215 protein-coding genes, 3 tRNA genes and 2 pseudogenes (2 of these 220 running past the window's edge) are annotated in these 226833 nt (G+C 70.8%); 88 read left to right on the top strand and 132 right to left on the bottom strand.

Annotated elements, in window-relative coordinates:
- The 6 genes from AMK26_RS03525 to AMK26_RS03500 form a co-directional block, all read right to left on the bottom strand.
- Positions 1-199 carry the beginning of a TerD family protein gene (locus tag AMK26_RS03525; protein WP_073752994.1) on the bottom strand. 542 nt of this gene lie to the left of the window's left edge, so the window shows 199 of its 741 coding nt (coding positions 1-199); it begins with the start codon at positions 197-199; its stop codon lies beyond the left edge, outside the window.
- 144 nt (positions 200-343) lie between these two features.
- Complete coding sequence (locus tag AMK26_RS03520; RefSeq protein ID WP_073751767.1) at positions 344-1468, bottom strand: DUF475 domain-containing protein; 1125 nt, start codon at positions 1466-1468, stop codon at positions 344-346.
- Positions 1469-1551: 83 nt separating this feature from the next.
- A complete protein-coding gene (locus AMK26_RS03515) occupies positions 1552-2127 on the bottom strand; it encodes a TerD family protein (RefSeq protein WP_073751765.1) in 576 nt (191 codons plus the stop codon).
- A gap of 643 nt (positions 2128-2770) precedes the next feature.
- The gene (locus AMK26_RS03510) at positions 2771-3346 is read right to left on the bottom strand and encodes a TerD family protein (protein ID WP_064071174.1); all 576 of its coding nucleotides are present in this window, start codon (positions 3344-3346) and stop codon (positions 2771-2773) included.
- A gap of 112 nt (positions 3347-3458) precedes the next feature.
- Positions 3459-3953, bottom strand: a complete 495-nt coding sequence (locus AMK26_RS03505; protein WP_073751763.1) for a peroxiredoxin — start codon at positions 3951-3953, stop codon at positions 3459-3461.
- Between the two features lie 109 nt (positions 3954-4062).
- Positions 4063-4503 (bottom strand): DUF3052 domain-containing protein, encoded by a 441-nt coding sequence (locus AMK26_RS03500; protein ID WP_073751760.1) that lies wholly within the window; start codon positions 4501-4503, stop codon positions 4063-4065.
- 453 nt (positions 4504-4956) lie between these two features.
- Between AMK26_RS03500 and aceE the strand changes: the two genes are divergently transcribed.
- Together aceE and AMK26_RS03490 are read left to right on the top strand one after the other, a co-directional pair.
- On the top strand, positions 4957-7689 hold the full coding sequence (aceE, locus tag AMK26_RS03495; RefSeq protein ID WP_073751758.1) for a pyruvate dehydrogenase (acetyl-transferring), homodimeric type: 2733 nt from the start codon (positions 4957-4959) through the stop codon (positions 7687-7689).
- A gap of 66 nt (positions 7690-7755) precedes the next feature.
- Positions 7756-8526, top strand: a complete 771-nt coding sequence (locus AMK26_RS03490) for a potassium channel family protein (RefSeq protein ID WP_073751756.1) — start codon at positions 7756-7758, stop codon at positions 8524-8526.
- Positions 8527-9211: 685 nt separating this feature from the next.
- Here the strand turns inward: AMK26_RS03490 and AMK26_RS03485 are convergent.
- From AMK26_RS03485 to AMK26_RS03475, 3 genes are all read right to left on the bottom strand, one after another.
- Entirely contained in the window at positions 9212-9520 is a 309-nt protein-coding gene (locus AMK26_RS03485; RefSeq protein ID WP_073751754.1) for a small hydrophobic protein, read from the bottom strand.
- Positions 9521-9539: 19 nt separating this feature from the next.
- The gene (locus AMK26_RS03480; protein ID WP_073752992.1) at positions 9540-9938 is read right to left on the bottom strand and encodes a peptidase inhibitor family I36 protein; all 399 of its coding nucleotides are present in this window, start codon (positions 9936-9938) and stop codon (positions 9540-9542) included.
- Positions 9939-10109: 171 nt separating this feature from the next.
- On the bottom strand, positions 10110-11720 hold the full coding sequence (locus tag AMK26_RS03475) for an MFS transporter (protein WP_073751752.1): 1611 nt from the start codon (positions 11718-11720) through the stop codon (positions 10110-10112).
- Between the two features lie 115 nt (positions 11721-11835).
- Here AMK26_RS03475 and AMK26_RS03470 point away from each other — a divergent pair, with 115 nt between their 5' ends.
- The 7 genes from AMK26_RS03470 (at position 11836) to AMK26_RS03440 (ending at position 20033) form a co-directional block, all read left to right on the top strand.
- Positions 11836-12528, top strand: a complete 693-nt coding sequence (locus tag AMK26_RS03470; RefSeq protein WP_073751750.1) for a TetR/AcrR family transcriptional regulator — start codon at positions 11836-11838, stop codon at positions 12526-12528.
- Between the two features lie 239 nt (positions 12529-12767).
- Positions 12768-13979, top strand: a complete 1212-nt coding sequence (locus AMK26_RS03465) for an alpha/beta hydrolase (RefSeq protein WP_073751748.1) — start codon at positions 12768-12770, stop codon at positions 13977-13979.
- Positions 13980-14064: 85 nt separating this feature from the next.
- On the top strand, positions 14065-14931 hold the full coding sequence (locus tag AMK26_RS03460) for a DUF4429 domain-containing protein (protein ID WP_198943980.1): 867 nt from the start codon (positions 14065-14067) through the stop codon (positions 14929-14931).
- 748 nt (positions 14932-15679) lie between these two features.
- A complete protein-coding gene (locus tag AMK26_RS03455; RefSeq protein ID WP_073751744.1) occupies positions 15680-16969 on the top strand; it encodes a sensor histidine kinase in 1290 nt (429 codons plus the stop codon).
- The gene (locus AMK26_RS03450) at positions 16966-17643 is read left to right on the top strand and encodes a response regulator (RefSeq protein ID WP_073751742.1); all 678 of its coding nucleotides are present in this window, start codon (positions 16966-16968) and stop codon (positions 17641-17643) included. Before AMK26_RS03455 ends, AMK26_RS03450 begins: the two co-directional genes overlap by 4 nt.
- 126 nt (positions 17644-17769) lie before the next feature.
- Complete coding sequence (locus AMK26_RS03445) at positions 17770-18852, top strand: alpha/beta hydrolase (protein WP_073751740.1); 1083 nt, start codon at positions 17770-17772, stop codon at positions 18850-18852.
- The gene (locus tag AMK26_RS03440; protein WP_073751729.1) at positions 18849-20033 is read left to right on the top strand and encodes an acyltransferase family protein; all 1185 of its coding nucleotides are present in this window, start codon (positions 18849-18851) and stop codon (positions 20031-20033) included. The genes AMK26_RS03445 and AMK26_RS03440 overlap by 4 nt, the downstream gene beginning before the upstream one ends.
- 3 nt (positions 20034-20036) lie before the next feature.
- Here the strand turns inward: AMK26_RS03440 and AMK26_RS03435 are convergent, their stop codons facing one another.
- Positions 20037-21056 (bottom strand): aldo/keto reductase, encoded by a 1020-nt coding sequence (locus AMK26_RS03435; RefSeq protein ID WP_073751727.1) that lies wholly within the window; start codon positions 21054-21056, stop codon positions 20037-20039.
- The gene (locus AMK26_RS03430; RefSeq protein WP_073751725.1) at positions 21053-21520 is read right to left on the bottom strand and encodes a MerR family transcriptional regulator; all 468 of its coding nucleotides are present in this window, start codon (positions 21518-21520) and stop codon (positions 21053-21055) included. Before AMK26_RS03430 ends, AMK26_RS03435 begins: the two co-directional genes overlap by 4 nt.
- A 67-nt stretch (positions 21521-21587) precedes the next feature.
- Here AMK26_RS03430 and AMK26_RS03425 point away from each other — a divergent pair, with 67 nt between their 5' ends.
- The gene (locus AMK26_RS03425) at positions 21588-22412 is read left to right on the top strand and encodes a serine hydrolase domain-containing protein (RefSeq protein ID WP_073751723.1); all 825 of its coding nucleotides are present in this window, start codon (positions 21588-21590) and stop codon (positions 22410-22412) included.
- Positions 22413-22574: 162 nt separating this feature from the next.
- Here AMK26_RS03425 and AMK26_RS03420 read toward each other — a convergent pair whose 3' ends face one another.
- A complete protein-coding gene (locus tag AMK26_RS03420; RefSeq protein WP_073752990.1) occupies positions 22575-23177 on the bottom strand; it encodes a pirin family protein in 603 nt (200 codons plus the stop codon).
- Between the two features lie 156 nt (positions 23178-23333).
- On the opposite strand from AMK26_RS03420, the gene AMK26_RS03415 reads away from it, so the two are divergent.
- The 5 genes from AMK26_RS03415 to fabF all read left to right on the top strand — a co-directional run bounded on the left by AMK26_RS03415 (position 23334) and on the right by fabF (position 28229).
- Entirely contained in the window at positions 23334-24536 is a 1203-nt protein-coding gene (locus AMK26_RS03415) for a PucR family transcriptional regulator (protein WP_073751722.1), read from the top strand.
- Between the two features lie 89 nt (positions 24537-24625).
- On the top strand, positions 24626-25549 hold the full coding sequence (locus AMK26_RS03410; protein ID WP_073751720.1) for an ACP S-malonyltransferase: 924 nt from the start codon (positions 24626-24628) through the stop codon (positions 25547-25549).
- Positions 25550-25565: 16 nt separating this feature from the next.
- Positions 25566-26567 (top strand): ketoacyl-ACP synthase III, encoded by a 1002-nt coding sequence (locus AMK26_RS03405; RefSeq protein ID WP_073751718.1) that lies wholly within the window; start codon positions 25566-25568, stop codon positions 26565-26567.
- Between the two features lie 83 nt (positions 26568-26650).
- Complete coding sequence (locus tag AMK26_RS03400) at positions 26651-26899, top strand: acyl carrier protein (protein WP_073751717.1); 249 nt, start codon at positions 26651-26653, stop codon at positions 26897-26899.
- A 67-nt stretch (positions 26900-26966) separates the two neighbouring features.
- Positions 26967-28229 carry a beta-ketoacyl-ACP synthase II gene (gene fabF, locus AMK26_RS03395; protein WP_073751715.1) on the top strand — a complete coding sequence of 421 codons (1263 nt, stop codon included), beginning with the start codon at positions 26967-26969 and terminating at the stop codon, positions 28227-28229.
- Positions 28230-28505: 276 nt separating this feature from the next.
- Here fabF and AMK26_RS03390 read toward each other — a convergent pair whose 3' ends face one another.
- On the bottom strand, positions 28506-29000 hold the full coding sequence (locus AMK26_RS03390; RefSeq protein ID WP_073751713.1) for a DUF3145 domain-containing protein: 495 nt from the start codon (positions 28998-29000) through the stop codon (positions 28506-28508).
- Positions 29001-29249: 249 nt separating this feature from the next.
- Between AMK26_RS03390 and AMK26_RS03385 the strand changes: the two genes are divergently transcribed.
- Both AMK26_RS03385 and AMK26_RS03380 read left to right on the top strand, forming a co-directional pair.
- Entirely contained in the window at positions 29250-30149 is a 900-nt protein-coding gene (locus AMK26_RS03385) for a GDSL-type esterase/lipase family protein (RefSeq protein ID WP_073751711.1), read from the top strand.
- A complete protein-coding gene (locus tag AMK26_RS03380; protein ID WP_073751709.1) occupies positions 30146-31081 on the top strand; it encodes an aldose epimerase family protein in 936 nt (311 codons plus the stop codon). Before AMK26_RS03385 ends, AMK26_RS03380 begins: the two co-directional genes overlap by 4 nt.
- Here AMK26_RS03380 and AMK26_RS03375 read toward each other — a convergent pair.
- Positions 31078-33522, bottom strand: coding sequence for a beta-glucosidase (locus AMK26_RS03375; RefSeq protein WP_073751707.1), 2445 nt, complete (start codon positions 33520-33522; stop codon positions 31078-31080). The two genes, AMK26_RS03380 and AMK26_RS03375, sit on opposite strands and share 4 nt — an antisense overlap.
- A gap of 109 nt (positions 33523-33631) precedes the next feature.
- Here AMK26_RS03375 and AMK26_RS03370 point away from each other — a divergent pair, with 109 nt between their 5' ends.
- Positions 33632-34201: a TetR/AcrR family transcriptional regulator gene (locus AMK26_RS03370; protein WP_073751705.1), complete on the top strand. Its 570-nt coding sequence runs from the start codon at positions 33632-33634 to the stop codon at positions 34199-34201.
- Positions 34202-34232: 31 nt separating this feature from the next.
- Positions 34233-35462, top strand: coding sequence for a pyroglutamyl peptidase (locus AMK26_RS03365; protein WP_073751703.1), 1230 nt, complete (start codon positions 34233-34235; stop codon positions 35460-35462).
- Position 35463: 1 nt separating this feature from the next.
- On the opposite strand, the gene AMK26_RS03360 is transcribed toward AMK26_RS03365, so the two are convergent.
- The 8 genes from AMK26_RS03360 to AMK26_RS03325 all read right to left on the bottom strand — a co-directional run bounded on the left by AMK26_RS03360 (position 35464) and on the right by AMK26_RS03325 (position 43751).
- Positions 35464-36222: a class I SAM-dependent methyltransferase gene (locus AMK26_RS03360; RefSeq protein WP_073752988.1), complete on the bottom strand. Its 759-nt coding sequence runs from the start codon at positions 36220-36222 to the stop codon at positions 35464-35466.
- Positions 36223-36271: 49 nt separating this feature from the next.
- A complete protein-coding gene (locus AMK26_RS03355) occupies positions 36272-37474 on the bottom strand; it encodes an aminotransferase class V-fold PLP-dependent enzyme (RefSeq protein ID WP_073751702.1) in 1203 nt (400 codons plus the stop codon).
- Positions 37467-38786, bottom strand: coding sequence for a pyridoxal-phosphate dependent enzyme (locus tag AMK26_RS03350; RefSeq protein ID WP_073751700.1), 1320 nt, complete (start codon positions 38784-38786; stop codon positions 37467-37469). The genes AMK26_RS03355 and AMK26_RS03350 overlap by 8 nt, the downstream gene beginning before the upstream one ends.
- Complete coding sequence (locus AMK26_RS03345; protein WP_079277427.1) at positions 38783-40336, bottom strand: Y4yA family PLP-dependent enzyme; 1554 nt, start codon at positions 40334-40336, stop codon at positions 38783-38785. Before AMK26_RS03345 ends, AMK26_RS03350 begins: the two co-directional genes overlap by 4 nt.
- A gap of 123 nt (positions 40337-40459) precedes the next feature.
- Positions 40460-41065, bottom strand: coding sequence for a LysE family transporter (locus AMK26_RS03340; RefSeq protein ID WP_073751698.1), 606 nt, complete (start codon positions 41063-41065; stop codon positions 40460-40462).
- A complete protein-coding gene (locus AMK26_RS03335) occupies positions 41058-41867 on the bottom strand; it encodes an EI24 domain-containing protein (RefSeq protein WP_073751685.1) in 810 nt (269 codons plus the stop codon). Before AMK26_RS03335 ends, AMK26_RS03340 begins: the two co-directional genes overlap by 8 nt.
- Before the next feature lie 373 nt (positions 41868-42240).
- The gene (locus AMK26_RS03330; RefSeq protein WP_073751683.1) at positions 42241-42666 is read right to left on the bottom strand and encodes an organic hydroperoxide resistance protein; all 426 of its coding nucleotides are present in this window, start codon (positions 42664-42666) and stop codon (positions 42241-42243) included.
- Between the two features lie 65 nt (positions 42667-42731).
- The gene (locus tag AMK26_RS03325; RefSeq protein WP_073751681.1) at positions 42732-43751 is read right to left on the bottom strand and encodes an NADP-dependent oxidoreductase; all 1020 of its coding nucleotides are present in this window, start codon (positions 43749-43751) and stop codon (positions 42732-42734) included.
- Between the two features lie 105 nt (positions 43752-43856).
- Between AMK26_RS03325 and AMK26_RS03320 the strand changes: the two genes are divergently transcribed.
- Positions 43857-44285: a MarR family winged helix-turn-helix transcriptional regulator gene (locus tag AMK26_RS03320; RefSeq protein WP_073752984.1), complete on the top strand. Its 429-nt coding sequence runs from the start codon at positions 43857-43859 to the stop codon at positions 44283-44285.
- A 35-nt stretch (positions 44286-44320) separates the two neighbouring features.
- Here AMK26_RS03320 and AMK26_RS03315 read toward each other — a convergent pair whose 3' ends face one another.
- Positions 44321-45127 (bottom strand): SCO2400 family protein, encoded by an 807-nt coding sequence (locus tag AMK26_RS03315; protein ID WP_143608457.1) that lies wholly within the window; start codon positions 45125-45127, stop codon positions 44321-44323.
- Positions 45128-45249: 122 nt separating this feature from the next.
- Here AMK26_RS03315 and AMK26_RS03310 point away from each other — a divergent pair, with 122 nt between their 5' ends.
- The 6 genes from AMK26_RS03310 (at position 45250) to AMK26_RS03285 (ending at position 52636) form a co-directional block, all read left to right on the top strand.
- Positions 45250-45840: a hypothetical protein gene (locus tag AMK26_RS03310; RefSeq protein ID WP_073752980.1), complete on the top strand. Its 591-nt coding sequence runs from the start codon at positions 45250-45252 to the stop codon at positions 45838-45840.
- 104 nt (positions 45841-45944) lie between these two features.
- The gene (locus tag AMK26_RS03305) at positions 45945-46988 is read left to right on the top strand and encodes a rod shape-determining protein (RefSeq protein WP_073751679.1); all 1044 of its coding nucleotides are present in this window, start codon (positions 45945-45947) and stop codon (positions 46986-46988) included.
- Between the two features lie 31 nt (positions 46989-47019).
- Positions 47020-48444 carry a sensor histidine kinase gene (locus AMK26_RS03300; RefSeq protein ID WP_073751677.1) on the top strand — a complete coding sequence of 475 codons (1425 nt, stop codon included), beginning with the start codon at positions 47020-47022 and terminating at the stop codon, positions 48442-48444.
- A 180-nt stretch (positions 48445-48624) separates the two neighbouring features.
- Positions 48625-49827: an MFS transporter gene (locus AMK26_RS03295; protein WP_073751675.1), complete on the top strand. Its 1203-nt coding sequence runs from the start codon at positions 48625-48627 to the stop codon at positions 49825-49827.
- Between the two features lie 63 nt (positions 49828-49890).
- A complete protein-coding gene (locus AMK26_RS03290; RefSeq protein ID WP_073751673.1) occupies positions 49891-51321 on the top strand; it encodes an acyl-CoA synthetase in 1431 nt (476 codons plus the stop codon).
- Entirely contained in the window at positions 51314-52636 is a 1323-nt protein-coding gene (locus AMK26_RS03285; protein WP_073751671.1) for a carboxyl transferase domain-containing protein, read from the top strand. The genes AMK26_RS03290 and AMK26_RS03285 overlap by 8 nt, the downstream gene beginning before the upstream one ends.
- A gap of 39 nt (positions 52637-52675) precedes the next feature.
- Here the strand turns inward: AMK26_RS03285 and AMK26_RS03280 are convergent, their stop codons facing one another.
- Positions 52676-53170: a MarR family winged helix-turn-helix transcriptional regulator gene (locus tag AMK26_RS03280; protein ID WP_073751669.1), complete on the bottom strand. Its 495-nt coding sequence runs from the start codon at positions 53168-53170 to the stop codon at positions 52676-52678.
- 94 nt (positions 53171-53264) lie between these two features.
- Here AMK26_RS03280 and AMK26_RS03275 point away from each other — a divergent pair, with 94 nt between their 5' ends.
- Entirely contained in the window at positions 53265-53678 is a 414-nt protein-coding gene (locus AMK26_RS03275; RefSeq protein ID WP_073751667.1) for an organic hydroperoxide resistance protein, read from the top strand.
- Here AMK26_RS03275 and istB read toward each other — a convergent pair.
- The 4 genes from istB to AMK26_RS03255 form a co-directional block, all read right to left on the bottom strand.
- Positions 53668-54864, bottom strand: coding sequence for an IS21-like element helper ATPase IstB (gene istB / locus AMK26_RS03270; RefSeq protein WP_073752978.1), 1197 nt, complete (start codon positions 54862-54864; stop codon positions 53668-53670). The genes AMK26_RS03275 and istB overlap by 11 nt on opposite strands.
- 252 nt (positions 54865-55116) lie before the next feature.
- Positions 55117-55875, bottom strand: coding sequence for an SDR family NAD(P)-dependent oxidoreductase (locus tag AMK26_RS03265; protein WP_073751665.1), 759 nt, complete (start codon positions 55873-55875; stop codon positions 55117-55119).
- Positions 55872-57344, bottom strand: coding sequence for an MFS transporter (locus tag AMK26_RS03260; protein ID WP_073751663.1), 1473 nt, complete (start codon positions 57342-57344; stop codon positions 55872-55874). The genes AMK26_RS03265 and AMK26_RS03260 overlap by 4 nt, the downstream gene beginning before the upstream one ends.
- A gap of 67 nt (positions 57345-57411) precedes the next feature.
- Positions 57412-58494, bottom strand: a complete 1083-nt coding sequence (locus tag AMK26_RS03255; RefSeq protein WP_073751661.1) for a diiron oxygenase — start codon at positions 58492-58494, stop codon at positions 57412-57414.
- A gap of 397 nt (positions 58495-58891) precedes the next feature.
- On the opposite strand from AMK26_RS03255, the pseudogene AMK26_RS38655 reads away from it, so the two are divergent.
- A pseudogene (locus tag AMK26_RS38655) lies at positions 58892-59455 on the top strand (ATP-binding protein); the annotation flags it as partial.
- A 141-nt stretch (positions 59456-59596) separates the two neighbouring features.
- Complete coding sequence (locus tag AMK26_RS03250; protein WP_241837779.1) at positions 59597-61876, top strand: helix-turn-helix transcriptional regulator; 2280 nt, start codon at positions 59597-59599, stop codon at positions 61874-61876.
- A gap of 6 nt (positions 61877-61882) precedes the next feature.
- Here AMK26_RS03250 and AMK26_RS03245 read toward each other — a convergent pair whose 3' ends face one another.
- The 9 genes from AMK26_RS03245 to AMK26_RS03205 all read right to left on the bottom strand — a co-directional run bounded on the left by AMK26_RS03245 (position 61883) and on the right by AMK26_RS03205 (position 80594).
- Positions 61883-62107: a hypothetical protein gene (locus tag AMK26_RS03245; protein ID WP_073751657.1), complete on the bottom strand. Its 225-nt coding sequence runs from the start codon at positions 62105-62107 to the stop codon at positions 61883-61885.
- 29 nt (positions 62108-62136) lie between these two features.
- Entirely contained in the window at positions 62137-63741 is a 1605-nt protein-coding gene (locus tag AMK26_RS03240; protein WP_073751655.1) for an acyl-CoA carboxylase subunit beta, read from the bottom strand.
- Positions 63738-64331: an NADPH-dependent FMN reductase gene (locus AMK26_RS03235; protein ID WP_241837778.1), complete on the bottom strand. Its 594-nt coding sequence runs from the start codon at positions 64329-64331 to the stop codon at positions 63738-63740. The genes AMK26_RS03240 and AMK26_RS03235 overlap by 4 nt, the downstream gene beginning before the upstream one ends.
- Positions 64332-64385: 54 nt before the next feature.
- On the bottom strand, positions 64386-64592 hold the full coding sequence (locus AMK26_RS03230; RefSeq protein ID WP_073751651.1) for an MbtH family protein: 207 nt from the start codon (positions 64590-64592) through the stop codon (positions 64386-64388).
- Positions 64593-64610: 18 nt separating this feature from the next.
- A complete protein-coding gene (locus tag AMK26_RS03225) occupies positions 64611-65846 on the bottom strand; it encodes a metal-dependent hydrolase family protein (protein WP_073751649.1) in 1236 nt (411 codons plus the stop codon).
- Positions 65847-65852: 6 nt separating this feature from the next.
- Positions 65853-70091 (bottom strand): type I polyketide synthase, encoded by a 4239-nt coding sequence (locus tag AMK26_RS03220; protein WP_073751647.1) that lies wholly within the window; start codon positions 70089-70091, stop codon positions 65853-65855.
- Positions 70088-74530, bottom strand: coding sequence for a MupA/Atu3671 family FMN-dependent luciferase-like monooxygenase (locus AMK26_RS03215; protein WP_073751645.1), 4443 nt, complete (start codon positions 74528-74530; stop codon positions 70088-70090). Before AMK26_RS03215 ends, AMK26_RS03220 begins: the two co-directional genes overlap by 4 nt.
- Positions 74527-79650, bottom strand: coding sequence for a non-ribosomal peptide synthetase (locus tag AMK26_RS03210; RefSeq protein WP_073751644.1), 5124 nt, complete (start codon positions 79648-79650; stop codon positions 74527-74529). Before AMK26_RS03210 ends, AMK26_RS03215 begins: the two co-directional genes overlap by 4 nt.
- A 77-nt stretch (positions 79651-79727) precedes the next feature.
- Positions 79728-80594, bottom strand: coding sequence for a DUF5829 family protein (locus AMK26_RS03205; RefSeq protein WP_198943979.1), 867 nt, complete (start codon positions 80592-80594; stop codon positions 79728-79730).
- 358 nt (positions 80595-80952) lie between these two features.
- Between AMK26_RS03205 and AMK26_RS03200 the strand changes: the two genes are divergently transcribed.
- The 5 genes from AMK26_RS03200 to AMK26_RS03180 all read left to right on the top strand — a co-directional run bounded on the left by AMK26_RS03200 (position 80953) and on the right by AMK26_RS03180 (position 85958).
- Entirely contained in the window at positions 80953-81732 is a 780-nt protein-coding gene (locus AMK26_RS03200) for an AfsR/SARP family transcriptional regulator (RefSeq protein ID WP_241837777.1), read from the top strand.
- Positions 81729-82730: a beta-ketoacyl-ACP synthase III gene (locus AMK26_RS03195; protein WP_073751641.1), complete on the top strand. Its 1002-nt coding sequence runs from the start codon at positions 81729-81731 to the stop codon at positions 82728-82730. The genes AMK26_RS03200 and AMK26_RS03195 overlap by 4 nt, the downstream gene beginning before the upstream one ends.
- Positions 82731-82830: 100 nt before the next feature.
- Positions 82831-83079: a phosphopantetheine-binding protein gene (locus AMK26_RS03190; RefSeq protein WP_073751640.1), complete on the top strand. Its 249-nt coding sequence runs from the start codon at positions 82831-82833 to the stop codon at positions 83077-83079.
- On the top strand, positions 83076-84299 hold the full coding sequence (locus tag AMK26_RS03185; protein WP_073751639.1) for a beta-ketoacyl-[acyl-carrier-protein] synthase family protein: 1224 nt from the start codon (positions 83076-83078) through the stop codon (positions 84297-84299). The genes AMK26_RS03190 and AMK26_RS03185 overlap by 4 nt, the downstream gene beginning before the upstream one ends.
- Positions 84300-84401: 102 nt before the next feature.
- Positions 84402-85958: a GMC family oxidoreductase gene (locus tag AMK26_RS03180; protein WP_073751638.1), complete on the top strand. Its 1557-nt coding sequence runs from the start codon at positions 84402-84404 to the stop codon at positions 85956-85958.
- A 15-nt stretch (positions 85959-85973) separates the two neighbouring features.
- Here AMK26_RS03180 and AMK26_RS03175 read toward each other — a convergent pair whose 3' ends face one another.
- Together AMK26_RS03175 and AMK26_RS03170 are read right to left on the bottom strand one after the other, a co-directional pair.
- Positions 85974-86837 (bottom strand): LLM class F420-dependent oxidoreductase, encoded by an 864-nt coding sequence (locus AMK26_RS03175; protein ID WP_073752976.1) that lies wholly within the window; start codon positions 86835-86837, stop codon positions 85974-85976.
- Positions 86838-86918: 81 nt separating this feature from the next.
- A complete protein-coding gene (locus AMK26_RS03170) occupies positions 86919-87845 on the bottom strand; it encodes a proline iminopeptidase-family hydrolase (RefSeq protein ID WP_241837776.1) in 927 nt (308 codons plus the stop codon).
- Positions 87846-88104: 259 nt separating this feature from the next.
- On the opposite strand from AMK26_RS03170, the gene AMK26_RS03165 reads away from it, so the two are divergent.
- The 3 genes from AMK26_RS03165 (at position 88105) to AMK26_RS03155 (ending at position 90751) form a co-directional block, all read left to right on the top strand.
- Positions 88105-89139, top strand: a complete 1035-nt coding sequence (locus tag AMK26_RS03165; protein ID WP_073751637.1) for a methyltransferase — start codon at positions 88105-88107, stop codon at positions 89137-89139.
- A gap of 49 nt (positions 89140-89188) precedes the next feature.
- Positions 89189-90223 (top strand): methyltransferase, encoded by a 1035-nt coding sequence (locus tag AMK26_RS03160; RefSeq protein ID WP_198943978.1) that lies wholly within the window; start codon positions 89189-89191, stop codon positions 90221-90223.
- Between the two features lie 90 nt (positions 90224-90313).
- Positions 90314-90751 (top strand): acyl-CoA thioesterase, encoded by a 438-nt coding sequence (locus AMK26_RS03155; RefSeq protein WP_073751636.1) that lies wholly within the window; start codon positions 90314-90316, stop codon positions 90749-90751.
- Positions 90752-91391: 640 nt separating this feature from the next.
- Here AMK26_RS03155 and AMK26_RS36575 read toward each other — a convergent pair.
- The 34 genes and pseudogenes from AMK26_RS36575 to AMK26_RS02985 form a co-directional block, all read right to left on the bottom strand.
- Complete coding sequence (locus AMK26_RS36575; protein WP_143608453.1) at positions 91392-91961, bottom strand: hypothetical protein; 570 nt, start codon at positions 91959-91961, stop codon at positions 91392-91394.
- Positions 91962-92015: 54 nt separating this feature from the next.
- Positions 92016-93101, bottom strand: a complete 1086-nt coding sequence (locus AMK26_RS03145) for a DUF4192 domain-containing protein (protein WP_073751635.1) — start codon at positions 93099-93101, stop codon at positions 92016-92018.
- Positions 93098-93619, bottom strand: a complete 522-nt coding sequence (locus tag AMK26_RS03140) for a hypothetical protein (RefSeq protein WP_073751634.1) — start codon at positions 93617-93619, stop codon at positions 93098-93100. Before AMK26_RS03140 ends, AMK26_RS03145 begins: the two co-directional genes overlap by 4 nt.
- Positions 93616-94626: an N-6 DNA methylase gene (locus tag AMK26_RS03135; RefSeq protein WP_073751633.1), complete on the bottom strand. Its 1011-nt coding sequence runs from the start codon at positions 94624-94626 to the stop codon at positions 93616-93618. The genes AMK26_RS03140 and AMK26_RS03135 overlap by 4 nt, the downstream gene beginning before the upstream one ends.
- 91 nt (positions 94627-94717) lie before the next feature.
- On the bottom strand, positions 94718-95020 hold the full coding sequence (locus AMK26_RS03130) for a hypothetical protein (RefSeq protein ID WP_073751632.1): 303 nt from the start codon (positions 95018-95020) through the stop codon (positions 94718-94720).
- Between the two features lie 61 nt (positions 95021-95081).
- Positions 95082-95720: a hypothetical protein gene (locus AMK26_RS03125; protein ID WP_073751631.1), complete on the bottom strand. Its 639-nt coding sequence runs from the start codon at positions 95718-95720 to the stop codon at positions 95082-95084.
- 296 nt (positions 95721-96016) lie between these two features.
- Positions 96017-96604: a hypothetical protein gene (locus AMK26_RS03120; protein WP_107420870.1), complete on the bottom strand. Its 588-nt coding sequence runs from the start codon at positions 96602-96604 to the stop codon at positions 96017-96019.
- A 115-nt stretch (positions 96605-96719) separates the two neighbouring features.
- Positions 96720-97217, bottom strand: a complete 498-nt coding sequence (locus AMK26_RS03115) for a hypothetical protein (protein WP_073751629.1) — start codon at positions 97215-97217, stop codon at positions 96720-96722.
- Positions 97218-97278: 61 nt separating this feature from the next.
- Entirely contained in the window at positions 97279-97758 is a 480-nt protein-coding gene (locus tag AMK26_RS03110) for an HU family DNA-binding protein (protein ID WP_079277418.1), read from the bottom strand.
- Positions 97759-97777: 19 nt separating this feature from the next.
- Positions 97778-98587 (bottom strand): hypothetical protein, encoded by an 810-nt coding sequence (locus AMK26_RS03105; protein WP_073751627.1) that lies wholly within the window; start codon positions 98585-98587, stop codon positions 97778-97780.
- Between the two features lie 33 nt (positions 98588-98620).
- Complete coding sequence (locus AMK26_RS03100) at positions 98621-99031, bottom strand: hypothetical protein (protein WP_073751626.1); 411 nt, start codon at positions 99029-99031, stop codon at positions 98621-98623.
- Between the two features lie 19 nt (positions 99032-99050).
- Complete coding sequence (locus AMK26_RS03095; RefSeq protein WP_073751625.1) at positions 99051-99779, bottom strand: hypothetical protein; 729 nt, start codon at positions 99777-99779, stop codon at positions 99051-99053.
- Positions 99780-99806: 27 nt separating this feature from the next.
- Entirely contained in the window at positions 99807-101297 is a 1491-nt protein-coding gene (locus AMK26_RS03090; RefSeq protein WP_073751624.1) for a DNA cytosine methyltransferase, read from the bottom strand.
- Positions 101298-101507: 210 nt separating this feature from the next.
- Positions 101508-102131 (bottom strand): hypothetical protein, encoded by a 624-nt coding sequence (locus tag AMK26_RS03085; RefSeq protein WP_073751623.1) that lies wholly within the window; start codon positions 102129-102131, stop codon positions 101508-101510.
- Positions 102132-102220: 89 nt separating this feature from the next.
- Positions 102221-102544: a hypothetical protein gene (locus AMK26_RS03080; RefSeq protein WP_073751622.1), complete on the bottom strand. Its 324-nt coding sequence runs from the start codon at positions 102542-102544 to the stop codon at positions 102221-102223.
- Positions 102545-102574: 30 nt separating this feature from the next.
- A complete protein-coding gene (locus tag AMK26_RS03075; RefSeq protein ID WP_143608451.1) occupies positions 102575-103516 on the bottom strand; it encodes a helix-turn-helix domain-containing protein in 942 nt (313 codons plus the stop codon).
- Positions 103517-103601: 85 nt separating this feature from the next.
- Positions 103602-104735 (bottom strand): PD-(D/E)XK nuclease family protein, encoded by a 1134-nt coding sequence (locus AMK26_RS03070; protein WP_073752970.1) that lies wholly within the window; start codon positions 104733-104735, stop codon positions 103602-103604.
- A 73-nt stretch (positions 104736-104808) separates the two neighbouring features.
- Positions 104809-105816 (bottom strand): phage recombination protein Bet, encoded by a 1008-nt coding sequence (bet, locus tag AMK26_RS03065; RefSeq protein WP_073751620.1) that lies wholly within the window; start codon positions 105814-105816, stop codon positions 104809-104811.
- A gap of 27 nt (positions 105817-105843) precedes the next feature.
- On the bottom strand, positions 105844-106188 hold the full coding sequence (locus AMK26_RS03060) for a hypothetical protein (RefSeq protein WP_107420846.1): 345 nt from the start codon (positions 106186-106188) through the stop codon (positions 105844-105846).
- 108 nt (positions 106189-106296) lie between these two features.
- Positions 106297-106500 (bottom strand): hypothetical protein, encoded by a 204-nt coding sequence (locus AMK26_RS03055; protein WP_073751619.1) that lies wholly within the window; start codon positions 106498-106500, stop codon positions 106297-106299.
- 90 nt (positions 106501-106590) lie between these two features.
- Positions 106591-107163: a hypothetical protein gene (locus tag AMK26_RS03050; RefSeq protein WP_073751618.1), complete on the bottom strand. Its 573-nt coding sequence runs from the start codon at positions 107161-107163 to the stop codon at positions 106591-106593.
- 155 nt (positions 107164-107318) lie between these two features.
- Positions 107319-107768 (bottom strand): tyrosine-type recombinase/integrase, encoded by a 450-nt coding sequence (locus AMK26_RS03045; RefSeq protein WP_073751617.1) that lies wholly within the window; start codon positions 107766-107768, stop codon positions 107319-107321.
- 82 nt (positions 107769-107850) lie between these two features.
- The gene (locus AMK26_RS03040; protein ID WP_073751616.1) at positions 107851-108096 is read right to left on the bottom strand and encodes a hypothetical protein; all 246 of its coding nucleotides are present in this window, start codon (positions 108094-108096) and stop codon (positions 107851-107853) included.
- 330 nt (positions 108097-108426) lie between these two features.
- Positions 108427-109335, bottom strand: a pseudogene (locus tag AMK26_RS03035) (peptidoglycan-binding protein); the annotation flags it as partial.
- 148 nt (positions 109336-109483) lie between these two features.
- Positions 109484-109921, bottom strand: a complete 438-nt coding sequence (locus AMK26_RS03030; protein ID WP_073751614.1) for a hypothetical protein — start codon at positions 109919-109921, stop codon at positions 109484-109486.
- Complete coding sequence (locus AMK26_RS03025) at positions 109922-111031, bottom strand: hypothetical protein (protein WP_143608449.1); 1110 nt, start codon at positions 111029-111031, stop codon at positions 109922-109924.
- Positions 111028-111954: a hypothetical protein gene (locus tag AMK26_RS03020; RefSeq protein WP_143608447.1), complete on the bottom strand. Its 927-nt coding sequence runs from the start codon at positions 111952-111954 to the stop codon at positions 111028-111030. The genes AMK26_RS03025 and AMK26_RS03020 overlap by 4 nt, the downstream gene beginning before the upstream one ends.
- A 13-nt stretch (positions 111955-111967) precedes the next feature.
- Positions 111968-112924, bottom strand: a complete 957-nt coding sequence (locus tag AMK26_RS03015; protein WP_073751608.1) for a phage tail domain-containing protein — start codon at positions 112922-112924, stop codon at positions 111968-111970.
- Positions 112924-117192 (bottom strand): phage tail tape measure protein, encoded by a 4269-nt coding sequence (locus AMK26_RS03010; RefSeq protein WP_073751606.1) that lies wholly within the window; start codon positions 117190-117192, stop codon positions 112924-112926. Before AMK26_RS03010 ends, AMK26_RS03015 begins: the two co-directional genes overlap by 1 nt.
- A gap of 36 nt (positions 117193-117228) precedes the next feature.
- Positions 117229-117627 (bottom strand): hypothetical protein, encoded by a 399-nt coding sequence (locus AMK26_RS03005; RefSeq protein WP_073751604.1) that lies wholly within the window; start codon positions 117625-117627, stop codon positions 117229-117231.
- On the bottom strand, positions 117570-118124 hold the full coding sequence (locus AMK26_RS03000; protein ID WP_073751603.1) for a hypothetical protein: 555 nt from the start codon (positions 118122-118124) through the stop codon (positions 117570-117572). Before AMK26_RS03000 ends, AMK26_RS03005 begins: the two co-directional genes overlap by 58 nt.
- Positions 118125-118126: 2 nt before the next feature.
- Entirely contained in the window at positions 118127-118762 is a 636-nt protein-coding gene (locus tag AMK26_RS02995; protein WP_073751601.1) for a phage tail tube protein, read from the bottom strand.
- 131 nt (positions 118763-118893) lie between these two features.
- Positions 118894-119214, bottom strand: coding sequence for a hypothetical protein (locus AMK26_RS02990; protein ID WP_143608445.1), 321 nt, complete (start codon positions 119212-119214; stop codon positions 118894-118896).
- 119 nt (positions 119215-119333) lie between these two features.
- The gene (locus AMK26_RS02985; RefSeq protein WP_073751597.1) at positions 119334-119762 is read right to left on the bottom strand and encodes an HK97 gp10 family phage protein; all 429 of its coding nucleotides are present in this window, start codon (positions 119760-119762) and stop codon (positions 119334-119336) included.
- 219 nt (positions 119763-119981) lie between these two features.
- Between AMK26_RS02985 and AMK26_RS02980 the strand changes: the two genes are divergently transcribed.
- Positions 119982-121175: an IS110 family transposase gene (locus tag AMK26_RS02980; protein ID WP_443333147.1), complete on the top strand. Its 1194-nt coding sequence runs from the start codon at positions 119982-119984 to the stop codon at positions 121173-121175.
- A 1-nt stretch (position 121176) separates the two neighbouring features.
- On the opposite strand, the gene AMK26_RS02975 is transcribed toward AMK26_RS02980, so the two are convergent.
- Both AMK26_RS02975 and AMK26_RS02970 read right to left on the bottom strand, forming a co-directional pair.
- Entirely contained in the window at positions 121177-121614 is a 438-nt protein-coding gene (locus AMK26_RS02975; protein WP_143608443.1) for a DUF6093 family protein, read from the bottom strand.
- Complete coding sequence (locus AMK26_RS02970; protein WP_031070123.1) at positions 121604-121981, bottom strand: hypothetical protein; 378 nt, start codon at positions 121979-121981, stop codon at positions 121604-121606. The genes AMK26_RS02975 and AMK26_RS02970 overlap by 11 nt, the downstream gene beginning before the upstream one ends.
- Positions 121982-122210: 229 nt before the next feature.
- Here AMK26_RS02970 and AMK26_RS02965 point away from each other — a divergent pair, with 229 nt between their 5' ends.
- The 6 genes from AMK26_RS02965 (at position 122211) to AMK26_RS02940 (ending at position 127490) form a co-directional block, all read left to right on the top strand.
- Positions 122211-123425, top strand: coding sequence for a helix-turn-helix domain-containing protein (locus tag AMK26_RS02965; RefSeq protein WP_274536109.1), 1215 nt, complete (start codon positions 122211-122213; stop codon positions 123423-123425).
- 158 nt (positions 123426-123583) lie between these two features.
- Positions 123584-123964, top strand: a complete 381-nt coding sequence (locus AMK26_RS02960; protein ID WP_241837774.1) for a hypothetical protein — start codon at positions 123584-123586, stop codon at positions 123962-123964.
- A 152-nt stretch (positions 123965-124116) separates the two neighbouring features.
- On the top strand, positions 124117-124476 hold the full coding sequence (locus AMK26_RS02955; RefSeq protein WP_055550344.1) for a hypothetical protein: 360 nt from the start codon (positions 124117-124119) through the stop codon (positions 124474-124476).
- 5 nt (positions 124477-124481) lie between these two features.
- Positions 124482-125783: a radical SAM protein gene (locus AMK26_RS02950; RefSeq protein WP_073751587.1), complete on the top strand. Its 1302-nt coding sequence runs from the start codon at positions 124482-124484 to the stop codon at positions 125781-125783.
- Complete coding sequence (locus tag AMK26_RS02945) at positions 125780-126685, top strand: radical SAM protein (protein WP_073751585.1); 906 nt, start codon at positions 125780-125782, stop codon at positions 126683-126685. Before AMK26_RS02950 ends, AMK26_RS02945 begins: the two co-directional genes overlap by 4 nt.
- 34 nt (positions 126686-126719) lie before the next feature.
- On the top strand, positions 126720-127490 hold the full coding sequence (locus AMK26_RS02940; protein WP_073751583.1) for a hypothetical protein: 771 nt from the start codon (positions 126720-126722) through the stop codon (positions 127488-127490).
- 58 nt (positions 127491-127548) lie between these two features.
- Here AMK26_RS02940 and aspS read toward each other — a convergent pair whose 3' ends face one another.
- Entirely contained in the window at positions 127549-128859 is a 1311-nt protein-coding gene (gene aspS, locus AMK26_RS02935; RefSeq protein WP_073751581.1) for an aspartate--tRNA(Asn) ligase, read from the bottom strand.
- 352 nt (positions 128860-129211) lie between these two features.
- Here aspS and AMK26_RS02930 point away from each other — a divergent pair, with 352 nt between their 5' ends.
- From AMK26_RS02930 to AMK26_RS02920, 3 genes are read left to right on the top strand one after another with little or no spacing between them, the layout of a single operon-like run.
- Positions 129212-129682, top strand: coding sequence for a GNAT family N-acetyltransferase (locus AMK26_RS02930; RefSeq protein WP_073751579.1), 471 nt, complete (start codon positions 129212-129214; stop codon positions 129680-129682).
- Complete coding sequence (locus AMK26_RS02925) at positions 129679-130629, top strand: hypothetical protein (RefSeq protein ID WP_241837773.1); 951 nt, start codon at positions 129679-129681, stop codon at positions 130627-130629. The genes AMK26_RS02930 and AMK26_RS02925 overlap by 4 nt, the downstream gene beginning before the upstream one ends.
- 42 nt (positions 130630-130671) lie before the next feature.
- The gene (locus tag AMK26_RS02920; RefSeq protein WP_073751577.1) at positions 130672-132198 is read left to right on the top strand and encodes an amino acid permease; all 1527 of its coding nucleotides are present in this window, start codon (positions 130672-130674) and stop codon (positions 132196-132198) included.
- A 240-nt stretch (positions 132199-132438) separates the two neighbouring features.
- Here the strand turns inward: AMK26_RS02920 and AMK26_RS02915 are convergent, their stop codons facing one another.
- Positions 132439-133503 carry a DNA-methyltransferase gene (locus AMK26_RS02915; RefSeq protein WP_073751575.1) on the bottom strand — a complete coding sequence of 355 codons (1065 nt, stop codon included), beginning with the start codon at positions 133501-133503 and terminating at the stop codon, positions 132439-132441.
- Between the two features lie 179 nt (positions 133504-133682).
- Between AMK26_RS02915 and AMK26_RS02910 the strand changes: the two genes are divergently transcribed.
- Genes AMK26_RS02910 through AMK26_RS02890 form a run of 5 tightly spaced genes read left to right on the top strand, consistent with a single transcriptional unit; the run spans position 133683 to position 138984 of the window.
- Positions 133683-134315 (top strand): hypothetical protein, encoded by a 633-nt coding sequence (locus tag AMK26_RS02910; RefSeq protein WP_073751573.1) that lies wholly within the window; start codon positions 133683-133685, stop codon positions 134313-134315.
- Positions 134315-136450, top strand: a complete 2136-nt coding sequence (locus AMK26_RS02905; RefSeq protein ID WP_073751571.1) for a DEAD/DEAH box helicase family protein — start codon at positions 134315-134317, stop codon at positions 136448-136450. The genes AMK26_RS02910 and AMK26_RS02905 overlap by 1 nt, the downstream gene beginning before the upstream one ends.
- Complete coding sequence (locus tag AMK26_RS02900; protein WP_143608441.1) at positions 136443-136655, top strand: hypothetical protein; 213 nt, start codon at positions 136443-136445, stop codon at positions 136653-136655. The genes AMK26_RS02905 and AMK26_RS02900 overlap by 8 nt, the downstream gene beginning before the upstream one ends.
- Positions 136655-138604: an AAA family ATPase gene (locus AMK26_RS02895; RefSeq protein WP_073751567.1), complete on the top strand. Its 1950-nt coding sequence runs from the start codon at positions 136655-136657 to the stop codon at positions 138602-138604. Before AMK26_RS02900 ends, AMK26_RS02895 begins: the two co-directional genes overlap by 1 nt.
- Positions 138604-138984 (top strand): hypothetical protein, encoded by a 381-nt coding sequence (locus AMK26_RS02890; RefSeq protein ID WP_073751565.1) that lies wholly within the window; start codon positions 138604-138606, stop codon positions 138982-138984. The genes AMK26_RS02895 and AMK26_RS02890 overlap by 1 nt, the downstream gene beginning before the upstream one ends.
- Before the next feature lie 121 nt (positions 138985-139105).
- On the opposite strand, the gene AMK26_RS02885 is transcribed toward AMK26_RS02890, so the two are convergent.
- The 5 genes from AMK26_RS02885 to AMK26_RS02865 form a co-directional block, all read right to left on the bottom strand.
- Positions 139106-139435: a hypothetical protein gene (locus AMK26_RS02885; RefSeq protein ID WP_073752967.1), complete on the bottom strand. Its 330-nt coding sequence runs from the start codon at positions 139433-139435 to the stop codon at positions 139106-139108.
- Between the two features lie 79 nt (positions 139436-139514).
- A complete protein-coding gene (locus AMK26_RS02880; RefSeq protein ID WP_073751563.1) occupies positions 139515-139805 on the bottom strand; it encodes a hypothetical protein in 291 nt (96 codons plus the stop codon).
- Positions 139805-140854 carry a major capsid protein gene (locus AMK26_RS02875; protein ID WP_073751562.1) on the bottom strand — a complete coding sequence of 350 codons (1050 nt, stop codon included), beginning with the start codon at positions 140852-140854 and terminating at the stop codon, positions 139805-139807. The genes AMK26_RS02880 and AMK26_RS02875 overlap by 1 nt, the downstream gene beginning before the upstream one ends.
- Before the next feature lie 14 nt (positions 140855-140868).
- A complete protein-coding gene (locus tag AMK26_RS02870; RefSeq protein ID WP_031070169.1) occupies positions 140869-141285 on the bottom strand; it encodes a K structural protein in 417 nt (138 codons plus the stop codon).
- A 106-nt stretch (positions 141286-141391) separates the two neighbouring features.
- A complete protein-coding gene (locus tag AMK26_RS02865) occupies positions 141392-142099 on the bottom strand; it encodes a hypothetical protein (RefSeq protein WP_073751560.1) in 708 nt (235 codons plus the stop codon).
- A 377-nt stretch (positions 142100-142476) separates the two neighbouring features.
- Between AMK26_RS02865 and AMK26_RS36885 the strand changes: the two genes are divergently transcribed.
- On the top strand, positions 142477-142638 hold the full coding sequence (locus AMK26_RS36885) for a hypothetical protein (protein WP_158071100.1): 162 nt from the start codon (positions 142477-142479) through the stop codon (positions 142636-142638).
- Positions 142639-142665: 27 nt separating this feature from the next.
- Here the strand turns inward: AMK26_RS36885 and AMK26_RS02860 are convergent, their stop codons facing one another.
- Positions 142666-144300, bottom strand: coding sequence for a hypothetical protein (locus AMK26_RS02860; protein WP_143608439.1), 1635 nt, complete (start codon positions 144298-144300; stop codon positions 142666-142668).
- 246 nt (positions 144301-144546) lie between these two features.
- Here AMK26_RS02860 and AMK26_RS02855 point away from each other — a divergent pair, with 246 nt between their 5' ends.
- On the top strand, positions 144547-144885 hold the full coding sequence (locus tag AMK26_RS02855) for an ArsR/SmtB family transcription factor (protein ID WP_073751556.1): 339 nt from the start codon (positions 144547-144549) through the stop codon (positions 144883-144885).
- Complete coding sequence (locus AMK26_RS02850) at positions 144882-145583, top strand: cation transporter (protein ID WP_073751554.1); 702 nt, start codon at positions 144882-144884, stop codon at positions 145581-145583. Before AMK26_RS02855 ends, AMK26_RS02850 begins: the two co-directional genes overlap by 4 nt.
- Before the next feature lie 142 nt (positions 145584-145725).
- Here AMK26_RS02850 and AMK26_RS02845 read toward each other — a convergent pair whose 3' ends face one another.
- From AMK26_RS02845 to AMK26_RS36880, 7 genes are all read right to left on the bottom strand, one after another.
- Positions 145726-147219 (bottom strand): terminase large subunit domain-containing protein, encoded by a 1494-nt coding sequence (locus tag AMK26_RS02845; protein ID WP_073751552.1) that lies wholly within the window; start codon positions 147217-147219, stop codon positions 145726-145728.
- Complete coding sequence (locus AMK26_RS36570; protein WP_073751550.1) at positions 147216-147749, bottom strand: hypothetical protein; 534 nt, start codon at positions 147747-147749, stop codon at positions 147216-147218. Before AMK26_RS36570 ends, AMK26_RS02845 begins: the two co-directional genes overlap by 4 nt.
- Before the next feature lie 25 nt (positions 147750-147774).
- Entirely contained in the window at positions 147775-148677 is a 903-nt protein-coding gene (locus AMK26_RS02835) for a ParB N-terminal domain-containing protein (protein WP_073751548.1), read from the bottom strand.
- Positions 148678-148679: 2 nt separating this feature from the next.
- Entirely contained in the window at positions 148680-150014 is a 1335-nt protein-coding gene (locus AMK26_RS02830) for a putative antirestriction adenine methyltransferase (RefSeq protein ID WP_073751546.1), read from the bottom strand.
- Positions 150015-150147: 133 nt separating this feature from the next.
- Positions 150148-150549, bottom strand: coding sequence for a DUF488 family protein (locus AMK26_RS02825; RefSeq protein ID WP_073751545.1), 402 nt, complete (start codon positions 150547-150549; stop codon positions 150148-150150).
- A 275-nt stretch (positions 150550-150824) separates the two neighbouring features.
- Entirely contained in the window at positions 150825-151967 is a 1143-nt protein-coding gene (locus AMK26_RS02820; protein WP_073751543.1) for a ParB/RepB/Spo0J family partition protein, read from the bottom strand.
- A gap of 429 nt (positions 151968-152396) precedes the next feature.
- Positions 152397-152567: a hypothetical protein gene (locus AMK26_RS36880; RefSeq protein ID WP_158071099.1), complete on the bottom strand. Its 171-nt coding sequence runs from the start codon at positions 152565-152567 to the stop codon at positions 152397-152399.
- Between the two features lie 245 nt (positions 152568-152812).
- Between AMK26_RS36880 and AMK26_RS02815 the strand changes: the two genes are divergently transcribed.
- The gene (locus tag AMK26_RS02815; RefSeq protein WP_073751541.1) at positions 152813-153352 is read left to right on the top strand and encodes a hypothetical protein; all 540 of its coding nucleotides are present in this window, start codon (positions 152813-152815) and stop codon (positions 153350-153352) included.
- 125 nt (positions 153353-153477) lie between these two features.
- A complete protein-coding gene (locus tag AMK26_RS02810; protein ID WP_143608437.1) occupies positions 153478-154134 on the top strand; it encodes a hypothetical protein in 657 nt (218 codons plus the stop codon).
- Here AMK26_RS02810 and AMK26_RS02805 read toward each other — a convergent pair.
- Complete coding sequence (locus AMK26_RS02805) at positions 154131-155108, bottom strand: recombinase family protein (RefSeq protein WP_073751537.1); 978 nt, start codon at positions 155106-155108, stop codon at positions 154131-154133. The genes AMK26_RS02810 and AMK26_RS02805 overlap by 4 nt on opposite strands.
- An 88-nt stretch (positions 155109-155196) precedes the next feature.
- Positions 155197-155472, bottom strand: coding sequence for a DNA-binding protein (locus AMK26_RS02800; protein ID WP_073751535.1), 276 nt, complete (start codon positions 155470-155472; stop codon positions 155197-155199).
- Positions 155473-155637: 165 nt separating this feature from the next.
- On the opposite strand from AMK26_RS02800, the gene AMK26_RS02795 reads away from it, so the two are divergent.
- On the top strand, positions 155638-157527 hold the full coding sequence (locus AMK26_RS02795; protein WP_073751533.1) for a tyrosine-type recombinase/integrase: 1890 nt from the start codon (positions 155638-155640) through the stop codon (positions 157525-157527).
- A gap of 151 nt (positions 157528-157678) precedes the next feature.
- Here the strand turns inward: AMK26_RS02795 and AMK26_RS02790 are convergent.
- The 3 genes from AMK26_RS02790 to AMK26_RS02780 form a co-directional block, all read right to left on the bottom strand.
- Positions 157679-157752, bottom strand: a tRNA-Ile gene (locus AMK26_RS02790).
- 200 nt (positions 157753-157952) lie between these two features.
- Positions 157953-158025: transfer RNA gene (locus AMK26_RS02785), tRNA-Asn, on the bottom strand.
- Between the two features lie 5 nt (positions 158026-158030).
- A tRNA-Asn gene (locus AMK26_RS02780) sits at positions 158031-158103 on the bottom strand.
- Between the two features lie 171 nt (positions 158104-158274).
- On the opposite strand from AMK26_RS02780, the gene AMK26_RS02775 reads away from it, so the two are divergent.
- From AMK26_RS02775 to AMK26_RS02760, 4 genes are all read left to right on the top strand, one after another.
- Positions 158275-158577 carry a hypothetical protein gene (locus tag AMK26_RS02775; RefSeq protein ID WP_073751531.1) on the top strand — a complete coding sequence of 101 codons (303 nt, stop codon included), beginning with the start codon at positions 158275-158277 and terminating at the stop codon, positions 158575-158577.
- A gap of 21 nt (positions 158578-158598) precedes the next feature.
- Positions 158599-160041: an FGGY family carbohydrate kinase gene (locus tag AMK26_RS02770; protein WP_073751529.1), complete on the top strand. Its 1443-nt coding sequence runs from the start codon at positions 158599-158601 to the stop codon at positions 160039-160041.
- A 66-nt stretch (positions 160042-160107) separates the two neighbouring features.
- Positions 160108-161841, top strand: coding sequence for an ABC transporter ATP-binding protein (locus AMK26_RS02765; protein WP_073751527.1), 1734 nt, complete (start codon positions 160108-160110; stop codon positions 161839-161841).
- On the top strand, positions 161841-163778 hold the full coding sequence (locus AMK26_RS02760) for an ABC transporter ATP-binding protein (protein WP_073751525.1): 1938 nt from the start codon (positions 161841-161843) through the stop codon (positions 163776-163778). Before AMK26_RS02765 ends, AMK26_RS02760 begins: the two co-directional genes overlap by 1 nt.
- Here the strand turns inward: AMK26_RS02760 and AMK26_RS02755 are convergent, their stop codons facing one another.
- The 6 genes from AMK26_RS02755 to AMK26_RS02730 all read right to left on the bottom strand — a co-directional run bounded on the left by AMK26_RS02755 (position 163779) and on the right by AMK26_RS02730 (position 171505).
- A complete protein-coding gene (locus tag AMK26_RS02755) occupies positions 163779-165011 on the bottom strand; it encodes an RNA polymerase sigma factor (RefSeq protein ID WP_073752966.1) in 1233 nt (410 codons plus the stop codon).
- 169 nt (positions 165012-165180) lie between these two features.
- Entirely contained in the window at positions 165181-167085 is a 1905-nt protein-coding gene (dnaG, locus tag AMK26_RS02750) for a DNA primase (RefSeq protein ID WP_241837772.1), read from the bottom strand.
- A 10-nt stretch (positions 167086-167095) separates the two neighbouring features.
- Entirely contained in the window at positions 167096-168364 is a 1269-nt protein-coding gene (locus AMK26_RS02745) for an NAD(P)/FAD-dependent oxidoreductase (RefSeq protein WP_073751521.1), read from the bottom strand.
- A 108-nt stretch (positions 168365-168472) separates the two neighbouring features.
- The gene (locus tag AMK26_RS02740; protein ID WP_073751519.1) at positions 168473-169774 is read right to left on the bottom strand and encodes a deoxyguanosinetriphosphate triphosphohydrolase; all 1302 of its coding nucleotides are present in this window, start codon (positions 169772-169774) and stop codon (positions 168473-168475) included.
- Between the two features lie 37 nt (positions 169775-169811).
- Complete coding sequence (locus AMK26_RS02735) at positions 169812-170711, bottom strand: sirohydrochlorin chelatase (protein ID WP_073751517.1); 900 nt, start codon at positions 170709-170711, stop codon at positions 169812-169814.
- Positions 170712-170791: 80 nt separating this feature from the next.
- Positions 170792-171505, bottom strand: coding sequence for a hypothetical protein (locus AMK26_RS02730; RefSeq protein ID WP_073751515.1), 714 nt, complete (start codon positions 171503-171505; stop codon positions 170792-170794).
- 96 nt (positions 171506-171601) lie between these two features.
- Here AMK26_RS02730 and AMK26_RS02725 point away from each other — a divergent pair, with 96 nt between their 5' ends.
- The 3 genes from AMK26_RS02725 (at position 171602) to AMK26_RS02715 (ending at position 175266) form a co-directional block, all read left to right on the top strand.
- Positions 171602-172315, top strand: a complete 714-nt coding sequence (locus tag AMK26_RS02725; RefSeq protein ID WP_073751513.1) for an aquaporin — start codon at positions 171602-171604, stop codon at positions 172313-172315.
- Positions 172316-172358: 43 nt separating this feature from the next.
- Positions 172359-173039, top strand: a complete 681-nt coding sequence (locus AMK26_RS02720) for a SanA/YdcF family protein (RefSeq protein WP_079277413.1) — start codon at positions 172359-172361, stop codon at positions 173037-173039.
- A gap of 142 nt (positions 173040-173181) precedes the next feature.
- Positions 173182-175266 (top strand): molybdopterin oxidoreductase family protein, encoded by a 2085-nt coding sequence (locus tag AMK26_RS02715; protein WP_073752964.1) that lies wholly within the window; start codon positions 173182-173184, stop codon positions 175264-175266.
- Here the strand turns inward: AMK26_RS02715 and AMK26_RS02710 are convergent.
- Genes AMK26_RS02710 through AMK26_RS02690 form a run of 5 tightly spaced genes read right to left on the bottom strand, consistent with a single transcriptional unit; the run spans position 175217 to position 180155 of the window.
- Complete coding sequence (locus tag AMK26_RS02710; RefSeq protein WP_073751509.1) at positions 175217-175627, bottom strand: gamma-glutamylcyclotransferase family protein; 411 nt, start codon at positions 175625-175627, stop codon at positions 175217-175219. The two genes, AMK26_RS02715 and AMK26_RS02710, sit on opposite strands and share 50 nt — an antisense overlap.
- Positions 175624-175947, bottom strand: a complete 324-nt coding sequence (gene cutA, locus AMK26_RS02705; protein WP_073751507.1) for a divalent-cation tolerance protein CutA — start codon at positions 175945-175947, stop codon at positions 175624-175626. Before cutA ends, AMK26_RS02710 begins: the two co-directional genes overlap by 4 nt.
- 24 nt (positions 175948-175971) lie before the next feature.
- Positions 175972-177822, bottom strand: coding sequence for an ABC transporter ATP-binding protein (locus AMK26_RS02700; protein ID WP_073751505.1), 1851 nt, complete (start codon positions 177820-177822; stop codon positions 175972-175974).
- Positions 177819-179552, bottom strand: a complete 1734-nt coding sequence (locus tag AMK26_RS02695) for an ABC transporter ATP-binding protein (protein WP_073751503.1) — start codon at positions 179550-179552, stop codon at positions 177819-177821. The genes AMK26_RS02700 and AMK26_RS02695 overlap by 4 nt, the downstream gene beginning before the upstream one ends.
- Positions 179553-179555: 3 nt before the next feature.
- Positions 179556-180155 carry an NADPH-dependent FMN reductase gene (locus AMK26_RS02690; protein WP_073751501.1) on the bottom strand — a complete coding sequence of 200 codons (600 nt, stop codon included), beginning with the start codon at positions 180153-180155 and terminating at the stop codon, positions 179556-179558.
- Positions 180156-180301: 146 nt separating this feature from the next.
- Here AMK26_RS02690 and AMK26_RS02685 point away from each other — a divergent pair, with 146 nt between their 5' ends.
- The 3 genes from AMK26_RS02685 to AMK26_RS02675 all read left to right on the top strand — a co-directional run bounded on the left by AMK26_RS02685 (position 180302) and on the right by AMK26_RS02675 (position 182441).
- Positions 180302-180874 (top strand): Uma2 family endonuclease, encoded by a 573-nt coding sequence (locus tag AMK26_RS02685; protein WP_073751499.1) that lies wholly within the window; start codon positions 180302-180304, stop codon positions 180872-180874.
- Between the two features lie 191 nt (positions 180875-181065).
- Entirely contained in the window at positions 181066-181674 is a 609-nt protein-coding gene (locus AMK26_RS02680; RefSeq protein ID WP_073751497.1) for a hypothetical protein, read from the top strand.
- A gap of 101 nt (positions 181675-181775) precedes the next feature.
- The gene (locus AMK26_RS02675) at positions 181776-182441 is read left to right on the top strand and encodes a class F sortase (protein ID WP_079277412.1); all 666 of its coding nucleotides are present in this window, start codon (positions 181776-181778) and stop codon (positions 182439-182441) included.
- A 139-nt stretch (positions 182442-182580) separates the two neighbouring features.
- Here AMK26_RS02675 and AMK26_RS02670 read toward each other — a convergent pair whose 3' ends face one another.
- Positions 182581-183357: a sulfite exporter TauE/SafE family protein gene (locus tag AMK26_RS02670; protein WP_073751495.1), complete on the bottom strand. Its 777-nt coding sequence runs from the start codon at positions 183355-183357 to the stop codon at positions 182581-182583.
- A gap of 90 nt (positions 183358-183447) precedes the next feature.
- Entirely contained in the window at positions 183448-183879 is a 432-nt protein-coding gene (locus tag AMK26_RS02665) for a hypothetical protein (RefSeq protein ID WP_073751493.1), read from the bottom strand.
- Positions 183880-184071: 192 nt separating this feature from the next.
- Here AMK26_RS02665 and AMK26_RS02660 point away from each other — a divergent pair, with 192 nt between their 5' ends.
- From AMK26_RS02660 to AMK26_RS02640, 5 genes are all read left to right on the top strand, one after another.
- Positions 184072-185265, top strand: coding sequence for an NAD(P)/FAD-dependent oxidoreductase (locus tag AMK26_RS02660; RefSeq protein WP_073751491.1), 1194 nt, complete (start codon positions 184072-184074; stop codon positions 185263-185265).
- Position 185266: 1 nt separating this feature from the next.
- Entirely contained in the window at positions 185267-187813 is a 2547-nt protein-coding gene (gene nirB, locus AMK26_RS02655) for a nitrite reductase large subunit NirB (RefSeq protein WP_073751489.1), read from the top strand.
- Complete coding sequence (gene nirD, locus AMK26_RS02650) at positions 187810-188151, top strand: nitrite reductase small subunit NirD (protein ID WP_073751487.1); 342 nt, start codon at positions 187810-187812, stop codon at positions 188149-188151. Before nirB ends, nirD begins: the two co-directional genes overlap by 4 nt.
- A 33-nt stretch (positions 188152-188184) precedes the next feature.
- The gene (locus AMK26_RS02645; RefSeq protein ID WP_073751474.1) at positions 188185-188769 is read left to right on the top strand and encodes a TetR/AcrR family transcriptional regulator; all 585 of its coding nucleotides are present in this window, start codon (positions 188185-188187) and stop codon (positions 188767-188769) included.
- A 95-nt stretch (positions 188770-188864) separates the two neighbouring features.
- Positions 188865-189623, top strand: a complete 759-nt coding sequence (locus AMK26_RS02640) for an SDR family NAD(P)-dependent oxidoreductase (RefSeq protein WP_073751472.1) — start codon at positions 188865-188867, stop codon at positions 189621-189623.
- Here AMK26_RS02640 and AMK26_RS02635 read toward each other — a convergent pair whose 3' ends face one another.
- On the bottom strand, positions 189624-190034 hold the full coding sequence (locus AMK26_RS02635) for a VOC family protein (protein ID WP_073751470.1): 411 nt from the start codon (positions 190032-190034) through the stop codon (positions 189624-189626).
- Positions 190035-190222: 188 nt separating this feature from the next.
- On the opposite strand from AMK26_RS02635, the gene AMK26_RS02630 reads away from it, so the two are divergent.
- Together AMK26_RS02630 and AMK26_RS02625 are read left to right on the top strand one after the other, a co-directional pair.
- Entirely contained in the window at positions 190223-190801 is a 579-nt protein-coding gene (locus AMK26_RS02630) for a hypothetical protein (RefSeq protein WP_079277411.1), read from the top strand.
- Between the two features lie 129 nt (positions 190802-190930).
- Positions 190931-192091 carry a PhoX family protein gene (locus tag AMK26_RS02625; protein WP_073751468.1) on the top strand — a complete coding sequence of 387 codons (1161 nt, stop codon included), beginning with the start codon at positions 190931-190933 and terminating at the stop codon, positions 192089-192091.
- On the opposite strand, the gene AMK26_RS02620 is transcribed toward AMK26_RS02625, so the two are convergent.
- From AMK26_RS02620 to dusB, 3 genes are all read right to left on the bottom strand, one after another.
- Positions 192061-193113, bottom strand: a complete 1053-nt coding sequence (locus tag AMK26_RS02620; protein ID WP_198943974.1) for an ArsR/SmtB family transcription factor — start codon at positions 193111-193113, stop codon at positions 192061-192063. The two genes, AMK26_RS02625 and AMK26_RS02620, sit on opposite strands and share 31 nt — an antisense overlap.
- A gap of 551 nt (positions 193114-193664) precedes the next feature.
- A complete protein-coding gene (ppdK, locus tag AMK26_RS02615; RefSeq protein WP_073751466.1) occupies positions 193665-196376 on the bottom strand; it encodes a pyruvate, phosphate dikinase in 2712 nt (903 codons plus the stop codon).
- A 552-nt stretch (positions 196377-196928) separates the two neighbouring features.
- Complete coding sequence (dusB, locus tag AMK26_RS02610; RefSeq protein WP_073751464.1) at positions 196929-198065, bottom strand: tRNA dihydrouridine synthase DusB; 1137 nt, start codon at positions 198063-198065, stop codon at positions 196929-196931.
- A gap of 57 nt (positions 198066-198122) precedes the next feature.
- Here dusB and AMK26_RS02605 point away from each other — a divergent pair, with 57 nt between their 5' ends.
- Positions 198123-199538, top strand: coding sequence for an MFS transporter (locus tag AMK26_RS02605; protein WP_073751461.1), 1416 nt, complete (start codon positions 198123-198125; stop codon positions 199536-199538).
- On the opposite strand, the gene AMK26_RS02600 is transcribed toward AMK26_RS02605, so the two are convergent.
- Positions 199514-200365, bottom strand: a complete 852-nt coding sequence (locus tag AMK26_RS02600) for an MmyB family transcriptional regulator (RefSeq protein WP_073751459.1) — start codon at positions 200363-200365, stop codon at positions 199514-199516. The genes AMK26_RS02605 and AMK26_RS02600 overlap by 25 nt on opposite strands.
- 53 nt (positions 200366-200418) lie before the next feature.
- Between AMK26_RS02600 and AMK26_RS02595 the strand changes: the two genes are divergently transcribed.
- A complete protein-coding gene (locus tag AMK26_RS02595; RefSeq protein ID WP_079277410.1) occupies positions 200419-201906 on the top strand; it encodes an MFS transporter in 1488 nt (495 codons plus the stop codon).
- 81 nt (positions 201907-201987) lie between these two features.
- On the opposite strand, the gene AMK26_RS02590 is transcribed toward AMK26_RS02595, so the two are convergent.
- Both AMK26_RS02590 and AMK26_RS02585 read right to left on the bottom strand, forming a co-directional pair.
- On the bottom strand, positions 201988-202242 hold the full coding sequence (locus AMK26_RS02590; protein ID WP_073751455.1) for a DUF6243 family protein: 255 nt from the start codon (positions 202240-202242) through the stop codon (positions 201988-201990).
- A 231-nt stretch (positions 202243-202473) separates the two neighbouring features.
- Entirely contained in the window at positions 202474-203856 is a 1383-nt protein-coding gene (locus AMK26_RS02585) for a glycine--tRNA ligase (protein WP_073751453.1), read from the bottom strand.
- A 144-nt stretch (positions 203857-204000) separates the two neighbouring features.
- On the opposite strand from AMK26_RS02585, the gene AMK26_RS02580 reads away from it, so the two are divergent.
- From AMK26_RS02580 to AMK26_RS02565, 4 genes are all read left to right on the top strand, one after another.
- Positions 204001-204975 (top strand): metal ABC transporter substrate-binding protein, encoded by a 975-nt coding sequence (locus tag AMK26_RS02580; RefSeq protein ID WP_073751451.1) that lies wholly within the window; start codon positions 204001-204003, stop codon positions 204973-204975.
- 28 nt (positions 204976-205003) lie between these two features.
- On the top strand, positions 205004-205795 hold the full coding sequence (locus AMK26_RS02575; RefSeq protein WP_073751449.1) for a metal ABC transporter ATP-binding protein: 792 nt from the start codon (positions 205004-205006) through the stop codon (positions 205793-205795).
- Between the two features lies 1 nt (position 205796).
- Entirely contained in the window at positions 205797-206705 is a 909-nt protein-coding gene (locus AMK26_RS02570) for a metal ABC transporter permease (RefSeq protein ID WP_073751447.1), read from the top strand.
- 75 nt (positions 206706-206780) lie between these two features.
- Positions 206781-207188, top strand: a complete 408-nt coding sequence (locus tag AMK26_RS02565; protein WP_198943973.1) for a Fur family transcriptional regulator — start codon at positions 206781-206783, stop codon at positions 207186-207188.
- A 59-nt stretch (positions 207189-207247) separates the two neighbouring features.
- On the opposite strand, the gene AMK26_RS02560 is transcribed toward AMK26_RS02565, so the two are convergent.
- The 3 genes from AMK26_RS02560 to recO are packed head-to-tail and all read right to left on the bottom strand — an operon-like array spanning position 207248 to position 209497.
- Complete coding sequence (locus AMK26_RS02560; protein WP_143608434.1) at positions 207248-207793, bottom strand: YcxB family protein; 546 nt, start codon at positions 207791-207793, stop codon at positions 207248-207250.
- A gap of 48 nt (positions 207794-207841) precedes the next feature.
- Positions 207842-208717, bottom strand: coding sequence for an isoprenyl transferase (locus AMK26_RS02555; RefSeq protein WP_073751441.1), 876 nt, complete (start codon positions 208715-208717; stop codon positions 207842-207844).
- Positions 208718-208750: 33 nt separating this feature from the next.
- Positions 208751-209497, bottom strand: coding sequence for a DNA repair protein RecO (gene recO / locus AMK26_RS02550; protein WP_073751439.1), 747 nt, complete (start codon positions 209495-209497; stop codon positions 208751-208753).
- Between the two features lie 327 nt (positions 209498-209824).
- On the opposite strand from recO, the gene AMK26_RS02545 reads away from it, so the two are divergent.
- Together AMK26_RS02545 and AMK26_RS02540 are read left to right on the top strand one after the other, a co-directional pair.
- Positions 209825-210172, top strand: a complete 348-nt coding sequence (locus AMK26_RS02545) for a hypothetical protein (protein ID WP_073752958.1) — start codon at positions 209825-209827, stop codon at positions 210170-210172.
- Positions 210169-210429, top strand: a complete 261-nt coding sequence (locus tag AMK26_RS02540) for a hypothetical protein (protein ID WP_073751437.1) — start codon at positions 210169-210171, stop codon at positions 210427-210429. Before AMK26_RS02545 ends, AMK26_RS02540 begins: the two co-directional genes overlap by 4 nt.
- Positions 210430-210431: 2 nt before the next feature.
- Here the strand turns inward: AMK26_RS02540 and AMK26_RS02535 are convergent, their stop codons facing one another.
- Together AMK26_RS02535 and AMK26_RS37570 are read right to left on the bottom strand one after the other, a co-directional pair.
- Positions 210432-210647 (bottom strand): hypothetical protein, encoded by a 216-nt coding sequence (locus AMK26_RS02535; protein WP_073751435.1) that lies wholly within the window; start codon positions 210645-210647, stop codon positions 210432-210434.
- Positions 210644-210850 carry a hypothetical protein gene (locus AMK26_RS37570; RefSeq protein ID WP_073752956.1) on the bottom strand — a complete coding sequence of 69 codons (207 nt, stop codon included), beginning with the start codon at positions 210848-210850 and terminating at the stop codon, positions 210644-210646. Before AMK26_RS37570 ends, AMK26_RS02535 begins: the two co-directional genes overlap by 4 nt.
- Positions 210851-210994: 144 nt before the next feature.
- Between AMK26_RS37570 and AMK26_RS02525 the strand changes: the two genes are divergently transcribed.
- Together AMK26_RS02525 and AMK26_RS02520 are read left to right on the top strand one after the other, a co-directional pair.
- Positions 210995-211834 (top strand): helix-turn-helix domain-containing protein, encoded by an 840-nt coding sequence (locus tag AMK26_RS02525; protein WP_073751433.1) that lies wholly within the window; start codon positions 210995-210997, stop codon positions 211832-211834.
- Positions 211816-212088 carry a DUF397 domain-containing protein gene (locus tag AMK26_RS02520; RefSeq protein ID WP_073751431.1) on the top strand — a complete coding sequence of 91 codons (273 nt, stop codon included), beginning with the start codon at positions 211816-211818 and terminating at the stop codon, positions 212086-212088. The genes AMK26_RS02525 and AMK26_RS02520 overlap by 19 nt, the downstream gene beginning before the upstream one ends.
- A gap of 1604 nt (positions 212089-213692) precedes the next feature.
- Here AMK26_RS02520 and AMK26_RS02515 read toward each other — a convergent pair.
- Positions 213693-214451, bottom strand: a complete 759-nt coding sequence (locus AMK26_RS02515) for a hypothetical protein (RefSeq protein WP_073751429.1) — start codon at positions 214449-214451, stop codon at positions 213693-213695.
- Between the two features lie 161 nt (positions 214452-214612).
- Between AMK26_RS02515 and AMK26_RS02510 the strand changes: the two genes are divergently transcribed.
- Positions 214613-215977, top strand: coding sequence for an FAD-dependent oxidoreductase (locus AMK26_RS02510; RefSeq protein ID WP_073751427.1), 1365 nt, complete (start codon positions 214613-214615; stop codon positions 215975-215977).
- A gap of 60 nt (positions 215978-216037) precedes the next feature.
- Here AMK26_RS02510 and AMK26_RS02505 read toward each other — a convergent pair whose 3' ends face one another.
- The 4 genes from AMK26_RS02505 to leuA all read right to left on the bottom strand — a co-directional run bounded on the left by AMK26_RS02505 (position 216038) and on the right by leuA (position 220884).
- Positions 216038-216877: a nitroreductase/quinone reductase family protein gene (locus tag AMK26_RS02505; RefSeq protein WP_073751403.1), complete on the bottom strand. Its 840-nt coding sequence runs from the start codon at positions 216875-216877 to the stop codon at positions 216038-216040.
- 248 nt (positions 216878-217125) lie between these two features.
- Positions 217126-218115: an ornithine cyclodeaminase family protein gene (locus tag AMK26_RS02500; protein WP_073751401.1), complete on the bottom strand. Its 990-nt coding sequence runs from the start codon at positions 218113-218115 to the stop codon at positions 217126-217128.
- 145 nt (positions 218116-218260) lie between these two features.
- Positions 218261-218956 carry a TerB family tellurite resistance protein gene (locus AMK26_RS02495; protein ID WP_073751399.1) on the bottom strand — a complete coding sequence of 232 codons (696 nt, stop codon included), beginning with the start codon at positions 218954-218956 and terminating at the stop codon, positions 218261-218263.
- 170 nt (positions 218957-219126) lie between these two features.
- Complete coding sequence (leuA, locus tag AMK26_RS02490; protein WP_073751397.1) at positions 219127-220884, bottom strand: 2-isopropylmalate synthase; 1758 nt, start codon at positions 220882-220884, stop codon at positions 219127-219129.
- A 295-nt stretch (positions 220885-221179) separates the two neighbouring features.
- Here leuA and AMK26_RS02485 point away from each other — a divergent pair, with 295 nt between their 5' ends.
- Together AMK26_RS02485 and AMK26_RS02480 are read left to right on the top strand one after the other, a co-directional pair.
- Entirely contained in the window at positions 221180-222244 is a 1065-nt protein-coding gene (locus tag AMK26_RS02485) for a M4 family metallopeptidase (RefSeq protein WP_073751395.1), read from the top strand.
- 9 nt (positions 222245-222253) lie between these two features.
- Positions 222254-222520, top strand: a complete 267-nt coding sequence (locus AMK26_RS02480; protein WP_073751393.1) for a protealysin inhibitor emfourin — start codon at positions 222254-222256, stop codon at positions 222518-222520.
- A 19-nt stretch (positions 222521-222539) separates the two neighbouring features.
- Here AMK26_RS02480 and era read toward each other — a convergent pair whose 3' ends face one another.
- From era to ybeY, 7 genes are all read right to left on the bottom strand, one after another.
- Positions 222540-223490 (bottom strand): GTPase Era, encoded by a 951-nt coding sequence (gene era, locus AMK26_RS02475; RefSeq protein ID WP_107420844.1) that lies wholly within the window; start codon positions 223488-223490, stop codon positions 222540-222542.
- Entirely contained in the window at positions 223468-223917 is a 450-nt protein-coding gene (locus tag AMK26_RS36565; RefSeq protein ID WP_073751389.1) for a hypothetical protein, read from the bottom strand. The genes era and AMK26_RS36565 overlap by 23 nt, the downstream gene beginning before the upstream one ends.
- A complete protein-coding gene (locus AMK26_RS02465; protein ID WP_073751387.1) occupies positions 223917-224273 on the bottom strand; it encodes a cytidine deaminase in 357 nt (118 codons plus the stop codon). Before AMK26_RS02465 ends, AMK26_RS36565 begins: the two co-directional genes overlap by 1 nt.
- A 27-nt stretch (positions 224274-224300) precedes the next feature.
- Complete coding sequence (locus tag AMK26_RS02460) at positions 224301-225014, bottom strand: hypothetical protein (protein WP_073751385.1); 714 nt, start codon at positions 225012-225014, stop codon at positions 224301-224303.
- Between the two features lie 145 nt (positions 225015-225159).
- A complete protein-coding gene (locus AMK26_RS02455) occupies positions 225160-225513 on the bottom strand; it encodes an MmcQ/YjbR family DNA-binding protein (RefSeq protein WP_073751383.1) in 354 nt (117 codons plus the stop codon).
- Positions 225510-226781 (bottom strand): hemolysin family protein, encoded by a 1272-nt coding sequence (locus AMK26_RS02450; protein ID WP_073751381.1) that lies wholly within the window; start codon positions 226779-226781, stop codon positions 225510-225512. The genes AMK26_RS02455 and AMK26_RS02450 overlap by 4 nt, the downstream gene beginning before the upstream one ends.
- Positions 226778-226833: the 3' portion of an rRNA maturation RNase YbeY gene (gene ybeY, locus AMK26_RS02445; protein ID WP_073751379.1), read on the bottom strand. The gene runs 442 nt beyond the window's last position; 56 of the gene's 498 nt are visible here — the last part of the coding sequence; the start codon falls outside the window, past its right edge — the gene reads right to left on this strand; the stop codon is at positions 226778-226780. Before ybeY ends, AMK26_RS02450 begins: the two co-directional genes overlap by 4 nt.

The raw sequence follows: 226833 nt of genomic DNA, 5'->3' as shown, positions 1-226833 counted from the left end.
CGCTGTGCTTGGAGCGGCCCTCGATGTCGGAGGTGCGCATCCGCCAGGAGAGGTTGACGCGCAGGTTGCCGGTCGCCGCGCCCTGTTTGGTGAGCGAGACGGACGGGCGGCGCTTGGTCAGGTCGATGGCGTTCGTCGAGGCGCTGCCCGAGTCGAACTGCGCGGCGTTGTTCCGCCACAGGTTGTCCCAGAAGGCCATGCCCCACCCCCAGTCGTCCGGTTTTTCATGGATCCGCGTGTACGCGTGGATACGCGGCGGGGCGGCCGGGAGCACCCGGCCGCCCCGCATCGGAAGCGTTCCTCGATACCGGGGCCGTCACACTCCGACGGGCCCCGGCGAATGTCACACAGCGACGTGCGTCTTGTCCTCCTGGCCCGCCGCCTGCAGTGCCTTGTTGCGGCGCACGGAGGACAGGAAGGACGCGGCGATCAGGAACACACCGATGGTGCCGGTGATGAGCTCGCTGATCTCGTGCTGGATCGTGATGAGCAGGATGACCGCGAGCGCGCCGATCGCGTAGTGCGCGCCGTGCTCCAGGTAGACGTAGTCGTCCAGGGTGCCCTGGCGGACCAGGTAGACGGTGAGCGACCGGACGTACATGGCGCCGATGCCGAGGCCCAGTGCCATCCAGAAGATGTGGTTGGTGATGGCGAAGGCACCGATGACGCCGTCGAAGGAGAAGGACGCGTCGAGGACCTCGAGGTACAGGAAGAGGAAGAAGGCCGCCTTGCCGGCGAGGCCGACCGCGGAGACGGGCTTGCCCTCCTTCTTGGCCTTCTCCTCCTCCTCGTGCTCGCGCTCCTCTTCTTCCTCCAGCTTGTCCTCGAAGTAGCCGGAGAGGCCGCCGACGACGAGGTACGTGATCAGGCCCGCCACACCCGACAGCAGCACGGTGGCCGCCTTGTCGGCGTGGCCGGTACTGGTGTGTGCCTGGGTGGCGAAGGTGATGGCGGTGAGGAGCAGGACGATCAGGGCGACGCAGACCGACAGCATGTCGACCTTGCCGAGCTTGGCCGCCGGGCGCTCCAGCCACCTGAGCCACTTGTGCTCGCGCTCCTCGAACATGAAGTCAAGGAAGATCATGAGCAGGAACATGCCACCGAACGCGGCGATGGCCGCGTGCGCGTCGGTGACGAGGTCCTCGTACCGCCCGGGGTTGTCCATGGCGAGCTGGACGGCCTCGATGGGGCCGACCTTGGCACTGATGGCGACGATCACGACGGGGAACACCAGCCGCATGCCGAAGACCGCGATCAGAATGCCGATCGTCAGGAAGATCTTCTGCCAGAAGGCGTTCATCTTCTTGAGGATTCCGGCGTTGACGACCGCGTTGTCGAACGACAGCGAGATTTCGAGGATCGACAGGATCAGTACGATCCCGAAGGCCTCCCAGCCCCACTGCCAGGCGGCGAAAGCAAGGCCGAGCGCCGTGACGGCGAACGACCAGCCGAAGGTTTTCAGAACCACTGGCTACCCAATCGTGTTAAGTACGGTTACGGGTCTCCCCCGCGCCGTGCACGCCGGGCTTCGAACGAACCCGGAGACGTGCTTCAAGAAACATTGACGCCGAAGTCTAGAGCGATGCCCCTCAGCCCCGATGCGTACCCCTGTCCTACCGCGCGGAACTTCCACTCTCCGCCGTACCGGTAGAGCTCGCCGAAGATCATCGCGGTCTCGGTGGAGGCGTCCTCGCTGAGGTCGTACCGCGCGAGTTCCTGGCCGTCGGCCTGGTTGACGACGCGGATGAAGGCGTTGCTGACCTGGCCGAAGGTCTGGCCCCGGTTGTCGGCCTCGTGGATCGAGACCGGGAAGATGATCTTGTCGCAGTGGGCCGGTACGCGGGGGAGGTCGACGATCAGCGACTCGTCGTCGCCGTCGCCCTCGCCCGTGAGGTTGTCACCGGTGTGCTCGACGGAGCCGTCGGGGCTGGTGAGGTTGTTGTAGAAGACGAACCATTCGTCGCCGAGCACCCTGCCGTTCTCGCAGAGCAGTGCGCTGGCGTCGAGGTCGAACGGTGCGCCGGTGGTGGAGCGCGCGTCCCAGCCGAGTCCGACGAGCACCTGGGTGAGGTTGGGTGCGGCCTTGGAGAGGGAGACGTTGCCTCCCTTGGCGAGCGTGACGCCCATGATGTGGATCCTCCCCTGAGATCTGCTGCTGCGTTGTCCCGGGGACGTTCCCCGGACCCCCGGAGCCCCGGCCCGGGCATGGGCACGGGCCGACCGGTGTCGCCCGCCTCGGACACGGCGCGGTGGCCGCGTCACGATGCGGGTGGTAAGGCACGTCCGGCGCCGCACGAAGATGTGCGGCGCCGGACGAAACTGCACGGCGATCGAACCTGCCCCGGCACGCGCGGCCCACGGACGGCGCCTACGGGCCGGTCGCCCCTCCGGACCGTCCACGCCCGCGCCGCCCTGCCGAGTGCTCGACGCGCACCGCCCCGCGAGGGCCGGCACCGCGCCGCGGACCATGCCCCGCCGGGTGCCGCGCGGCCGCCCCGCCGGACGCCGCGCGCCGCCGCGCCGCCGCCCGCCACGTACCGGACGAGCCGCGCACGGCCACCCGCCGGGTCCCGCGCCACCACCCGCGGGGTGCCGCAGACGACACCCCGCCGGATGCCGGACGGCCGCACCGCCAGGTGCCGCACCGCCAGGGGTGCCGCACCGCCGGGTGCCGCGCCGCCGGGGTGCCGCGCCGCCGGCCGCCACGTACCGGACCGGGCGCACACGGCCACCCGCCGGGCTGCGGCCGGGCCGGGCCGGGTGCGGCGGGTCAGACGTTGACGCCGAAGTCCTGCGCGATGCCGCGCAGGCCCGAGGCGTAGCCCTGGCCCACCGCGCGGAACTTCCACTCCGCGCCGTTGCGGTACAGCTCGCCGAAGACCATGGCGGTCTCCGTCGAGGCGTCCTCGCTCAGGTCGTAGCGGGCGATCTCGGCGCCGCCGGCCTGGTTCACGACGCGGATGAACGCGTTGCGGACCTGGCCGAAGGACTGCTGCCGGGTCTCGGCGTCGTAGATCGACACCGGGAAAACGATCTTGGCGACGTCGGCCGGGACGTTGGCCAGGTCGACCTTGACCTGCTCGTCGTCGCCCTCGCCCTCACCGGTGAGGTTGTCGCCGGTGTGCTCGACCGAGCCGTCCGCGCTCTTCAGGTTGTTGAAGAACACGAAGTCCTGGTCGTTGCGGACCTTGCCCTCGGCGTTGACCAGAATGGCGCTGGCGTCGAGGTCGAAGTCCGTTCCGGTGGTGGTACGGACGTCCCAGCCCAGACCGACGGTGACTGCCGTCAGGCCCGGGGCCTCCTTGGTCAGCGAGACGTTGCCGCCCTTGCTGAGGCTGACTCCCACGAGTCCCTCCATTGGTTTCCAGGGGCAGCGCCCCCGTCGTGCGTTGGCATCGGATCAACGACTGGATCCTAGTGACCGGTTCCCGTCGTGAGCAGGCACTTGCGCCGAAGAATCAGAGGGTGTCGAGCGCCGCGACGTACTCGTTGAGGTCACGGGCGTCCGGGAGGCCATTGACGACCGTCCAGCGGACGACGCCCTCCTTGTCGATGATGAAGGTGCCGCGCACCGCGCAGCCCTTCTCCTCGTCGAAGACGCCGTAGGCGCGCGAGACCTCGCCGTGCGGCCAGAAGTCCGACAGCAGCGGGTACTCCAGGCCTTCCTGCTCGGCGAAGACGCGCAGCGTGTGGATCGAGTCGTTGGAGACGGCGAGCAGCTGGGTGTCGTCGTTGACGAACGTCGGCAGCTCGTCGCGAAGCGCGCACAGCTCGCCCGTGCACACGCCGGTGAAGGCGAAGGGGTAGAAGAGGAGCACGACGTTCTTCTCGCCGCGGAAGTCCGCGAGCGAGACGGTGCGTCCGTGGTTGTCCTTCAGCTCGAAGTCCGGGGCCTTGGTGCCGACCTGGAGCGGCTCCGTCGTCCCGGTGGCCTCGATCGCCTCGATCGCCATGTCAGAAAGCATCCCTTCGGTGGTCGGGTGGGTCCCAGTCGGGTCCCACCCTACGCACAGGGCCCCCGCCGACCGGTGTCGGCGGGGGCCCTGGGGGCTGTGGAGGGGCTCAGCGCTTGGCGGACTTGGCCGCCTTCGGGGTGACCAGGCGGTGGCCGCTCCAGTCCTTGCCGATGCTGATGCTCCGGGTCTGCGAGAGGCCCGCGGTCTGGGCGGCCTCGTTGATGTCGCTGGGCTCGATGTAGCCGTCCCGGCCGGTCTTGGGCGTCAGGAGCCAGATCTCCCCGCCCTCCTCGATCAGGCCGATGGCATCGACCAGCGCATCCGTGAGGTCTCCGTCCTCGTCGCGGAACCACAGCAGTACGGCGTCGGCGACGTCGTCGTAGTCCTCGTCTACGAGATCCTGGCCGATGACGGCCTCGATTGCCTCACGGAGCTCCTGCTCGACGTCGTCGTCGTAGCCGATCTCCTGGACCACCTGTCCGGGCTCGAACCCCAGCTTCGCCGCCGGGTTGGTCCGCTCCTCCGCGTGGTCCGCGGTCGCGCTCACGGCTTGCCTCCTGATCGTTTTTTGGAAAGTGCTTCGGCCGCGCGCGTACGCGTGGCATTGGGCGTAGTCCACACGTGCTGGGCGGATCGCGCAAGTACCCGGCGATCGAGACCGCCGAAACGGTGACTTTTGGGGCCGTCTCGCCGCAACTCCAGGCACCTTCCCGCCCACGCCCGTGCTACACACCACGGCTCTTGACCCACTTTATTCGCTTCTACTCCTTCCGTGCGCCCGTGGTGGGCGAACGACCGAACGAAACACATGGCCGGGTTGGGCGTAAGGTTGCGATTTGGGCCGGACCCGGGCCGGATACGGCGACCCGTGGGGGTTACCCCTCGGTAAAGATGACGTTTACGCCCACGGGGTACACGATGGTGGCGGCGCGACCGCACTGCCGACACCGCACTGCCGACACTCCATTCCCCGTAGGCTCCACCGAACAGAAGGAACAGCGTGGCTTCCGGATCCGATCGCAACCCGATCATCATTGGCGGCCTTCCCAGCCAGGTCCCGGATTTTGATCCCGAAGAGACCCAGGAATGGCTCGACTCCCTCGACGCCGCCGTGGACGAGCGCGGCCGCGAGCGGGCCCGCTACCTGATGCTCCGCCTGATCGAGCGGGCCCGCGAGAAGCGCGTGGCCGTGCCCGAGATGCGCAGCACGGACTACGTCAACACCATCGCCACCAAGGACGAGCCGTTCTTCCCCGGCAACGAGGAGATCGAACGCAAGGTCCTCAACGCCACGCGCTGGAACGCCGCCGTGATGGTGTCGCGCGCGCAGCGCCCCGGTATCGGTGTGGGCGGGCACATCGCGACGTTCGCCTCCTCGGCCTCCCTCTACGACGTGGGCTTCAACCACTTCTTCCGCGGCAAGGACGAGGGCGACGGCGGCGACCAGATCTTCTTCCAGGGCCACGCGTCGCCCGGTGTCTACGCGCGCGCGTTCCTCCTGGACCGGCTGACCGAGGAGCAGCTCGACGGCTTCCGGCAGGAGAAGTCGAAGTTCCCCAACGGCCTGTCGTCCTACCCGCACCCGCGGCTGATGCCGGACTTCTGGGAGTTCCCGACCGTCTCCATGGGCCTCGGCCCGATCGGCGCGATCTACCAGGCGCGCATGAACCGCTACATGGAGGCACGCGGCATCGCCGACACCTCCAAGTCGCATGTGTGGGCGTTCCTCGGCGACGGCGAGATGGACGAGCCGGAGTCGCTGGGCCAGCTGTCGATCGCGGCGCGTGAGGGCCTGGACAACCTGACGTTCGTCGTCAACTGCAACCTGCAGCGGCTCGACGGCCCGGTGCGGGGCAACGGCAAGATCATCCAGGAGCTGGAGTCCCAGTTCCGCGGCGCCGGCTGGAACGTGATCAAGCTGGTGTGGGACCGCTCCTGGGACCCGCTGCTGGCGCAGGACCGTGACGGCATCCTGGTCAACAAGCTGAACACCACGCCCGACGGCCAGTTCCAGACGTACGCGACGGAGACCGGCGCGTACATCCGCGAGCACTTCTTCGGCGACGACCACCGGCTGCGGGCCATGGTCGAGCACATGACCGACGACCAGATCCTGCACCTGGGCCGTGGTGGTCACGACCACAAGAAGATCTTCGCGGCGTACGCGGCGGCGCGCGCCCACAAGGGCCAGCCGACGGTGATCCTCGCGCAGACGGTCAAGGGCTGGACGCTCGGCCCGAACTTCGAGGGCCGCAACGCCACGCACCAGATGAAGAAGCTGACGGTCGACGACCTGAAGCGCTTCCGCGACCGCCTGCACCTGCCGATCTCCGACCGGGAGCTGGAGTCCGGCCTGCCGCCGTACTACCACCCTGGCCGGGACTCGGAGGAGATCCAGTACATGCACGACCGCCGCAAGGCGCTGGGCGGGTACGTCCCGACCCGCGTCGTGCGCGCGAAGCCCCTGGCGCTGCCGGACGACAAGACGTACGCGGCGGTGAAGAAGGGGTCGGGCCAGCAGTCGATCGCCACGACGATGGCGTTCGTACGGCTGCTGAAGGACCTGATGCGGGACAAGGAGATCGGCAAGCGGTTCGTGCTGATCGCGCCGGACGAGTACCGCACCTTCGGTATGGACTCGTTCTTCCCGAGCGCCAAGATCTACAACCCGCTGGGCCAGCAGTACGAGGCCGTGGACCGTGAGCTGCTCCTCGCGTACAAGGAGTCGCCGACCGGGCAGATGCTGCACGACGGCATCTCGGAGGCGGGCTGCACGGCGTCGCTGGTCGCGGCGGGTTCGGCGTACGCGACGCACGGCGAGCCGCTGATCCCGGTGTACGTCTTCTACTCGATGTTCGGTTTCCAGCGGACCGGCGACCAGTTCTGGCAGATGGCCGACCAGCTGTCGCGCGGTTTCGTGCTGGGCGCGACCGCGGGGCGTACGACGCTCACCGGTGAGGGTCTGCAGCACGCGGACGGCCACTCGCAGCTGCTCGCCTCGACGAACCCGGCGTGCGTCGCGTACGACCCGGCCTTCGGCTTCGAGATCGCGCACATCGTCAAGGACGGTCTGCGCCGGATGTACGGCGAGAACGCCGAGGACGTCTTCTACTACCTCACCGTCTACAACGAGCCGATCCAGCACCCGGCCGAGCCGGCGGACGTCGACGTGGACGGCATCCTCAAGGGCATCCACCTCTTCCGGCGCGGCGAGGCGGGGGCGATCCCGGCGCAGATCATGGCGTCCGGTGTGGCCGTGCCGTGGGCGGTGGAGGCGCAGCGGATCCTCGCCGAGGAGTGGAACGTGCGCGCCGACGTGTGGTCGGCGACGTCCTGGAACGAGCTGCGCCGCGAGGCCGTGGAGGTCGACCGGCACAACCTGCTCCACCCGGAGGAGGAGCAGCAGATTCCGTATGTGACGCGGAAGCTGTCCGGCGCGGAGGGTCCGTTCGTGGCCGTCTCCGACTGGATGCGGTCGGTTCCGGACCAGATCGCGCGCTGGGTGCCGGGGACGTACACATCGCTGGGCGCGGACGGCTTCGGCTTCGCGGACACGCGCGGTGCGGCGCGGCGGTACTTCCACATCGACGCGCAGTCGGTCGTGCTGGCGGTGCTGACCGAGCTGGCCCGGGAGGGCAAGGTGGACCGTTCGGTGCTGAAGCAGGCCGTGGACCGCTACCAGTTGCTGGACGTCTCGGCGGCGGACCCGGGCGCGGCGGGCGGCGACGCGTAGCCGGTCGGGCGGGGGGACTTTCGTCCCCCCGCACCCCCCTGCCCGTCCGGGCCTAACATTCCGGACATGAACGAACGCTGGGAGGCGCGCACCCAGGCGCCGCTGCTGGGGCTCGCCGTCGCGTTCGGCGTGGCCTACGCGATACCGATAGTGGCGCCCGATGCCGCCCCGTGGGTCCACCGCGCCTGTCTGGCGGTGGAGTGGGTGGTGTGGGGCGCCTTCGCCATGGACTACGTCGTACGTCTGGTGCTGGCGCCGCAACGGTGGGTCTTCGTGCGCCGCCACCCGCTGGACCTGCTGGTGGTTCTGCTTCCGCTGATCCAGCCGCTGCGGCTGCTGCGGCTGCTCTCCACGCTGCTGCTGGTGGGGCGGCGGGCCCGGATGGCACCGCAGATAACGCTCACCACGTATGTGGCCGGGTCCGTGGCGGGCCTGATGATGTTCGGCTCACTGGCCGTGCTGCACGTGGAGCGGGGCGCGCCGGACGGGAACATCAAGACGCTGGGCGACGCGGTGTGGTGGTCGTTCACGACGATGACGACCGTCGGGTACGGCGACCACGCGCCGACGACCGGGCTCGGGCGGGCGCTGGCCGTCGGCCTGATGCTGTCCGGCATCGCCCTGCTGGGTGTCGTCACCGCGAACATCGCGGCGTGGTTCATCTCCCGCTTCGAGCGGGACGACGCGGAGGAGCGCCGCCAGACGGCTCTGCTGGAGGCCCTCACGCAGGAGGTCAAGGACCTCCGGACGGAGGTCGCCCGCCTGTCCGCCAACGCCACGGCGGCGTCCACCCCGCCTCCCGTGCCGGTGCAGACCCCCACGGAGGGCGCCACGTAGGCGGCCGGTCGCCGCCCGATGACGTACACGCCCCGAGGCGCGGGGCCGCCTCGGCGTTACGCCCCCGGGCGCGGGGCAACGGGGCCACGGTTACGCCCCAGGCGGGGGTCAGGGGAGACAGTTACGCCCCAGGCGGGGGTCGGCTCGGGCGTCACGCCGCGCGGGCGCGCAGCCAGAGGCAGTCACGCCCCCGAGCGCGGGTGCCTTCACCGTGGGCACGCCCCGCACGGGTGCGCCTTCACCGCGGGCACACCCCGCACAGGTACGCCTTCACCGCAGGACCGGCCCGGGCAGGGCACGCCCGAGGCGCGGGGCCGACCCGGGCACGGGTGCGCCTTCACCGCGGGCACGCCCCGCACGGGTACGCCTTCACCGCAGGGCCGACCCGGGCAGGTCACGCCCGAGGGGGCCAGCCCGGGCGTCGCCCCTGGCACGAGCGCGGTTGCTCGTGCGTACGCCGTCGGCGCGGGCACGCGGGGTGCTCGCGGAACGCCCCAGGCGTCGGCAGGCCTCGGGCGCGGCCGCCTTCACCGCGGGGGACGCACCAGGCACGAGTGCGCCCCGGGCGCGGCGCGGGGGGCTCGTAAGGGGCACGTCGGCGGGCGCCTCGTCGTGCTCGGCGCGGTGCGCCGTACGGCACGCGAGCCAAGGCCGGGGCGTGGTGCGGGCGTGTGCGTGGGTACGTCTAGAGCGTGCCGTTGCCCGGGGTGCCGGCACCGGCCAGCGAGACGAGGGCCAGGACGGTGTCGATCGCCCCGAGAACGAACGCGACCAGCGCCGGGACGTGGTTGCTCGCCCAGCGCCGGCCCATGCCGAGCCAGCCGCAGACGATCGCCACCGGGCCGAGGATGATGCCCAGTACGAAGAAACCGGCGACCGCGCAGACCAGCCCGACGATCCCGAGCGTCGCGCGATCCGGCCCGGTCCGCGACCACATCCGGCCGCGTGAGCGGGGGCTCCTGCGCGAACGCGAGGTGTACCCGAAACTGTTCATGGCCCCCGGGTGCCCTCGTTCAGGTCTCCCACACCTTGAAGGCCCGTACCTGGTAAGGCGATTGGGGTACCCACGTACCACCGCCGGGATAGGTCTCGAACTCGCCGGTCTCGGCGCACTCGGCGGACTGGTAGGTGGTGACGGGCCGTCCGGTGCGGTTGGCGAGGGCGGCGGCGGTGGTCCCGGGCGGCAGCGGGACGCAGGCCTCGATGTCGATGCCGGTCAGCTCATGGGTGTGCCGGGCACCCCTGAAGCCCTCCTTGGCCCATAGGCACAACTGCCCCGTCTCACAGGGCCCGAGCCGGGGCGGCGGCGCCGCGGCCACGGGGACGGCGCCCCCGAGCGCCGTGGCGGTGAGTGCGCCGGCGAGGAGAGTGGTGGCAGCGGTAGCGGCGGTGCGGACAGTCGTGAAGCGCATGGAAACCCCCGTGTGTGCGGCGACGACGATCACGTACATCCATTGTGACGCTGCGTGACCATCTGGGGAAGGATTCCTCGGCCGATCCACCCGGTCGAGTGACACGGTGCACCACCGAGGTACACCGTGGGCCCCGCAGCCGGCGGCTGCGGGGCCCAGGGGCACCAGCGGTCAGATGTGCGCGCCGCCCGCGCCCGCCTCCGCGTTCTCACCACGCTTGGTGAGCATGGCCACCAGCGCCGCGATCACCGCCACGACGCCCGCGACCGTGAAGGCAAGGCCCATGCCGGACATGAACGTGTCGTGGATGACGCCGGAGATCCTGTCGAGGAGGTCCGGCGTCATACCGGGCACCTTGGCCAGTTCGGCGGGCACGATGCCGAACTCCGCCGCCTGCTCCAGCTTCGGGTCGGCCGGCACCGGGATCCCGGCGTCCTTCCAGTTGGCCGCGAACTCGGAGCTCACCTTTGAGGACATGACCGCGCCCAGCACCGCCGTACCGAGCGCGCCGCCGACCTGCATCGCGGCCTGCTGGAGGCCACCGGCCACACCGGAGAGCTCCAGCGGGGCGTTGCCCACGATGACCTCCGTGGCGCCCACCATGACGGGGGCGAGGCCGAGGCCCAGCAGGGCGAACCAGAGGGACATCGCCAGCGTGCCGGTGCCTTCGGTGAGGCTGATCATCCCGAACATGGCGATCGCCGTGCAGACCATGCCGCCCACCAGGGGGACGCGCGGGCCGTACTTGGTGATGAGCGCGCCCGCCAGTGGCGAGGAGACGATCATCATGGCCGTCAGCGGCAGCAGGTGCAGGCCACTGTCGACCGGGCTGAGGCCCTTGACGCCCTGCAGGTAGAAGGTGACGAAGAACAGGCCGCCCATGAAGGCGAAGGCCATCAGCACCATCAGGACGGTGCCGGCCGACAGCGGTACCGAGCGGAACATGCCGAGCGGGATCAGCGGCTCCTCGACCTTCGTCTCCCAGACGGCGAACACGGCGAACAGCACGAGGGCGCCGCCCAGGAAGCCCCACGTGTTGAGGCTGCCCCAGCCCCAGCTCTCGCCGGCCTTGATGATGCCCCAGATCAGGGACGCCATCGCGGCCGACAGCAGCACGATGCCGAGGACGTCGAACGAGCGCGGCGCGTTCTCCGCGCGGTGGTCCTTCAGGATCACCAGGCCCATGACGAGCGCGAGGACACCGACCGGCACGTTGATGAAGAACACCGACTGCCAGCTGACGTGCTCCACGAGTACGCCGCCGAGGATGGGCCCGCCCGCCGTGGACGCGCCGATGACCATGCCCCAGATGCCGATCGCCATGTTCAGCTTCTCGGCCGGGAAGGTGGCACGCAGCAGGCCCAGCGCGGCCGGCATGAGCAGCGCGCCGAACAGGCCCTGGAGCACCCGGAAGACGATCACCAGGGCGATCGAGTCGGACATGCCGATCGCGGCGGACGCGGCGGCGAAGCCCGCGATGCCGATGAGGAACGTCTGGCGGTGGCCGAAGCGGTCACCGAGCTTGCCGGCCGTGATCAGCGCGACCGCCAGGGCGAGCAGATAACCGTTGGTGATCCACTGGACGTCGGCGAGCGTCGCGCCGAGGTCCTTCTGGATCGCGGGGTTGGCGATCGCGACGATCGTGCCGTCCAGCGCGACCATCATCACGCCGACCGCCACGGCGAACAGTGTCAGCCAGGGGTGACCGCGCAGCCCCTTGGCCGGGGCAGGCACGGGATCCTGGCCTTGCGGCAGCTTTTCGATGGTGGTCTGACTAGTCATACCGCGAGGCTAATGTCAGTCACTGACAATTGACAAAGCATTTCATACGCCGGTTACTGTCGCGTCGCTCACAGGTAGCCTGAGCAGCCAGAAATGGCAGAAAGAGGACCATGAAGTGACGGCCGAGCAGCCGACCAGCACAGGGACGCCTGCCCCCGCCGGGCTGCGCGAGCGCAAGAAGCAGCGCACCCGCGACGCCCTGCTGCGCGCCGCACTGGAGCTGTTCACCAGCCAGGGATACGAACGGACCACGGTCGACGAGATCGTCGACGCCGTCGACGTCTCACAGCGCACGTTCTTCCGCTACTTCGCGAGCAAGGAAGAGGTCGCCTTCGCCGTCCAGCAGATGGTCGAGCGGCATTTCGTCACCGCCCTGCGCGAACGCCCCGCCCACGAGGCCCCGTTGGAGGCCATGCGCAACGCCGTCCTGTCCGCCTGGAACACCATCGGCGAGGCGATCATGGAGGTCGTCCCGGTGGAGGTGTACCTCCGCACCTTCCAGATGATCGAGTCGACACCCGCGCTCCTGGCCGTGCACCTGCGCCGCTCCATCGAGATGGAGGAGAACATCGCCCGGCTGATCGCCGACCGTGAGGGCCTCGACGTGGACGCCGACCCGCGCCCGCGCGTCGCCGTCGCCGCGTTCAGCGGTGTCATGCGGATCACCGGCCAGTTGTGGGGCCGGGGGCAGGACCCGTCCCTGGAGGCGATGCGCACCCTGACCGAGACCTACCTGGACCACCTGGGGCCGGCCCTGGCCGCCGACTGGCGCGGCGACGCCGGCGTCGGCGTCGGCGCCACGTCCTGAGACCCGCCGTGCCCGCCGTACGCGCCGCGCCCGCCGTGCCATCCGTACGCGCTGCGCCCGCCGTACGCGCCGTGCCCGCCGTACGCTCCGTGCCCGCCGTACGCGCACGCCCCCCGCGCGCACGCTGTACGTCCCGCCCGCACGCTGAGTGATCACGCTTCCCCGAACGGCCACCCTCACGCGTGATGTACCTCACCCTCTTGGCGGCGCCCCTCACGTGTCTCCTAGGGTGTCCCGCAGTGACTTCCTTCGACTCCTCCCCCACGCTCCAGGCGTGGCGCGCGCTGCTCGCCCTCGCCGTGGTCTTCGTCCTCCTCATGACCACCGGCTGGACGGCGATCCGCCACCACCGTGGGCCGGGAGAGCCGCGCGAGGCCGCGCTCGCCGCCTGGCGGGAAGGCCGGACGGGTACGGCGGACTTGCCCGATCCCGCGTCGCCGCCTGCCGTACTCGCAGCCTTCTTCCGCTCCCTGACGGAAGGTCAGCGCCACCGGCTCGCCGCCGAGTACCCGCTCGTCGTCGGCAACCTCGACGGCGCCCCCGTCACCCTCCGCTACCGCGCCAACCGGATCGCGCTGCGCGCCGCGCTCGACGCCGAGCGCAAGCGCGTGGCGGACGAGCGGCTGTCGCCCGACGGCCACCAGGAGGCCCTCCGCCGCTCGCACCGGTTCGCCTCCCTGTTGCGGGAGGACCGGCAGATCCTCGCCTTCGACCCGTCCGGCAAGGGCCGCGTCGCCGAGGTCTTCGGCGACCTCGACCGGGCGCGGCACGTCTCCGTCGTCGTCCCGGGCGTCGACACCAACCTGCTGACGTTCGAGAAGACCGCCCGCAAGTACACGGCCCCCGCCGGAATGGCCGAATCCCTGTACGCCGCCGAACGCGCCGCCGCGCCCACCACCCGTACCGCCGTCATCGCCTGGGCCGACTACACCGCGCCCGTCGGCGTCGGCATGGACGCGGCCATCGGGCGGCTCGCCGAGAGCGGGGCGGCCCGGCTCGTGTCCCTCGCCGGCGCGCTGCCCGGCGACTCGCGGGTGGCGCTGTTCTGCCACAGCTACGGCTCCGTGGTGTGCGGGGTCGCCGCCCGCCGGCTGCCCGCCCGGGTCGCCGACGTCGCGGTGGCCGGAAGCCCCGGGATGCGCGCCGAGACCGCCGCCGGGCTCGGCACCCGCGCCCGTGTGTGGGCCATGCGCGACGCCGACGACTGGATCGCCGACGTGCCGTACCTGGACGTCGGCGGGCTGGGCCACGGCGCCGATCCGGTGACCCCGGAGTTCGGGGCGCGGGTACTGTCGGCGGCGGGTGCGGTCGGGCACGCCGGGTACTTCGAACCCGGCACGGAGAGCCTCCGCAACTTCGCCGACATAGGCGTCGGCTCGTACCGCACCGTGCGCTGCGCGGGCGACCCGGAGGCCTGCCGCGGCGGAATCTCCGGTACGCGGACGCTCTGACGCGCGTAGAGGTGCGTGGGGTGCCGCCGAAGCCCGCAACTCTTCGGGGGCGACGCGCGGGCGCACGCCGCATACGATGAGGCGCATGGGTGATGTGCTGGCCGGAATTCATGCCACCTGGGAGTTCGAACCAGACGCCGTGCTCATCCGCTTCGAACGGGGGATCCGCGCACCGAAGCTCTACCAGGCGCTGCGCGAGCGACGTATCCCGCACGAAGCGTTGGCGTCGGTGACCCTCTCCCCGGGCAGACGCGGCACGGTGGTGCTGCACGCGGTGCCGAGACCGGGCGCCGATCCGCTGATGGAGGCGGCCGCGGGTCAGCTCAAGGACGCCTGCGACCCCTACCGGCTGGTCCTGCCGGCCGAGCGGGAGACGCTCGCCGAGTACTACGCGGACGAACTGCGGGCGCAACTGGCCCCCGGGGCGGCCGAACGGGCCGACCGCTTCCTGGTCACCGCCCCGGAAGCGCCACTGCAGTTCAAGGCGTACGACGGCAAGGCGTCCTTCGACGGGAGCCAGGTGGCGTTCCGCTGGTTCTGGACCGGTGCGTCCTCCGCCAAGTGGAAGGCCGGTGACCAGACCTTCTCCGTACGGGAGCTGAGCGGCGTCGAGTGGCGCTCACCCGACGTCTTCGACGGCCACCTGCGGCTGCTGCGGCGCGGCCACGCGGGCGACGCCCAGCCGGCGCAGGCCGACCAGGACCCGGCGGCGGTCGTCTTCGGGCTCGGCTACGGGCCGGTGCACGAGTCGCTGCCGTTCGCGGCCGCGGTCCTCGCGGCGGTACGGGACACGGGCGCGGCCCCCGTACCGGTCCCCGCCGCGGTGACGGCCGGCCGCGACCCGGCGGTCATCGCGGAGCGGATACGGCACCTGGGCGAGCTGTACCAGGCGGGTCTGGTGACGGACGAGGAGTTCGCCGCGAAGAAGGCCCAGCTGCTGGCGGAGCTGTAACCCCGCGCCGGCCGCCCGGCGGCCCCGCGCCCCGCGCCCCCGCCCCGCGCCGCCCGACCGGGCGCCGGACGGTGGGGACAGCGGGGGACGCGGACGCCCGCCGCCCCAGGGCTCGCCCGCGGCGGCAGCGAACCGTCCCGGCCCCGCCGGGTGCGGGCGCCGGAGGCCGCACCCGCCTCGGCTCACGGACCGGGCGGTTACCCGCGTCCGGCGAGGGACGAAGGCGGTTGCCGCGTCCGGGCCGGGGACAAAGGCGGTTGCCCGCACCGCCCAGGAACGGAGGCCGTTGCCCACGTCCCGCCAGGGACACAGGCCGTTGCCCGCACCGCCCAGAAACGGAGGCCGTTGCCCACGTCCCGCCAGGGACACAGGCCGTTGCCCGCACCGGTCACAGAGCACGGCCGCCGCCCGCGTCCGCTACGGGCCGGGGCCGGTTGTCCGCCGGGCTCCGTGCTCGTGCGCGGCGCGCTGGGCCGCGCGAGTCGGCCGGTTCGCCGGGCGGGCGCCGGGCGGGCCAGGCGCGCTTCTCCCGCGGCCCGCCAGTACCGGCGGGTGGCCCCACGAGACTGGGGGCGGCGCCGGGGCCGGGCCGCGTGGACGTCGGGGTGACGTCAGGGTGACGTCAGGGTGACGTCAGGCAGGGCGTCCCGCCCGACCCGGCAGGGGGTGTCGTACCGGGGTATGACGTCAGCGCCGGGACCTGGGTATGACGTCGGGGTGGGCGCGCGGTGCCTAGGCTGGCGGGGTCATGAGTAGCCCTTCCCCGTCCACCGCCCGACGTGTGCGCGACGCGCTGCGCGTGCTCGGGCTCGCCCTCGCCACGCCCGCCGGGCCCGGCGCGCCGCTGCTCGCGCAGGCGTCGTCGCGGTGGCTCCGCCTGCTTCCGTACGCCGTCGCCTTCGCGTTCGTCGCGTCGCTGCTGCCGGTCACCGTGACCGTGCTCGTCAACGACTACGAGGTGAACGGCGCGGTCGCCGGGGCCCTGGCGACCGCCCAGACCGCGCCGCTGCTGCTGGCCGTGGCCCGGCCGCTCCAGGCCTGGTGGATCGTCATGGCCGCCGATGTGCTGGGCGCGCTGGTGCTGCTCGGCGCGGACGGCGTGGCCGGCCGGCCCTGGCCGTGGACGCCGATGATCGTGGTGGGCTACCTGGCGCTGATGGTGGCCGTGGGGCTGCGCGAGCCGCGCCGGACACTGCTGGCCGTGTGGCTGGTGACGGGCGCGGCGGGGTTCGTCTTCGAGCTGTTCCCGGCCGACACCCGCAGCGACGGCGTACACCTGCTGCTGTTCATCCTGAGCGGGGCCGTCCTGCTGCTCACCGGGACCCTGCGGGAACGCGGGGACGCCCAGCGGCGGCTGGTCGAGCAGGAGACGATCAGCGAGGCCGAGCGCGCCCGGCGCACGCTGCTGGAGGAACGGGCGCGGATCGCCCGCGAGTTGCACGACGTCGTGGCCCACCACATGTCGGTGATCACGGTGCAGGCGGATTCGGCGCCGTACCGGATCGAGGGGCTGCCGGAGGCGGCGCGCGAGGAGTTCTCGACGATCGCCGCGTCCGCCCGCGAGTCCCTCACCGAGATGCGGCGGCTGCTGGCGGTGCTGCGCAGTGAGGGTACGGAGGGCGAACGGGCGCCCCAGCCCGGCCTGGCGCGGGTCCAGCAGCTGGTGGAGGCGACGGTACGGGCGGGGGTGCCGGCCGAGCTGTCGATGCCGGCCGACCTGGGCGCGGTGCCGCAGGCGGTGGACCTGTCCGCGTACCGGATCGTGCAGGAGGCCCTCGCGAACGTGGTGCGGCACGCGCCCGGTGCGGCGACGCGCGTGTCGGTGTCGTCGGACGGCGGCCGGCTGACGGTGCTCGTCGTCAACGGCCCGCCCGCCGAAGCGCGTTCGCCCCTGGAGAGCAGCGGCACCGGGCACGGGCTCGTCGGTATGCGGGAGCGCGTACGGTTGACCGGCGGCACCCTCGACACCGGGCCGCTGCCGGACGGGGGCTTCCGGGTCGCGGCCCGGCTCCCATTCGCTACGGAGGAACCCGCGTGACCATCCGCGTGATCATCGTCGACGACCAGGCCATGGTGCGCGCGGGGTTCGCCGCCCTGCTGTCGGCGCAGCCCGACATCGACGTGGTGGGGGAGGCACCGGACGGGCGGGAAGGCGTGTCGGTGGCCCGTTCCGCCCATCCCGACGTCGTGCTGATGGACGTGCGGATGCCGGAGATGGACGGGCTGGCGGCGGCGCGCGAGATCCTGTCGCCGCCACCGGGCGTCGTCCACCGGCCGAAGGTGCTGATGCTCACCACCTTCGACGTGGACGACTACGTGTACGAGGCGCTGCGCGCCGGCGCGTCCGGCTTCCTGCTCAAGGACGCCCCGCCGGCCGACCTGATCGCCGCGGTACGGGTGGTGGCGGCCGGCGAGGCGCTGCTGGCCCCGTCCGTGACGCGCCGCCTGATCGCCGACTTCGCCGCCTCCCGCCCGGCCCCGCGCCGGGACCGCTCGCTGCGCCTGAACGGCCTGACGCCCCGTGAGACGGAGGTCCTGGAGCTGATCGCCCGGGGCCTGTCGAACCAGGAGATCGCCGGTCACCTGATCCTGGCCGAGCAGACGGTGAAGACCCACATCGGCCGGGTCCTGTCGAAACTGGACCTCCGCGACCGGGCGCAGGCGGTCGTCTTCGCGTACGAGTCGGGGCTGGTGACCCCGGGCGATGCCTGAGGGCTGACCCACCCCCTACTCCGGTATCACCCCGCGGTTGGCTCCGCGGGGTGACGCCCCCTCATAGGCCGTCCTCCTACCTTCCTCTCGCCGCAGCACAGGGCGAGGGAAGCAGAGGGGGGCGTCATGCGCCGCTGGAACAACCGCAGGAACAGCCGGTGGAACAACCGCTGGAACAATCGCTGGAAGAGGACCCTGACCACCGTCGCACTCGCGGCGGCCGTCGTCACCGGGACCGCCGGATGGGCCGCCGGGAACGGGCAGCGTCCCGTGACCGGGCCGCCGCCGGGGAGCGAGGCGTGGCGGGCCGACACCTCGCTGGGGCGGGCCCTGCCCGATCCGGCGCACGCCACGCCGCGTGAAGTCGCCGCGTTCTTCCGCACGCTGACGGGCGCCCAGCAGCGAGGCCTCGCGCACCGCCACCCCACCGTCGTCGGCAACCTCGACGGCGCCCCGGTCGCCCTCCGCTACGAGGCCAACGCGACCGCCCTGCGCCGCGACGCCCGGTTCGCGCACCTCGCCGGGCACGGGCGGCGGATCCTCGCGTTCGACCCGCGCGGCCGGGGCCAGGTCGCCGAGGTGTACGGGGACCTGGAGCGCAGCCGTCACGTCGCCGTCGTCGTCCCCGGGTCGGACATCGACGCCGGGACGTACGACCGCCCCACCGACCCGTACGGCACCCCCGCCGGGATGGCGCGGCAGCTGCGGGCGGCGGCGAAGGACACCGCCGTCATCGCCTGGGCCGGCTACACCACGCCGGTCGGCGTGGGCCTCGACGCCGCCACCGGCGACCTCGCCGAGGCCGGTGCCGCGCGGCTGACCCGGCTCACCGACGGGCTCGCGGCCGTTGACGCCCCCGCGCCCGCCGTCTTCTGCCACAGCTACGGCTCCGTCGTCTGCGGCCTGGCCGCACCGCGCCTCAAGGCCGGGGACCTCGTCGTCCTCGGCTCCCCCGGCATGCGCGCCGGCACCGTCGCCGAGCTGGACACCACCGCCCGTGTGTGGGCCGCCAAGGACCCGTCCGACTGGATCTCCAAGGTGCCGAACGTCCAGCTCCTCGGCCTCGGCCACGGCACCGACCCGGCCGATCCCGCCTTCGGCGCCCGCCGGGTGCCCGCCGCCGACGCCCACGGCCACACCGGCTACTTCGCGCCCGGCACCCAGTCCCTCCGTACCTTCGCCGCCATCGCCCGGGGAGAGGCCCGATGAAGCTCGCCGAACGGATCGAGGCCCGCACGCCCGCCCACCGCGACCGCGCCGTCGACGGACTGCGCGCCCTCGCGCTGCTCGCCGTCCCCACCGGCCACTGGCTCCTCGGCGGCTTCACCCGCGACGCCGACGGGGCGATCCACAACGCCAGCCCGCTGAGCACCTTCGGGTTCTTCGCCCCGGTCAGCTGGGTGCTCCAGATGCTGGGGATCTTCTTCCTGGTCGGCGGGTACGCGTCCGTCCTGTCGTACCACAGGCGCCAAGGCTCCACGCGCGCGTGGCTCAGGGGGCGGATCGCCCGGCTCGGCCGTCCCGTTCTCGGGGTCACCGCCGTCTGGGCCGTCCTGATCCCGGTGCTGTACGCCCTCGGTGTCCCGGACGACACGTTGCGCACCGGATCGACACTGGTCGTCCAGCCGCTGTGGTTCGTCGGCGTCTACACGGTCGTCACGGCCCTGACCCCGTACTGCGTACGCGCCGCCCGCCGGCTCGGCGCCTGGGCGGCAGCGCCGCTCCTCGCCTCGGTCGCCGTCGTCGACGTCCTGCGCTACGGCCCGTACGCCGAGGCCGTGCCGTCCTGGCTGAGCGTGCTGAACATCCTGCCCGGCTGGCTCTTCGCGTACCAACTGGGCGTCTCCTGGGGCGAGAAGAGGACCCGCACCACGCACGCGTGGGCGCTGCTCCTCGGCGGCGCGGCCCTGTTCGCGACGCTCCTGCTCGCATTCCACTACCCCGCGTCGATGGTCGGCGTCCCCGGCGAGGCCCGTACCAACTCCCACCCGCCCTCGCTGCTCGTCCTCGCGCTCGCCGCCGCGCAGAGCGGCGCCGCGATCCTGCTGCGCGACCGGCTGGGCCGGCTGCTGCGGCGGCCCGCCCTGTGGGCGCCGGTCGTCGTCGTCAACCTGTCGGCGATGACGATCCTGTGCTGGCACCAGACGGCGATGCTGGCCGCGGCCGTTCCCGCGTCGTTCGCCGGTACGGTGCCGGGGCTGACGACCGCGCCCGACACGCTCGGCTGGATCCTGGCGCGGCTGGCGTGGCTGCCGCTGTTCGCGGGGCTGCTGCTGCTGATCGGGCGGTACGCGCGCGGGTTCGAGGCCCCGTGGACGCACGCGGGCGCCGCCCGCCGCTCGGCAGCGGGGCTGCTGGCGGCGGGCTTCGCGGTGTACGCGCTGGGCTAGGCCCTACACCTCGCGGGAGGCGGAGGCGAACGACATGTCCGGGTACCGGTCGCCGGCCACCTGCGCGGCGATCGGCTCCAGCTTCGCCAGCTCCTGCTCGCTGAGCGTGATCCGGGTGGCCTCGGTGTTCTCCAGCAGCCGGGTGCGCTTGCGGGTGCCCGGGATGGGCACGACGGTCAGGCCGTGCACGGCCGCCCGCTGCTGGACCCACGCGAGCGCGATCTGCGCGGGCGTCGCCCCGTGCGCCTCCGCGACCTCGCGGACGGGCTTCAGCAGGTCGACGTTCCGCTGGGCGTTCTCGCCGGAGAAGCGCGGATGGGCCTTGCGGAAGTCGTTGCCCGACAGGTCCTTGGCCGCGTCGGCGAACGCCCCGGTGAGGAACCCGCGCCCGAGCGGCGAGTACGGCACGAACGCCACGCCCAGCTCGGCCGCCGCGCCCACGGCGCTGCGCTCCACGTCCCGGGAGAACAGCGACCACTCCGACTGCAGGGCGGCGATCGGGTGCACGGCGTGCGCCTCGCGCAGCTCGGGGCCGGTCACCTCGCTGAGGCCGAGGTGCTTGACCTTGCCCTCCTTCACCAGTTCGGCCATCACACCGACGGTTTCGGCGAGCGGCACGGCGGGGTCGCGGCGGTGCATGTAGTACAGGTCGATGACGTCGACGCCGAGGCGGCGCAGGCTGCCCTCGACGCACGACCTGAGGTACGCGGGGTCGTTGCTGACGCCCCGGTACATGGGGTCGTCGGTGCGTACGATGCCGAACTTCGTGGCCAGGGTGATCTCGTCGCGGTGCTCGGCGACGAACGGCGCGAGGAACTCCTCGTTGGCGCCCCGCCCGTAGATGTCGGCGGTGTCGATCAGCGAGACGCCCACCTCCAGCGCGGCGTCCAGGGTGTCGCGGGCGGCAGCCTCGTCGGTGTCGCCGTAGAACTCGCTGATGCCCATGGCGCCGAAGCCCTGGACGCCCACCAGGGGGCCTTCCGTGCCGAGGCGTACCGTCGCGATCTTCTCGATGCCGCTCATGTGGTCCTCTCCGGGGCCCGCCGGGCACCCGCGTAATGGTCGATCTTGTAGTCGAGCACGGCGAGCGTGTCCTGGAGCTCGGCGATCCGGGACCGCACGTCCCGCCGCGTGGCCTCCAGCAGCTCCTGCCGCTCCTCGCAGGTGTGCTCGCCCCGCCGCACCAGCTCGGCGTAGCGCACCATGTCCGCCACCGGCATGCCGGTCAGCCGCAGTTTGCCGACGAAGGTGAGCCAGTCCAGGTCCTTGTTGGTGAAGCGCCGCTGACCGGTGTGGGAGCGGTCGACGTGCGGCATCAGCCCGATCCGCTCGTACCAGCGCAGGGTGTGCGCGGTGAGCCCGGTCCAGGCCGACACCTCGCCGATCGTGTAGCGGTCCTGCCCGTCGGGTCGCGGGTGCGGGTGCGGCGCGGACGGGCAGACGCCCGGGCGCTCGGTCCGTACGGGAGTGCTCTCGATCACCGTCATGGCCTCCACGCTAGGACCTTGGAGTGCACTCCAAGCAAGGCCCTGCCGGGGAGATACGCTCGTACGCATGCGAAGCGTGGCGTTGATCGAGAACTGGCCGGTGGAGACCGCGGCGGCGGCCGTGGTGCGGGCGGACGGCACCGTCGTGGGGGCGCACGGCCCGACCGGCCGGCCCTTCCCGCTGGCGTCGGTGACCAAACCGCTCGCCGCGTACGCCGTGCTCGTGGCGTACGAGGAGGGCGCGGTCGAGCTCGACGAGCCGGCCGGGCCGGAGGGCGCCACCGTACGGCACCTGCTCGCGCACACGTCCGGGCTGGCGTTCGACGAGCACCGGGTCATGGCGGCCCCGGGCACGCGGCGGATCTACTCCAACACCGGGTTCGAGGTGCTGGCCGACCATGTCGCGAAGGCCACCGACATCCCGTTCGCGGAGTACCTGCGCCAGGCGGTGCTGGAGCCGCTGGGCATGACGGCCACCACGCTGGAGGGCTCGCCCGCCAAGGACGCCGTCTCGACGGTCGACGACCTGGTGCGGTTCGCCGCCGAGGTGCAGGCGCCGCGGCTGCTGGACCCGCGCACCGTGCTGGACGCCATGACGGTCGTCCACCCGGGGCTGACGGGCATCCTGCCCGGGTACGGTCACCAGCGGCCCAACGACTGGGGCCTCGGCTTCGAGATCCGGGACGGCAAGTCGCCGCACTGGACGGGGGCTTCGTCGTCCCCGCGTACGTTCGGGCACTTCGGCCAGTCGGGCACGTTCCTGTGGATCGACCCCGACGCGGGCGCGGCGTGCGTGGCCCTGACCGACCGGGCCTTCGGCCCGTGGGCGATCGAGGCGTGGCCGCCCTTCACGGACGCGGTGCTGGCGGAGCTGGCCGGCACGGCGCGCTAGCGGCGCCCGCCGGACCGGGGCGCGCGGCACCGGCACGCGCCGGGGCGCGCCGGCGACGGCGAGCCGGCCGAGGGCGGTGAGGGCGGCGCCGGCTTCCTCGGCGTATCGACGATGGTGTCGCTCAACGGTTCTCCCCCACGGTGTCGGCGCCCCGCGCCGCCATCAGCCGCTCATCTCCCACAGCAGCACCTCGGCCGCCTCCCGTGCGACCAGTTCCAGCCCCTCCGCGCCGGTGATCCGGGCCGCGTCCCCCGGGCCCAGCTCGTCGTCGCCGAGCCGCACCGCGCCGCGCACGACGTGGACGTACACGAAGGCGGCGTCCGGGACGGCGACGCGTTCGCCGGGGGCCGCCGGGCGGCGTACGTGGAGCATGGCGCCGGCGGCGGGCAGGGCGTACGGCGTGGCGTCCGCGATGCCCCGCACGACGTCGTACGACGGGTCGCCGCCCGGTTCCTTCGGCGCCAGCCACATCTGGACGAAGACCAGCGGGTCCTCGCCGTCGTTGCGCTCCTCGTGCCGGACACCGGCCGCCGCGCTGAGGTGTTGTACGTCACCGGGCCCGATGCGCGAGGTGTGGCCGGCCGAGTCGCGGTGGGTGAGCTCGCCCTCGACGACCCAGGTGACGATCTCGGTGTGGCTGTGGGGGTGCTCGTCGAACCCCGAGCCGGGTGCGAGCCGCTCCTCGTTGCAGGCCAGGACGGCGCCGAAGCGGAGGTTGCCGGGGTCGTAGAAGCGCCCGAAGGAGAAGGCGTGCAGGGTCTCGATGCCGGCCGCGGCCTCACCGCCGCGGTAACGCTCGGCGGCCCGCTGGACGGTCCACGCCCACGGGCCCGATACGGGACGCGCGGCGGCCGCCGCTCCGTCCGGATGCCAGGAACTCACGGGACCACCGTAGCCCCGGCGCCGCACTCCCCCGTCCTGATGAGGCAGTCTTGTCCCGTGCCTGAACCCGCAGCGAACGACGCCCACCCCCATGCCGCCACCCTGAAGCGCCTGGAGCAGTCCTCCGGACGCCTCGCGGCGAGCGCCATTGCCCGCATGGACGAGACGCTGCCCTGGTACCGGGCGATGCCTCCGGAGAACCGGTCGTGGATCGGCCTGGTCGCCCAGGCCGGTATCGCCGCGTTCACCGAGTGGTTCCGGCATCCGGAGACCCCGCAAGCGATCTCGACCGATGTGTTCGGTACGGCTCCGCGCGAGCTGACCCGGGCGATCACGCTGCGCCAGACCGTGGAGATGGTGCGCACCACCATCGAGGTCATGGAGTCGGCGATCGAGGAGGTCGCCGCCCCGGGTGACGAGTCGGTGCTGCGCGAGGCGCTGCTGGTGTACGCCCGGGAGATCGCGTTCGCGACGGCCCAGGTGTACGCGCAGGCCGCCGAGGCGCGCGGCGCGTGGGACGCCCGGCTGGAGTCCCTGGTGGTCAACGCGGTGCTGTCCGGGGAGGCCGACGAGGGCGCCGTCTCGCGGGCGGCCGCCCTCGGCTGGAATTCGCCGGAGCACGTGTGCGTGATCCTGGGCACGGCGCCGGACGGTGACAGCGAGCTGACCGTCGAGGCGATCCGGCGCGCGGCCCGGCACGCCAAGCTCCAGGTGCTCACCGGGGTGCTCGGCGACCGGCTGGTCGTCATCGCGGGCGGCAGCGACAACCCGCTCCAGGTGGCCAAGTCGCTGATCGGCCCGTACGCCGCCGGGCCGGTGGTCGCCGGGCCGATCGTGCCGGACCTGCTGGCGGCGACCCGGTCCGCGCAGGCCGCGGCGGCGGGCCTCAAGGCGTGCTCGGCCTGGCAGGACGCGCCTCGGCCGGTGCTGGCGGACGATCTCCTGCCGGAGCGCGCGATGGCCGGTGACCCGTCGGCCCGCGAGCAGCTGGTGGAGGAGATCTACAGACCGCTGGAGGAGGCGGGCTCGGCGCTGCTGGAGACGCTGAGCGTCTACCTTGAGCAGGCGAGCAGCCTGGAGGGCGCGGCCCGGATGCTCTTTGTGCATCCCAATACCGTGCGCTACCGGCTTCGACGTGTGACCGACGTCACCGGATGGTCGCCGTCCGATGTGCGTTCCGCGTTCACGCTGCGGGTCGCGCTGATCCTGGGGCGTCTGGCCGACGGAGATCCCCAGTCCTAGACTTTTGTCGGACACCAACAATTCCCCTGACGGTTCTTCGTCCCTGTCCCCACGGGCGGTGGGAGCCGTCCACAAGAGAGAGTGTGAGGGTGCTCGTACTCGTCGCTCCCGGCCAAGGCGCTCAGACGCCCGGCTTCCTGACTCCCTGGCTCGACCTCCCCGGTGCCGCCGACCGCGTCGCCGCGTGGTCCGACGCCATCGGGCTCGACCTCGTCCACTACGGCACCGAGGCCGACGAAGACGCGATCCGTGACACGGCGGTGGCCCAGCCGCTGCTGGTCGCGGCCGGTCTGCTGTCCGCCGCCGCGCTCGGCGACATCGTCCCGGACGCCGTCGCCGGCCACAGCGTCGGCGAGATCACGGCGGCCGCGTTCGCCGGCGTCCTCGACGACACGGCCGCGCTCGGCTTCGTACGGACCCGGGGTCTGGCGATGGCCGAGGCCGCCGCCGTCACCGAGACCGGCATGTCGGCGCTGCTCGGCGGTGAGCCGGAGGTCACCGTCCCGCACCTGGAGAAGCTGGGCCTGACCCCGGCGAACGTCAACGGCGCCGGCCAGATCGTCGCCGCCGGCACCATGGAGCAGCTCGCGGCGCTGGAGGCGGACAAGCCCGAGGGCGTACGCCGCGTGGTGCCGCTCAAGGTCGCCGGCGCGTTCCACACGCACCACATGGCGCCCGCGGTCGCCACGCTCCAGAAGGCCGCCGACGGCCTCACGGTCGCCGACCCCACGGTGACGTACGTCTCGAACAAGGACGGGCAGCCCGTCGCCACGGGCGCCGATGTCGTCGCCCGCCTGGTGGGCCAGGTCGCCAACCCCGTCCGCTGGGACCTGTGCATGGAAACGTTCCAGCGGCTCGGCGTGACGGGCCTGGTCGAGGTGTGCCCCGGCGGCACGCTCACCGGTATCGCCAAGCGCGCCCTGAAGGGCGTCAAGACGGTCGCCCTGAAGACGCCGGACGACCTCGAGGCGGCCCGTGCGCTCATCGCCGAGCACGCGACGCCCGCCGTCTGACAAGGAGCCGTAGAGCATGGCGAAGATCAAGCCCAGTCAGGGCGCCCCGTACGCACGCATCATGGGTGTGGGCGGCTACCGGCCCACCCGTGTGGTGCCGAACGAGGTGATCCTGGAGACGATCGACTCGTCCGACGAGTGGATCCGCTCGCGCTCCGGCATCGCCACCCGCCACTGGGCCTCCCCCGAGGAGACCGTGACCGCGATGTCGGTCGAGGCGGCCGGCAAGGCCATCGCGGACGCCGGAGTCACGCCCGAGCAGATCGGTGGCGTGATCGTCTCCACCGTGTCGCACTTCAAGCAGACCCCGGCCGTCGCCACCGAGATCGCGGACAAGATCGGCGCCAACAAGCCGGCCGCGTTCGACATCTCGGCGGGCTGCGCCGGCTTCGGCTACGGCCTGACCCTCGCCAAGGGCATGGTGGTGGAAGGTTCCGCCGAGTACGTGCTCGTCATCGGCGTCGAGCGGCTCAGCGACCTGACCGACCTGGAGGACCGGGCGACGGCCTTCCTGTTCGGTGACGGCGCGGGCGCGGTCGTCGTCGGCCCCGCCAAGGAGCCGGCGATCGGCCCCACCGTGTGGGGCTCCGAGGGCGACAAGTCCGAGACCATCAAGCAGACCGTCGCCTGGACCGACTACCGGGACGGCACGGTCGAGAAGTTCCCCGCCATCACGCAGGAGGGCCAGGCGGTGTTCCGCTGGGCCGTCTTCGAGATGGCGAAGGTCGCCCAGCAGGCCCTGGACGCGGCCGGCATCTCGGCGGCCGACCTGGACGTCTTCATTCCGCATCAGGCCAACATGCGGATCATCGACTCGATGGTGAAGACTCTCAAGCTGCCGGAGCACGTCACGGTCGCCCGTGACGTGGAGACGACCGGCAACACCTCGGCCGCCTCGATTCCGCTCGCGATGGAGCGGCTCCTGGCGACCGGTCAGGCGAAGAGCGGTGACACCGCGCTCGTCATCGGCTTCGGGGCGGGTCTCGTGTACGCCGCTACGGTCGTTACCCTCCCCTAGGCACCGTTCGGGTCCCTCCGGACGATCAGCCTCAAAAAACCCTCTGAGAAACACCTCTGAGATACACACCGAAGGAGCGCCACATGGCCGCCACTCAGGAAGAGATCGTCGCCGGTCTCGCCGACATCGTGAACGAGATCGCCGGCATCCCGGTCGAGGACGTCCAGCTGGGCAAGTCCTTCACCGACGACCTGGACGTCGACTCGCTCTCCATGGTCGAGGTCGTCGTCGCCGCCGAAGAGCGCTTCGACGTCAAGATCCCGGACGAGGACGTCAAGAACCTCAAGACGGTCGGCGACGCTGCCGACTACATCCTGAAGCACCAGGCCTGATCGGATCGCCACCCGGCGGTGGCGCCGCATTCCCCGCATACCTCATACACGTGGAGAAAGAATTCCTGTGAACTCGACCAATCGCACCGTGGTCGTCACCGGTATCGGCGCAACCACACCGCTGGGTGGCGACTCCGCCTCGACCTGGGAAGGTCTGCTGGCGGGACGCTCAGGCGTCAAGCCCCTGGACGACGCCCGCTACGCCGACATGCCCGTCCGTATCGCGGCCCGCGTGGCCGTCGACCCGGCCGAGGTCCTGCCGCGCCCGCTGGCGCGCAAGCTGGACCGCTCGGCGCAGTTCGCCGTGATCGCGGCACGTGAGGCGTGGGCGGACGCCGGCTTCACCGCTGCGGCGGGCGAGGACGCGTCCGTCGAGCCCGAGCGGCTCGGCGCGGTCATCGCCTCCGGCATCGGCGGCGTGACGACCCTGCTGGACCAGTACGACGTGCTGAAGGAGAAGGGCGTACGCCGCGTCTCCCCGCACACCGTGCCGATGCTGATGCCCAACAGCCCCTCCGCCAACGTCGGCCTGGAGGTGAACGCCCGCGCGGGCGTCCACACCCCGGTGTCGGCGTGCGCGTCGGGCGCCGAGGCGATCGGCTACGCCATCGAGATGATCCGCACCGGCCGCGCCGACGTGGTCGTCGCGGGCGGCACCGAGGCGGCGATCCACCCGCTGCCGGTCGCCGCGTTCGCCAACATGATGGCGATGTCCAAGAACAACGACGAGCCGGAGAAGGCCTCGCGCCCCTACGACAAGGGCCGGGACGGCTTCGTCCTCGGCGAGGGCGCCGGTGTCATCATCCTGGAGTCGGCCGAGCACGCCGCCGCGCGCGGCGCGAAGGTCTACTGCGAAGCGCTCGGCCAGGGCCTGTCGGCCGACAGCCACCACATCGCCCAGCCGGAGCCGACGGGTCGCGGTATCGCCGCCGCCCTGCAGAACCTGCTGGACACCACCGACCTGAAGCCGGCCGAGGTCGTGCACCTCAACGCCCACGCCACGTCCACCCCGCAGGGTGACGTTGCGGAGGTCAAGGCGCTGCGCAAGGTGCTCGGCGAGGAACTGGACCACGTGGCGGTCTCGGCGACCAAGTCGATGACGGGTCACCTGCTGGGCGGCGCGGGCGGTATCGAGACCGTCGCCACGGTGCTGGCCCTCCACCACCGCACGGCCCCGCCGACGATCAACGTCGACGACCTGGACGAGGAGGTCGACGCGGACATCGTGCGCGGCGAGCCGCGTGCGCTGCCCGAGGGCACGATCGCCGCGATCAACAACTCGTTCGGGTTCGGTGGGCACAACGTGGTGCTGGCGTTCCGCACGGTGTGACGTCGCGCTGTGACGCTGGGCCCACCCCTTGGAGGGGTGGGCCCAGTCCCATGTTCGGGCAGCATCGGGGCGCGGTGGCCACAAGGCCGGTGGGTGGGGGCGGGGCCCCTCCGGGCTCGGCTCTCCCCCAGAGGGGGACCCCCACAGGGCCGGCGGCCTCCCCAAACGGAATCGGGAACCGCGACCGAGCCTCCCCCAAGCTCTCGGCCCCGCCCGCGCCGTGGGGCGGTGCGGCGCGGTGCCGGGACCGCCGGACGGAGTCCGGCGCGTGAAGAGTCAGACGACCTGGTGGAGCCAGCGGACCGGGGCGCCTTCGCCGGCGTAGCGGAAGGGTTCGAGTTCGTCGTCCCAGGGCTTGCCCAGCAGCTTGGCGATCTCGGCCTCCAGCTGCGTCTCGCCCCGGGCGGCGCGGGCGAGGGCGGCGCGCAGGCGGTCCTCGGGGATCAGGATGTCGCCGTGGATGCCGGTGACCGCGTGGAAGATGCCCAGCTCGGGCGTGGCGCTGTAGCGCTCGCCCTCGGCGGTGGAGCAGGGCTCGGCGGTGACCTCGAAGCGGAGCATCTGCCAGCCGCGCAGCGCGGAGGCCAGCTTGGAGGCGGTGCCCGGTTCGCCCTGCCAGGAGAACTCCGCTCTCCAGGTGCCCGGGGACGCCGGCTGCCTGATCCAGTCGAGCTGGACCCGCGCACCGAGCACGCCCGCCACCGCCCATTCGACGTGCGGACACAGCGCGCGCGGTGCGGAGTGTACGTACAGGACTCCACGTGTCGTCACCGGGACCTCCAGTGTGGGACGAGGTTCGCCTTTCCCAGCGGCCTCAGTAAACAGCATCGGGAGTGAAACTCCGCAAAAGGGACAGCATGTGACGTGATGTAATTTACCGGAGCCGGTTGGCGAAGGCGCCTGACGGTTCGACGGGGAAAAGCTACCGTGCGCCGGGGCGCTTGGGATGACGTACGGTCTGCCCGGGGGACGTTGACACCAAGCTTTCACTCGCCAGGACGCCGACGAAAGGGCTACCGGATGCCCGACAGCCCACGGGGCCGTATACGAACTCTCGCCGTGTGGACGGCGGCTGCCGCCCTGCTCTCGGGCGCGGCGCTCACCGGGTGCGAGGCGGAACCGGAGCGCGGGCCGGGCGCGGCGCCGCGCGCCTCCGCGAGCCCCGCGCCCAGGCCCTCCCCCGCGTGGGACCGCAGCCCCGCCTCGGTCGCGGCGGTCGGCGATTCGATCACGCGCGGGTTCGACGCGTGCGGGCTGCTGGCCGACTGCCCCGAGGCGTCCTGGGCGACCGGCACCGACGTACGGGTGAACAGCCTCGCGCGACGCCTGCTGGGCCCGTCGGCGCTGCCCGCCCGCAGCTGGAACCTGGCCCGGTCCGGGGCGCGGGTGGCGGAACTGCCGGGCCAGATGGCGAAGGCCGCCGCGAAGAAGCCGGGCCTGGTGACCGTGATGGTCGGCGCGAACGACGCCTGCCGGGACAGCGCCGAGCTGATGACGCCGGTGTCCGACTTCCGTGGCGCGTTCGAGGAGGCGTTGCGGGAGCTGCGCGAGGTGTCGCCGAAAAGCCAGGTGTACGTGGCGAGCGTGCCCGACCTGAAACGGCTGTGGTCGACCGGGCGGGGCAGCCCGCTCGGCAGGGAGGTGTGGAAGCTGGGCGTCTGCGCGTCGATGCTCGGCGACGCCGACGACCTGGGCGTGGCGGCCGGGGAGCGGCGCGAGGAGGTGTACGAGCGGGTGGTGGCGTACAACGAGGTGCTCCGTGACGTGTGTGCGGAGGACCGGCTGTGCCGGTACGACGGCGGGGCGGTGTTCGACCACCGGTTCACGGGCGCGCAGCTCAGCCGCTGGGACTGGTTCCATCCGAGCAGGAACGGCCAGGAGCGGCTGGCGGAGATCGCGTACCGCATCATCACTGCATGAGAACTCGATGTGAACCGGGCGGCCGGCTGGCCGACGGTACGACGGTCCACCGCTGGGTCATGGAACGGGGCGGCACGCGGGTGGGGGTGCTGACGTACGGCGGCATCGTGCAGTCGGTGGAGGTGCCCGACCGGGACGGTGCCGTCGCGAACGTGGTGCTGGGGTACGGCTCCCCGGCCGGGTACGAGGCCGATCCGGGGCCGTACTTCGGGGCGCTGGTGGGGCGGTACGCCAACCGGATAGCCGGCGGGTCGTTCACGCTGGACGGGCGGACGCACCGGCTGGCGCGCAACGGCGGCCCGAACTGCCTGCACGGCGGCGAGCGCGGGTTCGACAAGCGGGTGTGGGACGCGGAGGCGGTCGACGGCGGGGTGCGGCTGTCGCGGGTCAGCCCGGACGGCGAGGAGGGCTTCCCCGGGCGGCTGGAGGTCTCCGCCACGTACACCCTGGACGCGGAGGGGGCGCTGCGGATCGCGTACGAGGCGGTGACGGACGCGCCGACGGTGGTGGCGCTGACGAACCACACGTACTGGAACCTGGGCGGTGCGCACGAGATGCGGCTCGCCGCCGGGCACTTCACGCCGCTGGACGACGCCGCGATCCCGACCGGTGAGATCGCGACGGTGGACGGCACCCGGCTGGATTTCCGGACGTCACGCCCGGTGGGCACGGGGCTGGACCACAACTTCGTCCTGGACCGTGGCGTCGACGGCCCGGCGGCCGAGCTGTACTCGCCGGTGACCGGCCGGCTGCTGACGGTCCGTACGACGGAGCCGGGCCTCCAGGTGTACGCGCCGGACCACCTCGACGGTGTCGCCCTGGAGACGCAGGCCTTCCCCGACTCCCCGAACCGGCCGGAGTTCCCGAGTACGGTCCTGCGGCCGGGCGAGGTGTACGCGTCACAAACCGTGTACGCGTTCGGGATCCGCTAGTCCGTTCCTTCGACCGTCAGCGTGGCGCGCAGGCGGGTGTCGGTGAGCGAGCGGCTGGCGCGGATCTCGTACGTGCCCGGGATCGCCGTCCACGCGCCGGTCGCCTCGTCCCAGATCTCGAACGCCCTCTTAGGGAGCGGGATCTCGGCCTCGGCACTCTCGCCGGGGCCGGCCTCGACGCTCGCGAATCCCGCGAGCCAGCGGGCCGGGCGCTCCACCCGGTCGTCCACGGGTGCGACGTACAGCTGGACGGTCTCGCGGCCGGGGCGGGAGCCGGTGTTGCGGACGCGGACGGTGGCGCCCTCCGGGGTCAGCTCCAGGGCCTCGTACTCCCAGGTGGTGTAGCCGAGGCCGTGCCCGAAGGGGTACGCGGGGGTGGTGCCGGCCCGGTCCCAGGCGCGGTAGCCGGTGAAGAGGCCCTCGGTGTAGTGGAGTTCGCCGTCCGTGGGGGTGACCTCGGTGACGGGCGCGTCGGCGAGGGTGGCCGGCCAGGTGGTGGGCAGGCGGCCGCCGGGCTCCTCGGCACCGAGGAGGACGTCGGCGAGCGCGGCGCCGCCCTCCTGGCCGGGGAACCAGCTCAGCAGCACGGCCGCGACGTCGTCGCGCCACGGCATCTCGACCGGGGAGCCGGCGTTGACGACCACGACGGTGTTCGGGTTGGCGGCGGCGACGGCCCGTACGAGGTCGTCCTGGCGGCCGGGCAGCTTCAGGTCGGCGCGGTCGAAGCCCTCGGACTCGACGCGCTCGGTGGTGGCGACCACCACGACGGCGGTGTCGGCGGCGCGGGCGGCCTCGGCGGCCTCGGCGATCAGCTCGTCGGGGTCGCGGCGCGGCCCGAGGTGGACGAAGGAGAACATCACGCCCGGCAGCGGCGCGGCGTGCTCCTGGTCGAGCGGGTGGAGGAGGGACACCTCGACGGGGACGCCCTCGGTGAGGGCGACCTTGCCGCGCTCCAGCGGGGCGCCGAAGAACGCCTCGAACGGGTCGGCCTCGTCGCCCATCTCCTGGACGCCGTCGTAGAGGGTCCGGCCCGCGACGGTGAGGGTGAAGGCGCCCAGGCCGCGCGTGCCGAAGGCGTGCTCGCCGCTCTCGCGGGGCGTGAAGGTGCCGGTGATCTCGATGCTGTGCAGCTTCTCGTAGGTGACGCCCTCGGGCAGGTCGTCGCCGATCCACTGGACCTGGCCGTTGGGCAGCGAGCCCGCGCCGATGACGGTGCCGCCGGCGTCGCGGCAGACGGCGCGCAGCTCGAAGCCCTGGCGGGCGGGGGCGAGCTCGTCGCTGGGCTCGGCGCCGATGGCGTAGGTCAGCGTGCCGGAGGGGAGGGCGGCGGTGAGGCCGTCGAGCGGGGAGACGGTGTGGTCGGGGAAGACCTGGGCGGAGCCGCCGCCGAGGACGCGGGCGTCGCGGGCGGCGGCGCCGAGGAGGGCGACGGTCCCGCCCGGCGCCAGCGGGAGGGCACCTTCGTTCCGTACGAGGACGAAGGAGCGGCGGGCGACCTCGCGGGCGAGGGCGTCGCCGTCCAGAGGCGCCGGGTAGGCGGTGACGACGGGCCCGGCACCCTCCAGGGCGCCGACGCGGGCGGCGAGGCGCAGAACGTTGCGTACGGCCGCGTCGACGGCCGTCTCGTCGACCTCGCCCGCGCGGACGGCGGCGGCGAGGGCCTCGCCGTACACGGTGCGGGGGCCGGGCATGGCGACGTCCAGGCCGCCTTCGATGGCGCGCTTGGTGTCGCGGGCGGCCATCCAGTCGGAGACGTTGAAGCCGTCGAAGCCCCACTCGCCGCGCAGCACCTCGTTCACCAGGTGGTGGTGCTCGGTCATGGTGGCGCCGTTGACCTGGTTGTAGGCGGTCATGATGCCCCAGGGGCGGGCGTTGGTGACGATCGCCTCGAAGGGGGCGAGATAGAGCTCCCGGAGCGGCCGAGCGTCGATCTTGTTGTTCACGGTGAAGCGGTCGGTCTCGGCGTCGTTGGCGACGAAGTGCTTGACGGTGGTGCCGACGCCGCCGTCCTGGACGCCCAGGACGTAGCCGGTGCCGATGGCGCCGGTGAGGTAGGGGTCCTCGCTGTACGCCTCGAAGTGGCGCCCGCCGAGGGGTGAGCGGTGGAGGTTGACGGTGGGGGCGAGGAGGACGTGGACGCCCTTGCGGCGGGCCTCCTGGGCGAGGAGCCGGCCGGCGCGGCGGGCGAGGGCGGGGTCCCAGGTGGCGGCGAGCGCGGTGGGGGACGGCAGGGCGACGGAGGGGTCGTCGGCGGTCCAGCGCACCCCGCGTACGCCGATCGGGCCGTCGGACATGACCAGCGACGTCAGGCCGATCTCGGGGAGGGCGGGCAGCGTCCACATGTCCTGGCCGGCCAGGAGGCGGGTCTTGGCGTCGAGGTCGAGCTTGCCGAGTGCCGCCTCGACGGCCGGCTCGTACCGGCTACCGGTCGCGTCTGTCACTGTCGTACCTCCGTGTCGGCGTGCGTGCGGTACGCCCCATGGTGCGCCCACTACCTGTAGTGCGGTAGGTTTCGTTATCTTTCCGTTATCAGAGGAGCGGAGTACGAGAATGGCAGCGGCCAGGGCCAGGAGTGAGGAACGGCGTGCGGAGATCGTGCGCGCGGCCCTCGAAGTGATCGCCGAACGCGGCTACCGGGGCGCGTCGCTCGGCGCGGTCGCCGAGCGGGTCGGCCTGACCCAGCAGGGGCTCCTGCACTACTTCCCCACCAAGGAGGCGCTGCTCGTCGCGGTCCTGGAGGAGCGCGACCAGTGGGACACGGGCGGGAGCGGCGGGCGCGAGGGCTGGCGGCCCGACCTGCTGGTCTCCCTCGTGGAGTACAACGCGATGCGGCCGGGCATCGTGCAGACCTTCTCGGCGCTGCTCGGCGAGAGCGTGACGGAGGATCACCCGGCGCGCGAGTTCTTCACCCGCCGCTACGCCCAGGTGCGGGCCGAGATGGCGGCCGTCCTGCGGGCGGAGTACGGCGACCGGCTGCCCGGCGGGCTGACGCCGGAACAGGCGGCGCCGCTGATGACGGCCGTGATGGACGGGCTCCAGTACCAGTGGCTGCTGGAGCCGGACGCGGTGGACATGCCGGCCGCTTTCCGGGACTTTCTGCGGCTGTTGGGGGCGCGGTAGCGTTCCGGCACCCCTACGGAAGGCTGTCCCCGTGTCACGAATACGGTCGCGTACGACGCTTGTCCTGGTACTCGCCGCGCTGACGGTTCCCACGGCTCCCGCCCGGGCGGCGGCGCCGAGCGTGGAGCCCACCGTCGAGGAGGCCCGCCTCGACCGGGCCGTACCACGGGAGATCCTCACCCGCAGCGGATTCGACACGGTGGCACCCGAGTTCGCCGACGCGCTGAACGGGGCCGGGTCGTACGCGGCGGCCGAGCGGACCGTCGTACGGCACGCCTCGCGGCTGTGGCAGCGGGCGGTGGACCGCGCGCAGGGACGGGGACCGGCGCGGGGTGACCTGAGCCGGGACGACGACCGGCCCTTGTACTGGGCGCGGTTGGCCATGACGCGGGAACTGCGCGCCTGGGAGCCGGGATTCCCCCTGACGCCGGAAGCGCGGGCGCGGCTGCTGGACCGGCTGGAGACCTCCTCGCGCGGCCAGGACACCATCCGCCACCCCGTGGGCAAGGGCGTCAAGCGGGTGCTGATGACCGGGTTCGACCCGTTCACGCTGGACCGGGACATCCGGATCAGCAACCCGTCGGGCGCGGCGGCGCTGGCGCTGGACGGGACGCTGATCCGTACGGCGGACGGGCAGCTCGCCCGGGTGGAGACGGCGGTGTTCCCGGTGCGGTGGGCGGACTTCGCGGACGGCGAGGTGGAGCGGACCCTCGCGCCGCACCTGCCGCGCGTGGACGCCTTCACGACGGTGAGCCAGGGCCGGGTCGGCCGCTTCGACATCGAGCGCTACAACGGGGCCTGGCGCGGCGGGTTCGGCGACAACGAGAACGTGTCCGAGCGGGGCCCCGTGCCGGTCGCCGACCCGGCCTCGCAACCGCAGTGGACGGCGACGACCCTGCCGTACGCGAAGATCGTCGCGGCCGGCACGGGCCCGTTCCCGGTGTACGACAACACGTCGGTGACCGAGATCCCGGCGGGCGGCACGGCCCCGGTGGTCCGCCCCGACGGCCCGACGCCGGGCTCGGCGGCCCGCGCGGGCGGCGGCGGGGACTACCTGTCCAACGAGATCGCGTACCGCGCCACACTCCTGCGCGACCGGCTGGGCCTGCCGGACCTGCCGGGCGGGCATGTGCACACGCCGGTGCTGCGGTTCGGCGCGGGGAACACGGACGCGGTGACGGACCCGGAGTTCCTGCGCAGCCGGGCGGACATCACCGCCCAGGTCAGGGCCGTCATCGCGGTGGCGGCGTCCGGCGCGTAGGTCAGCGGACGGCGGCCAGGATGTGGCTGTGGCCGTACTGCCAGACCACGCCCACCTGCGCGAACCCGGCCTCGCGCAGCAGGTCCAGGTGGCTGGAGACGGTCAGGTCGTTGCCCTCGCAGCGCGGGTGCCGGTGGCCCCCGCGCCGGCCGAGGAAGCGGGCCAGCTCCGGGTCGGAGGCCGCGCCCGACCACCAGGACTCCCAGTCGTCGTGGGTGAACGTCAGGTGCCGCTCGGCGTGGCGGCGGCCGATGTCGACGGCCAGCTCGGACACCTTCGGGGAGTCCGGGCTGATGTGGTCGCCGTTGACGAGGACGCCGCCCGGACGCAGCCGCCCGGCCAGGTCGCGGTAGACCTCGCACAGGGTGCGGCGGTCCAGGTAGTGCAGGGCCGTCGTGGACACGGCCGCGTCCACCGGGCGGTCCAGGGCGAGGGCGTCGAGCCAGCCCGGCTCGCCGATCATCGCCTCGACGTAACGGAGGGCGGAGCCGTAGTACGTGCTGCCCAGCTCCAGCAGGAGCGGGTCGCCGTCGACGGCCAGCACCTCGGCGCCCGGGAGGCGGCCGGCCAGCCGTGCCGCCAGGGAGCCCGGCCCGCTGCCCAGGTCGAGGACGAGCGGCGGCCCGGCCTGGCCGCGCGTCACATGCTCGACCACGTCCGCGATGACGGTGAGGCTCTCCTCGCGGTCGACCGCGTACCGCTGTTGCTGGTCCTCCCAGCGCTCCACCCATCGCGCGGCCGTCACCGCGTTCACACCCATCGCCACCCGTGTCCCTCCGCACCACGTGACCCGCTTCTGCTATTGAAAATCATTGCAGGCTGGCGAGCGTGGTGAGGAGCCTTTCGATCTCTTCGGGTGTGTTGTGCACATGGAGACTGACGCGTACGGAACCGTCCTTCTCCCCTCTCCCGGCCTGGCAGTGTCCGTCGGAGCGCACCATGAACCCGTGGCTGAAGAGGATGAAACCCAGGTCGTGGGCGTCGATCGCCCGGTGCCTGAAGGTGACCAGGCTCCGGCGCCGCTGTACGTCGGAGCCGGCCGCCAGGCTGGTGCGGCAGCCCAGGACCTCGTAGGTGTCCGCCATGCGGCTGAGCCCGTCGGTCAGGAGGGAGGTGAGCGCCACGGTCCAGCGCTCCATCCGGTCGGTCCCGGCGGCGTCCAGCCAGTCCAGGGCCGCCACGAGCGAGGCGATGCCGACCGTGTTCGGGGTGCCCTGCCACCCGCCGGGCCGGAAGTCGGGACCGCGCCGCCCCCGCGCCCACACCGCGCCCGTACCCGGCAGGGCGAGCGCCTTGTGGCCGGAGAACACCACGAAGTCCACGTCCAGGCCGGCCACCGACACCGGCAGGTGCCCGACGCTCTGCGCGGCGTCCAGGCAGATCGGTACGTCCGGCCCGACGACCCGGCGGATCCGGTGCACGTTCATGTCGCCGCCGTACACGTGGTGGACGTGCGTGGCGGCCACGAAACGGGTGCGCGGGCCGACGACGGCGGCGAGCGCGGCCGGGTCGTAGTCGCCGGAGGACGCCTGGTAGGGCAGCTCCCGGACCCGGACGCCGATCCCCTGGCGGGCCAGCAGCTCCTGGGCCTCCAGCCACGGCGACAGGTTCGCCTGGTGGTCGTGGAACGGGACGACGATCTCGTCCCCGTCGGCCAGCAGCTGTGGCAGCCAGTCCCGCGCGACCGTGCGCAGCCCCTCCGTCGTCCCGCTGGTGAAGTGCACGGCCGACCGGTCCGGATCCGGATCGTCCAGGAACCGCTTGACCCGGTCGCGGGCGTCCTCCACCAGCGCGGTGGTGGCGTTGGCCCACGGGTAGGAGCCCCGGCCCGCGTTGGCGTTGGAGGTGGTCAGATAGTGCTGTACGGCGTCCAGGACGGCCTGCGGCTTCTGCGCGGTGGCCGCGCTGTCCAGGTACGCCAGGTCCGGGTGGCCGACGACGATGGGGAACTGGGCGCGCAGCGCCCGCTGCCAGGGCCCCAGCTCCTCGATGGCGTCCGCCACCTCAGTCACGCACCAGCGGCGCGCCCGCGTCCCGCCAGGCGACGATGCCCCCGGCCAGGCTGCGGACGTCGGGGTGGCCCATGCGCGTCAGCAGGGCGGCGTACCGGGCCGACTTCTCACCCACCGGGCACGCCAGCAGCACCGGCTGCCGCTTGCCGAAGGGCAGGCCGCCCCGCAGGAGTTCGTCGAACAGCTCGTCGACGATGTTGACCGAGCCGTCGATGTGCAGCGCCGCGTACGCGAACGGGCCGCGCAGGTCGATGACCAGCGGACGCTCCTCGGCGATCCACTTCTGGGCCTCGGCGACGTCGATGACGGTGGCCGTGCGGGCCTCGGTGTCGGTGAGCGTGGCCACCGAGTTCTTCACCGGCGGCCGCCCCAGCAGCTCGGGGCGGCGCTCGCGTACGTACCCGAGATAGCTCTCCACCCGGTCGCAGACGATGAAGACGGCCGTCCGGCGCTCCGTCAGCTCAGCGTCGAGCGGCCGGAGGTGGCGTACCGCGCCGTAGTACGCGGCTCCGCCGGTCGGGCCGGCGAGCAGGCCGCAGCGGCGCAGCAGGGTCACCATCCCGTCGATGGCCTCGTCGGCGCTCACCGCCTCGATGGTGTCGTACGTCGCCGGGTCGAACAGGCCGACCTCCTGCACCTCGTCGGCGGTGCGGATGCCGGGGATGAAGTCGCTCTTCCCGCCGACGAGTCCGACCACGTTCACCGACGGGTCGTGGGCGCGCAGCGCCCTGGCGACGCCGGTGGACGATCCGGCGGTGCCCACGCAGGCGATGAACCAGTCCGGGGCGCGGCCGTCGAGGTCGGCGATGATCTCCGGGCCGGTGCCGGAGGCGTGGGCCTCGGTGTTGCGGGCGTTGAAGTACTGGTCGGTGTGGAAGTGGGCGCTGCCGGGCCGGTTCAGCCGCTGGTGGAAGAGGGTCAGCGGGTCGTCGGTGTCGGTGGGGTCGAGGCACTCGGACCGCCCCGGCAGCTCCTCGATCTCGGCGCCCAGCAGCAGGAGCAGGTCCTTGATCTCGGGGATGCGCATCCGGTTGGTGACGCTCTTGAACGGCAGCCCGTGCAGGCCCGCGATGAGGGCGAGGGCCTTGGCGGTGTTGCCGCTGGACAGTTCGACGACCGTCTCGCCGCGCTCCCTGGCGGCGGCGAGGCCCCCGCGGGCCATGTTCCACGCGGCCCGGTCCTTCAGGGAGCCGAAGGGGTTGAGCATCTCCAGCTTGGCGTAGAGGTCGATGCTGCGCAGACCGTGGACGCCGGGGTCGATGCGCACCAGCGGGGTGTTGCCGATGGCGTCGGTGATGCTGTCGTACCTCATGTGCGCTGTCCCCCCGGTCGTGTGATCGGCCAGTACTGCTCGTCGAGGCACCAGTGCCAGGACTCCCCCTCCTCGTGTACGGCGATTTTGCGGGCGACGGGCTGCCGCTGGGCGTGGGTGGCGCCGAAGTCCATGCAGTAGCCGGCGGTGTTGGGGAAGGCGAGGAGGTCGCCGGGGCGCGGCAGCCGGGGGAGGTGGACGGTGCGGCGGGTGATCAGGTCCGACTCCAGGCAGAGGTTGCCCATGAGGTGGACGGCCGCCCCGTCGCCACCGGCCGGAGTGCCGTCACGGGGCAGGAGGACGGGGTCCATGAGGACGCCGTGGTCCTCCAGGCCGACGTCGCCGGCGTTCATCGCCAGGCGCACCAGCTGGTCTCCCGTGTCCGTGTGCCGTACGTCGAGCACTCTGCCGAGGGTGAGGCCGCACTGGTCCACGAGCGCCCGGCCGGGCTCGACGTACAGGTCGTGGAGGCTCTCCAGGAGCAGGGTGCCCAGGGGGCGGCCGCCCAGGGCCGGGGCGGGGCGCGAGAGCAGCGCGTCGAGGTAGTCCGCGCCGGCGAGCGGGCGGTGGGCCGGGTAGAGGCCCAGGGAGCCCTTGAGGGTGCCGCTCTCCATACGGAGCCCGTAGCCGTGCCCGCCCCAGGTCATGGGCGGGCGCCGGCCCATGACCGCGTGGGTGAGCTCGGTGGTGTAGCGGGCCCACTGCTCGGCGTGGGCGAGGTAGCTGATGCCGAAGCCGCCCCCCACGTCGACGGCGCGCGGGGAGAATCCGCGCGCCCGCATCTCCTCCATGGCGCACAGGCACCCTTCGAGCGCCGCCGCCTTCTCGTCCAGGCTGGTGGTGTCGAGGTGGTAGCCGACGCCGATCGGCTCCACCGCGTCCCGGTGCCGGTCGACGGTGTCCAGCAGGTCCTTCAGGGACCGCGCCGGGGTGCCGAAGCGGCTGCGGCGGGACAGCAGGGTGGTGCCGGACGTCTCGAACTCGGACAGCCGCAGCACGGTACGCAGCCGCGGCAGGTCGTACGCGCGGACGAGAGCGGCGGCCTGCTCCACCTCCCCCGGCCCGTCGGCGTTGACGACCGCCCCGGTGCGGGCGGCCAGCCACAGGAACTCCGGGTCCTTGGGCCCGGTCGTCATGATCCGGTCGCCGGTCCAGCCGGACGCGAGGGCATGCTGCAGCTCGCCGAGCGACGCGGCGTCCAGGGCGGCGTCCGTGGTGACGAGCCGCCGGACCAGCGCGCTGGAACGGTTCGCCTTGTGCGCGAAGAAGATCCGGCCGGTGAGCCGGTGGCGGTGGAAGACGGAGCGGAAGCGTTCCACGTTCCGCGCGATCTGGTCCGGCAGCACGATGTTGAGGGGTGAGCCCAGCGCGTCCACGAGGGCGTGGAGGAACGGGCCCCCCGACGTAAGGAGGGCGGCCGGCCGCCGCTCCAGGCGCGGTTCCAGGTACAACGGCTCTCCGGCCGTACCCGCCGCGTTGATCCCAGCCGTGTTCCCGGCCGTGTTCGTCCCAGCCGTGTTCCCGGCCGTGTTCGTCCCAGCCGTGCTCATCCCAGCTGTTCCTCCCGCGAGGAATGCCGACCGGCGCCGTCGTTGTCCCGCTCTTTATGCCCAACTTTCCCCGGCGGGATGGCCTTGCGGAAGGAGACGGCCGGATTCAGCCGTCGGGGACCGTCACGTCACGCCCAGGGTGATCCCCAGACCCACCAGCGTCGCGCCGATGGCGCGATTGAGGGCCTTCTGGGCGCGCAGCATCGACGTGCGCAGCCGTGAGTGGGAGAAGAAGAGCGCCACCAGGCCGAACCAGAGAAGGTGGGCGAGCGACATGAACGCGCCGTAGGCGCCCTGCTGCCAGCGGGCCGTGTCGGGGCCGACGACCTGGGTGAAGGTGGAGACCACGAACAGCGTGGTCTTGGGGTTCAGTACGTTCGTCAGGAAGCCGGTGCGCAGCGCGCCCCATCGGGACAGGGTCTGCTTGCTCTCCAGGTCGACCGTCACGTCCGCCCGGGAGAAGAACGTCCGCAGGCCGACGTAGACGAGATAGGCCGCGCCGACCAGCTTGATCGCCGTGAACAGCGCGGTGTTCGCGGCGATCAGCAGGCCCACGCCCAGCATCGTGTACGTGACGTGGACGAGGACGCCCGCCGCGACTCCCGCGGCGGCGAAGAGGCCGGTCGTACGGCCGTAGAGGTAGCTGTTGCGTACGACCATGGCGAAGTCGGCGCCCGGGCTGATGACCGCGAGGACCGTGATGACGGCCACGGCGAACAGCTCAGGCATACGGGGTGCTCCCGGCCTTGGGGTCCGCGTCCACGTCCACGTCCACGTTCCCGGGCGGCGGCGCCTGCGGTCCCTCCAGGTCGCGGACCATCAGCGTCGCGCCCGCGACGGCGCCCGGCATCAGGAAGACGGCGACGAACGGCACCAGGAAGGCGAGGGTCAGCGGGACGCCGAAGCCCAGCGTGAGCATCCGGCGGCCGCGCAGCATCGCGAGGCGCTCCTTGAGCTCGACGCGGCGCCGCTGGAGCGCCACCGCCGTGAGCTCCTCCGCCAGGAAGAAGCCGGAGACGCAGAAGCCGAGCACGGGGACGACGGTCTGGCCGACGACGGGGACGAAGCCGAGCGCGAAGAGGACGATCCCGTACAGCGCGACGCGCAGGAGGACGCGCAGGCTGTCGCGGGCGGAGATCCACAGTTCGCGCCAGAGCGGCAGCCCGGACCGGGGGACGTCGCCGCCCTCGGTGCGGTCGACCTCTTCGGAGAGCGACTCGTAGAAGGGCTGTCCGACCAGGAGGGTGACGGCGGTGAAGGTGACCACGGCCAGGAACAGGCCGAAGGCGAAGAGCAGCGCGGTCAGGAAGCCGCGGAAGACGCCCTGCCAGGGCGAGGACCAGTCGTCCGCGAAGGGCGTCGCCCACGCGGTCAGGTCGTCCGCGCCGTACGCCAGACCGATCAGCGCGCCCGCGTACAGCACCAGGGTCACCAGGCCGGGCAGCAGTCCGAACCCGAACCACCGGCCGTGCCGGCCGACCCAGCGCTGACCCTTCATCAGATAACCGAAGCCCACCCCGAGATCACGCATGGGGGTCACCCTATCGGGGCACCACGGGGAATTTCACCGGCCGGCGGGCCGCTTGCCCGTCCGACACGACCACCGTGCGAGGGAGTGCAGATGTCGGACCAGCAGGCCGTTCAGGAAGCCGTCGCCGAGGGTTTTGTGGTGGTACGGGAGGAATGCACCGCCGTGGTGGCCGCGGAAAGACCCGACTATTCGGGTCAGCTGACCGCGTACATACAGGGGACGCCTTCCCAGGCGGCGCGGCGCCGGAGAACGTCCGGCCGGCGCGGGGTGCACACGGCGGGGCGGGCGCCGGAGCGGCGAGACGGCCGGAGGGCCGCACCCTGGGCGGGTGCGGCCCTCCGGCTCACGTACGTACGCGTACGCGGGCGCGTGATCAGGCGACGTCGAGGTCGACCGTGATGTTGCCACGGGTGGCCTTGGAGTACGGGCAGACCTGGTGGGCCTTCTCGATGAGCTCCTTGGCGGTGGCGGCGCTCACGTTCGGGATCTTCGCCGAGATCTTGACGATGATCCCGAAGCCCTCGGCGTTCTTGCCGATACCGACCTCGGCGGTGACCGTCGAGCCGGAGATGTCGGCGCCCTCCTGGCGGGCGACGACACCGAGCGCGCCTTGGAAGCAGGCGCTGTAACCGGCGGCGAACAGCTGCTCGGGGTTGGTGCCCTCGCCGGACCCGCCCATCTCCTTGGGCGGGTTCACGACGACGTCGAGCTTGCCGTCGTTGGTGGCGACGCGGCCGTCACGCCCGTTCTCGGCGGTGGCGACGGCGGTGTACAGGACGTCGGACTGCTGGATCGACATGTAGAGGTTTCCTCCTGTGATGCGCCGCGACTCGCGCCCACGATCGCGGCGGGCTGGAGGTGAGCCTATCGGGTGAGCGAGACGATCATCTTGCCGGTGTTCTCGCCGCGCAGCATGCCCAGGAACGCCTCGACGCCGTTCTCCATGCCCTCGACGACGGTCTCCTTGTACTTGAGCTCGCCGGAGGCCAGCCAGCCGGCGACCTCCTTGACGAACTGCGGCTGGAGCGCCGCGTGGTCGCCCACCAGCATGCCCTGCAGGCGCAGCCGCTTGCCGATGACCAGGGCGAGGTTGCGCGGGGCGGGGGTCGGCTCGGTGCTGTTGTACTGGGCGATCATGCCGCAGATGGTGGCGCGGCCGTGCACGTTGAAGGAGGCGATCGCGGCCTCCAGGTGCTCGCCGCCGACGTTGTCGAAGTAGACGTCGATGCCGTCCGGGGCGGCTTCCTTGAGCTGGGCGGAGACGGGGCCGTTCTTGTAGTTGAAGGCGGCGTCGAAGCCGTACTCCTCGGTCAGGAGCGCGACCTTCTCGTCCGAGCCGGCCGAGCCGATGACCCGGGAGGCGCCCTTGAGCTTCGCCATCTGGCCGACCTGGCTGCCGACCGCGCCGGCCGCGCCGGAGACGAAGACGACGTCGCCCTCCTTGAAGGACGCGACGTCGAAGAGCCCGGCGTAGGCGGTGAGGCCGGTCATGCCGAGGACGCCGAGGTAGGCGGAGAGGGGCGCGAGGGAGGCGTCGACCTTGGTGGCGTGCTCGGCGTTGACGTCGGCGTACTCGCGCCAGCCGAGGCCGTGCAGGACGTGGTCGCCGACCGCGAAGCCCTCGGCGTTCGAGGCGATGACCTCACCGACGGCGCCGCCGTCCATGGGGTGGTCGAGCTTGAAGGGGGGTACGTAGGACTTCACGTCGTTCATCCGGCCGCGCATGTACGGGTCGACCGAGAAGTGCAGGTTGCGGACGAGGATCCGGCCTTCGGCCGGCTCGGCGACGGGCGCCTCACGGAGGGCGAAGTCCTCGGGCTTCGGCCAGCCGTGCGGGCGGGCGACGAGGTGCCATTCGCGGCCGGACGCGGGAAGAGCGGACATGCGGCGTGCCTCCTGGGATTGCTTCACGCAGATTTACTTCACTACCTGAAACAACCATGCGCCTGAATATTTCAGGTTGTCAAGTAAATGGGTATCCTGGTGCGCATGCCCAGCACACGCACAGACCCGCTCACCCTCGAAGTGGTCGAGCTGATCGCCACGGTGGTGGCCCGCTACCACGAGGAGTACGAGCAGGCCGCGGCGCAGCACTCACTGACCGGCGCGCAGGCACGCGTCCTGGGGCTCCTCGCCCTGGGGCCGGTACCCATGCGCCGCATCGCCCAGTCGCTGCGGTGCGAGCCGTCGAACGTGACGGGCATCGTGGACCGCCTGGAGGCGCGCGGCCTGGTGGAACGCCGCCCGGACCCGGCGGACCGCCGGGTGAAGATCGCCGCGGCGACGGACGAGGGCCGCGCGACGGCCCGCCGCCTGCGGGACGCCCTGGACTTCGCCCGCGAGCCGCTGGCCGCCCTCTCGGAGGAGGAGCGGACGGCCCTGCGCGACCTGCTGCGCCGCATGCTGGGAGGGACCTGAGGGAGCCCGCGTGACGGAGCCCGGCGGACAGGGGTTTACACGCACCACCAGAGGAACCAGTCGCAGGACTCGGTCGGGGACGGCTCCGGGGAGGGCTGCGAGGGGGGCGGATCATCGGGGGCCGGCTCGTCGGGCGCCGGCTCGTCAGGGTTGCCAGGATTGCCCGGGTTGTCCGGAGGCGGGTCCGCCGGGGCGGAATCGTCCGGGGCCGGGGCGTCCGGCGCGCCCGGCTCCTCCGGGTCGCCCGACGGCTGCGGGGCCGAGGGACCGGTGCCCGGCTCCCCCGAGCGCGCGGAGGCGGACGTGCCGGGCGCGCCCGACGGGGCTCCGGACTCCGCCTCGCCGGCGCCCGGGCCGTCCTCGGGGTCGCCCGACGCGGAGGTCTCCGCCACCGGTTCGTCCACCGGGCTCGGGGCGTCCGGCCGGCCGGACCCCTCCGGCTGCTCGGGCGGCGGCTCCAGGAGGACCGCGTCCTGCTCCTGTACGGCGGTGGCGGCACCGTCCTCGCCGGGGTGCTCGATCGCCAGCTCGGCCAGGCTCAGCAGACCGGCCGCCAGGATCAGCGCCACCACCCCGATCAGCACCTTGCGCCCCCGCCGCTTGCGGGCCCTGCGCCCCGCCGGGCGCGACCGCCGCGAGACGGGCGGCTGGGCGCGGCGCGCCTGCCCCCGCGCACGGCGAGGCCCCGCGGGCGGATACTCCTCGTCCCGGTCCAGCTCGTAGACGTGGTCCGCCGCGGACACGTGCGCGTCGTCGTGCCGGAGCTCCTCGGCGGGCGTACCGCACCCGGCACAGGCCAGGGCGCCGTTGAGGTGCCGCTGACACTGGTGGCAATAATCCATGGCGCCCGCAGAGTATGCGGCGCCCGCTCACCACAGGTACCCACCCCTGTGAGGATCCTGTGTGGAAACGGCCAACGCCCGGCGCGCCCGCTCGATTCATGCGGAACGGGCAGGATGTCGGCATGAGAGCCTCCGGCACCCCCTCCGCCCCATTTGGCCCCCTGGACTTCCAGCTGGTCCTGCTGCGACGGATGGCCGACCACCAGCCGGGCCTCGTCGAGGACGCCCGCCGCGAGCTGGGCGTGTCGATCGCCGACATGCGGGAGGCCAACCGCCGCTGGCAGGCCATGACCCGCGCCCCCAGGTCCCGCGGCACGCTCGCCCGCTACCGCTCCGTGCTCGGCGAGCCCGCGTCCCGGGCCCGCCGCACCATCGGCGACCTGGAGTGCGACGCCCTGCTGTGGCCGGTGCCGCTCTGGCCCGACCTCCGCTTCGAGGTGCTGGTGGCGCCCGGCGGCGGCCCGGTGTGGAACGAGTGGCTCATCCGGGCCCCCGGCGCGCCCGGCCCCCAGCTGCGTACGGTCGCCGACCTGCGCCCCTGGAGCTGCACCGTCGACGAGGTGGCCCGCGCCTTCCCGCCGGCCCGCCCGCTGGAGGGCAGCGCGCCCACCCGGTGGCGGCTGGCGTTCACACCGCCCGGCGGGGCGTCGCCGGTCGTGGCCGAGTTCACCTGGGGGCTGCTCCAGCGGCTCGTACCGCCCCTCGGTACGTAGCTCCTTCGGCCGCTGTCTGTCACCCCGTCAGCTCCCCCGGCGCGCGCCGCACGCCCCGCGATCGCACGATGCGAGGACGTACCGCTCCTGGGAGGATCCGCACCGTGACCGTCAGTCTCGAGCAGTTGCGCCGCTGCCACGTCGCCGTCGACCTGGGGGCCGCCAGGACCCGGGTCTTCGTCAAGGGTGTCGGACTCGTCGTCGACGAGCCGAGCGTCGCCGCCGTCAATACGCGTACCGGCGCGCTGATCGCCGTCGGCGAGTTCGCGGAGAAGATGACCGGCCGCACCCCCGACTACATCCGCGTCGTTCGCCCCGTCTCCGGCGGCAGCGTCGTCGACATCGACATGGCCCAGCGGATGCTGCGCCACCTCCTCGGCGAGAAGCTCCGCCGCCAGCTGCGCCGCAAGCCGATGCTGCGCGCCGCCGCCTGCACCCCGCACGACAGCGACCCGCTCGCCCAGCGCGCCACCATCGAGACGCTCGTCGGGCTCGGCGCCCGCCGCGTCGAGCTGGTCGACACGCTGATCGCGGCGGCCGTCGGCTGCGGGCTGCCCGTCGAGCAGCCCACCGCCACCATGATCCTGGTGTGCGGGGCGGCCACCACCCAGGTCGCCGTGCTGTCGCTCGGCGCGATCGTCACCGCCGAGCGCATCCCCGTCGGCGGCAACGCCATCGACCACGCCGTCATCCAGTACCTGCGCCACCAGCACGAGCTGATGCTGCCCAGCCAGTCCGTACGCCCCCTCCAGCTCGCCCTGCACGGCAACGGCCTCACCCCGCACGGCCCGGCGTCCACCGAGATCCACGGGCGGGACGTCGCCACGGGCCTCGCCCGCTCCGTGCTCGTCGACACCGCCGCCGTACGCCAGGCGCTGCACACCCCGCTGACGGCCGTGCTCGACGGCATCGGCAAAGTGCTGCGCGACTGCCCGCCCGACCTGGTCGCCGACCTCGTCGACCGCGGCATCATGATGGTCGGCGGCAGCGCGCTGCTGCCCGGCCTGGACCAGATGCTGCGCAACGCCACCGGGATGCCCGTGCACATCGCGGAACGGCCCGACATCTGCGCCGTCCTGGGGCTCGGGGCCATGCTGGAGGGCCGCATCCAGCCCCTCTCACTGAACCCGCTCGCCGAAGCCGAGTGACGCGGCGAGGGGCTCGGCGAGGGGCGCACGCGTGACCACGGGCGGGCTCCCGGCGCTGCTCGAAGCGGTACTGGACGTCGGTACCGACCTCGAACTGCGCACCACCCTCCAGCACCTCGTGGAGTCCGCCGCCGAACTGACCGACGCGCGGATCGGCACCCTCACCGTCGTCGACCCCGACCGCGGCGGGCCGGCCGACGTGTACGCGGTGGGCCCGGCCGGGGCGGACCGGCCGCCCGACGGGCCCGGCGGGTCCGGCGACCTCGCCGTACCGGTCCGCGTCCACACCGAGGTGTTCGGCCACCTCCACCTGGCCGGGAAGCGCGGCGGGCCGTTCACCGAGGAGGACCTCGCGACGCTGCGGGTCCTCGCCTCGCAGGCAGGCATCGCGATCGGCAACGCCCGGCTGTACGAGACGGCCCGGCAGCGCGAGCGGTGGATCGAGGGCGCGGCGGCCGTGACCACGGCGCTGCTGACCGGCGAGGCGGCGGCCGACGCGCTGACGACCGTGGCCGAACGGGCCCGGCTGCTCGCCGGCGCGTCGGCGGGCGTGGTCCTCCAGCCCACCGGCGAGGGCGGCATGGAGATCGTCGCCGCGTCGACGCCCCACGACCCCGGCGACCTCATCGGCACCACGATCGCGCCCGGCTCGCCGGTCCTGGTCCAGCTGCTGGGCGGCGAACCGGTGTTCATCGAGGACTCGGCCACCGATCCCCGGATGACGACCCACGTACGCACCCGGTTCGGCCCGTCGATGATGCTGCCGTTGCAAAGCGGCGGGAAGCTGATCGGGACCCTCGCGCTGCCGCGCCGGCACGGCGGCCGCCCGTACACGTCGGTGGAGCGGCTGCTGGCGTCCCAGTTCGCATCCCAGGCCGCGCTGGCGCTGGTCCTCGCGGACGCGCAGGCCGACCGGGAGCGGCTCGCGGTGTACGAGGACCGCGACCGGATCGCGCGTGACCTGCACGACCTGGTCGTGCAGCGGCTGTTCGCCACGGAGATGATGCTGGAGTCCACCCGGCGGCGGGCGTCCGGCGCGGCCGCGGACCTGCTGGGCCGGGCGGTGGACGAGCTGGACTCCACGATCCAGGAGGTCCGCACCGCCATCTTCGCGCTCCAGCAGCCCCCGGCCGATGCGCCCCGCTCCTTCCGCGGCCGGGTGCTGCGCGAAACCGGCGGCGCGGCGGTGCCGCTGGGCTTCCAGCCGTCCGTCCACTTCACCGGCGCGGTGGACACCCTCGTCACCGGCCCGGTGGCGGACGAGCTCCTCACCGCCCTGCGCGGCGCCCTGGCGGCGGCCCACCGCCGCGAGGGGCTGACGGCGGTGGACATCGAGGTCGACGCCACGACCACCCTCCCGGACGGCCGCCCCGGTGTCCGTCTGACGGTCACGGACGACGGCACGCGGGAGGACGGCACCCGGGGTACGACGGTCACGTGGCAGGCGCCGCGCTGAGGCCGCGGGCGCGCCCGGCCCCGCGGCGCGGTGCGGGCCGCGCGGACACGGTGCGGGCCGCGCGGACGCGGTGCGGGCCGGTGGCGGGCCCACTGCGACAACGCGCCGCCCTGGCGCGGCGTACGCCGTACGGCCCAGCAGCGCGCGGCAGCCGGACCGTGCCCCGCCTTGACTGGTCTCGTGGACACCGCCGTGAAGACCGACGACACCGCCGCCCCGGCAGCGGTCCCCACCGCCGCGTACCGCAACCTCGTCGTGGCGACGGTCGGGTTCACGCTCACCTTCTGGGCGTGGAACCTGGTCTCGCCGCTCGGCGGCGACTACCGCGAACGGCTCGGCCTCAGTTCCTTCCAGCAGTCGCTGCTCGTCGCCGTGCCCGTGCTCGTTGGCTCCCTCGGCCGGATCCCCGTCGGCGCGCTGACCGACCGGTACGGCGCCAAGCTCATGTTCCCGGCCGTCTCGGCGCTCACCATCGTCCCCGTACTGCTCCTCATCCCGGCCAGGGACTCCTACGGCGCGATGCTCGCCGTCGGCTTCCTCCTCGGGCTGGGCGGCACGACGTTCGCGATCGGTGTCCCGCTGGTCAATTCGTGGTTCCCGCCCGCCAAGCGGGGCTTCGCGATCGGGGTGTTCGGCATGGGCATGGGCGGCGTGGCCCTGTCGGGCTACTTCACGCCCCGGATCGCCGAGCACGGCGCCACGCTGCCCTTCCTCGTCGTCGCCGTCGCGCTCGCCGTGTACGCCGTGCTGGCCGCGCTGCTCATCACGGACCGCCCCGGCCGGCCGGTGCCGTCCGCCTCGCTGGGGCGGCGGCTCGGGCAGGCGGGGCGGCTGCGCGTGACGTGGGAGCTGTCGGTGCTGTACGCGATCGGGTTCGGCGGCATCGTCGCGTTCGGCGTGTACCTCCCCACGTACCTGAAGAGCTGGTACGAGCTGTCGCCCACCGACGCCGGGACGAAGGCGGCGGGCTTCGCGCTGGTCACCGTCGCCTTCCGGCCCGTCGGCGGCTGGCTGTCCGACCGCGTCCACCCCGCGCTGGTGACGGCGGGCGCGCTCGGCGTGGTCGCGCTGCTCGCGATCGTGCAGGCCTTCGACCCGCCCCTGTACCCGGGCGGCACCGTCGCGCTCCTCGTCATGGCGGCGGGCCTCGGCACCGCGAGCGGCAGCGTCTTCGCGCTGGTCGCGCAGGTCACGCCACCGGCGCAGGTGGGCAGCGCCACCGGCATCGTCGGTGCCATGGGCGGCCTGGGCGGGTTCGTACCACCGCTCGTCATGGGCGCGATCTACAGCGCGAAGGACTCGTACTCCATCGGCTTCATGCTCCTGTCCGACCTGGCACTCGCGGGCTGCGTCTACGCGTACGGGCGGATGCGTACGTCCTAGAACCGCGCGCCGTCCGGGGGACAATGGTGTGGCCCATGTGCTGCGATGCGAGGAGGACGACGAGTGAGTTCGCTCTTTCCGGCCCTGGAAGCCGGATCCGGACGGTCCGCGCTCCACTTCGGGGACCGCTCGCTGACGTACGGCGAACTGCGCGCCGCCGCAGCCTCGTTGGCCGCCCGCCTGGCCGGGGCCGAGCGCGTCGCCGTGTGGGCCACGCCCACGCTGGAGACCGCCGTCGCGGTGGTGGCCGCGCTGCTCGCCGGCGTACCGGCCGTACCGCTCAACCCGAAGACGGGCGAGCGCGAGCTGACCCACATCGTCACCGACAGCCGTCCCGCGCTGGTCCTGGCGGCGCCCGGCGAGGAACTTGCCGGCCCGCTCGGGGAGTTGCGGCGGGTCGATGTCCTCACCGACGGGGACGCGCCGCCCCCGCCGGAGCCGCAGGACCCGGAGGCGCCCGCGCTCGTCGTCTACACGTCCGGTACCACCGGCCCGCCCAAGGGCGCCGTCCTCCCCCGCCGGGCCATCGCCGCGACGCTCGACGCCCTGGCGGACGCCTGGATGTGGACGTCCGACGACGTCCTCGTGCACGCCCTGCCGCTCTTCCACGTCCACGGGCTGGTCCTGGGCGTCCTGGGCCCGCTGCGGCGCGGCGGATCGGTGCGCCACCTGGGCAGGTTCACCACCGGCGGCGTGGCGCGGGAGCTGGCGGGCGGCGGGACGATGCTGTTCGGCGTCCCGACGATGTACCACCGCATCGCCGAAGCCCTGGAGGACGACCCGCAGTTGGCGAAGTCGCTGGCGGGCGCGCGGCTGCTGGTCTCCGGCTCGGCGGCGCTGCCCGTCCACGACCACGAGCGGATCGCCGCGCTGACCGGACGGCGCGTCATCGAGCGGTACGGCATGACGGAGACGCTCATGAACACCTCCGTCCGTGTGGACGCCGACCCGCGCCCCGGCTCCGTCGGCGTGCCCCTGCCCGGCGTCGACCTCCGCCTGGTGGAGGAGGACGGTACCGAGATCCACGAGGTGGAGACGATCGGCGAGATCCAGGTGCGCGGGCCGAACCTGTTCACCGGCTACCTGAACCGGCCCGACGCCACGGCCGCCGCGTTCGACGGGACCTGGTTCCGCACCGGGGACATGGCGGTCCGGGACGCGGACGGGTCGGTACGGATCGTGGGACGCAAGGCGACCGACCTGATCAAGAGCGGCGGGTACAAGATCGGCGCCGGTGAGATCGAGAACGCGCTCCTCGACCACCCGGGGGTGCGGGAGGCGGCCGTGACCGGCGAACCGGACCCCGACCTGGGTGAACGGATCGTCGCCTGGATCGTCCCCACCGACCCGGACAACCCACCCCCGGCGGACGAACTCGCGGACCACGTGGCCGCGCAGCTCGCCCCGCACAAGCGTCCCCGGACGGTCCGCCACCTCGATGTCCTGCCCCGCAACGACATGGGCAAGATCATGAAGCGGTCGCTCCATGGCTGACCGCGGCTCCGCACGCGAGGTCATCGCCCTCCTCACCGACACGTTTGCGCAACACACGCCGCCCACCCGCTCGTGCGCACCCGACGGGCCGCTGTCCTGGGAGGGTTACGGCGCTTCACGCGCGCGTGCCGCCGCCCGCACGGGCGAGGACGAGTCCATCGTGTACGGCACGGCGACCATCGGCGGACACCGTTGCACCGTGCTCGCCTTCGAGTTCGGCTTCCTCGGCGGCTCGCTGGGCGAGCGCGCCGGTGACCGCCTGGAGGACGCGTACCGCCTCGCCCGCGAGGAACGTATCCCCCTGCTCTCCCTCGTGGCGACGGGCGGCAGCCGCATGCAGGAGGGCATGGTCGCGCTCACCCAGCTCCAGCGGGTGGCCCGCGCGACGGTGCTCCTACGGGAGGCGGGCGTGCCGCACATCGCCGTGCTGCGCGACCCGGCGACCGGCGGCGGCTGGGCGACGGTCGGGGCGGGCGCCGATGTGATCCTGGCGCTGCCCGGGGCGCAGATCGGGTTCGCCGGGTCACGGGTGCGCCCGCCGGACGCCGACCCGGCCGCGTACACGGCCGAGGGCCAGCTGGCGGCGGGGCACGTCGACGCCGTCGTACCCCCGGAGGAGCTGCGGGGGACGGTCATCCGCTGGCTGACGGCGCTGACGAGCCCCGCGGAGCAGGCCCCGCCGCCCCCCGCCCTCTCCGAAACGCCGCTGCCCGCCACCGGGTGGGAGGCGGTGCGCCAGGCCCGCGACCCGGCCCGCCCCCGCGCGGAGGCGTACCTGGACGCGTACTTCACGGCCCGGCTGCCGCTCGCCGGGGACCGCTGCGGCGGTACGGATCCGGGGCTGCGGTGCGGCTTCGGGCTCCGCGCCGACGGGCGGGCGGTGGCGTACGTCGCGCAGTGCGGCACGGCGACCCGCCCGGCCGGTTACCGCACGGCCGCCCGGGTGATCCGGCTCGCCGACCGGCTCGGCGTCCCGGTGCTGACGCTCGTCGACACACCGGGCGCCGCGAACGACGCGGAGGCGGAACGGGCGGGCGCGGGCGCCGCGATCGCGGAGGCGTTCACGGCCGTCGCGGGTGCCCGTGTCGCCATCACGACGCTCTTGATCGGCGAGGGCGGCTCGGGCGGGGCGCTGGCGCTGGCCGCCCCGGGCAACACCTGGGCCACGCCGGACAGCTACTTCTCGGTGATCGCCCCGGAGCCGGCGGCGGCGATACTCAAGCGCCCGCCCGAAGACGCCCCGCACACAGCCGAACAGCTCCGCCTACGCCCGCAAGACCTGCTGGAACTGGGAGTGATCCGAGGCATCGTCTGACCGGGACCCCCCACCGGCAGGCGCCGCCGCCCGGCACGGTCACCGTTCCGTGACGCAGTCCTCGGACAGGGCGCCCGCCTCGGCGGCGTCGAGGGCGGCGGCCAGTTCGTTGAGGCGGGCGCGCAGCTCGCGGACCTCCTCCAGCGGCATCCCGGTCGCGGCGGCGATCCGGCGCGGCACGCCCACGGCCCGCTCCCTCAGCTCGGCCCCGGCGGGGGTGGGCCGGACGGTGACGGACCGCTCGTCCTCGGCGCTGCGCCGCCGCTCGACGTACCCGGCCGCCTCCAGCCGTTTGAGCAGCGGTGACAGGGTGCCGGAGTCCAGCCGCAGGTGCTCACCGATCTGCTTGACGGGCAGTTCGCCGTGCTCCCAGAGGACCAGCATCACCAGGTACTGGGGGTAGGTGAGGCCGAGGTCCTTGAGCACGGTGCGGTAGACGCTGTTGAAGGCGCGTGTGGCGGCGTGCAGCGAGAAGCAGATCTGGTGGTCGAGGCGGAGGAAGTCCTCGTCCCGCACGGTCCCGAGCGTGTCCATGGCTCCAGGGTACGTGAGCACGATTAAGTTGCGCACAATTGAATAGCTCGCAATACTTGCCATCGGCCATCCCCCTCCGAGAGGAACAGCACCCATGGACGCCCTGTACACCGCCGTCGCCACCGCCAACGGCCGCGAAGGCCGCGCCGTCAGCTCCGACGGACACATCGACCTGCCGCTCGCCCACCCCACGCCCCTCGGCGGCAACGGCCGGGGCACCAACCCCGAGCAGCTCTTCGCCGCCGGGTACGCGGCGTGCTTCGCGAGCGCGATGGGCGCGATAGGCCGCCAGGAGAAGATCGACGTCAAGGACGCCTCCGTCACCGCCGAGGTCAGCATCGGCAAGGACACCGACGGGGGCTTCGGCCTCGCGGTCGTGATGCGCGTGGAGCTGCCGGACCACCTCCAGGGCGAGCCGGGCCGCGACCTGCTGGAGAAGACCCACGCGTACTGCCCCTACTCCAAGGCCACGCGCGGCAACATCCCCGTCCGGCTCGTCATCGAGTGACGGTCAGGTCCAGACGCCGCGTGCGGTAGCTGTCGCCGTCGAGGGTGACGACCTCCGCGTGGTGGGCCAGCCGGTCCACCGTCGCGGAGGCCGTCGCGGCGTCGCCGAACACCTCGCTCCAGCGCCCCAGCGGCCGGTTGCTGGTGACGATCAGCGAGGCCCGCTCGTAGCGGTGCGAGACGAGCTGGAAGAAGAGGTGGGCCACCTCGGGCTCGAAGGGCACGTAGCCGACCTCGTCCACGATGAGCACCGGATACGCGTCCAGCCGGGCCAGCTCCTTGCGCAGCCGCCCCGCCGCCTTGGCGTCCGCGAGCCGGGCGCCCCACTCGGTGGCGGTGGCGAACAGCACCTGGTGGCCGGCCTGGCAGGCCCGTACGCCCAGGCCGACGGCCAGGTGCGTCTTGCCGGTGCCCGGCCCGCCCAGCAACAGCACGTTCGCCTTGCGCGCGACGAAGTCGACCTTCCCCAGCCGGGCGATCACCTGCGGCTCCGGGGCCCGCAGATGCGCCTCGTCGAACATCTCCAGCACCTTGCGGGCCGGGAACCCCGCCGCCTCGATCCGCTCCTCCGCCCCCGTCTCCGGGTCCTCCGGCCCCTTCCGCTCCCCCTCGGCCGCCCCGTCCCGCTGCGCCGGAATGACCACCGCCTGCCGCTCATCCTTCGCCTCGTGCGCCTTCGTCTCGTGCACCCTCTCGTGCGCGGCCATGGGCCCGGACATGTACGCCAGGATCGCCGCGGAGGCGATGAACGCCATGTGGATGACCGTCCCCCAGAGCAGGTCGTGCCGGGGCGTGTGGTGCACGTCGACGAACATCTGGAGCAGGTGCACCGAGGAGATCCCCACGATCGCGGTGGCCAGCTTCACCTTCAGCACGTTGGAGTTGACGTGCGACAGCCACTCGGGCTGGTCCCGGTGCCCCTGCAGGCCGATCCGGGAGACGAAGGTCTCGTACCCCCCGACGATCACCATGATCAGCAGATTGGCGATCATCACCACGTCGACGAGCTTGAGGACGGCGAGCATGACGTGCGTCTCGTCCGCGTGCCCGATGATGACGTGGTGGATGAGGTGCCACAACTCATTGAAGAACTTGTAGACGTACACCCCCTGCGCGGCCACGAGGCCGAAATACAGCGGGGCTTGGAGCCAACGGGTGGCGAACAGAGCGCACCCGAGGGTTGTCATGTTCGACGGTGACGAGGCGGAGCGCGGCACGGGACCTCCAACGGCGGGGATTCGTCATTCTTGTGTGCCGCCGCCGACAATCTGAATTGGATCCACCCGTTGGGGTTAATAGAATTCCAGTATGGAAGCCCCAGAATGACCGACAGTCGTCGAGCACCGCCGACGGCCCGCGAGGCCCGCCCGCCGGGGCGCGAGCCGGCCCCGCTTCCGGCCGGGCCCGGCGGCCCGGCCACCCCTCGGCGGCGGCCTCCCTCACCAGGGCGCCGCGCCCTCCTCCGTGATGAAGGCGCGGTCGGGCAACTCATCGGGGGCCAGGGTGGCGAAGCGGACGATCGTCCGGGCGCCTTCCTGAACCGTCTTCGGGCCCGTGAAGTTGTTCATGTCGGTCGCCACGTATCCGGGAGAGACCGCGCAGACCGTGACACCCCATTCCCTCAGCTGATCGGCGAGGAGTACCGAGGTCATATTCAGGGCCGCCTTGGACGCGCAGTACGGAATGAGGTCGGCCGGTAGTGCCGGGCCCCTTCCCGTGGTCCGCGCGAAGGTGGCAAGCGCGCTGGTGACGTTCACCACCCGGCCGCCGGCGGTGCGCAGGGCCGGCAGCAACGCCTGCGTGAGCGCGAACGCTCCGACGACGTTCGTCTCGAGCGTGCTCCTCAGCGTCTCGACGGACATCTCGTGGAGAGACCGGCGTTCACCCCGGACCACTCCACTGACTCCCGCGTTGTTGACGAGGACGTCGAGGCGGCCGAAGGATTCGCCGACGAGTTCGGCGACCGACCGGACCGACTTCTCCTCGGTCACGTCCAGCCGTGCGAACCGGATGTCACCTCCCTCGGCCGCGAGTTCGGCCGCCGCGGCTCTGCCGCGTTCTTCGTCCCGGGCGGTGAGCAGGACGCTCATACCCCGTGCCGCGAGCTGCCGGCTCACCTCTTTCCCGAGCCCCTTGTTCGCGCCGGTCACCAGTGCCGTGGGCCGCGGGGTACGGTCGGCTCCCCCGGGGCCCGTCATCCGCGGTGCCCTTCCTCAGTTGCCGGCGACGGCGTCTGGGCGGTGGCCACAGGGGCGGGCTGTGCCTGCGGCGGCACAGCGACGCGCAGCCACAGCACGCTGATGACCAGGGCGAGGCCGGCCACCACGGTGCAGAAGGCGAAGACGTCCGCGTACGGGTCGAGGCCCCGGTCGCCCACGTCCCCCATGCTCTGCTGCATGATCACCGCCAGTGCGGCGATGCCGAGCGCGCCGCCGAACTGCCGCGCGGTGGTGTTCATACCGCTCGCCGCGGCGAACCGGGTGGGCGGAGCGCTGAGCGCCGCCGACGCCGAGGTGCCCATGGTGGCCGCGCCCATCGCGAGGCCGGCCAGGCATCCGGCCGGCAGCCAGAAAGCGAGGAAGGAGGAGGTTTCCGTGAGCCCGAGGATCATCCAGAGGCCGCACGCCACGAAGGCGGTCAGCCCGGCCAGCGTGGCGCCCCGGGGGCCGCCCAGCCTGGGAGCCAGCCGGCTCATGGCCAGCGCGGCGACGGAAGCGGCGACCGCCCCCGGGGTCATGGCGAAGCCCGCCTTGAGCTCGGAGTACTGCCAGGGACCCGTCAGGTAGAGCACGCTGACGAGCAGCCAGGGGTACTGCGCCATGCCGTACAGGAGCGACACGACATTCGTGACGGCGAAGGAACGATTGCCCAGCAGGGACGCCTCAAGAGCCGGCGCGGGGTGCTTCCTGGAGCGCAGTACCGCGACGACTCCTCCGGCGGCTCCGCCCACCAGACAGGCCAGCGTCCGGGCGTCCCACCACCCCCAGGTGCCGCCCTCGGTGACTCCCAGGGTCGCGGCGCCGACCGCCAGGGCGACGAGAAGCGTGCCCAGTGGGTCCGGCATCTGCTTCTTGCCCGGGTCCGCGGGACGGGGCAGCAGCCGTACCGCCGCGAAGATCAGCAGGATGCCGAACGGCAGGTTGACGTAGAACACCGAGCGCCAGCCGAACAGGTCGACCAGTACCCCGCCGACGCTGGGACCGACCGCCGCGGCGAACGCCGAGGCCGCGCTCCACAGACCGATGGACTTCACCCGTTGGTCCGCCGGCCCGTCGAGGAGCAGGATCGCCAGCGACGCCGGGATCATGGCGGCGGCGCCGATGCCCTGGAGCCCGCGGGTGATGATCAGCACGGGCAGGTTGGGCGCGATGCCGCACAACAGCGAGGCCGCGGTGAAAAGCCCGATGCCGAGGAGGAACAGACGTCTGCGCCCCAGTACGTCCGACAGCCGTCCGGCCGGCACCAGGAGCGCCGCGAACATCACCGCGTAGGCGCTGATGACCCATGAGAGGTCGGGCAACGAGGCGGTGGGGAAGTCTTCGGACAGATCCGGCACCGCCAGGTTGGTGACGGTGGAGTCGAGCATCGCGAGGAAGGTACCCCCGGACGCCGTCAGCGTCACCGCGAGATACCCCCGCCGCCCAGGGGCGGGTACAGACGTCGTCACTACTCAGCACTCCTGCGGAAACTGGATGTGTACAAGCTGCTGACGGCACACGGACGCAAGGCGACGGTCACGCGTCGGGGCCGCCCAGCGTGATCACTTTCTCGACCTGCTCGATCCTGGCCCTGTCGAGGTCGGTGGCGATCTTCTCGTCCTGCTCGATGAGGGCGTCGAGGTCGTGGTGCTCGTACCCGATGATCCCCATCTCGGCGAACGCGTGCTGCATCTTCTTTCCGAAGAGGCCGATGTCCTTGAGCGTCGGAACGATGCGGGAGAAGAGGTGACTGCGGAAGGAGCGGAAGTGCTCCGACTCGCGCATGAACTTGATGCATTCGTCCGCGTCGATGTCGAGATTGCGCCAGACTTCTTCACCGACGAACCGCTCCTGCATCTGGTAGCAGGCCTCGATGCAGAATTCCTCGCGCTCGTCCCGTTCCGCCTGGGTGAGTTCCGGGTAGTACTCGCGCAGGGCCAGCCGGCCAAAAGCCACATGCCGGGCCTCGTCCTGCATCACATAGGTATTGAGTGCCTGGGCCAGCGGCTCCGTGGCATTGTCCCGGATCAGCCCGAACGCTGCCAGTGCCAGTCCTTCGATGAGCACCTGCATACCGAGATAGGTCATGTCCCAGCGCGAGTCGGAAATGACGTCGTTGAGGATGGACTTGAGGCTGGGATTGATCGGATATGCGAGCTCGAGCTTTTCCCTGAGATAGCGCGAGTAGACCTCGACATGCCGGGCCTCGTCCATCACCTGGGTTGCCGCGTAGAACTTCGAGTCCAGATCGGGCACGGTGTGAACGATCTTCGAGGAGCAGATCAGCGCGCCCTGCTCACCGTGCAGGAATTGCGAGAACTGCCACGAGGCAAGGTGATGGCGGACAACTCCCTTTTCCTTCTGGCCGAGCTTTCCCCATACCCGGGACCCATAGATGGCAATGGTCTGTTCCGGCACGCCCATCGGGTTGTCGAGGTCGACGTCGATCGACCAGTCGAGCCGCTCGGCGGCATCCCACTGTTTCTGCTTGCCCTTCTCGTACAGGCCGAGCAGCCGGTCGCGCCCCTCGTCGTATTCCCAGTCGAACACCGTCGTTGCCCCACTGGGCACCTGCCACCGCGTCTGTTCGACCGGGAGTGCGTAGATTCGTGTGCTCACAGGCGTTCCTCCAAACAGCGACCCCCCATGCACCTCGGACACAGCAGCGCACAGGCCAAGAGGAAGTACGCGCCAAGTCTGGGCCACCCGTGGCTCGCGAGGCATTGGGGATAACCCTGGGCGGGAGGCGGCCGGGGGGCCGCGGGGTGCCCCTGGCGAACAAGCCGTCCGCCGTCCGTCCCAGCGCCGGCCACTGCGAATCAGCCACGCTTCATGGCACGTTACAGGTCAACTCCTCACCCTGCGGACGCACATATGCAATAACCATCGATAATCTGCGCGCCGGACATCCCTGCTGCTAGTGTGCAAGGCGCACTGTGCGACACCCGGGGGAGCAGTCCGCACCGACGCGGACATCCGCACCGGACATGAGTACCGATGCGACGACGGGGGGGCGATGAAACGTACCAGCCGTAATCTGCGCCAGCATGCCGTTTCACCCAATCCAGACATGTGGGGTACAGCGGGGACTGTGCCCCTTCACGCGCAATCAGAAGCTCTCGCCGGACGGCGAGATGTCATGCAAATCCTGAGTGACGCACTACGCCAGGTAGCAGGGCGCCAGCCAGTTGCCCGGCTTGTCAAAATAACGGGCGACCCAGGCATTGGCAAGAGTGCGGTGTTGGGGAAGTTCGCCTCCATCGCGCGTTCCGGGAACTCCCGCGTCTTCACCGGCAGGGTGGATCACCAAGAGGGTGCCGCACCATTCGGCCTTTTCGCCGACGCATTCGATGACCAGCACGACCTCGTGCGCTCGGCCGTGGAGGCTCTTCCTCCGTCGCAGCGCGAGGAGTTGAGAATCGCTCTTCGGCTGATCAGGGACTGCGACGGAGAACGTGCGGCAGACGCCGTGAAGGCCATGGCGCGGTCCGGCTTCCGCTCCGTACGCGGATTCCTCGAACAACTCTGCGCACCCCGGCTGATTCTCATTCTTGACGACTACCACGCCGCCGACCCGGCCTCCGTCGAACTGCTCGGCAGTCTGCTGCGCAGGCCGCCGCGGGCACCCATGCTGTTCGTGATCGCCTATCGGAATCGACAGGCGACGCCCGCGCTGCAGGCGGCCCTCCGCGGCCGGTCCGAACAAGTAGTCGTCGAACACGTGCATCTGGAACCGCTTCTCGAGGAGGAGGCAAGCCAGATGCTGGCCGGCGAGGCCACCGCCATCAACCGTCAACACCTGTACCGGGAGAGCGGCGGCAACCCCGGGTATCTGAAGGCGCTCATCTCCGAACAGCCCGTCTTCACCGCGCGCGACGACCTGGGCCGACTCAACCAGACCCCGCGTTTCGGCAATTACGCCCGGTACACCGAGGAACTCCTGCCGCTCCGGCCGGAGATGAGGGAGGTGATCGATGCCGCTGCCGTCGTCGGCCACGAATTCGAGGCGGGGCTGCTCACACAGATGCTGGGCCGGACCGAGACCGAGGTCCTGGGCACCATCGGCGAGCTGATCCGGCGCGACCTGGTCCACCCGGTCGTACCCGGGCAGTACTTCGCCTTCCGGCACCCGGTGGTCCACCGGGCGGTGTACAACGGCAGCGAGCTGAGCTGGCGCGTGGACATGCACCTGCGCGCCGACGAGGCCCTCTGCCTCCGTGGCGCCTCCGCCGTGGAGCGCGCCCCGCACGTGGAGCAGTGGATCAAGCACGGCGATCTCGCCGCGGTCGAGGTCCTCGCCGAAGCGGCCGGGGTCATGGCCTCCACCGACCCCGGCACGGCATCGGCCTGGCTCACCACCGCGCTGCGCGCCCTGCCGCAGCAGCCCCGGTTCGAGGCCCGGCGAGCCGGCATGATGACCCAGCTCGCGAAGGCGCGCGGGGCGACGGGGCAGCTGCGGGAGTGCCGCGATCTGATGCACGAGGCGCTGAGCATTCTGCCCAGAGACCCGGCGCCCGCCCACGCCGAAGCCGTCGCCTTCGCGGCGATGGTGCAGCGCCTGCTCGGCGGCCTCGAGGAGACGGACGCCATGCTGCGCATGGAGCTGGACGTGCTGGGCGGCGAGGACGCCCTGGTCCGCGCGTCGCTCCAGTTCGAGATAGCCGCCGGCCAGCTGCACAGCGGTGACCCCGTGGGCTGCTACCAGTGGGCACAGGAGGCGCTGGCAGTGGTGGAGCGGCACGGGGACCGGCCCCTGCAGGCCTCCTGCCTGGGTCTGATGGCCATGGCGAACTCCGCCAACGGCTGCACGGAGCTCGCCCACGACCTGCTCGGCAAGGCCACCACGATCCTGGACGGCATGCTGGACAGCGAACTCGCCCGCAGTCTCGACGCGGTGATCTGGATCGGCTGGAGCGAGGTGCTGCTCGAACGCTGGGACGAAGCGCTCCGGCACTTCGACAAGGGCGTGGGCTTCGCCACGCGCAGTGGGTACCGGCTGTTCATGCCGCACTTGCTGGCCGGGCAGGCGTTCGTACTGCGCGACCGGGGCAGACTCACCGACGCGGCGATCGCCGTCGAGCACGCGGTCTATCTCGCCGAGCGTACGGACAGTCCGGAAGAGCTGGTCAACGCCTATGCGGTGCAGGGCTATGTGGACATCGCGCTCGGCAATCTCGACGGCGCCCGGCAGAGCGCCTTCGCCGCCACCTTGCAGCCCCGGCACTCGGCGAGCAGCTGGAAGGAGGCGCTCGCCCTGCGGGTCCTGAGTGAGGCGACACTGCTCGACGGCGACCACGAGGGATGCCTGGCGCTGGTGAGCGACGCGGGCGGAGCCGACCTTCCGACCGCGGACGCCGGTTCCCGGGTCGCCTGGTACGAGTTACTCGTACGGGCGGAACTCGCCGCGGACCGGCCGGGACGGGCCGCGGAGTGGGCGCAGCGCGCCAAGCGGGCCGCGGACCTCCTGGAACAACCCGGCCGCATCGCGCTGGCGACGCTGGCCGAGGCGCAGGTGCTGCTCCGTCAGGATCCGGAAAGGGCGCTGGCTCCCGCGCAACGGGCGGCAGCAGGTCTGGAGGAGGCGGGCCGGTCGATCGACGCACTGCGCGCCCGGGTGATCGTGGGCCTCGCCCTGTGGCAGGACGGCCGGTTCGACGAGTCGGCACACGAGTTGAAGGCCGCCCAACTGGCCTGCGAGCAGCTGGGGGCCTCCGCCCTGGCACGCCAGGCCCGCGTCGAACGGCGCCGGCTGGCCGCCCGTGCTCCGCGCGCGAAGAGTCCCGACGCCGAGAGCAGTGTGATGGTCCTGACCGGCCGGGAGCAGCAGATCGCCGCGCTGGTGAGCGACGGCCTGACCAACCGGCTGATCGCCAAGAGGCTGCATATCGCGGAGAAGACCGTGGAGATGCATCTGTCCAACGTCTTCGCCAAGCTGGGCGTCTCGAACAGGGCGGCCGTCGCCGCGATGGTGACCCGTGGGGGCCCGGACTCCCCGCCCTGATGGTCCTCAGAAGACCGAAGCGACGGGGGCCAGGGAGGCGGGCCTGCCGGCCGGGCCCTCCCCGAGGTGCCCGGCCGGCAGGCCGCACCGCAGGCAGATCGGGTCGTCGACGGCCGCGTCCGGGCTGTTCGTGCTCTCGGGCACACCCATGCCCGGGCCCAACGGGATCCCGGCCGAGATCCCGATGAGGGTCCGCAGCTGGGCGTTGAGTTCCTCCCGTTCGTCTGCCATGAGATCAGCGACCCCTGTCCTGTCGAGTGTCAGAGCGGAATATTGCTGTGTTTCTTCGGCAGCGGAGCGACCCGCTTGCTCCGCAGTGCGCGCAGCGCCTTGATCACGGCGATCCGGGTCTCGGACGGCGCGATGATGTCGTCGACGCAGCCGCGTTCGGCCGCGGCATAGGGGCTGGTCAGCGTCGCCTCGTACTGCTCGGTGAGTGATCGTTCCAGTGCGGCGGGGTCCTCGGACGCGGCGAGATCGCGGTGGAAGAGCAGGTCGACGCCGCCGCGGGCACCCATCACGCCGATCTCCGCGGTCGGCCAGGCGAAGCAGATGTCCGCGCCCAGCTCCTTCGAACCCATCACCGCGTACCCGCCGCCGAATGCCCTGCGGGTGATGACGGTGATCTTGGGCACGGTGGATTCGATGTACGCGAACCCGAGTTTGGCACCGCGGCGGATGATCCCCCCGTATTCCTGGACGGTTCCCGGCAGGAAGCCCGGGACGTCGACCAGGGTGAGGATCGGCACTCCGAAGGCATCGCAGAACCGGACGAACCGGGCGGCTTTCTCCGCGGCGTCGATGTCCAGCGAGCCGGCCAGGTGCAGGGGCTGGTTGGCCACCACGCCGATGGTGTGCCCCTCCATCCTGGCGAACCCGCACAGGATGTTCTGTGCGAACTCGGGGTGCACCTCCAGCAGGTCCCCGTCGTCCACGAGGCGTTCGATGACCCGTTGCATGTCGTAGGGCTGTTCGGAGGCGTCCGGGATCACGGAGTCCAGTTCGAGATCGCCGGGCGTGCCGGCCGCGTCCACGTGTGTCGGATAACTCGGCGGCTCTGTGAGGTTGTTGCTCGGGAGATACGACAGCAGGTCCTTGACGTACGCGAGGGCCTCCTCCTCGTCCGCCGCCATGTAGTGCGCGTTGCCCGTGCGCCGCGCGTGGACGCCCGCCCCGCCGAGCTCTTCCAGCCCCACCGTCTCACCGGTCACCGAGCGGATCACGTCAGGGCCGGTCACGAACATGTGCGACGTACGGTCGACCATGACGATGAAATCGGTCGCGGCCGGGGTGTACACCGCGCCCCCGGCGCACACCCCCATGATGACCGAGATCTGCGGGATCATTCCCGACGCGGTGACCACCCTCCTGGCGACCTTGCCGTACGCGGAGAGAGCCAGCACACCCTCCTGGAGCCGTGCGCCGCTCGAGTCGTTCATACCGATCACCGGGCAGCCGATCTGCATGGCGATGTCGAGGAGTTTGCCCACCTTCTCCCCGAACACCTCGCCGACGCTGCCGTTGAAGGAGGTCGCGTCCTGGGCGTACACACACACCTGGCGGCCGTCCACCGTCCCCAGGCCGGTGATCACTCCGTCGCCGACCGGGCGCCGGCTGTCGATGCCGAAGTTGGTCGAGCGGTGCCGGGCCAGCGGGTCGGTCTCCATGAAGGAGTCCTCGTCCAGGAGCAGTTCGATGCGCTCGCGGGCGGTGTGCTTTCCCAGGACGTGCTGTCGCCTCGCTGCCCGGGGGGATCCGGGACGGCGTGCCAGCCGTTGTCTCTCCCTGTACTCCTCGATGCGCTCCGCCGTGGTGTGCGGTACGGCTCGTGCCGACTGGGGCGTGGACTCGTGCTGCGTGGTCATCCGGTCACCCCCGCCATGGCGCCACTGGATCGGCCGAACGCCTGGGCGAACGTGGTCACTTGACGGCCGACCGTCAGCAGCTGCGTCTCGAATCGGTCGCCGGTCCCCGGGCCGGCCCGGTCCAGTGGATGCTCGGTGGTGTTCAGGGCGACACCCAGCGGGGTCGGCCAGCCGCGCAGCGCGTGCACGATGGACCGCAGCGCGCACAGGGTCGTGCCGGCGGACTGCCACCCGGCGGCGGTGACCACACAGCCGACCGCCCGTCCGTCCAGATAGGGGCGCGGGTCGTCACGGAGGTCCTCCAGGTAGTCGAGCGCGTTCTTGACCAGACCCGATACGCCGCCGTGATAGCTGGGGCTGGCCAGCAGCACCCCGTCGGCGCGGGCAAGCGCGTCCAGCAGTTCGCTCGTGGTCTCATCGCGCTCCTTGTGCTGCGGCTGGAAGAGCGGCAGTACGCCGAGAGTCCCGGCATCGAAGAGACGGGTCCGGGCACCGGCCTCCGTCGCGCCCCGCAGCGCCAGGGCCAGCGCCTTGTCCGTCGTCGATCCAGGCCGTCCCGTGCCGCCGATGCCGACGACCAAGGGCTTCATGTCGCCCGACCACATGGCCAAGTGAATCCTCTCCCCTCCTGGCCGGCCGGCTGTTCAGCCGGCGCGCATGCTGCGTGGGCGCAGATCCGTCCACACGCTCTCGATGTGGGCGAGGCAGTCGTCCTTGCTGCCGGAGAAGCCCTCCGCGTGCCAGCCGTCCGGCATCTCCAGTGCCACGTCCCAGATCGAGTACTGTTCCTCCTCGTTGAGCACGACCGCATAGGTGGTGGGTGCTGCCGGAGTGCTGTCGTGGTCGGCCATGAGCTGCCTCTCCCCCGCTTATTTGCGGGTGTCCTTGACGATGGTGCCGCCCTTCATCACCAGGACGACTCGGTCGGGGTTGTCGAAGAGTTCGGGCTCGGCGAGCGGATCGAAGTCCACCGCCACGAGGTCGGCGTACTTGCCTGCCTCGATGGAGCCGATCTTGTCCGCGACACGCATGATGGAGGCGTTCACCGAGGTGGCCGACATGATCGCCTCCCGGGCTCCGATGATCTTGGCCTTGAGGGCGATCTCCAGGCCCCGCCGGTTCTGGTTCGGCCCGATGAGATCGGAGCCGGAGCCGATGGGGACGCCGGCCTCCCGGGCGGCGAGCAGCCCGTCGGTCATGCCCTGCATCGTGTCGCCGACGCGTTCGCGAATCTGCGGCGGCAGCCCGTGCTGTTCGAAGTTCTCCGTGAGGACCTTGGCGATGGACAGGGTCGGTACGAGGCTGACACGGCCGGCCGCCATCATCGCGGCGGTCTCCTCGTCGATACCGGTCCCGTGCTCGACGCATTCCACCCCCGCCTTGACCGCGTTGTGGATACCGGCGACGTTGTGCGCGTGGACCGTGACGTAGGTGTGCCGGGCCCGTGCCTCGGTCACCGCGGTGGCGATCTCCTCGATGGTGAACTGGGTGTCGTCCAGGGAGTCGGCGATGGACACCACGCCGCCCGTGACGGCCATTTTGAGGAAGGTCGCGCCCTGCCTGAAGCACTCACGAGCGGCCTTGCGCACCTCGTCACAGCCGTCGGAGATACGGCCGACGGCCGTCAGCCCGCGCACCCGGAAGTGAAAGGTCTCGTCCGGCGGCAGGAACGGCGATCCCAGGTGCCCGTGTCCGCCGCACTGCACGAGGGGTGACGCGGACGCCCAGATCCTCGGCCCCGGAACCAGTCCGCGCCCCACGGTCCGCAGCACTCCGTGGTCGATCCCGCCGCAGTCGCGTACGGCGGTGAACCCGGCGTCGAGGGTCTGGCGCAGCGTGCGGAAGATGTCCGCGGCCCGTTCGGCGACGGAGAGTTCCATGTTGAGGATCGCCCGGGTCTCACTGGAGTGCCCGAGGTGGACGTGCGCGTCGATGAGACCGGGCAGCAGCGTCAGGCCGCTCAGGTCGACGATGTCGGCATCCCGCGCCGGTCCCCGTACGTCCGTCTCTTTGATCCGTTCGCCGTCGACCAGCACCGAACCCGCGGGTCGCGGGTCGCCGCCCAGTCCGTCGATGACCGTGGCTCCGGTAAGGAGTTGTGGCATGTCTGGTTACTTCTCCGTCCTGGTGGTGGTCGCGCCGCTCCCGGGCGCGGGCAGCAGTCGTCGGCGTACGAAGAATCCGAGCATCCGCTGGAAGAAGGCAGCGTCCAGGTCCGGTGCCGGGGCCTGCTCCGGCGGCATGCTCCGCAGCACGTTGGCGCAGTCGATGGCGGGCATCCGCCGGTCGGGCACATCTCCGAGCATGGCCATCAGCGGTGCCAGGGCGTTGTCCTCGCCCTCGCGGTCCACCTGCTCGACGAGCGCCGCACGCCACTCCTCGAACGGCACGCTGCGCACGGGATACCCGAACTCCCGGATCCGCTCGAAGATGTGGTTCCACTCGAGCGGCCGTGGGTCGATGGTGTGGAACGTCCTGTTCCGGGCGGCCGGCCGCTGGGACAGCCCGACGACCTGCTTCGCCAGGTGGTCGACCGTACCGACGGACAGCCGGTAGTCCCGCAGCGGTGCGAGGCCCAGCTGGACGCAGCCCTGGATGACCTTGGTGATGTAGTCCTCGCTGTTGGCGGCGCCGTTACGGCTGTCGCACAGCACCCCGCCCGCACGGTAGACGGACACCGGGATCCCGCGCTCCCGCGCGATCCGGACCAGCCCTTCCGCCACCCACTTGCTCTGGCTGTACGAGGTGTCGTGACCGACCGGCTCGGGCAGCGGATCGTCCTCCAGGAGGGTGTCCCTGTCCCCGGTCATCGCCCCCGCCAGGACCGCCAGTGTGGAGATGTGGTGCACGGGCTTGAGGCGCGAGCGGGCTGCCAGCCGCAGAACCTCCTGGGTGCCCAGCACATTGGCCGGCTTCAGCGCACGGTACGGGCGTACGAAGTTGACCCACGCGCCGCAGTGGTAGATGGCGTCGGTCTCGGCGGCCAGCTCGTCGAAGGTGTCCGGCGTCAGGCCGAGCAGCGGCCTGGCCAGGTCGCCGGTCACCACGCGCAGCCGGGAACCGTGGGGCGCCGGCAGGCCGTACGAGTCCAGCGCGGCGCGGACCCGGTCGAGTCCCTCCGCCGTGTCCGCGGCCCGTACCAGGCACACGACGGTGGCGTCCGTACGCTCCAGCAGTTCGGCGCAGAGGAAGGCGCCGACGAAGCCGGTGGCGCCGGTGAGCAGCACGGTTCCCGGCGGCCCGTCGTGCGCGGCGGGCAGCCCGTCCGCCCGGATGTCCTCGTCCAGCCGCACCTCGCCCGCCAGGTCCGGGCCGGGCGGCGCGGCAGGCACGTCCGTGCCTCCCAGCGCCCGTTCCACCATGGTGGCCAGTGCCGCCACGGTCGGCGCGCGCAGCACGTCCCGGGCGGCGAGGCCGGTGACTCCCATGCGCCGTAGCCGGCGGGTGGCCTGGGTCACCATCAGCGAGTGGGCGCCGAGATCGAAGAAGTCGTCGTCGACTCCGATCCGGTCGATGCCCAGCAGGCTGCACCAGATGTCGGCCACCTGGCGTTCCGTCTCGGTACGTGGCGCCACCAGGGCGTCGGCCTGGTCCTCGTCCGCTTCCGGCGCCGCTTCCACGGCGTACGGCCGCGGCCCGGTAACGGGCCGGGTCTGCTGCGCCTCGACCCAGTACCGCTTGCCCTGGAACGGATAGGCGGGCAGCGGCACGCGGCGCGGGGCGGCCTCACCGTGGAAGGCGTTCCAGTCCACGGCGACCCCCTGCTGCCACAGCCGGCCGACCGCCGTGACCAGGTGGGCCAGGTCGGGGGCCGGGTCGCGCGGCAGCCCCATCGTGGGGACCGCGACCGGCGCCGGGGCCATCCGCTGGGCTGCGACCAGCGACGTCAGCGCCTTGCCCGGCCCGACTTCGAGCAGGGTCCGGCCGGGCCGGTCGAGGACGCTGCGCACCCCGTCCGCGAACCGCACCGGACGGCGCAGGTGGTGAGCCCAGTACTCGGGGGACGTGGCCTCGACCGGGGTGATCCAGGTACCGGTGACGCCGGAGACGAAGGGGATCTCCGGCTTGGACAGCGTCAGCCGGCCCACCTCGCGGGTGAACTCCTCCAGATACGGGTCGACCATCCACGAGTGACTGGCCACCGGGACGCTCACCTTGCGGCAGTCGATGCCACTGCCGCGCAGGTCCTTCAGCAGCGCCGCGATGTCCTCGTCCGGGCCGGCCACCACCGTCAGATCGGGTGCGTTGACCGCCGAGACCGACACCCGGTCGGGCAGCAGGCGCAGCAGCTCCTCCTCGGGCAGCTGGACGACGAGCATCCGGCCCGGCTCCATCTTCGCGAACAGCTCGCCGCGGGCGAGGGTGATGTCGAGAGCACCCGGAAGGGAGAACACCCCGGCGAGGCAGGCGGCGACGTACTCGCCGAGGCTGTGCCCGATCATCGCCGCCGGGCGTATGCCCCACGCCATCAGCTGACGCGCCAGCGCGTACTCGATCGTGAACAGCGCGGAGACCACCCCGGCCCCCTGGCCGCGTCCCATCGTGGCGGCGCCGCCGGTGAGTTCCCTGCCGCTCAGCGGCGTGAAGGCGGCGGGGAAGAGCAGCCTGCGCAGGTCGAAGCCGAGCCTGGGCATCAGCAGTTCCGCGCACTGGTCCACCTCGGCGCGGAACACCTTCTCCGAGCGGTAGATGTCCAGGCCCATGTCCGGATGCTGCATGCCACCGCCGGGGAAGGCGAAGACGGCCTCGTGTTTCCCGTCGGGCGCGGTCCTGGTGTGGAGCCGGTCCGGATCCTCGCCGCGCAGCGCGCGTACGGCGTCCGCCGCGTCCGTGCAGACCGCGAACCTGCGCAGCCGGAAGCCGCGACGGCCGTCCTGGAGCGTGTACGCCACATCGGCCAGGGCCGGAGGCGGATCCGCGCGGTCCAGACGGGTCGCCAGCCGCTCGGTGGCGAGGTCCACGGCGGTCCGGTCACGTCCGGAGACGGGCAGCAGCTGCCACTCCCGCGGCTGCGCCGAAGAGGGCCCGGCGGCCGGGGCCTGCTCGATGACGACGTGCGCGTTGGTGCCGCCCACTCCGAAGGAGCTCACCCCTGCCCGCCGCGGCCCGCTCGCCGGCTGCCAGTCCCGCACGCCGTCCGGCACGTAGAACGGTGTGTCCTCCAACCGCAGACCCGGATTGGGCAGCGTGAAGTTCGCGGTGGGAGGGATCTGCCCGTGATGGACGGCCAGTGCGGCCCGCATCAGTCCGGCCGCACCGGCTGCCGCGTCCAGATGGCCGATGTTGGCCTTCACCGAGCCCAGCGCGCACCGTCCCACGGCGCCGCCCGGCTGCTGGAACGCCTGGGTCAGCGCAGCGACCTCGATTGGGTCGCCCACCTGTGTGGCGGTGCCGTGCGCTTCCAGGTAGCCGATGGTGGACGGATCGACACCGGCCATCGCGAGCGCCGAGGCGATCACCCGGGCCTGGCCGTCGACGCTCGGGGCGGCGAAACCCGCCTTCATCGAGCCGTCGTTGTTGACCGCCGAACCCCGGATCACGGCGTAGATGTGGTCCCGGTCGGCCAGCGCCTCCGAGAGCCTGCGCAGCACGAGCACCACGGCACCGTTGCCGGGCACCGTGCCGCCCGCCTTCGCGTCGAAGGGGCGGCAGCGTCCGTCGGCGCTGAACAGCCCGCTGTCGGCGACCGGATAGCCGGCCTTCAGCGGCACATTGACGGTCACTCCCCCGGCCAGCGCCACATCGCAGTCGTAGCTGAGCAGTGACTGGCAGGCCAGGTGGGTGGCGACCAGAGAAGTCGAGCAGGCCGTCTGCACCGTGTACGCCGGGCCGGTCAGGTCGAGCAGATAGGCGACGCGGGTGGCGAGGAAGTCCTTGTCGTTGAACATCCGTGCCACGGGGGCCATCGGCGAGTGCAAGAAGCGGGCATTGGTGTTGAGGTTCTGGGCCATGTACTTGTTCATGAACGAACCGCCGAAGACGCCGACCGCCCCGTCGAAGCGTGCCGGGTCGTGGCCGAAGTCCTCCATGGCCTCCCAGGCGGTCTCGCAGAACACCCGCTGCTGGGGGTCCATCGTCTCGGCCTCGCCCGCGTTGAAACCGAAGAACGAGGCGTCGAAGCGGTCCGCGTCCGGAAGATGGCCGGAGGCGGGGACATAGTCGGGATCGGCGAGGGTCTCCTCGTCGACGCCCGCGGCCGCCAGTTCCTCCCGCTCGAACCAGGTGATCGACTCCACTCCGTCGCGCATGTTGCGCCAGAACTCCTCGACGGTCCTCGCGCCCGGCACCCGGCACGCCAGGCCGACGATGGCCACCGGCTCGACGCCGTCGAGCTCTTCGTCGCCGGTCACGCCCCGCTCCGTTCCGCTCGTCGCCTCGCCTGCCGGGCGAACGCGTCGGCCCGCCGGCCGGCCGTCTTGCGTACCCGGTCCAGCCCGTCGCCGGCCCCCTCCGCGCCCGGCGTGCCCGCCGTGTCGAACGCGGCGACCAGCGCCCGCGCCGTGGGATAGCGGAAGATGTCCACGAGGGACAGCCGGTCGCCGAGCACGGGCCGCAGCCGCGCCCTCGCCCGCACGGCGAGCAGCGAGTTCCCGCCCGCCTCGAAGAAGTTGTCGTCCATGCCGATCCGCTCGGCGCGCAGCACCTCGGCCAGTGCCTCGGCCACGTGACGCTCCTTGTCGTTGTCCGGCGGCCGGTAGACGGCGGCCGGCCGGTCCTCCGGGCCGGGCAGCCGGCCGCGGTCCACCTTCCCGTTGGCCGTCATCGGCAGGGCGTCGAGGAAGACGACGTCCGCGGGAACCATGTAGTCCGGCAGCGACGTGGAGGCGAACGCCCGCAGCGCGGGCGCGGTCAGGGCGTTCGCACGGTGCGGGACGGGGACGCAATAGGCGACGAGGCGGCTGTGCCCGCCTTCCCCGCGCACGGCGACGACCGCGTTCCGTACGTCGGGATGCGCGCCCAGGGTGTTCTCGATCTCGCCGAGTTCGATGCGGTGGCCGAGGACCTTGACCTGGTGGTCCAGCCGGCCGAGGAACTCCAGCTCACCGTCGGCACGCCGGCGCACCAGGTCCCCGGTGCGGTAGAGCCGCTGCCCCGGCTCCGCGGCGAAGGGGTCCGGGATGAAGCGTTCCGCGCTGAGCCCGGGACGGCCGAGGTAGCCGCGTGCGACACCCGGGCCGCCGAGGAGCAGTTCCCCCGGAGCGCCGGCGGGTGTCGGCCGCAGATAGGCGTCGACGACGTACGCCCGTACGTTGGCCAACGGCCGCCCGATGGTCACCGGCCCGGGGCCGCCGACCGGCGCCGTCGTCGCCCAGATCGTCGCCTCGGTGGGGCCGTACATGTTGTGGACCTTGCCGGGCAGCAGGGTCGCCAGCCGCTCGGCAAGCGGGGCGGGCAGCGCCTCGCCACCGACCAGCAACCGGTCCAGCCCTTGGAGCGCGGCCGCCGCGTCGTCGTCCTCGACCAGCAGCCCCGCCACCGAGGGCGTGCACTGCAGATGGGTGACCCCGTGCCGGACGAGCTGCGCCGCGATCGGCTCGTCGGCCTGCGCGGTGCGGCGCCGGGACTCGCTCAGCTCGCGTGTCGTCGCGAGATGTTCCAGGGAGGCGAGCACCCTCTCGTGCTCGACACCGAAGTCGATGAGGCAGGCCACCTCGTCCACCTCGATCGATTTGAGCCGGTCGATCACATCGGCGCAGTGCTCCGGCGTACCCAGCAGCCCCGACGTCTCGAAGAACCGGTCGAAGGCCTGCGCGACGAGGTGGTCGAGCTCCTCCTCGGGCAGCGTACGCAGGTCGATCTCCCGCCCCATGGCCTGTCCGAGGCCGGTCAGCAGGTCGAAGGAGGACTTGATGTACGCGCACAGGGGCTCGCGTACGGTCTCCCGCACCTCGTCGGTGTCCGTGCCCACGAAGGTGTGGAGCATGACCGTCACCTGGCCGTTTCCCGGGTGCCCGGCCTCGCGCCACGCCTGCCGGTAGAGCTGGATCTTCTGCGCGAGCTGTTCGACGCTGTGGCCGAGCAGGTGTGTCAGCAGCCCCGCACCGCTCTCACCCGCGAGCTGGAACGTCTCGGGGCTGCGGGCGCTGGTGATCCACACCGGCAGTTCGTCCTGAACGGGGGGCGGGAAGATACGTACGTCGGTCTCGGTGCCGGCCCCGTTGCGGCGGCGTACGGTCTCCCCGCGCCACAGCCGGCGCAGTTCGTCGAGGCCGCTCATCATGGCCTTCTTGCGGTCGGCGTAGGCGTCGGGTGCGAGCACGAAGTCGTCCGGCTGCCAGCCCGACGCGACCGAGATGCCGGCCCGGCCGTGGGAGATGTTGTCCACGACGGACCACTCCTCGGCCACCCGCAGCGGATCGTGCAGCGGCAGGACGACGCTGCCGGCCCGTACCGCCACGCGCTCGGTGATCGCCGCGATCGCGGACGCGGTGACCGACGGGTTCGGGTACAGCCCGCCGAACTCGTGGAAGTGCCGCTCCGGGGTCCATACGGCCGAGAAGCCGTTGCGGTCGGCGAACGTGGCGCCCTCGATCAGCAGCCGGTACGCGTCGCCCTGTTCACCTCCCCGGTCGCCGCCGAAGTAGAACAGGCTGAGGTCGAGCGGCCGCGCCTGCGTCGAGGAGGTCACGGCCGGGCCGCCGGTCCCGACGCCGTGCCGGGTCGGCTCGTCGCCACGGACGACCACCCGGTAGCCGCGTGCCAGCGTCCACAGCAGCTCCAGAACCGAGATGTCGAAGGACATACTGGTGACGGCGAGCCAGGTGTCCGGGGTGTCCGCGCCGAGCACCTTGTCCATGCCGCCGAAGAACGTCTGGACATTGCGGTGCGAGATCATCACGCCCTTGGGCCTGCCGGTCGAACCCGAGGTGTAGATCACGTACGCCAGGTGCTGCGGCGAGACCGCGGAGGCCGGTCCGACCGCCCCGGCGGGCGTTCCCTCCGGCTCGGGTGTGTCGAGCAGCAGTGGCGACGCGGGCAGCCCCGCGATGCGGCGTGCCAGGGCCGCTCGCGTCACGATCACCGGGGAGCGCGAGTCCTCGACCATGAACGCGATCCGGTCGGCCGGGTAGCCGGGGTCGAGCGGCAGATACGCGCCGCCCGCCTTGAGGACGGCCAGCAGTGCGACGACCAGGTCGGGCGAGCGGTCCAGGTAGACGCCGACCGGTACGTCCGGGGCGACCCCGCGGGCCCGCAGCCGGGCGGCCAGCGCCTCGGCGCGCCGGTCCAGTTCGCGGTACGTCATCGCGTCCCGCGGCTGCTGCTCCGCGCCCAGCAGCGCCGGGGCGTCCGGCGTACGAGCGGCCTGCCGCGCGATGAGCTCGTGGACCAGTACGTCAGGTACGGGCTCGGCGGGCGGGTTCCAGTCCTCCAGGACACGGCGGATCTCGTCCGGTGACAGGACGGGCAGTTGACGCAGTGGGGTGTCCGGGGCGGCCACGGCGGCGGCGAGGACGGCGCTGTACTGATCGCCGATCGAGCGGGCCGTGGCTTCTTCGAAGAGGCTGGTACTGAACTCCAGGCGGCCCGACAGCCGGTCCCCGGTCCGGGTGAGGCTGAGGGTCAGGTCGAACTTCGAGGTCTCTGTGTCGCCCGGCACCAGCTGGACGTGGCAGCCCGGCAGGACCAGGCCGTCGGCGTCGCCCTCGTGGTAGCTGAACATGAGCTGGAAGAGCGGGTTGTGGGCCGGGTCGCGGCTGGGCTGCAGTTCCTCGACCAGCTTCTCGAAGGGCAGGTCCTGGTGTGCGACCGCGGACCTGCTCTCGTCCCGGGCGCGGGCCACCAGCTGCCGGAACGTCGGCTCGCCGGAGACGTCGACGCGCTGCACCACGGTGTTGGTGAAGAAGCCGATGAGCGACTGCAGTTCGGCCCTGGTCCGGCCCGCCACGGGTGATCCGACGATCACCTCGTCGCCACCTGCCCGGGAGTGCACCACGGCGGTGAACGCGGCCAGCAGCACCGCGAACGGCGTGGCGCCTTCGGCGCGGGCCAGCCGGCCCACCCGCTCGGTGACATCGGCGCCGATGGCGAAGTCCAGGTGGCTGCCGAGGCGGTTCTGGGTGGGAGGCCTCGGGCGGTCCCCGGGCAGCGTGGCCAGAGCGGGGGCCCCGGCCAGCCGCTCCCGCCAGTAACCGAGCATCTCCTCCAGGCGGCTGCCCCGGAGCCTGGCCTCCTGCTCCTCGGCGAAGGCCGCGTACTGGACCTCCACCGGCGCCAGTTGCGGCTCCCGCCCTTCGGTGAAGGCGCCGTACAGGGCCGACAGTTCACTGCCGAGAACACCGAGCGACCACCCGTCGCAGGCGATGTGGTGCAGGCTCAGGCAGAACCGGTGCTCGTCGGGCGCGAGCCTCAGCAGCAGAGGCCGTACCGGCAGGTCCGCCGCCAGGTCGAACGGCCGGGCCGCCTCCCGCCGGCACTCCTGCTCCGCCGCGGCCGCCGGGTCGGGCAGGGCGGACAGATCGTGGACCGGGATGGTCATCGGCTCGGCCGGGCGGACGAACTGGCGCGGAGTGCCGTCCACCGACCGGTAGACCGTGCGCAGCACGTGATGCCGGCGGACCACTTCGCCGAGGGCGCGCTCCATGGCTGTCACGTCCAGCGGGCCGCTGATCCGGTAGATCAGCGGGACCACGTAGACGGGGTTGTCCGGGTCGAGCTGGTCGAGGAACCACAGGCGCTGCTGAGGGTAGGAGAGCGGGTGGTGACGCTCGGAGATACGCCGCTTGAGCCGCTCCGCGAGCTGGGCCCGCCGGTCGTCGGCGGTGCCACCGAGGGGAGTGCCGTCCGTCATCGTTCGACCTCGTTCTCAGCCATGTCACGCAAGAGGGCGTTCACCTCGTCGTCGGAGAGTTCGTCGATCCGGTGGAGCAGGTCCTCGTCGGAATCGGCCTCGCGGGTGGTTTCGCGGGCAGGGGCCGGCGGCCGTCCGGCGTCGGCGGAGGCGAGCGCGGCGTCCACGTCGGCCGCGAGGCGCTCGACGGTCGGCGCGATGAGGAAGTCACTCAGCGGCAGGTCCACGGCGAATCGTTCGTTGACCTTGCTGATCAGGCGCATCGCCAGCAGGGAGTTGCCGCCGAGAACGAAGAAGTCGTCCGTCACACCGACGTCGGGGATGCCGAGCATGTCGGCGAGCAGCTCGGCCAGTGTCCGCTCCGTCACGGTCCTCGGTGACACATGGCCTTCGAGCGGCAGCCTGCTGTCGGCGACCGCCGGCAGTGCCGCGCGGTCCACCTTGCCGCTGGTCGTCAGGGGCATCGCCGCCACTTCGGCGTACACGGCGGGCAGCAGGTACGCGGGCAGGGTGCGGGAGAGGAAGTCCCGCAGTTCGTCGGGGGGAGGCGCGGACCGGCCCGGCGCGGACGCCACGTAGGCGACCAGCCGCCGGCCGGACGGGGCGTCGTCGACGACGACCGCGGCCTGCCCCACTCCGGGGTGGGCGGTGAGGGCCGTCTCGACCTCACCCGGCTCGATCCGGTATCCGCGGATCTTGACCTGGTTGTCGGCCCGGCCGAGGAACTCCAGCGTTCCGTCCCGCCGGTAGCGCGCCACATCGCCCGTGCGGTACATCCGCGCCCCGCCTCCGGTGTACGGATCGGGCAGGAACCGCTCGGCGGTGAGCCCGGGGCGGTTCGCGTATCCGCGGGCCACACCCGGGCCGCCGATGTACAGCTCACCCGGCACACCGACCGGGACCGGCCGCAGGCGCGGGTCGAGCACGTGTGCCGTCGTGTTGGCGATCGGGCGGCCGATGGGCACCGAGGCCGTACCGTCCGGCAGTGACTCGATCAGGTGGCACACCGCGAACGTCGTGGTCTCGGTGGGTCCGTATCCGTTGATCAGCCGCGTCGGCCTCTGGTCGGCGGGGCTGTCCAGCAGCTGCCGTATGCGGCTCACATTGAGCACATCGCCGCCGACGAGCAGGTTGGTCAGCCCGGCGAAGGTGCCCGGGTTCTGGGTCATGACCTCGGTGAACAGCGCCGAGGTGAGGAACATGCCGGTCACACCGTGCTCGCTCAGTGCGGCCGCCAGCCCGCCGGGGGTGAGCAGCTGTCCGGCCTCGATGACGCACACCGCGCCACCGTGCAGCAGCGCGCCCCACAGCTCGAAGGTGAGCGCGTCGAAGGAGGCGTCGGCGACCTGGGCCAGCCGTTCCCGCGGACCGAAGGAGACGTAGTCGGTCCCGCAGACCAGCCGCAGCACCGAGCGGTGTTCGACCATCACGCCCTTGGGCCTGCCGGTGGAGCCGGAGGTGAACAGGATGTACGCGAGGCTGTCGGGTGTGGCGTGCGCGGCCGGCGCGTGTGCCGGGGCCTGGGCGAGTTCCCCGGCCACCTCGTCCAGGATCAGCGTCCGGGCCGCCCCCGGGGCCAGCCGCCCCTGCAGGCCGGCGCGCGTCACCACCAGCGGCGCGGCGGCGTCGTCGAGCATCGCGGTGAGCCGCTCCGCGGGGTATCCGGGGTCGAGGGGTACGTACCCGCCGCCGGCCTTGAGGACGGCCAGCAGCGTGATCACCATCTCGTCACCGCGTTCGAGCAGGACGCCGACGGGGACGTCTTTGCCGACGCCGCGCGCCCGCAGCAGGTGGGCCAGGCGGTTGGCCCGCTCCTCCACCTGCGCATAGGTCCGGGACCGTCCGCCGGCGACGAGCGCCGTCGCGTCCGGCCGGGCGGCCGCCTGCTCGGCGAACAGCTCCGGGACGGTCCGGTCGTACGGGAACGCCGTCGCCGCTCCCCGTGATCCGCCGAGCACGTCGGCGAGTTCGTCGGCGGCGAGCAGCGGCAGCCGGTCGAAGGGGAGGCCGGGGGCGCGGAGTGCCTCCTCCAGGAGGGTCGTGTAGTGCTGGACCATCCGGCGCATGGTCTCCGCGTCGAAGAGGTCTGTGGCGTACTCCCAGATCAGAGTGATGGCCGAGTCGTCGTCGCCGACTCCGTGACCGGCGTGTTGCTCGGCACGTGGGAGCACGACGACGTTGATGTCGGTCTTGGCGGAGTCGTTGTGCAGTTCCCGTACGGAGCCGCGGATGCCCATGAAGTCCAGGTCCGGGATCTGCGAGTCGTGGAAGCTGAACATGACCTGGAACACCGGATTGCGTGAGGGGTCGCGGGGCAGCGCCAGGGCGTCGACGAGCCGGTCCAGCGGCACGTCCTGCCATTCGTGTGCCCGTCCGACGGTGTCGTGGACGCGCCCGACGAGGTCGTCGAAGTCCGGCTCCCCGGACAGATCGATGCGCAGCGGGACGGTGTTGACGACCATGCCCATCATCTGCTCGATCTCCGTCAGCCGCCGGTTGGCGACCCCGCTGCCGACCACCACGTCACGCTGACCGCAGTAGCGCGACATCACCGCGGAGAATCCGGCGAGCATCGTGGAGTAGAGGGTGGTACCCCGGGAGCGGCTGTAGGCGCGCAGTCCGCGGCAGAGCTCGCCGGGCAGGTCGATACGGACCGAGGAGCCCCGGAAGCTCTGTCCGACCGGGCGTGGCCGGTCCGTGGGGAGCTCCAGGGTGGGCGGTATGCCGTCGAGTTCCCTGGTCCAGTGCGCGATGTACGCGTCCAGGACCTCGCCTCGCAGCCACTCCCGCTGCCACAGCGCGAAGTCGGAGTAGCCGATGGCCGGTTCGGGCAGCGGCGACGCCTCGCCCCGCGCCAGGCTCGGGTAGAGCTCCTGCAGTTCCCGCAGGAAGAGGGCGTACGACCAGCCGTCGTGCACCAGGTGGTGTTCGACGTGGACGAGCGTGTGATCGTCCTCGCCGTGCCGGATCAGCACCCAGCGCACCAGCGGCGGCGTGGTGAGATCGAAGGCGGCCTGCACGGTCCGCCTGATGATGGCGTCGGCGCGCTCCGCCGCCTCGTCGGTGCCGAGCCCGGTCAGGTCGTGCAGCGGCAGCTCGACTTCCATCGGCGGTTGCGGGAACTGCGTGGGCCGGCCGTCGACCTCCCTGAACGCGGTACGGAACACGTCGTGGCGGCGCACGATCTCGTTGAGGGTGGCGCGCAGCACGTCGGCGTCGAGCGGGCCGCGCAGGCGGATCACGGCCTGCGCGTTGTACGCGAGGTTGCCCGGTGAGAGCTTCTCCAGGAACCAGATGCGTTCCTGGGGGAAGGACAGCGGAACCGGTACGTGGGCGTCGTCGCGCCTCCGGGCCCGGATCGGCGGCACGGTCGGGCCGCCCGAGGGGGCGGCCGAGTCGATCAGGAGGGCCATCGCCGCCACGGTGCGCGCTTCGTACACGCGGCGCAGCGGAAGCTCCCGGCCGAGTTCCGAGCGCACCCGGGCGGCCAGCCGCCCGGCCAGCAGGGAGTGGCCACCGAGGGCGAAGAAGTCGTCGTCCACGCCGACCGAGTCGAGGGACAGCAGGTCGGCCAGTACGGCGGCGAGTGCCCGTTCGGTGGCGCTCCGGGGCGCCGTACGGCCGGAGGTGTCCGGTGTTCTGTCGGGCGCGGGCAGATTCTCCCGGTCGATCTTGCCGCTGGGTGTCAGCGGCATCTGCTCCAGGGGCACGATGACGGCCGGCATCATGTGGGCCGGGAGGCGCTCCGCGAGATGGGTCCGCAGCCGCGCGGTGTCCAGGCCGGTGCCCGTCGCGTAGGCGACGAGCTGTGGGCCTGCCCCGTCGTCGCGCGGGATCACCACGGCGTCGGTCACCTGTGCGTGCTCGGCCAGTTGCCGGGCGATCTCGTCCGGCTCGATGCGGAAGCCCCGGATCTTGACCTGGTGGTCCAGGCGCCCGAGGAACTCCAGGTTGCCGTCGGCCCTCTCCACCACGCGGTCACCCGTGCGGTACAGCCGGGCCGCCCCGGGCCCGGCCGTACCGGTATCGGGAATGAACCGCTGAGCGGTCAGGGCCGGCCGGCCGAGGTAACCGCGCGCCACGCCCGCCCCTCCGATGAGCAGCTCGCCGGGTGTGCCCGGGGGCACCGGCCGCATCGACTCGTCGACGACCAGAGTGCGGGCGCCACGGATGGCCGTGCCGATGGAAGGCTTGCCGCCGCCGGGCGTCAGCTCGGCGACCGTGGCCCAGACGGTGGCCTCGGTGGGCCCGTACGCGTTGAACATGCGGCGTCCGGGCAGCCACTGCTCGACGAGGTGCTCCGGCAGCGCTTCACCGGCGCACACCAGGACCGCCAGGTCGGGCAGCGCGGCCTCGGGCAGCGTGGCCAGTACGGAGGGCGGCAGGGTGACGTGGGTGATGCGGTGGTCGCGCAGGAAATCCGCGAGGCCGGGGCCGGGTGCGATGTCCTCGCGCGGCGCCAGCACCAGGGTGGCACCCGCGGACAGTGCCATCGTCATCTCGAACACCGACGCGTCGAAGCTGGTCGGCGCGAACTGCAGCACCCGTCCGTCCGGCCCTACGCCGAAGGTCTCGCTCTGCGCGCGGGCCAGGTTGGCCAGCCCCCGGTGGGTGAGCGCGACGCCCTTGGGACGGCCGGTGGAGCCGGAGGTGTAGATGACGTAGGCCAGGTGACCGGGTGCCGGCGACGGCCGCGGTTCCCCGGCCAGGGGCTTCGCCGGCGCGGCGCCGTCCACGTCGGGGCTGATGGTCTCCAGACCCTCGTACACCGGGTCGCGGGCGGTCTGCGGATCGGCGACCAGCAGGGTGAGGCCGGAGTCGGCGATCATGTAGCGGAGCCGGTCGGCCGGGTAGGCGGGGTCGAGAGGGAGCCAGGCCGCACCGGCGCGCAGGATGCCCAGCACCGCGGACGGCAGGTGGAGGGACGGGCTTGCGGCGATCCCGACCACGCTGTCCGGGCCCACGCCTCTGCGGACCAGCTCCGCGGCCAGCCGGGCCGATCCGTCGTCCAGTTCACGGTACGACAGCCGCTGGTCCTGGAACTCGACGGCGATCGCTTCCGGCGTTGCGGCGACGTTTCTGTCGAATATCTCACCGAACAGTGGAGTCGTCTCAGGCATGTGTTCTGGGCTCCCCGATTGCGCTCGGCCTGCTGTGACTGGCTTGACCTTTCCGGACTTATTCCGCACACGACCGCTCAGTGCGAGGGAGTGAAACTCCAGCGCGCGGTCTCCGGTGATTCGATGACCATTCGCGAGGTCTCACCGAATGTGAATTCCCTGGGCACCGAGGGCTCGTAGGCATCGGGATCCAGGCCGATCTCTATTTCCGTGACGCGTTCCAGCCGGTCGCCCGTCTCCAGCCGTAGGGTGAGGCCGTGGCCGCGCAGTACCCGTACCCCGGGCCCGGTTTCGGTCTCGGCGAGACCGAAGACGGCGAGCGCGTCGGCGAGGCGCCGGCCGCGCTCGGCGGTGACCGAGACCGTCACGCCGGTGACGTCCCTCATGAGCCGCCTCGCCCCGTCCGGAGCACCGAGCGCCGCGTCCAGATAGCTCTTGCGGAGCAGCGCCCCGTCCGGTGCGGGCTGTGCGCCGAGGGAGTGGAAGTACTCGGGCGTCACCTCGTTGAGGAAGAGCAGCAACGGACTGCCCTCGCCGAGGTCGACGCTGATCAGGTGGTACCACGGCTGCTGTTCCTCGGTGCCTTCCACCGTACGAAACACCAGGTCATGGTGGTACTTGACCTCGCCGGAGGCATCCAGCGCGGCGCGGGCGCGCTCGGCGGACCCGGGCTCCTCGAACGAGAACACCAGACCGCCCGTGAGCGGTGAGGCGCTGGGCAGATCGCTGCCGAACAGTTCGATCAGCGTGTTCTCGCCGGCCACTCCCAGAGTGGAGTACTGCCCGGCGACCGAGCTTTCCGCTTCCTTGCGCTTGATCCTGCCGAATCGTTCCGCCAGGAACCCGCTCGCCGACACATCGCGATGCGCGGCCCCGTCGAGCAGCACCATGACGTGGTCGAGGCGGGGTACCGGCGCTCCGTTCGCTGCAGATCCACTCGTCACACGTCTGCTCCGATCGCGTCCGAATTGGCGGTCCGACGAATACGTATGACGCACCGCGTGCCACGCGGTTGCCCTCGGCGGACACCGGAGCCAGGAGTCTTGCATCCGCCACCCCTGCAAGGCACCGGGGGAATCCCTGGGCACCCTGGGGAACCCCTGGGTCGCCCCCTGTACCCGACAGAAATCCCTTGACACTCCAGCTGCCGCACGACAAGCATGACGTCTTGCCAATTTGACGACTTTGATCAACGCGAGATCGCGGTAGCCGGAAACCGGACACCATGGCGATGCCGCCGACAGGACGCCCGACGAGTCGAATTGACTTAGGAGTGTCGTGCACATCGAAATTCTTGGCACCGTGTCCGTCACAGTGGGCGGTCACCAACGCGCGATCCGCGCGAACAAGGTACGCGCCATGTTCGCCACCCTGGCCCTGGAACCCGGGCGGGCGATCTCCCATCTGGAACTCGCCGACGAGCTGTGGTCCGGCCGGTCGCTCGGCAATGTGCACAACGCGCTTCAGGCACACGCGGCGCGCCTGCGGAAGATCCTGGCCGACCCTTCCCAGGGACGGGCCGCCGCGACCGTACTGCGCGCCGTACACAACGGCTACGTACTGGACATCCCGCCCGAGGCCGTGGACGGCAACCGGTTCCTCGATCTCGCGGCGCGGGGGTCGGCCACCTTGCGCCACGACCCCTGCCGGGCGATCGAACTCCTCCAGTCCGGACTGCGGTTGTGGCGTGGACCGGCCCTCCTCGACGCCGGAGACGGGTTGCGGTGCCGGGCGGCGGCCGCGCTGTTCGACGAGCGGCGGCTGACCATGTGGGAAGACCTCATCAGTGCCAGGCTCGCCGTCGGCGACGTCCGCCAGGCGGCCGCCGAACTACGCCAGCTCGTCGCCCAGCAGCCCCTGAACGAGCACTTCTGCGCGCAGCTGATGATCGCCCTGTACCGGTCGGGGCGGCAGGGTGAAGCACTGACCCTGTATCACGGCACCCGTCAGCGGCTGGACGAGGAGCTCGGCGTACAGCCGGGCCTGCCACTGCAGCAGTGCTACGCCGGGATCCTGGCCCAGGACCCCGCGCTCACGCCGGCCGGCACGGGCCGGCCCTCAGCCGTCGGCCGGATCGCATGAGCGGCCGGGCGGCGGTCCTCGCCGGCATCGGCGGCTGCCTGCCGCCGCGCGCGGTGTCCAACGAGGAGATCGCCGCGGTCTCCGGTGGCTCCGACGAGTGGATACGGTCCCGGACGGGCATCCGGCAGCGGTACTTCGCCGCTCCCGGGACCGCCACCTCGGACCTCGCGGCCGGAGCGGGCGAGCAGGCACTCAAGTCCTCCGGCGACCCCTCGGTGGACACCGTGGTCGTGGCGACCTCCACACCCGACCGGCCGTGTCCGGGGACCGCGCCCACGGTGGCGACGCGGCTCTCGCTGTCCGGTGTGGCGGCGTTCGACGTCTCCGCCGTGTGCACCGGCTTTGTCTACGCCCTCGCCACCGCCGCCGGGCTGATCGCGTCCGGCTCGTCCACCCGCGCCCTGGTCATCGGGGCGGACACGTTCTCCAGCATTCTCGACCCGAAGGACCGGACGACATCGGCCATCTTCGGTGACGGCGCGGGGGCGGTGGTGCTGCGCGCGGGGGAGGACGGGGAGCCGGGCGCCATCGGCCCGTTCGACCTCGGCAGCGACGGGGAGGGCCGGGATCTCATCACGGTGCGGTCCGGCGGGTCGGAACAACGCCTGGCCGGTCTGCCCCCCGAGGCCGCGGACCACTACTTCGCGATGGCCGGCAAGGAGGTCTTCCGGCACGCGGTACAGCGCATGGCGATGTCGTCCACCACCGCGCTGGACCGGGCCGGCTGGCACCGTACCGACGTGGACTGGCTGGTCGCCCACCAGGCCAACGCCAGGATCCTCACCCGGCTCGCCGACGAACTCGACATCCCGCACGAGCGCGCCGTCAGCAATATCGCCGAGGTCGGCAACACCGCGGCCGCGTCCATCCCGCTGGCCCTTCACCACGCGCATGCCACCGGAATGCTGCGGCCGGGTGACCGGATCCTCCTCACCGCCTTCGGCGGCGGCCTCACCTGGGGCTCGTCCGTACTGACGTGGCCCGGGAGCCTGGCCTGACACCCGCGGCGCGGCAGCACCGCCGCCGCCCCGTCCCTTCCGCACACACCATGACACGACAGCCCCACACGACAGCAGCACAGGACGAGAGGAACCCCTGATGGCAGCCATGTACGACACGCTCGCCGACATCCTGGTCAACCGTTTCCAGGTGGATCGCTCCGAGATAACACCGGACGTGACCTTCGAGGACCTGGAGATGGACTCACTCTTCCTCGTGGAACTGCTGTTGGTGGTCGAAAAGGAACTCGGCGTGAAGATCAGTGACGACGCCGCGTCGCCGCGCGACACCATCGGCCGGGCGGCCGAGGTGATCGAGGAGCAGGCGGCCGCGGCGACGACGTCATGACCGCTGCTCCCGTCGCCGTCACGGGGGTCGGCCTGGTCACCGCCGCGGGCATCGGCGCCGAGGCGAGCTGGCAGGGCGTCTGCGAGGGCCTGTCGAGGGCCACGTCCGATCCCTCCCTCGAAGGCCTGCCGGTCGACATCTCCTGCACGGTCCCGGAGTTCAGCGCGGCTCGACTCGTCGGCCGCCGCAGCACCCTCGTACACGACAGATTCGTCCAACTGGCCATCGTCGCCGCGCGAGAGGCCGTCGCCGACTCGGGGCTCGACCCGAGGACATGGGACGGCGCGCGCGTCGGCGTCGTCATGGGGTGCGGGCTCGGCGGTGTCTCGACCTGGGAGCGGCAGCACCGGACCATGCTGTCCGAAGGGCCCGGCTCCGTCTCGGCCCTGCTGATCCCCCTGTTGGTGCCGAACATGGTCGCGGGTCACCTCGCGATGGAGTTCGGCGCCCGCGGTCCCAACTTCGTCACCGCGACCGCCTGCGCCTCCGGCGCGACCGCGATCGGAGCCGCGACGCGGTTGCTGCACGACGACAGTTGCGACGTGGTGATCACGGGCGGCAGCGAAGCCGGGGTGAGTCCGCTGATCGTCACAGGGTTCGCACAGATGGGGGCGCTGTCCCGGCGGCGGGACGAACCGGCCGCCGCTTCCCGTCCGTTCGACGTGGACCGGGACGGCTTCGTCATCGGCGAGGGCAGTGGCGTGCTGATCCTGGAACGCGAGGCGGACGCACGGGCTCGCGGGGCTCGCGTACGGGCGAGGATCGCGGGGTACGGCGCCTCCGCCGACGCTCACCACATGACAGCGCCGGACCCGCGGGGCACCGGTGCCCGGCAGGCCCTGGAGGCGGCACTGGTCTCGGCGGGTGTGACGCCGGGCGAGGTCGATCACGTCAACGCGCACGGCACCTCGACGCCGCTGAACGACGCGGCCGAGTCCAAGGTCCTGCACGAACTCCTCGGCGACCGTGCGACGGTCACCTCCGCCAAGGGCGCGGTCGGTCACGCCCTCGGGGCAGCGGGCGCGATCGAGGCGGCGCTGACCGTGCTGACCGTGCAGAACGCGACCGTGCCGCCGACGGCGAACCTGGAGAACCTGGACCCGGAGATCGAACTGGACGTCGTGGCCAAGGGCCCCCGCGCCCAGCGGATCGAGGTGGCGGTGAGCAACTCGTTCGGCTTCGGTGGCCAGAACGCGGTGCTGGTCCTCACCTCCGCGTGAGCACCCCCGGCCCGCGCCCGTCCCTGGCGCGAACCGGACCACAACCCGGACTCGTACTCAACTGGTACCCGTACCCGACGAACCGTCAATGGAGGCCGGCACGTGGCCGAACAGCTCAGCAAGGGTCCCTTCGACGTCATCGTCGTGGGTGCCGGGTCCGCCGGCTGCGTCGTCACGCGCCGGCTGGTGGACCGGGGCGCGAAGGTCCTGCTTCTGGAAGCCGGCGGCGAAGCCACCAACCCTGCCATCGACGACCCGCTGCGGTTCGGTGAACTGTGGTTCGGCGAGCAGGACTGGGCGTACCGCACCACGCCGCAGGAGCACGCGGCCGGCCGCAGGCTGCACTGGCCCCGCGGCCGGGTGCTCGGCGGGTCGAGCGCGCTCAACGCGATGATCTACGCCCGGGGCGCGGCCCTCGACTACGACCACTGGGCCTACCTCGGCAATGACGGCTGGTCCTGGCGGGACGTCCTGCCGGCCTTCCGGGCCATCGAGGACTACGACACCGGGGCGGACGAAACGCACGGTGCGGGCGGGCCGCTGCCGGTGCTCACCAAGTACCACGCGGACCCCATCCACGAAGCGCTGATCCAGGCGGCCGGGGAGACGGGCATCCCCCATCAGACCGATTACAACACAGGCCGTCCCGAGGGAATTTCGAAGATCCAGTTCACCATCGCCGACGGCCGCCGGTGCAGCGCGGCCGCGGCCTTTCTCGATCCGGTCGCCCAGTCGCCCGGGCTTACCGTGGTCACCGGGGCCCGCGCGCGGCGGGTACTCCTGGAAGGCACGCGGTGCGTCGGCGTGGAGTGGCTGCGGGAAGGGATCGTCGAGCGGGCCACCGCCCGTGCGGAAGTGGTGATCAGCGCGGGGGCGATCGAGTCGCCCCGGCTGCTGATGCTGTCCGGCATCGGCGCCGCGGCCGAGCTGCGCTCGGTGGGCATCGACGCGGTGGTCCATCTCCCGGGCGTAGGACACAACCTGCACGACCACGTCCTGGCACCGGTCATCTTCAGCACGGAACGTCCCCTCGGCCGGCCGTCGCCGGGTCTCGGTCCCGCCCAGACGCATCTGTTCTGGCGCAGTCGGCCGGGTCTGCCGGTGCCGGACCTCCAGCCGCTGCACTTCCCGGCCCCCATGTACCAGCCGGGGATGACGGGGCCTCCCAGCGGTTTCACCCTGCAGGCCGGGATCGTCCGGCCGGCCTCCCGCGGATCGATCCGGCTCACCGGCGCGCGGCCGGAGGACGAGTTGCTCATCGACCCCGGCACGTTGCGTACGGCGGCGGATCTGGACAGTCTGGCGGCCGCCGCGGCGTTGTGCCGGGACATCGGACGCTCCTCGGTCCTGCGTGAGGAGTGGGGGGCCCGCGAGCTGTATCCGGGCCCGGAGGCGGGCGAAGGGGCCATGGACCCGGCCCTGCGCGACTATCTGCGGCGTACGGTGACGACCTATCACCACCAGACGGGCACCTGCAGGATGGGGGTGGACGCCGATGCCGTCGTCGACCCGCGGCTGCGGGTGTACGGCATCGAAGGCCTGCGGGTCGCGGACGCCTCCGTGTTCCCGGCGATCACGACGGGCAACACCCACGCGCCCGCGCTGATGGTCGGGGAGCAGGTCTCCTCATTCATCGCAGCCGACCACGGGGCGGCCTAGGGCCGGTCTGTCGGATCAGGCCGGAGCCGCCCCGAGCAGGCGGGGCGCGTGCCGCTCCACGAACTCCTCGAATCCTTGCGGGGTCAGGTCCATGGGCGGGACGACGACGAGCCGGTCCACGCCCAGTTCCGCGTACGTCCTGACTGTCGCGGCGTCCAGCGGCCGGGCCGGGGCCACGGAAACCTTGAGCGGCCGGTCCTGCCGCCCGGCACGGTCGGAGAGCTCCCTGAGCGCGCGCACCTGTGCGGCGGTGGACCGTACGCCGACGAGATAGCCGAACCACTCGTCCGCGTGGGCGACCGCGCGCCGATGGGCCGCGGCGCTGTGTCCGCCGACCACCAGCGGCACCCGGCGCTGGAGGGGCCGCGGACGGGCATCGACGGATGCGAAGCGGGCATACGAGCCGTGGAAGGCGGGTTCGTCCTCGTACCAGAGGGCCTGGATGGCCTGGAGGTACTCGTCCGCCCGTGCGCCGCGGCCGGCCATCGGGACGCCCACGGCGCTCATCTCGGGCTGCAGATAGCCGACGCCGGCGCCGAAGAGCAGCCGGCCCCCGCTGATCACGTCGAGGCTGGCCAGCTGCTTGGCCAGGATCACGGGGTTACGCTGCGGCAGGATGACGCAACCGGTGCCGAGCCGGATCCGTTCCGTGTGGGACGCCAGGTGCGTCAGAGCCACCACCGGGTCGAGCAGGGGGGTGTCGGGATCCAGGGGCGAGTCCTGGGTACGAGGCCGCGGCAGGACGACATGGTCGGCCGCCCACAGCGAGTCATAGCCGAGCTCTTCGGCCCGCCGGGCGATACGGGCCGAGAACGCCGGGTCCGCCGCGGCGTTCATATTCATCCCGAACAGGCCCACCGTCGGCGTAGTCGATGCCATGGCGGTCATGCTAACCACGCCCGGCGCACTGCCGTACCGGATCCGTATCGCATCCGTCCCACCGCCGTCCTACCCGCCGTCTCACGCCGTCCCACTGCTCTGGCGTGCGAGGAACGTTTCGACCACCTCGCGAAAACGGACGGGTTCCTCGAGGTGCGGCATGTGGCTCGACTCCTCGAACAGATGCCACTCGGCCCCGGGCACGCCATGCCGGATCTCTTCGACCGCGCGGGGCGTCACCTCGTCGTGCCGTCCCGATACGAGCAGCAGGGGGACTTCCACCCGGTCGAGCCGGTCGCGGATGTCCCAGTCGCGGAGCGTTCCGGTCATGCTGAATTCGCTCGGCCCCATCATGGTCTCGTACACCGCGGGATTCGCTTCCATGTACGCGAGGGTCCGGAGGAGCCCGGGCGGTACGGGCCGGGCCCGGCAGACATGACGCCCGTAGAAGACCCGTACCGCGGCCTGGTACTCCGGTGAACCGGTGGTTCCCGCCGCCTCGTGGCGCTCTATCGGTTCCCTGATGTCCTGGGGCAGTTCGCTCAGCAGCCGACCGACCTCCTCGCGGTACGTCCGCGACGACGCGAACGCGTCGGCGACGACGAGCGAGCGAAGCCCGGCCGGTCGCCGGACCGCCAGCTCGAGGGCCAGCATCCCGCCCCAGGAGTGCCCCAGCAGGTGGTAGCCACCGGCCATGCCCAGGTGGTCGAGGAGCGCCTGGATCTCTTCCACGAAGAGCTCGGGCGTCCAGAATCCGGCACGGGCGCCCCCGTGGTGTTCCGAGCGCCCGTTTCCGATCTGGTCGTACAGCACGCAGGTCCGGCTCGCGCCGATCGACTCGGCGACCGGGGCGAGGTAGTCATGGGTGAGGCCCGGACCACCGTGACAGATCACCAGCGGAGTCCGGTCGGGCCTCCGGCCGGGCGGTCCCACTACGCGGTACCACGTCCTCCGCCCCTGCCAGTCCACCGTGCCCTCGGTCACGGTCGCGCCGTCCAGTACCGTCAAGGCCGCCTCCACGCGTCGGGTGCTCAGGGCCCCCGCGCCACCGGCGCACGGGCACACGTGGCGCATCGTCGCCGTACCGGCTGACAGCTCACTGACCTGCCGCTGACGGCACCGCCGCGCGGCGGCGCGCGCCCGGCCCGGTCAGCGATCGGTCAGCCACCGGTCAGCCCGCGGGGCCAGGCTGGACCGCGACCGGTGACCGGGAGCCCTCGCGCCCGGTTCACGAGACCACAGTGCGATGCCGTATGGAGGCAGACCCTTGAGCGATGCGACGCAACCGACCCAGGCCACGGAGATCGCAGCAGCAGTGAGGCAGGTCCTCGGCGACTCGCTCGGCTACCTCTACCCCGCGGCACTGCGCGTGGCCCTGCGTACCGACATCGCAGGCCACCTCACCGACGGACCCAAGACCGCCGCCCAACTCGCCGAACTCACCGGCGTACACGCCCCCTCCCTCCACCGCATACTGCGCTTCCTCGCCACCCGCGGCATCTTCCGCGAGGACACGGCCTCAGCCTTCCACCTCACCCCCGCCGCCCACGTCCTGCGCACCGACGTCCCCTACTCCGTACGCTCCACCGCCCTGCTGCTCACGGACGAGATGTACTGGCAGTCGACCGGACGGCTCGAAGACACCGTCCGCGACGGCAGCACCGCCTTCAACGACATCTTCGGCGCCCCCCTCTTCGACTACCTCGCCCAGAACGAGGAGAGCGCCCGGACCTTCCACACCGGCATCGCCGACCTCTCGACCATCGAGCAGGGCGGTATCGCCGGGAGTTACGACTTCCCGGAGACCGGGAAGATCATCGATGTCGGTGGCGGCCCCGGCGGCTTCCTGCGCACCGTCCTCGCCGAGAACCCGGGACTGCACGGTGTGCTGTACGAGCAGGACGCGGTACTCCAGCAGCACCAGCTCGACGACGAGGCGATCGCGGGCCGCTGGGAGACCGCCGAGGGGGACTTCTTCGACGTCGCGCCCACCGGCGGCGACATCTACGTCCTCAAGCGCGTCCTGCACGACTGGAGCGACGACGACAGTCTCCGGATCCTCCAGGCCGTCCGTAAGGCCATGTCCGACCAGGCCCGTCTCCTGGTCATCGACGCCGTGGTGCCGCCCGGCAACGACCCGCACCCGGCGAAACTGTACGACGTGGCGATGATGACGATCTTCGACGGCAAAGAGCGCACCGAGGCGGAGTTCAAGGACCTCCTCGCCGCGGCCGACCTCCGGCTGGTCCGCGTCATCCCGACTCCTGGCACGGTCTCCATCCTCGAAGCCGTCATTGCCTGAGCGGCCGAGAAGCCCCTTGCTCGTGCACACGTCACAGGAAGAGCCCACCTTGAGCGATGCGACGCAACCGACCCAGGCCACGGAGATCGCAGCAGCAGTGAGGCAGGTCCTCGGCGACTCGCTCGGCTACCTCTACCCCGCGGCACTGCGCGTGGCCCTGCGTACCGACATCGCAGGCCACCTCACCGACGGACCCAAGACCGCCGCCCAACTCGCCGAACTCACCGGCGTACACGCCCCCTCCCTCCACCGCATACTGCGCTTCCTCGCCACCCGCGGCATCTTCCGCGAGGACACGGTCTCAGCCTTCCACCTCACCCCCGCCGCCCACGTCCTGCGCACCGACGTCCCCTACTCCGTACGCCCCGCCGCCCTGCTGTTCACGGACGAGATGTACTGGCAGCCGGCGGGACGGCTCGAAGACACCGTCCGCGACGGCAGCACCGCCTTCAACGACATCTTCGGCGCCCCCCTCTTCGACTACATCCAGGGCGAAGGGGAGCGTGAACAGCTCTTCACCGATGCGATGGACACCATGTCCATGACGGAGCAGAGCGGCATCGTCTCGAGCTACGACTTCCCGGAGACGGGCACGGTCATCGATCTCGCCGGCGGCCTGGGCGGCTTCCTGCGCACCCTGCTCGCCGCGAACCCCGGTCTGCGCGGTGTCCTCCTCGAGCGCGAATCCGTGCTCCGGCGGCACAAGCTGGACGACCCGGCGATCGAGGGGCGCTGGGAGACCGCCGTGGGTGACTTCTTCCAGGCCGTACCGCCCGGCGCGGACTTCTACGTCCTCAAACGCATCATCCACGACAAGAGCGACGCCGACAGCGTGCGCATTCTGCGGACCGTACGCAGCGCCATGTCCGAGCAGTCGCGCCTGCTGATCGTCGACGTGGTGCGCCCGGACGCGGACATCTCGCCGTCCGCCACGATTTCCGACGTACTGATGCTGACCGTGTTCGACGGACGGGAACGCAGCGAAGAGGAACTCGAGGAGCTGCTCTCCGCGGCGGATCTCAAGTCGCTGCGCGTCATCCCCACGCCGGGTGCGCTCTCCATCGTCGAGGTGGCCGCGGTCTGACCACGGAACTGGCCGATTCTCCTGCCCGGGAGGGAGCCCCACTGTTACCGTCCAGTATCCCGCTCGTTCCAGCCCACCTTGGAGGCAGGCATGACCCAGCCCGAGACGACCGTGGAGCGCGGCATCGTCGAACCCGGCTACACCCACTTCGACGAGCTCGACTCGATGGGCTTCGTGCACAACTCCCGCTACATGGTCCTGGTGGAACGGGCGTTGACCACTTTCTGGGCGCGCCAGGGTTTCGCGTTCACCGACGGGAAGTACACGCAGCCCGACGTGTTCCTGGCCGTGGCGGAGTTCTCGATCAGTTACCGGGCGCCCATCCGCGGCACGGGTGAAATCGGTGTCCACCTCTGGATAGACAAACTCTCCGACTCCAGCGCGGTCTACGGTTTCCGGGTGCTGTCCGCGGACGGTGGCGTGGTGCATGCCGAGGGGCGGCGGGTGCACATCCGGCTCGACCCCAAGACGCTCCGCCCCACGGCGTGGAGCGACACGTTCAGAGATGTCGCGAAGACCCTGCTCTGACCAGCGGTGAAGGTGCCTCCTACGGCCCCGGGCCTGTCGGCCCGGGGCCGTAGGCACGTCCGCGACCGACCACCGGGACGGCGACCAGCACGGCCGCGGGCCCCAGCAGGCAGGATGTGCGCCGCCCGTGACCAGGAGGCCGGCAGCGGCGTCCTCGGCCGCCGGCTCCCGGTCGTCCAGCGTGAACGCCGCTCGACCGCAGGCGGCCGAGCGGCGTTCGCACTGGTCGAAACGTTTCTGCGGGGCCACCGCGTGGTGGGGCGGGTGGGACTCGAACCCACGGCCGACGGATTATGAGTCCTTTTCGGATCTTCCGATCCGTCCCGACTCTTACCGCGTCTTTCCTATAACCGCAGGTCAGCAGCACTTTGCCGTTCTGGCTCGGTGCCGGCCTTCCTGATCCTTCCGGGTCCTTCCGTCCCCTGCGTGTCCCCTGGCGGTCCCCCGAGAGCCCTCCCGAGGGAGTTACTTGGGGCGCCTGCCTGGATCGACGCAGGTTGAGCGGTGGGGGAAGTCGAGGTCTGGAACTCGCACGCAGCGGAGTGCTTTACCGGCGCAGCGGGTTCCCACCTCCTGTGCCCGGAGGTGGAGCATCGCAGCTTTCCGCAGGTCAGCCGCCTGATCACAGGCTAGCTCGTGGTTACTCTCTTCGGAACCGATCTGCCTGGTTCGGACCCTGCCTACCCCGGTTGCCGTGCAGCACCGCGTTTTCTTCGGCCAGGCGCTTTTGGGCGTGTCGAAGCCGTGCCCGGTGCTTCCTCAGGGCGCGGCGTGTGTTGGTTAGCGCCTTGGCCTGTCGCGCCTCCAGTTCCTCAAGGCGTGCGATCTGACGTTCGGAGTGCGCGATCTCCTCGGTTCGAAGTGTTATCGCTGATCGGCGCGGCGCAGGAGGACGGTTCGGGCCGCGCTTCTTGCTCAACTGGGCTCGGGCAAAGGCGAGGAACTCCGAGCGTGGGACGTACTTCACGCGCCGGTCACCGATGCCAGTGAGGAGAGCGATCTTGGGGAAGTTGGCATGGCGCTTCGCCCAGTTGCTGACTGCTGAGCGGCTGACGCCGACGAGAGCAGCTCCACCAGCGAGGTTGATCAGCTCGTCCTCGCGGCCCCTGTACTCGGGGCGAAGCCATGTGACGGCCTTGGGGTCGCTCACACTGCCTCGGTCCCGTCTGCCACGAACAGCCTCTTGGCGCGGTTCGTCGGTGTGGGTCATGGTCTGGTTCCTGGTGGGGCGGCCCCGGCGCGGGGGCCGGGGCCGCGGTGGTGATCAGCGGTCTCGGAGGGCGGCTTCGTCGTCGGCCTCTTGTTCGCGGCCAGCGGTGCGGCAAATGCCGAGGAAGCCGTCTGCGGGAATGCCCTGGTTGATCGCCGCGTGAAGGTGCTGGGCGAGCCTGTAGGTGCTGTCGATCTCCAGGGCCTCGCGCAGAGCGTGGCGTGCGGTGACGGTGTCGCCCTGCCGCCAGGTCACCCAGGCGAAGAGGGTGAGCAGGGAGGGGGCCAGCTCGGTGTACGGGGGGACGCAGCGGCGGGCGAGGGTGGCCCACATCTGCCGTTCGTACGGCAGGTCCTCTTCCGGTCCGTGGGAGAGGGCGCGGTCGCGGGCGCGCCGGTCCTGGAGGCCGAGGATGATGCGCGCGGCAGGTTCGTCGGTGATGGGGGTGCCGTTGCGCAGATCCTTCAGGGCTGCGCCGATGATGTTGAGGGTGCCTTGGCGGGCAACGAGTCGGCCCCAGGCGGTGCGGTCGCCCTGGAGGAAGTCTGCGCTGGCCTCATGGAGGGCGCGCTGGTAGCGGGCCGCGTTGGTGCGGGTGGGTCGGTACTCGCTGGCGATCTCGCTGCTGGGGCGGCCGGGTATGCGGCCGAGAGCGCGGAGTCGGGCGGTGACGCTCTCGGGGTGGTCGCCGGCGGGCAGTGGTTCGCCTTCGCAGCAGCCGGGCCAGTCGCAGGTGTAGTCCCACCACTTGTCGCCAACGATGCCGAGGACGAGCTTGACGGGGGCGTCTCCGAGTTCGGTGAAGGCGTCGACGGTCCAGTCGGCCATGTGGCCGAGGAGGTGAGCGGTCTCCTCGGGGCTGTGGCCGGGCTGGGGGTTGCGGTAGAGGCAGACCACGACGTCCAGCAGGTCGTGGCCGCGCTCTCGGGTGGAAGCGATGAATTCGGGGGCGGCGGCCTCTGCGACGGCGTGCCAGTGGGTGGGGTCGGTGGGCAGGGGCACGGTCATGGTGGGTCCGGCGGTGCCGCTGTTGACGATGCCGTGGAGGACGAGGGAGTTCTCCGGGGTGTGGCCGAGGAGGAACGGCATCAGCTCGATGAAATCGCTGGGGCTGGCGATGCGCAGGGGTGACGGGTTCATGTTGCGGGTCCTTCCGTTGTGGCGTTGGGCTGTGGTGCGTCGGTGGGCGTGCTGGTGGTGATGTGTTTGGGCTTGCGGGTGAGTGCCGGGATGAGGCGGTCGCGGACGAGGTCGCCGAGGTCGGCAGCCATGGCCTTGCTGGTGCGGGTGGTCAGGACGGCGTGCCAGGTGCGGCCGGGCTGGATGCGGGCGTCGTTGGCGGCTTGCGCTTCGGCCTGCTCGATGTCGGTGCCGTCGGGGATCGGCGGCAGGTCGGGGCCTGCGGTGATCCAGGTCTGGATGGCGAGGCCGCGGGGCTGGACACGGAGGCCGATGCGGTGGCCGTCGGGGTGGTGGTAGGCGGCGGTGCGGTCGGGGGTGTCGGTGTCCTCCTTGGTCCACGGGGGGTCGAGGGTGGGGGCGAGCTGGTCGAGGGGCGGCAGGTCGATCTCGTCGCGGGGTCCGGCGAAGGCCGGGCGTCGGCGGCGGCGCGGTGCCGGGGTGGTCCCGGGTCGGTCGAAGGGGTCGGGTTCGGTCACGCGGCGTTCTCTTTGCTGGGCATGAGTTCGTCGAGGAGGGCGATGGCGCGGCGGTGGGCGACGATCGTGGAGGCGGTCTCCATGTACCGGTCGCGCTGCTCGAAGGCTTCTTTGGCTTCAGCGCGGGTCTTGGCGTAGTCGTCGTCCGGGGCGAGGGAGTCGGCGCAGCCGATAAGGCAGCGCGGGCCGAGGTCCCAGATGATCGCGTTGACGGCGGCGCACCCGGCGGACAGCGAGTCGATGTCGTTGCCGTACCAGTGGAAGTCGTGCGGGTTGAGGCCGAGGTCGCGCAGGCGTTGGGCAACGGAGCGGAACATCGTGCCGGAGCCGACGGCGGGTTCGCGGAAGGACATGCCTGGCTTGGCGAAGTCCTTGTCCACGGTCATGTTGGCGAGCAGGTCGGTGACGCACGCCGGCGTGTGGTACTCGCCGCGCCATTTCTTGTCGCTCTTGTGGCGGAGGCCGGTGAGCAGGGGGCTGAGGACGTCGGCTTCGGAGCGTTGCCAGGGGTCGTCATGACCGGTGAGGTCCATCAGGCCGGTGTTGAGGGCGGCGCGGGTGACGGCGTGGACGGCGCGGAGCTGCTGCTTGTCGGGGTCGGGGTTCCAGGCCCAGTCGTGCAGGCGTATCGCACGGTTGATCAGGTCGGGGCGCTTGATCCAGTGGCCGAGATAGATCTCCTTGAGGAGCTGCGGGAGTTCTTCGGGTTTGAGGTTGAGCACCCAGTCCGCCAGGCCGGGGACGTTGCGGAGCAGCGAGAGCCCGGCGACGGTGCCGAGGGGGACGTCGATGCTGCTGCCGCCGAAGGACTGGTACCAGGCGTCGAGGACGTTTTCCGCGATCTTGCGGGCGTGCTCGTGCGGGTCGCGCGGGGCAGCGTAGCGGCGGGCGGTGATCTTGCCGGTGGGGCGGGCCTTGGACTTGGGCGGGGCCTTCTTCGCCCATGACGGCGCGGGCCGCTCGGCGGTGGCCGGGGCTGCCGCGCGGGGCAAGAAGTCGTCGGACATGGCTGCGGATTCCTTTCTGCAGGCGCGCATGGGGCCGCCCCGGTGCGCGGTGCGCGGCCGGGGCGGCGTGTGGGTGGGGTGGGGAGCGGGATCAGCTGGTCTGCTGGAGGTCCCGGAGGGTGGCGAAGATGCCGCGGATCTCGACGTCGTAGGCAGCGGCGGGGTACCCGGCCTGGCGCAGGCCGTTGATGAGGAACATCAGGGCCGCCTCGTCGGTGTCCATGTCGCTGATGAGCTGGTCGAAGCTGGTGTCGCGCAGCTCGTCGGGGCGGTGCTCGTAGCCGATGCGCAGGGTCTTCTCGATCTCGGCGAGGGTCGCGGCGGTCTGCTTGTCGGTGAGGCCGAGCAGGGCGGCCCAGGCCGCCAGGGTGGCGTCGTCAACGGGGAGCTTCACGGGCTGATGCCTTTCTGGTGGGCCGTGCCCGGCCGCGCGGGGCGGCCGGGCACGGGCGGGGTCAGGAGGTGGGGGCGGTGGGGAAGGGGTTGTCCCGGTGGTCGGGGTGGCAGGCGGCGTACAGGCCGCCGGGGAGGCGTTCGGTGATGACGCCCCATCCGGCCCAGCGCATGACGGCGAGGTAGCCGAGGTCTCCGCCCGCGAAGCCGGTGCGGCCCTTGGCGTCGGGGTCGGGCTTGATGAACACCCAGCCGGGCAGGTCTCCGGTGTCGTCCGGCATGACCTGGAAGCCGGGGCGCAGTTCGTGGACGCCGTCGGTGTGGATGGGCGGCATTCCGGCGGCGGTCAGGATGCGTACGGCGGCCTGGACGTGCGGGTGGCCGTGGCATTCGGGCAGGGTGCCGACGCCGGTGTGAAGGGGGCGCTCGTACGGGAGGCGGCCGACGGCGGCCTTGTAGATGGTCATGAGGAGTTGGGCGTCCTCGCGGCGGCCGGCGTGGCGCATCGCAAGGTTCGCGACGATGGCGATGGAGTGCCGGTCCTGGGTGAACAGGCGGCGGAACTGGTCGAGGGTCATGCCGGTCGTCACTTGCACGCGGGCGAAGGTGTGCGAGGCGAAGCGGACGGCGTATGCGACGTGCTCGGGGTCGAGCCCTATCTGGTGGGCGAGTTCGCGGACTCCGGGCGAGTAGTCGGTCATTGGGTCTCCAAGAGGCGCTTGCGCGTATGGGTGCGCCCCCGGCGGTCGGCCGGGGGCGCGGGGTGCTGCTGGGGTTCGGGGATGGTTAGCGGCGTCCGCCGCATCCGGCGTGGCCGCAGCCGCCGCAGAAGCCGCCGCTGTTGCACTCGCAGCCGCATCCGTGGTTCTGGGTTTCCATTCCAATTCCCCTTTCCATCGGACGTTTCCCGAATTCCTTACTTATATCTTAATGGCAAATACCCCAGAAGCAAGGTATGGCTGACTGAATGCGCATTTAATTTCCGCAATTCAATTTCCTAATTCGCGGCTGCCGGAATGAGATCGGGCCAGCGGACGGCCTCCAGCGCACGGCGGTGCGAGTCGGGTACCGGCACGGTCGGGTAGCCGAGCCAGTCGAGTCCCATCGCGGCGAGGATCGTGGCGTCCGCCTGGTCGTAGCGGCCCGGCCCTTCGCACGGGACGCCGTACCGCTCGACGGCCACCGAGCGCACCATGCCCTTCGCGATCCGGGCCCGGTCCTTGCGCGGGAAGTCCTGGGCCGGGTTGGCCCGGCCGGTCGCGTAGATGGTGCGCCCGTGCGGGGTCACCACGGCGTAGGGGATGCGGTGACGCCACAGGTACTGCGTGACCAGCCACCACAGCCCGGCCAGCTCGTGGTGCCCGGCCTGCCCGCCCTGGGCGTACGCGGCGCCCTCGACGACCACCAGGTCCGCGCCGTCCTTCACGCTCAGCGCGACGGCCGCGACCAGCCAGTCCAGCCGCTCGTGGCTGCGACGCCGTCCGGGCCGGTAGGCGCGTGCCCAGTCCGTGCCCGCGATGCCGGTCGAGGTCAGCGACAGGTCGAGGCCGACGACACGCGGCTGCCACTCCCCTTTCTTCTGCACGCTCGGCAACGTCACCGGGGCGCTTTGGAGTTCGGCGGTCACGCGGCACCTCCGGCCCGCCGGATCACCTCGGCCATCGGCATGGCGGGGACGCTGACCAGTGCCATCGAGCCGCTCACCGCTGCCCCTCGCCTGTCGCGGCACGATGCGTGGTGATCAGGCGCTCCGCTTCGGCCATGGCCGGCCCCTTGTGGCGGTCGACCCACTCGCCGTCATAGCTGCCGACCGGCCCCCACAGGTACCAGCCGGTGTCGTGGTAGCCGTCCTTCGGGTTCCTGCGGCGGTGGCCCAGCTCCCACCAGCCGTCGCGCCAGCGCAACAGGCGCTTCGCGGCCGGGTCGGGCACCCAGCCGGCCCGCTCGGCCAGGGTCTGGAGACGTGCCACGTCGGTGCGCAGCATCGCCGCTTCGGCGGCGGCGTCCAGGTCGCGCGGGGCGGGGCGCTCGCCGCCCGTCTGGTGCGCGGGCGAGGCGGGGCGCAGGCCGAGCTGTCGTACGGCGTCGTCCCTCTGACGCGCGACGCGCCGCAGCAGACCGGCCGAGCCGACTATGCCCCGCTCCTCCAGCCACTTCGCGGTGGCGTCGATCTCGACGCCCACGGAACGGTCGTTCATCTCGAACTCCTTCGGCGGAGCCGTCCCGGCGCGTGCCGGGACGGCTCCCTGGTGCAGCGGGTTACGGGTGGGCGACCTTGGGGGTCTTGGGGTCCTTCTGGATGCAGTTGCCGGACTCGGGCATGGCCCGGCGGCCCGCGACGAGGTCCTGGAACCGGGCACCGGGGCGGAACTTCACGACCCGGCGCTCGGCGATCTCCACCGGCTCACCGGTCTGCGGGTTGCGGGCGGTGCGGGCCTGGCGCACCTGGGGGGTAAGGCTGCCGAAGCCGGTGACGGAGACGACTTCACCGGCGGCGACGGCGCGGACTATCGCGTCGAGCGCGGCCTCCACGGCGTCGGCAGCCTGCGCGCGGTTGCCGGTCGTCTTCGCCACGGCCTGGATGAGCTGGGCCTTGTTCACAGAGGGATTCCTTTCGATTCGGCTGGGCCGCAGGAGTCGAGGGCGGGCGCGCCACGCAGCGGGCCACGGGTTCAGTCCGTAGCCGGGGTCCGCGAGCTGGCCACACACCGGAGCACGGGAGCGCACAACATGATTCATGAATGTCACCTATCTCGGCTCAGTCGGGCAGGCGGACGAGGAACTTGCCGACCGCGAGCACGTGGGAGATGGGCAGGGCGACGGCCGCGTAGTCGGCCGAGATCAACCACGGCTCCTCGCCGGAGCGGGGCCGGGTGGGCACGACCCACTCCGTACCCGTCCGGTCCGCGTAACGCGCCCCGACCTCGAGGAACTGCCCGGCGAAGAGGAACAGGCGGGTGCGCAGCGACGAGGACCATCCCTCGCCCGGCACCGGGCCGTCCCAGCCGTGCGGGGTCTGGAGGCCGAGGAAGTCGGGCCCGGCGGTCACCAGGGTGCCCACCGGTCCCAGGGAGCGGAACTCGATCGCCTCGCCGTTGCTGCCGGCGTTCAGCCACCGGGACAGGTCGTCGGCGCTGAGCTGTACGGGGCGCCCCTGCGCCAGCGGGTGCTCGCGCGCGTCGATCACCAGCCGCAGCAGGGCGCGCCACGGGAGGCGTCCGACGTGGGGTGCGGCGGGGACGGTGAGCTGCGCGACGCCCTCGGTGAAGCGGAGCAGCTGGTGGCCGCGGCTGGTGACGTGCTCGACGGTGACGGTGTCGGACGACTCCAGCCAGCCGCGCAGCGCGGTGGCGTCGTCGTAGCCGACGGGGGCCGTCCACACCTCACCCGCGACGGGAGTGCGGGCGACGGCGAGCGTCCGGTCGCTGCACGCGACGACGTGGAGGTGGCCGGGGGTGCAGTCGAGGATCAGGGCGTCGAGGTCGTTGGCGTCCTCGTCCGCCTGGAAGCGGTGCGGGGCGGCCTGGTCGAGGATGGCCGCCAGGTCGCGGGCTTTGACGGTGAACATGGTGGGTCTCCGCAGGAGTTGTAGGGGTGGAGATCAGGAGCCGGAGGCGCGCTTGCGGGCCCGGCGGGCCTGCTGGGCGAGCCGTCCGGCCTCCAGGCACAGGGAGCAGGCGCGCTCCCCGCGCCGGTTGTGGGCACGGGCACCGGCTTCGGTGCCGTGGGTGATCGGGCGTCGGCCGCGCTCGCGTAGTTCGGCGGGCTGAGCGCCCTCGCAGGTCGCGAGGACCTGCCCGTTGTGCCAGAGCCGCCCGCCGCACACGCCGTCGAACAGGCTCGCGCTCGGCATGACCAGGTCGATGCACTGCGACCGGAACGGGCAGCCCTGGCAGGCCGCGAGGAGGGAGAGGACCAGCGGCTCCGTCGGGGCTTCGGCCACCGTCTCCTCGGACGTGAAGCGGGCGTCCCCGGCGCAGGGGGCCTGGGCGACCCACCCGTTGCCGCTCATCTGCTCCTCCTCCCGTGCGCTAGGCGGTCGGCGGCAGCGGCATCAAGCGGACCTGATCGCTGGTGCTGAGGCCGAACGGGTGGGCGTAGTCACCGGGCAGCGGCATCAGGTGCCGGTCGGCCAGGGCAGGGAGGGCGAGCATCTGGGCGATGAGCCCGGCGAGGGCGGTGTCGCGGGCGGGCGGCCAACCCGGACGGGGGATCCGCACCGGAGTGCCGTCGTCGGCGACGCCTTCGAAGATCTCGATGACCCGCCCGGCCGCGCGTCCGTCCACGACGATCGCGGTCGCCTCCGGGTGGTGCTCGCGGACCAGCTCGGCAACGCGGGCGGCCCGGTCGGCCGGGGGCAACTCCAGCAGCCAGGAGTTGCCGTCGGAGGCAGAGTTGCGGTGGACGGACGCCCACGCCGGAGAGGAGTAGGGAGCGAGCGCAGCCTGCACGTCGGACTCGATCTGGTCCGCGATGTCGTCGAGCGGGTGCTCGTCCTCCCCGTCGCGGTTGTCCCACAGCTCGGGGCAGGTTCCCAGGGGGCTGGGCTGCGCGCCCAGCACGCCGTGCAGGTCGAGGGTGCGGGAGCTGTAGAAGGCGAAGGTCACGTAGACCGCCTCGGGGCAGGCGGCGCGGATCTTTGCGGTGATGTGGTCGAGCACCGCGAGGCAGTACGCCTTCTCGATGCGCAGGCGCTCGGCCTCCAGTTCCTCGCGCTGCGAGCAGAGAATGGTCAACTGGTCGTGCGCTGCCGGTGTCATGGCAGTGATGTCCTTTCTTCTTGGGAGTTAGGCGAGAACGGGCTTGAGGCGTTCGCCGATCCAGCGCGCGACGTTGACCGACACGGCGTTGCCGGCCTGCTGGGTCTGGGCGGCCTTGGTGCCGACGACCTCGTACGTCTCGGGGAACCGCTGGGCTGACAGCTGCTCGCGGGGCTGCAACATGCGGAAGTAGCAGTCCTCGATGGCGGGCGCGGTCCGCACGATGGCCGCCGAGTCGCGGGTCGACAGGGTGTGCAGGGGCTCGCCCGCGGTCTTCGGCGCGGCCTTGCGGTACGGGATGACCAGCGTGTTGCGGGCCCGGGTGCCGACGTTGCCGTCGGGTACGACCAGGCCGTGGTGGCGGGCCGTGGCGATGGTGCTCAGCGGGGCGTCGATCGGCGCGGCGTCGCAGTTGTTGCGGAACTCCACGATGAACGGGTCCACCGTGACGAGGGCTTCGCTCTCCCGGGTGGTGCGGGTGCGCATCGGCTCCTCGATGGGCGAGGCCGTGTCGTTCCACGAGCCGCCGACCGGCACCAGCAGGGCTTCACCGAGCTTGGCCGTGCGGGTGGGCAGCGGCCGAGTGTGCGGGGCGAAGGCCCGGTCGGTGCCGTCCTTGCCGTGCGTGAGGGTGACGACGGACGGCTCGTAGGGGAACTTCGTCAGTCCGGCCGCGATGCGGCGCATGGTGTTCGGCACCAGCGGGCGGGCGCGGTCTCCGATGCGCTGGCCGATGTCGTCCCACATGATCACGTCGGAGGCGGGCCGGACGTACGGCTCCACCAGCGCGTGGCCACAGCGGCTGTTCGGGCAGCGGTAGTCGTACTGCTGCTGGTACTTGCCAACCTTCACCCGCGGGTCGCGCCAGCTCTGGCGTGCCTTGACGTCCCGCCCGCACTCGAAGCAGTACGCCCGTGGACGGGGGGCGAGGTCGGGGCGGCGGATCCCGGTGAGGGTGAAGACCAGGTACACGCGGTCGCGCCACTGCGGGGCGTACGGATTGGTCTCCGACCCGATGTGCGCGGAGGACACGGAGACGATCTGGACGCGGTAGCCGAGCTTCTTCATGGCGCGGATCCACTCGGGGAACAGCAGCCAGTCGGTGATGAACTCGACGACGTTCTCCACGACGACGCACGGGAACCGCTTCGCCTCGGCGGCGCGCAGCACGCACCAGGCGGTCACCCGGGTCATCTCGAAGGCTTCCGGGGGCAGTTCGCGCCACTGCTCCTCTTCCTCGAACAGCGCGTCCTGCACCGGATCGGGCCGCTTCTTCCCGCCGGCCGGGCTGACCTCGGTGCAGATGACCGAGGCCCACAGCACGAGGGCCTTCGGGAGCCAGCGCATGGGGTAGTTCTGGATGTCGGCGCAGCGAGCCGCCGCATTCGGGTGGTTGAGCCCGAACGTGTCGACGGCGGTCTGCCAGTGGTTGATGCCGAGGATGGGTTCGAAACCGGCTTCCAACAGGCCGGTGGCATCTCCGCCCGCTCCGCAGAGCAGGTGGATGGATCGGGGCACGGTCTTAGGTCTCCAAGAGGCGGGGCCGCCCGGCCCGGATGGCGGGCCGGGCGGCCGTGGTCAGAACTCGTCGGAGGCGCGTAACGCGCGGTGGTGGCGGCTGTCCTCGATGCCGAGGGCGGTGAACCCCAGCAGGCCGAGGGCGCACACGATCAGCAGCCAGATCACCGGTCCGCGCCCCCGGTGGGGCGCGGTGCGGGGCGCGGCCGGTCAGTCATCGCTGCGGGTGACGCGGACGGTCGTGATGTGTCCGGCGCACTCGAACAGCGCCAGCGGGTAGCCGTCCGTCTGGGGCCGCTGCCAGACGCGGCGGTAGCCCTCGTGGTCGGTGAGTCGCTGGGACCACTCCGAGAAGCGGGCGATGGCGGTGGCCGCGCCCTCGATCCCGGCGATCTGGTTGTGGCTCGCGCCGTACGGCGCGGTGTGCGTGGCCGAGACGATCAGCTGGGGTGCGCGGCGGGGAACGTCGAGGCCGTCGATGCGGGCCAGCAGCGGGATGAGGCTGTTCCGGTGGTGGCGCTGGGGGCCGTTGGGGGTGGAGTCGTACAGGACGGTGTGCCTGTCCGCGTTCTCCACGTCCTGGCGGACGGCCGTCCAGCCGTTCACCTCGTCGGGATCGGCGGGCAGGCTGTGCTCGGAGGCGATGATCAGCTCCGTGCCGTCCCGCAGTTCGGCGCGGACGAAGAACTCTCCTCCTCCGGCGGTCTCGATGTCGGTGACCCAGCCCGCGTAGCGCAGCGGGGTGATGACGTGGCTGTAGCGGTGGAACAGCCGCTGCCACAGCGGGTCGGTGGTGCGGTTGTGGTCGGGCAGCGCCGCGATGGTGGTGGTCATGTGCTGGTCTCCAAGAGGGTGTGCACGGCGGGCGCACAGAAAGCACGCCCGCCGTTGAAAAATGTCACCTATCTCAGGTGAAGCGGATGTCAGACGGTGGGCAGTTCACTGCGAGCGAGGATCTGCACCGACCACATCCGGCGACCGCGGGTGACGACGCAGCCGATCGCGCGCCCCTCATGGGGCAGGACGAAGCCACTGCCGCCCTCCTCCCGGCTCAGGTCGCTGACGAGCTCACGCACGCCGTGTTCGGCGCACTCGGCCGAGCAGTACAGGTGGCCACCGAGGCGCGGTGCGGCCGGTGAGCCGTGGATGACTTCGGCGACCACGACGTAGACGTCGGGGGCCGGGGTGAGTGTGTCGGTCAAGGTGGTCTCCAAGAGGTCGGCGAGTTCGGCGGGTTCCGAACTCATGCTTATATCTTAATGGCGTACACCGGGGCGTCAATGTTTCCGCTCTTGGGAACGCCCCTGTCTCCGGCGGGAGTTGGCGCCCATCTCGCGTCCCATTCGAGCCAGGTCCCGCACTCGCTGGCGGGCCATCTCCAGGGCTTGTTGGTCCGTTGCCGCGACGCGCTGCTCCTGCTCGGCGAAGAACTGCCGTAGCCAGTCCTGTTGCTGGCGGTGCTCGCGGTCGGCCGCTTCTCGCCGCGCCTGCTCCCTCCCGGCACGCGGGTTGGTCCCGCACCCCCGGCAGTTGCTCACCGGCTCGGCGTGCTTCGGGCAGCCCGCCCGCTGCGGTTCTCCGCGCTCCGCCTCCGGCTCCCCTGCGGCGTCAGCCGTGGGGGTAGGGGGGTTAGGAAGAGAAGAGGAAGAAGGAGGAAGAGAAGGGGTTTCCCCAGGGGAACCCGCTCGGTTTCCCTGCGGCAACCCACTGGGTTCCCCTGGGGCAACCCTGCCCGGAGCGTCATCAGGGTTCCCCTGGGGCAACCCTGGCTCCGAAGCGGCCTCGGCGGCGGCCCGTGCCTCTTCCCGCGCGGCGACGTCCTGCTGTGTCCGGGCCGCCGACGACGGCTTGCGGCGCGCGGTCTTGCGGGCGAGGCGGGGGTTGGTCGGGGCACGCTGCGCCGCCCGGCGCCGCTCGATCAGCTCCTCCGTCGACGGGATGGGCGGCACGCCGTGCGGGAACACCCGGTACTCGGCGCGGCGGCCGACCCGTCCGACCGTGACCCGCTCGACCAGGCCAAGGCCGACGAGCTGCGTCACCACCGTGATGACCTGCTTCTCCCCTACGCCGGCCCAGGCCATCATCCGCTCCAGGCCCGGCCGGGCCAGCCTGGTCTGGTCATCGGCCGAGTCCGCGATCTTCATGAGGACCAGCTTCTGCGTGGTGTTGATCACCTCCTTCGGCAGGTAGGCCGCCACCACCATCAGTTGGATGCTCACCGGCACCTCTCCGTGTTCCGTCCCGTCCCCGCCGCGCCGGGGCGGGGACGGAGCACCCGGGCTCCGCCCCCGCCGACTGGCGCGATCAGGGCTTCTTGCGCGCGGTGACGTTGATGCTCACCGCGGTCCGCCGGTCGTGGTCGAGGCGCGTGGGCACGGGGATGCCCACCTCCTTCAGCGTCGCCTTCATCGACGCCGCGTCCGGCACCATCGGCACCTCCAGCCCTGCGCGGCGGTACAGCGCGACCATCGCCTCGACGTCATCGACCTTGGTCGGGTTGCCGCCGCTCCACTTCAGGACGTTGTCGCCGTAGACGCCGGGTTCAGAGCCTTCGAGCTGGGCGCGCAGGAACTTCTGCCGGTCCTTGAGCGGCTTGATCTGCTCGGAAACCTCGGCGTACTCGGCCAGCACCTTCGCGCGTTCCTCGTCGTCGTGGATGAGCTGGCTCTGCGGCGAGCGCCCGGCGACGAGCGGCCCCCAGCACGCGGTGCGGAACGGGCAGTGGTCGCAGATCGCGGAGATGCCCGGCCCCTGGAAGGTGCGCGGCAGTTCCTCCGGTGAGGCGGCGGCCCGCACCTGCTGGACCCACCAGCGGGCACGGCGGGCGCGGTCGGCCTCGTAGGCGATCTCCTGAACGTGGTCGTCGCCCGAGTCGCGGTTGATGAACCGGAAGCGGATGCGGGCGACCGGTACCGGCCCGAGGTGGGCGAGCTGCCGCTGGCCCCGGACGCTGGCGAAACCTTCCGTGCCGAGCAGGTCGGCGTACAGGTACACCTGCCGCAGCTCGGCCTCGCTCGCGCCGTACCGCAGGACACTGTCCCACTGGTACGTGCTCTTGGTCTTCACGTCCTCGACGGTCGTCTCCTCGGCCGGGAGCGTGGGGCGCAGCCGCTTGGGGAGCCGTGCGGCAGTGGCGCTGTCGAGCTGGACGGCGTCGATGTGGCCCCGAAGGGTGGCGTCCTCGACGCGGCGCTCGACGAGCCAGCCGTACTCCTCGCGGGCGGCCTCGAGTATCCCGGCGTGCAGCCAGGTCCCGAGGATCGCCTTGCGCTTCTCACCGACATCGGTCGGGGTGCGGCCGTGCAGGAGGTATCCGGCCCGGCGTGCGCACACGGTGTCGCTGGCACCGAGCTTGGTCTGTTGGGAGCGGGGGCGGCGTGCGTCCGCCGCGTGAGCGGCGGGCCACAGGCTGACGGGCCGCTCCGGCGCGATGGCCATGGTGGTCACGGTGTTCTCCAAGAGGATGGGGTGCCGCCCGCCGACAGCGGGCGGCACCCGGTGTCGTCAGGGGTCAGGAGGCGCGGCGGGGCGCGGAGGTCGACTTACGCGGGGTGCGCTTCGCCCGAGCCGGGGCCTCGTCGGACTCTGCGGCGGTGTCCGGCTTGGCCTCTGCGGCGGCCTTCTTCGCGCGTGCCCGCTTCCTCGGCGCGGGCTTGTCCGTGCTCTCGTCCTGGTCCCCGGCCTGGGAGTCCTCGGCGGACTCCTCCTTCGTGTCGCCGCCCTTGTCGTTGCCGCCCTTGTCGTCGCCCGCTTCGAGCCCGGCAGCCTCGCGCAGGCGTCGGGTCGCCTCCTCCGCCTCGCGGACGACGGCTTCGGCGTCGGCCCGCGCCATCTCCTCGTCCACGTACACGCCGGACAGGTCCTGCGGTGCGGCCATGCGCAGCGCGCCGGCCTCGGCGCACTTGCGGAGCATGTGGGCGGGCATCTGCTGCCACATCTTCGCCACGACGTACGCGCCCTGCTTGCGGTCGTAGTACGTCGGGGCGAACTCGTCCCAGCGGGCGATCATGGGGAACCGGCTGGTGCCGCGCAGGACGGTGACCTTGACCGCGGCCGGGTACGCCTTGGACAGCCAGACCTCGTGGGCGTTGCCCTCGGAGTCGTAGTAGACGGTGTCCTCGTACGAGATGGACTCCCCGGCCTTGGTAGCCGCGCGGTGGGCCACCGTGCGGAAGCCGTCGATGCCGGTCTGGATGGTCCAGGTCTTCTCCGGCTCGTCGGGGTTGTCGGCGGCCTTCCAGTTGGTGCGGCCGATCATGTAGATCTGCCGCGCGAACGGGTCGAGGCCGGACCGCACGCAGAAGTGGAAGAACAAGGCCAGTTGGGCACGCGGCGCCTGGGCGAGTCCGGGGCTGATCAGCGACAGGGCGGCCACCTGACGTGCGTCGAACTCGACTTGGTCGGCGCGCAGGACGACGGCGCTCTGGGAGACGCTGCGTTCGGGCAGCTTCTCGGGGACGGTCGGCACCGGTGCGGCCGACGCCGTGTCACCGTCCTGCTGTTCGGTGGGTTGGTTCATGGGTCGTGTCTCTCCAAGAGGGTTGGTTCACTCGGTCCGCAGGCTGCGGACCTCGAAGGCGCCCGCCCATTCGGGGTGGCGCTCGATCAGGAGCCGGACGTACCGGCTGCGGAAGTTGTTGTTGAGGCGGAACTCGTCGCCCTCGGTCGCCGTGACGTAGCGCCAGCGCAGGACCTCGAAGAGCATCCCGATGCCGACTCGGCTTGCGCCGCGCTTGAGGTAGTCGGCAGTCAGGGCCTCCAGCGCGCGCAGCACCCAGGGGTTGAGCTGGTGGAACGTCTCGAACTGGGCCTGGATCGACGCCGGCTGGCCGTCCGGCTGCCTCACGGTGTGGATGACCAGGCCCGGTATCTCGTCCTGGACGGCTGCCATACCCACCCCCTGATGACTTCTTTCAAGAATGTCACCTATCTTGCGGGTCGGCGGGCGGATGATCAACCCCACCGGTTACAGGCGCGACTTCACACGCTCAGCCCGAGGTCAGACCGAGGCCCGATCGGCCGCTTCCTCCATGCGCGCCTCACGGGCCTCGTTGGCCGCCGATGCGGCCCGCAGGGCGGCGATGGCGACGTTGGAGTCGGGGTGCTTGAGGACGTAGAGCGAGAGGGCCCCTTCGAGGACCAGGGCCTCTCGGGCATCCATGGCCACGATCTCGCCGCCGTCCGGTGTGGCACTGAACTGCACTGCTGCCTCCTTGGTGAACTGCGGACCCCCGTAACGGGGATCGCTTATATCTTATTCGCAATTCGGGGCTAAGTACAGTGTTTGCGCAGGTCAGAGGGCCTTTCGGGCGTGGCGGCCTCGAGTCAGCACGCGACTGCCGGGCCCGTTGTACGTGCCGTCGCGCAGGGCGGCGACGACTGCTTCGTCCACGTCCCAGGGCAGGCTGCGCGCGCTCTCGCGGAGCTTGGGGACGGCGTCGAGGACGGTGTCCAGCATCCAGAGCATCGACCCGGACAGCAGCCAGTCGTGCTCCGGGAACCGCCCTGTCGCGATGGTCGTCGCCAAGTTGCCCTGGGCGGGCAGGTGGAACAGCTCGATGATCTCCTGCTGGCCGACGATCGGCGGCAGCTCATCCCCCAGGCCCGGCTCCCAGCCCTCGCCCTGCTCCGCGATGATCCGTGCCTTCACGTCCAAGTCGACCTGGCGAAACCGCGCCGTGGTCGCTCCCCACTCGGCCGCGAAGCCGAGCGGCCAGTACCGCACCCCGCTGACGATGATGGCGGTCTCCGGATCGAGAACGCTGCCGCGGCTCGGGGACAGCCACTGCGCGACCTGCTTCGGATCGACGCGGTACAGCGCGGCGAACTCCTGGTGCCCGACCAGATACGGCTTGCCCCGACTCATCCCCGTCCTCCGGTGTCTGCCCTGGATGCAGAGGGCAGCGTAGCCGTACGCGTACGCCGGCGGGCGCGGCGGTCACTGCTATGGTGGCGGCGGTCTTTCTCCAAGAGGCCAAACGGCCCCCGCTTCGGCGGGGGCCGTGTGCGTTGCCGCGCGCTCTACGCGGTCTTGCCCTCGGGCTGGTCGGCGGTGGAGCTGAGCCGGGTCGAGCCCTGCTCCTTCCTCTGGCGCGTGAACCGCAGAGCGTGGATGGTGCGCCCGCCGGTCACCTCACGGAAGGCGGTTGCCACCTCGGCCTTGGTCAGCCGCCGCCCTCCCAGCGTGAACAGCGGTCCGTCCGTGCGGGCCCCGATCAGCTCGCGCAGGGCGTTGGCCGCCGACACGGTGATCCCGGCCTCGTAGACGCCGCCTTCCTTCGCGTGCCGGATGACGACCAGGCGGTCATCCAGCTCCGCGTCCGGCACGTCGAACGCCAGGACCTCATCCAGCCGGACCTCCGACTCCCAGAGCAGTTGCCACACCGCGCGGACGGCGGCCGGGACCGCCGGGTTCGCGAGCGCGGAGTCCACCTCCAGGTCGGTGACGAGCAGGTGTGTCGTATCCATCATGACCCCCAGGCCGCAGGAACAAGTGCGCCCTCACGCTATGCGCGCTGTCGGACAACACCGCTTGACGGCAGGGGTGTTCGTCTCAGCCACGGGCCAGGCTGAAGGCGGTGAGCACCACCGCGGTGATGCTGGCCAGTACGGCGAGGGTCGGCAGCGGCCATCTGGTCTTCTCCAGCGCGCTCACCCTTTCCTCCAGGTCCTCCAGGGCCTTGTCCGTTTGGTCGCTGCGCTGGACGAGCAGCGCCAACTGTCCGTCGATGCGGGCGAATCCGACCTCCAGCGCCTGGCGCAGCTCCGCCAGGGCGAGCGCGACCTGTCCTTCGGGCACGGTCCTTCCTCCTGTTCTCTCGCTGCCCCGTGATCAGTGCTGGGGTGTGGCCGGGTCGCGCTTCATCGGCAGCCACGAGGCCGTTCCGGGCCTGCCCAGGACGGTGCCGAGGGTGGACTTCAACGCGCTGAGCGCGGCCGGTATGGCGGAGACCGCGGCGGCCTGCCACGCCGACAGGGACACCATGTCCGTCGTGCTGGAGGCTGCCATCAGGCCCAGCAGCGCCTGGAGGTAGGTGGCAACGGTGCGCTCGGCGACATCGGCAAGGGCCTGCGGCATCGGGTTGTGCTCCTGGTTCGGGGTGGTGGGGGTCGGGTCGGCGTCACCGGCCTGGCGCGGGACGCGCAGGTCCGCCCACGTCTGCGGGCCGGGAATGCCGTCGGCATCGGCGCCGTGGTGGCCGCGCTTGATCTGGTAGGCCGCATACGAGCGGCGGTGCGCGTCGTTCCACACCGGACCGGGCGGCGTGTCGTAGGAGTCGCAGCCCTCAGCGATCAGCCGCTTCGCCATCGCGGCGATCACCGGGGAGGAGCGGCCCTCGCGGAAGAACTGCTTGCCCGGGTACGCCGCGTACTTCGGTGTCGGCTTCGGGTCCGGCTTGGGCTTCGGCTTCGGCTTCGGCTTCGGGTCGGGCTTCGGCTTACCGGCGTCCTTGAGGTGCCGGGCGACCCGGGCGCGGAAGTCGTCCATGTCGATGCCGCCCGGGTCCGGCTTCCCCGGCTGCCACTCCTTGTGGCCGATGACGGAGTGCTCGTTCCAGCCGTGCGCACGGCAGATGGCCGCCGCCGCCCGCGCCATCGCGTCGAGCTGGGCCGCCGGCCACGGCTGACTCCCGGTGTTGATGCACTCGAAGCCGTAGAAGTGGCGGTTGCCGTCGGTATCCGCTTCGTTGTCGCGCGGGAGGTCCGTCTTCTCCGCGATGACCGCGAGCAGGACGTCGGTGTCCCCCATGCCGGCGTGGTTGGTCCGGCCGTAGCCGACCAGGTGGATCGTCCCGGACCGGTCGATGACGCCATGGCACAGGGGGCCTGGGGGATCCTGGTAGCCGACGCGGCACAGCTCCACCATGTCCTTCTCGGAGCTGTACGGCCCGGTGTGGTGGATCATGACCCCGTTCGCGGGGCCCCAGTTGCCGTGGGTGTTCCGGTTGTGGGTGCGCCATTTGCCGTGCTCGACCACGCCGAGCCCGGCGCCCTTCAGCACGGACAGGAACCTGTCCGCGCTCAGCGGTGTAGCCACGCGCTTCGTCCTTCTCCCCTGCGCCGGATGGCAGTCGGCCGTGGCCGCCGCGGCGGTCCGGTCCCTCGGGAGTGCGAAGCGGGTGGAGGGTCACCCAGGCGCCATGCTACCGGCGGCACACCGGCCGGTGGCCGGGGTGCGCAGCCGGTCAGGTGTCGGCGCGGTCGGCCCGGAACGATGTGCTGTCGAGGCTGATCCAAGACGCGCGGACGCTGCCGCCGCCCTGGACGCGCAGCCGCACCAGGCCCTTCGGGTCGATGTCGAGCTGGAGGCTGCGACGTGCCGCGTCGGAGGCGACATCGACCGTGCGCGGTGCTTCCGGCCAGTAACCCTCGGGCAGCAGCGCGACCAGTTGGTCGTCGGAGGCCCGGCCGCTCGCCAGTCCGATACGGCCGCAGAATTCGGTCGTGTCCCAGGGGTTGGCGCGGAACTGCGGCGGTTGCTCCTCGTCGGGGACGGTGGTGTCGCCGGTCAGCGGCAGGTCGCGCCACTCCGGGTACGGCGCGCGGCGGGCACGCTCCAGGGTGACGACCCGCTTCTCCAGCTTGGCCAGTCGGCGTCCGAGGTCGGCGATCGTGTCCGGCACCTACTGCTCCTCTTCCTCGCCCGTCTCGTCCTCGGGCTTGTTGGTGCGCTCCAGCTTCAACGTCACGCGCTCGGCCGTCTCGCCCTCGCCAGGCCGCACCGTCCAGCCGACGATCCGGCACCAGCCGTCGTACTCGGTGTGCGGCTCGAACAGGCGGATCCGCACGTCGTCCCCGATGCGCAGAGCCTCGATCGGGGCCGCCGGGTGGTCGGTGATCTCCAGCTCAGTCAACGAGGGCAGGACCTGGCGGGCCAGCCGTTCACGGCGCGCCCGCTGCTTCAGCTTCGCCTCGTCCTTCTCGCTCGTCTCCAGCCGGTGTTCCAGGCGCAGGCGGCCGTTGCGCACGCCGTCCACGACGACCTTGCGCTTCTTGCCCTCGCCCGCGCCGAGCCCGATGACCCACTGGGCGTAGGAGTCGGCGTCCTTGATGACGTGCGGGGTGCCGACCACGTTGGCGCCGGTGGTGAACGTCAGGTCCTCGCGGCGTCGGCCAAGGCGCGGCGCACCGAGGATGATGCGGCGCTCGGCGCGGCGCCCGCGCCATGCCACGGTCTCCGACCACTCCAGGCCGTCATCGATCTCGGCCATCTCATCCACGATCTCGCCGAGGTTGCGCGGGTCGGTCTTGGAGGTGGTGTACGGGTCTTTCGCGGTACCGGTCTTCGCCTTCGACTTCGTGTCGTCCACGACCACACCGAGGTCGCCGTCCGGCTGCGCCTGGGCGTAGGCCCACACATCGCGGATCACCTCGCACGGGTCCGCTTCGATGTACGGGCCGCGTCCGCCGAGGTTGCCGTGCAGGTCAAAGCGGCGGTGGAGGTAGCTCGTGAACCCGGAGGCTTCGACGGGCAGTGTGTTGCCCTCCGGTTCGGCGCGCCACAGCAGCCCGCCCCAGTCGAGGCGGGCGTTGCGCTCGACGAGGAGCACGGTGTCGCCGGCGTCGAGCGCGTCACCAAGGGAGCGTCGGAACGCGGTCGGCAGGGTGGCCTTCAACGAGCCAGGCCCGGATATCTCCGGGCCGTACTCGACCTCGCTCAGCGGCAGGTTCCAGTGCAGAACATCGCCGGTCGCGGCCCGCACGACGATGTAGCGGTAGTCGGCCATCGTCACGCAGGCCCTTCCGTGAACGCGACGTCGAGCGTGACCGTCGTGCCCTTGGCCACGGTCAGGTCGCCGTCGCCGTACTTGTCGTTCTGGTTGATCTCGACGGCCAGGTGCTGGCGGGTGCCCCGGTAGGTGGGCGGCACGGCGAGCGTGTCGGCCAGGGTCACGGAGGAGCGGCGGGTGGTGGTGCCGTCGTCGTCCACAACGGTCGGCTTCGCGGCGCGCTCCCCCAGCCGCGTGCGCAGCTCGGCGTAGACCGGTCCCGCTTCGGCGCGCAGGCCGGACAGGGTAACGACGATGGCGGCCTCCGTCGCCCATGCGGGGATGTCGAGATCCCAGGCGGCTTCCTTGGGCCAGGCCGCCCACTGGCCGTGCTTGCCGGGCACCTTCTCCGTGGTGGTCGGGTGCACGGTGCGCAGGGTGCGCTCGGTGCGCGGGTTGGCCAGCCGCCGCAGATCCGTGATCATCTCGTCGGTGATGGTCGCGGTGTTCCGGGGGATGGTGAGGCGGGCGAGCGGGATCGCGGTCATCTCCCGCAGCGCGGTGGTGTCCTGCGCGCCGATGTTCTGGATGAGGTGGAAGTAGCCGATCTCCTGGCGGCGCGGGTCGCGGTCGCCTTCGAACTCCGGGTCCTCGATGCGCAGCACGAGCAGGTCGGTGCGGGCGACGGGCCCGGTCGGCGGCACGTCGACCACGGTGTCGCCGATGTTGGACTGGGTGTAGGCCCCTTGCCACGGCCGGACACCGTGGATCAGAGCAGAGCCATCGCCGACGCGGACACCGAGGCCTGGAGTCTCCAGGGGGCGGACCTTCAGGTCCTCACCGCCGGCGACACCCTGCCGGCCTCGGGCCAGGTCACGGATCATCAGGCGCATCGCGCGGGCGGAGTGGTCGGCCCCGCGCACCATCATCGGGGGTTGCAGCGTCACGAGTGCTCTCCGTTCACAGGGTGGTGTACGCCGATCGCCACGCCACCTCGAGGCGCGCGGTGCCGGACGGGTCGTTCGCGCTCCATGCGATCTCGGACCGTCCGGGCGGCAGGGTGAACAGGTCGAGACGGGATGCGGGGCTGAGGTCGTTGGCGACGTTGACGGTGCCGTCGCGCAGGGCCCAGCAGGTGCCGGGCCGGGTCTCCATCTCCACCCACTCGCCGTCGCGCAGCGACAGGTCGAGTTCGAGGACGCGGCGGGTGACGGTGTTCCAGATGCGTGGGTCGGTCACCGGGCCGTGCACGCGCAGGCTCGGGTAGGTCGGCACGTCGCCGTGGTTGGTGACCCAGCCGGGGCGGTCGTCGGCCGGGTGGTGGTCCGGGTCGGCCGGGCGGCGGCAGGCGGCGGGTCGGCCCATTGCCTCATCGACGGTGCGGTCCCCGCTGCGGGGGCGGGCGGCCTGGTCCAGGCCGAGCGTCAGCTTCGACAGCTCGTCGTCGTACCAGCGAGGGTTGTCCAGGCCGACAAATTCGATGTCGAGGGGTATCCACCCGTGCACCGCGTTGGCTGTGCTGGTCGCCTCCATACGCCGAAGTCGCCCGTACATGCGGCGCGTTGCATGCCCGGGCCACCTGCCTCGCAGGACGTGACGGCCGTCGGGATTGGTACGGGCGTCGGGGGTGTCCAGGGCGCGCTCCAGCCGGGCGAGGATCTCGGCGGCCTTCACCGGGTCTCCGGGCGTCTTGATGCCCGCCTCGAAGCGCAGGGGGCGCGGGCCGTAGAAGTCCCGGCCCGGTGAGGTGCCGTCGCTGTTGGAGTTGTCGGCGTCCTGCGGGCGGGTGCCGGGTGATCCGAGCCCTTCGACGTTCCCTATCGGGACGTAGCTGCCGGTGCCGAGGACGACACCGCCGATCTCGTACTGCCACGGGGCCAGTTCGGGGCGGCTGTGCTTGTTCGGTGCTGTGGTCATCACACTCTCCCGCCCCGCTGCGCGTTGCGCAGGGTGCGCATCATCTCGTTGCCGATCTGCTCGGGGGTGGCGGATCTGTCGGTGACGGTGACCGGCATCGAGCCGATCAGCGGCTGCTGCTCGCGCACGACGACGACCTGGACCCGCCCGCCGGCACGGGCGTCCACCACACGGGTGCGGGCGCGGTCGCTGCCAGTACGGATGTCGAAGGAGCGCACGACGCCCGCCATGGCCGCGACACTGCGGGCCTGCTTGAAGCTGCTGGCGAGCATCGGGTTGTAGTCGCGGCTGCTCCGGCCTCGTACGCCGCCGTTGGCGTACCACTCGACCTGGCCACCGAACCGGTCGACCACGGTCTCCACGATCGCCTTGCTGCGGTCGCGCTTCGAGGCGGCCATGGGCACGTACGCCTCCCCGCCGGTCTCGGGCTCACCCCAGATGCGCCAGCTCCCGGCCGGGGCGATCTGCGCGACGTGCCGCTCGCGGCGCCGGGGACCGGTGATCCCACCGTCGGCGAAGTAGTCGACGACACCGCCGTCGGCCTGCTTCTTGGCCAGCCGCTCCTGGGTCTTTGCCTGCTGCTCGATGGCGTCGGCGATAGAGGTGTTCTGCTCAGCGAGCTGGTCGAAGATCGTTACGTGGCGCGTGGTGACGGTCACCTCTTTGCCACGCAGCGCGTTGATACGGCCCTGGATCGTGTCGGCCGCCTTCTTCGGGCCCCCGGTGGGGACCGTGACCTTCACGTCCTTGGAGCCGGGGATCTTTTCGATGCGGAAGCCGAGCGACTCCAGTTGCTTGCGGGCCTCTGCGGTCGGCGCGCTGACCCGGACGCTCTTCGCGCCGGGTGTCGCCCGGATCTTCGCCTGCACTGCCTCCAGGCTCTTGATCGCCGCGGCGGTCGGCGCGGACACCTTCACGTTCTTCGAGTTCGGGGTCTGCCCGAGCTTGTCGATCAGCACGTCCAGGTTCTTGCGAGCGCCCGCCGTCGGTGCCGTGATCTTGATCTGCCGCGTACCCGGGACCGTCTTGACGGTAAAGCCGAGGCTCCGAAGCTTCTTCTGCGCGCCCTCGCTCAGCGAGTCCACCTTGATCGTCTTCTGCTTCGGCAGCCGGTGGAACTCGGCCTGCACCGCGATCAGGTTCGCCAGGGTGCTGTCCATGCCCTTGGTCTGGAGGAGCAGTGTCACCTTCGACGGCAGCAGGCCAAGGCTGTCGGCGACGCCTTCGGCCTGTTCCTTCGTCAGCCCGTAGCCGCGGGCGGCTCGGATCGCCTCCGCGCGGGCGCGGCTCATCTCCCCACGGGCCTTCGCGAGCGCCGCCGGCAGTGACTGGCCGTTGCGAATGGCCAGGTCGTACGTGGCCACCGAGGCATCGGCCGCCGCATCGGACAGAGCGGTGAGCTGGGTGTAGAGCTGCTGCCCGTTCCTCGTGGTGGTGTTGAGGGTCTTGTCCTGGTTGACCAGCTGCTTGCCGCCGTAGCCCTGGCCACGGTTGACGTTCTTGCTGCCCTCTTGAAGGTCAAGGACGGCGGAGTTGACCTTCGCCTTCGCGGCCTGGAGGGAGATCTGGCCGCCGGACAGCAGGTCGAGGGCGCTCTTGAGGGAGCGGGTGCGGGTGTCGGCGTCGGCCGTCTCGTCCGCCAGCCCGCCGACGGCGGCCTTGAGCCGGTCGTAGGCGGAGGTGCCGTCCCCAGCTCCCCGAGCCGCCTTCGCCAGCTCCTTGGCGTTCTTGACCGACTCGGCCATTTCGCCCTTGACGCTGCCGAGGGCGTCGGCGGCGTCCTTGTACTGCTGGCCGACGTCCGAGTAGACCTGCTTGGTCGCCTTGCCGCCCGCCACGTCCTTCCACACCTTGTGCTTGTCGGCGGTCGCCTGCATCTGCTTTTGCAGCGCCTCTAGCGAGGTGCCCTGCCCGAGGTAGGCGTCGGTCAGGGAGGCGAGCGGCACACCGGCGTCCTCCATGACCTTCGTCAGCTGCCCCTGGCTCGTCTTGGTGTCCAACAGGATCTGGGCGGCCTGCTGTCGCACGTTGCTGTCGATTTGCCCGCCGGACTCACGCAAAGCCGAGGTCAGTGAGGAGATGCGTTGCTGGTGCTCTGCCGCAGCCTGCGCGGCCTTCTGCTGACGGGCGGCGAGCAGGCCCAGGCCGACGGAGACACCGGCCATGGCGATCCCGAACGGCCCGCCGAGCGCGTTGCTGACGCCGCTCACAGCGGAGCGCAGTCCCGAACCGGCCGCACGGCCGATGCCGTTCAGCGTCCCCATGAAGGTCACTCCGGCGCCGTTCGCGCTCCGGAACGCCGCCGTCATGTTCCCGAGGAAGCCGACGCGCGCCTGCACAGCGGCCCAGGCCGCGCCATACCGGGACAGCGTGACACCGGATGCGGCGGCCAGGGTCTGCTGCACCCGCATCTGCTGGTTGAAGGACTGGATGCCCGACCTGACGGGGCCGGTCATGGTGTTCGCCATGTTGGTCAGGGCGGGCTGCGCGCGGCGGAACAGGAGCATCGCCAGCGCGGCCGACTGGATCGGTGCGGGCAGTGCGCCGAACGCGCTGACCAGACCGCCGACGAGGTGGCCGATGGGGACGAGGACCAGGGACAGCCCGGAGACCGCGTCCATGGCCACGTTGCCGACGGTGGTGATGATGTCGAGCGTGCCGGCCGCCGCGCCGCCCTCCTCACCGAGCCCGGCGACGGCCTTGAGGAGCGGTTCCGCGCCGTCGGCGGCGTTGTCCAGGACGTCGCCCAGGGTGCTTGCGGCATTGATCAGCAGGTTCAGGCCGGTGGCCAGCGAGTGCTCACCGATCTCCGTGAGCGGCCCGATCAGCGCCTTGGCCTCATCGATGAGCCCGCTGAGCCCGTTCTTCGTCGCCTCCTTCAGGTCGGGGCCGTACAGGGTGGCGATGTCGCGGCCGTAGTCGAGGGCCGTGGTCAGGTACGGGGTGGCCCCGGACATCCCGCGGGTGAGCAGACGAGTCACCCACTCCAGGCCGGGCGCCATCCCCTCGTACAGGGCGATCCCAGTCTGTTTGGCCTGGGTGCGCAGTTGCGTCATCGCACCGGCGAGACCCTCGCCGCGCGAGGCGGTGATGGACGCTGCTGAGCCGGTCTGGCGTACCGCCATCGACAGGGCGTCGAAGGACTCGGTGCCCTGGTGGGCGAGCGCCACCGCGCCGGACAGGGCGGGCTTGCCGAAGGCGCGGGTCACTCCGGCCGCGAAGTCCTTCTGGCTCATGGAGTGTTCGGCCTTCGACAGACCGTCGATCACCGTGCGCAGGCCCTTGAAGCGCCCCTGCGCGTCCCAGGCTTCGATGCCGAGGTCCCGTAGGGCGTTCTTCATGATCGGCGTCGGCGCCGCCAGGTTGGCGAAGATCCCGCGCAGGCTCGTGCCCGCCGTCTGGCCGAGGATGCCGCTCTTGCCGAGCATGCCGACCGCGGCGGCGGTGTCCTGGAGGCTGACGCCGAGCGCGTTCGCGACCGGGCCCGCGTACCGCATCGAGTAGTAGATGTCGGTGATGGAGCCGGAGGCGTTGTTCGCCGTGGCCGCGAGGGTGTCCGACGCCCGGGATGCCTGATCAGCACCGAGGCCGAACTGATCCATGATGTCGCCCAAGTACTTGGCCGACGTGGCGGCGTTGACGTCGGCCGCCGCCGCGAGCTGGAGCGAGGCGCGTACGGCGTCGATCGACTGATCCGCACGGAAACCGGCCTTGCTCAGCTCGACCATGCCCTCGGCGGCGTCCGCCGACGTGGAGGTGGGCAGCGTCAGGTCGTTGCCGAGTTCCTGAGCGACGACGGCGGCGCGCTTCATCTGCGCCGCGGTCGCGCCGGTCACCGCCCGGAACAGGTTCATCTGCCGCTGGTAGCGGTTGCCCTCCTCGATCATCTCGCCGGTGCCGAGGACGAGGGCGCCGCCAGCGAGCATGTTCGTGGCGGACAGGCCCCGGCGACCGGCCCCGGCGGTCGCCCGCTGGAGCCGGGACATCGACCGGGCGCCGTCGTCCCCGGCCGCGCGCAACGCCGCACGGGCCGCCCCGGCGCGGGCGGTGATCCGGTTCAGCTCCCCGACGGCCGCGCGGGAGGAACGATTCAGCGCAGCGAACTGCGCAGCGAGCCGCGCCCCGTTGGCGTCCAGTCGGGCCAGGGACCGGTTCACGGCCTCGGTACGGTCCCCCAGGGTCCGCATCTGGGCGGAGGCAGCACGGGTTCCCGCGATCAGGTCGCGGACCTCGGCGCGCATCGCGACCGTGAGGGTGAACCCGGCCACCGCGGCGGCCTCCTTACTTACGTGGTGCGGGGTGGATCAGGGGCGCGGCTCGTACTGCTCGCGCGGCAGGAGCTGGATCTTCACGCCGTAGCCGGACCGGTCCTGGGGGACGTGATCGCGTTCCTGCTCGATCAGCTCGCAGCCGGGGCAGCGCAGGGTGTCGGTGACGTAGGCGTGGGGGTCGCCGCCGCGTTCGCGGTCCCACTCCTCCAGCCGGGTGTGGCACTCCGGGCACACCGACCGCTGCCAGTCCGCCCAAGCCAGCGCCTTGGCGCGGTCGAGGTCGGTCCAGCGGCCGTCTCCGCCGAGGAATTGCGAGTGCGGGATGCCGTACCGCTCGCACAGCTCCAGTTCGGCGCGCAGGCCGGCGTCACGGCTCAGCCTTTTCCCAGCTCGACCCGGCTCTCCTGCTGGATCTGCCAGGCGGCGTCCCACAGCGCGTTGGCGTCCGGCGCCGACCAGCCGTTCAGCAGCTCCTCGGCCTCCTCGCGGCTCATGCCGTCCACGGAGGCCGCCGCCACCAGCGCGGCGGGGAAGGTGTCGGGGTTGAAGATCGCCCCCTCCTCCGCCTGCTGTTCGGTGGGCGAATGCTCGGCGATCAGCTCCTCCAGCACCGGGCGCGGCAGCGCACGGAAGGTCAGGAACTCCGAGGCGGCGTCGAGCGCCGCCAGGGCCTGGTCCCGCGCGGCGTCGGCGTCGGTGACCTGGCGTGCGGCGAGCTCGTCACCCGGGTTGGCTTCGGCGACGAACCGGGCACGGCGGGCGGCCTGCTCAGCCTCGTCGTACCGCTGACGCAGCTCGGCGTCATCGCAGATGCGCAGCCGGTTCTGCGGGCGGGTCCGGCGGCGGAGCCGTTCCATCTTGGCCGACCACGCCCCCTCCGCCGCCGTGGCGGAGGGGGACGGGCGCTTGGCCTGTGCGGGGCGCGACACGATCAGCCCTCGTCGGCGTCGTGCTCGCGGACCGTCGCCTCGGTCTTGGTCTTCGTGGTGCTGACCACGGTCACGTCGACGTGGTCACCCTCGGGGTGGCCGTGCCCGTGGTCGTCGTCGCAGTCCTCGTCCGGCAGCGGACGGGGGTGGGCCTGCGGCACCGGGCGGTCGAGCGACGGCTCGTCGGTGATCGTGAAGTCCACCTTGAACTTCGCGGCCTCGTTGCCGGTGCTGTACGTCGCGGCGCGGGTGGCGACCTGAACGGGGAAGACGTCCACCGAGCGGGAGCCGGGCAGGTCGCCCTTGCGGAGCAGGATGACGTAGCCCTTCGCGCCCTTGGGGAGCTGCTGCTCGATGGCGTCGGAGAACCGGTCCTCGTAGAAGGTCAGGCTGGAGTTCTCGGCCTTGTCGTTGCCCGGGATCGAGGAGTTGAAGGTCGAGCCCATGTCGGGGGTCTCGATGGGGTCGTTCTCCAGCGCCCAGCCCTCGATGTCCGAGACGGCGTCGGTCAGGGCGAAGGCGTTAGTGATCTCTCGGCGGCTGGGGTACTTCGGGTCGTTGAGGTCCTTGGACCAAAGGATCTTGGAGATGCCGCGCCGCAGAAATCGGGTCTGGGCCTTCTTCGTGCTCGTGGACACAGGTCCGCTCCCACTTCTGGGGCAGCGTCCCGTGCCGAGGCCCTGCCCCTTGAGGTTCAAAGGGGGTTCGCCTGGCCTGGGGCCTAGCGTCCGCGCGGGCCTCCGCGGTGAGGATCAGAAGAATCGATTCTTCATGCCGGGGTCACGGTGATCGTGACCCGCTGCACGTAGGACACGATAGCGCCTGCCGCCGACACCGAGGGCTCTCCTCCGGCGTCGTAGGTCAACTCCCGGTCAATGACACGCGCTTCGGGAACATGCAGGTCGTGGGTCCAGCTTCCGTCGGTCCGGCCGACCACGCCGGCGCGCACGCGGTCGGCCAGCCACTCGACCTGATCGGCTCGTTCCCCGACCGAGGTGACCTGGTAGGACCAGGCGGCATCAGCGTGCCAGTCCCACAGGGGCGGGCCCGCGAACTCGGCGGGCAGCGAGTCGAGGATGGTGTACGGCACGGGCGCGGGCTCCCACCCGGACTTGCCCTGAACCCGCGGGAGTTCACCGACACCACACGGGCGGCCCGTGGTGTGCTCCAGGAGGGCGGCGAGCGCGCGGGTCACCGGAAGACGAGCGGTCACGGCAGCACCCCGTCGGCCAGGGCCTGGATGAACGCGGGTTCGGTCTGCCGGAACGCGGGCTCGACGTGCGGGAACGGCGGCTGCCGGTAGTGCCGCCCGAGGCTGTCCACGCCGACGAAGCCGTACTCCAGTCGTCGCGCCTGCGGGGCGTCGGAGAACACCTCGGCGGTGACCTCGCCGCCGCCGGTGCGCATCCGCACGTCCCAGGAGGCGCGGTACTGCCCGGTGATCACGTTCGGGCCGGGCCTACCGCTAGCGTTCCGCTGGATGCGGACCCGCAGCAGCATGGCGTGGTGCCGTGTGATCGTCCGCGTACGGGCACGGGTCGCCGGGCCCATTCGGGCCAGCACGGCGGCCAGCGCGATCGGATCACGGAACGCGGTCGCGTCCGGGTGAGCGTTGGGGTGCGGGTTCGCCGGGGCCATCAGTCGATCCTTAAGAATGTTGGCGGTCCGGGAGGACCGGGTGTGGCTGATCAGTCGATGCCGCTGATGGCTCCAGGTGAATGGCCACCCGGTCCTCCGGGACGCTCTGACTGCTGATTGAGAGCTGCGGGCATCGCAGATTAAGGACGCGTCGGCGGAGTGTTCCTCGGGCCATGAAATTGCTGGCACGGAGGATCGGAGCGAGCCGCGGTGACCAACCTGGGCGAGCGGATATGGGTCGGCATCGACGCCGGCAAAGGGCATCACTGGGCGGTGGCGGTCAACGCCGACGGCGAGACCGTCTTCTCCCAGAAGGTCCTCAACAACGAGGACGAGATCCTCCAACTCATCGCAACGGCCTGCGAGGCCGGCGGCGAGGTGAGGTGGGCGGTGGACATCTCCGGCCGTGCCTCCGCTCTGCTGCTGGCCCTGCTGATCGCCCACAGCCAACAGGTGGTGTACGTCCCCGGCCGCACGGTCAACCGCATGTCCGGTGCCTACCGCGGCGAAGGGAAGACCGACGCGAAAGACGCCCTGGTCATCGCCGACACGGCCCGGATGCGTCGGGACTTCGCACCACTGGCGACTCCTCCGGAGTTGGTCTCCGAACTGCAGCTGCTCACCGCGCACCGCGCCGACCTGATCGCCGACCGGGTGCGGTTGCTCAACCGGCTGCGAGACCTCCTGCTCGGCATCTGCCCGGCACTGGAGCGCGCCTTCGACTACTCGGGCAGCAAGGGATCGCTGGTCTTGCTCACCGGATACCAAACCCCAGCTGCCCTGCAGCGAATCGGCATCAAGCGACTGACCACCTGGCTGGAACGGCGAATGGTGCACAGTGCCGCCGATGTCGCGGCCAGGGCAGTGGAAGCCGCCCAGACCCAGCAGACCGCGCTTCCCGGCGAGAAACGGGCCGCGAAGCTGGTCTGCGACCTTGCCCACCAGCTCCTCGCCCTGGACCAGCGGATCAAGGACATCGACCGCGAAATCCGCGAGACCTTCCGTACGGACGACCGCGCCGAGATCATCGAGTCCCTGCCGGGCATGGGCCCCATTCTGGGCGCCGAGTTCGTCGCCATCGTCGGCGACCTGTCCACGTACAAAGACGCCGGTCGCCTGGCCTCCCACGCTGGCCTCGCACCGGTGCCACGTGATTCCGGTCGCCGCACGGGCAACCACCACCGGCCCAAGCGATACAACCGGCGCCTGCGGCACATTTTCTACCTGTCCGCGCAGACCGCGATGATGCGGCCGGGTCCGTCGCGTGACTACTACCTCAAAAAGCGTGCCGAAGGGTTGCGTCACACCCAGGCGCTCTTGTCTCTCGCCCGACGACGGGTCGACGTTCTGTGGGCAATGCTGCGCGACAAGAGGCTGTTCACCTCCGCCTCGCCGGTTACGCAGGCGACTTGACTCAGTCATTGAGAATCACCTGCACCCTGACGATGCGCACCACGCTGTAGGTGCCGACCGCTTCGTCGGAGACGCGGAATCGTCGGCCGACCAACTGCGGGTCGCGGGGACCGCCGGGGCGCACGGAACCGGCCACGCGGATCACGTCGTCGCGCCGCAGCACCGGCGCTTCGACCGGCAGCACGGCCTGGTAGTCGGTGGTCGGCGGCTCCACGGCGACCGACCCTCCGATGGGCTGGGTGATGGCCGGGCGGCTGATCGGCATCACCGCGCCGAGCCCGCCCCAGACCAACTCCTCGTCCGGCGCGGGCGGCACGAGCCGGCCCGTGGACTCGTCCAGCACGTCATCCGTACAGCCTGCGCTGTCCCGCCACGCTTCCAGCTTGTCGTCCAGGATGCGGCCGACGACTCGGCGCGCACCCTCCACGTCAAAGGCCACGAGCCCACTCCACAAGCTGGGTCAGCATCGCCTTTGTCAGCGAGTACGGCTCGGAGCCGAGGTCAGGGCGGGCCAGCGCGGCGCGCTCCAGAGCCTCCGGGTCGATCGCGTCCAGGAAGATGGCTGCCACTGGCCCCGGGTCGGGCGGGTCGGCAATCGCGACACGGGCCATCCCCGACCACTGACTATCGCCGCGGTCCGCGACGTGCAGCAGGACCTCCGGCCGTTCCCCGGCGAAGTGGCTGACCGAGTACGCCTTGACGGCGCTCGGGTCGATTCGCGAGCCGTCGATCTCGATGTCGGCCCGACCGCCCCGCGCGCTGATCTCCACGCGCCGGGCGGTGGCCGTGTCGTTCGTCTGATCCATTCAGCCGACGCTAGGAGCAGTGTCGGACACCTCGAGGCGGCGGTAACGGAGCCCCGGCGGGCGCCGTCCCGTGCCTGGCCAGCCGTACGGGCGTCCTGGCGTGGATCTACGGGTTTGCTCCGTCGGTCCGTTAACACTTGGCGACGGGCCTTCTGGGCACCATTCGCAATACGTACTCTGGCCACAATGCTCCGATCAGCGAGGGGAAGCCGACGTGAATGAGAGCGTTATGCTGGGGGACCGGCTCCGGGTGGCACGCAAGACGCGGGGACTGTCCGCCGCGCAGCTTGCCCAGCGGGTCGCGGTATCCCCCAGCCTGATACAGAAGCTGGAGTCCGGTGCGCGGAAGGCGACTCCGAGCCTGATTCTCGCCCTGTCCAGGGCCCTGCACTTCGGCCCCGAAGTGCTGACCGGTCAGCCGTACTACGGGGACCCCGAGGCGGAGGACGGCGTGCACGCCGTCATTCCGGAGCTGAGGCGCATCCTGCTGTGCTTCGACACCCCAGATGAGCTGGAGACGCGTCCACGCGCTCTGCCGGTCCTGGCCTCCGAGGTGGACCAGATCGCAGCTCTCCGGCGTGATGCCCGGTACGTGCCGATGGGGCCGCTGCTCCCGCCGGTGATCACAGAACTGACCCACGTCGCTCTCAGCGCGCGTGGAGATGAACAGCAGAAGGCGTTCTGGCATCTGGCCCGCGCCTACCGCGCCGTCAACAGCCTGGCCCACAAGATGGGGCACCACGACCTCGGCAATACGGCGCTGGAGCGGGTGAGGTGGGCAGCGGATCGCAGTGGTGACCCCCTCATGCAGTTCACGGCCGGGTTCCTGGTGGCGGGGTCGATGCTGCGGCAGGGAGCTACTGAGTCGGCTCGTCGCAAGCTCAAGGGTCTGCGGCACGAGTTGGAGCGGGCCCAGCCGGAGCATTCGTACACCGACGACGCGCTTGCGGTCGACGGGGCGCTGCTGCTGAAGCTGGCGGTCGTTGAATCGCGGGACAACAACCCCGATGCGGCGGAAGAGTTCCTGCGCGAAGCAGAGCAAGTCGCGCTGATGGCCGGCAACCGGGACAGCCTGGCCTACGAGATGAGCTTCGGCCCCACAAACATCAAGATCCACTCGGTGCATACGTTGATCGACACCGGCGACAGCGAGCAGGCCCTCGCCCGGCTCGCTGAATGGGGACAGGGCGGAGCGGCATGGGCGCCGCCTGCCTCCACGGTGGGTGAGCGATCCAGCCACCATCACATCGACGTCGCCTCCGCGCGCCTGGCGGAAGGTGACCGCGGTGGAGCGTTCGCGGAGCTGAAGCGAGCCCGGAAGATCGCGCCGAATCACACGCGATTCCACCCATCCGTACGCGAAACGCTCGGCTCGCTGCTGCGCATGGACACGCACCCGTCAGCCGAGTTGTCCGCGTTCGGCACCTGGGCCGGAGTCGCCTAGCACAACTCCCCTTACTCTCGCGGGACTTGGCCTGAATTGGGTGCGGACAGTTTGTCCGCGCACACCCGCCTCCAGAGTGGAATGGTCCTCTCACACTCAGTTGTGAGGGGGCCTTTCCTATGTCGGACGCGATCCCGACCACTCGACTGCCAAGGTGGATGCCTCTCGGCAGCGAGCCGGAGTTGTGTCCCGCCGGCACGTGGTGGGACGCCATCCGTGCGCCCGAGCACGTGGGCCGCAGGGCTGTAGAGCTCATCGAGGAGCAGGGGCTACCTGTCGGGTCCGTCGTCCTCGACGACGGCGGCCGTGAGCCGCGCATGTACTTCCTGACGCCGGTCGGCACCGCTGAACGGTGGGAGGAACAGGGCACTGTCGCGTTGGGACCGTCCTGCCACGTTCTCGTCCCCTCGGCGAAGCGGACGTCCGGCCCCGGACTCCACTGGCACCGGCTGCCCACCGGCCCCCGTGCCGTGATCTCACCTGACGGGCTTCACCGCGCCCTGATCAAGGCGCGCCGGGAACGCGAAGGCCCCCATTAGGACTCGCTCTGCGGCCTGAACTCCTCCCCCGTGGGAGCTGCCGCAGAGCGGCTAGACGCCGCCCCACCCACTCCCCGTGGGGCGGCCCCCGCCGGACCCCGGCGGATGCAAGTGATTGTTCCAGCACGTCCGACACACAGAGAGGATCAACTGTGCCTCAGCCCAGGCGAGAGAAGAAGGACCACCTGATCTACGCGGACGTCGTGGACTCCAAGTCCAAGGCGGGCGTCTGGATGGGCGAGCGGGCCTCCTTCCAGGAGAAGCAGGGCCGCATCATCGACGCGCTCAAGGAGCAGACCGACTGGGTCGAGCTGAAGGACGCGATCATGGTCATCGGCACCGACCCGGCCGGCATCACGGTCATCGCCCCCAACCCGACCCTGCCCGGCGTGATCGTCCTCGCCGACGGTGGCTCGCCGGCCACCTCCGCGAAGCTCCAGGCCACCGCCGAGGACAAGGTCCGCGAGGTCATGGCCGAGCTCGGCATCGCCGAAGAGGAAACGGCGGCCTGACCAACATGGCCGTCCCCCGGATGCTGTGGGGGAAGTACTTCCAGTACGAGCGGGACGGGGAAGCAGTTCTCCTCGACCCGGTCGGGCTGGACAGTGTGTTCATCGACTCCGGCGAGGTCCACGACCTCGCCGGGGTCCCCCCGACCGCGACTCATGAAGCCCTCGCAGGGCTCGGCTTCACCTCCGACGGCCCCCTGGCCGACCGGCGAGAAGCACTCCGTAACCGTCTTCGACTCCTTGGGCTCGACGCCACACCTGACCGCATCAGTGGTCTGCGCGTAGTGCTCACCGACCGCTGCAACATGGCCTGCACTTACTGCTTCGTCGATACGAACACCGGCAAGCCGGACATGACGAAGGAGGAGCTGTCGGAGGGCCTGGAGTTCCTGTTCGAGCAGAACGCCGGCCAGGAAGAGGTGTCCATCCAGTGGTTCGGCGGCGAGCCGACGATCCGCTTCGACCTCATGCAGTACGGTGACCGGCTCGCAGATACCCTCGCCGACCGCTACGACGTTGCAAGGGTCCGGCGCACGGTCGTCACCAACGGGGCCCGTCTCACCGACGAAGCCCTCGCCCACTTCGTCTCGTACGAGTACGGGGTCGGCATCTCCATCGACGGCCCCCCGGGTATCAACTCCGCCCACCGCCTTCTGCTCGGCGGACAGCCCGCAGACGACCGTATTCGCCGCAACGTCACCCGATTCGTCGAGGCGGAGGGGCTGCACGTGGGCTGCAACCTCACCCCGACGGCAGCGAACATAGGGCGCCTCGCCGAGACCGTCCGGTGGATCATCGACGACCTCGGGCTGAAGTTCATCTACGTCAACACCCCCATCCCGACCGCGGGCCGCTGGCAGGTCAACGGCGCCGATCTGGCCCGCGAGCTGTACGAGGCACGCCTGGCCGCCCTGGGGCGCGGCGGAATGCTGTTCTCTGTCCTCGACCGCGCCTTCCAGGCCCTCGACACCCGCCGGCCGATGCTGTTCGACCACATGCAGGGGGACCGCAGTCTGAACGCCGCCCTGTTGCCCGGCAACCGGGTCAGCCTGTGCGACATCAACTTCACCGAGCCGTCGTTCCTGCACACCCTGGACGAGTTGCGTGCCGATCCAGGCCGAATGGCTGGTGTGGCGAAGAACGTCGCGCCGATCCCCGAGTGCGGGAACTGCCCGGCGCTCGCCATCTGCGGCGGCCCTTCCCGCAACGAGCAGGCCCTCGTCGGAGGCACCAGCCCTGATCCCGAGATGTGCGCGTTCTACACGAGCACCGTGGAGATAGCCGTGTGGGACAACACGGGGGTGCAATGAGCGTCCAAGTCCGTACGGCGCTGGTCTCCACGGCCGGGCACTGCAAGGTGGCCTGCGGCTTCTGCTTTCGCGCCGACCGTGCTCACGGCTTCCTCGACACCGCGACGTTCACACGCACACTGTCGCGGCTGCGGGAGGCCGGCGTGGAGGGCGTTTGTCTGACGGGTGGCGAGCCCACCCACCATCCGCAGCTCAGGCAGCTTGCCCGGCTGTCGCACCAGTTCGGCATGTCGGTGTCGATGGTGACCTCGGCTCGCTCCGTGGCCGAGGTCATCGCCCTCTCCCAGGTCACCCACCTGCTGAGCAACGTGACCGTGTCCGCCGACTCGCAAGGCGCGATGCTGCTGGGACGCACCACCCGCACAGCGGCCTCGGGCATCGCCACGCTACGCGCCATCAGCACCGAGACGAAGATCCTCCACGTCACCTGCTGGGGCCTGAGCGACGATGAGTGCCAGGAGCTGGCCGACCTCGTGTCCGAGGCAGGCGTGGAGGTCCAGTTCAGCCCCGTCGTCCTCGACGAACGCGCCTTGCGCCGGGACGGCAAGTCGGTCCAGGACTATCTCGTACAGCAGCATCTGGACGCCGACGTGCTGAGCCGCTACTTCAACCTGTCCGATCGGTACCGGGCCTACCTCGGTGAGCTCCGGGACCTACAGCTGCCACCCACGGGGGGCGAGCGGTGGTCGTGCCGCTCGGCGACCGCGTACGTGTCCGCGGACGGTCACATACGGCGCTGTCCCTACGGCCAGGCATCAGTCAGCGTCCATGCGCCTCGGGCCAGCATCAGACAGTTCCTGACCGATCCGGCGCAGGACCGCGTGACCCCGGACTGCGCTGCCATCTGCCGATCCTCCGCCGCATCCGACGACCGCGCGGCGTCGTGCGCCGCGCCGGCGTGAGCGGCGCTACGTACACGACTTCATGGACCGCCCTATGACGATCACGACACCGGACGACTTCACACATCGGTGGCGGCAACCACCGAACTTCTCCCTGGAGGTCCCCTTCGACTACACGTTCCTGCCCGCCATCGACGTCCTCGACCACATCCGCCAGGACACGGAAGTGCGCTTCACGATCCTCGGAGACGACGACTGGCAGGTGCGCATGGACCGCACCGCCGCCTTCCGCACCGCCCCGCTCGAAGAGATCGTCACGTGGCCGTTCCGGCTGGTGCACTTCAACCTCAGCCGCTTCTACGACGACCTTCTGCACGGCTTCCAGGACGAGGTGATGATCCCCTGGCGCGCCCATCTGTCCGCCCGGGGTTTCACCTGGCAGCGCCTGGCTCCGATCCTCTTCCTGTCCACCGAAGGCGCGTCCTCGACGTACCACAACGACAACTCGCACGGTCTGGTCTGGCAGGTGCATGGCACCAAGACGTTCCACAGCTACCTCGCACCCGACAAGCACCTCTCGGCCGAGGCCGCGGTGATCGGCGAGACGACGGGTGAGGAGCCGCCCGAGCATGACGCGGCCGACCGCCAGTCCGTCGTCGTGCGGCCCGGCGACCAGTTGTGGAGCCATGCCCTGACCCCCCACTGGGTCACCACCGAGTCGTCGCTCGCCATGAGCGTCACCCTCTCCCACGGCGGCCTGTGCCACCAGGGTCGCTTCTCCGAACGGGAGTTGGCGCTACGGGCCTACTGGGACAAGAACCCTGCCGAGGCGTGGACGCATGACCTGCGCAGCGTCCGCTACTGAGACCGCGTCCCACGACACGAGGCATCGGCCCGTGTCGTGGGACGCGCCCATCAGCCGGTTACGGCGTGAGACGGTTCGGTCCGCGGAAGAGGAAGGTGGCCTCGCGGATCGACTCCAGCCCGAGGAGCACCATCAGCACCCGGCCGAGGCCCATGCCCAGGCCACCGTGCGGCGGGCAGCCGTACCGGAACGCGTTCAGGTAGTCCTGCAGCGGCTCTGGGCTCATGCCCTTCTCGGCGGCCTGCTTCAGCAGCACGTCATACCGGTGCTCGCGCTGTGCGCCGGTGGTGACCTCCAGCCCCTTCCACAGCAGGTCGAAGCTCAGAGTCACACTCGGGTCGTCGGCCGGCCGCATGTGGTAGAAGGGCCGGATGCTCACCGGGTAGTGCGTGATGAACACGAACTCGTGCCCGGTGGCCTCCTGGATGTGGGCGCTGATGCTGCGCTCGCCCTCCGGGTCCAGGTCCTCCTTGATCCCTTCCGGGTCCCAGCCTCCCTTGCGCAGGATCTCGTGCGCCTCGGCCATGGTGATGCGGGGGAAGGGCGTCGTCGGGACGGTGATCTCCACACCGAAGTGCTCTCGGATGGCCTCACCGTGGGAGTCGGCGACCTTCGCGATCGCGTGGGCGAGCATCTGCTCCTCGAACGCCATCACGTCCTCGACGCCGTCGATCCAGGCGAGCTCGACGTCGACGCCGGTGAACTCGGTGGCGTGCCTGGAGGTGAACGATGGCTCGGCACGGAAGACGGGGCCGATCTCGAAGACCTTCTCGATGCCGGCCGAGATTGCCATCTGCTTGTAGAACTGCGGCGACTGCGCCAGGTAGGCGCTGCGGCCAAAGTAGCCGAGCTTGAAGACCTCCGCTCCGGATTCCGACGCCGTACCCATGAGCTTGGGGGTGTGCATCTCCGTGGCGCCCTGCGCGTAGGCGTACTCGCGCATCCCCTGTTCCAGGGTGGTCTGCACGGCGAACATCAGCTGTGTGGCGGTCCGACGGCGCACGTCCAGGAAGCGCCAGTCCAGCCGATGCTCAATGCCGGTGTGCTCGTCGATCGGCAGCGGCGTAGCGGCCAGGTTCAGGACCTCGACCGACTCAGGGACGAGCTCCAGGCCGCCGAGCTTGACCTGCTCAGCGTCGACGACGCGGCCGGTGATCTTGACTGCGGACTCGGGGGTGAGAGCTTCGAGCTGGGCCTCAAGCGGCCCGTCGTCACGCTTGTGGGTCACCTGCACCATGCCGGTGCTGTCCCGCACGATGACGAACTGCATCTTGCGCTGCAGGCGCAGGGTGTTTACCCACCCGCAGACAGTGACGGTACGGCCGACGTGTTCTCGCAGGTCAGAGACGTGTACGCGGCTTTGGATCATTGCGGTCCTCCGAAGGACGTCGTCATGATCCCTTGGGAGTGCGGGCGAGAAGGGCAACTCGCGGTGCCACCGCACTTTCGCCGCCACAGCGTGGCGGCCTCATTCGGGCCCGTTGACGGGGGCCAATCGGCGGGGCATTGGACCACCGAACGGGGTCGTTCCTCCCCGCGCTCAGGAGGGTCTTCGCCTCGGGGCGCGAGGCCGCCTTTCCAGCTTCCGGCGGCTCTCTCGGCTCGCGTGATCCCGGGCTACTCGTCTCCATCAACGCGTTGCCCAGCAGGATACGGATCTCACGGGCACCGCCGCAATCAAGAACACACTTCTGAACGGGAGGAACGGCTGTGAGCGTCCCGTGCGACGGGCGGTGGCCGCCGACGCCGGGGAATTGGCCCGCCTGCGCCAGCTATCGCTGACCTGCCCGGCGGTGCCTTGGAGCAGGCCCCGGGATGTACCGGACGGGCCGTGGGTCAAGGAGTGCCAGCAGGTGTTCGCTGCCATGCTCGATGGCCCGGACACGGCCGCCGCGTTCGTGGTGGATGCGGCTCCCGGCCGCGTGGCGTCCTGTGCGGTGGGGTTTCTCCTACCTCGACTTCCTGGCCCAGGGAGCAGCAAGCCGTTCAACGGTGACATCAGCACCGTCGCCACCGATCCAGAGTTCCGCAGGCGGGGCTATGCCCGGGCAGTGGTGACGGCCCTCATGGGCTGGATGGCCGTGCGCGGCTGCAAGCGCATCAGCCTCACGGCCAGCCCAGAGGGAGATCCGCTCTATACGTCGCTCGGGTTCGTGTATGACGAACCTCGGATGACCTGGCGGGTCCAGTGATTGCCCGGCACCGGAGCGACCAGAGCGTCCCGCTCGATCAGCACCCGGCGCGCGACGACGTCGCGCTGCGGCCGGCGGTGGAGGACGCCGCGATGGGCCGTTGGGAGGGGGCACGGGATCTGCTGGCGGCGACCGGCACGGACTGGGATCGCCGGATCTTCCGCCTTCAGGTACTCGCCGAGGCCGGAGCCCGCCTGCGGTTCGCCGACACCTGGGCAAGGGCCGAACCGCGCTCGCCGCACGCACTCGCCCTCCTGGCCAACGTTCAGGCCCTCCGAGCCATGATCGCCGGGCCAGGCAGCAGCGGTCGGGGCCTGATGGAGGAAGCCTGGGCCACCTGTCGCGCGACCCTGGAAACGTGGCCCGAGGACGTGGCGCCGCTGGTCGTGATGCTCGCGCTGCTCCGCACCCACGCCCCGAACCGCAAGACCCTGAACGCGGTGTGGGACGAGATCATCAAGCGCGACCGATGGAATCGCGAGGCGCACCACGAGGTCGTGACCTTCCTGCTCCCCCGCTACCACGGAGAGCAGGGCGAGGCGATGTGGTGGGCCGAGGAGCAGGCGGCCATCGCCCCTCAAGGGCTGCCGATCGCGGTTCTGCCACTCGTGGTGATCGCCGAGGCCCACCGGACCCGCCAGGAGCAGGACCGCGACGCTTACGGGCTCACCATCCATCCATGGGTCGACTGCCCGCAGATCGACCACGTGCTGGAGGGCTGGTGGCGCTACCGCGCCCCGCGACCGCACGCCTGCTTCGCGGATGACGCCAACTACCTAGCGCACGCCCTGTCGTTCGCGAACCGTCACAGCGAGGCCCTGGAAGTCTTCGACGCCATCGGCCCTTACGCCACGCAGGTCCCCTGGTCGTACTGCGGACAGGCCCGCGATCTGTTCCTACGGCACCGCGCCTGGGCCTACAGCCCACCGCGGCGCCGACGCCGCTGAACCCTCGAACTACCCCTTAAACGAACGAAGGACGGAAATCCTGTGCCCCTCGATGTCTCTCGCGTCTCTGACGAGGAACGCCTGAAGCAACTCGGCTACCAGCAGACGCTCTCCCGCTCCATGTCGGGCCGCGCCAACTTCGGCGTCAGCTTCACGATCATCTCCATCCTGTCCGGCTGCATGACCCTCTACGGCTACGGAATGAACACCGGCGGGCCAGCGGTGATCATGTGGGGCTGGCTGTTCGTCGGCTTCATGACGCTCTTCGTCGGGCTGTCCATGGCGGAGGTCTGCTCCTCCTACCCCACCAGCGCGGGCCTGTACTTCTGGGCGCACCGCATGGCGCCCGCGAGAACGGCCGCGGCATGGGCGTGGTTCACCGGGTGGTTCAACACCCTGGGCCAGATAGCCGTGACCGCAGGCATCGACTTCGGCGCCGCCACCTTCCTCAACGCCCTACTGGACCTGCAGTTCGGCTACGCCGCCACGCCCGGCCACACCATCACGCTCTTCGGGATCATCCTCGTCCTGCACGGCGTACTGAACACCTTCGGCGTGCGCATCGTCGCCTTCCTCAACGAGGTGTCCATCTGGTGGCACATCCTCGGCGTCGTCGTCATCTGCGGCGCCCTGGTGCTCATCCCTGACCACCATCAGTCGACTAGCTTCGTCTTCGGCGAGTTCGTCAACAACACCGGCTTCTCGTCGAGCGTCTACGTGGTGCTCATCGGACTGCTCATGGCCCAGTACACGTTCACCGGCTACGACGCCTCCGCCCACATGACCGAGGAGACCATCGACGCCTCCACCGCCGGCCCCAAGGGCATCGTCCGCTCGATCCTCGTCTCCCTCGCCGCCGGCTTCGTGTTGCTGTTCGGCTTCACCTACGCCATCCACTCCTACTCGGGCGCGCTCGAGTCGACCACCGGGGTGCCACCGGCGCAGATCCTGATGGACGCCCTCGGCGCGGCGGCCGGCAAGTGGCTGCTGCTGGTCATCATCGTCGCCCAACTCTTCTGCGGCATGGCCTCAGTGACCGCCAACTCCCGGATGATCTACGCCTTCTCCCGCGACGGCGCGCTCCCCTTCTCCAAGACGTGGCACAAGCTCAACCCGGCCACTCGCACCCCCACGAACGCCGTCTGGCTCGCCACCGGTGGGGCCTTCGCTCTCGGCCTGCCCTACCTGTGGAACAGCACCGCCTACGCGGCTGTCACCTCCATCGCGACCATCGGTCTCTACATCGCCTACGTGATCCCCACCTTCCTCCGACTGCGCCAGGGCGACAGGTTCGAGCGCGGCCCCTGGCACCTCGGCTCCTGGTCCACCGTCGTCGGCACGATCGCCATCGCATGGGTCTTGGTGATCACCGTGCTCTTCATGCTGCCCCAGACGTCACCGATCACCGCGCGCACCTTCAACTACGCGCCCGTCGCGGTCGGCGTCGTCGTGGCCTTCTGCGGTGCCTGGTGGCTGGCCTCGGCCCGTAAGTGGTTCCTCAACCCGGCGCACCCTCGCAACTCCGGCCCCCAGCAGGGAGGCCCCAGGCAGGATCTCGCTCACCGATAGGACACGGCAGCACTTGGTGGACCGACCACGAAAGATTGGCTTTGGCTCGGCTCCACCACTCCGGTCGCCACATACAGCAGTACGCGTGCTGGCTCTCGGGAGAGCCAGCACGCGTACTGGAGCAGCCAGACGACGTTAGTCGGGGAGCTACTGGGCCTTCACCGAGTCCGTCATCAACTTACCCGGCAGCAACATCTGCGAGGCACCATCGCCGCGTCTCAGCTCGACGCCGCCGGTCCCTCATCCAGCGTCGATGCTCAGCTGGGTTGACGCGTCTACGGGCTTCAACTTGATGTCCGCCTCGGTCTGCTCGCTCAGATGGCCCGAGCTGCCTCTCAGTTCCAGCGTGGCACCAGCCTCGATCTGCTGCACTGCGAGCCGAATATTCTCCGGCTTCTGCCCTTCCATAAATCGCACAGCAGAGAGGGCAGCGTATGCGGGATCCAGTTCGAACGACAGCCAATCCCTGCCAAGATTTTCCGCAACTCTTCCAGTCGTGTTGGACCCGCCGAAGAAGTCCACAACAAGATCCCCCGGCTCAGTCAACATCTCGATGAAGAAAGCCGGCAGCTTGAGAGGAAAACGAGCCGGGTGACCCTTTACGTCCATCGCCTTCAACGTACGGAGGTACGCGTCATTGGACTGACTGTTGGGAATGTCGAGCAGATTAGAAGGGAGCGCGCCACCGTTATCGACGCCGAACGCCTCGCCAATGTCGTGCTCCGATGGCCTTTTCTTGGGCCTGTAATAGGCTGCCGGGTTTTTCAATAGCTGCTGCATGGACTTGGAGTAGGGTACGCGAACCCGACCGACGTCCGCCTTTGGCTGCTCGGTTTTGGAAAGCCACCAAACTGTATTGACTGCATCCTTGGCACGCCATTTGCGCTTGTTCACCCATTCAATGGGCGAAGGTAGCTTCGAGCGGTTGTACCAATAGAATTCCTCGGCCAGGAAGTAGCCGAGATCATCAACGAATGCGAGCAGGGCACGGAACTGATGCAGAGACCTCACCGGGACGCCTTGTTGGTAAGCGCCACCGATGTCGATCACGAGGCTACCCGTGGGCTTGAGTGCATCCTTCGCGAGCTTCGCAAACTCCACGAGCCACTCGACGTATTCGTCTTGATCCTCATTCCCGTACGCCTTCTTGCGCAGGAGCGGGAAGGGAGGGCTTGTCATGAATAGGTCGACGCTGTTCGCCGGCAGCTCGCCGAGGAGCTCCAAGCTGTCCCCTGTGAGCTGAGCGCCGCGCGGCGTGGTGTAGCAAACGCGACCCGACCGCAGGCAATCAAGGACGTCCTGCATGTAGAGCCCCTCCGCAACTGATCAACGCCTGCCACTATAGCGGCCCAGGGGGGCTGCTGGCTGCATCTGTGCCGCCCCGGACCAGGCAGAATCGCTCGGGCCAGGGGGAATGTCAGTGGCGTCTGAGACTGTGTACGTGGTCAACGACGGACAAGTAGGGTTGCGGACGAGGGGGAGGCGTGGGATCGACAACACCCGGCTGGCTCACGCTGCCGGAGGACGAGTTCCAGGAGCGGTACCGACCCGCCCGGAACGCCACCAGCGGTTACCTGCATCGCGTGCTCATCCGCGCTCTGGGTCCGGGTGTCGCCGCGCTGCCCTCCGACGACGCGCTGACGCGCAAGCCACTGATACTCGATCTAGCCTCGCCGCTGCCTCCCCGCCTTCGCTTCTACGTCTACCAGGCGACCCAACATCCCTCCGAGCGCCAGCAGGGGACGTTCAAGATCCAGCTGTCCGTCGGGGTCACGCGCGACGGACAGCCGGCGTCCCCCAAGGAGAAGCGGCGCTGGTTCGACCGCGCCGACAACATTCGGCCGATCGCGATGGGGTACCACCCCGACTGGAACCTGTTCATCCTGTGGGACGCCGATCTGCACGACATGAACGGAGGATTTACCTTCTCCAAGAACGTGCAGACTCCGCCTGAAATTGTCTGGGCCGCCTTGGCGAAGGATATCTCGCACGGCTCTCGTAGGCTCCGCGGGGGATTGACCGAGACGATCGTTGCCGCCCGCCCACATCGCCTGGTGGAGGCGCTGAACCTGCGAATCGACCTGAGCAACGAAGTAATGTGCGAGGGGTTGTTCTGATGCTCAGGGACCTCGGCAACCTGCGAACTGAGTACACCACCGACACTGACGACATTCCCCGCGACTTCTATGACCCATGCCTGCGTGAAGCGTCCTCCTATGACCGCATCACCGGGTTCTTCAGCTCAACCGCCTTCCACCTTATTCAGTCCGGCCTTGAGACTTTCTTCCTTCAAAACTCAGGCTCCATGCGAATGCTTTGCTCACCCAGGTTGAGCAGGGCTGACGCCGATAGTCTCGTGTACGGCTACGAAGTGCGCGATGATGCTGAGCTCGTCACCAAATTGCGAGGTGAACTCGCTCAACTTCTTCGCTCGTCTCATGCCGATACGGCACGCCTGCTGGCGGCACTGGTCGCTGCGGGCCGCCTGGACGTGAAATTGGCCCGCGTCACGCCCAAGGCGTCCATTCACAACAAGCGCATGTTTCACGACAAAGTCGGACTCTTCTCTGACACCGATGGTGATGTCGTCGGCTTCCGCGGGTCGGCCAACGAGAGCTACCTCGGACTCTCGCCTGACGGCAACATCGAGTCGATTGACGTGTGGCCGTCTTGGGAGGGCGGCCGTGACGCTGAGCGGGCCCGCCATGCCGTCGCTCGCTTCGAGAGACTCTGGGAAGGGGTCGTCCCCGGTGTCACCGTCATCGGCCTTCCCAGCGAGATCAGAGAGGAACTGGAGCACGTCGCGGAGGACGCGGACCTCGTCGCTCTTCTACGCGATGCCGCTGCTGGCCGCATCGGTCGACCGCCCAAGGACGAGTTCACTCTCGGAGGCATCCAGCTACGCGAGCATCAGCGCAGCGCGGTACGTGCCTGGGAAGCGAACGACCACGCCGGCCTGCTGGCCCACGCTACGGGCTCCGGCAAGACAATCACAGGTCTCTACTCCGCTGGCCTTGCCCTGGAGCAAGGTCTGACGCCGCTGATCCTCGTGCCCTCCCGCCTGCTATTGGACCAGTGGGCAAAGCAGGTCCACGAGTTGCTGGGCGCCCGCTCAGTGCTGGCCGGCGGTGGCCACGATCGCTGGAGCCGCAGTGGCGCGCTCCGCGCCGCCGTGGAGTCAAGTCGCCCTGGACGCAAGCACGTCTTGATCGCGGTCCTCAACACTGCGTCCAGCCCCGCGTTTCGGGCACAACTGCGGCCTGTGGCCAACAAAGTGTTCACCATTGCTGACGAGGCACACCGGCTGGGCAGTCCTCGGTTCCGCACGATCCTTGAGTGGCTGGATACCCCCTGGCGTCTCGGACTCAGCGCCACGCCCGAACGAGCCAACGACCCAGAAGGCACAGATGCGGTCGATAGCTACTTCGGGGGCGTCATCCACGAGTACACCTTGAAGGACGCACTCGACGACGGCGTACTGGCCCCGTACGTCTACCACCCGTCGTGGGTGGACCTGACCGATGACGAAAAGGAACGCTGGGACCGACTGACGAGCGAGATCCGGCAGCGATACGCCATGGCACAGGCGCCCGGCGCCGCGCCCCACGCTCAAGACCAACTGCGCCGCAAGCTCATCGAGCGCGCCCGCATTGCCAAGGGCGCAGCCTTCAAAGTGTCCAGAGCTGCTGAACTTGTGGCAGAGCATTATCGTCCCGAAAAGGATCAGAAGTGGCTCATCTACTGCGATAACCAAGACCAAATGTCCCTGGTGCGACAAGCACTGTCGGCTAGAGGAATTCCGTCATTGGAATACCACAGTCAGATGCGCAGCGATGCGGAAGCCACGCTGAGGCTATTCGATATCAGCGGCGGGATCATGGTCGCGATCAAGTGCCTGGATGAGGGTGTAGATATCCCCTCGGCCTCACACGCGCTCATCCTGGCCAGTTCGCGAAATCCTCGCGAGTTCATTCAGCGACGAGGGCGGATCCTTCGACGTTCACCCAACAAGACCGTTGCCACACTAATTGACGTACTGGTTCTGCCGGAAGCTACGCAGAGGGACGACCCATCGTGGCCTCTCGTTGTGGGCGAGCTATCACGAGCCATCCAATTCGCCGGTTGGAGCATCACGCAGAGCTCCGTTTCGATTCTGGAAGACAAGTGGGTATCGATGGGGTTGTCTCTCAGTCAGCTTGATGAGATCCGGCCTAAGGGTATCGAAGATGATGAGGGGGGAGCAGATGCCTGACCGAAATGAAGAGACGGCAGACTTGCTGGCGACCGTTGAAGAGGTCCGGAAGGAACGCTATCCAGATCTGGATCCGGAGCTAGTCAGCGAGATCCTTGGGGTGCAGCACGAATTCGCTGAAGACCACGCCGAAGCTCGAAAGCGTACGGAGCAGATCGTGAACCGCTGGGTTACCCAGCGAGCGGCTGCGGAGGGGGCAAGCTGATGTTGACTCTTGATCGACTGACGGTCGAAGACTTCGGCCCCTACCGGGGCCGCCAAGAGATGACCTTCTCCAGCGATCGCGGCGTCTACATCGTCTACGGGCCGAATGGGCGTGGTAAGACGACCCTGCACAACGCCTTCCGATACGCTCTGTACGGTGAAATTCATGGTCGTCGCGGCGCCGAAGACGCCTCGGAGCTGGTAAACACAGAGGCCCGCAAAGAAGCCGGCGGCGTGGGAGCCTTCGAAACGGTGCTCGACTTCCATGACAATGGAGTTCCCTACCGTCTGATCCGCCGCTACGACGAGGGCACCCACCCAACCGAAACCGTGATCTTGCAGCGCGACGGTGAAGTGCTGTCTCCGGATGATTCCAGGAGGATCATCCAGATGATCGCCCCGGAATCGGTAAGCCAGTTCTTTCTGTTCGACGGCGAGCTCCTTCGTCAGTACGAGGATCTCCTGGATCCTGGAAGCGAAAAGGGCGCGGAGCTTGAGCGGAGCATCGAACGGGTTCTCGGCATTCCGATTGTCGGAAACGCCAAGGCGGACGCTGTGGCGATCTCCCGAGCAGCGTCCAAGCAGCTGAGCGAGCAGTACGCCGCCAACCACGAGACCAACCGTATGGGGCTGGCCCTTAAGGAAGCGCAGGACATTCGCGATCGTCACCAAAAGGACTACAGCGATGTCGAGTCTCAGATCGAAGCTGCCCAGAACCGAATCTCCGAGCTCGACGTCTTGATGCGCGAGCAGCAGAAGGCTCAGCACATCCTGGGAAAGATCGACCAGTTGCAGGTCCAGATCGCCGGCGTGGAAGGTCGCGAAACAGCGGCGATCGACGCGCTAGACGAACTCTCCACAGACCTGTGGAAAGCCGTTCTGGCTCGCTCCGCCACTGCTCGTCTCGCTGAGGTCGACGTCGCTGTCGCAACGGCGGAGTCCGAGCTCAGCGAAGCCGCAGCAGCCATGCGAGATCTGACGCATCTGCACACAGCTCCCGACTGCCCTGTATGCCACCGCGAGATTCCGTCGGCCTTGCGGGACCAACTGACCGAGAAGATCCAACGAATCGCATCTGCCGGGCACCAGGAGGACGTCCAGACCCGGTTGGACCGGCTCCGTGCCAAGCGCCGCACTCTCCAGAGTCTCGCCCAGCAAGACGTTCGACTCATCGTGGAGCGTGACGCCAACCTTCGCCAAGTGCGGCTGGAGAAGGAAGAACTCTACGGCGACATCGCCGAACTGAGGCAGCAGATCGACGAGATCGGGCAGAGCGAAGAGCAAGTGCGCGCACTGTCCACGGAGCGCGACGAGCGCCACGCCAAGCTGGAGCGCGACAAGGACCGCTTGGCCGCTATTGACGTCCAAATCCGCAAGAAAGAGGCGGACATCGAGGACTTCAAGCGTCGGCTCCGGAAGCAGGTGACCCCCGACCGCACCATCGAGTTGAAGGACGAGGTGGCGCAACGACTCCGCGACCTGTTCAGCGACTCGATCGACGCGTACAGGACGAAGCTTCGCCGCCGCGTCGAAGCGCACGCCTCGGAGATCTTCCGCGTCCTGGCGTCCGAGCCCGACTACGTGGGGCTGCGCATCACCGACAGCTACGGGCTTGAGATCCTCGACAAGGACGGGGAAGTTGTCCGACGTTCCGCAGGTTATGAGCATCTCGTGGCCTTGTCTCTCATTGCCGCGCTTCAAGACAGCGCCGCAGTCCGAGGCCCGGTGGTCATGGACTACCCGTTCGGTCGACTGGACGCCGACAACACGGCGCATGTGGTGGCGGCTCTGCCACGAATGGCGCGCCAGGTGATCCTGCTCTCGTTCGACGGGGAGTTTGATCGAGCCGCCGCACTTCAGGCGTTGGGGGGCAATCTGGTGGCCGAGTATCAGCTGGAGCGGCGAAGTTCCAAGCACACTGTGATCGAACGCCGGAGGGCGGCTGTCTGATGGCTGATCTCAAGAACATCGCGCTCACCATCGAGGCGACGCAGGCGGCAGCGGATCTCATCCACTGGCTGGGGATCTCGGAAAAGACGCAATTGGCGGACCGAGTACGTCTCGGTTTCGCCTACGCGATCGAAAACCAGGTCGACCTCACCCGCGCTCCTGGCACCCGCGGCGGGAGCAACTACGACACCGGTGGTCTGGACCCGGACGGTCTGATGGCCGAGACGGTCAAGATCTACTATCCGGAACCTGAGGTCATCGCGGAGCCTTATCGGGCGGTGGAGATCTTGATGAACAAGGGACTACTCCTGCTCAGCGAGCATTGGTCGGCCGGAGACGTTGGCAGCATGGGGGACCTCGTGGACAGGCCCGCAGGCTGATCCGAGTTCGTACTCGGCGGGCAACTCCGACCACGGCGCCTACGAGATCAAGGGGTGTGGGCACGTCCAGCCTGGCTGGACGTGCCCACACAGGACTGCGGCTCGCGCCGGCGGTCAGCCCCTACCTGTACCGGCGTGTGGGCAGCAGCCACGTGACGCCAAGCATCTCGTCGGCCTCGTCCTGGTCATCCGAGCCCTCCGGCGAGGCGATCTGGCGCACTTGCTCGATCTGCCGCTCCATCCCGCGTAGGTTCTCCTGAAGGTCCATGGTCACCACGCCGTCGACGGTGACCTTCAACGGGTCGGCCAACAGCTTGGCGCGCCGCTCGCCCAGGACCTCGAGCGCGACGGCGCGCACCGACCGCAGCCGGAAGAAACGGCGTTCCAGGTCGGCCGGGTCAGAGTCCGGGCCGAGCTGCGCGAGGAGCCACGACCGCTGGAACTCGTCCACCAGGTTCACATCCCTCGATACGAGGCACGGCCCGGAGCCAGACGGGGGAAGCCGGCTCCGGGCCGCGCGCGTGAGCGTATTACGCAGAGGACGAGCGTGTCCGCCGCGACGCCGACTTCTTCGTGCCGCCCCCGCCGGCCTCGCCCTGTCCCGAGTCAGGCTCGGCGCTGCCCGCAGTCGGGTCCGGCTCGCCGACAGCGACCGGCTCCGGATCGGCGTCGTCCTGCGTCAGGGCGTCCCAGGCGTCCGGGTTGGTGATCAGCTCGGCCACCTCCAGGGCCGGGCTTTCGCCCGGCAGCAGGATCAGCTCCTCCCGCGTGGTCGGGTCCTGTACGTAGACCGCGGCCTTCAGCCGCCCGCGGCCCGCCATCACAGGACCTTCGCCACGATGTGCGCGTCCGGGGTGTGCATGACGGGCATGCCGACCGCGGCGCCCTTGGTCCAGATCTGCACGGGGTCATCCTGGACGCCTCGGGTGATGATCAGGCCGGGGGCGTCCTCCCGGATGATCTCCGGGTTCGAGCCGCGCGACAGCACCAGGGCCTCCGCGGTCACCCCGTACATGGTCTGCGCCCACTTCTCCCGCTCCGGCGGCACCAGGATCCACAGGTCCTCGGGCAGCACCTTGCGGGGCTTGCCGTCCACCCGCACCTGGGCCTTGTAGAACTGGATCGGCGGCAGGCTGTAGTTGCCGCGCACCACGTTGATCTGCTGCGGGGTCAGCGTCGCCGTCGGCGTGGTCGACGGGCTCACGGACCCGTAGTAGGCCGCCCTGTAGGCGTTGTTCGCCGCCAGGTAGCTGAACGCCTTCCGGCTGGTGATCACCAACTCCGGCTCCGGCGCGCCGATGTCGTCCAGGTGCTGGATCCACCGCAGCTCGTCCGCGATCGGGTCGGAGGCCGGGTCCGACCACGGGATACGGGAAACCGGCATGTTCTCGGCGGGGACGTTCCAGTCCACCTCCAGCGTCAGGCCGTTCTCCTGCTCCAGCGTGAACCGGCCATCCACGAGCACGTCGCCGGCGGCCAGCTCCAGCCGGGACCGGATGGCCTCGACGTGCCGTTCCACGTCGTCGTACAGCAACTCGATCAGCCGGTCCTGATCCGAGCCGTGCGACGCCTCCAGCAGGATCTGCTCCTGCTCGGAGACGACGAGCTTCTGGCCCAGCGCGGGCAGCGCACCCTCGCGGGACGTCTGCCACGCTTCACGGGTCGCGAACGGAACCGAGGCGTTGAACGCCCGGTACTTGGCGACATTGACGTACCGGCCGGAGTCCTTCGTACGCCACTTCACCTCCCGCATCTCCACGGTCGGGAAGATCGTCTGAGTGAGGAGGAAGTCCTTCGGAGATGGGATCGCCCTGGCGAACGCCGTCAGGTCCATGACCGAGACGTCCTTGAGCAGGTCCTGAATCGTCACAGCTCAGCCCCCGCTCACACGAAGCGGATCTGCGCGGCACGCGGGTGCCACACGAGCTGGGACACGTCGATGCCGCCCGGCACCTTCGACGCCTTCACCGCGCCGTGCCACAGCAGCGCGGCCGGAACACGGGTCTGTCCCGGCGCGAACGGGGCCTCGGCGATCACGAAGCCGCGCAGGATCTGGCGACCGCAGTGCGCCTCCGGGTCGTACGGGCCGTACAGGCCGGACTCCGCGACCCTGCCGACCGGCACACCGGACAGGACCCGGCCGTACGGGTCGCAGCCGTCGCCGCACACGTAGTGCGTGCCCTCGCAGAACAGGTTCAGGTCGAGGGTGATCGTGTCGACGGAGTCGGTGCCGTGCAGCGACGCCAGCCACTCGCGGTTGGCGGTCGTGTACTCGGACGTCGATACGGGCTGGATGGTCATGTGCGTGTCTCCATGGACGCTGCGGTCAGATTCCGCACACCGCCCACGGAGGCGATGCCGTCCACGAAGTTCAGGGGGCGTGGTCCCCCAAGGTCTGAGGCCCGGACTATCGGGCTGCGGAGTCGCTGAACTCCGGGATCAGGCCACGGCGCTTGGCCATCTCCAGCCCGGCCGAACCGGGCTTGGACACCGGGGCCGTACGGGTCGGGCCACGCCCTGCCGGTGCTCCCGCGGGGGCGGCCGGCACCGGGGTGCGGACCTCACCGAACAGCTCCGGACGCCTGGCTCGCAGGGCCTCGGCCGCCGACTGGATCTGCGCCTCGTCCGCGTCCTCGTCGTCCACGGCCAGCAGACGCTCCGCGTCCACCAGATCGTCGCCCTCCGCGCCGAGCGCCACCAGCGCGGCCCGGCGAAGCGCCGCCCGCTCCCGCTCGGCGGCCAGCTCCTCCCGGCGGGCGGCCTGCAACTCCCGCTCGGCAGCAGCCTGTTCCCGGCGCTCCACCTCCGACAGCGCGGCCTGCTCGGCCTCCCGCTGCGCGGTCACGAACTCGGTGAGCGCCTTCGGGGAGTCGAACCCGAGCGTGGACAACAGCCGCTTGATCGCGGCCCGTTCGCCCTGCGCCTTCTCGCGGGTGAGCATCTTGCCCAACCGGTCCTGGGTGACCGTGACCTGCTGCTCCTGACCGCCGCCGTCCGTGGCGTCATCGAGCTGGTCGTTCGTCTCGTCCTCCGACGAGGCACCGAGAATCGGGTAGATCGGCCGCCCGTCACGGCGGTGGCCGACAGGACGGCGAGGCGGCAGGGGCCGGACCATACATCTCCTCCAGAGCGCGCCCCCGCGCTGCCGATCAGTGTAGCCAAGACGGGCATGCCGCTGCCTGACGCGCCGGAAAGACGGCATACGGGCAATAGCAAATACCACATCGAGGCATGGCATCGCTACGCCAAAGCCTGGCCACTTTGTCGCCACTTCCTCGCGATGTCCGGCGACACAAACCGGAAGAAGCATTTCTTTTCAACCTGCCTCATCAGGGACGTGATGGCCGAAGTGGCGGCAAAGTGGCCAGGGTTTGGCGTAGCAGTGCCACGCGATCCCCGGCAACGTTGAGATCACTCAACCACCGGGGCGACCGCTCGCGGTCAGGGCCTCGCCCGGACCCCCTCACCCTCGACCGCAGCAGGAGAAGGAACTTGGACTGGGACACGCTCACCCGATGGGCACTCGCCGCGTTCGGCTTCCTCGGCCTTTGCCTCATGCTGCTGACCGGGTTTCTCCGCCAGCTCCCGGAACTCATCCGCGCTCTGCAGGACGCCCGAGCAGCCATGCAAGGCCGGAACAACAACGACGACTGAAAGAGCTCAGACCACCGTCGACAACGATCAACGCCCAGAACCAGTCCGCTCCAACTCACCACTGCGGCCGACCTGATCGACCTCTCCCCGTGACTCCTGGCCTTGCTCCGCCTCGGGCGAGCCGCGCCCCACGGCGGTCTCCGCCATCCGCACCGCGGCCTCCTGCTCCGCCTTCGCCCGGATCCGCTCCACCTCCTGCGAGGCGTCCTTGATCGGGTACCCGGCCTCCAGCAGCATCGCCACCGCCGTCTCCAGCGACAGCACCCCCGCCCCGTACGCCTTGACGACCTCCTCCAGCACCGCGCCCCGGTCCGTCGGCGTGTGCGGTGCCCACGCCAGCCGCGCCGGCAGCGTCTCCCCGGCCGTCCAGCCCTCCGCCCGCCCGGCCTGGTATAGCCGCTGCACCATCTTGAACAGCAGCCGGTACTTGTGCTCCCTCGCCAACCGCATCATCCCGATCAACGCATCCAGCGGCCCCAGCGCCAGCTTCAGCGCGTACCCCGAGGGCACCTCCGTGGCCTCCAGCGTCCCGAGCCCGGCCGCCGTCACCCGGCTGTTCGCCGCGATCCGCTCCAGCAGGTGATCCACCCGCGCCCGCAGTTCGGCCAGCTGAGGCGACGTGTCCAGGGCGTCCATCCGCCCCGTCTCACCGAGCTGCCATACGGCACCGGCCTTCACCTGAAGCTCCTGCGGCTTGCCCGTCGCCCGGTCCACCGGAAGCCGCGCACCCGCGAGCCCGATGATGGGCGTGCCCGTTGTCGCCGAGGCCGCCGAGCTGTCAGAGTCCGTAGCCGCGAGCTCGTCGAGCGCCTGCAGAACCCGGGCCAAAATCGAGCGCCCCCAGTGCTCCCCGCCGTCGGGGATCGTGTTCGCGATGTGCACCACCGGCACGAAGTCGATCATCAGATCCAGCCGGTTCAGCTCCGTACCGTCCGGCCGCACCCGGAAGCTCGCCTTGTCCATCGGCAGCCGGTCCAGCGTCTCGCCGTTCTTCAGGTCCTCCAGCAGCCACTCCGCGTCCGTGAGGTAGCACGTCACGTTGGACGTCCGCCCCGGCTCCCACGGGTACTGCCGCCCACCAGCCGCAGCCGTCTCGTCTCCGTCCTCGCCGCCCTCAGAGATCGGCCCCAGCTCGTACGTCACCCGGCGTACCCGGGCCTTCAGCCCGGCGTCGTCGTCCGCCGGCAGCTCCCACGCCAGATGCACCCGGCTGGGGAAGTCCTCGTCTTCGTCGTCCCACTGGGGGAAGAAGAACCCCGGATCGTAGACTCGCAGCGTCGGCCGCTGCTTCTCCGGGTTCCATGCCAGAACCATCACGCTGTCCCCGAGCAGCACCGCCGCACGCTCGGCCTGCTGGACCCGGAACGTCAGCAGCTCCTTGTCCGCCCACTTCCGCAGCCGGTCCTGGACCGCGGCGGCCTCCGCCGCTCCGGGCGTCGGCGTCTCATCATCGGCGTGCTCCGCACCCTCGACCGTGACCTTCTGGTCCGAGCCGAGGAGGTAGCCGAGCGCAGTGTCCACGAGGTTCGCTGCGTCGCCCAGCTCCCGCCGCTCCATCGCGCTCGCGTCGCCACCGGCCGCCGCAAGCTGCCCTGCCTGGTTGTTGTCGTACGACGCCAACACTTTGTACGCGGCCAGCCGCCGCAGCTCATGCGGTGGCACCCATGTCTTAGTCAGCTCTGGGAACGCGCGGCTGCCTGGACGGCCAGCCTCCGCCATCACTGGCTTGTAGTTCAGCCACGACCACGCATCGATCACGAGTTGGCGCAGGCCCACATCCACTCCTGGAAAGTCGGCCCCGCGCCGTTGCATCAGCCTAGGTCCCGCAGCCGACTGGCCCATCCGCCGCTCGACAGTGAGAACGATCCACGTTTACCTGAATTCAGGAAAGCATGTACTCTCGTTGCCATGCTGAGCATCGCATCCGACATCGAAGTGTTGGCGCGGTTCGGCCGTGCGCTCGCCGACCCGATCCGCTGCCGCATCCTGCTCGCCCTGCACGACGCCCCGGCCTATCCCGCCGACCTGGCCGACGCACTCGCCGTCTCGCGCACCCGGCTGTCGAACCACCTGGCATGCCTGCGCGACTGCGGCCTGGTCGTCACGGTGCCCGACGGCCGCCGCACCCGCTACGAGCTGGCCGATGCACGGCTCGGTCACGCGCTGGACGACCTCCGTACCGCCGTGGTGGCTGTTGAGACCGACCGCACCTGCACCGATGATGGCGAGAAGGGCTGCTGCGGATGACCGTGATATCCCTCGGTCCCTCCCCGGCCCACCGCGACGTGCTCACCAAGCGCATACGGCTGCTGGTTGCCGCCACCATCACCTACAACGTCATCGAGGCGATCGTCGCCATCACCGCTGGCACCCTCGCCTCCTCCACAGCCCTGATCGGCTTCGGTCTGGACTCGGTCATCGAGGTCTCATCCGCCGCTGCGGTCGCCTGGCAGTTCTCCGCCTCCGACTACGCCGTCCGCGAGGCTCGCGAGAAGACCACTCTGCGGATCATCGCCGTCTCGTTCCTCGCACTCGCCGCCTACGTCGCCGTCGACGCCGTCCACGCCCTGACCGGCACCGGCGAAGCCGAACGCTCCATCCCCGGCATCGTGATCGCCGCACTGTCCTTGGCCATCATGCCGTTCCTGTCCGCAGCCCAGCGGAAAGCTGGACGCGAACTCGGCTCCGCCAGTGCGGTCGCCGACTCCAAGCAGACTCTGCTCTGCACCTATCTCTCCGCCGTGCTCCTGATCGGCCTGGTCCTCAACGCCACCCTCGGCTGGTCCTGGGCCGACCCCATCGCCGCTCTCGTCATCGCCGCCATCGCGATCAAGGAAGGGCGCGACGCCTGGCAAGGCAAGGGCTGCTGCGCGACCCCATCTGCCGCAACGGCACCGTCCACGGACGGAGGGGACGGCTGCGGCTGCCGTCCCGGCTGCGACTGACCACCCACGAAGTCCAGCAGTTTCCCGACGCGGACAGTGACTTGCGCCCATCGGGGAGATCGGACGTGCTTCTCTGAGGCACCCGACAACATGCGCAACGCTGGAGCACGCGATCACTACGGGCAGAGGTAGCTAACCCGAGTCAGCGCCGTCCGCTCAACCGCCGGTCGTCCCCGCCACGCGGTGGCGGCATCGTGGGATCGAGGAACAGATCCCACAGCGCCCACACCGCTGAGTCCAGCAGGTCAGGCGAGTCCTCCGTCTCGCCCTGACCGACGAACGTGGTCATCTGCTCCTCCAGCTCGGCGAACCGCCGAGCCGGGCCGACATGCGACACCCGAGCCTGCTCGTACAGCTGCGCTGCCGGGGCCGCCCGCGCCCGCTTCCCTCTCGTGGCGTGCACGATGCGCCAGTTCACCGTCGGATCCACCTGCTCCAGGAGCGCGGGCAGGTAGTCGCCGCCGTTGTTCGCCTCGATGACCACGCAGTCCGCCCGGTGCTCGTGGTACAGCGCGGCAGCCCGCTTCATTGCCTGCGTCGGCGTGTACCGGTCCTGCTCGCAGTGCAGCAGATACCCGCGGGGACGGTCGTCCCCGAACATCGTCTCCACCGGGAACCCGCGCCCTGCCACCGTGAACGCGGTCATGTCCGCGTTCTCGTGGCTCTTGGTCGCCGGGTCCACGGACACCACCACGCGCTGGAGGTCCGGCAGATGCTCTGGCCGGGGCCGGAAACCCTCGACCTCCAGCATCCAGCCCTTCCACAGCGCGCCCTCCACGTCCTCGAGTAGCTCACCGGACAGCTCCTGCCGCCCCAGCCGGGTGCCGGCGTACTCCTCCTCCAGCTCCTCACGGGCCGCCGCCGACAGGTTCGCGTCGTTCTCCCGCATGTGCCCGCGGGTCAACACCACCCGAGGCGGCGCCCCGCCTTCCCCGTGTGCCTTCTCCTGCTCCCGGCCGCGCTCGACGAGCCGCTTGACGTGAGGGAGCGGCTTGGGCGTCGTGGAGATGACGACCTGCGGGGTGTCCGCCTCACGCAGGCAGAACCACAGCATGTCGTAGACCTCTTGCGCGGTGTGCCGCGACCAAGCCGCGTACTCGTCGCACCACGCCTTGTCGAACGCCCAGCCACGCAGGTTGTCCGGCGTCTCCGCACCGAACCCCCGGATCAGCGTGCCGTTCGTCAACCGGAGCGTCGTCTCACCCAGCGACGAGTTGTACTTCGCCACCTCCTCCGGCGGGAACACCGACAGCAGCCCCGACTTCGGTGACTCGAAGCAGATGTCCCGCACGAGCGTCGCGTTCTTCGCCACCACCGCGATCTGGAGCCCCGGTGTCTGCGCCCACTCCCTCACCGTCTCCGCCGCCGTCCGCGACTTGCCCCAGCCACGGCCGGTGAGCAGCATCCACACCGTCCACAGCCACAGCGGCTGACGCTGCGCCGCACGGGCATGGTGATGCAGCCACCCCGCGTGGGGCAGCCCGTCACAGTTGGGGACCTCGCACGCCCACCGCCGCGCCGACAGCTCATCAGCCCGGACCAGTGCCGCGACTTCAGCCTTCAACTGCTCGTCGCTCATCACCGATGGGTCCGCGAACCCCTCGACCATGCGGCGCTTGGCCCGGCCCCGGCTCACTGCGCGCCCTCCGACAACCGGCGCTCCAGCTCCCGGCGCAACTGATCCATCCGGGCCCGGCGCTCCTCGTCCGACAAGGAGGCCACGTCCAAGCCCTGGTCCCGGTCCTCGACCGCCCCAGCCGCTGGCGCCTCACCCACGGCCCGCCGCTCGATCTCCGCCGCGACCTGGATGTAGCGCAGCAGCTCCGACGGCGACAGCTCCCGCGGGTCGAGCGTCTGAAGTCGCGCGACCGCCTTGCTCTGCACGGCCTGCGCCAACTTCGCGTGCCTGCGGGCGATGTCCCGCCGCGCCTGCGCCTGCTCCGCGAGGAACAGCCGGTCCTGCTCCCGGTCGTAGGCCGTAGCCCGCATCACCCATGCGAACTGCCGCGACCACCGGCCCACCAGCGCGCGGGATTTATCCAACTCCCGTGCCACCTTCGTGACACTCCGCGCTGGGCCGAGATCGCGGTACACGGCGAACGCCTCGAACGCCTGGACCGACTCCCCGCTCTGCCGCTCCCAGGACTCCACGGTGCCCTCGGCCACCGCTCACCTCCTGGCCGACGGCCGACTAGTTGCTCTGTGCGGCCAGGACTTCCAGCGCCCGCCACGGCTCGTCGGCCGGCACAGTGCCGTCCTGCACCATCCGGTCGATGGCCGCCCGCACGACGGCGGCCATCTCCACCGGCACGTCCCGAACGCCGAACACCGTCTCCAGCGGCGCCGTCCCCGCCCTCGTCGCCTCCCCGGTAGCCGAGTCGAACCAGCCCTCGGCCAGCTCGCCCAGGTGCCGCTCGAACACAGCGAGGATCACACCGAGCGCCGTCGCCGAGTTGCCGATCTTGTAGGCGGCTCGGGAGGTCTCCAGCGCATCGAGCACCGGCTCGTACTGCTCCAGCCCGGCCACCCACCGCTGGTCAGCCGCCGCCGTGGAGCGGGCCGCGTCGAACGCGGCCTCGGCTCGTTCCAGCTCGTCGGGCAGGAACATGAACTGCACGCTGGCGAAGTCGAGGTTCGCCTCGCCCAGGGAGGCGACGTCCACCTTCTCCAGCAGATCCAGGGCCTTGTCGTCCAGGCCCGTGTACTGCCGCCACTCCACCGACTCCAGCTCGTCGTACAGCTCCTTGAGGATCGCCGGATCGTCCTGGCCCGCGATGGCGTTATGCGAGAGCTGGAGAGCGATCTGCCGCTGGCGGGGCAGCGGCTCGTCTATCTGCATCCACCAGATCTGCGACAGGCCGGCCTCGATCGCGGCGAGCGTGCGGTGGTTGCCGGACAGGACGACCAGCCGTCCCGTGTCGCGGTCGTTCCACACCAGCGGTGTCGAGGTCAGGCAGCCGTCGCGCTCGATGTTCGCCACGAGTTGCCGGAACTGCTCGTGCGGCAGGAACCGCGCGTTGACGTCGAGCAGCGTGAGCGTGCGCGGGTCGCCCTGCACCATCTGCGGCGGGGCGAGGCGTGTGGTCTCCTCCATGGTCAGACTCCCGTCTTCGTCGTCGGGGCGCCCCACCGCTTCGCCCACATCTCAAGGGCCTCGGCCAGCGTGTGCTGGCCCATCGCCCCCTGGTACTGGAGCTGGAACTTCCAGCCGTCCTCGTTCGATGGGCTGCGCTTGTGCAGCCGCAGCAGTCCGCGGTACTTCATCGACACGGGGTTGTTGCTGAACGCCGTCGTCGCCACCCGCCGGATCCGCCGCGAGAATGCCCGCTGGCACAACAACTGCGCCTCGGCGCTGGTGGCCGCGAGCACGATCAGCTTCGACAACCGCGGGTAGTCGGTCGGCGCGACCGCGAAGTCCGAGAGCACGTACGCCTCGTCCGGCGTGAACGTGCTCGGAGCCATCGCGAACACGCCCAGGAGCCGTCCGCCGCCGTCCTTCACCGCGACGGCCAGGTTCGCCGCGCCCGGCGCGATCTTCGGGTTGAGGTACCGGGAGCGCAGCGCGTTGAACTGGCCGGGCTTCAGCAGCGACAGCCTCAGCGGACCGACGAGTTGGTCACCCTCGCGCAGGCGGGGGACCTTCACCGGCTCGATCGGCTGGCGTGGAGCGACGATCCGCGTCCGGGCCTGACTGGCGTACACGTAGAAGGGAGCGGCGCGCGGGGTCGCCTTGATCACGCCGCGCAGGTACGGGTGCAGCTCGGGCACGTCGTGGTTGGAGGCCGTCAGCCAGTACGGCCGGTCCGTGATCGCGCCGAGCACGCTGACCACGTCGTCGTCGGACAGCGGCTCGTACTCGGGCGCGTCCCAGGTGAAGTGCGCTTCCAGCGGCTCGTACAGCTTCTCGTAGCCGCCGCCGTAGAAGGGAGGGAAGGAGCACACCGGGGCGTCACGAGGAACCTTCTGGAGCCAGGAACGCACGTCTTCCACCTCGTAGGAGGCGAGTTCGATGTCCGAGCCGGACAGCCGCTCGACCGTCTCCGCGTGCTTGACCTTCCACTGCTCCCGGTAGGAGCGGACGACCCGTTCGTGCCACAGCCCCTCGCGGCCGACGCTGGCGAGGAACCGCGTGCCGAGCATGAGCGTGGCGACGGTGCCGACGCCGTCGTCCAAGGAGTCCGCGAGCCAGCCGAGTTCGTCTCGGCTCTCCTCGCGGAGCTGGATGCCGACCGGTTGCCGGGTGAGCCACCGGCCGACGGCGCTGGTGTAGATGGACACGTCGGAGGAGTGGAGGGCGAAGCCCATGCCGGCCACGCTGCGCTCGATGGTGAAGTTGCCGCAGCACGGGACGTACACCGGGCCACTCGGCCAGCCGCTGGCGGTCTCGCGCACGATGGAGCGCATGGGGCCCGGGATGGTGCCCTGGAACATCTTCGCCTCCCGACGAACGACAGCGCCCGGCCTCGGTGGGATGCCGGGGCCGGGCGCTGCGCTGGAACCTTACACAAGGAGCAGGCAGCCCCTTGGAATAATGTCACCTATCTGTGGAGCGCGGTTCCGACGCTCAGATCAAGGTGCCCTGCTGATCCATCGGGGACAGCTCCCGCACCTCGTCCCCCGTGACGTCCTTCCACCAGGCGGCGAACACGCGGCGGTGGCACCACAGGCCCGGCTTGGCCAGGTCCTCGAAGCAGAGCAGCACCAGGCGGTGATCGCCCTCGGCCTGCGTGATCTGCCGCAGCCGCGCGGCGATCCGCTCGGGTCCGAGCTGGTCGAGGTCGGCTCGGTAGGCCGTCGTGAACTCGGGCTCAGGCTGGGAGAGGTAGTCCCGACGCGGCGCGAGCTCCCGCACCGAGTGGGTGAGGGAGTAGGGGAGTTTGAAGCGGGGAGCGCCCAGGGTGATGCGGACCGGCACCCCTTGCGGGCACTGGAACGCCTGGAACCGGTTGGTGAACAGAGTGAGCACGTAGCCATTCCTTTCATGGTGCTCAGATGCCGGGTGCGTCGGCGTCGCCGCCGGCGGCCCCCGGTGACCGATGATGCCGCCCGCTCGGACCTTCGGTGGCCTGAGCGGCACCGGGCGCGTAGGGAGAGCCCCCTGCGCGCCCGGCTCGGGCCGAAACGGGTTGGAATTCGGAGAGGAATTCAAGCGGAAAGAGGCGCGGCCGGAATTCCGGCCGCGCCCACTCACCCAAACCCACAGGAGAAGAAGGGGCGCGACCGCCGCCGCACCCCTCCGGTCTACTTCGCTGCCGCTTCCGCCTTCTTGGCAGGCGTCCGGCGCGCCGGGGCCTTCGCGCCCGCGGCCGTGCGCGCCGCGGGCTTCGGGCCGGGCTTGGCCGCCGCCTTCTTCGCCGTGGACTGCGGCTCGTCCGCCGCCTTCGCCTCCGGCTTCTCGGCCTTCGCCTCGGGCTTGGCCGCCGCCTCGACCTTCTTCGCAGCCGCCGCCTCCTGCTGGACCTCAACGGCCGCCTTGTTGAACTCCTCGGCCATGGCCCGCTGGATACCCTGCGCCTTGCTCAGCAGGTTCCGCACCATCTGCACCTTGGCGTACAGGCGGCCGACGACCCGCAGGTGACGGGCGAGGTCGTCGCCGAGGATGACGGCCAGGTCCTCCGGCTTCTTCTCCGCGAGCTCCTCCAGCAGCGGGATCAGGACCTCCTCCGCCTTGCCGAGTCCGTCCTTCGCCTTGGCCTTGGCCTTCTTCTGCTTTTCCTGCTCCTCGGCCGTCGGCGCCTTCTCGTTGGTGAGGGAGGTCTGCTGCTCCATCATCTTGAGGCCGTTGGCGAAGTGCTGCGCCTCGGCCTCGCTGTCGAAGTCGCCGCGCACATACCGCATGGCCGCCACCATCTGGTTCGCCGGGTTGAGCTGGGCGATGTGCCAGGCGAGGTTGTTCTTGATCTGCCCCTGGTCGACCATCTCGGCCACCTCGGGGCGCAGGGTGAGCAGGCCCAGCCGCCAGGTGATGTGCGTCTCCGTCTTGCCGAACTGCTTGGCGATCTTCGCCGGGGTCCATCCGGCGGCCTTGAGGTCGGCGTACGCACCGGCCTCCTCCATGATGGTCATGTCCGCCCGGTTGACGTTCTCAGCGATGCTGAGGACGTACGCCTCCTCCTCGGTGGCACCCTCGACGACCTTCGCCGGGATGACCTCCAGGCCGGCCGCCTGGCAGGACCGCCAGCGCCGCTCGCCCGCGATCAGCATGTAGGGGACCTTAGCGCCCTCGACCGGCCGGACGACGACCGGCTGGAGGAGGCCGTTCTCCTTAATGCTGTTGGTCAGCTCATCCTGCGCCTCCTCCGAGAAGAACTTCCTCGGCTGCTCCGGGTTGGGAGCGATCTCGCTGACCTTGATGTTGATGAACTCGACCTTGTTCTCAGCCATTTCCCCGCGCCTTTCGTGAATTCCGTTAGGGATTTTTCCCTTTGTTCTTACACTTATATCTTAATGGCGAATACCGCCAAAGCAAGTTCCGAACTCTTTTAATTCAAAGGAATTCAGAAAGGAGAATTCGCCGCATTTCTGATTCCTCTGTCTGGCTGCGGACATGAGAGAGCCCGCCGCGACCAAGCGGTCACGGCGGGCTGGCTCCCGTCACGCACCCCGACGGCCGCACCGGACGGCCGACTCCTCGCCGGGTGGGGCGCGGGGGGGTCGGCCACCCGGCGAGGAGTAGGGAAGGACGCCGCTCACGCGACGCTGCCGTGCGGGCTCCTGCGGCTGCTGTACCCGCCCGGCACGTCAGAACGTACAGCAGACGACTAAAAATGTCACCTATCTCTGGGGAGTCGGGGCGCGGCGTCGCCCGACGGTTCAACAGGCGCCGTCTTCCTCGCCTTCGTCTGGTTCCCTGCCGCGTATCCCGGCCTGCCACTCCAGCACCTTGCGGGCTTCCGCGCGGGCAGCGGCCCCGGCTTCGCCTCGGAGCCCGCATGGTGGCTGCTTGACCAACTCAGCGATCCGCCGCTCGTCGATTTCGGACATGCGATTCCTCCCGTGAACGGCAAGCGCGCCGCCTTCGCCCGCCCAGATGCGACTTCCTCGACACGCCCGCCCCTGATGCAGGCTGAGAGCACGCTGATGTCCGCCGTTCACCCGACGGCTCCCCCGAGGAAAACTGTCCAGAACCTTATACAACCCCTCGACCTGGGGGTACTCTAGGCGTAGAGGCGTAAGTTACCGGCCAGTCACCTGCGGCGAGCATACGACACGGGCCAGAGAAGACGGACATGGCAGACACCCGCGACCAGCCCCAACCGCTCAGTTTGAGCGCCAAGTTGCTCGCCCTGCTGCGTCTGCGCCGAGACTCGGAGGGTTTCCCTCCCAGCGTCCGAGACATTGCACAAGCGACCACTCCAGCCGGCCAGCGCAAACCTCTCCTGTCGCACGGCACGGTCAACAGCCTGATGAACGGCACCCACAGCAGCCCCAAGGCCGCCACACTCGCCGCGCTCGCTCAAGCTCTTGACGCCCCGGTAGCGTTCCTGCTGTCCGGGCCGGAGTGGGACGACCTCACCGCGCTCACCGTGTACCAGGAGCGCCCCGAGGCGCGCGAGGCCTTGCGTTTAATGCTGGGTCTAGAGGTGCAGGACATTCTTGAAATCACCATGAAGCTCAAGGAGATTCGCGGTCGACGGGGGCTGTCCGAAGACGTCCCCGCGATCCCCCCGCCTCCCCCCGGCGTCGACCAGCCCCGCGAGGGGCGGCCACGCCGGCTGAGCCTGCACGAAGCCGCTGAGAGGGCAGCGGAAGATCTGGAAGGACGCTGAACCCCTTGGACGGCCTCATCTACGGCGCCTGTGCCCTTGTCACAGCCACCAGCGCGGCCATACGCCTGCACTACACCCGCAAGCGCCGCCAGCAAACGGCATACCCTGTAGCCCGCCGAGCCCGGATGTCGGCTTTCGCGGCCTGCTTCATCGGCTCTCTCCTGGCGATCCCCACAGTCGCCGAAGCCATCGACCGACTCACCACGCTCAACGAGGTCTCCACCCTCGCCTCAGACCTCGCCGCGCTGCTCTTCTGGACCAGTCTGCAAGTCATGGTGGCGGACTGGCGACACATCGGAACCCACCACCTGGGCATCGCGATCCGCATCATCGCGGTGTCCTGCATCGCCCTGCTACTTGTCTGGCAGTACCACCTCGCCGACACCGCACGAGTGGACCTGTCCACCGCCTACGCCCGCAACGACGACGTGGCGGTCTACTTGCTGGCCTACCTCAGCTACTCGGCGGTCGCCGCCCTGGAGATCGGCGCCTTCTCCACCAGCATGGCCTTCGTGACATGGCGAGATCACCCCGCCGCCTCCACTGGCCTGTCGATCGCCGCCGTCGGAGGCATCTGCGGCCTCGCCTACGCCTGCAGCCGCGGTGGTTACCTCATCGCCTACCGCACCGGCCACGCATGGCCACTGGCCGTGGAGAACACCATCAGCCCCGCACTTGCGGGGCTCTCCATCATCTGCGTGGCCACCGGGCTTGCGATGGCCACGATCTGCTACAACCTCCCCCTGAGAAACCCGCACCCGGGGGCGAGCAGCAGGGTCTAAGCAGACTTCTCGTCCGAGGTGGCGTCGCCCCACTGACGCCACTTCAGCGCCACCCGGTCGGCGTCCACGGTACGAGATCCCCTGGACGCCGCCGGGTACACCGCCACCTGCTCCAGCATGAGGACCAGGACACCCTTCTTCGCCTTCAACGGCGCATGCTTCCACCACCGCACCAGGTCCGGAACATCACCAACAGGCACGTGCTTGACCTGCTCCAGAAGGCGCGCCTTCGTCTCGCTCTCGCGGATCACCTGCTTGAGCTCCTGGTCGGCCGACCTGAACGCCTTGAGCGACATGTCCGGCGAGCGCCCGTAGTCCACTCCCAGCTTCTTCTGCCGACGGCGTGCAGCGGCTGCCGCCTTACGCAGGACGGCAGCCTGGGCCAGCAGTTCATCGCGAGCCTCACCGATCAGTGCGCTGACCTCCGGCTTGGCCAACTCCGCCAGCACATGCTCAGCCACGTACGTCTCCAGCAGGTCAGCATTGATGCGGACCTTGCCGCACCCGCCAGGATGCTGCGCCGAGCTCGGCGCGCACCGGTGACCGCGACTCCCCGTGTTCGAGGGCGACGCGCCCAGTGCGGTACCACACAGTCCACAGACACCCAGCGAACCCGAGATCAGGTACTCCCGCTGCTCGGCCCGCTGGTTTTCCGGGTCGTTGGAGGGGCGCATAGCGCGGATGGCCAGGAAGTCCTCGACGGGGATGATCCGCGGGCCACCGGAGTCCACCAGCTCGCCGTTCTCATCCTCCATCAGGCCGGCGATGGCCGGGTGGTCGAGGATCTTCGCGAGAACATCCGGCTTGAAGAGGTTGCCGCGCGTCGTGCGATACCCCTCGGCGTTGATCGCGTCGCAGATGGCGGCGACGCTCTGCCTGAGCAGCCGCCGAGAGGCGGCAGCACGAATCCCCGCCGCCTCACTCTCACGCACCCGCCGGTACGCCATGTCCTCGAAGCCGTACAGCCTTGGCATCTCCTCGCCCCTCCTACCGACCCCCTTGACCCTTATAACTTTACCGAAGATAGGTCACATTATTGGAAACCAAACGAACACCTCAAGATCACACATCACTGCCATCCTTCGCGTTCTCGCCCCCGCCTCCCCGCCGCCGCTCGACGCCGAGGATCTTCCACAGCTCCGCCGTCGGCACCCGGACCGTCCCTCCAAGGGGAAGCGTCCTGACGGGGAACGTGCCCGTCCTGATCAACTCGTACGCCTTGTCGCGGCCAATGCCCAGTGCACGTCCAGCTGTTGTCACATTGACCGTGGCTGGTAGAGCAAGCAGCTCCTCCAGCCCCATGGCTCCGGTCGGTCCGCCCGGTTCCTGAGCAGTCATGTCGTTGGTCGCCTGTCTCCCCCGCGCCAACTTGTCAGCAACTTTACAACGCTGTCCGACAGCCCCAGCAAGATCGAAAGAGATCACGCCAGACACGTACGGATACGTACGCACACCGACGACTGGCTGTGATCCAAGCAACGGTCAACAGGGAGCAGGGGTCGGATGTTCGAGCCGAGCTACTACCGGCGGTGCCAGTGCAAGGGGCCGCTCAAGGACAAGGAGGGCAACCCGGTCCTCGACGCCGAGGGCAAGCCGAAGATCGGGGACATCGGGCTGACGTGCCCGAAGCTCGGCAAGGGACACGGCACCTGGTACTTCTACTTCGAGGCCGAGCGCGGCGAGGGCAACAAGCGTGCCCGAATACGCCGCGGGGGCTTCGCCAAGCTCGATGACGCCAAGAAGAAGGCCAAGGAGCTGTACGACGCGGCCACGGCCGGCACCGACGTGCTCTCCGACGAGACGTGCGGCGACTTCTTCCTCCGGTGGATCAAGGCGAAGAAGTCCCTCGCCCGCACCACCCGCCACGGCTACGAGGAGCACATCAATAACTACCTCCTCCCTCACCTCGGGCACATCAAACGCCGCGACCTCAAGGTCCGGCACCTCGACAAGATGTACGACGCGATCGAGAAGGAGAACGCCGAGCGGATCCTGCACCGTCTACGCGTCGATCAGCTCCAGAAGGAACGCGATGCCGCGCACCGGGCCTGGGTGAAGACGGCGGGCTACGCAAAGAAGGAGGAGCGGCGAGCCGCCCGCCGCGCCTTCCTCGACGCGAACGCCGCGCTCCGCGAGGGCAGGAAAGGGCTGCGGAAGGTCACCTCCGCCGCCACCATGCACCGCATCAACGACACCCTCAGCTCGGCGCTGTCCTGGGGGATCAAGCGCGAGCAGGCGTTCGCCAAGAACTGGGCACAGCTCGTGGAGCTGCCGCCGGTCACCCGGCCGAAGCCGCTCGTCTGGACACCCGAGCGCATCGAGCACTGGAAGCGCACCGGCGAGAAGCCCGGCCCGGTCATGGTCTGGACACCGGAGCTGACCGGTCAGTTCCTCGACTTCGTCAAGGACGACTGGCTCTACGAGCTGTGGCACGGCTTCATCTTCCTCGGCCCCCGCCGCGGCGAGATGGCCGCACTGCCCTGGACAGAGGTCAGCACCGACGCCCTCTGGCTGCGGATCTCCCAGCAGATCGTGGAGGTGGCCTACAAGCTGTACGGCGAGGCGCCGAAGGCCGACAGCGTCCGCACCCTCTCCCTAAGCCTCGAGTCCGGCGACAACCTCGTCAGCTTCCGCGCGAAGCAGGAGCAGAAGCGCCAGGAGTGGGGAGACGCCTACGTCGAGACCGGCCGCGTGTGGACGCACGAGAACGGCGAGGCGCTGCACCCGGACTGGATCTCCCGCCGCTTCACCCGCCTTGTCGAGCTGTCCGGCCTGCCCCCGGTCCGCCTGCACGACCTGCGTCACCTCGCGGCCACCCTGTCCCTGCTCGCCGGTACCGACATCAAGGTGGTCCAGGAGAAGCTGGGGCACTCCTCGCGCCAGATCACCTCCGACACCTACACCAGCGTGCTGCCCGAGATGATGCGGGCCGAGGCCGAGTCGGTCATGGCCGTCGTCCCCCGCGACGTCCCCTTCGAGGTGCGCACCCCGCTGACGATCCCCGAGACGGCCTGGCAGAACGACATCGCCGTCTTCTTCGCCCACGGCGCACGGCAGTCAGGTGACGCCTGGGCCGTTGGAGCGCAGACCGAACCGGACTCCGATCTCCTCGGCATGATCACCCTCGCTGGCCGGGGCCAGGACGACGCCGCCAACGCGGCCGTGAAGTGGGTGCGGGATCACTGCACCGCGAACGATCTGGAGCTGGTCCGGGTCGAGAACTTCAACGACCGGTACCCGGAGGAGCAGCGAGCCGAGTTCTCGCTCACACGCTTCACGATCGCCCGCTCCGAGTCTCCGGGCGTGGACGGCTGGGCGCTGCCGACGGGCCTGCCGCCCGCAGCGTCCCGGACCGCCCGCCGGGCTTCGAACGGGCATCGGAAGGCGGCGTGAGGGCCCCTGTGTCCCCTGAGCCGGCCCCGTGTCCCCTGTGTGTCCCCTGGATCTTGGTCTGAACGAATGAACGGGGGTCGCCACCCTGGAGTGGTGACCCCCGTTCTCGCGTTTCCGCAGGTAGAAACGGTTCTCTGGGAGAACCTTGGGGTGGGGCGGGTGGGACTCGAACCCACGGCCGACGGATTATGAGTCCGCTGCTCTAACCGGCTGAGCTACCGCCCCTTACGGCGCGTCGCGCACATTTGTGCGCGCCGTCTGCCGCAGCATAGCCGCTCATACGATCTCCTGCTCCGGATGGTCGGCAACGCACGACCATGAGGACTGCTCCGCGCCCGTGATGGTTCCCTCCGGGACGGAATCGGGGCAAAAAGATCGGGGCAAGAAGACGGGAGAGGGCCCCTGAGGACCCTCTCCCGTCACCGCTCCCCCGGCTGGACTCGAACCAGCAACCCTCCGGTTAACAGCCGAATGCTCTGCCAATTGAGCTACAGGGGATCGCGCTCCCCCGACTGGACTCGAACCAGTAACCTGCCGGTTAACAGCCGGCTGCTCTGCCAATTGAGCTACAGGGGATTGCTGCGTTGCACCGAACGTACCTACCTGGGGCGTCCCGGGCGGCGCTCGCTCGCTGCGACACATACATTAGCGCAAGCAGGGGGGTGCTCCGCCAATCGGTTCCCCTGGGTGATCTCCGGCCCTGACGGGTAGGCGGCCAGCACCGACGCCTACGGAAGGGTGGCAGCCATGCGGTACAAGCTCACGTTCGTCGTTGGACTGGCCCTCGGTTACGTCCTCGGCACCCGTGCCGGGCGCGAGCGCTACGAACAGCTGCGCAAGTCCGCGCGCGAGTTCTCCCACAACCCGGCCGTGCGCAACGCGGCCGAGACGGCCGCGCAGACCGGGCGGGAGGTGGCCGGGAAGGCGCTGCACACCGTGAGCGACAAGGTCGGGGACCGGATGCCCGAGTCGGTCGCCGAGCGGGTGCGCTCGCTGAGGGAGCGCAGTCAGGGAGGCGGCGAGGACGAGTGGGGGACCAGTAACACCTAGGGTGCGGCAGAATCTATCCCCATGGGGATAGTCGCCGGGTTGGACAGTTCGTCGGGTTTCACGCGCATCGTCGTCTGTGACACGGAAACGGGTGCGGTGCTGCGACAGGGATACGCCACGCATCCCATCGAGCCGAAGGCGACCGAGGTCGACCCGCAGGCGTGGCTCCTCTCCCTCGGCGAGGCCGCCTCCGGCGGGCTGCTCGAGGGCGTCCAGGCCATCGGCGTCTCCGCGCAGCAGCACGGGCTGGTGCCGCTGGACCGGCAGGGCGCCCTGGTGCGGCCCGCGCTGGTCGGCAACGACAAGCGGGCCCAGGTGGCCGCCGCCGACCTGGTCGAGGCGTTCGGGGGGCGTCAGGCGTGGGCGGAGGCCGTGGGCTGCGTACCTCAGGCGGCGCAGCCGGTGGCGAAGCTGCGGTGGCTGGCGCGTACGGAGCCGGAGGCGGCGGCGCGGGTGGCGATGGTGCTCCAGCCGCACGACTGGCTGGTGTGGCAGCTGCTGGGCCGGCCGGTGCGCAGGACCACGGACCGGGGCGCCGCGTCGGGGACGGGCTACTGGTCGGCGGGTACGGGTGCGTACCGGCCGGATCTGGTGGAGCTGGCGCTGGGGCACCAGGCCGCACTGCCGGAGGTGCTGGGGCCCGCCGAGGCCGCCGGGATGACGCCGGAGGGGCTGCTGATCTCGGCCGGGACCGGCGAGACCATGGCGGCCGCGCTCGGGCTGGGGCTCGGGACCGGGGACGCCGTCGTGTCGCTGGGGGCGTCGGGGTCGGTCATGGCGGTGCACCACGAGGCGTTGGCCGATCCGCGCGGAATGATCACGGCGTTCGCGGACGCGGCGGGGATGCACCTGCCGGTCGTCCACACGTCGAACGCGGTACGGGCACTGCGCGGGACCGCCGAGATGCTGGGCCTGGACGGGGGCCTGGAGGAGCTGTCGGCGCTGGCGCTGAAGTCGACGCCGGGCGCCTCCGGGCTCGTCCTGCTGCCGTATCTGGAGGGTGAGCGCACCCCGCAGCTGCCGCACACGGCCGGGACGCTGAGCGGGCTGCGGCGTGAGTCGATGAAGCCGGAGCACCTGGCGCGGGCGGCGTTCGAGGGCATGCTGTGCTCGCTGGCGGACGCGATGGACGTGCTGCGCGGGCGGGGCGTGGAGGTGCGGCGGGTGTTCCTGCTGGGGGCGGCGGCGGAGCTGCCCGCGGTCCAGGCGCTCGCGCCGGCGATCTTCGGCGCGCAGGTCGTCGTACCCCAGCCGGCCGATTACGCGGCGCTGGGTGCGGCACGGCAGGCGGCGTGGGCGCTGGGGGTCTCGCAGGGCGTGCTGTCGCCGCAGACTCCGCCGGCCTGGCAGGGCGCCGCGGCCCAGGTATTCGAGCCGGGCGAGGAGATCGCGGTGGGGCAGGCGGTCCGTCAGCAGTACGGCGCGACGCGCGAGCAGTTGCACCCCGGAGCCTTCTCTTCGTAGGGGTCGTGCGGCAAAGGACCGGGAAACCGAGTCGTAAGGGCGGGCTCGTGCGGCGATAGTTGAAGCGTGCTCAGACAACTTCTCCGGATCCATCTGGGGCCGTACAAACGGCCCATAGCCCTGCTGGTGGCGCTTCAGCTGTTGCAGACGTGCGCCACCCTCTATTTGCCCACGCTCAACGCGGACATCATTGACAACGGTGTCGTGCGTGGTGACACCGGTTACATCCTCACGTTCGGCGCGCTGATGGTCGCCGTCTCGGTGGTGCAGGTCGTCTGCAACATCGGCGCCGTCTACTACGGGGCGCGCACCGCGGCGGCGCTCGGGCGGGACGTACGGGCGGCGGTCTTCGACCGGGTGCAGTCGTTCTCGGCGCGGGAGGTCGGGCACTTCGGGGCGCCGTCGCTGATCACCCGGACGACCAATGACGTCCAGCAGGTGCAAATGCTGGTGCTGATGGCGTTCACGCTGATGGTGTCGGCGCCGATCATGTGCGTGGGCGGCGTCATCATGGCGCTCGGGCAGGACGTGCCGCTGTCGGGCGTGCTGCTGGCGGTGGTTCCGGTGCTGGGCATCGCCGTCTCGCTGATCGTGAAGAGGATGCGGCCGCTGTTCCGCACGATGCAGGAGCGGCTGGACACGGTGAACCGGGTGCTGCGCGAGCAGATCACCGGCAACCGGGTGATCCGCGCCTTCGTGAAGGACGCCTACGAGCGGGAGCGGTTCGAGCGCGCCAACGCCGACCTGACCGACGTGTCGATGTCGACCGGCCGGCTGATGGCGCTGATGTTCCCCACCGTGATGACCGTCGTGAACGTCTCCAGCGTCGCCGTGGTCTGGTTCGGCGCGCACCGCATCGACAGCGGCGGCATGGAGATCGGCGCGCTGACGGCGTTCCTGGCCTATCTGATGCAGATCGTGATGGCCGTGATGATGGCCACGTTCATGTTCATGACGGTGCCGCGCGCCGAGGTGTGCGCCGAGCGCATCGAGGAGGTGCTGCGTACGGAGTCGAGCGTGATCCCGCCGGCGGCTCCGGTGCGGGAGCTGCGGCGGCGCGGGCATCTGGAGGTACGGGGGGCGGACTTCCGCTATCCGGGCGCCGAGGAGCCGGTGCTGCGCGGGGTGGACCTGCTCGCCCGGCCGGGCGAGACGACGGCGATCATCGGATCCACGGGCAGCGGCAAGTCGACGCTGCTGGGTCTGGTGCCGCGGCTGTTCGACGTCACGGGCGGTGAGGTGCTGGTCGACGGCGTGGACGTGCGCGAGCTGGACCCGGCGCTGATCGCGCGGACGGTCGGCCTGGTGCCGCAGAAGCCGTACCTGTTCTCGGGGACGGTCGCGACGAACCTGCGGTACGGGAAGCCCGACGCGAGCGACGAGGAGCTGTGGCACGCGCTGGAGGTGGCCCAGGCCGCCGACTTCGTACGGGAGCTGGAGCACGGCCTGGACGCGCCCGTCGCGCAGGGCGGGACGAACGTGTCGGGCGGGCAGCGGCAGCGCCTGGCGATCGCGCGGACGCTGGTGCAGCGGCCGGAGATCTACCTGTTCGACGACTCGTTCTCGGCGCTGGACTACACGACGGACGCGCTGCTGCGGGCCGCGCTGTCGCGCGAGACCGCCGGGGCGACCGTGGTGATCGTCGCCCAGCGGGTGTCGACGATCCGTGACGCCGACCGGATCGTGGTCCTCGACGAGGGCCGGGTCGTGGGGACGGGACGCCACCACGAGCTGATGGCGGGCAATGAGACGTACCGGGAGATCGTGCTCTCCCAGCTGACCGAGGCGGAGGCTGCCTGATGGCGGGGCCGGCGGGACGGATGATGGCGGCGGCCGGAGCGGGCCCCGACCAGCGGTCGATGGACTTCAAGGGCTCGGGCAGGCGGCTGCTTCGGCAGCTGAAGCCGGAGAAGGCCACGCTGTGGGCGATGCTGGCGGCCGGGGTGCTGAGCGTGGCGCTGTCGGTGGTCGGCCCGATGATCCTCGGCCGGGCCACCGACCTGATCTTCGCGGGGGTCGTCGGGCGCGAGATGCGGGAGGGGCTGACCAAGGAGCAGGCCCTGGCGGCGCTGCGAGCCGCGGGGGACGGCGGGCTCGCGGACATGCTGTCCGGGGTGGACTTCCGCCCCGGGCAGGGCATCGACTTCGGTGCCGTCGGCGGCGTACTGCTGATCGTTCTGGTGGTGTACATGGCCGCCGGGCTGCTGATGCTGGTGTCGACGCGCATGTCGATCCGGGTGATCAACCGGACCGTGTACCGGCTGCGGGAGGACGTGCAGGCCAAGCTGGAGCGGCTGCCGCTGTCGTACTTCGACCGGGCCAAGCGCGGTGAGGTGCTGAGCCGGGCGACGAACGACATCGACAACATCTCGCAGACCATGCAGCAGACGATGGGCCAGCTGATCAACTCGGCGCTGACCATCGTCGGCGTGCTGGTGATGATGTTCTGGATCTCCCCGCTGCTGGCGCTGGTCGCCCTGGTGACCGTGCCGCTGTCGGTGGTCGTGGCGACGCGGGTCGGCAAGCGGTCGCAGCCGCAGTTCGTTCAGCAGTGGAAGTCGACGGGCCGGCTCAACGCCCACGTCGAGGAGATGTACACCGGGCACGCGCTGGTGAAGGTCTTCGGACGGCAGGGCGAAGCGGCGGCCGACTTCCGGGAGCAGAACGAGGCGCTGTACGAGGCCGGGTTCCGGGCGCAGTTCAACAGCGGGGTGATGCAGCCACTGATGCTGTTCATCTCGAACCTGAACTATGTGCTGGTGGCGGTGGTGGGCGGGCTGCGGGTCGCGTCCGGCTCGCTGTCGATCGGCGACGTCCAGGCGTTCATCCAGTACTCGCGGCAGTTCTCCATGCCGCTGACGCAGGTCGCGTCGATGGCGAACCTGGTGCAGTCCGGGGTCGCGTCCGCCGAGCGGATCTTCGAGCTGCTGGACGCGGAGGAGCAGGAGCCGGACACCGCCCCGGTCCCGGGCCGGGTCTTCGAGCCCGCGGGCCGGGTGACGCTGGAGAAGGTGTCGTTCCGCTACGACCCGGACCGGCCGCTCATCGAGGACCTGTCCCTGTCGGTGGAGCCCGGCCAGACGGTCGCGATCGTCGGCCCGACCGGCGCCGGCAAGACCACCCTCGTCAACCTGCTGATGCGGTTCTACGAGGTGACCGGCGGCCGCATCCTGCTGGACGGGGTCGACGTGACGGAGCTGACGCGGGACGAGCTGCGGTCCAGGATCGGCATGGTGCTCCAGGACACCTGGCTGTTCGGCGGCACGATCGCGGAGAACATCGCGTACGGCGCCTCGCGTGACGTCTCGGCGGAGGAGGTCGAGGAGGCGGCGCGGGCCGCGCACGCGGACCGGTTCATCCGTACGCTGCCGGACGGGTACGACACCGTCATCGACGACGAGGGCTCGGGCGTCAGCGCCGGCGAGAAGCAGCTCATCACGATCGCCCGGGCGTTCCTGTCGGACCCGGTGATCCTCGTCCTGGACGAGGCGACGAGCTCCGTCGACACCCGTACCGAGGTGCTCATCCAGAAGGCGATGGCCCGCCTGGCCCACGGGCGGACGAGCTTCGTCATCGCGCACCGGCTGTCGACCATCCGGGACGCGGACGTGATCCTGGTGATGGAGAACGGGGCGATCGTCGAGCAGGGCTCCCACGAGGAGCTGCTGGCGGCGGAGGGTGCCTATGCCCGCCTGTACGCGTCGCAGTTCGCACAGGCGGTGGCGGAAGTCGACTGATCAGTCCAGGTAGCCGCGCAGCTGGTCCGCGAAGGCGTGGTCCCGCAGCTTGTTGAGGGTCTTGGACTCGATCTGGCGGATGCGTTCGCGCGTCACGCCGAAGATCCGTCCGATCTCCTCCAGGGTGCGGGGCCGGCCGTCGACCAGGCCGTACCGGAGCTGGACGACCTTGCGCTCGCGCTCCCCCAGCGTGGACAGGACGGCCTCCAGGTGCTCGCGCAGCAGGAGGAACGCCGCGGACTCGACGGGGGACGCGGCGTCGCCGTCCTCTATCAGGTCGCCGAGCGCGACGTCGTCCTCCTCGCCGACCGGCGCGTGCAGCGACACGGGCTCCTGCGCGAGGCGCAGCACCTCACCCACCCGCTCGGGCGCGAGGTCCAGGTGGGCGGCGACCTCGTCGTGGGTGGGTTCGTAGCCCCGCTCCTGCAGCATCCGGCGCTGGACCCGCACCACCCGGTTGATCAGCTCGACGACGTGCACCGGGACGCGGATGGTCCGCGCCTGGTCGGCGAGGGCGCGGGACATGGCCTGGCGGATCCACCAGGTGGCGTACGTCGAGAACTTGTAGCCCCGCGCGTAGTCGAACTTCTCGACCGCCCTGATCAGGCCCAGGTTGCCCTCCTGGACGAGGTCGAGCATGGTCAGGCCGCGGCCGACGTAACGCTTGGCGACGGAGACGACCAGGCGCAGGTTCGCCTCGATGAGGCGGCGCTTGGCCATCCGGCCCATGACGACCAGCCGGTCGAGATCCAGGGCCAGTTGGGAGTCCAGGTCGGGGGCGCCGGCGAGCTTCTCCTCGGCGAACAGCCCGGCTTCCACCCGGCGGGCCAGTTCGACCTCCTCGGCGGCGGTGAGCAGGGGTATCCGGCCGATTTCCCGCAGGTACTGGCGGAACAGGTCGGAGGAGGGCCCGCTGCCGGCCGCCGCGGCCGCGCGGCTGGGGGGCGCCGGCTCGGGATCGTCCAGATCCGGCACGGCGTCGGGCACGGCTTCGGGATGGTGCGGCGCAATGCCCTGTACGGGGACGGCGGTGGCCGTGTCCGGGTCGATGTCGGTCAGGGTCCGGGTCTGCACGAGGGCGACCTCCAGGGTGATCGCTGCCGGGTCGGGGGCGTGCGGCAGCGGGACGGCGGCGGCCGTGCCGCTGTTTTCCGTCCCGTACTCGATGAGCGGATCCGCGGGGGTGAGAGGCCCACCGTCGGTGGACCGACCGCGCTGCGAGGACTCAGGCACCGCCACCCAGTGTGGGGTACGACACATCACCGCCAGTAGGGGCGTGCGGCCACTTTTTGCGACCGTCCGGTGACGGCACGCGGTGGCGGCCCGCCCGGGGGCCCGGGCCGGCCCCGGCGGTGCGCTCCCGCGCCGGGGGAACCCCGAAAGGACGCGAACCGCCGGGTGGCTAGAGCGCCGCCGCGCCGTGGTTGCGGAGCGACTGGGCGTACTGCTGGAGGACCCACAGCTCGTTCTGGACGGCGGCGAGGTGGGCCGGGTCGCCGTGGGAGCCGAGGCGGGTGAGGGTGCCCTGGACGTCGCGGATGCGGCGGTCGACCGCGCGGAGGCGGACCTGGACGAGCTGGTCGCCCGCGTACGTCTCGTCGACGGTGCGTCCGTGGATGACCTCCACGGCCAGCTCCGTGACGAGGGCGCGGACCGTGTCGTTGGGCGCGGCGTCCCGGACCCGCGCCAGGTACTCGCCCGCGTTGTCGATGCCCTGTTCGGCGCCGCCCGCGTCCGCGATGGTCTGGCGGACCGCGGCGTACGGCGGGGCGGTGAACTCGTCGGCGCCGTACGCGTCGAAGGCGGGCGAGACGAGGGCCGGGTACTGGAGGGCGAGCTTGAGCAGCTCACGCTCGGTGCGGTGGGCCGGGCTGCGCAGGTTCAGCGCGGGGCCGGAGGGCGCGACGGGGGCCTGCGTCGTGGGCGCGGCGGCAGCCGTGCGGGGCGCGGGCGCCGGGCCCCGGCCGCCGCGGTCCCTGGCCCAGCGGGCGAACTGGGCGACGCGCTTGACGACGAACTGGGTGTCGAGGATGCCGACCATGCCGGCGAGCTGCACGGCGACCTCGTGCTGGGAGGCGATGTTCTTGATGCGGGCGACGATGGGCGCGGCCTCGTCGAGGGCGGCGGCGCGGCCGGCCGGGGTCTCCAGGTCGTACCGGCCCACGATCTGGCGCAGCGCGAACTCGAACAGCGGGGTGCGGGGCTCGACGAGGTCGGCGACCGCGTCGTCGCCCTTGGCGAGGCGCAGGTCGCACGGGTCCATGCCGTCCGGGGCGATGGCGATGTACGTCTCGGCCGCGAACTTCTGGTCGTCCTCGAAGGCCCGCAGCGCGGCCTTCTGGCCGGCGGCGTCGCCGTCGAAGGTGAAGATGACGCGGGCCGAGCCGTTGTCCATCAGCAGCCGGCGGAGGATCTTGATGTGGTCGCTGCCGAAGGCGGTGCCACAGGTGGCGATGGCGGTGGTGACGCCGGCGAGGTGGCAGGCCATGACGTCGGTGTAGCCCTCGACGACGACGGCCCGGCTGGACTTGGCGATGTCCTTCTTGGCCAGGTCGATGCCGTACAGCACCTGGGACTTCTTGTAGATGGGGGTTTCGGGGGTGTTGAGGTACTTGGGTCCGTTGTCGTCGTCGCGGAGTCTGCGCGCGCCGAAGCCGACGACGTCCCCGCCGACGTCCCGGATGGGCCACATCAGGCGGCCGCGGAAGCGGTCGATGGGGCTGCGGCGGGATTCCTGGGAGAGCCCGGAGACGAGCAGTTCCTTGTCGGTGAAGCCCTTGCCGCGCAGGTGGCGGGTGAGGTGGTCCCAGCCGGCCGGGCTGTAGCCGACGCCGAAGTGCTGGGCGGCGGCCTGGTCGAAGCCGCGCTCCGCGAGGAACTTCCGCCCGATCTCGGCTTCGGCGCTGTCCAGTTGCTCGACGTAGAACTGGGCGGCGGCCTTGTGGGCCTCGATGAGCCGGATCCGCTCGCCCCGCTGGTGGCCGGGGTTGTACCCGCCCTCCTCGTACCGCAGGGTGATGCCCGCCTTGGCGGCGAGGCGCTCGACCGTCTCCGAGAAGGACAGGTGGTCGATCTTCATCACGAAGGCGATGGTGTCCCCGCCCTCCTGGCAGCCGAAGCAGTGGAAGAGACCCTTGCTGGGGCTGACCTGGAAGGAGGGGGACTTCTCGTCGTGGAAGGGGCACAGACCCTTGAGGTTGCCGCCGCCGGCGCTGCGCAGCTGGAGGTACTCGGACACGACGGCGTCGATCGGGACCGCGTCCCGTACCGCCTTCACGTCGTCGTCGTTGATCCTGCCGCCTGCCACGTGCTGAATCTTACGGCCGGGGAAGGACATCCCCGAGCGGTGTGGAGGGATCGGCGAGGGCCTCGGGGTCCACGGGCGTACGGGAACGGACGAGGTCCTGGATGTCTCCTGTGACTTCCCACACATTCACGTTCATCCCGGCCAGCACGCGGCGGTCCTTCAGCCAGAACGCGATGAACTCCCGCCTGCCCACGTCGCCGCGCAGCACGACCTGGTCGTACGAGCCGGGCGGCGCCCAGCCGCTGTACTCCATGCCCAGGTCGTACTGGTCGGAGTAGAAGTACGGGACGCGGTCGTAGGAGACGTCCTGGCCGAGCATGGCGCGGGCGGCGGCGGGGCCGCCGTTCAGGGCGTTGGCCCAGTGTTCGACGCGCAGCCGGGTGTGGAGGAGGGGATGCTCGGCGGCGGCCACGTCACCGGCGGCGTAGATGTCCGGGTCGGAGGTGCGCAGCGAGGCGTCGACGGCGATGCCGCCGCCGTGGGCGCGGTCGACCAGGGCGAGGCCCGCGTTCTCGGCGAGGGCGGTGCACGGGGCGGCGCCGACGGCGACGAGGAGGGCGTGGGCGGGGTGCTCCTCGCCGTCCTCGGTGCGGGCGGCGAGCACCATGCCGTCCTGGCCGACGATCTCGGTGAGGCGGACGCCGAAGCGGAAGCGGACTCCGTGCCCGGCGTGCAGGTCGGCGAAGAGCTGGCCGAGTTCAGGGCCGATGACGTGGTGGAGGGGGGTGGGGTCCGGTTCGACGACGGTGACCTCGGCGCCGTATCCGCGCGCGGCGGCGGCGACCTCCAGGCCGATCCAGCCGGCGCCGGCGATGACCAGGTGGCCGTTGTCGCGGCCGAGCGCGGCGAGGGTCCCCTGGAGCAGATCGGCGTGGGCGAGGCGGCGCAGGTGGTGGACGCCGGCGAGGTCGGTGCCGGGGATGTCGAGGCGGCGCGGCTCGGAGCCGGTGGCCAGCAGCAGCTTGTCGTAACCGATGGTGGTGCCGTCGCCGAGGCGTACCGTCCTGGCGGCACGGTCGACGGTGGTGACGGGCTGGCCGAGGTGGAGCTCGATGTCCTGCTCCGCGTACCAGGCGGACTCGTGGACGAACGCCTTCTCGCGAGGCTCCTTCCCCGCGAGGTAGCCCTTGGACAGGGGCGGGCGCTCGTAGGGTGGGTCGACCTCGTCACCGATGAGGATCACGCGGCCGGTGAACCCTTCGGAGCGGAGTGTTTCCGCCGCCTTGGCCCCGGCCAGTCCCCCGCCGACGATGACGAAGGTCTGATCTGCGTCGACCACTTCTTGCCTCCTGAAGGTTCCGGGATTGTCACGCTACGCCGCCATCCCCCAGCAGCGTCCCGTACGGAGCGTGATGTTGGAAGAGGACGTAGGACACGGAGCAGGGGCTCAGCGGCGGCTGGTGAGGCGGGAGTGCAGGGTGCGGGCGGAGGCGTCGGTGAGCGAGGCGATCTGGTCGACGATCACCCGCTTGCGGGCCCGGTCGTCGGGCGCCGTGTCGAACAGCGCGCGGAACTGCGGGTCCAGGCCCTCGGGCGCGCGGGCGGTGAGCGCCTCGGCCAGCTCGGCGAGCACGATGCGCTGGTCGGCGCGCAGCGCCTCCTGCTCGGCGCGCTGCATCACGTACCGGTCGGCGACGGCCTTGAGGACCGCGCACTCGGTGCGGGTCTCGCGCGGTACGACCAGTTCGGCGGCGTACCGGGTGAGGCGGCCGGTGCCGTACGCCCGGCGGGTGGCGGCCTCGGCGGCGAGGCAGAAGCGGCCGATGAGCTGGCTGGTGGCGTCCTTGAGGCGGGCCTGGGCGATGGCCGTGCCGTCGTAGCCGTGCGGCCACCACTCCTGTTCCATGAGCCGGTCCAGGGCGTCGGCCAGCTCCTGGGGGTCGGTGCCTGCGGGCACGTACCGCCCGATGGCGACGCGCCAGATGTCGGCGCGCTCCGGTTCGGCGAGGAGGAGGTTGGGGTCGACGTGGCCGGCGTGGAGGCCGTCCTCGAAGTCGTGCACGGAGTAGGCGACGTCGTCGGACCAGTCCATGACCTGGGCCTCGAAGCACCGGCCGTGCTCGGGGGCGCCCTGCCGTACCCAGTCGAAGACGGGCAGGTCGTCCTCGTACACCCCGAATTTGGGCGAGTCGGGGTCGGTGGGGTGGCCGCCGCGCGGCCAGGGGTATTTGGTGGCGGCGTCGAGTGCGGCGCGGGTGAGGTTGAGCCCGACGCTGACGAGCTCGCCGGACGCCTCGTCGTGGACGAACCGCTTGGGTTCGATGCGGGTGAGCAGGCGCAGCGACTGGGCGTTGCCCTCGAAGCCGCCGCAGTCCTTGGCGAAGTCGTTCAGGGCCTGTTCGCCGTTGTGCCCGAAGGGCGGGTGGCCCATGTCGTGCGAGAGGCAGGCGGCCTCGACGAGGTCGGGGTCGCAGCCGAGGGCGGCGCCCAGCTCCCTGCCGACCTGGGCGCACTCCAGGGAGTGGGTGAGCCGGGTGCGTGGACTGGGGTCCCAGGCGTGACTGCGGGAGCCGGGGGTGACGACCTGGGTCTTGCCGGCCAGCCGCCGCAGCGCGCCCGAGTGCAGCACGCGTGCGCGGTCCCGCTGGAACGCGGTGCGGCCCGGGCGCTTGTCGGGCTCGGGGGCCCAGCGCTCGGTGGCCGCCTCGTCGTACGTACCGTCCATGCCGTTGCCGTCCATGCCGTTCATGCACTGAAGGTAACCGCAGGGACTGACAGTGAACCGGTCAGGCGGGGACCAGTTGGGAGGAGCCGGCCGGGACGGGGGTGGTGGTGAGGGCCTGGTCGTAGCGGTGGAGCACGAGTCGGGCGAGGGCGGCGTGGGCGCCGAGGGGCGCGGCGGCGAGCCAGGGGGCGGCGGCCGCGCTGCGGGTGGCGAACAGGCCGGGGGCGGTGAAGTAGGAGGCGACGGCTATGCGGTGGCGGCCTCGGGCGGTGAGCGCGCGGACGGCTTCGGGGACGGTGGGCGAGGCGGCGGAGGCGTACGCGGGGACGACGGGCACGCCGCCGAGGCGTTCGCTGAGCAGCCCGGCGGTACGGCGGGTGTCGGCGGCCGAGTCGGGGTCGCGGGATCCGGCGGCGGCGAGGACGACGCCGGTGGAGCGGCTGGTGCCGTGCGCGGTGCGCCAGCCGGCTTCGGTGAGCCGGGCGTGGAGCGCTTCGACGAGCAGGGGGTGGGGGCCGAGCGGGGCGGCGACGCGCACGCGCAGGTGGGGTGCGGTGGCGGCGGCGCCGGGCAGGTCGTGCTTGACGTGGTAGCCGCGGCTGAGGAGGAGGGGTACGAGGACGGCGTCGCCGCCGTCCAGGCCGGCGAGGGTGTGGTCGAGCAGCGGGGCGTTCAGTTCGATGTGGCCGAGCCGGACGGGCAGGCTTGGCCGGAGTTCGCGGACCCGGTCGAGCAGGGCGTTCACGGTGGTGAGCGCGCGGGGGTCGCGGCTGCCGTGGGCGACGGCGACGAGGGTGGGCAGGTGGGGTGTGCTCATGGGCCTGCGCGTTCCGTTCGCTGCGTTGAGGTGGAGACGGGTCAGCTGGGTGCCCAGCTGGGAGGTGATGCGGGTGAGCAGCTGGGCGGTGCCGGCGGTGACGTCGAGGGTTCGGGGCTCGCGGGGATCGGCCGGCTGCGTCATGAACCGATGGTGGCGGGTGGGTGTTGCCGGGTCGTTGCGCGGGGGTGACGGGTGTTTTCCACCGGCTCACCGGAGGTGGCTCAGGCGCGGGAGACCCAGATACGGAGGGTGCCGGTGGCCGTGAAGCCGTGGCGGAGGGCGGCGGCCAGGTCGTCGCCGTGCTCGTAGCCGACGACCGGGGTGCCGGGGTGGCGGCGGGCGAGGGCGGCGAGGCAGCCGGGCCAGGGGTCGGTGCCGAAGAGGTTGGACACACCGTTCATGCCGGTGCTGTGGCTGACGACCGCCCCGGCGACGATGCGGCCGTCCGGCGCGCGGCCCGCGAGCACGGTGGTCGCCGGGTCGGCCAGGAGTGCGGGGCGGAAGAGGCCGAGGGGGTCGTCACCGCCGCTCCAGGCGGTTTCCCAGGCGGTGAGTCCGGCGGCGGTCCGCACGGGCGCCCAGGGTGCGGCGCCCTCGGGCTGCGGGGCGGGCGCGCCGGCGGGGCGGTGGATCCACTGGGCGTCGAAGAGCGGCTCGAAGCCGTGCCCGGTGAGGTCGAGGGTGGCGAAGCTGTCCTTGACGGAGCAGCCCGGCGCGCTCCGGTCGATGCGGTCGAGTACCTCGTGCGCGGCGGCGCCCGGTACGAGGGTGACCGCGTCCGGGTAGTACGGCGGCGTCCGGCGCGGGTGCGTCCAGGCGCGGTCGCCGAACGTACCGGCGCCCAGGCCGTGGGCGCGGCACAGGGCGGCGCACCACTCGGCGTTGTTGCGGGCGGCTGCCCGGGCCCAGGGGCCGGATGTGGTCACACGGGGCATCGTGCCAGGGCGTGGGGCAGAGAACGATCTCTTTTACCCGCTACATTCTTTTCGAAACGTGGAAGATGTTTTCCGCTGGAAGGAAGTGGGGGTTTCATGGGTGGTACGCAGAGGGCGCTGCCACGCCGCGCTGTCGCGGAACTCGTCGGCACCGGGGCGCTCGTGGCGGTCATCATCGGCTCGGGCATCCAGGCCACCGGCCTCAGCCACGACGTCGGGGTACAGCTACTGGCCAACTCACTGGCCTCGGCGATCGGGCTCGGGCTCGTCATCGCCCTGTTCGCCCCGGTCTCCGGAGCCCACCTCAACCCGGTCGTCACCCTCTCCGTCTGGTGGACCGGGCGGCGCTCCCGCGACGGCCTGACCGGCCGGGAAGTCGCCCTCTACATCACCGCCCAGCTGGCCGGGGCGGTCTCGGGCGCCCTGCTCGCGGAAGCCATGTTCGGGCGGGCCCCCGGCAGCTGGTCCACGCAGGTGCGGTCCGACGGGCACCTGCTGCTCGGCGAGACCGTCGCCACGGCCGGCCTGGTGCTCCTCATCCAGGGCCTGGACCGCATCGGGCGCGCCCAGCTCGCGCCGGTCGCGGTCGCCGCGTACATCGCCGCCGCGATCTGGTTCACCTCCTCCAGCTCGTTCGCGAACCCGGCCGCGACGGTCGGCCGGTCCCTCACCGACTCGTTCACCGGTATCGCGCCCGCCTCGATGCCGGGCTTCATCGCCGCCCAGCTCCTCGGCGGTCTCCTGGGCGCGGGGCTCGCCGCCCTCCTGTACGGGGGCCGGCCGCCGTCGAGATCACACGTGCCGCAGTGAACCGGGCGGGCCGCTGCCGCGTCGGAAGAGACGGAGGTGGGGGATGTCCACGAGAGGCATACGGCGGCTGAAGTGGCCGGCGGACCGGCGGGGGAAGCGGCGGCTGGTGCAGGGCGCCATGCTCGGGTGCGTCCTGGCGCTCACGCCCGCGACCTGGATGCACGCCGTCGCCGACAGCCGGCTGCGTACGACGGCGGACGTGCCCGCGCGGGACGTCGCCGTCGTCTTCGGGGCCGGCCTGTGGAAGGGCCGCCCGACCCCGTACCTGGCGCACCGGCTCGACACCGCCGCCGCGCTGTACCGGGACGGCAAGGTCAGGGTCGTCCTGGTCACCGGGGACAACAGCCGCGCCGAGTACGACGAGCCCGACGCCATGCGCGTGTACCTGAGGGAGCGGGGCGTACCGGACGGGCGGATCGTCAGCGACTACGCGGGCTTCGACACCTGGGACTCGTGCGTCCGCGCGAAGAGGATCTTCGGCGTCGACCAGGCGGTGCTGGTGACCCAGGGCTTCCACATCCGCCGCGCGGTCGCGCTCTGCCAGGCGGCGGGCATCGACGCGTACGGCGTCGGGGTCGACGAGCCGCGCGACTCGGTCTGGTACTACGGCGGGGCCCGGGAGCTGGTGGCGGCCGGGAAGGCGGCGCTGGACGCGGCCCTGAAACCGGACCCGACGTTCCTGGGCCGGGAGGAAAAGGGCGTGGCGGAGGCACTGCGGCGGTGACCGGGCCGCCCCCTGCGCCTGGGCCGCCCAAGCGGGGGGCATGGGCCCTCACCGTTACGGCCTGTCTGGGCGGAGCCCGCCGTACCGGGTATGTAATGCGCCGTGTCGGTGGCCGTAACACGCGCGTCGCATGCTCGGGGGCATGCTCACCGCCACCACCCCCACGCACTGCCCGTACTGCGCCCTGCAGTGCGGGATGAACCTCCGGCCCGCCGGCGACGGCGTCGAGGTGGTGGAGCGCGCGGACTTCCCCGTCAACCGGGGCGCCCTGTGCGGTAAGGGACGTACCGCACCCGCAGTGCTCTCCTCCCGGGTCAGGCTGGACGGGCCCCTGGTCCGACGCCCCGCCACAGGCAGGCTCGAACCCGCCTCCTGGGAGGAGGCCCTGCGTGCCGTCGCCGACGGGTTGCGCGGCACCAGGGAGAAGCACGGGGTCGACGCCGTCGGGGTGTTCGGCGGCGGCGGGCTCACCAATGAGAAGGCGTACACGCTGGGGAAGTTCGCCCGGCTGGTGCTGGGCACGTCGCAGATCGACTACAACGGCCGGTTCTGCATGTCGTCCGCCGCCGCCGCCCACCAGCGCGCCTTCGGGCTCGACCGGGGGCTGCCGTTCCCGCTGGAGGACATCCCCCGCACCGGCTGCGTGATCCTCGTCGGGTCGAACCTGGCCGAGACGATGCCCCCCGCGCTGCGGTACCTCACCGAGCTGAAGGAGAACGGCGGCAGGCTCATCGTCGTCGACCCCCGCCGCACCCGCACCGCCGAGCAGGCCGACCTGCACCTCTCACCCCGCCCCGGCACCGACCTGGCGCTCGCGCTCGGGCTGCTGCACCTGGTCGTGGCGGAGGGGCGGACGGACGAGGAGTTCATCGCCGGCCGTACGGCCGGCTGGGCCGACGCCCGCGCCGCCGCCATGTCCCACTGGCCCGCGCTCGTCGAGCGCATCACAGGCGTACCCGTGCCGCAGCTGCGGGAGGCGGTACGGATGTTCTGCGAGCCCGAGAACGCGATGGTGCTGACCGCGCGCGGGCCCGAGCAGCAGTCCAAGGGCACCGACACCGTAGGCGCCTGGATCAACCTGTGCCTGGCCACCGGCCGCGCCGGCCGGCCCCTGTCCGGGTACGGCTGCCTGACCGGGCAGGGCAACGGGCAGGGCGGGCGCGAGCACGGGCAGAAGGCCGACCAGCTGCCCGGCTACCGCAAGCTCGACGACCCCGCCGCCCGCGCGCACGTCGCCGGCGTCTGGGGCGTCGACCCCGACACCCTCCCGGGGCCGGGGCGCAGCGCATACGAACTCCTCGACGCGCTCGGCACCGACATCAAGGCCCTGCTGCTGATGGGCTCCAACCCGGTCGTGTCCGCGCCGCGCGCCGCACACATCCAGGAGCGGATCGAGTCCCTGGACTTCCTGGCCGTCGCGGACGTCGTCCTGTCCGAGACCGCCGCGCTCGCCGACGTCGTCCTGCCCGTCACCCAGTGGGCGGAGGAGACCGGCACCCTCACCAACCTCGAAGGCCGCGTCCTGCTGCGCCGCCGGGCCATCACGCCGCCCGCGCACGTACGGAGCGACCTGGAGGTGATGCACGCGCTGGCCGGGCTGCTCGGGTGGGAGAAGGGCTTCCCCACCGACCCGGAGGAGGTCTTCGACGAGCTGCGCCGCGCCTCGGCCGGTGGCCCCGCCGACTACGCGGGCATCACCTACCGCCGCATCGCGGAGGAGGACGGCGTCTTCTGGCCGTGCCCCGAGCCCGACCACCCCGGTACGCCCCGGCTGTTCCTGGAGCGGTTCGCCACACCCGACGGACGGGCGCGGTTCGTGCCGGTCACGCACCGGGCGGCGGGCGAGGAGACGGACGAGGAGTACCCGGTGGTGCTGACGACCGGGCGGGTGGTGTCGCAGTACCAGTCGGGCGCCCAGACCCGGCGCGTCGCCGAGCTGAACGCCGCCGCGCCCGGGCCGTTCGTGGAGCTGCACCCGCGCCTGGCCGACCGGCTGGGCGTCGCCGAGGGCGAGCCGGTCGCGGTGGTGTCGCGCCGGGGGCGGGCCGTGGCGCCCGCGCGGATCACCACGGGCATCCGGCCGGACACGGTGTTCATGCCGTTCCACTGGGCCGGGGAGGGGCGGGCGAACACGCTCACCAACCCGGCGCTCGACCCGACTTCCCGGATGCCCGAGTTCAAGGTGTGCGCGGTACGTCTGGAAGCCGTACGTCCCGGCGCCGGCTGAGCCAGTCCCCGCCCGCTATCGGCTCCCCCAGCCGGACGGCGGGCGTGGCGACGTACACCCACGCCCGGACCATCGCCCCGTCCCGTACCCGCACCACCTCGCACACCTGCCGCTCGTACCCGTGCTCCAGGCGGTCCAGTACGGAGACGAGGGCCTCGTACCCGCCCGGCGCGGCGCTGATCAGCTCGCCCGCCACCTCCCCCGCGCCTCGCACGAGATACGGGTAGCCGGGCCCCTCGTACAGCAGGGCGCCCGCCAGCCGGGCCGGTTCCTCCGCCGCCGTACGGCCGCGCAGGAACAGGTCGTGGTTGTACTCGCCGGGGCGCAGCGTCCCGTACACGAAGAACGGCAGTTCCCTCATCGCGCCGACGTCTCCTGCTGGAGCCACGCCAGGTACGCCGCGCTGCCCCGGACCACCGGGGTGGCGATGATCTCGGGCGTGTCGTAGTCGTGCGTCGCGGTGATGTGCGCCTCCAGCGCGCCGTAGCAGGCCTCCGTCGTCTTGAAGAACACCTGCCACTCCTGGCTGGTCTCGATGGCGTTCTGCCAGTGGTAGACGGAGGTGACGGGGCCGGAGACCTGCGCGCAGGCGGCGAGCCGCGCCTCCACCGCGCCACGGGCCAGCTCCTGGGCCTTGTCGGCGCTGTCGGTCGTGGTCAGTACGGTCAGGGCCAGCGTCACGTCTCTCTCCTCCGCCTGTCGTCGTCACGCCACGGCGGCGAACTGCGCCGCGTACAGCCGAGCGTACGCACCCCCGGCCGCCAGCAGCTCGTCGTGCGTGCCCTGCTCGACGATGCGGCCCGCCTCCATCACCAGGATGACGTCGGCGTCCCGGATGGTGGAGAGCCGGTGCGCGATCACGAACGACGTCCGCCCCTGGCGCAGCGACGACATGGCGCGCTGGATCAGCACTTCGGTGCGGGTGTCGACGGAGCTGGTCGCCTCGTCGAGGACGAGGATCGAGGGCTCGGTGAGGAAGGCCCGGGCGATGGTGAGGAGTTGCTTCTCGCCCGCGCTGAGGCCCTCCCCGCCGTCCTCGATCACCGTGTCGTAGCCGTCGGGGAGCGTACGGACGAACCGGTCGGCGTGGGTGGCCATGGCCGCCTCGACGATCCGCTCGCGCGGCACCTCGCCGGGCACCCCGTACGCGATGTTGTCGGCGATCGTGCCGCCGAACAGCCAGGTGTCCTGGAGGACCATGCCGATGCCGGAGCGCAGTTCGTCGCGCGACATGGTGGAGATGTCGGCGCCGTCGAGGAGGATGCGGCCGCCGGTCGTTTCGTAGAACCGCATCAGCAGGTTGACGAGCGTGGTCTTCCCGGCGCCGGTCGGGCCGACGATCGCGACGGTCCGGCCGGGTTCGACCGTGAGCGACAGGTCCTCGATGAGGGGCGTTCCCGGCTCGTAGCGGAAGGCGACGTTCTCGAAGGAGACCCGGCCCTCCCGCTTCCGTGCACGTGTCGAAGGGGCCGGTCCCTGTTCCTCCTCCTCCGCGTCCAGCAGGTCGAAGACCCGCTCGGCGGAGGCGACGCCCGACTGGAGGAGGTTGGCCATGGCGGCGACCTGGGTGATGGGGCCGTTGAACTCGTACGAGTACTGGACGAAGGCCTGGACGTCTCCGACGGACAGCGTCCCGGACGCCACCCGCAGCCCGCCGACCACCGCGATCAGTACGTAGTTGAGGTTGCCGACGAAGGTCATCGCGGGCTGGATGAACCCGGAGATGAACTGGGCGCGGAAGCTCGACACGTACAGCTGCTCGCCCAGCTCGTCGAAGGCGTCGACGGCCTGCTGCTTGCGGCCGAAGACGAGGACTTCGGCGTGGCCGGTGTACATCTCCTCCACGTGGGCGTTGAGCCTGCCGGTGACGGACCACTGCCGGACGAACTGCGGCTGGGCGCGCTTGCCGATGAGGGTGGCGACGACGACGGAGACGGGGACGGTCGCGAGGGCGATCAGCGCCAGCAGGGGCGAGATCCAGAACATCATGGCCAGCACGCCCACGATGGTGAGCAGGGCCCGCACCATCTGGCCGAAGGCCTGCTGCATGGTCTGGGTGATGTTGTCGATGTCGTTGGTGGCACGGCTGAGGATCTCGCCGCGCGGCTGCTTGTCGAAGTACGCGAGCGGCAGCCGCGCCAGTTTCGCCTGGGCCCGCTCGCGCAGCCGGTGGCCGGTGCGCTGGACGACGGTCATCGCGAGCCGCAGCTGGACCCAGGTGAGGGCGGCGGAGGCGGCGACCACCCCGAGGGCGGCGGCGAGGGCCTGGCCGACGGCCCGGAAGTCGACGCCGGCGGGGCTTGCCGCACCGGTGACGACGAGGTCGGTGGCGTGGCCGAGGATCTTCGGGGACGTGACGGCCAGGGCGACGGCGGCGGTGCCGGCGGCGAGGACGCCGAGGACGCGGTGGCGTTCGGGGGCGAGGGTCTTGAGGAGCCTGAGCCCGGAGCGGCGGAAGTCCAGGGACCGTTCGAGGGATGGGGGGCTGAGGCCGGGGCCTCGTTGCTGGACGGCCGGGCCACGGCGTTCGGGGGCGCGGCTCGGTGACGTACTCATGCGGCTTCCTCCTCGGTGAGCTGGGAGAGGACGATCTCCCGGTAGGTGTGGTTGTCCCGCATGAGCTCGTCGTGGGTGCCGGTGCCGACGACCCGGCCCTGGTCGAGGACGACGATCCGGTCGGCGTCGCGGATGGTGGCCACGCGCTGGGCGACGATGACGACGGTCGCGTCGGCGGTCTCGTCCTTCAGGGCGGCGCGCAGCCGGGCGTCGGTGGCGTAGTCGAGGGCGGAGAACGAGTCGTCGAACAGGTAGATGGCGGGCCGGGCGGCCAGGACGCGGGCGATGGCGAGGCGCTGGCGCTGCCCGCCGGAGAGGTTGGTGCCGCCCTGGGAGACGGGGGCGTCCAGGCCGTGCTCCAGTTTCCGTACGAAGTCGGCGGCCTGGGCGACCTCCAGGGCGTGCCACAGGTCGTCGTCGGTGGCGTCGGGGTTCGCGTACCGCAGGTTGGTGGCGATCGTCCCCGAGAAGAGGTACGGCTTCTGCGGGACGAGTCCGACGGTGCGGGCCAGCAGGCGCGGGTCGAGGTCGCGGACGTCGACGCCGCCGATGTGGACCTCCCCGCCGGTGGTGTCGAACAGCCGGGGCACCAGGTTGAGCAGAGTCGTCTTGCCGCTGCCGGTGGAGCCGATGACGGCGGTGGTGCGGCCGGGGCCGGCGGTGAGGTCGACGGCGCGGAGGACGGGTTCCTCGGCGCCGGGGTAGCTGAAGTCGGCGGCGCGGATGTCGAGCCGGCCGGGGCCGCGCAGTTCCCGTACCGGTGCGGGTGGCGGGGCGACGGACGGTTCGGTGTCGAGGACCTCCTGGATGCGTTCGGCGCTGACCTCGGCGCGCGGGGTCTGCATCAGCAGGAACATCGTCATCATCACGGACATCAGGATCTGCATCAGGTAGCCGAGGAAGGCGATCAGCGAACCGGCCTGGAGGGAGCCGGAGTCCAGCCTGAGCCCCCCGAACCAGATGATGGCGACGGTGGCCGCCTCCCACACCAGCAGGACGGTCGGGAACATCAGGGCCATCAGGCGGCCGGAGCGCAGCGCGACGGTCAGCAGCTCGGCGTTGGCGCCGGCGAACCGGTACTGCTCGTGGCGGTCGCGGACGAAGGCGCGGACCACGCGGATGCCGGTGATCTGCTCGCGCATGACGCGGTTGACCTGGTCGATGCGCTCCTGCATGCCCCGGAACATCGGCGGCAGGCGGCGCACGATGAGGCCGACGGCCCCGGCGAGGAGCGGCACGAACAGCACGATCAGCAGCGCGAGCGGCACGTCCTGTCCGACGGCCATGACGATGCCGCCGAGGCACATCAGCGGCGCGGCGACCAGCATGGTCAGCGCGAGTACGGCGAGGGTCTGCACCTGCGTCACGTCGTTGGTGGTGCGGGTGATCAGGGACGCGGCGCCGAAGCGTCCCATCTCGCGTACGGAGAAGTCCTGTACGCGGCGGAAGACGGCGGCGCGCAGGTCGCGGCCGACGCCCATGGCGACGCGGGCGCCGAAGTAGACGGCGGTGGCGGCGGCGAGGATCTGGAGGAGGGTGACGGCGAGCATCAGGCCGCCGGTGGACAGGACGCGGTCGGTGTCGCCGCGCAGCACGCCGTTGTTGATGATGTCGGCGTTGAGGGTGGGCAGGCACAGGGTGGCGAGGGACTGGATCAGCTGGAGGACGACGACCAGCGCGATCGTCCGCCGGTAGGGGCGCAGGTGGGCGCGGAGCAGTCGCAGCAACATGGCTCAGCTGCCGTACGGACGGACGGACTTGGCGTCCCGCAGGGCGTGGCCCCACCAGGCGAGCTGGTCCAGCATCGTCTTGGCGGCGGCGTCGGGGGCGGTGGGGTCCTTGTGGCGGCCGTCGTCGTTGAAGTGGCCGTGGGCGTTGTGGAAGGAGACGGTGTCGCGGACGGTCACGGCGTGCATCTCGGCGTAGACCTGGCGCAGTTGCTCGACGGCGCGCAGGCCGCCGGACATGCCGCCGTAGGAGACGAAGCCGACGGGCTTGGCCTGCCATTCGGTGTAGTGCCAGTCGATGAGGTTCTTGAGGGAGGCGGGGAAGGAGTGGTTGTACTCGGGGGTGAGGACGACGAAGGCGTCGGCGGCGGCGAGCCGGGGGCTGACCTTGGCGAGCCGGTCGCGGACGGCGGGGGCGGGGTTGTAGGACAGGGCGGTGGGCAGGTCGGTGCCGGGGTCGCCGAGGTCGATGACGTCGACGGTGAAGTCGGTGTGCCGGGTGGCGTGGGCGAGGAACCAGTCGGCGATGACGGGCCCGAAGCGGCCTTCGCGGTTGCTGGCGACGATGACGGCGAGCGAGAGCGGTGAGCTCTTGGTGATCTCCATGCCGAGCAGCCTCGTACCTCAACTAAACTTGAGGTCAAGCCCCTCTTTCCCGCTCGTACGAGGGAGGCCGCCCCGACGGCCGAGCCGGGCGGTGGGCTCGGCGCTAGCGTGGACGGGGAACGCTCTGCAATCGAGGGAGGAGTGCGGTGACGCTCACGAGCGAGCCCGGAACGTTCGAGGACATGCTCCGGGTCGCGGCGGAGCTGGACACACCTGACGGCTACAAGGCCGAGCTCTTCCGGGGGAAGATCATCGTGTCGCCGTGGCCGAGGGCTCGAGAACTGCTGTCCATGCGGTCCCTTCGCAGGCTGCTGGAACCTCACACGCCCGAGGGATACGCCACGGAGACCGCCCCCTTCCTGTTTCGGCTCACAGCGTCCGAACGGGCCTTCGGCCCCGAGCTGTTCGTGGCCGAAGAGACAGCGTTCGCCGGTCCCGGCAGGCACGTGGACGGTGAAGCCCTCGCGCTCGTCGCCGAGCCGGCCACCGCCTCCGAGCGAGACGTCGACTGGCAGGACAAGCTGGCCGCGTACGGCCGCCAGGTGCCCGTATACCTGGTCCTCGACATGCGGGACGAGGAGATCACCGCGTTCTGGGACCCCTCCCCCCGCGGCTACCGCTCCCGCACGACCGTGCCGTTCGGCCACACCCTGCACGTGCCCGCGCCGTTCGATTTCGACCTCGACACGTCCGGTTTCCGCGTCCCGTCCGGTATGTGAGTCACCCGTTCGGGGCGGGCCGGGCGCGGCGGGCCGCGAAGCGGCGCTGACCTGGGAGTACGCCGGGTCCTGGGCGCGGCGCACCGGGCAACTGATGGGGCATCAGCAGGCGGGTGCGCGTCCCGTGGCCTTACCCATGGGACAAGGACACCGCCCCTCGCGGACACCGCCCCTCGCGCCCGGAGGACCCCATGCGCACCACTGCCCGCCTGCTGACCGGTACCGCGCTGGCGGTCGTCTCGCTCGGCGCCCTCGCCTCGCCGGGCGCGTACGCCGCGTACGCCGGTGACTTCGGGAAGCTGGAGGTGTACCCGTCGACCGCCGAGCCGGGCGAGACCGTCACGGTCAACACCACCGCCTGCGGCAAGAAGGGCCATGGCATCGGTGACGCCGGGTCCCTCGGCGCGGGCGAGTTCGACCTGTCGCCGGGCACCCACAAGGAGGTCGTGGTCGGCCAGTTCCGGGTGCCCGCCCACACCAAGCCGGGCACCTATTCGATCAGCGTGGCCTGCGACAACGGCAAGACGGCCGGCGGTGACCTGGTGGTCAAGCACGGCGGCGGCCACAGCTCGGGCGGCACGGGCGGACACGACTCGGGCGGGTACAGCTCCGGCGGCCACGACCAGGGCGGCCACGACCAGAGCGGCCATGCGCCCAGCGGCCATGTGAAGACCGGGGTGGGCGGCAGCGTCGGCCCCGACACCACCCAGATCGCGGCGGGAGTGGCAGTGCTGGCCGCCTCCGCCGTCGGCGGGGTCTGGCTCCTGCGCCGCCGGGCGAGCGGCGCGCAGGACAGCTGACGGGGTCCGTCCCCATCCCCCCGCCCCGCTCCCCGCCCCCGCCGCGTGTGTCCCCGAGGCCGCGGCGCGGGCGGGGAGCCCCATCCCCCGCGAGGGCAGCCATGACCGACGACACCAGGAGCGAGCCGGGAAGCGAGACGGGAAACGGCACCGGGACGAAGGGCAAGGGCTGGGGCATAGCCATCGCCGCGTGCGTCGGCCTCTGGCTCGTCCAGAACGGCTCCGCGGACCTGACCCCGCCCGTCCCGACCGCCGCCGAGGCCTTCGCCGCCGGGCCGCACCAGCACACCGACGCGGCCGCCGACCCCCTGCCCGCCTCCGCGCCGGTCCGTATCCGGATCCCCGAGATCGGCGTCGACGCCCCCGTGATGCGCCTGGGCCTCGCTGCCGACGGCAGCCTGGAGGTTCCGCCCTCGGGCAACCCCGGCATCGCCGGCTGGTACAAGGACGGCACCCCGCCCGGCGCCAAGGGCACCGCCATCGTCGCCGGCCATGTCGACAACGCCGAGGGCCCCGCCGTCTTCTACGCCCTCGGCGCCCTCAAGAAGGGCCACCGCATCGAAGTCACCCGCCGCGACGGCCGGACCGCCGTCTTCACCATCGACGCGATCGAGGTGTACGCGAACGAGGACTTCCCCGACCGGAAGGTCTACGGGCCCGCCGACCGTGCCGAGCTACGGGTGATCACCTGCGGCGGCGCGTTCGACAGGAAGACCGGCTACCAGGGCAACGTCGTCGCGTACGCCCATCTGATCGGGGTCCGGTGAGGGACGGTCAGACCGGGACGCCGTCGACGACGTTGCGGGCCACCGTCCATGCGACGGAGCGCAGATCATCTTGCCGGAACAACCCGTTCACCGCGAAGCCGGGCCTTGTTCCAGGTTCGGACGCGGGTGCCGCACACACCTAGCTCCACTGGTCGAACGCCAGCTTGGCGACCAGCGAGAAGACCACCACCAGCAGCACGCCCCGCACGAACTCGGCGCCCTTGCGCAGCGCCATCCGCGCCCCGAACAGCCCGCCCGCCAGGTTGAACACCGCCATCAGCGCCGCCAGCTGCCACAGCACCGTCCCCTGGTACGCGAACATCGCCAGCGCCCCCGCGTTGGTGCACACGTTCACGATCTTGGCCGTGGCGGAGGCGGTCACCAGGTCCAGGTGGAGCACGGCGGTCAGCGCCAGCACCAGGAACGTGCCGGTGCCGGGCCCGAAGAGGCCGTCGTAGAAGCCGATCCCCCCGCCGACGAGGACGATCGCCGTGACGACCCGCGCCCGGGTCGCCGGCCCCTTGCCCTCCCCCGTACCGAAGGACGGCCGCAGCATCACGAACGCCGCCACGCCCAGCAGCACCACCATGATCACCGGTCGCAGTACGTCACTGCTGATGCCGGCGGCGAAGAACGCGCCGCCCATGGACCCGGCCAGCGCCGCCAGCCCGATCCGTACCGCCGTCTTCACCTGCACCGGCGCTGTGCGCACGTAGGTGACGGCGGCGCCCGTCGTCCCCACGATGGCCACCGCCTTGTTGGTGCCGAGGATGTGGGCGGCCGGGACGTGCGGGAGGCCGAGCAGCAGGGCGGGCAGGAGGAGCAGCCCGCCACCGCCCACCACGGCGTCGATCCAGCCCGCCACGAGAGCGGCCGCACAGAGGAAGACCAGGGTGGTCAGCGATATGTCGGGCATGATCGCGAGCCTAGGGACGGGATCGGTGTGCCGTCCACGGAACGGGAAAGCCTTGAGGTACCTCTGAGGTGCGCGACGGACGCCCGGCGGTCAGCGGCCCTTGAGCAGACGCACCGCCAGTCGCCCCTGGAGCGCGGTGAGCCCGCGGCCCGCCCAGGGCATCAGCAGCAGGAACCCCACCCCGCCTATCAGCGCGTGGAACGCCCACGCCCCCGCGAACGTCGGCCCGCCCCACGCCTCCGCCGGGTCGCCCGCCCTCAGCGGCCAGCCCAGGTTCATCGGCACCAGCGACCAGCCGTACACGGTCACGACCAGGGCGACCGCGTTGAGCGGCGTGGCGAGCAGCGCGTGGAGCACCAGCCGCCCCGCGGCCGGCCGGGCGATGTCCCGGTCGAGCAGCCGCCGGGCCAGGAGGTGCGGTATGCCGATCAGCCCCGCCGGGAGGGCGAGCAGCAGATAGGCGACCCGCTTCCAGGTGGCGGCGCGGAACGGTTCGGTGAGCACGAGGCTGACGGCGTTCATGGCTCAAGCCTGGCCGAACCGCCACGCGGCAGGCCATGGTGCCTGCCCGGAGATCCAAGGTCGGGTTTCCCCCACCCCTGACCTCCCACGTCGGCCCCTCACCGGTGACACCGGCCCCCGCTGAGGTCAGCTTTCCGTGCGCGAAACAAACGGGATGCTGCCGGGTAACACCGCCGACGCACGCTGACGGGCATGAGTTCACGGATCGTGGTGGTCGGCGGAGGCACGGCGGGCGCTCGCCTGGCCGAGCGGCTGCCCGTCACCCTGCTCGGCGAGGAGCCGCACGCGCCCTACAACCGGGTGCTGCTCGCGGACGTCCTGGCCGGCCGGTACGGGCCCGAGGTCATCGCCCTGCCGTCCCCGCACGACGACGGGGCGCGGCACGAGGTGCGGGTGACCGGTATCGACCGTTCCGCCCGGGTGGTGCACTGCGCGGGCGGCGAGGCGTTCGCATACGACCGGCTGGTTCTGGCCACCGGCTCGAACCCGGTACTCCCGCCGCTGCGCGGCCTGGGCGGGCTCGGCGGCGGCGACCGGCTGCCGGCCGGGGTGCACGCGTTCCGGACGCTCGACGACTGCCTGGCGCTGGACGCGCTGGTGGCGCCCGGCACGCGGGCGGTGGTGATCGGCGGCGGCCTGCTGGGCGTGTCGGCGGCCCGCGCGCTGGCCGCCCGGGGCGCCGAGGTGGTGCTGGCCCAGCAGGGCGAGCACCTGATGGAGCGCCAGCTGGACGCCGAAGCCTCCCGGCTGCTCCGCCGCCACCTGGAGACGGACCTGGGCGTGGAGGTCCACACCGAGTGCCGCGTGCGCGGCCTGCGCTGCGTGGACGACACGGTCCAGGCGGTGGAGCTCGCCGACGGCTTCGTCCTCGACGCCGGCGTCGTCGTCATCGCGTGCGGCGTGCGGCCACGCGTCGGCCTCGCCCTGGACGCCGGGCTCGACGTGCGGCGCGGCATCGTCGTCGACGACCAGCTGCGCACCTCCGACCCGTACATCCACGCCATCGGTGACTGCGCCGAGCACGACGGCCGCCTCTACGGGCTGGCCGGCGCCGCCCTGGAGCAGGCCGACGTCCTCACCGAGGTGCTGACCCACGGCACCGGCGCCTACCGGGGCACCCGCGCGCTGACCCGGCTCTCCATGGACGCCCTCGAACTGGCGGCGTTCGGCGAGGCGACGCCGCTGCCCGGTGACGACACCGTGCAGCTGGCGGACGCGACGAGCGGCGCGTACCGCAAGGTCGTCGTCCGCGGCGACCGCCTCGTCGGCGGCGTCCTGCTCGGCGATCTCGGCGCGGTCGGGGCGCTCGCCCGGGCCTGGGAGGGCGACGAGGCCCTCCCGGAAGCGCCCCTGCTCCACCTGCTCACCCATGACGGAGGCTCCTGAAATGGCCCACGTGCCGAACACGCCCACCATCGTCCTCGTCGGCCACGGCATGGTCGGCCAGCGCTTCCTGGAGGCCCTCGCCGAGCGCGGCGTCACGGAGCGGGCGCGGATCGTCGTCCTGTGCGAGGAGCCCCGCCCCGCCTACGACCGCGTCCGCCTGACCTCGTACTTCGACGGCAGGACGCCCGACGAGCTGTCCATGGTCGAGGACGGCTTCATGGCGCGGCACGGGATCGAGCTGCACCTGGACGACCCGGCCGAGACCATCGACCGCGAGGCGCGCACGGTCACCTCGCGGGCCGGCCGCGTGATCGCGTACGACACCCTCGTCCTGGCGACCGGCTCGTACCCCTTCGTGCCGCCCGTGCCGGGGAAGGACGCGACCGGCTGCTTCGTCTACCGGACGATCGAGGACCTCCTCGCCATCGAGGAGTACGCGAAGACGGCGAGGACCGGCGCGGTGGTCGGCGGCGGGCTGCTCGGCCTGGAGGCGGCGGGCGCGCTCAAGGGGCTGGGCCTGGACACGCACATCGTGGAGTTCGCGCCGCGCCTGATGCCGGTGCAGGTCGACGAGGGCGGCGGCGCGGCCCTGCTGCGCACCATCGAGAACATGGGCCTCATCGTCCACACCGGAACCGGTACGCAGGAGGTGCTCACCGAGAACGGCTCGGTGACGGGCATGGCCCTGTCGGACGGTACGACGGTCGCGACCGACATGGTGGTCTTCTCCGCCGGCGTACGCCCCCGGGACCAGCTGGCGCGCGACTGCGGCCTGGCGGTGGGCGAGCGCGGCGGTATCGCGGTCGACGAGCAGTGCCGTACGTCCGACCCGGCGGTGTACGCGATCGGCGAGTGCGCGCTCGCGGCCGACGGCCGGGTGTACGGGCTGGTGGCGCCCGGGTACGAGATGGCGCTGACGGCGGCCGCGACGATCGCGGACGAGCAGGGCCAGGCGTTCACCGGCGCCGACATGTCCACCAAGCTGAAGCTGCTCGGCGTGGACGTGGCGTCCTTCGGCGACGCGCACGGCACCGCCGAGGGGTGCCTGGACGTCGTCTACTCCGACTCCCGCTCCGGCATCTACAAGAAGCTCGTCGTCGACCCCGACGGGGTCCTGCTGGGCGGCGTCCTTGTCGGTGACGCCGAGTCGTACGGCATGCTGCGGCCCATGACCGGCACCAAGCCTCCGGTGGCGCCCGAGCAGCTGGTGCTGCCGGCCGGTGCCGGCGCACCGGTCGCCCTCGGCCCCTCCGCCCTCCCCGACGACGCGATCATCTGCTCCTGCCACAACGTCACCAAGGGTGCCATCTGCGCGTGTTCGTCCCTGCCCGAGGTCAAGAAGTGCACCAAGGCCGGCACGGGCTGCGGCAGCTGCGTGAAGGTGATCCAGCAGCTGCTGCCGAAGCCCGCCGACAGCGGGATGTGCGGCTGCTTCTCGTACACCCGCAGCGAGCTGTACGAGATCGTCCGCACGATGCGCTTCACCTCGTACGCCGAGCTGCTCGACTCGCACGGGCGTGAGGAGGCGCGCGGCGGCGAGGGCTGCGAGATCTGCAAGCCGGCCGTGGCGTCGATCCTGGCGAGCCTGACCAACGAGTACATCCTCGACGGCGAGCGGGCCGCGCTCCAGGACACCAACGACCACTTCCTGGCGAACATGCAGCGCAACGGCTCGTACTCGATCGTGCCGCGCATCCCGGGCGGCGAGATCACCCCGGAGAAGCTGATCGTGATCGGCGAGGTGGCCCGGGACTTCGGCCTCTACACCAAGATCACGGGCGGTCAGCGGATCGACCTCTTCGGGGCCAGGGTCGACCAGCTGCCGCAGATCTGGGCGCGGCTGGTGGACGCGGGCTTCGAGTCGGGGCACGCGTACGGCAAGTCGCTGCGGACGGTGAAGTCGTGCGTGGGCCAGACCTGGTGCCGCTACGGCGTGCAGGACTCGGTGAAGATGGCGATCGACCTGGAGCTGCGCTACCGGGGCCTGCGCGCCCCGCACAAGCTGAAGTCGGCCGTCTCGGGCTGTGCGCGGGAGTGCGCGGAGGCCCAGTCGAAGGACTTCGGCGTAATCGCCACGGCCAACGGCTGGAACCTGTACGTCGGCGGCAACGGCGGCGCGACACCGCGCCACGCGGACCTGCTCGCCCAGGACCTGTCGGACGCGGAGCTGATCCGGCTGATCGACCGGTTCCTGATGTTCTACATCCGTACCGCCGACCGGCTGGAGCGCACCGCGACCTGGCTGGAGCGACTGGAGGGCGGGCTGGACCACCTGCGTGACGTGATCGTGCACGACAGGCTCGGGCTGTGCGACGAGCTGGAGGCGCTGATGGCGGCGCACGTGGCGAGCTACCACGACGAGTGGGCCGAGACGCTGAACGACCCGGAGCGGCTGCGCCGGTTCGTCTCCTTCGTGAACGCGCCGGACGCGCCGGACCCGTCGGTGAAGTTCGTGCCGGAGCGCGGCCAGATCAAGCCGGACCTGACGATCCTGACGCTGGAACCCCTGACGTCCACGGACTCCCTGGAAGGAGCTTCCGCCCGATGATGCTGGAACTTTCCCATGACGGTGAGTGGTTGCCGATCTGCGACGACTCGGTGCTGACGCCGGGGCGGGGCATGGCCGCGCTGCTGCCGGACGGGCGCCAGGTGGCGCTGTTCCGGAACCGGGCGGGGCGGCTGTACGCGATCGACAACCGGGATCCGTTCACCGGCGCCCAGGTGCTGTCGCGCGGCCTGATCGGGTCGGCGGGCGGGCGGCCGTTCGTGGCGTCGCCGCTGCTGAAGCAGCGCTTCGACCTGGAGACGGGGCGGTGCCTGGACGACGAGGAGGTGGCGCTGGCGGTCTTCCCGGTCCGGGCTCGGGAACTCGCCCCCGTCTCTTGACCGTTCGTTCCAGAAAGATCTAGGGTCCTGACCGTGGCCAGGACCAAGGAATTCGATCCGGACGCCGCGCTCCAGTCGGCCCTCGAGCTGTTCTGGGAGCGCGGCTACGAGGCGACGTCGATGGCGGACCTCACCGACCGCCTCGGCATCGGCCGCGCCAGCATCTACGCCACCTTCGGCAACAAGCACGAGCTGTACCTGAAGGCCATGGACCGGTACGCCGAGCGCCATGAGCCGCACCTGGTGGAGGAACTGTCCCGGCCGGGCCCCGCGTTGCCGGCCGTCCGGGCGGTGGTGCGGCGGTTCGCCGCCGAGGCATCCTCCGACGAGAGGCGGCTCACCGGCTGCTTCTTCACGAACACGGCCGCCGAACTGGCCCCGCGCGACCGGGCCGCGGCCCGCCGGGTGGAGATCGCCTGGGAGCACATCGAGACCCTGCTGCACTCGACGCTCGTCCGGGCCCGCGCCCAGGGCGAGCTCGCCGCGGACCGCGACCCGCGGGCGCTGGCGCGGATGCTGCTGGTGCTGATGCAGGGCCTGAGGGTGGTGGGCAAGGCCTCCGGCGACCCCGCACGGGTGCGGGACGCGGCCGAGCAGGCGCTGACGCTGCTGGACTGACCGCACGGCCACATCGAGGGGTCGCCCCGATCGAGGGCACCCCTCTTTTCGCGACCTCATACTGAACCGATCAGTCAAAAATAGAGGGGGACGACATGTCCGCACGCTTCACCGGCACCACCGCTCTCGTCACCGGCGCGGGAACCGGCCTCGGCCGGGCCGTCGCGCTCGCCTTCGCCGCCGAGGGCGCCCAGGTCGCCGTCGCCGGACGCACCGCCGCCACGCTGGACGAGACCGTCGCCCTGATCGAGAAGGAGGGCGGCACGGCGGCCGCCTTCACGGCCGACGTGAGCCGCGCCGACGACATGCGCGCCCTGGTGGACCGGACCGTCGCCCACTTCGGCGGCCTGGACGTCGCCGTCAACAACGCCGGCGTCCTGCGCGGCGGGGGCAGCCCGGTCGGCGACCTCGACGCGGCGGACTGGCAGACCATGCTGGACGTCAACGTCACCGGAGTGCTCTACGCCCTCCAGGCCGAGATCGCCCACATGCGGGCCAACGGCGGCGGCGCGATCGTCAACGTGGGCGCCAACCTCGGCGCCCACGTCCGCCTGCCCGGCGCCGGCGGCTACGGGGTGAGCAAGGCCGCCGTCTCCGCGCTGACCCGCGCCGCCGCCCTGGACCACATCGGGGACGGGGTACGGATCAACGCGGTGAGCCCCGGCGCCTCGGACGGCCCGATGTCCCTGCTGCCGGGCGAGACCCCGAAGGAGCGGGCCGCCCGGCTGACCTCCCCGCTCGGCCGGATCACCACCGCGGAGGAGGTCGCCGCCGCCGTGCTGTACCTCGCCTCGCCGGCCGCCGGGTCGGTCGTCGGTGCCGACCTGGTGGTGGACGGCGGTGTGGCGGCCTGATCAGGCCTGCCCCTCCACCACCTTCGGGTCCATCCACATGACCTCCCACAGGTGGTGGTCCGGGTCCTGGAAGGAACGGCCGTACATCGTGCCGTAGTCCTGCGGGTCGTTGGCGGCGGAGCCACCTGCCGCCAGCGCGGCGTCGCACAGCTGGTCGACCCGCTCCCGGCTGTCGGCGCTCAGCGCGAAGATCGCCTCGGTGGTACGGGACGCGTCCGCGATCTCCTTATTGGTGAAGTCCTTGAAGCGCGGCTCGGTGAGCAGCATCACGAAGATGGTGTCGCTGATGACCAGACAGGCGGTCTTGTCGTCGCTGAACTGCTCGTTGAAGGAGTAGCCCAGCGTGCTCCAGAAGGTCTTCGACGTCTGAAGGTCCTTCACCGGCAGGTTCACGAAGATCATCTGGGGCATCTCGTCATCTCTTCTCTGGTCGGTACGGCGTCGCTGTGACGCTTTCGAGGGGTGGACCGGGGGCCGTGGCGAAACTCATCGCTCCCTCGAAAGAAATTTCGCCCCACTCGGCCCGGCCCGCCACCGCACCCGGCCGCCCTCGGCATGCCGCGTTGCGGGGCGCCGGGCACCGACCTAGCCTCGGCGCCATGAGCCCCCCAGGCCGGAGGATCACCGAGAAGCTGTCGGGTGACGCCCTGTCCGCCGCCACCGGCAAGGACTGGGCGGCCTGGTTCGCCCTGCTCGACGCATGGGGCGCCACCGCCCGCACCCACACCGAGATCGCCCGCCACCTCGTCGAGGCGCACGGCGTGCCCGGCTGGCACGCCCAGTCGATCACGGTCGGGTACGAGCAGGAGCGCGGCCTGCGCGAGGTGGGCCAGTCGAGCGGCGGCGACTGGCAGGCCTCCGCGAGCAGGACGGTGAACGCCCCGCCGGAGCTGGTCACCGAGGCGTTCACCGACCCCGACGTACGCCGCCGCTGGCTGGGCGAGGGCGAGTTCACCGTCCGTACGCACCGGCCGGGCAGGTCGGTCACGGCGGACTGGGACGGGGGCGCGAGCCGGATCTCCGTGCACCTGACGCCCAAGGACAACGGCAGGACCCAGGTGGGGCTGGGCCACACCAAGCTCCCGGACGCGGACGCGGTCGCGGCGTACAAGGAGTTCTGGAAGGAACGGCTGGGAGCGCTGAAGACGCTCCTGGAGGGCGGGGCGCCGCCCAAGTAGGGGGGCGTCGCCGCTTCCCCTTCACCGGTTGTTGATGCACCGTCAATGAGGGACTCCTAGGTTCCGGAAGCGCGCGACCCCGTCGCCCGACCGGTGCGGCGGGAGGGTCACACACCCCTGGAGTGACAAGTGGAACGTCGCAGTTTCCTGCGTGGAGCGGTCATGGGCGGCACCGTGGCGGCCTTCGGCGGCACCCTGATGCAGGGCGCGGCCTACGCGGCCCCGGCGCAGCCCGGCGCGGGCCCGTACGGTGCTCTCGGCGCGGCGGACGCCAACGGCATCCAGTTGCCCAGCGGCTTCACCAGCCGGGTGATCGCCCGGTCCGGCCAGAAGGTCGGCTCGACCTCGTACACCTGGCACAACGCCCCCGACGGCGGCGCCTGCTTCACCGACGGCACCGGCTGGATCTACGTCTCGAACTCGGAGATCAACCCGGGCGGCGGCGCGAGCGCCGTGAAGTTCTCCTCGACGGGCGCCATCACCGGCGCGTACCGGATCCTGTCCAACACCCGCACCAACTGCGCGGGCGGCAAGACCCCGTGGAACACCTGGCTGTCGTGCGAGGAGGTCAGCCTCGGGTACGTGTACGAGACCGACCCGTACGGCGTGAACGCCGCCGTGCGCCGGGACGCGATGGGCCGCTTCAAGCACGAGGCGGCCGCAGCCGACCCCGTACGCAAGGTGATCTACCTGACCGAGGACGAGTCCAACGGCTGCCTGTACCGCTTCATCCCCAGCACTTGGGGCAACCTGTCCTCCGGAACCCTCCAGGTGCTGAAGGCCGGCACCGCCACCTCCGGCTCCTTCACCTGGGCCAACGTCCCCGACCCGGACGGCTCCCCCACCTACACCCGTGACCAGGTCTCGGGCGCCAAGCGGTTCAACGGCGGCGAGGGCTGCCACTACGCCAACGACACCGTCTGGTTCACCACCAAGGGCGACAACCGCCTGTGGCAGCTGAACCTCGCCAAGAACACCTACGAGCTCGCCTACGACGACTCCCTGGTGACCAGCGGCACCGCCCCGCTGACCGGTGTGGACAACGTCACCGGCTCGTCCTCCGGCGACCTGTTCGTCGCGGAGGACGGCGGCAACATGGAGATCTGCGTGATCACGCCGGACGACGTGGTGGCCCCCTTCCTGCGGATCACCGGCCAGTCCGGTTCCGAGATCTGCGGCCCGGCCTTCTCGCCGGACGGGAAGCGGCTGTACTTCTCCAGCCAGCGCGGTACGACGGGCAGTTCGTCGGGCGGCATCACCTACGAGGTGACGGGGCCGTTCCGCGCGTAACTCCGTCGCTGCTGCTGTTGCCGCTGCTGCTGCCTGGGCTGGGCACCGCCTCCGTGGAGGAGGGCGGTGCCCAGTGGCGTCAGGGTGTGCAGGACGGAGCTGCCCTGGCGGAGGGTGACCACGAGGCCCGCGTCCCGCAGCACGCCCGCGTGCTGGCTGGCGGAGGCGAGGGAGACGCCCGCGCGGCGGGCCAGCTCGCTCGTCGTACCGCCCTGCCCTATGGCCCTGAGCACCGCGCACCGGGTGTGCCCGACCAGCCGGCCGAGCGGGGACGCGCCCGGCTCGCACGGGCCGGACACGGGCGCGTCGGTGTGCGTGACGGGGTAGACGAGGACCGGCGGCAGGTCCGGGTCGCGCAGGACGACCGGGGTGCCCCGGCAGAAGTACGAGGGCTGGAGCAGCAGGCCCCGCCCGTCCAGGTGCACTTCGCGGTCGACGGGATAGTCGGCCTCCAGGACGGGTGCCCGCCAGCGCAGCACCGGCGGCAGGCCGGCGAGCAGCTCGTCCGCCCCGCCGTCGAGGAGCGCGCGGCCGCGTACGGCACGGTCGGCCTCCACGCGGGCCTCGATGTGCGACCAGTACGGCTCGACGGCGGCCCGGTGGTAGCCCCGCAGCGCCCCGATGAGCCGCCCGAACGGCTCCTGACGCCCTTCGGCGAGGTCCCGCGCCCATCCGGGCAATGGACCCCCGCCGGGCCGGGAGGAGGCCAGCAGGGCCAGCTCGGTGTGGACCCGGGCGGGCGGTGTGGCCCGGAGGGCCTGGAGCCCGGGGTCGAGGCCGTCAATGCCCTGGGGCGGAGTCAGGAAATCCGGGAAATAGCCGCGCGTCGGGACCAGCGCGCCGAGCAGACGCGTTTCGCCGTTCAGCCGTGTCCGGGATTCGGAACGCCATGCTCCGTAGACCAGCGCTCCGCGCCGGTCCCGCAACCGGTGAAAGCTGAGAATCGTTTCCCACAACGCATCCGGCCGGGCAGCCATCCGGACCCCGGCGAGGTCGTCCCCGGTGAAATGAATACGTAGCACTGAACCCACCCCTGTTGCATCCGCAATCACCCCCCGCCAATGAGTATGCATGCCATCACAGGCCGTCACCACGGCATTTCAGCCACACTTGAAACGCATCGCGGAGACCGGGGGTGAACCGAAAAGCTGTACGCCGTCGGGCAGGAAACCTTCAGGACCGAGGTGACGTGGTGAAGACCGTGGGGGGCTTCGCACGTCCGGCGGCGGACCTGAAAGGTTGCGGCTCTCCCGCCCGGCAGGGGTAATGGGGCGCGGTCGGCGGGTGGGGATCCGGTGGCCGCGCTCCGCCCGTTCTTTGCGGGATGAATCGACGCGCTTTGACCGGACGTATACGGAAGATAAAGGTCCGGGGTTCAACAGCCAAGAATTCAACCGGCCGCAAGGCAACAGGAACCTACATTTCTCCCCGCGGCGGCCCGTTGAAGCACGCGAGCATGACGATGGGGCGGACACCTCCGCACAGGTGTCCGCCCCATCTCTCTTGCGTACCGGAGCCGCCGCCGATCGGTGAGGGTCGGGGACCGACGACGGCTCCGGGGCCTACCTCCGGCTCAGCGGCTGTCGCTGCCGCTCGACTGCGCCGCCGCGCGGCCCGCCTCCAGGCGCGCCACCGGGATCCGGAAGGGCGAGCAGGAGACGTAGTCCAGGCCCACCTCGTGGAAGAAGTGCACCGACTCCGGGTCACCGCCGTGCTCGCCGCACACGCCGAGCTTGATGTCCGGGCGGGTGGCCCGGCCGGCCTCGACGGCGCTGCGCACCAGCGCGCCCACGCCGTCCTTGTCGATCGTCTCGAACGGGCTGACGCCGAAGATGCCCTTCTCCAGGTACGCGGTGAAGAAGCTGGCCTCCACGTCGTCCCGCGAGAAGCCCCACACCGTCTGGGTGAGGTCGTTCGTGCCGAAGGAGAAGAACTCGGCGCACTCGGCGATCTGACCGGCGGTCACGGCGGCGCGCGGCAGCTCGATCATCGTGCCGAGCGCCAGCTTCAGCTCGACGCCGGTCTGCGCCTGCACCTCGGCGATGACCTGCTCGGCCTCGTCGCGGACCAGCTCCAGCTCCTGGACGGTGCCCACCAGCGGGATCATGATCTCGGCGCGCGGGTCGCCCTTGGCCTCGATCCGCTGGGCGGCGGCCTCGGCGATGGCCCGCACCTGCATGGTGAACAGGCCGGGGATGACCAGGCCGAGGCGTACGCCGCGCAGACCCAGCATCGGGTTCTGCTCGTGCAGCCGGTGCACGGCCTGCAGGAGCCGCAGCTCGTTCTCGTGGGGCTCCTTGCGGGCCTCGGCGAGGGCGACGCGCACCGACAGCTCGGTGATGTCGGGCAGGAACTCGTGCAGCGGCGGGTCCAGCAGACGCACCGTCACCGGCAGGCCGTCCATCGCCTCGAACAGCTCGACGAAGTCGTCCTTCTGGAGCGGCAGCAGGGCCTTGAGGGCCTCGTCGCGCTCCGCGTCCGTGTCGGCGAGGATGAGCCGCTCGACGTACTGGCGGCGGTCGCCGAGGAACATGTGCTCGGTGCGGCACAGGCCGATGCCCTGGGCGCCGAAGCGCCGCGCCCGCGAGGCGTCCTCGGCGTTGTCGGCGTTGGCCCGTACGCGCAGCCGGCGTACTCGGTCCGCGTACGCCATGATCCGGTGCACCGCCTGGACCAGCTCGTCGGCGTCGTCGGCGCCGGCGTGCATCCGGCCCTCGAAGTACTCGACGACCGGCGACGGCACGACCGGGACCTCACCGAGGTACACCTTGCCGGTGGAGCCGTCGATGGAGACGACGTCGCCCTCCTCGACGACGTGGCCACCCGGCACGGTCATCCGGCGGCGCTTGGTGTCGACCTCCAGCTCCTCCGCGCCGCAGACACAGGTCTTGCCCATGCCTCGCGCCACGACGGCCGCGTGGGAGGTCTTGCCGCCGCGCGAGGTCAGGATGCCCTCGGCGGCGATCATGCCGTCCAGGTCGTCGGGGTTGGTCTCGCGGCGGATCAGGATGACCTTCTCGCCGGACCGGGACCACTTGACGGCGGTGTACGAGTCGAAGACGGCCTTGCCGACCGCCGCGCCCGGGGAGGCGGCGATACCGCGCCCGACCTGCTCGACCGCCGCCTTCTCGTCGAAGCGCGGGAACATCAGCTGGGCGAGCTGGGCGCCGTTGACGCGCTGGAGCGCCTCGGCCTCGTCGATCAGGCCCTGGTCGACGAGCTGCGTCGCGATCCGGAAGGCGGCACCGGCGGTGCGCTTGCCGACGCGGGTCTGGAGCATCCACAGCTGGCCGCGCTCGATGGTGAACTCGATGTCGCAGAGATCCTTGTAGTGGTTCTCCAGCGTCTCCATGATCTGCATCAGCTGGTCGTACGACTTCTTGTCGATCGACTCGAGGTCGGCCAGCGGCACGGTGTTGCGGATACCGGCGACGACGTCCTCGCCCTGCGCGTTCTGCAGGTAGTCGCCGTACACGCCCTGGTGGCCGGAGGCGGGGTCGCGGGTGAAGGCGACACCGGTGCCGGAGTCGGGGCCGAGGTTGCCGAAGACCATGGAGCAGACGTTGACGGCGGTGCCGAGGTCGTGCGGGATGCGCTCCTGGCGGCGGTACAGCTTGGCGCGCTCGCCGTTCCAGGAGTCGAAGACGGCCTTGATGGCCAGGTCCATCTGCTCACGCGGGTCCTGCGGGAAGTCGCGGCCGGCCTCGGCCTTGACGATCTTCTTGAACTGCTTGACCAGCTTCTTCAGGTCGGCCGCGTCGAGGTCGGTGTCGACGGTGACCTTCTTGGCGGCCTTGGCCTCCTCGAGGGCCTCCTCGAAGAGCTCGCCGTCCACACCGAGGACGGTCTTGCCGAACATCTGGATAAGGCGCCGGTACGAGTCCCAGGCGAACCGCTCGTCCCCGGCCTGCTGGGCCAGGCCCTCGACGGACGTGTCGGAGAGTCCGATGTTGAGGACGGTGTCCATCATTCCGGGCATGGAGAACTTGGCGCCGGAACGGACGGAGACCAGGAGCGGGTTGTCGGCCTGGCCGAGCTTCTTGCCCATCTTCTTCTCGAGGGCGTCGAGGTGCGCGGTGACCTCGTCCCGCAGCTCGACGGGCTCGTCGCCGCTGTCGAGGTAGACCTTGCAGGCCTCGGTGGTGATGGTGAAGCCGGGAGGCACGGGGAGACCAAGGTTGGTCATCTCGGCGAGGTTCGCACCTTTACCGCCGAGCAGGTCCTTGAGGTCCTTGTTGCCCTCGGTGAAGTCGTACACGAACTTCTGATCTTTGTTTTCCGACACGGGTCTCGACTCCTCGAGGACTCGGTGGCTGCCCTGACGGCGAGGAACATACCCAGATCGAAGGCTTCTGGGTACGTACGCCTACCCGTCATACGGCCTTAACCACCCGTCCGCCAGCAGATCGAAAGTGACTGAGCGGTAGGTTTCGCGGGCGGGACCCTTCAGCCTCCGAACGAGCCTTGACTCAAAGCTGAAAGTAGCCGCTCACATGAGCGGACAGTAAGCCAGGTGAGTTCAACTCTTGAACACAAGAAGCGTGGCACTCAGTGCCACGCTTTGAGAAGTGCAGCCACCCTATTCACGCTCATCTGAGCGCCACCCCTATCAGGGGTGGCGAGAATCACGCCCCTCAGGAGCGCCGCATTCCACTATCCGGAACGCCCTGACGCGCCGGTAAGACCGACGGCCGACAGCCGCCGACGGCGAGACCACCCCACAGGAGCCCCGCACCCGACGTCCCCATCCGCACGGGTGGTGCGGGTGGGAACCCCAGCCCGCCCGGCGGCCGAGCGAGGCGACGAACCCGCCCCAGGGCCCCCGGGACTCCGGGGCTCACCCCCCGGACGTGTCCAGCTCCGCGTCCGCGCCGATCGCCGAGCAGTCGTACGGGTCCTTCAGCCAGCCGTCCGGCAGCACCACCCGGTTGTTCCCGGACGTCCGCCCACGCGGCCCGTCCGCGCCCACCGGCCACGCCTGGTCCAGGTCCAGCGCGCTCAGCTGAGCGCGCAGCTCGTCCAGCGACGACGTGACCGCCAGCCGCTTGCGCATCTCGGACCCGACCGCGAACCCCTTCAGGTACCAGGCCACGTGCTTACGGAAGTCGATGACACCCCGCGTCTCGTCGCCGATCCACTCCCCCAGCAGCCGCGCGTGCCGCACCATCACGTCCGCGACCTCGCGCAGCGTGGGCGTCGCCGCCGCACCCGTACCCTCGAACGCCGCCACCAGGTCGCCGAAGAGCCACGGCCGCCCCAGGCACCCGCGTCCCACCACGACCCCGTCGCAGCCGGTCTCGCGCATCATCCGCAGCGCGTCGGCGGCGCACCAGATGTCGCCGTTGCCGAGCACCGGGATCTCCGGGACGTGCTCCTTGAGCCGGGCGATGGCGTCCCAGTCGGCCGTACCGCCGTAGTGCTGGGCCGCCGTGCGCCCGTGCAGCGCGATCGCCGTCACGCCCTCTTCGACGGCGATACGCCCCGCGTCCAGGAAGGTGATGTGGTCGTCGTCGATGCCCTTGCGCATCTTCATCGTGACCGGCAGGTCCCCGGCGTTGGAGACCGCCTCGTTGAGGATCGCCCGCAGCAGGGGCCGCTTGTAGGGCAGGGCGGAGCCGCCGCCCTTCCGCGTCACCTTGGGCACCGGGCAGCCGAAGTTCAGGTCGATGTGGTCCGCGAGGTCCTCGTCGACGATCATCCGGACCGCCTTGCCGACGGTCACCGGGTCGACCCCGTACAGCTGGATCGACCGGGGCGTCTCCGTCTCGTCGAAGTGGATCAGCTGCATGGTCTTCTCGTTGCGCTCGACCAGCGCCCGCGTCGTGATCATCTCGCTCACGAACAGGCCCTTGCCGCCGCTGAACTCACGGCAGAGGGTACGGAAGGGGGCGTTGGTGATGCCGGCCATCGGCGCGAGCACCACCGGGGGCTGCACGGTGTGCGGCCCGATGGCAAGAGGACTGAACGCGGTCATGCCCCCCATTGTCACCCACACACCGAGCGGATCGTTAGTTAGGCGTACTTTGGATATATGCCCGAGCTCTCCCCCCGCCGACGGCTGCTGGTCCTGGCGATCTGCTGCATGAGCCTGCTGATCGTCAGCCTCGACAACACCGTCCTGAACGTCGCCCTCCCCTCCATGCGCCGCGAGCTGCACGCGGACGTGGCCGGTATGCAGTGGACCATCGACGCCTACACCCTCGTCCTCGCGTCCCTGCTGATGCTCGCCGGCTCCACCGCCGACCGGATCGGCCGCCGCAAAATCTTCATGGCCGGCCTCGTCCTCTTCACGGCCGGCTCCTTGCTGTGCTCCCTCGCGCCGAACCTGGAGATGCTGATCGCCTTCCGCATGGTCCAGGCCGTGGGCGGCTCCATGCTCAACCCGGTCGCCATGTCGATCATCACCAACACCTTCACCGAGCCACGCGCGCGTGCCCGTGCCATCGGCGTATGGGGTGGCGTCGTGGGCATCTCCATGGCGGCGGGCCCGCTGGTCGGCGGGGTGCTCACCGACTCCGTCGGCTGGCGCTCCATCTTCTGGATCAACCTGCCGGTCGGCCTGGCCGCCCTGCTCCTCACCCTCCGGTACGTCCCCGAGTCCCGCGCCCCCAGGCCGCGCCGCGTGGACCCGGTCGGCCAGCTCCTCATCGTCGTGCTCCTCGGCTCACTGACGTACGCGATCATCGAGACCGACCTGGTCTGCGCCATCGCCGCCGCCCTCGCCCTCCTCGCCCTGCTGCTGTACGAGCCGAGGCGCGCCGAGCCGCTGATCGACCTGCGCTTCTTCCGCAGCGCCCCGTTCAGCGGGGCCACGGTCATCGCGGTGTGCGCGTTCGCGGCCCTCGGCGGGTTCCTCTTCGTCAACACCCTGTACCTGCAGGACGTGCGCGGGCTGTCCGCCCTGCACGCCGGGCTGTACATGCTGCCGATGGCGGCGCTCACCTTCGTCTGCGCGCCCCTGTCCGGGCGGCTGGTCGGCAGCCGTGGCCCGCGCCTGCCGCTGCTGATCGCGGGCGTGACGATGACCGCGAGCGGCGTGCTGTTCGCGGCGTTCGAGGCGGAGACGTCCACGCCGCTGCTGTTCACCGGGTACATCCTCTTCGGCCTCGGCTTCGGCATGGTGAACGCCCCCATCACCGACACGGCCGTCTCCGGCATGCCCCGCGCCCAGGCGGGCGTCGCCGCCGCCGTCGCCTCCACCAGCCGGCAGATCGGCCAGACGCTGGGCGTCGCGGTCATCGGCGCCGTCCTCGCCGCCGGCGTCTCGCCCGCCTCGCACACGGACGGCTTCGTCGACGCCAGCCGCCCCGCCTGGTGGGTCATCGCCGGATGCGGCCTGAGCGTCCTGCTGGTGGGCGCGGCGACCAGCGGCGCCTGGGCGCGCTCCACGGCCGAGCGGACCGCGCGGCGCCTGGAGGAGCCTCAGCCGGTGAGCGCCAGCTCCTGAAGCTTCTCCAGCCCGGCGCGCGACGCGTCGTCCAGCGGTACGTACGTCACCAGGCGGGGGCCCGCCGCCGGGCCCAGCCACAGGTTGGTGTGCTCCAGGTGCAGCGGTCCGACGAGGGCGTTGCGGATGACCTTCGTACGGCCGCCCTGGGTGAGCACCTCGTGGCGCGCCCAGATCTCCCGGAACTCCGGCGAGGCCGCCTCCAGCCGCGCCAGCAGCGCCTTCCACGCGGGCTCGGCCAGGTGCTCGGCCATGGCCGCCCGGAACTTGGCGGCCATCGCCCGGTTCACCTCCGGAAGGTCGGTCACGGCCGCGCGCCAGTCGTCGTTGGTGAAGGTGAGCCACAGGGAGTTGCGGTCGGCGGGCGGGACGGCGTCGAGGTCGCACAGGAGCCGCCCGTAGGTGCGGTTGTGGGCGAGGATGTCGTACCGGCTGTTCTGGATGCAGGCCGGTACGGGTTCCAGCTGGTCGAGCAGCTGGCGCAGGCCGGGGGTGACGGTCGGGCAGGGCGTGCCGGGCGCCGGGTCGGCCGCGCCGGCCAGCGCGAAGAGGTGGGCGCGCTCCCCGGCGTCGAGGAGCAGCGCGCGGGCGAGCGCGTCGAGGACCTGCGGGGACACCTGGATGTCCCGGGCCTGTTCGAGCCAGGTGTACCAGGTGACGCCCACGGCGGAGAGCTGGGCGACCTCTTCGCGGCGCAGCCCCGGGGTGCGCCGGCGGCGGCCTCGCGGCAGGCCGACCTGTTCGGGGGTGATCCGTTCACGGCGGCTGCGCAGGAACCCGGCGAGTTCGTGCCTGCGTACGTCGGTTTCCTCGGCCATCGTGGTCATGCCTTCATCGTGGCGTACGCCCCAGGGTGTTGCCAGGTAGTGCTTGTACCAGGATGAACAGACTCTGGTACCAGGCTGGGAAACGCCGGAGGGTCGAGGGCGTGAGTACATCGACCACACCTCCCCGCGCCCTTCCGGCGACCGTCCCCACGCGCCACCCCGCTCGGCTCGGTCCTATCGGCCTGTTCACCGTGCTGCTCGGCTCCGCGCTGCCGCTCATCGACTTCTTCATCGTCAACGTCGCGCTGCCGACCATCGACCACGACCTCGCCGCCGGCCCGGCCATGCTGGAGCTGGTGGTCGCCGGGTACGGCCTCGCGTACGCCGTGCTGCTGGTCCTGGGCGGCCGGCTCGGCGACCTGTTCGGCCGGCGGCGGCTGTTCCTCGCGGGCATGGCCGCCTTCGGGCTCACCTCCCTTGCGTGCGGCCTGGCGCCGGACGCCTGGACCCTCGTCGGGGCGCGGGTGGCGCAGGGTGCCGCGTCGGCGCTGATGCTCCCGCAGGTGCTGGCGACCATCCAGGCCACGACGGAGGGCCCGCGCCGCGCCAAGGCGCTCAGCCTGTACGGGGCGACGGCCGGGCTGTCGATGGTGGCCGGCCAGATCCTGGGCGGCGTCCTGGTCGCGGCGGACATCGCCGGCACCGGCTGGCGGGCCATCTTCCTGGTGAACGTCCCGGTGGCGCTGCTCGGTCTTGCCCTGGCCTCCCGCACGGTGCCGGACACCCGCGCGGAGCGGCCCGCTCCCGTCGACGTACCGGGCACCCTGCTGCTGGCGGTCGCGCTGCTCACCCTGCTCGCTCCGCTGACGGAGGGCCGTGCGGCGGGCTGGCCGCTGTGGACGTGGCTCTCCCTGGCCGTCTTCCCGTTCGTGGCCCGGGCGTTCTGGTGGGCGGAGCGGCGCGCGGACCGGCAGGGGCGTACGCCGCTGGTCCCGCCGAGCCTGCTGCGGCTGGTTTCACTGCGGCGCGGGCTGGCCCTGGTGCTGCCGCTCTCGACCGGCTTCGGCGGCTTCATGTTCGTGATCGCGGTGGCGCTGCAGCAGGGGCTCGGCATGGGCGCGGTGGTGTCCGGCGTGGCGCTGGTGCCCATGGCGCTGGCCTTCCTCGGCGCGTCGCTGGCCGGGCCGCGCCTGGTGCGGCGGTACGGGAGCCGGATCGTGACGGCCGGCGGCCTGATCCAGGGCGCCGGCCTGCTCGTCCTCGTCGCCACCGTGCGGGCCGGCTGGCCGGGGCTCGTCGCCCTGGAGCTGCTCCCGGGGATGGCGCTGGCCGGCCTGGGCCAGGGCCTTCAGCTGCCGGTGCTGTTCCGGATCGTCCTGTCCGACGTGCCGGCGGAACGCGCCGGGGTGGGCAGCGGCGTGATGGTCACGACCCAGCAGTCCGCCCTCGCACTGGGCGTGGCCACCCTGGGCTCGCTGTTCCTGTCCCTCGCCGCCTCGTCCGGTATGCGCGCCGCGCTCGTGGTCACGCTGCTGGTCCAGCTGGGCGGGGTCGCCCTGACGGTGCTGCTGAGCCTACGCCTGCCGAGGACGGTCGGCTGAGCACCCGCGCGGGCCCGTGAAAAGGCCGGCCCGGCGCCGTCGCCACCGCGACAGCACCGGGCCGGCCTCCGGGTACGGGGGTCAGCTCGCCCGGCCGGCCTCCTCGGAGCCCGCCTGGGCGTCCGTCTCGTCCGCCTGGGCACCGGCCTGGTCAGCCTGGTCGCCCGTCTCGTCCGCCTGGGCGCGCTCGCGCATCTTGCGGAGCAGCTCCTGCTTCTGGTCCTCGGCCGCCCTGCGGTCGGCGGCGCGGGCCGGGGCGGAGCCCTGCTGGTCGGCGCGGGACATCTTCTTGCGCTGTCCCCCTACGCCGAGAAGGTTGTTACGGCTCTTGGCCACGGGTTCTCCATCGTGGTGAGAAGTGATTCGGCATGCGTCGCGTGGGGGGCGGGTGGTCGGGCCCGCCGCACTCTCACTCGTAGATCGGAAGGAATGGCATGCGGTGACGGTACCCCGCGCCGAAGGCCCCGGCAGCCGCTTTTCGCCCGCCCCCCGTGTTCGCGCGAAGGTACGCGCGAAGCCCCCGGTCCCGTACATCCGTACGGGGCCGGGGGCTTCGCGGTGCCGAGATCAGCAGCCCAGCAGGCGGCTGCCCAGGTAGCCCTGGATCTGGTCCAGGGAGACGCGCTCCTGCTTCATGGTGTCGCGCTCGCGCACGGTCACCGCGTTGTCGTCGAGGGTGTCGAAGTCGACCGTGACGCAGAACGGCGTACCGATCTCGTCCTGGCGGCGGTAGCGGCGGCCGATGGCGCCCGCGTCGTCGAACTCGATGTTCCAGTTCTTGCGCAGGTCGGCCGCGAGGCCCTTGGCCTTCGGCGACAGCTGCGGGTTGCGGGACAGCGGCAGCACCGCGACCTTGACCGGCGCGAGGCGCGGGTCGAGGCGCATCACGGTGCGCTTCTCCATGACGCCCTTGGCGTTCGGCGCCTCGTCCTCGTTGTACGCGTCGAGGAGGAAGGCCAGCATCGCGCGGCCGACACCGGCGGCGGGCTCGATGACGTACGGGGTCCAGCGCTCGCCGGCCTCCTGGTCGAAGAACGACAGGTCCGTGCCCGACGCCTTGGAGTGGGCCGACAGGTCGTAGTCGGTGCGGTTGGCGACGCCCTCCAGCTCGCCCCACTCGCTGCCGCCGAACTGGAAGCGGTACTCGATGTCGGCGGTGCGCTTGGAGTAGTGGGAGAGCTTCTCCTTGGGGTGCTCGTACCAGCGCATGTTCTCCTCACGGAGACCCAGGTCGCGGTACCAGTTCCAGCGCTGCTCCATCCAGTATTCCTGCCACTGCTCGTCCTCGCCCGGCTTGACGAAGAACTCCATCTCCATCTGCTCGAACTCGCGGGTGCGGAAGATGAAGTTGCCCGGAGTGATCTCGTTCCGGAAGGACTTGCCCATCTGCGCGATGCCGAACGGCGGCTTCTTGCGCGAAGTCTGCTGCACCTGGGCGAAGTTGGTGAAGATGCCCTGGGCCGTCTCGGGACGCAGGTAGGCGACGGAGCCGGAGTCCTGGGTCGGGCCGAGGTGCGTGGAGAGCAGGCCGGAGAACTGCTTGGGCTCGGTGAAGGTGCCCTTGTTGCCGCAGTTGGGGCAGCCCAGGTCCTTCAGGCCGTTCTCGGGGAGGCGGCCGTGCTTCTCCTCGTACGCCTCCTCCAGGTGGTCCGCGCGGAACCGCTTGTGGCAGGAGGTGCACTCGGTGAGCGGGTCGGTGAAGGTGGCGACATGGCCGGAGGCCTCCCAGACCTCGGGGGCCAGGATCACCGACGAGTCGATACCGACGACGTCCTCGCGCGAGGTGACCATGTAGCGCCACCACTGGCGCTTGAGGTTCTCCTTGAGCTCGACACCCAGCGGCCCGTAGTCCCAGGCGGCCCGCTGGCCGCCGTAGATCTCGCTGCACGGGTAGACGAAGCCACGGCGCTTGCTCAGGTTGACGATCGTGTCGATCTTGTCGGCGGCCACGGTGCTCTCTTCATAACGGTGACGACGAACGGCGAATGCTTCAGGTTACCGGCGCGCGCACCCCTGGGATCAAATCGGTGGGTGGCCGGGGCCACTTACCCGTTTTGTTGACAATCGTTTCCACTATTGTTGAAAATGAACCCCATGAACGTACGACGCCTCATACCCACCACCGCCCTCGCCGGAGCCGTGACCCTCGGCCTGGTCACACTCTCCGCCTGCGGCGGCTCCTCCGGCTCCGCCTCCGCCAACGAGGACGGCAAGCTGGACGTCGTGGCGTCGTTCTACCCCATGCAGTTCCTGGCCGAGGAGATCGGCGGCGAGCACGTCTCCGTCACCACCCTCACCAAGCCGGGCGTCGAGCCGCACGACCTGGAGCTCAAGCCGAAGCAGATCGGCGAGCTCGGCGAAGCGGACTACATCCTCTACCTCAAGGGCATCCAGCCCGCCGTCGACGAGGCCATCAAGCAGGCGGGCGTCAAGAACACCGTCGACGCCGCCACCCTCACCACGCTCGAAGAGCACGGCACCGCGACCGAGGGCCACGGCCACGGCCACGAGGGCGAAGGCGAGCACGAGGGCGAGGAAGCGGAAGCCGGAGCCGACCCGCACATCTGGCTCGACCCGGTGAAGTACGCCGAGGTCGCCAAGGGCGTCGGCGCCTCCCTGGAGAAGGCCGACCCGGACAACGCCGCCGCCTACAAGAAGAACACCGCCGAGCTGGTGAAGAAGCTCGGCGCCCTGGACACCGCGTTCAAGCAGGGCCTGAAGAACACCACCACCAAGACCTTCATCACCACCCACTCCGCCTTCGGCTACCTCGCCGAGCGGTACGGCCTGGACCAGGAGGGCATCTCCGGCATGGACCCCGAGTCCGAGCCGAGCCCCGCCCGGATCAAGGAGCTCCAGGACATCGCGAAGAAGGACAAGGTCACCACCGTCTTCTTCGAGACCCTCGCCAGCGACAAGACCGCCAGGACCCTCGCCAAGGACACCGGCCTCAAGACCGACGTCCTGGACCCGCTGGAGGGAATCACCAAGCAGTCCAAGGGCGCTGACTACATCGAGGTCATGGAGTCCAACCTCGCCGCGCTGAAGAAGGCCCTCGGCGCCAAGTGAACGACCCTCACGCAACGGAGGCAGCGACGTGAGCAGCACCGAGCCCGCCATACCGGCCAGGTCCGAGCCGGTCATATCCGTCCGCTCGGCCACCGCCTCGCTCGGCTCGCGCCCCGTGCTGCGTGGCATCGACCTCACCGTGCACCACGGTGAGGTCGTCGCGCTGCTCGGCGCCAACGGCTCCGGCAAGTCCACCGCCGTCCGGTCCGTGATCGGCCAGGTCCCGCTCACCGGCGGGACCGTCTCCCTGTTCGGTACGGAGCTGAGGCGGTTCCGCGACTGGGCGCGCGTCGGCTACGTACCGCAGCGCACCACCGCCGCCAGCGGCGTGCCCGCCACGGTCCGCGAGGTCGTCTCCTCCGGCCGCCTGTCCCGTACGAGGCTGAGGTGGCCCTCCCGGGCCGACAAGGCGGCCGTGGAGCGGGCCATCGAGCTCGTCGGGCTCGCCGACCGCGCCAAGGACTCCGTGAGCGCCCTGTCCGGCGGCCAGCACCAGCGGGTGCTGATCGCCCGGGCCCTCGCCGCCGACCCCGATCTGCTGATCATGGACGAGCCGATGGCGGGCGTCGACCTGGCCAGCCAGGAGATCCTCGCCGCCACCCTCCGCGCCAAGGTCGCCGACGGAACGACCGTACTGCTCGTCCTGCACGAGCTTGGCCCGCTGGAGCCGCTGATCGACCGCGCGGTCGTGCTGCGCGACGGCTGCGTCGTCCACGACGGACCGCCGCCCGAGGCCGTCGGCCAGCACGCCCTCCCCGGCCACGACCACGTACATCCGCACGCGGCCGACGAGCCGCTCCGCACGGGACTGCTGACCTGACATGGAAATCCTCCAGCTCGCCTTCATGCAGCGCGCGCTGCTCGCGGCCGTCCTCGTCGGCATCACCGCCCCGGCCGTCGGCATCTACCTCGTGCAGCGCCGGCAGGCCCTGATGGGCGACGGCATCGGCCACGTCGCCATGACCGGCGTAGGCCTGGGCTTCCTGATGTCCACCAACCCCGTGTGGATGGCCGCGGTCGTCTCCATCGCCGGCGCGATCACCATGGAGCTGATCCGGGCGTACGGCCGCACCCGAGGCGACATCGCGCTCGCGCTGCTCTTCTACGGCGGCATGGCGGGCGGCGTCATGCTGATCAACCTCTCGCCGACCGGCTCGAACGCCAACCTCAACTCGTACCTCTTCGGCTCCCTGTCCACGGTGTCGGAGGAGGACGTCACCGCCATCTGCATCCTGGCCGCGTTCGTGATTCTCGTCACTCTCGGGCTGCGGCGGCAGCTGTTCGCCGTCAGCCAGGACGAGGAGTTCGCCCGGGTCACCGGCCTGCCCGTACGGGTGCTGAACCTGCTGATCGCCGTCACCGCCGCCGTCACCGTCACCGTCGCCATGCGGGTCGTCGGGCTGCTGCTGGTCAGCGCCCTGATGGTGGTGCCCGTCGCCGCGGCGCAGCAGCTCGCGCGGAGCTTCCGCATGACGTTCACGCTGGCCGTGCTGATCGGTACGGGCGTGACGCTGGCCGGCACGGCGACCTCCTACTACCAGGATGTGCCGCCGGGCGCGACGATTGTCCTGCTGGCCATCGCGGTGTTCGTACTGCTGACCGTCCTGGCCACACCCCTGGCCCGGCGCCGCGCCAGGGCCACCGAGCCGGCGGCCGTGGACGGCTGCGACGTGGACGTCACGGTCACCCCGCGGGGCCCGGCGGACGACGTCACAGCCGGAAAGCTCTGACGGGACCGCCGCGGCGGCCTGGCAGAATGGCCCGACGTATGGATGAGCGGGCCGAGTGAGGAGGCACCTGTGGCGATGGCTGGAACCCCCGGCGTGCGCGGCCGGTCGACCCGGCAGCGAGCTGCCGTGTCGGCGGCGCTGAACGAGGTGGACGAGTTCCGCAGCGCGCAGGAGCTGCACGACATGCTCAAGCACCGCGGCGACTCGGTGGGCCTGACGACGGTCTACCGCACCCTGCAGTCCCTCGCCGACGCCGGCGAGGTCGACGTGCTGCGCACCAGCGACGGCGAGGCGGTCTACCGCCGCTGCTCGTCCGGCGAGCACCACCACCACCTGGTGTGCCGCATGTGCGGCAAGGCGGTGGAGGTCGAGGGCCCGGCGGTGGAGCAGTGGGCCGAGACGATCGCGGGCGAACACGGCTTCGTGAACGTGGCGCACACGGTGGAGATCTTCGGTACGTGCGCGGAGTGCGCCGCCAAGTAGGACGGCGGAGGGCCCGCACCGGACGAACATCCGGTGCGGGCCCCTTCACGTGCGCGCCGTCACATACGGGTGATGTTGCCGTCCAGGATCGCCCGCAGCCGGTCGACGCCCGCCGGATCGGCGATGGCCCGCTTGGGGAGGATGGCCATGCCCACCCCGTGCCGGTCGCCCGTGAGCAGCACGAACAGCTCGCCGGTCTCGGTGTACCGGGGCAGCGCGCCCCAGCGGTACGTCATGTCCAGGTCCCGCGAGAACTGCCGTACGCCGTCGTCGTCCACCACGACCCGGAACTCGCCCTGCGTGGCGTACATTCGGTGCACCTGCTGCCCCTGGAGCCCGGGCACCAGCACGTACAGGCCGATGACCAGGACCAGGGCCGCGACGCAGAACGCCACCCCGCCGGGGCTCGGTCCCTTCGGGCTGGTGAAGTTCAGGACGAGGGCACCCAGTATGGGGAGCCCGCACACCAGCACGAGCCCGTTCTGCAACCGCCCCGCCGGGGTGGCCTTCGCCCGGGCGCGGATCGCCCCCACAGCGTCGGCGAGGACGGGCAGATACGTCAGCTCCACGGCGTCCCGCGTCGTTGTGGACCGCTCTTCGGTCACGAGCCCTCCCAGTCGTAGGTGAGACGGCCCGTGATCGTAGCGGCCGGGTCAGACAGCCGACCCCTCGGCGGCCTCCTCCGCAGCCTGCTCGCCCTCCGGGCGGCCCTGCATGGCCAGCAGTTCCTCGTTCGGGATCGCCCCGCCGAAGCGCCGGTCGCGCTGCGCGAACTCCAGGCACGCCCGCCACAGGTCACGGCGGTCGAAGTCGGGCCACAGCACGTCCTGGAAGACCATCTCGGCGTACGCGCTCTGCCAGATCAGGTAGTTGGACGTGCGCTGCTCACCGCTGGGCCGCAGGAACAGGTCCACATCCGGCATGTCCGGGTAGTACAGGTACTTCTGGATCGTCTTCTCGCCGACCTTCGACGGGTCGAGCTTGCCCGCCTTCACGTCCTCGGCGATTTTCTGCATCGCGTCCGCCAGCTCCGCACGCCCGCCGTAGTTCATGCAGAAGTACAGCGTCAGCCGGTCGTTGTCCTTGGTCTGCTCCTGGGCGATCTGGAGCTCCTTGGCCACCGACTTCCACAGCTTCGGCATCCGGCCCACCCAGCGCACCCGGATGCCGAGCTCGTCGAGCTGGTCGCGGGTCTTGCGGATGAAGTCGCGGTTGAAGTTCATCAGGAAGCGCACCTCGTCGGGCGAGCGCTTCCAGTTCTCGGTGGAGAAGGCGTACAGGGAGATGGCCCCGACGCCCATCTCGATGCCGCCCTGCAACACGTCCAGGACGCGCTCGGCACCGACCTTGTGCCCCTCGGTACGCGGCAGGCCCCGGTCCTTCGCCCAGCGGCCGTTGCCGTCCATGACGATCGCCACATGGTTCGGCACCAGCTCGCCCGGGATCTTCGGCGGTCGCGCGCCGGACGGGTGCGGCTCGACGTCCTTGTAGTCGCGGCGGGACCGGCCCAGGAATCCGCGTCGTGCCATGCGGCTCACACTCTCCTCAATCTGCTTCAGCTTCTACTTCTCGACGTACCGGAGGGAGCGCAGCCCTCGCTCCAGATGCCAGTGCAGATACGCGGACACCAGTCCGCTCCCCTCCCTGACGTGGCGCGGCTCGCACGCGTCCGCCGTCTCCCAGTCGCCGGTCAGCAGCGCGCTGAGCAGACCGACGGCCTCCGCAGAGGGTACGACGCTCCCCGGCACCCGGCAGTCGCCGCAGACGACCCCGCCCGCCGCCACGGAGAAGAACCGGTTCGGCCCGTGGATCCCGCACCGCGCGCAGTCGTCGAAGGACGGCGCGTAACCGTTCACGGCCAGGGAGCGGAGCAGGAACGCGTCCAGGATCAGGTTCGGGGCGTGCTCCCCGCGCGACAGGGTCCGAAGCGCCCCGATGAGCAGCAGGTACTGCTGCACGGCCGGCTCGCCCTCGTGGTCCGTGAACCGCTCGGCGGTCTCCAGCATGGCCGTCCCGGCGGTGTACCGCGCGTAGTCGGTGACGATCCCGCTCCCGTACGGGGCGATCGTCTCGCTCTGCGTACACAGCGGCAGCCCGCGCCCCACCAGCTCGGAGCCCCGCGCGAAGAACTGCACGTCCACGTGGGAGAACGGCTCCAGCCGCGCCCCGAACTTCGACTTGGTGCGCCTGACGCCCCGCGCGACGGCCCGCACGCGCCCGTGCCCGCGCGTGAGGATCGTGATGATGCGGTCCGCCTCACCCAGCTTCTGGGTGCGCAGCACGATGCCGTCGTCGCGGAACAGGGTCATGGGGCCATTGTCCCGTACGGGGGAGGCGGTGCGGGCCCGGCCCGGAGATCCGGGTCCGGTCACTCGTGCCGGTGACGTGGCAGGGCTTGCCCCTGCGACAGGGGTGGGGCCGGCAACGCTGTGCGCATGAGTCTCGATGTGCGAGCGGTGTAGATCGCGGAAGGTGTGGCAGCGGCCGATGAGGTCCTGGCGGTCCTCGGCACGCCAACGGCGGAGGCACAGGCTTGGGTCGACTCCGTCATGGCCCTGGGCGTCACACCGCCGTTCCTGAAGGCCGATGGGCCGGTAGCGTACGAACCCTCGGACACACCCGTACCGGAGGCCCCTGTGAGTGCCCCGCCCGACGGCCCCTACGGCCCGCTGATCCCCATGCCCGAACTGACTCCCGATGGTCTGCGGGCGGCGGTCGCCCGTATCGCCCCCAGCCGGATCCCCGCGCTCACCCGACACCTGTTCGAGGCGACCACCAACGCCCAGCAGGCGGGGAGCCTCGCACCCCTGCGTGCGTTTGTCCATTCGTGGGCGGTGTTCGTCGCCATCGAGCGCTATCCCGAGCGAGCCGCCCGCCTGCGTGAACTGGAGCGGATCGTCGACGCGGGCGATCACGATCCCACCGAAGCCATCTCAGAGATCCGCAGCATTCACGAAGCGGCGGCCGCAGAGGCCGGGCTGTGACCGATTGGACCTGGGACTACAACCCGAGCCAGGAATACCTCACCGACGGCCTGCCGCCCGGCGTGGTGGCGGAGGCGGAGCGCCTCGCCACGGAACTCGCCGCGCTCGGGGACGAGGCGACCAGGGTCGGTCGCCCGATCGATCGCGAGGGTGGCCTGCGAGAATTCGACATCCTCAGTGGACGGGGATTCATCAGTTTTCTCGCCGTCCCCCGGCACGCGTGTGTCTACGTATGCAACATCACCTGGTACGGGTGACATCACGGCACCTCGCCCCGGCTCCGCGCGTTCACGTACGCCGTCGCCGCGCTGATCCGCTCCGCGTCCGTCGCCGGCCGCAGCCCCTCCGGCGGGCAGTCCCACTCCCGCCCCCCGCCGATGGGTCTCAGCTGTACGTACGGCCCCACGTGCCCCATCACGCGGCCCACGCGCCCGTTACGGACATCGACGACGTACGACCCGACCGGCAGGCTCATCCTCGTCCACCTTCCCCCGGCAGAGCGGCGGCCAGCCGGCGCGCCGTCTCCACCGTGCAACGTCCCAGTTCGACGAGCGGCCGAGGGGGCTCGGCGGCCCACGTGACGGGGTCCAGCCCCAGCGAGGGCAGCCTGATTCCCGCCCTTTCCAGCGCCGCACGCAATTCCGCCACGGCCTCCTTCGCGTCCTCTACGGTCCCCATCTGCTGTCGCTCGGTTTCTTCCTTCACCAACGCCGCCCTTTCCGAATCCATTTCCCGCTTACTGCCCCCAGGATGGACCCGCACCCCTAGCATTGGCAGGTGCGACAGCGCTACAACTGCGTGGCAGGACAGGGGTGTTAAGCCATGGCCAACGCAAGCTCGTCCAGGCAGGCCGCCTGGGAGTTCTACGGCATGGAGCTCAAGAAGCGGCGCGAGGCCGCGAATATGACCCAGCAGGAACTGGGGCGGCGGGTCTTCGTATCGGGCGGGTACATCGGCCAATTCGAACAGGGGATTAGGAAGCCGCAGTTGGACGTGGCGGCGAGGATCGACGAGGTCCTACAAACCGATGGTTTTTTCGAGCGGATGTGCCGCAAGCTCATCAACGCGTCGCCGTATGCGGAGTATTTCCGGGCGGTGGCGGAGCTGGAGGGGCTGGCGACGAAGATCTGCGAGTTCGCCCCGACGGTCGTACCCGGCCTGCTCCAGACCTCCGAGTACGCGCGGGCGATCACCGTGGCCGCCAACCCGTTCGTCTCCGAGGAGTACGTGGACGAGAAGGTCACCGCCCGGCTGGATCGGTCGCGGATCCTGGCGGACGCTACAAGGCCCGAGTATTGGGTGACCCTGCACGAGAACGTGCTGCGGGTCCCGGTGGGCGGCCCGGCCGTGATGGCGGCGCAGCTGGAGCACGTGGCGAGACTGGCGCGGGGTCGGGAGGTGCTGGTGACGGTGATCCCGTACGCGGCGGGGGCGCACGCGTCCATGGACGGGTCGTTGCGGCTCATGGAGTTCGAGGACGCACCGCCAACCGCCTATACGGAGACGGCGTTTTCGGGGACCTTGCTGGACGATCCGGCGGTGGTGAAGCGGGTGCAGCGGGCCTACGATCTGGTCAGGGTCGCCGCGTCGTCGCCGGAGGCGTCCCTGGCCCTGATCGAGTCGGCGGCTGAGGACTACAGACGATGCGCGACTACGACCTGAGCACCGCCCGCTGGCGCAAGAGCACCTACAGCAATGGCGAAGGCGGCAACTGCGTGGAAGTGGCGTACGACTTCCCCGGCGCCGCCCCCTGGCGGAAGAGCACGTACAGCAACGGCGAGGGCGGCGACTGCGTCGAGGTCCTCGACAACGCCCCCGGCGTCGTGCCCGTCCGGGACAGCAAGAACCCCGCCGGCCCGGTGCTCGTCGTCACCGCCCCGGCCTGGCGGACGTTCGTCGGGAGCCTGGCTCACTAAGGCCCTCGGGGCGGGCCGTCTGGTCATGGTTGCCGTTCCGGGCCGCCCTCCCTTCCGAGAGTCGCGGGCTCCGGCGCCCTGTCAAGGGCGCTTCGCGTCGGCTTCGCCGATGGGCTTCGCCCACCCTTGACAGGCCGCCTCCGCCCGCGCGTTTTCTCTCGGAGGGCGGCCCCGGGAAGCAGGCATCCCGGGGGGCCAGCCTCATTCCGGGCGCTCGTTGCCGAGGCGGCCCGGCCGGGGCAGGCGCGGCAGAGGAATGGGGCGGTGGCGCTTGGCTAAGCGGCTGGCCGCCGTCTGTCGGCCGGGGTACAAGACCTAGCTCCGGTGAGTGGTGGGTGCGCCCCAGTGCGATGGGGCATCCGGGGTCGGCTCGGCGACTGCGGCCGGGTGAGGGGCTGGGGTTCAGGCAGGTGGCTGGGGTGGGTGCGGGGCTGGGCCCGGGTGTTGCCCTGTCTGGCCGGGAGCCGGGGGGATCGTCGCTCCAGCCACACCCGTATCGGCTCACCGGAGTTGTGGGCGGGATGGGACACCTCCCTGCCGTGGTCGCCGGGCCCCTGGGTGTCCCACACCGCCCACAACTCGCCTGCCCAGGTGCCGGTGTGGCGCAGGAGGCAGGTGGGGCGTTCCCGTGAGGCGGGCGGTGCGGGTGAGGACAGGCGGGGGCAGCAGAGGGGCAGCGGCGCAGCTCTCCGGACCGGCACGACGCCCGACCGCATGCCCGGCCCAGACCTTGCCCCGGCCCGGATCAGTGCGCGGCCCCGGGCGCGAGGGCCGGGGGCCGCAGTCAGCCCCCGCCCGCAGCAGCCACCCCGACGCCCCCGCCCTTCCCAGCCCGGTCCCCGCTCAGTGGCCCCACACGCCCCACCGGCCCGCCTCTTCGCCCCCTCCAGCCACACCCGTACCGCCGCACCAGAGTTGTGGGCGGGATGAGACACCCAAAGACCCGACACCCACGACAGGGAGGTGTCCCATCCCGCCCACAACTCCCCCACCCCGCTACCGGTGTAACCCCTGCGGCGCCTGAGAGCACCACGGCCGCTCGGCTCCACCCGCCCCAACCCCGAACCCACCCCAGCCACCCGCCTGAACCCCAACCCACCCCCACCCGCAGTCGCCGAACCCAGCCCAGAAACCCCACACCACTGCCGCGCACCCACCACCCACCGAAGCGAGGTCCTGCACCGCAACCGGGAGACGGCCGCCCGCCGCCAAGCCGACAGTGAGCACCCCATTCCACTGCCGCGCCCCCTGCGGCGCCCGCCTCCCGGCCACGAACGGCACCGGCAAAGGCGGGTCCCTCCTGGGCCCGTTCCCCCGGGCCGCCCTCCGAGTGGGAAAAGGCGGGCGGAGGCGGCCGGTCAAGGGTGGGCGAAGCCCATCGCGAAGCGACGCGACCGAAGGGAGCGCCCTTGAGGGGACGCCGGAGCCCGCCACACTCGGAGAGAGGGCGGCCCACACGCCCACCATGACCAGCACGCCCACCCCCGGGGCGCCGGTCGGCCAACCGGCGCGGCCCTCGCCCGGCGCGGCCCTCGCCCGGCGCCGCCCTCGCCCGGCGCCGCCCTCGCCCGGCGCCGCCCTCGCCCGGCGCGGGCGTCGGCGCGTCACTTCAGGTCCCGGCCGCCTTCCTGTTCCTCGATCACCACGTCCTTGCGCAGTGCCCGCGCGAGGACCACGCCCACGACCATCAGGCCGACCGCGAACCAGCGGGGCGCGGCGTCGAGGAGGAGGACGAGCACGCCCATGGGGATGAGCAGGCCGACGAACGGCATCAGCAGGCTCCGTACCGGGGGCCTGGGGACGGCCGGGTACCACTCGGTGAAGCGCATGGCGGTGATGAGCGCCGAGACCTGGATCAGCCAGGCCGTCCAGAGGTTGTCCGGGTTGTGCAGCACGAGGTCGCCGACACCGCCTGCCAGGGCGGCCGCCAGGAAGGCCAGTCCCCAGGCGTGGGTGACGACCACGTTGGCCCGGAGGAATTCGGGCGTGTGCCAGAACTCGTGCGGGACCTTCTTGCGGGCGTACGGGGTCGTCAGCGGTGCCCGTGCCGCAACGGACGCGGCCGCGAGGGCGGCGATCGTCAGGTTGGAGAGCTCGTTGGTGTACGTCTCCAGCCACCGCAGCGTGTCCGTGAGGGCGATCATGCCGATGACGGTGAGGACGGCGAAGAAGACGAGTCCGGCGACTTCGAGGTAGACCGGCCGGTGCCGTACGACCACGAGGACGACCGCGACCGCGAGGGCGAGCGCGGCGGCGAGTTCGTAGCGGCCGGGGCCGACCAGCAGGGAGAAGATGATCCACGGGGACATCCCGGTGATCGAGCTGTTCATCAGCCTGGCGCCCCAGCCGGCGGCGCCGTTCATACCTCAAGCGTGGCGCGGTTCATGCGTGGAGGCGAGAGGTGCCATAAGTTCGGCTTATGGGGTCATAGGTGGGGGGCGGGTACCGAGGTGAGGTGAGCCTTACTTAGGGTGCGTGTGAGCACTCAAGTGACCGCTCACTCCTCGCTCGAAGGGAATTCGTCATGCCCCGCCCCCTGCGGGTCGCGATCGTCGGTGCCGGCCCCGCCGGAATCTACGCCGCCGACGCGCTGCTGAAGTCCGAGGCCGCCGCCGACCCCGGCGTATCGATCGACCTCTTCGAGCGGATGCCCGCGCCGTTCGGCCTGATCCGGTACGGCGTGGCCCCCGACCACCCGCGTATCAAGGGCATCATCACCGCGCTGCACCAGGTGCTCGACAAGCCGCAGATCCGGTTGTTCGGCAACGTGGACTACGGGACCGACATCGTCCTGGACGACCTGCGGGCGTTCTACGACGCGGTGATCTTCTCCACGGGCGCGATGGCGGACCGGGCGCTGGACATACCCGGCATCGACCTGGACGGTTCGTACGGTGCCGCCGACTTCGTCTCCTGGTACGACGGTCACCCGGACGTGCCGCGCACCTGGCCCCTGGAGGCCGAGAAGGTCGCGGTGCTGGGCGTGGGCAATGTGGCGCTGGACGTGGCACGCATCCTCGCCAAGACGGCCGACGAGCTGCTGCCGACCGAGATCCCGCCGAACGTGTACGAGGGTCTGAAGGCGAACAAGGCCCTGGAGATCCACGTCTTCGGGCGGCGCGGCCCGGCGCAGGCGAAGTTCAGCCCGATGGAGCTTCGGGAGCTGGACCACTCGCCGAACATCGAGGTCATCGTCAACCCGGAGGACATCGACTACGACGCCGGGTCGATCGAGCAGCGCCGCTCCAACAAGCAGGTCGACATGGTCGCCAAGACCCTGGAGAACTGGGCGATCCGTGATGTCGGCGACCGGCCGCACAAGCTGTTCCTGCACTTCTTCGAGTCGCCCGCCGAGGTCGTCGGCGAGGACGGCAAGGTCGTCGGGCTGCGTACCGAGCGGACCGAGCTGGACGGCACGGGCAATGTGAAGGGCACGGGCGAGTTCACGACCTGGGACGTCCAGGCCGTGTACCGCGCGGTGGGCTACCTCTCCGACGAGCTGCCCAAGCTGCCGTTCGACCTCGGCAGCGGCACCGTCCCGGACGAGGGCGGCCGGGTGATCGAGGGCGGCGAGCACATGGCGTCGACGTACGTCACGGGCTGGATCCGGCGTGGTCCGGTCGGCCTGATCGGGCACACCAAGGGCGACGCCAACGAGACGGTGGCCAACCTGCTGGAGGACCACCGCGAGGGCCGGCTGCTGACGCCCACCGCGCCGGAGGAGGGCGCCGTCGTCGACTTCCTGCGCGGCCGGGACGTGGAGTACACCACCTGGGAGGGCTGGTACCGGCTGGACGCCGCCGAGCGGGCGCTGGGCGAGGCCGAGGGCCGCGAGCGCGTCAAGATCGTCGAGCGTGAGGGCATGCTGCGGGCGAGCGCCGAGCAGTAGTCGTACGGTGAGCACGGCGGCGGGGCGTCCCCGGGTTTCCGGGGGCGCCCCGCCGCCGTATCAGGCGTCGAGCAGCGGGATGAGCTGCTCCTCCTCGTACACGAGGTGGGCTTCCAGCTCGTCCGTGAGCCGTTCGACCTCCGTGAGCACGTGCGGGGGGTCCGCTTCCGTGTCGGACACCACCTTCTTCAGGTCGGCGAGGAGGGCGGCGATCTGCTCGTGTTCCTGCTTCAGCCGGTCCATCACCGGGGCCAGTTCGGGGTGGCGGTCGGCGAGCATCGGGAAGAGCATCGTGTCCTCCCCAGTGTGGTGGTTGTGCAGGCCCTGGCAGACGGTCAGGCAGTTGACGCGCAGCTGGGTACCGAGGCCGCCCGCTGTCCCGGACTCGGCGATCTCCTTGCGGATGAGGGCGAGTTCGCGGCGGAAGGCGTCGTGGACGACCTTGAGGTACTCGCCCATGGACGTGGCGTTGACGTTGGGCGGGCCGGCGGGAACCTGGGTGAGGGCGACCACGGGGATGACGCGGCTGGTCTTCGCCTGGTAGTCGGCCCACCCGGAGTCGGCCTCGACCGCGCGGGCGAAGGCGCGGTCGCGTTCGTCGCCCTTCAGGACGGTGGCGTCGGCCTCGTACGTGAAGACGCCGTCCTCGACCGTCGCACGGGGGTTGGCCAGCAGGTTGTGGTACCAGGCGGGGTGCTTGGGGGCGCCGGCGGCGGAGGCGATGACGAGGATCCGGCCGTCACCGTCGGGGTAGTAGCCGACGGGGGTGGTGTGGGGTTTGCCGGACCGGGCGCCGGTGGTGGTCAGCAGGACGAGCCGGGCTCCCTCGAACCATCCGCCCACGCGGCCGTGGTTGGCGCGGAACTCTTCGATGATCGGCTGATTGAAATCGTTGGGCAATTCTCTGCTTTCTGCTCCGGGGTGAAGGACTGCTGTGTGCACGAAGGTGCGTGGAGAGAAAACAGAGGAAGGCGGGGCTCTGGCCCGCCCCGGCGTCACGCCGAGGCCGGGTGCCCTACTCGTGTGTGGCCCATGGCCGACCCGGCAGTCACGCCGTCAACGTACCGATGACAGTTGAACACGCACAACGGTGAAAACCGGCCATCGGTCCGGCGATCAGTCCGGCGATCCGGCGATCAGTCCGGCCATCAGTCCAGCCGGATCTCGTCACCGATCGACTGCTCGCGCGCGGCGTTGATGACGAGCGCGGCGGCCGCCGCGTCCTGGACGGCGACGCCGACCGACTTGTAGAGGGTGATCTGGTCCGGGGAGCGGCGGCCCGGTTTGCTGCCATTGATCAGTTCGCCGAGTTCGGCGTGGATGTGGTCGGCGGTGATCACGCCGTCGCGGATGGGGAACAGCAGGTCGTTGCTGCCGGCGGGGAAGGGCGCGAGGGCGGCCCGCCGCGACTCGACGCACACCAGGGCGTCGGCGACGGTGGCGTCGTCGACCTCACGGCCGCCCCGGTTGAACCCGACGGAGGTGATGTGCGCGCCGGGCGTCACCCATGCGCGCCGTACGACCGGGTCGACGGCGTGGGTGGCGGCGGCGACGATGCCGGCGCCGTCGAGCGCCTCGGCGTACGTCGGTACGGCGTCCACGTCGGTGTTCAGGGCGGCCTGCAGTTCGTCGGCGAGGACGCCCGCCCGGACGGGGTCGCGGCCGGCCACCCGGATGTGCCGGATGGGGCGGACGCGGCACATGGCGTGGGCGTGTGTCCGGGCCTGGACGCCGGTGCCGAGGACGGCGAGGACGGTGGCGTCGTCGCGGGCGAGGAGCCGCGCGGACAGGGCGGAGGCGGCGGCGGTGCGGGCGGCGGTGATGGCGGTCCCGTCGAGCAGGGCCTGGGGCGTGCCGGTCTCGGGGTCGAAGACGGCGATGAGGGCCTGGTGGGTGGGCAGCGGGGTGCCGGCGTTGTGCGGGAAGAGGGAGACCAGCTTGGTCATCAGCACCCCGGCGGACGGCACGAACCCCGGCATGGCGGCCAGGAAGGCGTCCTGCTCGGGCACCACGGCGGCGACCCGGTCAGGTACGGACGCGCGGCCCTCGCTGAGGTCCACCATCGCCGGGGCCAGGCAGTCGATCAACGAGTCCATGTCGAGGAGCGCCTCGACCTGTGTACGCCCGAGTACCAGCATCCGTCCAGCCTCTGTCACGGTCCGGGCGGCGGCCGGGGCGACACGCCGTGCGTGACCGGCCCCCGCCGGGTGAACGGCGGAAACGATCCGCCCCGGGAACGGGCTCCCCGCCCGCTCCCGGGGTACGCGGTGCGTCGCGCGGCTGCTAGAAGGGCGCCCGCGCGGCTTCCATCAGGCGGGCGGTGTCGTCGGCGCGGAGGTGCAGGGCGTTGCCGACGGTGAGGAGCACGTCCCGTTCGGCGGTGGTGTACGCGCCGTCGGCGAGGGCGATGCGAGCGCCTTGCAGCAGGATCGATTCCCGGCCGGCGGGCGCGAGGTGCGGGGTGAGCGGTTCGAGTGCCTCGTGCAGTTCGATGGCGAGGGCGGCGCCGCACGGGGTGCCGGCGTCGGCGACGAAGCGGCCGGTGTCGGCCTCCAGGGCCTCGATGAGCGCGGTGAGGCTGTCGGCGGTGCAGTCCTCGTACCCGGCGGCGCGGACGGCGGAGACGGCGGTCTGGAGGACGGGGCGCGAGGAGACTCCGCCCGCCGCGAGGACGGCGAGGGCGACGGTGTGCACGGCGTCGCGGAGCATCGCGGAGAACCGGGCGGTGGTGGGGTGGTCCAGGGTGTCGGTGCCGAAGTGGGTGTGGCAGGCGGCGCATTCGACGACCGGTCCGGCCAGGCCGCGCGGCAGCAGCGGGACGCCGAAGAGCGTGAGGCGCCGGCGGCCGGTGCGGCGCCGGTAGTTGCGGTCCCCGCCGCATCCGGGGCAGAAGAAGTGGCCGTCGCCGACGGTGTTCCACGAGGTGGAAATGGAGCAGATACGCACTTTTCGCCCGCGTGATCCTCGTGCTGGCAGCACGTCGCACCTCCAGAACGCCTCGGCCACCTTGCCGCGTTGGCGTGATGTTAGCCACATCGGTGATGTCGCGTCAGTACCCCGGCGTGAGATCGCCACGGACATGGCTGAACCCCGCCCTCCGGAAGACTCCGGAAAGTTTCCGGGAAGGGCGGGGTTCAGCGGGAGCCGGGTCAGCGCGCGGCGCGGTTCACGGCGGAGATGACGGCCTTCAGCGAGGCGCGGGTGGTGTTGGCGTCGATGCCGATGCCCCACAGCACCTTGCCGTCGATGGCGCATTCGATGTACGAGGCGGCCTGCGCGGACGCGCCCTCGCTCATCGTGTGCTCCTGGTAGTCCAGCAGGCGGGCGTCGATGCCGATGTCCTGCAGGGCGGCGAAGAAGGCCGAGATGGGGCCGTTTCCGGTGCCGGTCAGGACGGTGTCGGCGCCGTCGACGACCGCTTCGACGGTCAGCGTGTCCGTGCCGTCCTTGTCGGTGGTGGTCTGCCCGGAGCGCAGCTGGATGCGGCCCCACGGGTTGTCCGGATTCGGCAGGTACTCGTCCTGGAAGACCGACCAGATGTCCTTCGGCGTGACCTCGCCGCCCTCGGCGTCGGTCTTGGCCTGGATGATCCTCGAGAACTCGATCTGCATGCGGCGCGGCAGGTCCAGCTTGTGGTCGTTCTTCAGCACGTACGCGATGCCGCCCTTGCCGGACTGCGAGTTGACGCGGATGACCGCCTCGTAGGACCGGCCGACGTCCTTCGGGTCGATCGGCAGGTACGGCACGGCCCACTCGATGTCGTCGACCGTCTTGCCGGCGGCGGCCGCGGTGGCCTCCATGGCGTCGAAGCCCTTCTTGATGGCGTCCTGGTGGGAGCCGGAGAAGGCGGTGTAGACCAGGTCGCCCGCGTAGGGATGGCGCGGGTGGACCTCCATCTGGTTGCAGTACTCGGACGTACGGCGGATCTCGTCGATCTGCGAGAAGTCGATCTGCGGATCCACGCCCTGCGAGAACAGGTTCATGCCCAGGGTCACCAGGTCGACGTTGCCGGTCCGCTCGCCCTGCCCGAACAGGCAGCCCTCGATGCGGTCGGCGCCGGCCATGATGGCCAGCTCGGCCGCCGCCACCGCCGTACCGCGGTCGTTGTGGGGGTGGACGGACAGGCAGACGTACTCGCGGCGGGACAGGTTGCGCGACATCCACTCGAACCGGTCCGCGTGGGTGGAGGGCGTCGAGCGCTCCACGGTGGCGGGCAGGTTCAGGATGATCTCGCGGCACTCCTCGGGCTGCCAGACGTCCATGACGCCCTCGCAGACCTCCAGGGCGAAGTCCAGCTCGGTGTCGGTGAAGATCTCCGGGCTGTACTGGTAGCCGAAGGTCGTCTCGTCACCCAGGATCTTGTCGGCGTACTCCATCACCAGCCGCGTGCCGTCGACGGCGATCTGCTTGACCTGCTCCCTGGAGCCGCGGAAGACGACCCGGCGGAAGACGGGCGCGGTGGCGTTGTACAGGTGGACGGTGGCCCGGTGGGCGCCGCGCAGCGACTCGACGGTGCGCTCGATCAGCTCTTCGCGCGCCTGCGTCAGGACGGAGATCGTCACGTCCTCGGGGATGGCGCCCTCTTCGATGATGGAGCGTACGAAGGCGAAGTCGGTCTCGCCGGAGGACGGGAATCCGACCTCGATCTCCTTGTAGCCCATGCGTACCAGCAGGTCGAACATCTCGCGCTTGCGGGCGGGGCTCATGGGGTCGATCAGCGCCTGGTTGCCGTCCCGCAGGTCGGTGGACAGCCAGCGCGGCGCTTTGGTGATGCGCTTGTCCGGCCAGGTGCGGTCGGGGATGTCGACGGCGTCGTACTGGCCGTACTTGTGGATCGGCATCCCGGACGGCTTCTGGGTGTGCGTCGCGTTGGTAATAGGCGTGGGGCGGCCAACGGGCTGGGACATTGCGTAGGGCTCCTCGGTTGTCCTTGAACGGGACGGCCGACTGGGTCGAAGCAGCACCAGACTCCGCGGGGAGGGGGTCGGCCTACGACTACAGGCCCTCGCCGCGGCAGCTAAGAAGAAGCAGCCCGAAACGCATGATGCGAAGAAGCCTAGCCGAGCAACACCGTGAGTGGAGGTGCCGTTCCAGTATGCGGGATTCGGCGCGGTAACCGTCATACGGTGACCTATCACTCCTTTTCAGGAATACTCGTCGCACCTGGTGACAGGTCAGTGACAGGCTGCCACATTGCGGAATATGACTGCCACACCTTCCGTGTTCTGCACGATCGTCCCCCCGCACCTGCTCGACCAGCTGTCCCGTGCCGCGGACCCGCTCATCGCCGCGGCCGCCCGCCGCACCCTCGTCCAGGACGCCGCGAACCGCACCGCCCGCCGCCTGACCACGGTCGTCGGCGCCGCGCCCGTGCCCCGGGCGGCGGACGCGCCCGCCGACAAGCCCAAGCGCACCATCCACGACGCCCAGCACAAGACCACGCTGCCGGGCAAGAAGGTGCGCGGCGAGGGCGAGAAACCGACGAAGGACGCGACCGTCAACCGCGCGTACGCCGGTCTCGGCGCGACGTTCGAGCTGTTCCGCGACGCGTACCGGCGCAATTCGATCGACGGGTCCGGGCTGCCGCTGGACGCGACCGTCCACTACGACCGGGACTACAACAACGCCTTCTGGAACGGCGACCAGATGGTGTTCGGCGACGGGGACGGCAAGATCTTCCTCGACTTCACCATCGCGGTGGACGTCATCGGCCACGAGCTGGCCCACGGGGTCACCCAGTACACGGCGAACCTGGCGTACTTCGGCCAGCCCGGCGCGCTCAACGAGTCGATGTCCGACGTCTTCGGCTCACTGGTCAAGCAGAAGGCGCTGGGGCAGAGCGCCGAGCAGGCCGACTGGCTGATCGGCGCCGGTCTGCTGGCGCCGGAGGTGCAGGGCGTGGCGCTGCGGTCGATGAAGGCCCCGGGGACGGCGTACGACGACGACGTCCTCGGCAAGGACCCGCAGCCCGCGAGGATGGCGGACTACGTGCACACGGGCGCCGACAACGGCGGCGTGCACATCAACTCCGGCATCCCGAACCACGCCTTCTACCTGTTCGCCAAGGAGCTGGGCGGCAACGCCTGGGAGCGGGCCGGGCAGGTCTGGTACGACGTGCTGACGGGCGGGCGCCTGGCGGTGGACGCGGAGTTCGCCGACTTCTCGCGGCTGACGGTGGCGGCGGTGCGGGAGCGGTTCGGGGCGGGCGGCGCGGAGGAGGACGCGGTGGTGAAGGCCTGGTCGACGGTGGGGCTGCCGACGGAGTAGACAGGGCCCATGCGTATTCGGGTCATCCGTACGGGCGGGTTCGCGGGCATCGAGCGGCGGGCCGAGGTGGACACCTCGGGGCTGCGGGATGCCCGCGACTGGCACGTCCTGGCCGAGGCGGCGCTGTCCGGCGGCCGCGACGAGCGGCCGGTGGGCGTGCCGGACGGGTTCGGTTACGAGATCACGGTGGACGGCCGGACGGTGTACTGCGCGGACCCGGGCCTGACCGAGGCGCAGCGGGAACTGGTCGCGCGGGTGCTCGGGGAAGGCGCGTGAGCGCCGCCGTACGGGTGCGTCAGAACCCGAGCTTCCGCAGCTGCTTGGGGTCGCGCTGCCAGTCCTTGGCGACCTTCACGTGCAGGTCGAGGAAGACCGGCGTACCGAGCAGTGCCTCGATGTGCTTGCGGGACTTGGTGCCGACTTCCTTCAGGCGCTGGCCCTTGGGGCCGATGATGATGCCCTTCTGGCTGGGGCGCTCGATGTAGACGTTGGCGTGGATGTCCAGCAGCGGCTTGTCCGCCGGGCGGTTCTCGCGCGGGATCATCTCCTCGACGACCACCGCGATCGAGTGCGGCAGCTCGTCCCGTACGCCTTCCAGCGCGGCCTCGCGGATCAGCTCGGCGACCATCACCTGCTCCGGCTCGTCGGTGAGGTCGCCCTCCGGGTAGAGCGGCGGGCTCTCGGGGAGGAGCGGGATCAGCAGGTCGGCCACGAGCTGGACCTGCTTGTCGCCGACCGCCGAGACGGGGACGATCTCCTGCCACTCCATGCCCAGCTCCCTGCCGAGCCGGTCGATGGCGATGAGCTGCTCGGCGAGGGTCTTGGAGTCGACGAGGTCGGTCTTGGTGACGATCGCGACCTTCGGCGTCTTCTTGATCTCGGAGAGTTCCTTGGCGATGAACCGGTCGCCGGGGCCGAGCTTCTCGTCGGCGGGCAGGCAGAAGCCGATCACGTCGACCTCGGCCCACGTGGTGCGCACGACGTCGTTGAGCCGCTCGCCCAGCAGGGTGCGCGGCTTGTGCAGGCCCGGGGTGTCGACCAGGATCAGCTGCGCGTCCGGGCGGTGCACGATGCCGCGCACGGTGTGCCGGGTGGTCTGGGGCCGGTTGGAGGTGATCGCTACCTTCTGGCCGACCAGAGCGTTCGTGAGGGTGGACTTGCCCGCGTTGGGGCGGCCGACGAAGCAGGCGAAACCGGCCCGGTGGGCGGTTTCGGTTTCTGGGTTACGAGCGCTCATGGGGGCCATTCTCCCCGATGCGCGCACCGCTCACGTACCGCGGCCCTTTCCGCCCGCCTTTCCGCCCGCCTTTCCGTACCGCCAGGACGATCACGGCGACGGCCGCGTAGAGGACGACGAGGACGCCCAGGACGAGGTCCAGCCAGTCGACCGCCTCGCCGCGTACGAGCGCCGTGGCGGCCGGGACACCCACGGCGAGCCCGACCGCGACCAGCAGCACGCCGGCCGCGGCCCGCACCGCCCGCGCGGCGGCCGGCCGGGGTGTCTTCAGCAGGTCGGCCGCGACCCACAGCACGAGCAGCAGCGGGGCCGCGTGGTACGGCTGCGGGTGGCCCTCGACGATCCAGGCGACGGCGTTGACGGCGACGCCGATGGCGCCGACCGCCAGAACGAGCCGGGCGTGGGTCAGCGCCCGGTCTCCCCCCGCACCGAGCATCAGCCGGCGCTGACCGTGGCGCGCAGCTCGCCGTCGGGGCCGGCCACCAGCACGGGGGTGGCCGGTCCGCCCAGGTCGCGGACGGCGGCGCGGTCCGCGTCCGAGGCGGCGTCGGCCTCGGTGACGACGGCCGCTGCCTCCAGCGACTTCGCGCCGCTGGCCACGGCCATCGCCACCGCCGTCTGCAGCGCGCTGAGGTTCAGCGACTCCAGGGCGACGGTCCCGGCGACGTACGTACGCCCGGTCTCGTCCCGTACCGCCGCGCCCTCGGGCACACCGTTACGGGCACGGGCGCTGCGCGCCAGGGTGATGATCTTGCGGTCCTCGGGGCCGAGGTCGGCTGTCGTCTGCGTCATGCCCCGAGGATAAGTCCGCGATCAGCGTCAGCTCTGGGCGGCCTTGACGAACTTGTCGCCGCCGCGCTTGGCGAGGTCGTCGAACGCCTTGTGGCCCTCGCCGTTCATCGGGACGTAGGCGAGCCGCATGACGCCGGTGCTCTGCTGGGCGATGAGGACGTCGGACTCGATCTTCATCTTGAGCTCGGGGATCTCCATGGTCAGGCGGACGCCCGTGGACGACTCGCCGGCCTTGGCGGTGGGCAGCGCGGCGGCCTTGACCGGAACCGGCTGGCCGTCCTGGACCATGGTGAAGGTGGCGCAGGCGCCGACGGCGGTCTCGACGCTCTTGACGAAGTCGGCGGCGCCGGTGCCCGGCATGGTGAAGATCTGCTGCGCGAGCAGGCTGGTGCCGTCGGCGTTGGCGAACTCCTGGTTGCCGCCCATGGTCGCGCCGTCGATCTTGTCGGACATGAGCTGGGCGAGCGGCTGGCACTCGGCCTTCCCGGCCTTGGCCTGGTCGTCCGAGCTGGGGGCGTTCTCCGCCTTCCAACCGGCCGGCAGGTCCTTGGCCTCCAGAATGCCCGCCTTCATCTGCGCGGCGGTCAGCGGCGTGGCCGCCGGCTTCTCGGCGGCCTTGTCCGGGCCCTGGGAGACGCTGTCGCCGCCCTTCTCGTAGGCGTCGCCACCGCACGCGGCGGTGAAGGTGAGCGCGGAAACGGTGAGCGCGACGGCGACGCCGCGACGTATGCGAGTACGCATGAGGGTGTGTTCTCCCCTAGAAGTGAATGTTCCTGGGGAGCTGTGGTTCCCCCCTCCCCGCCATGATCGGCCGCGCTGAGGATACACACAGCGGACACACAGGCTCCTCCCGATTACCGGGGGGCGCCCGCCGGCGGGGCCAGGGCTAGGGGCGGTCCAGGCGGAGGCGGGTCGCCTTGGGGAGTCCGGCGACGACCAGGTCGTAGGAGTCCTCGATCAGTTCCCGGACCAGGCGGTCGGGGAGGCCGGACACGGTGACCGTGTTCCAGTGGCGCTTGTTCATGTGCCGGCCGGGCACGATCGCCGGGTGCTCGGCGCGCAGCCGGAGGGCGATCTCGGGGTCGCACTTGAGGTTGACGGTCAGCGGCCGGGCGTCCAGGGCGGACAGCGCGAACATCTTGCCCGCGACCTTGAAGACCGAGGTCTCGGGGCCGAAGGGGAAGTCCTCCACCGCGTCGTTGAAGGCGAGGCAGAACGTCCGCAGCTGCTCAGGGGTCATGCCACCGGCTCCGCGACCACGGTGACGATCTTGTTACGGCGGCCCGCCGGGGACTCGGCCGTCAGGCGCAGGGCCCGGCCGTCCGGCAGGTCGACCACCGCGGACGCGCCGGCGATCGGGACCCGGCCGAGGGCCTTGGCGAGGAGTCCGCCGACCGTCTCGACGTCCTCGTCGTCGTACTCGTCGAGGCCGAACAGTTCGCCCAGGTCGCCGATGTCGAGGCGGGCCGTGACCCGGTAGCGGCCCTCGCCCAGCTCCTCGACGGGCGGCAGCTCCCGGTCGTACTCGTCGGTGATCTCGCCGACGATCTCCTCCAGGATGTCCTCGATCGTGACGATGCCGGCCGTGCCGCCGTACTCGTCGATGACGACGGCGCAGTGGTTGCGTTCCTTCTGCATCTCGCGCAGCAGGTCGCCGGCGTTCTTGGTGTCGGGGACGAAGGTGGCGGGCCGCATGACCGTGGAGACCAGGTCGTTCTCGGCGTCGCGGTTGATGTGGGTGCGGCGCACCAGGTCCTTGAGGTAGACGATGCCGACGACGTCGTCCTCGTTGTCCCCGGTGACCGGGATGCGGGAGAAGCCGGAGCGCAGCGCCAGGGTGAGGGCCTGGCGGATGGTCTTGTACCGCTCGATGGAGACGAGGTCGGTGCGCGGGACCATCACCTCGCGTACGAGCGTGTCGCCGAGCTCGAAGACGGAGTGGACCATGCGCCGCTCGTCGTCCTCGATGAGGGACTCCTGCTCGGCGAGGTCGACCATGGCGCGCAGCTCGGCCTCGGAGGCGAAGGGGCCCTTGCGGAAGCCCTTGCCGGGTGTGAGCGCGTTGCCGATGAGGATCAGCAGCTGCGGCACCGGCCCCATGACGCGGGCCAGCGGCAGCAGGACGTACGCGGCGGCGGTGGCGGTGTTCAGCGGGTGCTGGCGGCCGATGGTGCGGGGCGAGACGCCGACGGCGACGTACGACACCAGCACCATCACGCCTATCGCGACCAGCAGGGCCGCCCACGTCTCGTCGAACTCGTTCAGGCAGACGTACGTGACCATGACGCCGGCCGCCATCTCGCAGGCCACCCGGACCAGCAGCGCCACGTTCAGGTACCGCGTCGGGTCGGAGGCGACCTGGACCAGCTTGGCGGCGCCGCGCCGCCCCACCCGTACCGCCTCGGCGGCGCGGAAGGCGGAGACGCGCGCGAGGCCCGCTTCCGCGCACGCCGCCAGCCACGCGACCACGACCAGCGCGACCGCGCCGAGGATCAGCTGGGCGGTCATGAGACGGTCGGCGCCGGGGAGGGGCCGGTGAGGCCCTTCTCCGCCCGCCAGC

It is taken from the genome of Streptomyces sp. CB03234, assembly GCF_001905885.1.
GTDB lineage: Bacteria > Actinomycetota > Actinomycetes > Streptomycetales > Streptomycetaceae > Streptomyces.
The sequence above is the reverse complement of the archived record's forward strand: the minus strand, read 5'-3'. Positions and strand labels throughout refer to the sequence as shown.

Coding starts and splice junctions, on each gene's coding strand:
- AMK26_RS03515 (WP_073751765.1), bottom strand. CDS start 2,127: ATGGGCGTCACGCTCGCCAAGGGAGGCAACGTCTCCCTCTCCAAGGCC.
- AMK26_RS03505 (WP_073751763.1), bottom strand. CDS start 3,953: ATGGCGATCGAGGCGATCGAGGCCACCGGGACGACGGAGCCGCTCCAG.
- AMK26_RS03490 (WP_073751756.1), top strand. CDS start 7,756: ATGAACGAACGCTGGGAGGCGCGCACCCAGGCGCCGCTGCTGGGGCTC.
- AMK26_RS03485 (WP_073751754.1), bottom strand. CDS start 9,520: ATGAACAGTTTCGGGTACACCTCGCGTTCGCGCAGGAGCCCCCGCTCA.
- AMK26_RS03480 (WP_073752992.1), bottom strand. CDS start 9,938: ATGCGCTTCACGACTGTCCGCACCGCCGCTACCGCTGCCACCACTCTC.
- AMK26_RS03475 (WP_073751752.1), bottom strand. CDS start 11,720: ATGACTAGTCAGACCACCATCGAAAAGCTGCCGCAAGGCCAGGATCCC.
- AMK26_RS03460 (WP_198943980.1), top strand. CDS start 14,065: ATGGGTGATGTGCTGGCCGGAATTCATGCCACCTGGGAGTTCGAACCA.
- AMK26_RS03455 (WP_073751744.1), top strand. CDS start 15,680: ATGAGTAGCCCTTCCCCGTCCACCGCCCGACGTGTGCGCGACGCGCTG.
- AMK26_RS03445 (WP_073751740.1), top strand. CDS start 17,770: ATGCGCCGCTGGAACAACCGCAGGAACAGCCGGTGGAACAACCGCTGG.
- AMK26_RS03440 (WP_073751729.1), top strand. CDS start 18,849: ATGAAGCTCGCCGAACGGATCGAGGCCCGCACGCCCGCCCACCGCGAC.
- AMK26_RS03435 (WP_073751727.1), bottom strand. CDS start 21,056: ATGAGCGGCATCGAGAAGATCGCGACGGTACGCCTCGGCACGGAAGGC.
- AMK26_RS03430 (WP_073751725.1), bottom strand. CDS start 21,520: ATGACGGTGATCGAGAGCACTCCCGTACGGACCGAGCGCCCGGGCGTC.
- AMK26_RS03425 (WP_073751723.1), top strand. CDS start 21,588: ATGCGAAGCGTGGCGTTGATCGAGAACTGGCCGGTGGAGACCGCGGCG.
- AMK26_RS03415 (WP_073751722.1), top strand. CDS start 23,334: ATGAGGCAGTCTTGTCCCGTGCCTGAACCCGCAGCGAACGACGCCCAC.
- AMK26_RS03405 (WP_073751718.1), top strand. CDS start 25,566: ATGGCGAAGATCAAGCCCAGTCAGGGCGCCCCGTACGCACGCATCATG.
- AMK26_RS03400 (WP_073751717.1), top strand. CDS start 26,651: ATGGCCGCCACTCAGGAAGAGATCGTCGCCGGTCTCGCCGACATCGTG.
- AMK26_RS03385 (WP_073751711.1), top strand. CDS start 29,250: ATGCCCGACAGCCCACGGGGCCGTATACGAACTCTCGCCGTGTGGACG.
- AMK26_RS03380 (WP_073751709.1), top strand. CDS start 30,146: ATGAGAACTCGATGTGAACCGGGCGGCCGGCTGGCCGACGGTACGACG.
- AMK26_RS03370 (WP_073751705.1), top strand. CDS start 33,632: ATGGCAGCGGCCAGGGCCAGGAGTGAGGAACGGCGTGCGGAGATCGTG.
- AMK26_RS03360 (WP_073752988.1), bottom strand. CDS start 36,222: ATGGGTGTGAACGCGGTGACGGCCGCGCGATGGGTGGAGCGCTGGGAG.
- AMK26_RS03350 (WP_073751700.1), bottom strand. CDS start 38,786: ATGAGGTACGACAGCATCACCGACGCCATCGGCAACACCCCGCTGGTG.
- AMK26_RS03345 (WP_079277427.1), bottom strand. CDS start 40,336: ATGAGCACGGCTGGGACGAACACGGCCGGGAACACGGCTGGGACGAAC.
- AMK26_RS03340 (WP_073751698.1), bottom strand. CDS start 41,065: ATGCCTGAGCTGTTCGCCGTGGCCGTCATCACGGTCCTCGCGGTCATC.
- AMK26_RS03335 (WP_073751685.1), bottom strand. CDS start 41,867: ATGCGTGATCTCGGGGTGGGCTTCGGTTATCTGATGAAGGGTCAGCGC.
- AMK26_RS03330 (WP_073751683.1), bottom strand. CDS start 42,666: ATGTCGATCCAGCAGTCCGACGTCCTGTACACCGCCGTCGCCACCGCC.
- AMK26_RS03325 (WP_073751681.1), bottom strand. CDS start 43,751: ATGTCCGCTCTTCCCGCGTCCGGCCGCGAATGGCACCTCGTCGCCCGC.
- AMK26_RS03320 (WP_073752984.1), top strand. CDS start 43,857: ATGCCCAGCACACGCACAGACCCGCTCACCCTCGAAGTGGTCGAGCTG.
- AMK26_RS03315 (WP_143608457.1), bottom strand. CDS start 45,127: ATGGATTATTGCCACCAGTGTCAGCGGCACCTCAACGGCGCCCTGGCC.
- AMK26_RS03310 (WP_073752980.1), top strand. CDS start 45,250: ATGAGAGCCTCCGGCACCCCCTCCGCCCCATTTGGCCCCCTGGACTTC.
- AMK26_RS03285 (WP_073751671.1), top strand. CDS start 51,314: ATGGCTGACCGCGGCTCCGCACGCGAGGTCATCGCCCTCCTCACCGAC.
- AMK26_RS03280 (WP_073751669.1), bottom strand. CDS start 53,170: ATGGACACGCTCGGGACCGTGCGGGACGAGGACTTCCTCCGCCTCGAC.
- AMK26_RS03275 (WP_073751667.1), top strand. CDS start 53,265: ATGGACGCCCTGTACACCGCCGTCGCCACCGCCAACGGCCGCGAAGGC.
- istB (WP_073752978.1), bottom strand. CDS start 54,864: ATGACAACCCTCGGGTGCGCTCTGTTCGCCACCCGTTGGCTCCAAGCC.
- AMK26_RS03265 (WP_073751665.1), bottom strand. CDS start 55,875: ATGACGGGCCCCGGGGGAGCCGACCGTACCCCGCGGCCCACGGCACTG.
- AMK26_RS03245 (WP_073751657.1), bottom strand. CDS start 62,107: ATGGCAGACGAACGGGAGGAACTCAACGCCCAGCTGCGGACCCTCATC.
- AMK26_RS03240 (WP_073751655.1), bottom strand. CDS start 63,741: ATGACCACGCAGCACGAGTCCACGCCCCAGTCGGCACGAGCCGTACCG.
- AMK26_RS03235 (WP_241837778.1), bottom strand. CDS start 64,331: ATGAAGCCCTTGGTCGTCGGCATCGGCGGCACGGGACGGCCTGGATCG.
- AMK26_RS03230 (WP_073751651.1), bottom strand. CDS start 64,592: ATGGCCGACCACGACAGCACTCCGGCAGCACCCACCACCTATGCGGTC.
- AMK26_RS03225 (WP_073751649.1), bottom strand. CDS start 65,846: ATGCCACAACTCCTTACCGGAGCCACGGTCATCGACGGACTGGGCGGC.
- AMK26_RS03215 (WP_073751645.1), bottom strand. CDS start 74,530: ATGACGGACGGCACTCCCCTCGGTGGCACCGCCGACGACCGGCGGGCC.
- AMK26_RS03210 (WP_073751644.1), bottom strand. CDS start 79,650: ATGCCTGAGACGACTCCACTGTTCGGTGAGATATTCGACAGAAACGTC.
- AMK26_RS03195 (WP_073751641.1), top strand. CDS start 81,729: ATGAGCGGCCGGGCGGCGGTCCTCGCCGGCATCGGCGGCTGCCTGCCG.
- AMK26_RS03190 (WP_073751640.1), top strand. CDS start 82,831: ATGGCAGCCATGTACGACACGCTCGCCGACATCCTGGTCAACCGTTTC.
- AMK26_RS03185 (WP_073751639.1), top strand. CDS start 83,076: ATGACCGCTGCTCCCGTCGCCGTCACGGGGGTCGGCCTGGTCACCGCC.
- AMK26_RS03175 (WP_073752976.1), bottom strand. CDS start 86,837: ATGGCATCGACTACGCCGACGGTGGGCCTGTTCGGGATGAATATGAAC.
- AMK26_RS03155 (WP_073751636.1), top strand. CDS start 90,314: ATGACCCAGCCCGAGACGACCGTGGAGCGCGGCATCGTCGAACCCGGC.
- AMK26_RS36575 (WP_143608453.1), bottom strand. CDS start 91,961: ATGACCCACACCGACGAACCGCGCCAAGAGGCTGTTCGTGGCAGACGG.
- AMK26_RS03145 (WP_073751635.1), bottom strand. CDS start 93,101: ATGAACCCGTCACCCCTGCGCATCGCCAGCCCCAGCGATTTCATCGAG.
- AMK26_RS03135 (WP_073751633.1), bottom strand. CDS start 94,626: ATGTCCGACGACTTCTTGCCCCGCGCGGCAGCCCCGGCCACCGCCGAG.
- AMK26_RS03125 (WP_073751631.1), bottom strand. CDS start 95,720: ATGACCGACTACTCGCCCGGAGTCCGCGAACTCGCCCACCAGATAGGG.
- AMK26_RS03115 (WP_073751629.1), bottom strand. CDS start 97,217: ATGAACGACCGTTCCGTGGGCGTCGAGATCGACGCCACCGCGAAGTGG.
- AMK26_RS03110 (WP_079277418.1), bottom strand. CDS start 97,758: ATGAATCATGTTGTGCGCTCCCGTGCTCCGGTGTGTGGCCAGCTCGCG.
- AMK26_RS03105 (WP_073751627.1), bottom strand. CDS start 98,587: ATGTTCACCGTCAAAGCCCGCGACCTGGCGGCCATCCTCGACCAGGCC.
- AMK26_RS03100 (WP_073751626.1), bottom strand. CDS start 99,031: ATGAGCGGCAACGGGTGGGTCGCCCAGGCCCCCTGCGCCGGGGACGCC.
- AMK26_RS03095 (WP_073751625.1), bottom strand. CDS start 99,779: ATGACACCGGCAGCGCACGACCAGTTGACCATTCTCTGCTCGCAGCGC.
- AMK26_RS03085 (WP_073751623.1), bottom strand. CDS start 102,131: ATGACCACCACCATCGCGGCGCTGCCCGACCACAACCGCACCACCGAC.
- AMK26_RS03080 (WP_073751622.1), bottom strand. CDS start 102,544: ATGAGTTCGGAACCCGCCGAACTCGCCGACCTCTTGGAGACCACCTTG.
- AMK26_RS03070 (WP_073752970.1), bottom strand. CDS start 104,735: ATGGCCATCGCGCCGGAGCGGCCCGTCAGCCTGTGGCCCGCCGCTCAC.
- bet (WP_073751620.1), bottom strand. CDS start 105,816: ATGAACCAACCCACCGAACAGCAGGACGGTGACACGGCGTCGGCCGCA.
- AMK26_RS03060 (WP_107420846.1), bottom strand. CDS start 106,188: ATGGCAGCCGTCCAGGACGAGATACCGGGCCTGGTCATCCACACCGTG.
- AMK26_RS03050 (WP_073751618.1), bottom strand. CDS start 107,163: ATGAGTCGGGGCAAGCCGTATCTGGTCGGGCACCAGGAGTTCGCCGCG.
- AMK26_RS03045 (WP_073751617.1), bottom strand. CDS start 107,768: ATGATGGATACGACACACCTGCTCGTCACCGACCTGGAGGTGGACTCC.
- AMK26_RS03015 (WP_073751608.1), bottom strand. CDS start 112,924: ATGACCACAGCACCGAACAAGCACAGCCGCCCCGAACTGGCCCCGTGG.
- AMK26_RS02985 (WP_073751597.1), bottom strand. CDS start 119,762: ATGGCCCCGGCGAACCCGCACCCCAACGCTCACCCGGACGCGACCGCG.
- AMK26_RS02970 (WP_031070123.1), bottom strand. CDS start 121,981: ATGGATCAGACGAACGACACGGCCACCGCCCGGCGCGTGGAGATCAGC.
- AMK26_RS02965 (WP_274536109.1), top strand. CDS start 122,211: ATGCTGGGGGACCGGCTCCGGGTGGCACGCAAGACGCGGGGACTGTCC.
- AMK26_RS02960 (WP_241837774.1), top strand. CDS start 123,584: ATGCCTCTCGGCAGCGAGCCGGAGTTGTGTCCCGCCGGCACGTGGTGG.
- AMK26_RS02950 (WP_073751587.1), top strand. CDS start 124,482: ATGGCCGTCCCCCGGATGCTGTGGGGGAAGTACTTCCAGTACGAGCGG.
- AMK26_RS02945 (WP_073751585.1), top strand. CDS start 125,780: ATGAGCGTCCAAGTCCGTACGGCGCTGGTCTCCACGGCCGGGCACTGC.
- AMK26_RS02940 (WP_073751583.1), top strand. CDS start 126,720: ATGACGATCACGACACCGGACGACTTCACACATCGGTGGCGGCAACCA.
- aspS (WP_073751581.1), bottom strand. CDS start 128,859: ATGATCCAAAGCCGCGTACACGTCTCTGACCTGCGAGAACACGTCGGC.
- AMK26_RS02915 (WP_073751575.1), bottom strand. CDS start 133,503: ATGCAGGACGTCCTTGATTGCCTGCGGTCGGGTCGCGTTTGCTACACC.
- AMK26_RS02905 (WP_073751571.1), top strand. CDS start 134,315: ATGCTCAGGGACCTCGGCAACCTGCGAACTGAGTACACCACCGACACT.
- AMK26_RS02900 (WP_143608441.1), top strand. CDS start 136,443: ATGCCTGACCGAAATGAAGAGACGGCAGACTTGCTGGCGACCGTTGAA.
- AMK26_RS02895 (WP_073751567.1), top strand. CDS start 136,655: ATGTTGACTCTTGATCGACTGACGGTCGAAGACTTCGGCCCCTACCGG.
- AMK26_RS02890 (WP_073751565.1), top strand. CDS start 138,604: ATGGCTGATCTCAAGAACATCGCGCTCACCATCGAGGCGACGCAGGCG.
- AMK26_RS02880 (WP_073751563.1), bottom strand. CDS start 139,805: ATGGCGGGCCGCGGGCGGCTGAAGGCCGCGGTCTACGTACAGGACCCG.
- AMK26_RS02870 (WP_031070169.1), bottom strand. CDS start 141,285: ATGACCATCCAGCCCGTATCGACGTCCGAGTACACGACCGCCAACCGC.
- AMK26_RS02865 (WP_073751560.1), bottom strand. CDS start 142,099: ATGGTCCGGCCCCTGCCGCCTCGCCGTCCTGTCGGCCACCGCCGTGAC.
- AMK26_RS02855 (WP_073751556.1), top strand. CDS start 144,547: ATGCTGAGCATCGCATCCGACATCGAAGTGTTGGCGCGGTTCGGCCGT.
- AMK26_RS02850 (WP_073751554.1), top strand. CDS start 144,882: ATGACCGTGATATCCCTCGGTCCCTCCCCGGCCCACCGCGACGTGCTC.
- AMK26_RS02835 (WP_073751548.1), bottom strand. CDS start 148,677: ATGGAGGAGACCACACGCCTCGCCCCGCCGCAGATGGTGCAGGGCGAC.
- AMK26_RS02830 (WP_073751546.1), bottom strand. CDS start 150,014: ATGTTCCAGGGCACCATCCCGGGCCCCATGCGCTCCATCGTGCGCGAG.
- AMK26_RS02820 (WP_073751543.1), bottom strand. CDS start 151,967: ATGGCTGAGAACAAGGTCGAGTTCATCAACATCAAGGTCAGCGAGATC.
- AMK26_RS36880 (WP_158071099.1), bottom strand. CDS start 152,567: ATGTCCGAAATCGACGAGCGGCGGATCGCTGAGTTGGTCAAGCAGCCA.
- AMK26_RS02815 (WP_073751541.1), top strand. CDS start 152,813: ATGGCAGACACCCGCGACCAGCCCCAACCGCTCAGTTTGAGCGCCAAG.
- AMK26_RS02810 (WP_143608437.1), top strand. CDS start 153,478: ATGTCGGCTTTCGCGGCCTGCTTCATCGGCTCTCTCCTGGCGATCCCC.
- AMK26_RS02805 (WP_073751537.1), bottom strand. CDS start 155,108: ATGCCAAGGCTGTACGGCTTCGAGGACATGGCGTACCGGCGGGTGCGT.
- AMK26_RS02800 (WP_073751535.1), bottom strand. CDS start 155,472: ATGACTGCTCAGGAACCGGGCGGACCGACCGGAGCCATGGGGCTGGAG.
- AMK26_RS02795 (WP_073751533.1), top strand. CDS start 155,638: ATGTTCGAGCCGAGCTACTACCGGCGGTGCCAGTGCAAGGGGCCGCTC.
- AMK26_RS02775 (WP_073751531.1), top strand. CDS start 158,275: ATGCGGTACAAGCTCACGTTCGTCGTTGGACTGGCCCTCGGTTACGTC.
- AMK26_RS02770 (WP_073751529.1), top strand. CDS start 158,599: ATGGGGATAGTCGCCGGGTTGGACAGTTCGTCGGGTTTCACGCGCATC.
- AMK26_RS02760 (WP_073751525.1), top strand. CDS start 161,841: ATGGCGGGGCCGGCGGGACGGATGATGGCGGCGGCCGGAGCGGGCCCC.
- AMK26_RS02740 (WP_073751519.1), bottom strand. CDS start 169,774: ATGAACGGCATGGACGGCAACGGCATGGACGGTACGTACGACGAGGCG.
- AMK26_RS02735 (WP_073751517.1), bottom strand. CDS start 170,711: ATGACGCAGCCGGCCGATCCCCGCGAGCCCCGAACCCTCGACGTCACC.
- AMK26_RS02730 (WP_073751515.1), bottom strand. CDS start 171,505: ATGCCCCGTGTGACCACATCCGGCCCCTGGGCCCGGGCAGCCGCCCGC.
- AMK26_RS02725 (WP_073751513.1), top strand. CDS start 171,602: ATGGGTGGTACGCAGAGGGCGCTGCCACGCCGCGCTGTCGCGGAACTC.
- AMK26_RS02720 (WP_079277413.1), top strand. CDS start 172,359: ATGTCCACGAGAGGCATACGGCGGCTGAAGTGGCCGGCGGACCGGCGG.
- AMK26_RS02715 (WP_073752964.1), top strand. CDS start 173,182: ATGCTCACCGCCACCACCCCCACGCACTGCCCGTACTGCGCCCTGCAG.
- AMK26_RS02710 (WP_073751509.1), bottom strand. CDS start 175,627: ATGAGGGAACTGCCGTTCTTCGTGTACGGGACGCTGCGCCCCGGCGAG.
- AMK26_RS02700 (WP_073751505.1), bottom strand. CDS start 177,822: ATGAGTACGTCACCGAGCCGCGCCCCCGAACGCCGTGGCCCGGCCGTC.
- AMK26_RS02695 (WP_073751503.1), bottom strand. CDS start 179,552: ATGTTGCTGCGACTGCTCCGCGCCCACCTGCGCCCCTACCGGCGGACG.
- AMK26_RS02690 (WP_073751501.1), bottom strand. CDS start 180,155: ATGGAGATCACCAAGAGCTCACCGCTCTCGCTCGCCGTCATCGTCGCC.
- AMK26_RS02680 (WP_073751497.1), top strand. CDS start 181,066: ATGCGCACCACTGCCCGCCTGCTGACCGGTACCGCGCTGGCGGTCGTC.
- AMK26_RS02675 (WP_079277412.1), top strand. CDS start 181,776: ATGACCGACGACACCAGGAGCGAGCCGGGAAGCGAGACGGGAAACGGC.
- AMK26_RS02670 (WP_073751495.1), bottom strand. CDS start 183,357: ATGCCCGACATATCGCTGACCACCCTGGTCTTCCTCTGTGCGGCCGCT.
- AMK26_RS02665 (WP_073751493.1), bottom strand. CDS start 183,879: ATGAACGCCGTCAGCCTCGTGCTCACCGAACCGTTCCGCGCCGCCACC.
- AMK26_RS02660 (WP_073751491.1), top strand. CDS start 184,072: ATGAGTTCACGGATCGTGGTGGTCGGCGGAGGCACGGCGGGCGCTCGC.
- nirB (WP_073751489.1), top strand. CDS start 185,267: ATGGCCCACGTGCCGAACACGCCCACCATCGTCCTCGTCGGCCACGGC.
- nirD (WP_073751487.1), top strand. CDS start 187,810: ATGATGCTGGAACTTTCCCATGACGGTGAGTGGTTGCCGATCTGCGAC.
- AMK26_RS02640 (WP_073751472.1), top strand. CDS start 188,865: ATGTCCGCACGCTTCACCGGCACCACCGCTCTCGTCACCGGCGCGGGA.
- AMK26_RS02635 (WP_073751470.1), bottom strand. CDS start 190,034: ATGCCCCAGATGATCTTCGTGAACCTGCCGGTGAAGGACCTTCAGACG.
- AMK26_RS02630 (WP_079277411.1), top strand. CDS start 190,223: ATGAGCCCCCCAGGCCGGAGGATCACCGAGAAGCTGTCGGGTGACGCC.
- dusB (WP_073751464.1), bottom strand. CDS start 198,065: ATGACCGCGTTCAGTCCTCTTGCCATCGGGCCGCACACCGTGCAGCCC.
- AMK26_RS02605 (WP_073751461.1), top strand. CDS start 198,123: ATGCCCGAGCTCTCCCCCCGCCGACGGCTGCTGGTCCTGGCGATCTGC.
- AMK26_RS02600 (WP_073751459.1), bottom strand. CDS start 200,365: ATGACCACGATGGCCGAGGAAACCGACGTACGCAGGCACGAACTCGCC.
- AMK26_RS02595 (WP_079277410.1), top strand. CDS start 200,419: ATGAACAGACTCTGGTACCAGGCTGGGAAACGCCGGAGGGTCGAGGGC.
- AMK26_RS02580 (WP_073751451.1), top strand. CDS start 204,001: ATGAACGTACGACGCCTCATACCCACCACCGCCCTCGCCGGAGCCGTG.
- AMK26_RS02570 (WP_073751447.1), top strand. CDS start 205,797: ATGGAAATCCTCCAGCTCGCCTTCATGCAGCGCGCGCTGCTCGCGGCC.
- AMK26_RS02565 (WP_198943973.1), top strand. CDS start 206,781: ATGGCTGGAACCCCCGGCGTGCGCGGCCGGTCGACCCGGCAGCGAGCT.
- AMK26_RS02555 (WP_073751441.1), bottom strand. CDS start 208,717: ATGGCACGACGCGGATTCCTGGGCCGGTCCCGCCGCGACTACAAGGAC.
- recO (WP_073751439.1), bottom strand. CDS start 209,497: ATGACCCTGTTCCGCGACGACGGCATCGTGCTGCGCACCCAGAAGCTG.
- AMK26_RS02535 (WP_073751435.1), bottom strand. CDS start 210,647: ATGAGCCTGCCGGTCGGGTCGTACGTCGTCGATGTCCGTAACGGGCGC.
- AMK26_RS37570 (WP_073752956.1), bottom strand. CDS start 210,850: ATGGGGACCGTAGAGGACGCGAAGGAGGCCGTGGCGGAATTGCGTGCG.
- AMK26_RS02525 (WP_073751433.1), top strand. CDS start 210,995: ATGGCCAACGCAAGCTCGTCCAGGCAGGCCGCCTGGGAGTTCTACGGC.
- AMK26_RS02520 (WP_073751431.1), top strand. CDS start 211,816: ATGCGCGACTACGACCTGAGCACCGCCCGCTGGCGCAAGAGCACCTAC.
- AMK26_RS02515 (WP_073751429.1), bottom strand. CDS start 214,451: ATGAACGGCGCCGCCGGCTGGGGCGCCAGGCTGATGAACAGCTCGATC.
- AMK26_RS02510 (WP_073751427.1), top strand. CDS start 214,613: ATGCCCCGCCCCCTGCGGGTCGCGATCGTCGGTGCCGGCCCCGCCGGA.
- AMK26_RS02500 (WP_073751401.1), bottom strand. CDS start 218,115: ATGCTGGTACTCGGGCGTACACAGGTCGAGGCGCTCCTCGACATGGAC.
- leuA (WP_073751397.1), bottom strand. CDS start 220,884: ATGTCCCAGCCCGTTGGCCGCCCCACGCCTATTACCAACGCGACGCAC.
- AMK26_RS02485 (WP_073751395.1), top strand. CDS start 221,180: ATGACTGCCACACCTTCCGTGTTCTGCACGATCGTCCCCCCGCACCTG.
- AMK26_RS02480 (WP_073751393.1), top strand. CDS start 222,254: ATGCGTATTCGGGTCATCCGTACGGGCGGGTTCGCGGGCATCGAGCGG.
- era (WP_107420844.1), bottom strand. CDS start 223,490: ATGGCCCCCATGAGCGCTCGTAACCCAGAAACCGAAACCGCCCACCGG.
- AMK26_RS36565 (WP_073751389.1), bottom strand. CDS start 223,917: ATGCTCGGTGCGGGGGGAGACCGGGCGCTGACCCACGCCCGGCTCGTT.
- AMK26_RS02465 (WP_073751387.1), bottom strand. CDS start 224,273: ATGACGCAGACGACAGCCGACCTCGGCCCCGAGGACCGCAAGATCATC.
- AMK26_RS02460 (WP_073751385.1), bottom strand. CDS start 225,014: ATGCGTACTCGCATACGTCGCGGCGTCGCCGTCGCGCTCACCGTTTCC.
- AMK26_RS02455 (WP_073751383.1), bottom strand. CDS start 225,513: ATGACCCCTGAGCAGCTGCGGACGTTCTGCCTCGCCTTCAACGACGCG.
- AMK26_RS02450 (WP_073751381.1), bottom strand. CDS start 226,781: ATGACCGCCCAGCTGATCCTCGGCGCGGTCGCGCTGGTCGTGGTCGCG.